At 58.3% G+C, this 230,686-nt stretch carries 200 protein-coding genes, 9 tRNA genes, 1 pseudogene and 1 other annotated feature (1 of these 211 cut by a window edge); of the genes and pseudogenes, 136 read left to right on the forward strand and 74 right to left on the reverse strand.

Annotated elements, in window-relative coordinates:
• Nucleotides 1-1,148: recombinase family protein (locus tag B5E67_RS00005; RefSeq protein ID WP_143405356.1), on the forward strand; the 1,148-nt coding region annotated here is incomplete at its 5' end.
• A gap of 58 nt (nucleotides 1,149-1,206) precedes the next feature.
• Here B5E67_RS00005 and B5E67_RS00010 read toward each other — a convergent pair.
• The 4 genes from B5E67_RS00010 to B5E67_RS00025 all read right to left on the reverse strand — a co-directional run bounded on the left by B5E67_RS00010 (nucleotide 1,207) and on the right by B5E67_RS00025 (nucleotide 3,545).
• Nucleotides 1,207-1,283, reverse strand: a tRNA-Ala gene (locus B5E67_RS00010).
• Nucleotides 1,284-1,559: 276 nt separating this feature from the next.
• The gene (locus B5E67_RS00015; protein ID WP_158098829.1) at nucleotides 1,560-2,444 is read right to left on the reverse strand and encodes a HAMP domain-containing sensor histidine kinase; all 885 of its coding nucleotides are present in this window, start codon (nucleotides 2,442-2,444) and stop codon (nucleotides 1,560-1,562) included.
• The gene (locus tag B5E67_RS00020; protein ID WP_158098830.1) at nucleotides 2,419-3,252 is read right to left on the reverse strand and encodes a sporulation initiation factor Spo0A C-terminal domain-containing protein; all 834 of its coding nucleotides are present in this window, start codon (nucleotides 3,250-3,252) and stop codon (nucleotides 2,419-2,421) included. The genes B5E67_RS00015 and B5E67_RS00020 overlap by 26 nt, the downstream gene beginning before the upstream one ends.
• The gene (locus B5E67_RS00025; RefSeq protein WP_242956684.1) at nucleotides 3,249-3,545 is read right to left on the reverse strand and encodes a hypothetical protein; all 297 of its coding nucleotides are present in this window, start codon (nucleotides 3,543-3,545) and stop codon (nucleotides 3,249-3,251) included. Before B5E67_RS00025 ends, B5E67_RS00020 begins: the two co-directional genes overlap by 4 nt.
• Before the next feature lie 463 nt (nucleotides 3,546-4,008).
• On the opposite strand from B5E67_RS00025, the gene B5E67_RS00030 reads away from it, so the two are divergent.
• Together B5E67_RS00030 and B5E67_RS16055 are read left to right on the forward strand one after the other, a co-directional pair.
• Complete coding sequence (locus B5E67_RS00030; protein ID WP_087381519.1) at nucleotides 4,009-6,978, forward strand: acyl-CoA dehydratase activase; 2,970 nt, start codon at nucleotides 4,009-4,011, stop codon at nucleotides 6,976-6,978.
• A 15-nt stretch (nucleotides 6,979-6,993) separates the two neighbouring features.
• Nucleotides 6,994-8,319 (forward strand): 2-hydroxyacyl-CoA dehydratase, encoded by a 1,326-nt coding sequence (locus tag B5E67_RS16055; protein WP_087246610.1) that lies wholly within the window; start codon nucleotides 6,994-6,996, stop codon nucleotides 8,317-8,319.
• An 85-nt stretch (nucleotides 8,320-8,404) separates the two neighbouring features.
• Here B5E67_RS16055 and B5E67_RS00040 read toward each other — a convergent pair whose 3' ends face one another.
• Together B5E67_RS00040 and B5E67_RS00045 are read right to left on the reverse strand one after the other, a co-directional pair.
• A complete protein-coding gene (locus tag B5E67_RS00040; RefSeq protein WP_087381524.1) occupies nucleotides 8,405-9,628 on the reverse strand; it encodes a 6-phosphofructokinase in 1,224 nt (407 codons plus the stop codon).
• A gap of 119 nt (nucleotides 9,629-9,747) precedes the next feature.
• Nucleotides 9,748-10,971, reverse strand: coding sequence for a 6-phosphofructokinase (locus tag B5E67_RS00045; RefSeq protein ID WP_087381526.1), 1,224 nt, complete (start codon nucleotides 10,969-10,971; stop codon nucleotides 9,748-9,750).
• A gap of 399 nt (nucleotides 10,972-11,370) precedes the next feature.
• Here B5E67_RS00045 and B5E67_RS00050 point away from each other — a divergent pair, with 399 nt between their 5' ends.
• Nucleotides 11,371-12,348, forward strand: coding sequence for a GDSL-type esterase/lipase family protein (locus B5E67_RS00050; RefSeq protein WP_087381529.1), 978 nt, complete (start codon nucleotides 11,371-11,373; stop codon nucleotides 12,346-12,348).
• Nucleotides 12,349-12,483: 135 nt separating this feature from the next.
• Here the strand turns inward: B5E67_RS00050 and typA are convergent, their stop codons facing one another.
• Nucleotides 12,484-14,307: a translational GTPase TypA gene (typA, locus tag B5E67_RS00055; protein ID WP_087246614.1), complete on the reverse strand. Its 1,824-nt coding sequence runs from the start codon at nucleotides 14,305-14,307 to the stop codon at nucleotides 12,484-12,486.
• Nucleotides 14,308-14,640: 333 nt separating this feature from the next.
• Here typA and B5E67_RS00060 point away from each other — a divergent pair, with 333 nt between their 5' ends.
• Nucleotides 14,641-16,251: an MBL fold metallo-hydrolase gene (locus tag B5E67_RS00060; RefSeq protein ID WP_087381532.1), complete on the forward strand. Its 1,611-nt coding sequence runs from the start codon at nucleotides 14,641-14,643 to the stop codon at nucleotides 16,249-16,251.
• A gap of 112 nt (nucleotides 16,252-16,363) precedes the next feature.
• On the opposite strand, the gene yfbR is transcribed toward B5E67_RS00060, so the two are convergent.
• Entirely contained in the window at nucleotides 16,364-16,954 is a 591-nt protein-coding gene (gene yfbR / locus B5E67_RS00065) for a 5'-deoxynucleotidase (RefSeq protein WP_087246616.1), read from the reverse strand.
• 194 nt (nucleotides 16,955-17,148) lie between these two features.
• On the opposite strand from yfbR, the gene B5E67_RS00070 reads away from it, so the two are divergent.
• Entirely contained in the window at nucleotides 17,149-19,545 is a 2,397-nt protein-coding gene (locus tag B5E67_RS00070; RefSeq protein ID WP_087381535.1) for a YfhO family protein, read from the forward strand.
• A gap of 78 nt (nucleotides 19,546-19,623) precedes the next feature.
• On the opposite strand, the gene B5E67_RS00075 is transcribed toward B5E67_RS00070, so the two are convergent.
• Nucleotides 19,624-20,946: an MATE family efflux transporter gene (locus B5E67_RS00075; RefSeq protein WP_087381538.1), complete on the reverse strand. Its 1,323-nt coding sequence runs from the start codon at nucleotides 20,944-20,946 to the stop codon at nucleotides 19,624-19,626.
• A 91-nt stretch (nucleotides 20,947-21,037) separates the two neighbouring features.
• Here B5E67_RS00075 and B5E67_RS00080 point away from each other — a divergent pair, with 91 nt between their 5' ends.
• The 4 genes from B5E67_RS00080 to B5E67_RS00095 all read left to right on the forward strand — a co-directional run bounded on the left by B5E67_RS00080 (nucleotide 21,038) and on the right by B5E67_RS00095 (nucleotide 25,115).
• Entirely contained in the window at nucleotides 21,038-21,808 is a 771-nt protein-coding gene (locus tag B5E67_RS00080) for a MerR family transcriptional regulator (RefSeq protein WP_087381541.1), read from the forward strand.
• Nucleotides 21,809-22,214: 406 nt separating this feature from the next.
• The gene (locus B5E67_RS00085) at nucleotides 22,215-23,297 is read left to right on the forward strand and encodes an ABC transporter substrate-binding protein (RefSeq protein WP_087381544.1); all 1,083 of its coding nucleotides are present in this window, start codon (nucleotides 22,215-22,217) and stop codon (nucleotides 23,295-23,297) included.
• A gap of 46 nt (nucleotides 23,298-23,343) precedes the next feature.
• Nucleotides 23,344-24,294 carry an ABC transporter permease gene (locus B5E67_RS00090; RefSeq protein WP_087364938.1) on the forward strand — a complete coding sequence of 317 codons (951 nt, stop codon included), beginning with the start codon at nucleotides 23,344-23,346 and terminating at the stop codon, nucleotides 24,292-24,294.
• Nucleotides 24,295-24,299: 5 nt separating this feature from the next.
• On the forward strand, nucleotides 24,300-25,115 hold the full coding sequence (locus B5E67_RS00095) for an ATP-binding cassette domain-containing protein (protein WP_164488774.1): 816 nt from the start codon (nucleotides 24,300-24,302) through the stop codon (nucleotides 25,113-25,115).
• Nucleotides 25,116-25,196: 81 nt separating this feature from the next.
• On the opposite strand, the gene B5E67_RS00100 is transcribed toward B5E67_RS00095, so the two are convergent.
• The 10 genes from B5E67_RS00100 to B5E67_RS00140 form a co-directional block, all read right to left on the reverse strand.
• Complete coding sequence (locus B5E67_RS00100) at nucleotides 25,197-25,430, reverse strand: methylenetetrahydrofolate dehydrogenase (protein ID WP_087246623.1); 234 nt, start codon at nucleotides 25,428-25,430, stop codon at nucleotides 25,197-25,199.
• A 71-nt stretch (nucleotides 25,431-25,501) separates the two neighbouring features.
• The gene (locus B5E67_RS00105) at nucleotides 25,502-26,335 is read right to left on the reverse strand and encodes a TatD family hydrolase (RefSeq protein ID WP_087381548.1); all 834 of its coding nucleotides are present in this window, start codon (nucleotides 26,333-26,335) and stop codon (nucleotides 25,502-25,504) included.
• Nucleotides 26,332-27,282, reverse strand: a complete 951-nt coding sequence (locus tag B5E67_RS00110; RefSeq protein ID WP_087382308.1) for a DMT family transporter — start codon at nucleotides 27,280-27,282, stop codon at nucleotides 26,332-26,334. Before B5E67_RS00110 ends, B5E67_RS00105 begins: the two co-directional genes overlap by 4 nt.
• Before the next feature lie 17 nt (nucleotides 27,283-27,299).
• Nucleotides 27,300-29,294 (reverse strand): methionine--tRNA ligase, encoded by a 1,995-nt coding sequence (gene metG / locus B5E67_RS00115; RefSeq protein ID WP_087381551.1) that lies wholly within the window; start codon nucleotides 29,292-29,294, stop codon nucleotides 27,300-27,302.
• 109 nt (nucleotides 29,295-29,403) lie between these two features.
• Nucleotides 29,404-29,665, reverse strand: a binding site (T-box leader).
• A 184-nt stretch (nucleotides 29,666-29,849) separates the two neighbouring features.
• A complete protein-coding gene (locus tag B5E67_RS00120; protein ID WP_087381554.1) occupies nucleotides 29,850-30,299 on the reverse strand; it encodes a hypothetical protein in 450 nt (149 codons plus the stop codon).
• A gap of 540 nt (nucleotides 30,300-30,839) precedes the next feature.
• The gene (locus tag B5E67_RS15345; protein WP_143405358.1) at nucleotides 30,840-31,058 is read right to left on the reverse strand and encodes a hypothetical protein; all 219 of its coding nucleotides are present in this window, start codon (nucleotides 31,056-31,058) and stop codon (nucleotides 30,840-30,842) included.
• A gap of 655 nt (nucleotides 31,059-31,713) precedes the next feature.
• Entirely contained in the window at nucleotides 31,714-33,528 is a 1,815-nt protein-coding gene (gene argS / locus B5E67_RS00125) for an arginine--tRNA ligase (RefSeq protein WP_087381557.1), read from the reverse strand.
• Between the two features lie 72 nt (nucleotides 33,529-33,600).
• Complete coding sequence (locus tag B5E67_RS00130; RefSeq protein WP_242956685.1) at nucleotides 33,601-34,044, reverse strand: DUF1934 domain-containing protein; 444 nt, start codon at nucleotides 34,042-34,044, stop codon at nucleotides 33,601-33,603.
• 13 nt (nucleotides 34,045-34,057) lie between these two features.
• The gene (gene murI / locus B5E67_RS00135; RefSeq protein WP_087381560.1) at nucleotides 34,058-34,882 is read right to left on the reverse strand and encodes a glutamate racemase; all 825 of its coding nucleotides are present in this window, start codon (nucleotides 34,880-34,882) and stop codon (nucleotides 34,058-34,060) included.
• Nucleotides 34,875-35,984: a D-alanine--D-alanine ligase family protein gene (locus tag B5E67_RS00140; RefSeq protein ID WP_087381564.1), complete on the reverse strand. Its 1,110-nt coding sequence runs from the start codon at nucleotides 35,982-35,984 to the stop codon at nucleotides 34,875-34,877. Before B5E67_RS00140 ends, murI begins: the two co-directional genes overlap by 8 nt.
• 364 nt (nucleotides 35,985-36,348) lie before the next feature.
• Between B5E67_RS00140 and rpmG the strand changes: the two genes are divergently transcribed.
• The 9 genes from rpmG to B5E67_RS00185 all read left to right on the forward strand — a co-directional run bounded on the left by rpmG (nucleotide 36,349) and on the right by B5E67_RS00185 (nucleotide 41,244).
• Entirely contained in the window at nucleotides 36,349-36,498 is a 150-nt protein-coding gene (gene rpmG / locus B5E67_RS00145; protein WP_005920501.1) for a 50S ribosomal protein L33, read from the forward strand.
• Between the two features lie 15 nt (nucleotides 36,499-36,513).
• Nucleotides 36,514-36,765 (forward strand): preprotein translocase subunit SecE, encoded by a 252-nt coding sequence (gene secE, locus B5E67_RS00150; protein WP_087246630.1) that lies wholly within the window; start codon nucleotides 36,514-36,516, stop codon nucleotides 36,763-36,765.
• Between the two features lie 34 nt (nucleotides 36,766-36,799).
• The gene (gene nusG / locus B5E67_RS00155; RefSeq protein WP_087246631.1) at nucleotides 36,800-37,330 is read left to right on the forward strand and encodes a transcription termination/antitermination protein NusG; all 531 of its coding nucleotides are present in this window, start codon (nucleotides 36,800-36,802) and stop codon (nucleotides 37,328-37,330) included.
• Between the two features lie 137 nt (nucleotides 37,331-37,467).
• Nucleotides 37,468-37,893 (forward strand): 50S ribosomal protein L11, encoded by a 426-nt coding sequence (gene rplK, locus B5E67_RS00160; RefSeq protein ID WP_087246632.1) that lies wholly within the window; start codon nucleotides 37,468-37,470, stop codon nucleotides 37,891-37,893.
• Between the two features lie 54 nt (nucleotides 37,894-37,947).
• Nucleotides 37,948-38,640, forward strand: coding sequence for a 50S ribosomal protein L1 (gene rplA, locus B5E67_RS00165; protein WP_087364953.1), 693 nt, complete (start codon nucleotides 37,948-37,950; stop codon nucleotides 38,638-38,640).
• A 228-nt stretch (nucleotides 38,641-38,868) separates the two neighbouring features.
• Complete coding sequence (gene rplJ, locus B5E67_RS00170; protein ID WP_087246634.1) at nucleotides 38,869-39,384, forward strand: 50S ribosomal protein L10; 516 nt, start codon at nucleotides 38,869-38,871, stop codon at nucleotides 39,382-39,384.
• An 88-nt stretch (nucleotides 39,385-39,472) separates the two neighbouring features.
• The gene (rplL, locus tag B5E67_RS00175; RefSeq protein ID WP_087246635.1) at nucleotides 39,473-39,847 is read left to right on the forward strand and encodes a 50S ribosomal protein L7/L12; all 375 of its coding nucleotides are present in this window, start codon (nucleotides 39,473-39,475) and stop codon (nucleotides 39,845-39,847) included.
• 174 nt (nucleotides 39,848-40,021) lie between these two features.
• Nucleotides 40,022-41,044 carry an SPFH domain-containing protein gene (locus B5E67_RS00180; RefSeq protein WP_087381567.1) on the forward strand — a complete coding sequence of 341 codons (1,023 nt, stop codon included), beginning with the start codon at nucleotides 40,022-40,024 and terminating at the stop codon, nucleotides 41,042-41,044.
• On the forward strand, nucleotides 41,044-41,244 hold the full coding sequence (locus B5E67_RS00185) for a PTS ascorbate transporter subunit IIC (protein ID WP_087246637.1): 201 nt from the start codon (nucleotides 41,044-41,046) through the stop codon (nucleotides 41,242-41,244). Before B5E67_RS00180 ends, B5E67_RS00185 begins: the two co-directional genes overlap by 1 nt.
• 68 nt (nucleotides 41,245-41,312) lie before the next feature.
• Here the strand turns inward: B5E67_RS00185 and B5E67_RS00190 are convergent, their stop codons facing one another.
• Nucleotides 41,313-42,662, reverse strand: a complete 1,350-nt coding sequence (locus tag B5E67_RS00190; RefSeq protein ID WP_087381570.1) for a D-alanyl-D-alanine carboxypeptidase — start codon at nucleotides 42,660-42,662, stop codon at nucleotides 41,313-41,315.
• Between the two features lie 286 nt (nucleotides 42,663-42,948).
• On the opposite strand from B5E67_RS00190, the gene B5E67_RS00195 reads away from it, so the two are divergent.
• Nucleotides 42,949-43,641, forward strand: coding sequence for a metallophosphoesterase (locus B5E67_RS00195; RefSeq protein WP_087381573.1), 693 nt, complete (start codon nucleotides 42,949-42,951; stop codon nucleotides 43,639-43,641).
• A gap of 90 nt (nucleotides 43,642-43,731) precedes the next feature.
• Here the strand turns inward: B5E67_RS00195 and B5E67_RS00200 are convergent, their stop codons facing one another.
• Entirely contained in the window at nucleotides 43,732-44,595 is an 864-nt protein-coding gene (locus B5E67_RS00200) for a MurR/RpiR family transcriptional regulator (RefSeq protein WP_087381577.1), read from the reverse strand.
• 219 nt (nucleotides 44,596-44,814) lie between these two features.
• Here B5E67_RS00200 and murQ point away from each other — a divergent pair, with 219 nt between their 5' ends.
• The 5 genes from murQ (at nucleotide 44,815) to B5E67_RS00225 (ending at nucleotide 50,563) form a co-directional block, all read left to right on the forward strand.
• Nucleotides 44,815-45,714 carry an N-acetylmuramic acid 6-phosphate etherase gene (gene murQ, locus B5E67_RS00205; RefSeq protein ID WP_143405359.1) on the forward strand — a complete coding sequence of 300 codons (900 nt, stop codon included), beginning with the start codon at nucleotides 44,815-44,817 and terminating at the stop codon, nucleotides 45,712-45,714.
• 65 nt (nucleotides 45,715-45,779) lie between these two features.
• Nucleotides 45,780-47,222 (forward strand): PTS transporter subunit EIIC, encoded by a 1,443-nt coding sequence (locus tag B5E67_RS00210; RefSeq protein ID WP_087381581.1) that lies wholly within the window; start codon nucleotides 45,780-45,782, stop codon nucleotides 47,220-47,222.
• A complete protein-coding gene (locus B5E67_RS00215; RefSeq protein WP_087381584.1) occupies nucleotides 47,215-48,276 on the forward strand; it encodes a MupG family TIM beta-alpha barrel fold protein in 1,062 nt (353 codons plus the stop codon). Before B5E67_RS00210 ends, B5E67_RS00215 begins: the two co-directional genes overlap by 8 nt.
• 2 nt (nucleotides 48,277-48,278) lie before the next feature.
• Nucleotides 48,279-49,106 (forward strand): HAD family hydrolase, encoded by an 828-nt coding sequence (locus B5E67_RS00220; RefSeq protein WP_087381587.1) that lies wholly within the window; start codon nucleotides 48,279-48,281, stop codon nucleotides 49,104-49,106.
• A 176-nt stretch (nucleotides 49,107-49,282) separates the two neighbouring features.
• Entirely contained in the window at nucleotides 49,283-50,563 is a 1,281-nt protein-coding gene (locus B5E67_RS00225; protein WP_087381591.1) for a putative ABC transporter permease, read from the forward strand.
• A gap of 70 nt (nucleotides 50,564-50,633) precedes the next feature.
• On the opposite strand, the gene B5E67_RS00230 is transcribed toward B5E67_RS00225, so the two are convergent.
• Together B5E67_RS00230 and B5E67_RS00235 are read right to left on the reverse strand one after the other, a co-directional pair.
• Nucleotides 50,634-51,884 carry an AI-2E family transporter gene (locus B5E67_RS00230; RefSeq protein WP_242956686.1) on the reverse strand — a complete coding sequence of 417 codons (1,251 nt, stop codon included), beginning with the start codon at nucleotides 51,882-51,884 and terminating at the stop codon, nucleotides 50,634-50,636.
• Between the two features lie 48 nt (nucleotides 51,885-51,932).
• Nucleotides 51,933-53,279, reverse strand: a complete 1,347-nt coding sequence (locus tag B5E67_RS00235) for a butyryl-CoA:acetate CoA-transferase (protein ID WP_087246645.1) — start codon at nucleotides 53,277-53,279, stop codon at nucleotides 51,933-51,935.
• A gap of 695 nt (nucleotides 53,280-53,974) precedes the next feature.
• On the opposite strand from B5E67_RS00235, the gene coaD reads away from it, so the two are divergent.
• The 19 genes from coaD to guaA all read left to right on the forward strand — a co-directional run bounded on the left by coaD (nucleotide 53,975) and on the right by guaA (nucleotide 80,828).
• Nucleotides 53,975-54,478, forward strand: a complete 504-nt coding sequence (coaD, locus tag B5E67_RS00240) for a pantetheine-phosphate adenylyltransferase (protein ID WP_087246646.1) — start codon at nucleotides 53,975-53,977, stop codon at nucleotides 54,476-54,478.
• 111 nt (nucleotides 54,479-54,589) lie between these two features.
• The gene (locus tag B5E67_RS00245; RefSeq protein ID WP_087364965.1) at nucleotides 54,590-55,777 is read left to right on the forward strand and encodes an acetyl-CoA C-acetyltransferase; all 1,188 of its coding nucleotides are present in this window, start codon (nucleotides 54,590-54,592) and stop codon (nucleotides 55,775-55,777) included.
• 100 nt (nucleotides 55,778-55,877) lie between these two features.
• Nucleotides 55,878-56,663 (forward strand): enoyl-CoA hydratase-related protein, encoded by a 786-nt coding sequence (locus B5E67_RS00250; protein WP_087381594.1) that lies wholly within the window; start codon nucleotides 55,878-55,880, stop codon nucleotides 56,661-56,663.
• A 52-nt stretch (nucleotides 56,664-56,715) separates the two neighbouring features.
• A complete protein-coding gene (locus B5E67_RS00255) occupies nucleotides 56,716-57,588 on the forward strand; it encodes a 3-hydroxyacyl-CoA dehydrogenase NAD-binding domain-containing protein (RefSeq protein ID WP_087246649.1) in 873 nt (290 codons plus the stop codon).
• A 116-nt stretch (nucleotides 57,589-57,704) separates the two neighbouring features.
• Nucleotides 57,705-58,874 carry an acyl-CoA dehydrogenase family protein gene (locus tag B5E67_RS00260; protein WP_087246650.1) on the forward strand — a complete coding sequence of 390 codons (1,170 nt, stop codon included), beginning with the start codon at nucleotides 57,705-57,707 and terminating at the stop codon, nucleotides 58,872-58,874.
• A gap of 16 nt (nucleotides 58,875-58,890) precedes the next feature.
• Nucleotides 58,891-59,685: an acryloyl-CoA reductase electron transfer subunit gamma gene (gene acrB / locus B5E67_RS00265; RefSeq protein ID WP_087246651.1), complete on the forward strand. Its 795-nt coding sequence runs from the start codon at nucleotides 58,891-58,893 to the stop codon at nucleotides 59,683-59,685.
• Between the two features lie 19 nt (nucleotides 59,686-59,704).
• Nucleotides 59,705-60,799, forward strand: coding sequence for an acryloyl-CoA reductase electron transfer subunit beta (gene acrA, locus B5E67_RS00270; protein WP_087246652.1), 1,095 nt, complete (start codon nucleotides 59,705-59,707; stop codon nucleotides 60,797-60,799).
• 292 nt (nucleotides 60,800-61,091) lie between these two features.
• Nucleotides 61,092-61,712 (forward strand): YigZ family protein, encoded by a 621-nt coding sequence (locus B5E67_RS00275; protein WP_087381597.1) that lies wholly within the window; start codon nucleotides 61,092-61,094, stop codon nucleotides 61,710-61,712.
• A gap of 110 nt (nucleotides 61,713-61,822) precedes the next feature.
• Nucleotides 61,823-62,824: a deoxyguanosinetriphosphate triphosphohydrolase gene (locus tag B5E67_RS00280; protein WP_087381600.1), complete on the forward strand. Its 1,002-nt coding sequence runs from the start codon at nucleotides 61,823-61,825 to the stop codon at nucleotides 62,822-62,824.
• A gap of 57 nt (nucleotides 62,825-62,881) precedes the next feature.
• Nucleotides 62,882-64,657 carry a DNA primase gene (gene dnaG, locus B5E67_RS00285; RefSeq protein ID WP_087364971.1) on the forward strand — a complete coding sequence of 592 codons (1,776 nt, stop codon included), beginning with the start codon at nucleotides 62,882-62,884 and terminating at the stop codon, nucleotides 64,655-64,657.
• Between the two features lie 47 nt (nucleotides 64,658-64,704).
• Entirely contained in the window at nucleotides 64,705-65,781 is a 1,077-nt protein-coding gene (rpoD, locus tag B5E67_RS00290) for an RNA polymerase sigma factor RpoD (protein WP_087364972.1), read from the forward strand.
• A 455-nt stretch (nucleotides 65,782-66,236) separates the two neighbouring features.
• A complete protein-coding gene (locus tag B5E67_RS00295) occupies nucleotides 66,237-70,064 on the forward strand; it encodes a DNA-directed RNA polymerase subunit beta (protein ID WP_087381603.1) in 3,828 nt (1,275 codons plus the stop codon).
• A gap of 55 nt (nucleotides 70,065-70,119) precedes the next feature.
• The gene (rpoC, locus tag B5E67_RS00300; protein ID WP_087381606.1) at nucleotides 70,120-73,692 is read left to right on the forward strand and encodes a DNA-directed RNA polymerase subunit beta'; all 3,573 of its coding nucleotides are present in this window, start codon (nucleotides 70,120-70,122) and stop codon (nucleotides 73,690-73,692) included.
• Between the two features lie 244 nt (nucleotides 73,693-73,936).
• On the forward strand, nucleotides 73,937-74,365 hold the full coding sequence (rpsL, locus tag B5E67_RS00305; protein WP_087230386.1) for a 30S ribosomal protein S12: 429 nt from the start codon (nucleotides 73,937-73,939) through the stop codon (nucleotides 74,363-74,365).
• Nucleotides 74,366-74,529: 164 nt separating this feature from the next.
• Nucleotides 74,530-75,000 carry a 30S ribosomal protein S7 gene (rpsG, locus tag B5E67_RS00310; protein ID WP_087246659.1) on the forward strand — a complete coding sequence of 157 codons (471 nt, stop codon included), beginning with the start codon at nucleotides 74,530-74,532 and terminating at the stop codon, nucleotides 74,998-75,000.
• Between the two features lie 18 nt (nucleotides 75,001-75,018).
• Nucleotides 75,019-77,145: an elongation factor G gene (fusA, locus tag B5E67_RS00315; protein WP_087381609.1), complete on the forward strand. Its 2,127-nt coding sequence runs from the start codon at nucleotides 75,019-75,021 to the stop codon at nucleotides 77,143-77,145.
• Nucleotides 77,146-77,304: 159 nt separating this feature from the next.
• Nucleotides 77,305-78,510: an elongation factor Tu gene (tuf, locus tag B5E67_RS00320; RefSeq protein WP_087381612.1), complete on the forward strand. Its 1,206-nt coding sequence runs from the start codon at nucleotides 77,305-77,307 to the stop codon at nucleotides 78,508-78,510.
• Nucleotides 78,511-78,613: 103 nt separating this feature from the next.
• A complete protein-coding gene (locus B5E67_RS00325) occupies nucleotides 78,614-79,120 on the forward strand; it encodes an AAA family ATPase (protein WP_087381616.1) in 507 nt (168 codons plus the stop codon).
• A gap of 160 nt (nucleotides 79,121-79,280) precedes the next feature.
• Nucleotides 79,281-80,828: a glutamine-hydrolyzing GMP synthase gene (gene guaA / locus B5E67_RS00330; protein ID WP_087381618.1), complete on the forward strand. Its 1,548-nt coding sequence runs from the start codon at nucleotides 79,281-79,283 to the stop codon at nucleotides 80,826-80,828.
• A 157-nt stretch (nucleotides 80,829-80,985) separates the two neighbouring features.
• Here the strand turns inward: guaA and B5E67_RS00335 are convergent, their stop codons facing one another.
• Nucleotides 80,986-81,480, reverse strand: a complete 495-nt coding sequence (locus tag B5E67_RS00335; RefSeq protein WP_087381621.1) for a helix-turn-helix transcriptional regulator — start codon at nucleotides 81,478-81,480, stop codon at nucleotides 80,986-80,988.
• 326 nt (nucleotides 81,481-81,806) lie between these two features.
• On the opposite strand from B5E67_RS00335, the gene B5E67_RS00340 reads away from it, so the two are divergent.
• From B5E67_RS00340 to B5E67_RS00365, 6 genes are all read left to right on the forward strand, one after another.
• Nucleotides 81,807-81,995, forward strand: coding sequence for a helix-turn-helix domain-containing protein (locus B5E67_RS00340; protein ID WP_087381624.1), 189 nt, complete (start codon nucleotides 81,807-81,809; stop codon nucleotides 81,993-81,995).
• Nucleotides 81,996-81,999: 4 nt separating this feature from the next.
• Nucleotides 82,000-83,094, forward strand: a complete 1,095-nt coding sequence (locus B5E67_RS00345) for a site-specific integrase (protein WP_087381626.1) — start codon at nucleotides 82,000-82,002, stop codon at nucleotides 83,092-83,094.
• On the forward strand, nucleotides 83,075-83,410 hold the full coding sequence (locus B5E67_RS00350; protein ID WP_087381629.1) for a hypothetical protein: 336 nt from the start codon (nucleotides 83,075-83,077) through the stop codon (nucleotides 83,408-83,410). The genes B5E67_RS00345 and B5E67_RS00350 overlap by 20 nt, the downstream gene beginning before the upstream one ends.
• The gene (locus B5E67_RS00355) at nucleotides 83,400-84,602 is read left to right on the forward strand and encodes a helicase RepA family protein (RefSeq protein WP_087381632.1); all 1,203 of its coding nucleotides are present in this window, start codon (nucleotides 83,400-83,402) and stop codon (nucleotides 84,600-84,602) included. Before B5E67_RS00350 ends, B5E67_RS00355 begins: the two co-directional genes overlap by 11 nt.
• An 81-nt stretch (nucleotides 84,603-84,683) precedes the next feature.
• Nucleotides 84,684-85,250 (forward strand): hypothetical protein, encoded by a 567-nt coding sequence (locus tag B5E67_RS00360; protein ID WP_143405360.1) that lies wholly within the window; start codon nucleotides 84,684-84,686, stop codon nucleotides 85,248-85,250.
• Nucleotides 85,251-85,543: 293 nt separating this feature from the next.
• Nucleotides 85,544-86,803, forward strand: a complete 1,260-nt coding sequence (locus tag B5E67_RS00365; protein WP_087381637.1) for a plasmid recombination protein — start codon at nucleotides 85,544-85,546, stop codon at nucleotides 86,801-86,803.
• A gap of 143 nt (nucleotides 86,804-86,946) precedes the next feature.
• Here the strand turns inward: B5E67_RS00365 and B5E67_RS00370 are convergent, their stop codons facing one another.
• Together B5E67_RS00370 and B5E67_RS00375 are read right to left on the reverse strand one after the other, a co-directional pair.
• Entirely contained in the window at nucleotides 86,947-89,436 is a 2,490-nt protein-coding gene (locus B5E67_RS00370) for a P-loop NTPase fold protein (protein ID WP_087381639.1), read from the reverse strand.
• Nucleotides 89,437-89,728: 292 nt separating this feature from the next.
• Complete coding sequence (locus B5E67_RS00375) at nucleotides 89,729-89,971, reverse strand: helix-turn-helix transcriptional regulator (RefSeq protein WP_087323883.1); 243 nt, start codon at nucleotides 89,969-89,971, stop codon at nucleotides 89,729-89,731.
• A 679-nt stretch (nucleotides 89,972-90,650) separates the two neighbouring features.
• On the opposite strand from B5E67_RS00375, the gene B5E67_RS00385 reads away from it, so the two are divergent.
• The 8 genes from B5E67_RS00385 to B5E67_RS00415 are packed head-to-tail and all read left to right on the forward strand — an operon-like array spanning nucleotide 90,651 to nucleotide 99,138.
• Nucleotides 90,651-91,235: a restriction endonuclease subunit S gene (locus tag B5E67_RS00385; RefSeq protein WP_087381642.1), complete on the forward strand. Its 585-nt coding sequence runs from the start codon at nucleotides 90,651-90,653 to the stop codon at nucleotides 91,233-91,235.
• Nucleotide 91,236: 1 nt separating this feature from the next.
• Nucleotides 91,237-92,766, forward strand: a complete 1,530-nt coding sequence (locus B5E67_RS00390; protein ID WP_087381645.1) for a type I restriction-modification system subunit M — start codon at nucleotides 91,237-91,239, stop codon at nucleotides 92,764-92,766.
• On the forward strand, nucleotides 92,766-93,128 hold the full coding sequence (locus tag B5E67_RS00395) for a hypothetical protein (protein WP_087381648.1): 363 nt from the start codon (nucleotides 92,766-92,768) through the stop codon (nucleotides 93,126-93,128). The genes B5E67_RS00390 and B5E67_RS00395 overlap by 1 nt, the downstream gene beginning before the upstream one ends.
• A gap of 15 nt (nucleotides 93,129-93,143) precedes the next feature.
• Nucleotides 93,144-93,818 (forward strand): DUF4145 domain-containing protein, encoded by a 675-nt coding sequence (locus B5E67_RS00400; RefSeq protein ID WP_242956687.1) that lies wholly within the window; start codon nucleotides 93,144-93,146, stop codon nucleotides 93,816-93,818.
• A complete protein-coding gene (locus tag B5E67_RS00405; protein ID WP_087381650.1) occupies nucleotides 93,815-95,065 on the forward strand; it encodes a restriction endonuclease subunit S in 1,251 nt (416 codons plus the stop codon). Before B5E67_RS00400 ends, B5E67_RS00405 begins: the two co-directional genes overlap by 4 nt.
• The gene (locus tag B5E67_RS15355; RefSeq protein ID WP_143405361.1) at nucleotides 95,062-95,274 is read left to right on the forward strand and encodes a hypothetical protein; all 213 of its coding nucleotides are present in this window, start codon (nucleotides 95,062-95,064) and stop codon (nucleotides 95,272-95,274) included. Before B5E67_RS00405 ends, B5E67_RS15355 begins: the two co-directional genes overlap by 4 nt.
• A gap of 43 nt (nucleotides 95,275-95,317) precedes the next feature.
• A complete protein-coding gene (locus B5E67_RS00410; RefSeq protein WP_242956688.1) occupies nucleotides 95,318-98,407 on the forward strand; it encodes a type I restriction endonuclease subunit R in 3,090 nt (1,029 codons plus the stop codon).
• Nucleotides 98,408-98,412: 5 nt separating this feature from the next.
• Nucleotides 98,413-99,138, forward strand: coding sequence for a SprT family zinc-dependent metalloprotease (locus B5E67_RS00415; protein ID WP_087381653.1), 726 nt, complete (start codon nucleotides 98,413-98,415; stop codon nucleotides 99,136-99,138).
• Nucleotides 99,139-99,591: 453 nt separating this feature from the next.
• Here B5E67_RS00415 and B5E67_RS00420 read toward each other — a convergent pair whose 3' ends face one another.
• From B5E67_RS00420 to B5E67_RS00430, 3 genes are all read right to left on the reverse strand, one after another.
• Entirely contained in the window at nucleotides 99,592-100,764 is a 1,173-nt protein-coding gene (locus B5E67_RS00420) for an iron-containing alcohol dehydrogenase (RefSeq protein WP_087381657.1), read from the reverse strand.
• Nucleotides 100,765-100,802: 38 nt separating this feature from the next.
• Nucleotides 100,803-101,654, reverse strand: a complete 852-nt coding sequence (locus B5E67_RS00425) for an aldo/keto reductase (protein ID WP_087381660.1) — start codon at nucleotides 101,652-101,654, stop codon at nucleotides 100,803-100,805.
• A 373-nt stretch (nucleotides 101,655-102,027) separates the two neighbouring features.
• A complete protein-coding gene (locus tag B5E67_RS00430; RefSeq protein ID WP_087381663.1) occupies nucleotides 102,028-102,924 on the reverse strand; it encodes a LysR family transcriptional regulator in 897 nt (298 codons plus the stop codon).
• Nucleotides 102,925-103,789: 865 nt separating this feature from the next.
• On the opposite strand from B5E67_RS00430, the gene B5E67_RS00435 reads away from it, so the two are divergent.
• The gene (locus B5E67_RS00435) at nucleotides 103,790-104,635 is read left to right on the forward strand and encodes an aldo/keto reductase (protein ID WP_087381666.1); all 846 of its coding nucleotides are present in this window, start codon (nucleotides 103,790-103,792) and stop codon (nucleotides 104,633-104,635) included.
• Between the two features lie 39 nt (nucleotides 104,636-104,674).
• Nucleotides 104,675-105,232 (forward strand): flavin reductase, encoded by a 558-nt coding sequence (locus B5E67_RS00440; protein WP_087381668.1) that lies wholly within the window; start codon nucleotides 104,675-104,677, stop codon nucleotides 105,230-105,232.
• A 65-nt stretch (nucleotides 105,233-105,297) separates the two neighbouring features.
• Here B5E67_RS00440 and B5E67_RS00445 read toward each other — a convergent pair whose 3' ends face one another.
• The 4 genes from B5E67_RS00445 to B5E67_RS00460 are packed head-to-tail and all read right to left on the reverse strand — an operon-like array spanning nucleotide 105,298 to nucleotide 107,967.
• On the reverse strand, nucleotides 105,298-105,792 hold the full coding sequence (locus tag B5E67_RS00445; RefSeq protein WP_087381671.1) for a GNAT family N-acetyltransferase: 495 nt from the start codon (nucleotides 105,790-105,792) through the stop codon (nucleotides 105,298-105,300).
• On the reverse strand, nucleotides 105,789-106,427 hold the full coding sequence (locus tag B5E67_RS00450; RefSeq protein ID WP_087381675.1) for a GyrI-like domain-containing protein: 639 nt from the start codon (nucleotides 106,425-106,427) through the stop codon (nucleotides 105,789-105,791). Before B5E67_RS00450 ends, B5E67_RS00445 begins: the two co-directional genes overlap by 4 nt.
• Complete coding sequence (locus B5E67_RS16060) at nucleotides 106,417-107,061, reverse strand: MmcQ/YjbR family DNA-binding protein (RefSeq protein WP_087381678.1); 645 nt, start codon at nucleotides 107,059-107,061, stop codon at nucleotides 106,417-106,419. The genes B5E67_RS00450 and B5E67_RS16060 overlap by 11 nt, the downstream gene beginning before the upstream one ends.
• 3 nt (nucleotides 107,062-107,064) lie before the next feature.
• Nucleotides 107,065-107,967: a YafY family protein gene (locus B5E67_RS00460; protein ID WP_087381683.1), complete on the reverse strand. Its 903-nt coding sequence runs from the start codon at nucleotides 107,965-107,967 to the stop codon at nucleotides 107,065-107,067.
• Between the two features lie 551 nt (nucleotides 107,968-108,518).
• On the opposite strand from B5E67_RS00460, the gene B5E67_RS00465 reads away from it, so the two are divergent.
• The 15 genes from B5E67_RS00465 (at nucleotide 108,519) to B5E67_RS00535 (ending at nucleotide 124,798) form a co-directional block, all read left to right on the forward strand.
• Complete coding sequence (locus B5E67_RS00465) at nucleotides 108,519-110,138, forward strand: hypothetical protein (protein WP_087381686.1); 1,620 nt, start codon at nucleotides 108,519-108,521, stop codon at nucleotides 110,136-110,138.
• A gap of 14 nt (nucleotides 110,139-110,152) precedes the next feature.
• Nucleotides 110,153-110,629, forward strand: a complete 477-nt coding sequence (locus B5E67_RS00470; protein ID WP_087381690.1) for a sel1 repeat family protein — start codon at nucleotides 110,153-110,155, stop codon at nucleotides 110,627-110,629.
• A complete protein-coding gene (locus B5E67_RS00475) occupies nucleotides 110,630-111,394 on the forward strand; it encodes a tetratricopeptide repeat protein (protein ID WP_087381693.1) in 765 nt (254 codons plus the stop codon). It begins immediately after the preceding gene.
• 143 nt (nucleotides 111,395-111,537) lie between these two features.
• Nucleotides 111,538-112,482, forward strand: coding sequence for a MoxR family ATPase (locus tag B5E67_RS00480; RefSeq protein WP_242956689.1), 945 nt, complete (start codon nucleotides 111,538-111,540; stop codon nucleotides 112,480-112,482).
• Entirely contained in the window at nucleotides 112,479-113,585 is a 1,107-nt protein-coding gene (locus B5E67_RS00485; protein ID WP_087381698.1) for a DUF58 domain-containing protein, read from the forward strand. The genes B5E67_RS00480 and B5E67_RS00485 overlap by 4 nt, the downstream gene beginning before the upstream one ends.
• The gene (locus B5E67_RS00490) at nucleotides 113,582-114,823 is read left to right on the forward strand and encodes a DUF4129 domain-containing protein (protein ID WP_087381701.1); all 1,242 of its coding nucleotides are present in this window, start codon (nucleotides 113,582-113,584) and stop codon (nucleotides 114,821-114,823) included. The genes B5E67_RS00485 and B5E67_RS00490 overlap by 4 nt, the downstream gene beginning before the upstream one ends.
• A gap of 42 nt (nucleotides 114,824-114,865) precedes the next feature.
• Nucleotides 114,866-115,291 carry a nuclear transport factor 2 family protein gene (locus tag B5E67_RS00495; RefSeq protein ID WP_087381704.1) on the forward strand — a complete coding sequence of 142 codons (426 nt, stop codon included), beginning with the start codon at nucleotides 114,866-114,868 and terminating at the stop codon, nucleotides 115,289-115,291.
• 295 nt (nucleotides 115,292-115,586) lie between these two features.
• Nucleotides 115,587-115,880, forward strand: coding sequence for an autorepressor SdpR family transcription factor (locus tag B5E67_RS00500; RefSeq protein ID WP_087248690.1), 294 nt, complete (start codon nucleotides 115,587-115,589; stop codon nucleotides 115,878-115,880).
• Nucleotides 115,855-116,874 (forward strand): SdpI family protein, encoded by a 1,020-nt coding sequence (locus B5E67_RS00505; RefSeq protein WP_087381707.1) that lies wholly within the window; start codon nucleotides 115,855-115,857, stop codon nucleotides 116,872-116,874. Before B5E67_RS00500 ends, B5E67_RS00505 begins: the two co-directional genes overlap by 26 nt.
• An 87-nt stretch (nucleotides 116,875-116,961) precedes the next feature.
• Nucleotides 116,962-117,132: a hypothetical protein gene (locus tag B5E67_RS00510; protein WP_204228847.1), complete on the forward strand. Its 171-nt coding sequence runs from the start codon at nucleotides 116,962-116,964 to the stop codon at nucleotides 117,130-117,132.
• Nucleotides 117,133-117,297: 165 nt separating this feature from the next.
• Nucleotides 117,298-118,773 carry a glycosyl hydrolase family 28 protein gene (locus B5E67_RS00515; protein WP_087381710.1) on the forward strand — a complete coding sequence of 492 codons (1,476 nt, stop codon included), beginning with the start codon at nucleotides 117,298-117,300 and terminating at the stop codon, nucleotides 118,771-118,773.
• Between the two features lie 263 nt (nucleotides 118,774-119,036).
• Nucleotides 119,037-120,725, forward strand: coding sequence for an efflux RND transporter periplasmic adaptor subunit (locus B5E67_RS00520; protein ID WP_087381713.1), 1,689 nt, complete (start codon nucleotides 119,037-119,039; stop codon nucleotides 120,723-120,725).
• Nucleotides 120,722-121,480, forward strand: a complete 759-nt coding sequence (locus tag B5E67_RS00525) for an ABC transporter ATP-binding protein (RefSeq protein ID WP_087381716.1) — start codon at nucleotides 120,722-120,724, stop codon at nucleotides 121,478-121,480. The genes B5E67_RS00520 and B5E67_RS00525 overlap by 4 nt, the downstream gene beginning before the upstream one ends.
• Nucleotides 121,477-122,670, forward strand: coding sequence for an ABC transporter permease (locus tag B5E67_RS00530; RefSeq protein WP_087381719.1), 1,194 nt, complete (start codon nucleotides 121,477-121,479; stop codon nucleotides 122,668-122,670). Before B5E67_RS00525 ends, B5E67_RS00530 begins: the two co-directional genes overlap by 4 nt.
• A 19-nt stretch (nucleotides 122,671-122,689) precedes the next feature.
• Nucleotides 122,690-124,798, forward strand: a complete 2,109-nt coding sequence (locus B5E67_RS00535) for an S-layer homology domain-containing protein (protein WP_087381722.1) — start codon at nucleotides 122,690-122,692, stop codon at nucleotides 124,796-124,798.
• An 83-nt stretch (nucleotides 124,799-124,881) separates the two neighbouring features.
• Here B5E67_RS00535 and B5E67_RS00540 read toward each other — a convergent pair whose 3' ends face one another.
• Nucleotides 124,882-125,724, reverse strand: a complete 843-nt coding sequence (locus B5E67_RS00540) for a hypothetical protein (RefSeq protein ID WP_087381725.1) — start codon at nucleotides 125,722-125,724, stop codon at nucleotides 124,882-124,884.
• 211 nt (nucleotides 125,725-125,935) lie between these two features.
• Between B5E67_RS00540 and B5E67_RS00545 the strand changes: the two genes are divergently transcribed.
• Nucleotides 125,936-126,739 carry a hypothetical protein gene (locus B5E67_RS00545; RefSeq protein ID WP_143405362.1) on the forward strand — a complete coding sequence of 268 codons (804 nt, stop codon included), beginning with the start codon at nucleotides 125,936-125,938 and terminating at the stop codon, nucleotides 126,737-126,739.
• Between the two features lie 85 nt (nucleotides 126,740-126,824).
• Here B5E67_RS00545 and B5E67_RS00550 read toward each other — a convergent pair whose 3' ends face one another.
• Nucleotides 126,825-127,745, reverse strand: a complete 921-nt coding sequence (locus B5E67_RS00550) for a LysR family transcriptional regulator (protein WP_087381731.1) — start codon at nucleotides 127,743-127,745, stop codon at nucleotides 126,825-126,827.
• Between the two features lie 214 nt (nucleotides 127,746-127,959).
• Here B5E67_RS00550 and B5E67_RS00555 point away from each other — a divergent pair, with 214 nt between their 5' ends.
• The 5 genes from B5E67_RS00555 to B5E67_RS00575 all read left to right on the forward strand — a co-directional run bounded on the left by B5E67_RS00555 (nucleotide 127,960) and on the right by B5E67_RS00575 (nucleotide 133,592).
• A complete protein-coding gene (locus tag B5E67_RS00555) occupies nucleotides 127,960-129,357 on the forward strand; it encodes an alanine/glycine:cation symporter family protein (RefSeq protein ID WP_087381733.1) in 1,398 nt (465 codons plus the stop codon).
• 341 nt (nucleotides 129,358-129,698) lie between these two features.
• A complete protein-coding gene (gene sfsA / locus B5E67_RS00560; protein WP_087381736.1) occupies nucleotides 129,699-130,364 on the forward strand; it encodes a DNA/RNA nuclease SfsA in 666 nt (221 codons plus the stop codon).
• A gap of 471 nt (nucleotides 130,365-130,835) precedes the next feature.
• Nucleotides 130,836-131,579, forward strand: a complete 744-nt coding sequence (locus B5E67_RS00565) for a LemA family protein (protein ID WP_087381739.1) — start codon at nucleotides 130,836-130,838, stop codon at nucleotides 131,577-131,579.
• A gap of 156 nt (nucleotides 131,580-131,735) precedes the next feature.
• On the forward strand, nucleotides 131,736-132,725 hold the full coding sequence (locus B5E67_RS00570; RefSeq protein ID WP_087381742.1) for a DUF3137 domain-containing protein: 990 nt from the start codon (nucleotides 131,736-131,738) through the stop codon (nucleotides 132,723-132,725).
• A 30-nt stretch (nucleotides 132,726-132,755) separates the two neighbouring features.
• Nucleotides 132,756-133,592 carry a DUF1266 domain-containing protein gene (locus B5E67_RS00575; protein ID WP_087381746.1) on the forward strand — a complete coding sequence of 279 codons (837 nt, stop codon included), beginning with the start codon at nucleotides 132,756-132,758 and terminating at the stop codon, nucleotides 133,590-133,592.
• Nucleotides 133,593-133,859: 267 nt separating this feature from the next.
• Here B5E67_RS00575 and B5E67_RS00580 read toward each other — a convergent pair whose 3' ends face one another.
• Both B5E67_RS00580 and B5E67_RS00585 read right to left on the reverse strand, forming a co-directional pair.
• Entirely contained in the window at nucleotides 133,860-134,507 is a 648-nt protein-coding gene (locus B5E67_RS00580) for a hypothetical protein (protein WP_087381749.1), read from the reverse strand.
• Nucleotides 134,508-135,095: 588 nt separating this feature from the next.
• Complete coding sequence (locus tag B5E67_RS00585; RefSeq protein WP_087381752.1) at nucleotides 135,096-135,536, reverse strand: DNA starvation/stationary phase protection protein; 441 nt, start codon at nucleotides 135,534-135,536, stop codon at nucleotides 135,096-135,098.
• Nucleotides 135,537-135,931: 395 nt separating this feature from the next.
• On the opposite strand from B5E67_RS00585, the gene B5E67_RS00590 reads away from it, so the two are divergent.
• Nucleotides 135,932-136,570 (forward strand): CatA-like O-acetyltransferase, encoded by a 639-nt coding sequence (locus B5E67_RS00590; protein ID WP_087381756.1) that lies wholly within the window; start codon nucleotides 135,932-135,934, stop codon nucleotides 136,568-136,570.
• A 99-nt stretch (nucleotides 136,571-136,669) separates the two neighbouring features.
• On the opposite strand, the gene B5E67_RS00595 is transcribed toward B5E67_RS00590, so the two are convergent.
• From B5E67_RS00595 to B5E67_RS00615, 5 genes are all read right to left on the reverse strand, one after another.
• Nucleotides 136,670-137,947 (reverse strand): sensor histidine kinase, encoded by a 1,278-nt coding sequence (locus B5E67_RS00595; RefSeq protein WP_087381759.1) that lies wholly within the window; start codon nucleotides 137,945-137,947, stop codon nucleotides 136,670-136,672.
• A gap of 84 nt (nucleotides 137,948-138,031) precedes the next feature.
• Nucleotides 138,032-139,291, reverse strand: a complete 1,260-nt coding sequence (locus B5E67_RS00600) for an ATP-binding protein (protein WP_087381763.1) — start codon at nucleotides 139,289-139,291, stop codon at nucleotides 138,032-138,034.
• Complete coding sequence (locus tag B5E67_RS00605; RefSeq protein WP_158098831.1) at nucleotides 139,285-140,034, reverse strand: LytTR family DNA-binding domain-containing protein; 750 nt, start codon at nucleotides 140,032-140,034, stop codon at nucleotides 139,285-139,287. The genes B5E67_RS00600 and B5E67_RS00605 overlap by 7 nt, the downstream gene beginning before the upstream one ends.
• Before the next feature lie 225 nt (nucleotides 140,035-140,259).
• Nucleotides 140,260-141,531: a GHKL domain-containing protein gene (locus tag B5E67_RS00610; protein WP_087381769.1), complete on the reverse strand. Its 1,272-nt coding sequence runs from the start codon at nucleotides 141,529-141,531 to the stop codon at nucleotides 140,260-140,262.
• A 4-nt stretch (nucleotides 141,532-141,535) separates the two neighbouring features.
• A complete protein-coding gene (locus tag B5E67_RS00615; RefSeq protein WP_087381770.1) occupies nucleotides 141,536-142,249 on the reverse strand; it encodes a LytTR family DNA-binding domain-containing protein in 714 nt (237 codons plus the stop codon).
• Between the two features lie 234 nt (nucleotides 142,250-142,483).
• Between B5E67_RS00615 and B5E67_RS00620 the strand changes: the two genes are divergently transcribed.
• Together B5E67_RS00620 and B5E67_RS00625 are read left to right on the forward strand one after the other, a co-directional pair.
• A complete protein-coding gene (locus tag B5E67_RS00620) occupies nucleotides 142,484-143,227 on the forward strand; it encodes an ABC transporter ATP-binding protein (RefSeq protein WP_087249099.1) in 744 nt (247 codons plus the stop codon).
• A 4-nt stretch (nucleotides 143,228-143,231) separates the two neighbouring features.
• Nucleotides 143,232-145,358 carry an FtsX-like permease family protein gene (locus B5E67_RS00625; RefSeq protein ID WP_087381773.1) on the forward strand — a complete coding sequence of 709 codons (2,127 nt, stop codon included), beginning with the start codon at nucleotides 143,232-143,234 and terminating at the stop codon, nucleotides 145,356-145,358.
• A 314-nt stretch (nucleotides 145,359-145,672) separates the two neighbouring features.
• Here the strand turns inward: B5E67_RS00625 and B5E67_RS00630 are convergent, their stop codons facing one another.
• The 3 genes from B5E67_RS00630 to B5E67_RS16070 form a co-directional block, all read right to left on the reverse strand.
• Nucleotides 145,673-146,773, reverse strand: a complete 1,101-nt coding sequence (locus B5E67_RS00630; RefSeq protein ID WP_087381776.1) for an ankyrin repeat domain-containing protein — start codon at nucleotides 146,771-146,773, stop codon at nucleotides 145,673-145,675.
• Between the two features lie 527 nt (nucleotides 146,774-147,300).
• Nucleotides 147,301-148,086, reverse strand: coding sequence for a beta-galactosidase trimerization domain-containing protein (locus B5E67_RS16065; protein WP_343286503.1), 786 nt, complete (start codon nucleotides 148,084-148,086; stop codon nucleotides 147,301-147,303).
• Nucleotides 147,996-148,967: a beta-galactosidase gene (locus B5E67_RS16070; RefSeq protein ID WP_343286504.1), complete on the reverse strand. Its 972-nt coding sequence runs from the start codon at nucleotides 148,965-148,967 to the stop codon at nucleotides 147,996-147,998. The genes B5E67_RS16065 and B5E67_RS16070 overlap by 91 nt, the downstream gene beginning before the upstream one ends.
• Nucleotides 148,968-149,153: 186 nt before the next feature.
• On the opposite strand from B5E67_RS16070, the pseudogene B5E67_RS00640 reads away from it, so the two are divergent.
• The 4 genes and pseudogenes from B5E67_RS00640 to B5E67_RS00655 all read left to right on the forward strand — a co-directional run bounded on the left by B5E67_RS00640 (nucleotide 149,154) and on the right by B5E67_RS00655 (nucleotide 153,114).
• Nucleotides 149,154-150,287, forward strand: a pseudogene (locus B5E67_RS00640) (glycoside hydrolase family 32 protein).
• Between the two features lie 154 nt (nucleotides 150,288-150,441).
• Nucleotides 150,442-151,566, forward strand: coding sequence for a PTS transporter subunit EIIC (locus B5E67_RS00645; RefSeq protein ID WP_242956691.1), 1,125 nt, complete (start codon nucleotides 150,442-150,444; stop codon nucleotides 151,564-151,566).
• A gap of 90 nt (nucleotides 151,567-151,656) precedes the next feature.
• Nucleotides 151,657-152,673 carry a helix-turn-helix domain-containing protein gene (locus tag B5E67_RS00650; RefSeq protein ID WP_087381779.1) on the forward strand — a complete coding sequence of 339 codons (1,017 nt, stop codon included), beginning with the start codon at nucleotides 151,657-151,659 and terminating at the stop codon, nucleotides 152,671-152,673.
• Nucleotides 152,674-152,685: 12 nt separating this feature from the next.
• A complete protein-coding gene (locus B5E67_RS00655) occupies nucleotides 152,686-153,114 on the forward strand; it encodes a PRD domain-containing protein (protein ID WP_087381784.1) in 429 nt (142 codons plus the stop codon).
• 327 nt (nucleotides 153,115-153,441) lie between these two features.
• On the opposite strand, the gene B5E67_RS00660 is transcribed toward B5E67_RS00655, so the two are convergent.
• From B5E67_RS00660 to B5E67_RS00680, 5 genes are all read right to left on the reverse strand, one after another.
• Complete coding sequence (locus B5E67_RS00660) at nucleotides 153,442-155,130, reverse strand: recombinase family protein (RefSeq protein ID WP_087381787.1); 1,689 nt, start codon at nucleotides 155,128-155,130, stop codon at nucleotides 153,442-153,444.
• Nucleotides 155,131-155,214: 84 nt separating this feature from the next.
• Entirely contained in the window at nucleotides 155,215-155,499 is a 285-nt protein-coding gene (locus B5E67_RS00665; protein WP_087381790.1) for a hypothetical protein, read from the reverse strand.
• A gap of 36 nt (nucleotides 155,500-155,535) precedes the next feature.
• Nucleotides 155,536-156,903 (reverse strand): relaxase/mobilization nuclease domain-containing protein, encoded by a 1,368-nt coding sequence (locus tag B5E67_RS00670; protein WP_087381792.1) that lies wholly within the window; start codon nucleotides 156,901-156,903, stop codon nucleotides 155,536-155,538.
• 1 nt (nucleotide 156,904) lies between these two features.
• Nucleotides 156,905-157,222: a plasmid mobilization relaxosome protein MobC gene (locus B5E67_RS00675; protein ID WP_087381795.1), complete on the reverse strand. Its 318-nt coding sequence runs from the start codon at nucleotides 157,220-157,222 to the stop codon at nucleotides 156,905-156,907.
• A gap of 186 nt (nucleotides 157,223-157,408) precedes the next feature.
• Nucleotides 157,409-158,389, reverse strand: a complete 981-nt coding sequence (locus tag B5E67_RS00680; RefSeq protein ID WP_087381797.1) for an AAA family ATPase — start codon at nucleotides 158,387-158,389, stop codon at nucleotides 157,409-157,411.
• A 145-nt stretch (nucleotides 158,390-158,534) separates the two neighbouring features.
• Here B5E67_RS00680 and B5E67_RS00685 point away from each other — a divergent pair, with 145 nt between their 5' ends.
• Nucleotides 158,535-159,941 carry a DUF6076 domain-containing protein gene (locus tag B5E67_RS00685; RefSeq protein ID WP_087381800.1) on the forward strand — a complete coding sequence of 469 codons (1,407 nt, stop codon included), beginning with the start codon at nucleotides 158,535-158,537 and terminating at the stop codon, nucleotides 159,939-159,941.
• A gap of 252 nt (nucleotides 159,942-160,193) precedes the next feature.
• Here the strand turns inward: B5E67_RS00685 and B5E67_RS00690 are convergent, their stop codons facing one another.
• The 5 genes from B5E67_RS00690 to B5E67_RS00710 all read right to left on the reverse strand — a co-directional run bounded on the left by B5E67_RS00690 (nucleotide 160,194) and on the right by B5E67_RS00710 (nucleotide 164,855).
• Nucleotides 160,194-161,354 (reverse strand): ADP-ribosylglycohydrolase family protein, encoded by a 1,161-nt coding sequence (locus B5E67_RS00690; protein WP_087381802.1) that lies wholly within the window; start codon nucleotides 161,352-161,354, stop codon nucleotides 160,194-160,196.
• Nucleotides 161,351-162,526, reverse strand: a complete 1,176-nt coding sequence (locus B5E67_RS00695; RefSeq protein WP_087381805.1) for an MBL fold metallo-hydrolase — start codon at nucleotides 162,524-162,526, stop codon at nucleotides 161,351-161,353. Before B5E67_RS00695 ends, B5E67_RS00690 begins: the two co-directional genes overlap by 4 nt.
• Nucleotides 162,523-163,560, reverse strand: coding sequence for a hypothetical protein (locus B5E67_RS00700; RefSeq protein WP_087381808.1), 1,038 nt, complete (start codon nucleotides 163,558-163,560; stop codon nucleotides 162,523-162,525). The genes B5E67_RS00695 and B5E67_RS00700 overlap by 4 nt, the downstream gene beginning before the upstream one ends.
• Before the next feature lie 218 nt (nucleotides 163,561-163,778).
• On the reverse strand, nucleotides 163,779-164,204 hold the full coding sequence (locus B5E67_RS00705; RefSeq protein WP_087381811.1) for a hypothetical protein: 426 nt from the start codon (nucleotides 164,202-164,204) through the stop codon (nucleotides 163,779-163,781).
• A gap of 560 nt (nucleotides 164,205-164,764) precedes the next feature.
• Nucleotides 164,765-164,855 (reverse strand) — tRNA-Ser (locus tag B5E67_RS00710).
• 208 nt (nucleotides 164,856-165,063) lie between these two features.
• Between B5E67_RS00710 and B5E67_RS00715 the strand changes: the two genes are divergently transcribed.
• Both B5E67_RS00715 and B5E67_RS00720 read left to right on the forward strand, forming a co-directional pair.
• Nucleotides 165,064-166,089 carry an alpha-hydroxy-acid oxidizing protein gene (locus B5E67_RS00715; RefSeq protein ID WP_087381813.1) on the forward strand — a complete coding sequence of 342 codons (1,026 nt, stop codon included), beginning with the start codon at nucleotides 165,064-165,066 and terminating at the stop codon, nucleotides 166,087-166,089.
• Nucleotides 166,090-166,330: 241 nt separating this feature from the next.
• Nucleotides 166,331-166,846, forward strand: a complete 516-nt coding sequence (locus tag B5E67_RS00720) for an adenylate kinase (RefSeq protein ID WP_087381816.1) — start codon at nucleotides 166,331-166,333, stop codon at nucleotides 166,844-166,846.
• Nucleotides 166,847-166,939: 93 nt separating this feature from the next.
• On the opposite strand, the gene B5E67_RS00725 is transcribed toward B5E67_RS00720, so the two are convergent.
• The 5 genes from B5E67_RS00725 to B5E67_RS00745 form a co-directional block, all read right to left on the reverse strand.
• The gene (locus B5E67_RS00725; RefSeq protein ID WP_087249536.1) at nucleotides 166,940-167,404 is read right to left on the reverse strand and encodes a zinc ribbon domain-containing protein; all 465 of its coding nucleotides are present in this window, start codon (nucleotides 167,402-167,404) and stop codon (nucleotides 166,940-166,942) included.
• Nucleotides 167,405-167,473: 69 nt separating this feature from the next.
• Nucleotides 167,474-168,424 carry an RluA family pseudouridine synthase gene (locus tag B5E67_RS00730; RefSeq protein ID WP_087381819.1) on the reverse strand — a complete coding sequence of 317 codons (951 nt, stop codon included), beginning with the start codon at nucleotides 168,422-168,424 and terminating at the stop codon, nucleotides 167,474-167,476.
• Between the two features lie 70 nt (nucleotides 168,425-168,494).
• Nucleotides 168,495-171,032, reverse strand: coding sequence for an ATP-dependent DNA helicase (locus tag B5E67_RS00735; RefSeq protein ID WP_087381822.1), 2,538 nt, complete (start codon nucleotides 171,030-171,032; stop codon nucleotides 168,495-168,497).
• A gap of 73 nt (nucleotides 171,033-171,105) precedes the next feature.
• Nucleotides 171,106-172,107: a hypothetical protein gene (locus tag B5E67_RS00740; protein ID WP_242956693.1), complete on the reverse strand. Its 1,002-nt coding sequence runs from the start codon at nucleotides 172,105-172,107 to the stop codon at nucleotides 171,106-171,108.
• A 170-nt stretch (nucleotides 172,108-172,277) separates the two neighbouring features.
• Complete coding sequence (locus tag B5E67_RS00745; protein WP_087249543.1) at nucleotides 172,278-172,847, reverse strand: uracil-DNA glycosylase; 570 nt, start codon at nucleotides 172,845-172,847, stop codon at nucleotides 172,278-172,280.
• 163 nt (nucleotides 172,848-173,010) lie between these two features.
• On the opposite strand from B5E67_RS00745, the gene B5E67_RS00750 reads away from it, so the two are divergent.
• Complete coding sequence (locus B5E67_RS00750; protein ID WP_087382317.1) at nucleotides 173,011-173,790, forward strand: alpha/beta hydrolase; 780 nt, start codon at nucleotides 173,011-173,013, stop codon at nucleotides 173,788-173,790.
• Nucleotides 173,791-173,974: 184 nt separating this feature from the next.
• Nucleotides 173,975-175,192, forward strand: a complete 1,218-nt coding sequence (locus B5E67_RS00755) for an AI-2E family transporter (protein WP_087381827.1) — start codon at nucleotides 173,975-173,977, stop codon at nucleotides 175,190-175,192.
• Between the two features lie 69 nt (nucleotides 175,193-175,261).
• On the opposite strand, the gene B5E67_RS00760 is transcribed toward B5E67_RS00755, so the two are convergent.
• Together B5E67_RS00760 and B5E67_RS00765 are read right to left on the reverse strand one after the other, a co-directional pair.
• On the reverse strand, nucleotides 175,262-175,588 hold the full coding sequence (locus B5E67_RS00760; protein WP_087381829.1) for a branched-chain amino acid transporter permease: 327 nt from the start codon (nucleotides 175,586-175,588) through the stop codon (nucleotides 175,262-175,264).
• Entirely contained in the window at nucleotides 175,585-176,277 is a 693-nt protein-coding gene (locus B5E67_RS00765; RefSeq protein ID WP_087381832.1) for an AzlC family ABC transporter permease, read from the reverse strand. Before B5E67_RS00765 ends, B5E67_RS00760 begins: the two co-directional genes overlap by 4 nt.
• A gap of 259 nt (nucleotides 176,278-176,536) precedes the next feature.
• Here B5E67_RS00765 and pta point away from each other — a divergent pair, with 259 nt between their 5' ends.
• On the forward strand, nucleotides 176,537-177,562 hold the full coding sequence (pta, locus tag B5E67_RS00770; protein ID WP_087249553.1) for a phosphate acetyltransferase: 1,026 nt from the start codon (nucleotides 176,537-176,539) through the stop codon (nucleotides 177,560-177,562).
• A 76-nt stretch (nucleotides 177,563-177,638) separates the two neighbouring features.
• Here the strand turns inward: pta and B5E67_RS00775 are convergent, their stop codons facing one another.
• From B5E67_RS00775 to B5E67_RS00790, 4 genes are all read right to left on the reverse strand, one after another.
• A complete protein-coding gene (locus tag B5E67_RS00775) occupies nucleotides 177,639-177,839 on the reverse strand; it encodes a helix-turn-helix transcriptional regulator (RefSeq protein WP_087381835.1) in 201 nt (66 codons plus the stop codon).
• 2 nt (nucleotides 177,840-177,841) lie between these two features.
• Complete coding sequence (locus B5E67_RS00780; protein WP_204246506.1) at nucleotides 177,842-178,510, reverse strand: DUF3796 domain-containing protein; 669 nt, start codon at nucleotides 178,508-178,510, stop codon at nucleotides 177,842-177,844.
• A 211-nt stretch (nucleotides 178,511-178,721) separates the two neighbouring features.
• Nucleotides 178,722-180,125 carry an NADPH-dependent glutamate synthase gene (gltA, locus tag B5E67_RS00785; RefSeq protein WP_087381838.1) on the reverse strand — a complete coding sequence of 468 codons (1,404 nt, stop codon included), beginning with the start codon at nucleotides 180,123-180,125 and terminating at the stop codon, nucleotides 178,722-178,724.
• A 2-nt stretch (nucleotides 180,126-180,127) separates the two neighbouring features.
• Nucleotides 180,128-180,970, reverse strand: a complete 843-nt coding sequence (locus B5E67_RS00790) for a sulfide/dihydroorotate dehydrogenase-like FAD/NAD-binding protein (protein WP_087249698.1) — start codon at nucleotides 180,968-180,970, stop codon at nucleotides 180,128-180,130.
• 215 nt (nucleotides 180,971-181,185) lie between these two features.
• Here B5E67_RS00790 and B5E67_RS00795 point away from each other — a divergent pair.
• The 7 genes from B5E67_RS00795 to B5E67_RS00825 all read left to right on the forward strand — a co-directional run bounded on the left by B5E67_RS00795 (nucleotide 181,186) and on the right by B5E67_RS00825 (nucleotide 185,461).
• Nucleotides 181,186-181,261 (forward strand) — tRNA-Gly (locus B5E67_RS00795).
• 6 nt (nucleotides 181,262-181,267) lie between these two features.
• Nucleotides 181,268-181,343 (forward strand) — tRNA-Val (locus B5E67_RS00800).
• A gap of 3 nt (nucleotides 181,344-181,346) precedes the next feature.
• A tRNA-Asp gene (locus B5E67_RS00805) sits at nucleotides 181,347-181,423 on the forward strand.
• 4 nt (nucleotides 181,424-181,427) lie between these two features.
• Nucleotides 181,428-181,503: transfer RNA gene (locus B5E67_RS00810), tRNA-Phe, on the forward strand.
• Between the two features lie 4 nt (nucleotides 181,504-181,507).
• A tRNA-Gly gene (locus B5E67_RS00815) sits at nucleotides 181,508-181,583 on the forward strand.
• Between the two features lie 217 nt (nucleotides 181,584-181,800).
• Complete coding sequence (locus tag B5E67_RS00820) at nucleotides 181,801-183,585, forward strand: ABC transporter ATP-binding protein (protein ID WP_158098832.1); 1,785 nt, start codon at nucleotides 181,801-181,803, stop codon at nucleotides 183,583-183,585.
• Complete coding sequence (locus B5E67_RS00825; protein WP_087381844.1) at nucleotides 183,578-185,461, forward strand: ABC transporter ATP-binding protein; 1,884 nt, start codon at nucleotides 183,578-183,580, stop codon at nucleotides 185,459-185,461. The genes B5E67_RS00820 and B5E67_RS00825 overlap by 8 nt, the downstream gene beginning before the upstream one ends.
• A gap of 88 nt (nucleotides 185,462-185,549) precedes the next feature.
• On the opposite strand, the gene B5E67_RS00830 is transcribed toward B5E67_RS00825, so the two are convergent.
• A complete protein-coding gene (locus B5E67_RS00830) occupies nucleotides 185,550-186,191 on the reverse strand; it encodes a CatA-like O-acetyltransferase (RefSeq protein WP_242956694.1) in 642 nt (213 codons plus the stop codon).
• Nucleotides 186,192-186,523: 332 nt separating this feature from the next.
• On the opposite strand from B5E67_RS00830, the gene B5E67_RS00835 reads away from it, so the two are divergent.
• Both B5E67_RS00835 and B5E67_RS00840 read left to right on the forward strand, forming a co-directional pair.
• A complete protein-coding gene (locus B5E67_RS00835; RefSeq protein WP_087381847.1) occupies nucleotides 186,524-187,489 on the forward strand; it encodes a hypothetical protein in 966 nt (321 codons plus the stop codon).
• 109 nt (nucleotides 187,490-187,598) lie between these two features.
• Nucleotides 187,599-187,681: transfer RNA gene (locus tag B5E67_RS00840), tRNA-Leu, on the forward strand.
• A 60-nt stretch (nucleotides 187,682-187,741) separates the two neighbouring features.
• On the opposite strand, the gene B5E67_RS00845 is transcribed toward B5E67_RS00840, so the two are convergent.
• The 3 genes from B5E67_RS00845 to B5E67_RS00855 form a co-directional block, all read right to left on the reverse strand.
• A complete protein-coding gene (locus tag B5E67_RS00845; protein ID WP_087381850.1) occupies nucleotides 187,742-188,458 on the reverse strand; it encodes a zf-HC2 domain-containing protein in 717 nt (238 codons plus the stop codon).
• Complete coding sequence (locus B5E67_RS00850; protein WP_242956711.1) at nucleotides 188,445-188,930, reverse strand: sigma-70 family RNA polymerase sigma factor; 486 nt, start codon at nucleotides 188,928-188,930, stop codon at nucleotides 188,445-188,447. Before B5E67_RS00850 ends, B5E67_RS00845 begins: the two co-directional genes overlap by 14 nt.
• Nucleotides 188,931-189,161: 231 nt before the next feature.
• Nucleotides 189,162-190,382, reverse strand: coding sequence for an aminotransferase class I/II-fold pyridoxal phosphate-dependent enzyme (locus tag B5E67_RS00855; protein ID WP_087381856.1), 1,221 nt, complete (start codon nucleotides 190,380-190,382; stop codon nucleotides 189,162-189,164).
• 231 nt (nucleotides 190,383-190,613) lie between these two features.
• Here B5E67_RS00855 and B5E67_RS15560 point away from each other — a divergent pair, with 231 nt between their 5' ends.
• Complete coding sequence (locus tag B5E67_RS15560; RefSeq protein ID WP_087381859.1) at nucleotides 190,614-191,594, forward strand: hypothetical protein; 981 nt, start codon at nucleotides 190,614-190,616, stop codon at nucleotides 191,592-191,594.
• Here B5E67_RS15560 and B5E67_RS00865 read toward each other — a convergent pair.
• Genes B5E67_RS00865 through B5E67_RS00875 form a run of 3 tightly spaced genes read right to left on the reverse strand, consistent with a single transcriptional unit; the run spans nucleotide 191,588 to nucleotide 195,455 of the window.
• Nucleotides 191,588-192,943, reverse strand: a complete 1,356-nt coding sequence (locus B5E67_RS00865) for an ATP-binding protein (protein ID WP_087381862.1) — start codon at nucleotides 192,941-192,943, stop codon at nucleotides 191,588-191,590. The two genes, B5E67_RS15560 and B5E67_RS00865, sit on opposite strands and share 7 nt — an antisense overlap.
• Entirely contained in the window at nucleotides 192,940-193,629 is a 690-nt protein-coding gene (locus B5E67_RS00870) for a response regulator transcription factor (protein ID WP_087381865.1), read from the reverse strand. The genes B5E67_RS00865 and B5E67_RS00870 overlap by 4 nt, the downstream gene beginning before the upstream one ends.
• Nucleotides 193,626-195,455 carry a Na/Pi cotransporter family protein gene (locus B5E67_RS00875; protein ID WP_087381869.1) on the reverse strand — a complete coding sequence of 610 codons (1,830 nt, stop codon included), beginning with the start codon at nucleotides 195,453-195,455 and terminating at the stop codon, nucleotides 193,626-193,628. The genes B5E67_RS00870 and B5E67_RS00875 overlap by 4 nt, the downstream gene beginning before the upstream one ends.
• Nucleotides 195,456-195,848: 393 nt before the next feature.
• Here B5E67_RS00875 and hprK point away from each other — a divergent pair, with 393 nt between their 5' ends.
• The 24 genes from hprK (at nucleotide 195,849) to B5E67_RS00995 (ending at nucleotide 223,631) form a co-directional block, all read left to right on the forward strand.
• On the forward strand, nucleotides 195,849-196,784 hold the full coding sequence (hprK, locus tag B5E67_RS00880; RefSeq protein ID WP_087245593.1) for an HPr(Ser) kinase/phosphatase: 936 nt from the start codon (nucleotides 195,849-195,851) through the stop codon (nucleotides 196,782-196,784).
• 27 nt (nucleotides 196,785-196,811) lie between these two features.
• Nucleotides 196,812-197,711, forward strand: a complete 900-nt coding sequence (murB, locus tag B5E67_RS00885; RefSeq protein WP_087382326.1) for a UDP-N-acetylmuramate dehydrogenase — start codon at nucleotides 196,812-196,814, stop codon at nucleotides 197,709-197,711.
• Between the two features lie 19 nt (nucleotides 197,712-197,730).
• Complete coding sequence (gene rapZ / locus B5E67_RS00890; protein ID WP_087381873.1) at nucleotides 197,731-198,594, forward strand: RNase adapter RapZ; 864 nt, start codon at nucleotides 197,731-197,733, stop codon at nucleotides 198,592-198,594.
• A 28-nt stretch (nucleotides 198,595-198,622) separates the two neighbouring features.
• A complete protein-coding gene (gene whiA, locus B5E67_RS00895; protein WP_087245597.1) occupies nucleotides 198,623-199,555 on the forward strand; it encodes a DNA-binding protein WhiA in 933 nt (310 codons plus the stop codon).
• Nucleotides 199,548-203,051: a DNA polymerase III subunit alpha gene (locus B5E67_RS00900; protein ID WP_087381876.1), complete on the forward strand. Its 3,504-nt coding sequence runs from the start codon at nucleotides 199,548-199,550 to the stop codon at nucleotides 203,049-203,051. Before whiA ends, B5E67_RS00900 begins: the two co-directional genes overlap by 8 nt.
• A 235-nt stretch (nucleotides 203,052-203,286) precedes the next feature.
• Nucleotides 203,287-204,261, forward strand: coding sequence for a 6-phosphofructokinase (gene pfkA / locus B5E67_RS00905; RefSeq protein ID WP_087245600.1), 975 nt, complete (start codon nucleotides 203,287-203,289; stop codon nucleotides 204,259-204,261).
• Nucleotides 204,262-204,659: 398 nt separating this feature from the next.
• Nucleotides 204,660-206,648 carry an NAD-dependent DNA ligase LigA gene (gene ligA / locus B5E67_RS00910; protein ID WP_087381879.1) on the forward strand — a complete coding sequence of 663 codons (1,989 nt, stop codon included), beginning with the start codon at nucleotides 204,660-204,662 and terminating at the stop codon, nucleotides 206,646-206,648.
• A gap of 306 nt (nucleotides 206,649-206,954) precedes the next feature.
• Nucleotides 206,955-207,713, forward strand: a complete 759-nt coding sequence (gene spo0A, locus B5E67_RS00915) for a sporulation transcription factor Spo0A (protein ID WP_087245604.1) — start codon at nucleotides 206,955-206,957, stop codon at nucleotides 207,711-207,713.
• Nucleotides 207,714-207,988: 275 nt separating this feature from the next.
• Nucleotides 207,989-208,189 (forward strand): 50S ribosomal protein L31, encoded by a 201-nt coding sequence (rpmE, locus tag B5E67_RS00920; RefSeq protein WP_087245606.1) that lies wholly within the window; start codon nucleotides 207,989-207,991, stop codon nucleotides 208,187-208,189.
• A gap of 153 nt (nucleotides 208,190-208,342) precedes the next feature.
• Nucleotides 208,343-209,314, forward strand: coding sequence for an ABC transporter ATP-binding protein (locus B5E67_RS00925; RefSeq protein WP_087381883.1), 972 nt, complete (start codon nucleotides 208,343-208,345; stop codon nucleotides 209,312-209,314).
• Nucleotide 209,315: 1 nt separating this feature from the next.
• Nucleotides 209,316-210,188, forward strand: a complete 873-nt coding sequence (locus B5E67_RS00930) for an ABC transporter permease (protein WP_087364510.1) — start codon at nucleotides 209,316-209,318, stop codon at nucleotides 210,186-210,188.
• 14 nt (nucleotides 210,189-210,202) lie between these two features.
• The gene (locus tag B5E67_RS00935) at nucleotides 210,203-211,651 is read left to right on the forward strand and encodes a Gldg family protein (protein ID WP_087381886.1); all 1,449 of its coding nucleotides are present in this window, start codon (nucleotides 210,203-210,205) and stop codon (nucleotides 211,649-211,651) included.
• A gap of 13 nt (nucleotides 211,652-211,664) precedes the next feature.
• Nucleotides 211,665-212,672, forward strand: a complete 1,008-nt coding sequence (locus B5E67_RS00940; protein WP_087381889.1) for a DUF4340 domain-containing protein — start codon at nucleotides 211,665-211,667, stop codon at nucleotides 212,670-212,672.
• Nucleotides 212,673-212,904: 232 nt separating this feature from the next.
• Nucleotides 212,905-213,951, forward strand: coding sequence for an ABC transporter ATP-binding protein (locus B5E67_RS00945; protein ID WP_087381892.1), 1,047 nt, complete (start codon nucleotides 212,905-212,907; stop codon nucleotides 213,949-213,951).
• 5 nt (nucleotides 213,952-213,956) lie between these two features.
• Entirely contained in the window at nucleotides 213,957-214,772 is an 816-nt protein-coding gene (locus tag B5E67_RS00950) for an ABC transporter permease (RefSeq protein WP_087245618.1), read from the forward strand.
• Complete coding sequence (locus B5E67_RS00955; RefSeq protein ID WP_087381895.1) at nucleotides 214,772-215,611, forward strand: ABC transporter permease; 840 nt, start codon at nucleotides 214,772-214,774, stop codon at nucleotides 215,609-215,611. Before B5E67_RS00950 ends, B5E67_RS00955 begins: the two co-directional genes overlap by 1 nt.
• A gap of 14 nt (nucleotides 215,612-215,625) precedes the next feature.
• The gene (locus B5E67_RS00960; protein ID WP_087381898.1) at nucleotides 215,626-216,858 is read left to right on the forward strand and encodes a spermidine/putrescine ABC transporter substrate-binding protein; all 1,233 of its coding nucleotides are present in this window, start codon (nucleotides 215,626-215,628) and stop codon (nucleotides 216,856-216,858) included.
• Between the two features lie 31 nt (nucleotides 216,859-216,889).
• Nucleotides 216,890-217,627 carry an acyl-ACP thioesterase domain-containing protein gene (locus B5E67_RS00965; RefSeq protein WP_087381901.1) on the forward strand — a complete coding sequence of 246 codons (738 nt, stop codon included), beginning with the start codon at nucleotides 216,890-216,892 and terminating at the stop codon, nucleotides 217,625-217,627.
• 488 nt (nucleotides 217,628-218,115) lie between these two features.
• The gene (locus B5E67_RS00970; protein WP_087245626.1) at nucleotides 218,116-219,630 is read left to right on the forward strand and encodes an IMP dehydrogenase; all 1,515 of its coding nucleotides are present in this window, start codon (nucleotides 218,116-218,118) and stop codon (nucleotides 219,628-219,630) included.
• Nucleotides 219,631-220,197: 567 nt separating this feature from the next.
• Complete coding sequence (locus B5E67_RS00975) at nucleotides 220,198-221,718, forward strand: nicotinate phosphoribosyltransferase (RefSeq protein WP_087245628.1); 1,521 nt, start codon at nucleotides 220,198-220,200, stop codon at nucleotides 221,716-221,718.
• A gap of 87 nt (nucleotides 221,719-221,805) precedes the next feature.
• A tRNA-Leu gene (locus B5E67_RS00980) sits at nucleotides 221,806-221,889 on the forward strand.
• 149 nt (nucleotides 221,890-222,038) lie between these two features.
• Complete coding sequence (locus B5E67_RS00985; protein ID WP_087381904.1) at nucleotides 222,039-222,794, forward strand: heparan-alpha-glucosaminide N-acetyltransferase domain-containing protein; 756 nt, start codon at nucleotides 222,039-222,041, stop codon at nucleotides 222,792-222,794.
• Between the two features lie 175 nt (nucleotides 222,795-222,969).
• On the forward strand, nucleotides 222,970-223,392 hold the full coding sequence (locus B5E67_RS00990; RefSeq protein WP_087381907.1) for a flavodoxin: 423 nt from the start codon (nucleotides 222,970-222,972) through the stop codon (nucleotides 223,390-223,392).
• A 74-nt stretch (nucleotides 223,393-223,466) separates the two neighbouring features.
• Nucleotides 223,467-223,631 (forward strand): DUF1540 domain-containing protein, encoded by a 165-nt coding sequence (locus tag B5E67_RS00995; RefSeq protein ID WP_087364494.1) that lies wholly within the window; start codon nucleotides 223,467-223,469, stop codon nucleotides 223,629-223,631.
• 70 nt (nucleotides 223,632-223,701) lie between these two features.
• Here B5E67_RS00995 and B5E67_RS01000 read toward each other — a convergent pair whose 3' ends face one another.
• Nucleotides 223,702-224,316 (reverse strand): HAD family phosphatase, encoded by a 615-nt coding sequence (locus B5E67_RS01000; protein WP_087381910.1) that lies wholly within the window; start codon nucleotides 224,314-224,316, stop codon nucleotides 223,702-223,704.
• Between the two features lie 172 nt (nucleotides 224,317-224,488).
• Here B5E67_RS01000 and B5E67_RS01005 point away from each other — a divergent pair, with 172 nt between their 5' ends.
• The 8 genes from B5E67_RS01005 to B5E67_RS01040 all read left to right on the forward strand — a co-directional run.
• The gene (locus tag B5E67_RS01005; RefSeq protein ID WP_087245638.1) at nucleotides 224,489-224,782 is read left to right on the forward strand and encodes a YlmC/YmxH family sporulation protein; all 294 of its coding nucleotides are present in this window, start codon (nucleotides 224,489-224,491) and stop codon (nucleotides 224,780-224,782) included.
• A gap of 128 nt (nucleotides 224,783-224,910) precedes the next feature.
• Nucleotides 224,911-226,854 carry an LTA synthase family protein gene (locus B5E67_RS01010; protein WP_087381913.1) on the forward strand — a complete coding sequence of 648 codons (1,944 nt, stop codon included), beginning with the start codon at nucleotides 224,911-224,913 and terminating at the stop codon, nucleotides 226,852-226,854.
• A 227-nt stretch (nucleotides 226,855-227,081) separates the two neighbouring features.
• On the forward strand, nucleotides 227,082-227,804 hold the full coding sequence (gene rpsB, locus B5E67_RS01015) for a 30S ribosomal protein S2 (protein ID WP_087245642.1): 723 nt from the start codon (nucleotides 227,082-227,084) through the stop codon (nucleotides 227,802-227,804).
• A gap of 45 nt (nucleotides 227,805-227,849) precedes the next feature.
• Nucleotides 227,850-228,770 carry a translation elongation factor Ts gene (gene tsf, locus B5E67_RS01020; RefSeq protein WP_087245644.1) on the forward strand — a complete coding sequence of 307 codons (921 nt, stop codon included), beginning with the start codon at nucleotides 227,850-227,852 and terminating at the stop codon, nucleotides 228,768-228,770.
• A 178-nt stretch (nucleotides 228,771-228,948) separates the two neighbouring features.
• The gene (locus B5E67_RS01025; RefSeq protein WP_087381916.1) at nucleotides 228,949-229,260 is read left to right on the forward strand and encodes a YerC/YecD family TrpR-related protein; all 312 of its coding nucleotides are present in this window, start codon (nucleotides 228,949-228,951) and stop codon (nucleotides 229,258-229,260) included.
• 72 nt (nucleotides 229,261-229,332) lie between these two features.
• Nucleotides 229,333-229,656 (forward strand): hypothetical protein, encoded by a 324-nt coding sequence (locus B5E67_RS01030; protein ID WP_087245648.1) that lies wholly within the window; start codon nucleotides 229,333-229,335, stop codon nucleotides 229,654-229,656.
• Nucleotides 229,657-229,876: 220 nt separating this feature from the next.
• Nucleotides 229,877-230,530: an HAD hydrolase-like protein gene (locus tag B5E67_RS01035; RefSeq protein ID WP_087245650.1), complete on the forward strand. Its 654-nt coding sequence runs from the start codon at nucleotides 229,877-229,879 to the stop codon at nucleotides 230,528-230,530.
• A 22-nt stretch (nucleotides 230,531-230,552) separates the two neighbouring features.
• A protein-coding gene (locus tag B5E67_RS01040) for an SGNH/GDSL hydrolase family protein (protein WP_242956695.1) crosses the window boundary here: on the forward strand, nucleotides 230,553-230,686 show its start. The gene runs 1,780 nt beyond the window's last position; the window shows 134 of its 1,914 coding nt (coding positions 1-134); the start codon lies at nucleotides 230,553-230,555; its stop codon lies beyond the right edge, outside the window.

Consider the following 230,686-nt stretch of genomic DNA (forward strand, 5'->3'; position numbering starts at 1 on the left):
TGATTTTCCAGAAGTATGTATATGAAGGATATGGTGCAAAGCGAATTTGCAACTATCTGTACGAACATAACATCATGGGACGCAATGGCAAGAACATTCCGAATGTGAGTATTGTTCGGATGATTCAAAACAAAAGCTATACCGGATACCTTATCAATGGCAATGTGGAAACTGCCTGCCCGGAACTGCGGATCATTGAACCGGATCTGTTCGAGCGGGCGCAGGAGGTGCGTCATGCCCGGAAGCGGGAAAAAGGTGCAAATCCCCTCAGCTACAGTTCTCAGGCACTTCTGTGCGGTATTGTTTTCTGTGCTCACTGCGGAAACCGGATGAGCCTTACCAGCAGTACCCGGAAGCGCATCCGCGCCGATGGTACTGTGATAAGAGAAAAGCGTATCCGGTACAGCTGCAACTATAACGTCCGCCATCCTGGTCAGTGTGATGGCCAGTCTGGCTACGGCGTGATTACGCTGGACAACATTGTTGAGGGTGTTGTTCGGATGAAGTTCGCGGAAATCCGGGAATGCTCCAAAAGAAAACTCCTGGAAGAAATGCGAGGCAAAGAGCAAGAAAGAGTCAAACAGGAAATAAAGCGTCTTGAGAAAGAACTGGAAACCAAACGCCAGGAACAGGATATGCTAAAAGCAGAGACCATCCGGGTCATCCAGGGCAAGAGTGCTTTGGACCGCGATACCCTAGCTGAGATGATGGCAGAAACCAAAGCTGCCGTCATCAAGGCAGGGGAGGACCTCCAAAAAGCACAGGCCGAAGAGAAAGCATTACAGGAAGCAACCGAAAAAATGCGGAGAGACTGTGACGATTTGTTCACTTGGGCCAATGTCTACGATGGTGCAAATTTTAATCAGCGTCAGGCAATCCTGCATCAGTTTATCAAGCAAGTTCGGGTCGGTCGAAACTATGAGGTTGAGATCGTTCTGAATGTGTCGCTGGAGGAATTTGAGGAATTTAAGGCTCATTCCATGGCCAGCAGCACCGGAAAACGGGCGCAAAAGAACCTTAAACAAGCCCCTCAAAGGACTCCCACAGACTCGAAAAAGAGTATTGTCACATTAGACGAAGACAACGGGCTATCTTTGGACCTTTTGCCCAATATTGTGGCTCACGCTTCGATATCCTATGGCGGCTAATTTGTCTAGCAAAAAACGCAAAAAATAAGCCGCAGCGCCAAAAAACGCTGCGGCAATTTGGTGGACCTAATCGGGATCGAACCGACGACCTTACGGATGCGAACCGTACGCTCTCCCAGACTGAGCTATAGGCCCATAATTAAGCCCCCATCAACAGATGGGCAAGGATTTGAGACACAGGCCATAAGTGCAGGGGGCTGATTCAGGAATCGAATGCACTCCCAGACTGAGCTATAGGCCCATAAATAAGCCCCCATCAACAGATGGGCAAGGATTTGAGACACAGGCCATAAGTGCAGGGGGCTGATTCAGGAATCGAATGCACTCCCAGCTGAGCTATAGGCCCATAACAGAAGCCCGATCAATCGGAACTCTGCGGCTTCACTACTATACCGCTTTTTGGGAGAGTTGTCAAGTGAATTCTGCCGGGAGGTCGAACTTGACGGTCTCCATGCCGGGGATGCAGTTGAGCTCAAAAACAAGGGCAAACCAGAGGCGGCGCTGGGCGTGCAGAGCATCCTCCTCGCTGACGGAACGGAGGATGGGGGAGGAGTCGGTGCCGGATTTCGGCGGGATGGTCAGCAGGGCTTCGGTGCCGCTGCCCGAGGCGCGGGGACGCAGCTCCAGCGTCCAGCCGGTGAGTTTGCAGTATTCCTGACACAGCAAAAGGCCGCTCTTGGTGGTGCCAAGGAAGCGGCTGCGATTGTTTTGCTGGCTGCGGAAACTGCCGTCGGGCAGACCGCAGCCGGTGTCGGCGATGGACAGCACCGCGCCGCCCGAACCGTCGTCACGAAGGGTCAGGGTGATGGTGCCGCCGTCGGGGGTACAGGCCCGCAGGGCATTGGAGAGAAGCTGCAGGCAGATGCAGGTCAGGTATCGGACGTCTGCATGGACGTAGAGCTCGGTCAGGCCGCCGCAGTCCAGCACCAGACGGGTGCCCAGGGCCTGCTGGATCTGAGCCTGCTCCGAGCAAATGGCCGCAACAAAAGAACACAGTTCCACCGGCTCCCAATAGGGCTTTTCGGCGTGCTGCATGCAGTGGAGCAGGGCCAGCATGTTGCTCAGGTTCCGGTCCAGACGGCCGGTGGCAACAGCAAGATCCGACAAGGTCTGGCGCATCTCATGGGAGTCGGGGTCCTCTTTCTCCGAGACAAAATGCGTCATGTACCGCTGGCACAGTTCAATCATTTCCAGCGAGCGCTGGCACTCGCTCTCAAAGGCATGGACAGGCAAGCGCTCCAAAAGCTCTTCTTGGGCGCCGGGTGTTAGCTCATACGGGCTGGAACTCTCGTTCATGGGTCTGCAGATCTCCTTCCGACAGGGGCTGTTCCGCCGGGTCCTGCGGCGGCATAAGCAGCTCATCCCTGACTGCATAGATGAATTTACCGGTGGTGAGGTGCTGGTGCGGGGAACAGTGCCGCCGCTTGAACGACTGCCAGGCGGGTTTGTTCAGCGCATTCAGGGAGCGAATCAGACGGCGGATGCCGCTGTCCACCGCCGTGACCGAGACCTTGTGCCGCTCGCCGACCACCATCAGGACATCCTTCCGTATCGCAAAATGAGGGTCACACCGCAATGCCTGAGCAATGCATTCCCGCAGATACTGGGAGCCCAGCGCTCCCGGCGCTTCGCCCCAGCAGAGCAGCAGACGCACCAGGGCGGCGTCGCTGTCGGTGGGAGCGGCCTGCGACTGAAGCATGGACTGCAGATCAAACAGCAGGCTGTTCAGGCTGGACAGCTTCATTTTGTGGACGGTATCGGATTCCGGCTGCTGGCCGCCCTCCTCGCGGATGAACCTGCACAGTTCGTCCACGTCGCAGGCGGGAACCAGCAACAGCCACGGCCGGCAGTTGGGCGACATCTGCTGCAGCTGGCTGCAGAAGGCAGGCGCATCCATGTCGGACAGAGCGTTGTCCAGCAGGACCGCGCGGTAGGGAAAACCGCGCTCCAGTGCGGCCAACAGCTCTTTTCCCGACTGATAGATGTCGCAGCGAAATGCGTCCCGGTCCAGGCAGGAAATATAGTTCTGGCAGATGCGGAAAAACCGTGCGTCATAGCTGGCAATGGCAATCCGCAAACAGCCTCTGGAAGATTCATCGTTCACCAAAGTCCCCCGCCCTTTCTGCAAAACTGTACAGCCGCGGGATAGCACTCCGCCACCACATCCCGCCAGATTTCGGGCTGGACACAATTTTCGTACAGGTACTGCAAGATGGAATAGCAGCATTGGGGCGGCGCATCCAGGACCAGACTGTCACTGCAGGCTGTTTCTCCGGTGCGGGACACCGTCAGCCGGCAGGCGCCGTCCGACTCATCCAGCGCATAGGTCAGCAAATAAGGCTGCTGCAGCATCTCGATGGCAGAAAATTTCCTGGTCAATGGTGTATATGGTTTCATGGCTCATATTCTCCTCCTGCAAATACCCATTTTGGATTTACCGCACGATCAGGCGTGGCGAAGCTTTAATCCTATTTTAATGAGACACCCGCCCTGATGCAATGCTAAAAATGCGGCAAAATGTGTCGTCAGGGGACGGATTGCGACGGAGAAGAAAAGATCTTCACAACATCTTAAGAATACCGCGGAAACCATCCGCGCGCAAGAGGATTTTGCAAAAATAGGGAAAACAAGTCTGGATTTGTCCGAATGAAGGGGCCAAAACGGGCGGCGTTCACAGAATATTTCCTTTTTCGCTATAGATAAACTGTTTTTTTCGTTTAAAATCAAGGTGGCTGATTGCATCTAAGAGGAAAATACGGTATAATATTAGTGTATGTGAACAAACAATACTGTTAGCTGTCAAACAAAAAAGAATGAAAGGCCCGTTTTCCCGGGCATTCCATTGCAGGAGGATCAAAACTTGAGAATTGGTCTTGATATAGGCAGCACGACCATCAAGTGTGCCGTGCTGGATGAACAGGAAAACTTGCTGTATTCGACGTATGAGCGTCATTACAGCCACATTCTGGAGAAAGCACAGGAGCTTCTGCGCCGGATTGATGCAGAGCAGCTTCATGGCGCCAAGGCGCTGCTGAGCATTTCGGGCTCGGCGGGCATGGGCCTGGCCGACAGCTGCGGCGTGCCCTTTGTGCAGGAGGTATTTTCCACCCGGGTGGCGGTCAAGCGCTTTGTCCCTGAGACCGACTGCGTGATCGAGCTGGGCGGCGAGGACGCCAAGATTCTGTTCCTCACCGGCGGCACCGAAGTGCGTATGAACGGCAGCTGTGCCGGCGGCACCGGCGCCTTCATCGACCAGATGGCGACGCTGCTGAAGATGAGCGCCGACGAGATGAACCAGGCCGCCGAAAAGGCCCAGCGCACCTACACCATCGCCTCCCGGTGCGGCGTCTTTGCCAAGAGCGACGTCCAGCCCCTCATCAACCAGGGCGCCCGGGCGGAGGACATTGCCGCCAGCATTTATAAGGCCGTGGTCAGCCAGACCATTGCGGGCCTGGCCCAGGGCCGGCCCATCCAGGGAAATATCCTGTACCTGGGCGGCCCTCTGACCTTCAGCTCGGTGCTGCGCAGCAGCTTTGACGAGGCTCTGGGCGTCACCGGCACCTGCCCCCAAAACAGCCTGCTGTATGTGGCGCTGGGTGCGGCCCTGTACGCCGACAAGGAGTTCAACCTGTCGGAGGTGGCCAGCGAGCTGGACCGCTATGCGGCCACCGCCACCTATGCCAGCGAGCCGCCCCTCTTTGCCAACAAAGAGGAATATGAGGCCTTCCACGCCCGGCATATGTCCCACAGCGTGCCCTGCGTGCCCTTCGGGGTCCAGTGCGGTCGGGTACATATCGGCATCGACTCGGGCTCCACCACCGTCAAGCTGGTGGTGGTGGACGAGCAGAGCCGGATTCTGTACACCAACTACCAGCCCAACCTGGGCAACCCGCTGCCCCTGATCCAGGAGCAGCTGCTCAAGATTTATCACGCCCACCCCGGCCTGCAGGTGGGCAGCGTCACCACCACCGGCTACGGCGAGGACCTGGTCAAGAACGCCTTCCGCTGCGACTACGGCCTGGTGGAGACGGTGGCTCACTTCACCGCCGCCAAGTACTTTATGCCCGACGTGGATTTCATCATCGACATCGGCGGCCAGGATATGAAGTGCTTCAAGATCGAGGACGGCGCCATCAGCAATATCTTCCTGAACGAGGCCTGTTCTTCGGGCTGCGGCAGCTTCCTGCAGACCTTCGCCCAGGCGCTGGGCTATGATGTCAAGCAGTTTGCCGCACTGGGCCTCTTTGCAGACCGCCCGGTGGACCTGGGCAGCCGCTGCACCGTGTTCATGAACAGCTCGGTCAAGCAGGCCCAGAAGGACGGCGCCAGCATCGAGAACATCAGCGCCGGCCTGTCCATCAGCGTGGTCAAAAACGCCCTGTACAAGGTCATCCGCGCTTCCAGCCCCGAGGAGCTGGGCCGCAAGATCGTGGTTCAGGGCGGCACCTTCTACAATGAGGCGGTTCTGCGGGCCTTTGAGAAGGAGATGGGGGTGGAGGTCATCCGTCCCGACATCGCCGGCCTGATGGGCGCCTATGGCGCGGCCCTCTACGGCCTGCGCCGCACCGCCAAGTCGGGCCGGGCCCAGTCCTCGGTGATGAGCCAGGAAGAACTGGAAAACTTCACCCAGAAGGTGGCCAACGTCAAGTGCGGCGGCTGCGGCAACAACTGCCAGCTGACCATCAACACCTTCGCCGACGGCCGCAAGTACATTTCGGGCAACCGCTGCGACAAGCCCGTCACCGGCAAAGGGGAGGACAACACCCTCAACCTCTACGCCTACAAGCAGGAGCTGCTGGCCGGCTATAAGCCGGTGCCCGGCAAGCGGGGTTCCATCGGCATTCCTCTGTGCCTGAACTTCTATGAGCTGCTGCCTTTCTGGCACACCTTCTGGACCAAGCTGGGCTTTACCGTCCATATCAGCCCGGTGTCCAGCCGGGGCCTGTATCTGGCCGGACAGGCCACCATCCCCAGCGACACCGCCTGCTTCCCGGCCAAGCTCAGCCACGGCCATATCAAGGCCCTGTCGGCCATGCAGCTGGACGCCATCTTCTATCCCTGCCTGACCTACAACATCGACGAGGGCCTGGGCGACAACCACTACAACTGCCCGGTGGTGGCCTATTACCCCGAAGTTCTGCTGGGCAACTGCCCCGAGCTGGAGGGCAAGAAGTTCATCTGCGACTATGTGGGCATTCATCGTCCCAAGGACTTTGTGCATAAGATGGCCAAGGAGATCCTGCCCAAGTACTTCGGCGGCATCTCCCAGCGGGAGGTCCAGCAGGCCGCCGATGCGGCCTACGCCGAGTACGCCTCCCACATGGCCAAGATTCGTGCCAAGGGCGGCCAGATCATCGACGAGGCCCGCCGCCAGGGCAAGCGGATTATCGTGCTGGCAGGCCGTCCCTACCATGTGGACCCCGAGGTCAACCATGGCATCGACCGTCTGATCGTCCGCCACAATGCGGCGGTGGTCACCGAGGACAGCATTTCGGACCGGGTGGAGAAGTTCCCCACCAGCGTCCTGAACCAGTGGACCTACCACAGCCGCCTGTACGCCGCCGCCAAGTACTGCACCACCCAGCCCGATATGGACCTGGTGCAGCTGGTGTCCTTCGGCTGCGGCGTGGACGCCATCACCACCGACGAAACCCGTGAGATCCTGCAGGAGGGCGGCAAGCTGTACACCCAGCTCAAGATCGACGAGATCACCAACCTGGGCGCAGTGAATATCCGGCTGCGGAGCCTGTTTGCCGCTCTGGACGAGCGGGATGAACTGGCCCGGGAAAAGGCCGAGGCCAAGGCGGAACAGCCCGCTGCGGACCGCTGAACATAGGAGGCAACCGTGGAATACAATTATCCCAAATTCACCAAGGAGATGAAGGCCACCCACACCATCCTCATCCCCAATATGGCGGTGACCCAGTTCCGGCTGCTGAAATACGCGCTGGAGCACGAGGGCTATAAGTGTGAGATTCTGGGCAACTGCGGCAGCGCCGTGGCGCAGCTGGGCCTGAAGTACGTGCACAACGACACCTGTTATCCGGCGCTGCTGGTCATCGGCCAGTTCATCGACGCCCTGAACAGCGGCAAGTATGACCTGGACCACACCGCCCTGCTGATTACCCAGACCGGCGGCGGCTGCCGCGCCTCCAACTACATCCACCTGCTGCGCAAGGCCCTGGTCAAGGCGGGCTATCCCCAGATCCCGGTGGCCAGCCTGAACTTTTCCGGCCTGGAGAAGGACAGCGGCTTCCAGATGGACCTGCCCCTGCTGCGTCAGGCGGTGGCCTGCGTGTTCTATGGCGATATGCTGAGCGCCCTGCGCAACCAGGTGGCGCCCTATGAGAATGTGCCGGGCCAGGCCGACCGTCTGGTGGATACCTGGATCGGCCGTCTGGGCCGGGCTCTGCTGGCCGGCAAGAGCTATACCGCCCGGGAGATGAAGCACACCTTCCCCCTGATCGCCAAGGAGTTTGCCGCCATTCCGGTGACCCGGGTGCCCCGGGTCAAGGTGGGCGTCGTGGGCGAGATCTACGTCAAATACAGCCCCCTGGGCAACAACGACCTGCAGAAGTTCCTGGAATCGGAGGGCTGTGAGGTCAACTTCCCGGGCCTGATGGGCTTCTGCCAGTACTGCATCTTCAACATGGGCGAGGACCACGTCCTCTATGGCGGCAAGCTGGCCACCAAGTTCACCACCGACCGTCTGCTGGACTGGCTGGACGGCATCGAGCGGGCCATGCTGAAGGCCATGTCTTCCGCCGGCTTCTACGCCCCCGGCCCCTTCAAGGAGCTGATCGAGAAGCCCGAGGGCGTCATTTCTCTGGGCGCCAAGATGGGCGAGGGCTGGCTGCTGACCGCCGAGATGATCGAGCTGGTTCAGGGCGGCTATCCCAACATCGTCTGCGCCCAGCCCTTCGGCTGCCTGCCCAACCACATTGTGGGCAAGGGCATGGTGAACAAGATCCGGGCCCTGTACCCGGTGGCCAACATCACCCCCATCGACTATGACCCCAGCGCCACCAAGGTCAACCAGGAAAACCGCATCAAGCTGATGCTGGCGGTGGCCAAGGAGCGCCTGGAAAATCCTGCCCCCGCCCAGCCCCTCACCGCAGAGGAGATCGCCGGCGGCGCCCCCACCGTGGGCCGCCACCCCATGACCGTCTGATAAGGCAGGGAACACCCCTATAAACAACCAAAGCCCCGCACAGCTTTTCAGGCTGCGCGGGGCTTTTTGGTTTATGGGTAAAGGGTTACTTCATGTAGATGTGGTGGGGCAGGCCGGCAATGTACAGCGGGGTCAGCTCGGCCTGGATCAGGGGACGTGCGTACTCCAGGAATTCATGGGTCATCTGGGTGTGGTTTTCGTTCATCCAGCTGAGGGGGACTTTCTTCTCCAGGTTGGCCACTTCGCTGATGGGGTGCAGCTCGGTGGTGCACTGGTAGGGATTGTTGGAAATCCGCTTCAGAGCCACCATCTGGCCGGTGACGCCCTCAAAGGCGGCCTTGGCAGCAGCGCCGCCCACCTGGTAGGCCTCGGTGATGTCGGTGCGGCTGGTCAGATGGCCGGCGCAGCGCTGCAGGGTGGACAGCTCGATGCAGCGGGTCTTGGTGTCCAGGGAGCGGGCCACCGTGTTGGCCAGGAACCGGGCGGTGCCGGTCAGGGCCTTGTGACCGAAGGCGTCCACCGCATGGACGTCGTCGGCCAGCTCACAGACGTAGCGGCCGTCCTCCAGCTTGACGCCTTCCGAGACGGCGATGACGATGCTGGGCTTCTTCTCCTGCATGGCCCGGACCTTCTCAATGAATCGGTCCACGTGGAAGGGCACTTCGGGCAGGCAGATCATGTCCACGCCCTCGCAGTCGTCGCCCTTGGCCAGGGCGGCGGCAGCGGTCAGCCAGCCGGCGTTGCGGCCCATGATTTCCACGATGGTCACGTACTTGGTGCCGTAGACGGTGGCGTCCCGGATGATTTCCTTCATCACCACGCCGATGTACTTGGCGGCGGAGCCATAGCCGGGGGTGTGGTCGGTGACCATCAGGTCGTTGTCGATGGTCTTGGGCACGCCCATAAACCGGATGTCGCTGCCGGTCCGTGCGCCGTAGTCAGCCAGCTTGCCGATGGTGTCCATCGAGTCGTTGCCGCCGATGTAGAAGAAATAGCCGATGTCCAGCTTTTCCAGGATGTCGAACAGCTTTTTGTAGACGGCCTCGTCGGCGTGCCAGTCGGGCAGCTTGTAGCGGCAGCTGCCCAGGAAGCTGGACGGAGTCCGCTTGAGCAGCTCGATGTCCAGGTCATCCTTCAGGATGGTGTTCAGGTCCACCACCCGCTCCTCCAGCAGGCCGGCCACACCGTTGCACATTCCATAGACGATTTCCGCGCCGCGGTTTTTGCAGCTCTCAAAGACACCGGCCAAACTCGCGTTGATGACGGACGTGGGACCGCCGGACTGGCCGACGATTGCGTTTTTACCCATGATCTTTTTCTCCTTTACAGTACGTCTTGTGTTGGCTCTATCTTGACTGCACAGGGGAAACCCTGGCAGGGAAGAACGTGGGGGCCGGCCATCCGGGGCGGCGGAAAACAGCGGAAAATTTACAGGTGGACGTGGCGGGGAGTGCCGTTCACATAGATGGGGGTCAGCTCGTCCAGAATCAGGGGACGGGCGTACTCCTCAAAGCTCTCGGTCACATGCATGCCGTCGGGGGCGATCCAGTCCAGGGGAACCTTCTTTTCCTGGTTGGCCACCTGCTGCACGTCCACCGACTCGGTGACGCACTGGTAGGGATAACCGCTCATCCGCTTGAGGGCGATCATCCGGCCGCTCTCGCCCGCAAAGGCAGCGGCGGCAGCGGCGCCGCCCACGGCATAGGCCTCGGTGACGTCGGTGCGGCTGGCCAGATGGCTGGCGCAGCGCTGCAGGGTCGAGAACTCAATGGCCCGGCTCTTGCAGCCCAGATGGGTGTGGATCAGCTCGGACAGGTAACGGCTGGTGCCGCTCAGAATGGCCTTGTGGCCGAAGGCGTCCAGCTGGCCGGCGGTGGAGACCAGGTCGCACAGATAGGTGCCGTCGGCGGTGCGGACGCCCTCGCTGGCGGCGATGATGACGTTGGATTTCCGGCTCTGCAGCTCGTCCACCCGGGCCAGGAACTTCTCCTGGTCAAAGGGAACCTCGGGCAGCAGGATCAGGTCGGGACCTTCGCAGTCCTCGCCGGCGGCCAGGCAGGCCGCACCGGCCAGCCAGCCGGCATGGCGGCCCATGATCTCGGCCACCGTGACGCTGCGGATATCGTACACCGAGGAGTCCCGGATGACTTCCTTCAGGATGGTGGCGATGTACTTGGCGGCGGAGCCGTAGCCGGGGGTGTGATCGGTCAGGCACAGGTCGTTGTCAATGGTCTTGGGCACGCCGATGAACCGCACAGGGCTGCCCACCCGCTGGCCGTAGCGGCTGAGCTTGGCGATGGTGTCCATCGAATCGTTGCCGCCGATGTAAAAAACGGCGCAGATGTCAAATTTCTCAAAGAAGGTGAACAGCTGCACAAAGGGCACACTGTCTACATCGGGGTCGGGCAGCTTGTAGCGGCAACTGCCCAGGAAGCTGGACGGGGTCCGCTTGAGCAGCTCAATGCTCATCCGGTCCCCCAGAACAATGTCCAGGTCCACGATTTCCTCTTTCAGCAGGCCCTCGATGCCGTACTTCATGCCGTAGACTTTGTCGGCGCCCAGGCTGCGGGCCGTCTTATAGACACCGGCAAGGCTGGAATTGATGACGGCGGTGGGGCCGCCGGACTGGCCGACGATCACGTTTTTGCTCATAATTCGCTCCTTCTTATCATGGGTGGATGGTTTGACCGGGGCGGGCCCTGCACTGCGCCGCCCTGGGCGGGGACGTTGAAACCGATGAAATCCACACAAAAAACAATTTCACTGTGAAATCGCTTGATGCAGGTTGCCGGAATTTCGTCCCAACCCTATTGTAACCGTTTTGCGTGTTGTATGCAAGACCTAAGTTGGTTGCAGAGAGAAAAATTTTATGATAGAATCAGTACATTCCTACTTTGACGCAGGAATTTTCTTTCCGGGCCGTCCTGCCGGGAGGGCAGGGGCGGTCCGAGAACGTTTTTCCGGGGACGGCGCAGAGCCGCCGGGCCGGAATTTTTGCCGGAAAGGGGGCACAGGAGACAGCCGGTGCAGACGGCGCTCCTGAGAAAACAAATGGGCATTTCGCATGAGTACAACCACGCATACCGCCGGGCGCGGCAGCGGGGCAAATATACCAAGCTGAAGGTGGCGGCCAGCGTGGCGGCCATCCTGGTGCTGTCCCTGGGCATCACCGCCATCCTCGAGACCGCCGAACAGGAGAACAGCGCTGCCTCGGAAATCCTGCCCAGCGGCACGGTGGAGGGCATCCTGGCGCCGCTGCCCATGCAGCCCGGCGAAGCCGGGGGCCAGGCAGGGGGACAGATCCTGAACTTTGGCCCGGTGCGCCAGACCGCCGGCGCCTATACCGTCAAGGCCTATGACAGCAGCGTCATCCGCCAGCCGGCGGTGGGCCAGGTGGACCTGAGCTACTTTGCCGATGCGGCTTTCCTGGGTGACAGCCTGACGGTGGGCTTCACCGACTACGACATCAACCTGTCGGGGGCGCTCATCTGCGGCTATATCGGCGCGGGCCCCGATACCATCGTCAACCGCATGACGGTGAATCACATGACTCGCGGGGATGAGGTGGCGCTGGACGTGCTGGCGGCCGCCCAGCCCAAAAAGCTGTATATCCTGCTGGGCACCAACACCCTGACCTCGGTGGGCGCTGAGGAGAAATTCCTGACCTACTACGGGGCCATGCTGGACACCCTGCGGGAGACGCTGGGGGAGGATTGCATTATCTATGTGCAATCCATCCCGCCGGTGCGGCCCGAGGCGGTGACCGACCGGCCCGGCCTGGCCAGCGACAACCTGCGGGCGGTCAATGAACAGCTGGCGCTGCTGGCCGACAGCAAGGGCTGCGTCTATCTGGACCTGTGGGAGGCTCTGGCCGACGGCGAGGGCAACCTGAAAGAGGTCTGCGCCGCGCCGGACGGTGTGCACCTGTCGGCGGGCAATGGATACGGCGCCTGGGTCAACTACCTGCGCAGCCACACCCTCTATGCCGCGGACAATCCCTGGACCGCCGGCAGCACCTACGCACAGTAACCGGTTTTCTCCGGCTTCACCCACCCGTCCGTTTTGGACCGGGTGGGTTTTGTTGTTTGGGCGGCCGGGCATAAAAACACCGGGTTCCCTCGGTGGGGAACCCGGCGTTGGATAGCGGGGTGAAAAAGCCGGAGCTTACTTGTTCTTGCTGCGGGCCTTCATGCGCTGCTCGTGGTTCAGGATCTGCTTGCGGATGCGCAGGCTCTTGGGGGTGACCTCCAGCAGCTCATCGGGAGCCAGGAACTCCAGGCAGCCCTCCAGGCTCAGGCGGCTGATGGGCACCAGACGCAGGGCGTCGTCTGAGCCGGAAGCACGGGTGTTGGTCAGGTGCTTGGTCTTGCAGACGTTGACGTCCACATCCTCGCCGGTGGGGGTGTAGCCGATGACCATGCCCTCGTAGACCTTCTCGCCGGGTCCGATCAGCAGGGTGCCGCGCTGCTGTGCGTTGAACAGGCCGTAGGTGACCGAGTCGCCAGTCTCAAAGCTGACCAGAGAACCGGTGGAGCGGTTGGGGATCATGCCGGCCCACAGATCATAGCCGTCAAAGATCTGGTTGATGACGCCCTCGCCGTGGGTATCGGTGAGGAACTGGTTGCGGTAGCCGAACAGGCCGCGGCTGGGCATACGGAACACCAGACGGACGCGGGTGTCGCCCAGGGGATCCATCTGCTGCAGGATGGCCTTGCGCTGGCCCAGACCGGTCATGACAGCGCCCTGGTACTGGGTGGGCACGTCGATGACCACCTGCTCCATGGGCTCGTAGGTTTTGCCGTCGATGACCTTGGTCAGAACGTGCGGGGGAGAGACCTGCAGCTCATAGCCTTCGCGGCGCATGGTCTCGATCAGGATGGACAGATGCATCTCGCCGCGGCCCATGACCCGGAAGGAGTCGGTGGTGGCGGAGTCCTCCACCTTCAGAGCCACGTCCTTCAGCAGCTCGCGCTGCAGACGGTCGCGGATCTGGCGGCTGGTGACGTACTTGCCCTCACGGCCGGCCAGGGGGCTGTCGTTGACCGAGAAGGTCATCTCGACGGTGGGGTCGTTGATCTTGACGAAGGGCAGGGGCTCCACCTTGGAGGGAGCGCACAGGGTGTTGCCGATGGTGACATCGGGCAGGCCCGAGAAGGCCACGATGTCGCCGGCGGTGATGTTGTCGCAGGGGACGCGGCCGTTGGCCTGGAAGTCATACAGCTTGGTCAGACGGCCCTTCATGCTGACGGAGGGGTCATGCCAGTCGCAGACCACCACTTCCTCACCCACGCGGCAGGTGCCGTTCTGGATGCGGCCGATGCCGATGCGGCCCACGAAGTCGTTGTAGTCAATGGAGGACACCAGCATCTGGAAGGGAGCCTCGGGGTCGCCTTCGGGGGGCTGGATGGTGCTCAGCAGGGTATCGAACAGGGGGATCAGATCGGTGCCAGGGACGTTGGGGTCCAGGCTGGCGGTGCCGGCGCGGCCGCAGCAGTACAGAATGGGGCACTCCAGCTGCTCGTCGGAAGCGCCCAGGTCCATCAGCAGGTACAGAACCTCGTCCACAACCTCCTGGATGCGGGCGTCGGGGCGGTCGATCTTGTTGATGGCCACCACCAGGCTCAGGTTCTGCTGCAGAGCCTTCTGAAGAACAAAGCGGGTCTGGGGCATGCAGCCCTCGGCGGCGTCCACCAGCAGCAGAACGCCGTTGACCATCTTCAGAACGCGCTCCACCTCGCCGCCGAAGTCGGCGTGGCCCGGGGTGTCGACGATGTTGATCTTGACGCCCTTGTAGTTGCAGGAGCAGTTCTTGGCCAGAATGGTGATGCCGCGCTCACGCTCGATGTCGCCGCTGTCCATGACGCGCTCGGCCACGACCTGGTTGTCGCGGAATGCGCCGCTCTGGCGAAGCATGGCGTCCACCAGGGTGGTCTTGCCATGGTCAACGTGAGCGATGATGGCTACGTTGCGCAAATCGTTACGAATCATAAAATCAAACCTCTCTATTTTGCATCGCGATATGCCGTCAGAATGGATCTGATAAGCCGGCAGCCCGGCGGCCTGTAAATCAGGGAAAACCCTGCTGCGGACTTGTCAGATCCATCCTCTAAAAGGTGATGAAAGGACTTCAACCATACAAGTTTAAAACATAGCGGGGACTTTGTCAAGATTATCTAAAATAAACTTCGTGGTTTCGGCGTTTTGACGGAATACGGGTCGTATTTTGGGCGGAAAAGAAAGACAACCTTGTGGTACAATAATACTAAAATACCACAAAGAAAGCTGTCCCGGTCCTCCGGGGCGGTATGGAGGTACATAACGATGAAGCTCACGTTTTTAGGTGCGAACCATGAGGTAACGGGCAGCTGCACCCTGCTGGAGACGGGTGGGCTGCATTTCCTGATTGACTGCGGCATGGAGCAGGGCAAAGATGTCTATGAGAACCAGCCCCTGCCGCTGGGACCGGGGGAGATCGACGGGGTATTGCTGACCCATGCCCACATTGACCACAGCGGCCACCTGCCGCTGCTGGCCAAACAGGGCTACCGAGGCAAGATTTATGCCACCCGGCCCACCTGCCAGCTCTGTGATATTATGCTGCGCGATTCGGCCCATATCCAGGAGTCGGAAGCGGAGTGGAAGAACCGCAAAAACGCCCGTGCCGGCATCCCGCCGGTGGAGCCGGACTACACCGTCCGGGATGCAGAGGAAGCCATCCGCCTGTTTGAAGGCGTGGACTACAACAAGCGGGTGGAGATTGCGCCGGGGGTGGAGGTGCGGTTCACCGATGTGGGCCACCTGCTGGGCTCGGCCAGTATCGAGATCTGGGTCACCGAAGGGGAACAGACCACCAAACTGGTCTTTTCGGGCGACATCGGCAACCTGCACCAGCCGATTCTGCGGGACCCCACCTATCTGACCGAGGCGGACTATGTCATCATGGAGTCCACCTACGGCAACCGGAACCATCCGCCCCGCCCCGACTACATCGGCCAGCTGGCCGCCATCCTGCAGCGGACTTTTGACCGGGGCGGCAACGTGGTGATTCCCAGCTTTGCGGTGGGCCGCACCCAGGAGCTGCTGTACTTCCTGCGGGAGATCAAGGAGAAAAAGCTGGTGACCGGCCACGGGAATTTCCCGGTGTACGTGGACAGCCCCCTGGCCATCGAGGCCACCCGGATTTTCCGGGACACCGACGCCAGCTGCTTTGACGACGAGACCCGGGCCCTTCTGGCATCGGGCATCGACCCCATCACCTTTGCGGGACTGCGGGTCAGCGTCACCAGCGACGAGTCCCGGGAGATCAACGCCGACCTGACCCCCAAAGTCATCCTGTCGGCCAGCGGCATGTGCGACGCAGGCCGCATCCGCCATCACCTGAAACACAACCTCTGGCGCAAAGAGTGCACCATCCTGTTTGTGGGCTATCAGGCGGTGGGCACCCTGGGCCGGGCCCTTCTGGAGGGCATCGAAGGGGTCAAGCTGTTCGGCGAGGAGATCGAAGTCCAGGCCGAGATTGCCCAGATCGGAGGCATGTCCGGCCACGCCGACCGGGAAGGCCTGCTGAAATGGGTGAACTCCTTTGAACCCAAGCCCCGGCGGGTCTTTGTCAACCACGGCGACGACGCGGTGGAGGACGAGTTTGTCAACACCCTGCAGAGCCTGGGCTATACCGCCTGCGCCCCCTACAATGGGGCCCAGTGGGCTCTGGGTGCCGACGGGGCCGTCTGCCTCAGCGAGGGCAGCCGGGAACGCACCGTCGCCCGGGCCTCGACGCCCACCCTCAGCCGGGCGGCCGCGGTCTATCAGCGGCTGGTCAGCGCCGGCCGCCGCCTGATGCGGGTCATCGAACACAACGAGGGCGGCGCCAACAAGGACCTGGCCAAGTTTGCCGACCAGATCAACGCCCTGTGCGACAAGTGGGACCGCTGACCGTACAGAGAGCCCGGCGGGCCTGACCGCCTGCCATGGCAGCAGATAAACCAAAACCGTGCGCTTCCGGAGAACCGGGGGCGCACGGTTTTCTGTTGATGGGGAAGCCAGCTCAGCGGATGTGGGTCAGCTCGTCCAGGTTCTGGGTATAGCAGGGGAGACAGTGCTCCATGAACCAGTCGGCCTCGGGGCAGTGCATCTCTTTCAGGGACTTTTTCTGCTGGGCCAGGGCGGCGTCAAACTCGTGGTTGCCGCTGCGGGTCTCCTCCAGACACTTGATGAGGGCCGACAGCCGGTCGGCCGCCTTGAGCAGCTTCCGCTCGGGGGCGGTGAGCAGGTCCCCGGTGATGTAGGGGGTGATTTCCTCCTCCAGCTCGGGGGGCAGCATGGAGGCCATGGCGGCAGCGCTCTCCCGCTCAATGGCCTTGTAGGCGTCCCGCAGCACGTCGCTGCGGTACTTGACCGGGGTGGGCATGTCTCCGGTGATGATCTCGGAGGCGTCATGGTAGAGGGCCGCCACCGTCACCGTCTTGGGCCGGCAGGGGGTGCCGGTGTACCGCCGGGCAATCAGACAGAGGGTGTGGGCGATGAGGGCGGTGTCGCAGGTGTGCTCGCTGAGGGACTCAGCCCGGACCGAGTGCATCAGGCTCCAGCGGGTAATGTACTTCATGCGGGCCAGCAGCGCATTGAAGGGGTAGATCATAGACAGAAAACCTCCCGGCCGGCGGCGCGGCGCAGTGCCGCCGGTTTTTTGATACCAAAATACCTTTGCCGGGCCCTCTTGTCAAGACAAGGGCCAAACTTCGCCCTTTTCTTGACCGGGCAAACATGCTATACTATCGTTTGATAACCGCTCCTCCGGGGCGGGAACCTTCCGGCAGAGAAAAGAGGAAAGCTATGGACTTTGCAAATCTGTCCCGGCGCCCGGTTCTGGGGCGACAGCGGGACCGCTTCTGGCTGACGGTGGGGCTGTGCGCTCTGACGGCCGCGCTGATTTTCCTTCCGTTCCAGATCGTGGACGGCGGCTTTTTCCATTATGCAGGCGACTTCAACGGCCAGCAGATTGGCTTTTACCGCTATATGAACGGCTTTGTCAAGGGCAACGGCTACCCCGACGGCCTGACCTCCGTCAACGGCCAGCAGCTGCCCACCAACACCTTCTCCTGGGCCACCGACCTGGGCAGCGGCGTGATGAATGCCTATTCGTTCTACCTGTACGGTTCGCCCTTCTTCTGGCTGTCCACCCTGTTCCCCCAGAGCTGGCTGCCCTACCTGATGTGCCCGCTGCTGGTGCTCAAGTTTGCGGTGGCGGGCGGCGGCGCCTATCTCTACCTTCGCCGCTACGTGAAAAACCTGGACTATGCGGTGCTGGGCGCCTGCCTGTACACCTTCTCCGGGTTCGGCATCTACAACATCTTTTTCAACCACTTTATTGATGTGCTGGCCCTGTTCCCCTGGATGCTCTGGGCCCTGGATGAGTGCATCTACAACCGCAGACATGGGCTGTTCGCCTTCTTTGTGGCCATCAACCTGCTGAACAACTACTTTTTCTTTGTGGGGCAGGTGGTGTTCCTCATCATCTACTTTGTCTGCAAGGTGACCACCGGGGAAATCAAGCTGACCCCCCGGCTGTTCGCCACCCTGGCCTTTGAGAGCCTGCTGGGTGTGGCCATGGGATGCCTGCTGGTGTGGCCGGCCTTCCTGTCTCTGATGCAGAACCCCCGCACCACCGACGTGTCCTCGGGCTGGGGCTTTTTGACCTATTCCAAGGTGCAGCAGTATTTCGCCATCCTGTTCAGCTGGCTGCTGCCCCCCGACTCGCCCTATATCGTCTCCATCTGGTCGGAGGGAACCATCAAGTGGACCAGCATGACCGCTTACCTGCCCCTGTGCAGCCTGGCGGGTGTGCTGGCCTACTGGCGGGCGCGGCAGGGAGACAGCCGGAAGCGGATTGTGGCGGTCTGCGCCATTTTCGCCCTGGTGCCGGTGCTGAACAGCGCTTTCTATGCCTTCAATGCCAGCTACTACGCCCGGTGGTACTATATGCCGGTGCTGATTCTGGCGGCCATGACCATCAACGCCTGGGAGGACCCCGACACCGACCTGGAACGCCCCATCGGGGTCATTGCCTGGCTGATGATGGCAACCCTGGCCTTCGCCCTGGTGCCGGTGAACAATGGGGAAGACGGCTGGAGCATCGGCGTACTGGAGAACCCCGACCAGTACCTGGCAGTCCTGGGCTTTGGCCTGGTGGGCCTGGTGATTTACCGCTGGGTGGTGCAGGACCGGGCCCACGAGGGCCGGTTCCGCCAGCGGATGCTGGCCGCCGTGCTGGCCTTCAGCTGCGTGTTCGGGTGCGTCCATATCGGCATCGGCAAGTTTGGCCAGTGGACCTACGACAGCGACCTGGTGGACCAGTATCAGGCCTCTCTGGACCTGCAGGAGGCCTTCCCTGAGGGGGACTGGCGGGTGGACACCTACAACGCCCACGACAATCTGGGCCTCTGGATGGACAAGAGCTGCCTGCAGTTCTTTGACAGTACGGTGGCTCCCAGCATCCTCAGCTTTTACTCCTCCCTGGGCTTCACCCGGGACGTTCGCAGCAACCCCGACGTCTATTATTATGCCCTGCGGGGGCTGCTGAGCGTCCGGTTTACGGTGATGCCGGAGGACCAGCGGGCCAACTTTGAGGAGGCCGTGGGCCAGGGCTGGACCTACTGGGACACCGTCTCGGGCATGGCGGTCTATGAAAACGACAACTATCTGCCCATGGGCTTCACCTACGACTACTACGTCAACCAGGATATTCTGGACGAGATGACCACCCAGGACGCCTGCGGCCTGCTGCTGCGGGCCATCGCCCTGTCGGAGGAGGACATCGAAAAATACGGCCAGTACCTGACCCCGGCCACCGATCACGTCCTGACCGACTTCTCCTATGAGCGGTACGTCCAGGACGTGGCCGAACGGCGGGAGACGGCCTGCAGCGATTTCGTGATGACCAATTCCGGCTTCAGCGCCGAGATCCAGCTGGACCGGGAGAATCTGGTGTTCTTCTCGGTGCCCTACGACGACGGCTTTACCGCCTACGTCAACGGCCAGGAGGCCGAAATCCTCCGGGTGGACAACGGAATGATGGCGGTTCTCTGTCCCGCCGGGTGGAGCAATATCGACTTTGTCTATTCGCCGGCCGGGCTGTCCCTGAGCCGGACGGTGACTCTGATTGCCATTCCCATCTGGCTGATTTATACCGGCTGGTTCTTCTGGGAGCGGAGAAAGAGCCGCAAGCACTGATTTTTCTTCACAAAACAAACGGGCGGCCCCCTGCGGCAAAATGCAGGAGGCCGCCTGTTTTTATAGGGAGGCAGCGGGTCACCCGGCGGCGCGCCTGGAGCCAACCCGAAGGAGGACGGTGGCCAGCAGGAAGCCGAAGGGCGCGCTGAAGAAAGATGCCATGTAGAAGCCGCTGTACCCCAGCGCCGGCACCAGCAGGACGCAGGCCACCAGATCGGAGGCAGTGCCGCCGATGTTGGAGGCCAGATACAGACCCATCTGCTGGCGGCCCCGGAGGCTGGCCTCCTGCAGGTGTTTCATGGCGGTGAAGGTGTAGACGATGGACTGGCGGCTGAGGAGCAGGGCGCCGTAGCCGATGGCGTCCAGATCGTTGGTGAAGAGCCGCAGCAGCGGCCGGGCCAGCAGGATGCAGCTGACCGAGACCGCCAGGGCATAGACCAGCATCATGCCCCGGGCCTGACGCACGCCGTCCTGAACCCGGTCGTCCTGGTGGGCGGCGGTGTTCTGGGCGATGAAAAAGACCAGGGCCTGGGTGAAACCAAAGACCGGCATCAGCAGCAGGGTGGACATCTTGCTGGCGCAGGAGAAGCCGGCGATGGCGGTCACGCCGATGCCGCCCAGCAGGCTCTGCTTGACCATGCTGCTGACCGGCCCGCTGGCCTGCTGGATGGCGTTGGGGGCGGACAGGCGGAAGACATCCCAGCAGTACTGGCGCTCCAGCATGGAAAAGCGGAAAGGCCCCGTCAGCAGGGTGCGGCGGAGATACCACAGGATGAACACGCAGCCCACCACCTGGGAAAAGGCGGTGGCCCCGGCGGCGCCCACCACCCCGAAGGGGCCCACCAGAGCCAGGTCCAGCAGGACGTTCAGCACCGAGGTGCCCAGCACCGCAAACAGCGGTGTTTTGGAGTTGCCGCAGCCCATGATGAGCTGCTTGGACAGGTCGTAGATCATCAGGAAGGGCATGCCCGCCATATAAAAGCGGATGTAGGCCGCCGCCTGAGGCAGGATCTCGGCGGGGGTGTGGATCAGCCGCAGCAGCCATTCGGCGCTGCCCAGGCCGGCAGCGGTAAGGATCAGGCCGATGACCCCGTCAATGAACAGCAGATTGTAGATGATGGCCGACAGCTGGTCGGGGGAGGAGGTGGGCCGCCGGGCGGCCAGCAGCAGGCCGCCGCCCAGTTCCATTCCGCCGGAAATAAACATAAAGACCATCAGGGCGGTGGAGGCGTTGGAGACGGCGGCCAGGGCGTTGGCGTCCAGACACAGGCCGATGATCATGGTGTCGGCCACCGTGTAGAGCTGGGTGGCCACCATGGTCAGGATCACCGGCCCGGCAAAGCGAAGCAGAGCGGGACGTACCGGCCCGGCCAGAAGATCGCGGTTGGATGCAGCAGACATAATGGATTCCCTCCGGTTGCAAAATGTGGGGATTTCTGATATCCTGAGCCTATCATAAACTATCCAGCAGCTGGACAGTCAAGGGGGAAATATGAAAGAGAGCTATCTGCAGGCGGCGGCTTTTGCCGCCCTGGCCGGGGTCAACAAAAAGACTCTGCACTACTACGATGAAATCGGGCTGTTCCGCCCGGCCTATGTGAACGAAAAAGGCTATCGGTTTTATACGCCCTTCCAGCTGGACCGCCTGGCCCTCATCATCACCCTGCGGGACCTGGGGGTGCCGCTGCAGGTGATCCGGGAGTATCTGGGGGAGGGGGATTTGGAGCGGCTGGACCAGATTTTCACCGCCCAGCGGGAGGAGCTGGACCGGCGAATCGCCCAGCTGGAATCCCGCCGGGCGCTGCTGGAATCCCTCCAGGCCACCAACCGGGATTTTCTCGCGTGGTGCGACAAGGGCCCCCAGCGCCTTTACCGGCCGGAGGAGCGGATGGCCGTCCTGATGACCCACGAGGAGATGGAGCGGGGAAGCAATATCATCGTCAATTACCTGACCGACGGCCCCGGCACCGGGATGTGTGCCGAGGGAGAGAGGCGCTTTCTCTATCAGAAACAGAAAGACGGCCCCATCCGGGTGGAGGCGGGCGACTATCTGTGCCTGTATGAGACCACCAGCGGGCCGGTGTGCTGGGAGTGGCTGGACAGCCGCCGGAAGCTGCTGCGGGAAGAAGCGGCGGCCCATGGCTGGCAGCTGGAGGACCGCGCCCTGGTGGAATTCGACGATTTGGCCGCCGCCCAGGAGGCGCCCCGGTCCATTCGGATGCGTATATGTGAAGAGAACTCAACTGAAATTAATCACAGGTAAAAATTTGTATCTTGACTTTACGCCGTTAAAGTGTATAATGCAATCAAACCGATGAGGCGAAAGAGACTCTGGTTGGTGCTCCTTCAGAGAGCCCGGAATGATGGGAACGGGTGGTGCACGACAGAAGTTATGGGTCGCCGAGGGCCGGGCGAACGGGCGATAAACCCCAGTAGCTTAGGACGGGTGTCTCCCGTTACAGGGCAGGGGAGTGTTGGCTCCCCGTGAGAGGCTCTGCATGGAAGCAGAGCAAGCAAGGTGGCACCGCAGAATCGTTTTAACCGATCCTGTCCTTGTGGTCGAACACAGGGACGGGTCGTTTTGTTTTAAGAGGCCCGTTCCGCAGACAAGGCGGAGCGGGCCTTTTGTATACCGCTCCCAGCCTTCACCCACGAAAGGAGCTTATACCATGAAACACAGCAAGATGATTTCCCGCCGCAGCTTCCTCCAGGCCGCCGTCTATTCCACCGCTGCCCTGTCCGCCCTGGCCCTGACCGGCTGCGGCGCATCCTCCAGCGGGTCCTCTGCAGCCGCAGGGACTTCTTCGGCCGCCGCTTCGGGCGACGTGTACAAGGTGGGCATTGTCAACTATGTGGATGACGCCTCCCTGAATCAGATTGTGGCCTCTCTGGAGGCCCGGCTGGATGCAGTGGGCGCGGAGCGCGGCGTGACCTTCAACTATGCGGACTACTACTCCAACGCCCAGGCGGACCAGTCCAACCTGAACCAGATCGGCGCCGACCTGGTGGCAGACGACGTGGACGTGATCGTGGCGGTGGCCACTCCCTCGGCCACCACCATGCTGGCCGCCGTGGAGGACACCGATATTCCCGTCATCTACTCGGCCGTCACCGACCCGGTGGGCGCCGGCTTTGACGGGCTGGACAACATCACCGGTACCTCCGACGCCCTGGACACCAACGCCATCATGAACCTGATCCTGGCAGTCAACCCCGATATCACCCAGATCGGCCTGCTGTATGACCTGGGCCAGGATTCCTCCACCCAGGCCATCGCCGACGCCAAGGCGTTCTGCGATGCCAACGACATCTCCTACATCGAAAAGAACGGCACCAACACCGCCGAGGTCCAGATGGCTGTGGAAGCCCTGGCCGCCAGCGGGGTGAAAGTGGTGTTCACCCCCACCGACAATACCATCATGACCGCCGAGCTGGCCATCTATGAGACCATGATCGAGGCGGGCATCCAGCACTACACCGGTGCAGACAGCTTCGCGCTGAACGGCGCATTCATGGGCTACGGCGTGGATTACGTCCAGCTGGGCGAGGCCACCGCCGACATGGTGGTGGAGCTGCTGTGCGACGGCAAGAGCATCGCGGAGATGCCTTACCGCACCTTTGACAACGGCACCGCCACCCTCAACACCGAGACCTGCGAGGCCCTGGGCCTGGATGTGGAGGCCGTCAAGGCGGCCTTTGAGCCCTACTGCACCAGCGTGGAGGAGATTACCACCGCTGAGGAGTTTGCCTGATCCGGCCTCTGTGCCGGGAATCTGAGTGAGGGAGTTTTGAACAAACATGCTGGCTAGTATTTTTTCCGTCAACGTCCTGCAGTCAGCGCTGGAACTGGGCTGTATTTACGCCCTGGTGGCCCTGGCGCTGTTTCTGAGCTATTCCATCCTGAACATCGCGGACCTGTCCACCGACGGCTGCTTTACACTGGGCTGCGCCGTCTGCTGCCAGGTGGCCGTCACCGGACACCCCTTCCTGGCCCTCTTTGCCGCCATGGCGGCCGGGGTGCTGTCCGGCTTCATCACAGCCTTTCTCCAAACCAAGCTGGGGGTGGAGAGCATCATGGCCGGCATCATCGTCAACACCGGCCTGTACACCATCAACCTGGCAGTGATGGGCTTCTCGTCCAACATGAGCCTGGTGAAGGTGGACACGGTCTTTTCCCTCGCCAAAGGGGCGCTGGCCTTTGCAGGCGGCTGGTATCAGCTGCTGCTGGCGGCGATTGTCATTGCCGTCGCCTGCGCCCTGATGATCTGGTTCTTGGGCACCCGGCTGGGCCTGTCCATTCGGGCCACCGGCGACAATTCCGCCATGGTCCGGGCTTCCAGCATCGACCCGTCCTACACCATCATGGTGGGCCTGTGCATTTCGGGCAGCCTGACCGCCCTGTCGGGCGCTCTGCTGGCCCAGTACCAGAAGAGCTGTGACATCAATGTGGGCACCGGCATGGTGACCATCGCCCTGGCTTCGCTGATCATCGGCGAGACCCTGCTGGGCAAGCGGACCATGGTCTGCCGGGTGCTGGGCGTGGTCTTTGGCAGCTGCCTGTACCGCTTTATCGTGGCGGTGGCCCTGCGATTTAATGTCCCCGCCGCAGCCATGAAACTGGTGTCCGCCCTGATCGTGGCGGTGGCCATCTCGATGCCCGCCATCCGCCAGAAGATCGCCTTTGAAAAGCGCAAACAGGAGGCCCGGGTCCGTCACGCCCAGACCCACGGCAAAAAGGAGGCAGTCTGATGCGGATGCTGGAAATGAAGGGTGTCCGGAAAACCTTTAATCCGGGCACCGTCAACGAAAAAGTCGCTCTGGCCGGCGTAGATCTGGCCCTGGAAAAAGGCGATTTCGCCACCATCGTGGGTTCCAACGGCGCCGGCAAATCCACCCTGTTCAACGCCATCACCGGCGGGTTCATCGCCGACGAGGGCTGCATCCTCCTGGGCGGGGAGGACATCACCTTCACCCCCGAGTTCCGGCGCAGCAAGGTGATCGGCCACCTGTTCCAGGACCCCCTCAAGGGCACCGCCCCCAACATGACCATCGAGGAAAACCTGGCCCTGGCCTATCTGCGGGCGGGCACCGCCCAGCGGGCCTATTTCTCCCGCATCTCCCGCAAGGATAAAGAGTTCTTCCGGGAGCGGCTGTCCCTGCTGGGGATGGGCCTGGAAGACCGGATGAAACAGCCGGTGGGCCTTTTGTCGGGCGGCCAGCGCCAGGCCCTGACCCTGCTGATGGCTACCCTGGTGACCCCCAAGCTGCTGCTGCTGGACGAACACACGGCGGCCCTGGACCCGGCCACCGCCGACAAGGTCCTGGAAATGACCCGCAGCATTGTGGCCGAAAAGCAGATCACCTGCCTGATGGTGACCCACAATATGCACCAGGCCCTGGAGCTGGGCAACCGCACCCTGATGATGAACGGCGGACGGATCGTCTTTGACGTTCAGGGCGAGGAGCGCAGCAAGATGACGGTGGATGACCTGCTGGAACGCTTCCGCCAGAGCGCCGGCGAGGAGCTGGACAACGACCGCATCCTGCTGAGCAAGGTGGAAAAGCAGTAAATACAGAAACAAAATTCCCCGGCGAGTGCCCCCGCAGAAAAGCGGGCGGATCATTCGCCGGGGAATTTTTGTTTGGACAGCTTACTTCACGTACTCGATGGTGTACTCGAAGCCGTACTCCTCCTGGAGCTTCTTGACCTCGGGCTCACAGTCCTCGATGAAGGTGGGAGCGTAGACCGAAGCGCCGTTGTGGGCCTTCTTGTAGTCCTCGACGATCTGGGTCAGCTTGGCCCAGCCTTCGCTGGCCTTGGCCTGATCGACGCTGTCGGGGAAGTTGATGATGAATTCGCGATGCTGCGGAATACGAGCTTTCATAAGACAATCTCCTTTGTTTCTGACAATGAAATACATCAGCAGCCGGCGGGCCGGCCGCGGGTCAGTGGGTTTCAGTCCAGGCCAAAGACCTGGCGGGCGTTGGCGGCGGTCCGGGCAAAGACCTCCTCGGGGGCAACCCCCTTGCGCTGGGCGATATAGTCGCCCACATAGGCGATGAGGGAGCTGTCGCACCGGGTGCCCCGGACCGGCTCGGGAGCCATATAGGGGCAGTCGGTTTCCAGCAGGAGGGCGTCCAGCGGCAGGGCGTCGATGACCTTGGCGGCCCGCTTGGCCCCCCGGAAGGTAGCCGCTCCGCCCAGACCGATCCGGATGCCCTGCTTCACCAGCCAGAGGGCGTCCTCGGCGCTGCCGGAATAGCAGTGGAGGATCCCCTTGGGCTGGTACTTTTTCAGCAGGGCGTAGACGTCGGCGTGGGCCTCCCGGTCGTGGACCACGATGGGCTTGTCCAGCTCCAGAGCCAGACGGATTTCCGCCTCAAAGAGGGCCAGCTGGGCGTCTTTGGGCACCGGCCAGTGGTAGTCCAGGCCGCATTCGCCCACGGCTACCACCTTGGGGTCGTCGTAGTAGGGGGCCAGGGCCCGCATTTCCGCAGCCCAGTCCCCGCCGTAAACCGAAATGGTGGGGGCAGGGGGCTGATCGCCGCAGCGGTCGGCGGGCAGAAGGCTTTCGGGGTGAATGCCGATGGCAGCGTAAACCCAGGGATAGCGGTGGGCCAGTTCCAGGCACCGGGGGGCGTCCCCCGAGTGGGTGGCCTGTTCACAGATCCCCACCACGCCTTTGGCGGGCAGGCTGTCCATCAGGTCGTAACGGTCGGCGTTGAAGGCGCCGGAGGAATAGTGTGCGTGGGTGTCAAAGATGGGCCCGGCAGAGGGATAAACGCTCATGCCCTGGCCTCCTTTCCCTTGCGGTTGACCAGCCAGATGCCCACACAGACCAGCACCAGAGCGGCCAGATACTGCCACTCAAACAGGGGCTCGCCGTTCAGCAGGGCGGACAACAGGACGTTCACCACCGGGTTCACCAGACCAAAGACGCTGATCCGGCTGACGGGGTTGTTCTTCATCAGGAGGGCCCACAGCACGTACCCGGCCCCCGACACGAAGGCCAGATACAGCAGCACCGGGACGCCCATGGGGCTCTGGGGATGGAGGGAACCGCCCATGGCCAGGCCCAGCACCAGCAGGGCCAGACCGCCCACACCCAGGTTGAGGAAGCAGACCATAAAGCTGTCGGCCTTCTTGGTGACCGACTTGTTCCAGGGGCCCGAGACGGTGAAAATCACGGTGGCGGCCATCATGCAGAAGATGCCCCAGCCGCTGCCGCTGCCGTGGTTGCCGATGGTGGCTACCAGCACGCCGGCAAAGCCCACGGCACAGCCCGCCGCCTTGGCGGGGGTCATCCGGTCGGACTGGTAGAGGAAATGGGCCAGAATCACGCCCAGAAAGCTCTGGGTGCTGTTGAGGATGCCGCCGAAGGCGCCGGTCAGCAGGGCCACGGCTGCATAGTAGAAAGCGTACTGGGTGGTGGTTTGCCACAGGCCCAGCGCGCAGCACTCAACCAGAACCTTGCCCTTGGGCAGGGAGGGCAGACGCCCTTCCAACAGGGCGCCGGCCAGCAGAACCAGCAGGCTGCCCAGCATGAACCGCACCCCTGCAAAGCAGAGGATGGAGGCGGTGTCGGCGGAGTCGATGGCGAAGAGCCGGTATCCCATCTTGATGAAGGGGAAGGCTGAGCCCCAGAAACAGTTGCAGAGGAAGGCAAAGATCACAGCAAAGACCGGTGTGGCGAACAGTGCGTCCAGCTTGGCAGTGCGTGAGGTTTTGTCAGTCAGCAAGATGGGCCCTCCTCTTAGTGGATGCGGCTGCCGGCGGGAGCTTCATCGGGATAGAAGGCGATGGTGCAGCCGCCGTCGGCGGTGTCGGCTGCCACGATCATGCCCTCGCTGACATACTTGCCCTTCATCATGGGACGGGGGGCCAGGTTGGCCACAATGCCCACCTTCTTGCCGATCAGGTCCTCGGGGCTGTACCACTTGGCGATACCCGAGAGGATGCAGCGCTCCCGCTCGCCGTCAAAGACGGTCAGGTGCAGCAGCTTCTTGCTCTCCTTGATGGTTTCGCAGGCCCGGATCTCAGCCACACGCATTTCTACCTTGCAGAAGTCGTCGAAGTCGATCTCAGCCTCGTGCTCGATGACGGCGGCAGGCTGGTCGGCCTTGGCGGCGGCTGCCTCCTTGGCTTCCTTGGCCTTCTGGGCGGCCTCGGCCTCAGCCTTGCGCTTTTCGTCCTCTGCCTTCAGGTGAGCGATTTCCTTGGCCACGTCGATGCGGGGGAACAGGGGATCGCCCTTGTGGACGGTGTAGCTCTCCTGGAGACCGTAGGCGGCCTGGTCCAGCTGGAGCTGGTCAGCCGACAGGCCCAGCTGCTCCATCATTTTGGGCGCAGTGGAGGGCAGATAAGCATTCAGCAGGATGGCGCAGACCCGCAGGGCCTCGCACAGGTGATACAGGACGCAGCTCAGACGGCCCTCGTTGGCGGGGTCCTTGGCCAGGGCCCAGGGGGCGGTCTCGTCGATATACTTGTTGGCGCGCTGGACCACAGCGAAGATCTCGGTCAGAGCCTGGGGAATGGTCAGGTTGTCCATGTCCTCGGCCACCTTGGCGGGCAGAGCGTTGATCATCTGCTCCAGCTCGGCGTCCAGAGGATCGGAGGAGATCGACTTGGCCACCGTGCCGCCGAAGTACTTCTCGCACATGGCCACGGTGCGGCTGAGCAGGTTGCCCAGGTCGTTGGCCAGATCGCTGTTGATGCGGTTGATCAGGGCCTCGTTGGTGAACATGCCGTCGTTGCCGAAGGGGATCTCACGCAGCAGGAAGTAGCGGATGGCGTCCACGCCGTAACGGTCGCAGAGGATGACGGGGTCCACCACGTTGCCCACCGACTTGGACATCTTGCCGCCGTTCATCAGCAGCCAGCCGTGGCCAAAGACGCGCTTGGGCAGGGGCAGATCCAGAGCCATCAGCATGGCCGGCCACAGGATGGTGTGGAAACGCAGGATTTCCTTGCCCACCATGTGGAGGTCTGCGGGCCAGAATTTGTCGTAGTCGTGGTAGGTGTCGTTGCCGTAGCCCAGAGCTGAAATATAGTTGCTCAGAGCGTCCACCCAGACATACATGGTGTGCTTGGGGTCAAAGGGAACGGGGATGCCCCACTTGACCGAAGTACGGGAGACGCAGGTGTCCTGCAGGCCCTGCTTGATGAAGGCGATCATCTCATTTTTGCGGCTCTCGGGCTGGATGAACTGGGGGTTCTCCTCGTACAGCTTGAGCAGACGGTCGGCATACTTGCCGGTGCGGAAGAAGTAGGCTTCCTCGTGGGCGTCGTAGACCTCACGGCCGCAGTCGGGGCACTTGCCGTCCACCAGCTGGCTGTCGGTCCAGAAGCTCTCGCAGGGCTTGCAGTAGTGGCCCACATACTCGCCCTTGTAGATGTCACCCTGCTCGTACAGCTTGGTGAAAATCTTCTGGCAGGACTCCATGTGGTAGTCGTCGGTGGTGCGGATAAAGCGGTCGTAGCTGACGTCCAGCAGCTTCCACAGATCCTTGACGGTGGCCACAATCTGGTCCACGTACTCCTTGGGCTGCATGCCGGCCGAAGCGGCCTTGTCCTCGATCTTCTGGCCGTGCTCATCGGTGCCGGTCAGGAACATCACATCGTACCCCTGCATCCGCTTGAAGCGGGCCAGTGCGTCACAGGCCACGGTGGTGTAGCTGTGGCCGATGTGCAGCTTGTCGCTGGGGTAGTAGATGGGGGTGGTGATGTAGAACTTTTTCTGTTCAGACATGGTTTTGATTCTCCCTTTCCCGTTGGAACCTGCCCGCCGGCGGCGTGCAGGCCCGTTGCGTGTACATTAAAGGAAGTAAAAACTCCCGTCCTCGCGAGGGCCTTTGCCCAGCAAGGACGGGAGCAGAATACTTCCGTGGTACCACCTTGGTTCGCCGGCTCCTCGCGGGGCGCGGCCTCGATGCTGCATCCCGGCCCAAAGGGCGGGTACAGCCGGACGCTGTAACGGGCGCACCCGGCACAGGCTCAGGGAATCCGTTTGCCTGTGCGGCTCCGAGACCATCTTCGGCGCCCCGATGCCTGCCCGGTTCCACCGCCGCGGGCTCTCTGAAAGGATCACTGGACGCGTACTCTTCTCTTCACAGCCGATTGTGTATCATGGCTATTATAGGAGAAGCGGGGCCGTTTGTCAACAGGGGATTTCCCCGGCGGGGTCATCTGCCTTTCCGGCAGGGCGGGGAGAGCCCCTGCCCCGGACCACCGGAAACCATTTCTATACCGGCGGCGCCGGTCAGAGGTTGGCTTCAACGAATTGCAGCAGGTTTTCGGCGAGGGCTTAGATTTGGTCCAGCAGGGCACCTCCGTCCGAGAGATTGGCCGGCTCCTTCAGCGGGGCGCGCAGGATGTAGTCGGTTTGGGCGGGGCTGCTGGTCAGCTCGAAGGGGAGGGGCTGATCCTTCCACACATCGTAATAGTGGGCCTGATACCGCCGATTGAACCCGGAAACCCACACCTGAAACTGAAAATCCCGGTGGACGAACACCACCGCCACTTTCAGTCCTTTTTCCTTGAGCTCTGGGCTGGTGAACTGGAAATAGGAGAAGTCCATGCTGTTTTCGGTGATGCTGCCCTGAAACTTGTATTCCGGCATCCTCTTTTCGAGCTCCACGCGAACCCAGCGGAACAGGCGGATGAATTCCCGGTAGCAGGCGATCAGCCGGGTGGTTTGGAGCAGTTCCTGGTATTCGAGCAGCAAGCCTGCGTCAAAGTGCATGGTCTCGTCCATGGTTGTTCTCAGTCCTTTTCTCTCTTGTGGGACCGGCCGGGGGCCGGCGTCAGCTTCGGATACGGCCTCTCTGCCAAAGGCAGAGGGCAGGGAAGCCCGGACAAAACAAAAAAACCTGGCGGATGAGAGCGGTTGCAAGCCTCTCATCCGCCAGGATACTTACTTCTTCGGAGTCATAGCCTCTTTGCCTCACATTTACCTATTTTTCGGAGTTGACCTTGCCTTTCATAAGATTGTTGGCCTTTCCTTATGCTTAGGAAATGATAGGGTAGGGGATCGCCGATTTAACTAGTACATTGGTTTCAAGCCTCATCCGAATCGTTGGATTGCGTCTTACGAAGCATCTTCATAGAAACACATTCTTTCGATTGAATCACTCCAGGGGACAAGTTACCTAAATCATTGGAGTACTCCCTCCGTGTTACTCAAATATCTGCATCCATACAGGGACTTTCATGGGGGATCATCCTCTCGGGGGTGCTGATTTATTTGAATGACCGTTGTTCGGATAGGGGAATTATTCAGCTTTGAAAGATTACCTCAAGGGCTTCTGTTGGTTTTCAGATCTTCTAGGGAAGGGTGTTTTGCAATCGTTACGGCATCCAGTGCATTTTGCTTCGATCCGGGGAGGCTTTGTTGGGGCACATCGCCGCCAATCAAGCCAATGGATCTTTTTCCTGTCTGCAATTTCCAGATGGATTCAGACTCTGAACAGCGGCTCTTACTGGAACCACCTTTTTCAGTTTCCGTCTCCTCCAAATTGACACCTTACAGGGAAGAGGTCTGCCTTCCGACTATGCTTCCGGCACTTTTGATCGATCGAATGCAGGTCCAGCCTTGATTTGCTGTGCATCCTTGCCAATCTGAGGGTTTGCGCCTGCCTTGAGGCCACGACTACTTAAATCATTGGAGTAGCTCCTTCCGTGCTATTCAAATACAGGTATCCGTAAAAAGGCTTTCATCATATGAATCACTTCCTGCGGATCTATTTGAATCGCCAAGGGACTTTCTCGACAGACTGTTCGTAAATCGCTTAATATATGCTAAAGACTTCGCTTTAAATCTCTTAGATTTTTACTAAATGCGGGGGAAACATCCCGTACTGGTAAGCGGCTTTTCGCTTTTCAGCAATTCCCGACAGTCTGTCCGAACTGTGCGGGTGTCGTATCAACCATCGGTCTTCGCTCCTTTCTCCTTTTAAGTCAGCGGGATTGGATCACCTTTGATCCTCTGCTGTACTTTCTTGGTTTCTGGCTATATTATATCCGAAAGGGTGGCCGCTGTCCATTCGCAGAATCCACAAGGAATATCTTGTGATTTTGTATAGTTTTGATTTTGCTTGTGGATAAACCGTTGTATAAAGTGTGAACAGACCAAAACAAAAATTCCCGCACACGAAGTGCGGGGAAAGAGCTTACATCTTGTCGGGAACGTTGATCTTGAACATGGTCAGCACGTTGCGGATCACGTTGCGCACGCCGATGCACAGGGCGATGCGGGCCTGCTGCAGGGCAGGATCAGCGCCCTGGATGCGGCAGCTGCCGTAGAACCGGTGGAAGGCGCTGGCCAGGTCGATGACAAAGCGGTTGATCCGGCTGGGATCGTACTTTTCTGCGGCCATGACGATTTCCTGGGGGAAGGCGGCCAGCATCCGGATCAGATCCAGCTCGGCGGGATCGGTCAGCAGGGTGGCGTCGGTGTTCTCTGCGCCCAGGAACTCCACGCCCTCGCTCTCCAGCTTGCGCAAAATAGAGCAAATGCGGGCGTGAGCGTACTGGACGTAGTAGACCGGGTTGTCGTTGTCGGTCTTGACGGCCTGGTCCAGATCGAAGTCGATGCTGCTGCCGGCCTCGTGCATATTAAAGAGGAAGCGGGCGCTGTCGATGGGCACCTCCTCCAGCAGGTCGGTCAGGGTGATGGCGTTGCCGGTGCGCTTGGACATGCGGACGGGCTGGCCGTTCTGCATCAGGTTGACCATCTGCATCAGAACCACGTCCAGACGGCTGCCGTCCAGGCCGATGGCATCCATGGCACCCTTCATGCGGGCCACATGGCCGTGGTGGTCGGCGCCCCAGACGTCGATGGCCTTGTCAAAGTTGCGGTCGGCCAGCTTGTTGTAGTGGTAGGCGATGTCGGCGGCAAAGTAGGTGGGGATGCCGTTGGCGCGGACCAGGACTTCGTCCTTGTCCTCCTCGGCGCCGTCGTCGGTCTTTTTCTTGTTGGCAGCGCCGTACTTGGCGGCATACTGGGCGCTGCGGTACATGATGGCGCCGTCCTCGGCCTTGTAGCAGGCGCCCTTCTCCAGCAGCTGGTTCACCACGTTCATGACAGCGCCCGAGTTGTGCAGGGTACTCTCAGGGAACCAGACGTCGTACTGGATGCGGTACTTGCCCAGGTCGGTCTTGAGGGCGGCGATGTTCTTGGGCAGGGCGTAGCCCACCAGAGCGTCCTTCAGGGCGGCAAAAGCCTCGCTCTCATAGAGAGCCTCGTCCTTCAGGCCGCGGCAGGGAACGGCGTACTTGTCGCCCTCTTTGGCTGCGAACTCCAGAGCCAGCAGGGTGATGTCGCCGCCCTGGTAGCACTCCTTGGGCAGGGGATACTCGTTCTCCTCGTAGTAGTGCTGCAGGTAGCGGATGGCCAGGCTCTTGCCGAACTTCTGGATCTGGTTGCCGGCGTCGTTGATATAGAACTCACGGGTGACGTCGTAGCCGGCCCACTCCAGAACAGCGGACAGGCAGTCGCCCAGAGCACCGCCGCGGGCGTTGCCCATGTGCATGGGGCCGGTGGGGTTGGCGGAAACGAATTCCACGTTGTAGCGCTTGCCCTGGCCGTAATCGGTCCGGCCATAGCGGGGGTTGGAGCAGGCAGCCAGGGCCACGCCAGCCCAGAAGGCGGGAGCCAGGAACAGGTTGATGAAGCCGGGGCCGGCGGTCTCGGCCTTGGTGAAGCAGCTGTCCGACAGAGAGGGCAGGTGGCTCAGAATGGCCTCGGCGATCATCTTGGGGGCCTTGTGCCAGGTGCGGGCGCCGGCCATGGCGATGTTGGAGGCAATGTCGCCGTTCTTGGTGTCGGCGGGAACCTCCACGATGAAGGCGGGCAGCTCGGCGGCGGGCAGGTCGCCGGCCTCCATGGCGGCCTGCGCAGCCTGAGTCAGCAGGTCGCGGGCCTGGGCCAGAGCGGCCTGGCGGGGGTTGTAATTCTCAAAAGCGGGGTAAGTTGCATTGCTCATAGGGTAATGATTCCTTTCTCTTGGTCCAATCAAAACAGGCGGCGGGGTGCGGCAGAAACCGCGCCGGGCTCCTCAGTTGACATGGGTGACGGTGACTTCCAGGGAGTTTTTGCTGATGAGGGTGGAGACGTCCCCGTCCAGCAGATAGCTGAACCGGGCTACGCCGCCCTTGGCGTTCAGGCCGCACTCGATGCTGTCGGCCGTCACCCCCAGGGTGACCGAGCCGTAGCCGGTCTCGTAGTGGCAGAGGTTGCGCCGGCCCTTTTCGATGATGAGCTGGCTGCTCTGGGGCCCGAAGCGCAGCATGGCCACCCGGCTGGAATCGGCCGCCAGCTTGAGGGTGGTGACACAGCCCTCATAGCCGGTGGTCTCGGTCTCCCGGTAGGTGATATAGTAGCTGCCCTCCCGCATGGTGAAGCTGCCGCGGGTCATCAGCTCCACCTGCTCGGTTTCGCCGTCCTGCTCGATTTGACTTTTAATCCGAATAATATAGTTTTCCTTTAAGGCTTTGCTCACGGTGTTGATGTCCTCAGTATTTGTCGATGCAGATTTGTTCCGCGGTGCCGCCCCGGTATTCGCCCAGGAACAGGTCGGCGGTCTGGACGAAGCTGTCGGGCACATCGCTCACAAAGAAATGGGTGGTGCCCTGGGTGCGGTTGGCCCGCAGACCCTTGCTGCTGAGCAGCTGGCTCAGATCGTCGGCGGCGGCGCTGCCCGGGTCGATGAGGGTGACCGAGGGCCCCATGTACTCGCCGATCATCCCGGCCAGCAGGGGGTAATGGGTGCAGCCCAGCACCAGGGTGTCCACCCCGGCGGCCCGGATCTCTTCCAGATACTGGGCGATGACCAGGCGGGTTACCTGCTGGCGGTCGGGGGCGGAGCCGTCCACATAGCCGCTCTCCACCAGGGGAACAAAGAGGGGACAGGGCCGTGCGGTGATCTCCGCGCCCGGCACCAGACGCCGCAGCAGCTGTTCGTAGCTGTGGGAGCGGATGGTGGCCGCAGTGCCGATGACGCCGATCTTCCGGCTGCGGGTGGCGCGGGCCGCCCGGCGGGCCGCCGCCGTCACCACCCCCAGATAGGGGACGGGGAGCTGGGCGGCTTCCTCGGCGGGATAGGTGCTGGAAACAGTGCCGCAGGCCGCCATGATGCACTTGACGTTCTGGGACAGCAGAAACGCGATGTCCTGGCGTGCATACTGCAGGATGGTTTCATGGCTGCGGCTGCCGTAGGGCACCCGGCCGGTGTCGCCGAAATAGACGATGTCCTCGCCGGGGAGCTGCTTGCGCAGTTCCCGCACGCCGGTCAGACCGCCCAGACCGCTGTCAAAGACGCCGATGGGGCGGTTATCCATGGTGGGCCACCGCCCTTTCCATGGCAAGGGCAACAAGGCGGTCGATGAGCTGGGGCAGGGGAGTGCCCTCATGCTCCATCAGTTTCGGATACATACTAATAGAGGTAAAGCCGGGGAAGGTGTTGATCTCGTTGATCAGCACCCGGCCGGTGCCGCGCTCTACAAAGAAGTCGCAGCGGGCCAGGCCCTCGCAGCCCACGGCGGTGTAAGCCCGGGCGGCGTAGTCCTTGACTTCGTCCAGCTTCTCCTCCGACAGGCGGGCCGGGATCAGGGTCTCGCTGACGCCGTTCTTGTACTTGTCGTCGTAGGTGTAGAACTCGGCGCCGGCCAGAATCTCGCCGGGACGGGTGGAGAAGGCGGGCTCGGAACCGATGACAGCGCACTCCACTTCCTGGCCGTCCACAAAGGACTCGAACACCACCTTGCGGTCGTTTTCCAGGGCCAGCTTGATGGCGTCGGCCAGCTCAGCCGCATTGGATGCCTTGCTGATGCCCACGCTGGAGCCGGCGTTGGCCGGCTTGACAAAGATGGGCCAGCCCAGCTTTTCCTCCAGGGCGGCGCGGATGCCGTCGGGGTCGGCCTCCAGCTGGGCCCTGGTGTAGGCGGCCCAGGCACAGTGGGGGATGCCGTTGGCGGCAAAGAGGGCGTTGGCCACAGCCTTATCCATGCAGACGGCGCTGGCCAGAACGCCGCAGCCCACATAGGGGATGCCAGCCAGCTCCAGCAGGCCCTGGACGGTGCCGTCCTCACCCCACAGGCCGTGGAGCGCCGGGATCACCACGTCTATGTGGAGCTTCTCCACATGGCCGGCGGGGGTGAACAGGATGGCGCCGTGGTCGGCGCGGTCGGGGCTGATGGCACAGGGCATGTTGCCGGGCAGTTCCTCCCAGCTTCCGTCGGCCATCTGGGCCGAGGAAGCCTCGGTGTACAGCCATCGGCCGTCCTTGGTGATGCCGATCTTGATCAGCTCATACTTTTCAGGGTCCATATTGTCTGCGAACGTGCCGGCCGATACACGGCTGACCTCGTGCTCGCTGGACAGGCCGCCGAACAGCAGTGCTACGCACAGCGGATGGGCGGCGGAATTCTCCTCGGAATACATGATTCGCATTCCCTCCTCTATCTTAATAGAAGCCCCCGGGCGGGGGCGTTCAATCATAATTACACCCATCATACCATAAAAATGCGCCGGTTTCCATACACAACGGCAAAATGCCGCACCAAAAAGATGAAAAACCCCACTTGATAAAACAGGCCGGACCGGCGTAACGGGGCAAAAAAGCGGTCATTTTGCCGCCGGCGTGAAAAAAATCCGAAAGATGGGCAAAATACCGCTTGACGCGGCGGGAAAAGAGTGCTAAAATGATATCACCTCTTTTGCGGGATTATTTAGTGCGCCCCTTTTTGGGACGCCGCCCGGCGAACGAGGGAGGTTCAATAACCGTTATATATGGAGGTGTCAACAAATGACAGTGAAAATCACTCTGGCCTGCACCGAGTGCAAGCAGCGCAACTACAACACCACGAAGAACAAGAAGAACAATCCTGACCGCCTGGAGATGAAGAAGTACTGCCGCTTCTGCAAGAAGCACACGGTTCATCGCGAGACCAAGTAAGAAAGGCGGAGCACAATGGCAGACAAAACCGATAAGAAGCCGGGCTTTGTGGCCAGAGCTAAGAACGCCGTGAAGAACTTTTTCACCGGAGTGGCCAAGTTCTTCCGCGATACCAAAAGCGAGCTGAAGAAGGTCGTATGGCCCAGCAGGGAAGAGACCAAGAAGAACACGATCGTGGTGCTGGTGGTGGTTATCATCGCCGCCGTGGTCCTGTTTGCATTGGACGCCGTGTTCGGCGGCATCCTGGGCCTTGTCATCGGAGGCTGACCAAATCTTGTATGGAAACGGAGGCTGACCCATAATGGAAGACCAGTCGAATGAAGCTTTGTGGTATGTCGTGCATACCTATTCCGGCTACGAAAACAAAGTCGCGACCGATCTTGCAAAGATGGTGGAAAACCGCCGCCTGCAGGATCTGATCTGCGAGATCCGGGTTCCCACCGAGATGGTGCCCGAGATCAAAGACGGCAAGGAGCGGATGGTCGAGCACAAGCTGTTCCCCGGCTATGTGCTGGTCAAGATGGTTATGAACGACGATACTTGGTATGTGGTCCGCAACACCCGCGGCTGCACCGGTTTCGTCGGTCCTGCTTCCAAGCCGGTCCCCCTGACCGCTGAGGAAGTGGAAAAGATGGGCGTAGAGGCCAAGGCCCCGCTGACGGTGGATTTCGCCGCAGGGGACAGTGTCCAGATTACGTCCGGTCCTCTGGAAGGCTTTATGGGCGTTGTAGAGGAAATCAACACCGAGACCTTCAAGGTGAAGCTCAAGGTGAACATGTTCGGCCGGGAGACCCCCGCAGAGGTGGACATCGCCCAGGTCGAGCGGCTGTAACAAGCCGCGAACGCGTACAAATCATCAAGGTAAGACCGCGTGCGGTTCTTATAGAGCGTGCCTGCTGAGGCATGCTCGTGGGAGGTTCGCAGACAGCGGGCCGCAACTCACCACAGATTTTTGGAGGTGCATTTATCATGGCACAGAAAGTAACTGGCTACATTAAGCTGCAGATCGAGGCCGGCAAGGCAACCCCGGCTCCTCCTGTTGGTCCCGCCCTGGGCCAGAAGGGCGTCAACATCATGGCCTTCACCAAGGAGTTCAACGAGCGTACCAAGAACCAGATGGGTTATGTCATCCCCGTCGTCATCACCGTGTATGCTGACCGCTCCTTCAGCTTCATCACCAAGACTCCCCCGGCTGCCGTTCTGATCAAGAAGGCCGCCGGCCTGTCCACCGCTTCCGGCAAGCCCAACAAGGAAAAGGTCGCTTCCCTGACCGCCGCTCAGGTGGAAGAGATTGCAAAGACCAAGATGCCCGACCTGAATGCTGCTTCTCTGGAAGCTGCATGCAGCATGATCCGCGGCACCTGCCGCAGCATGGGCGTCACAGTCGAAGGCTGAGACATAAACAGTGGGAGGGCGCTGCGCCCGCAAGACCACATAGGAGGATAAACAATGAAACACGGCAAGCACTATGTCGACGCTGCCAAGCAGGTCGATTCTACCAAACTGTACGATGTGAACGAGGCGCTGGAGCTGGCCTGCAAGATCGCTTCCGCCAAGTTTGATGAGACCGTTGAGCTGCACGTCCGCCTGGGCGTTGATGGCCGTCACGCTGACCAGCAGGTCCGCGGCGCCGTCGTTCTGCCCAACGGCACCGGCAAGACCGTCCGCGTCTGCGCTATCGCCAAGGGCCCCGCAGCTTCTGCTGCTGAGGCTGCCGGCGCTGATATCGTCGGTGATGACGATCTGATCGCAAAGATCCAGGGCGGCTTCATGGATTTCGACGTCGTGGTCACCACCCCCGACATGATGGGCAAGGTTGGCCGCCTCGGTAAGATCCTCGGACCTCGCGGCCTGATGCCCAACCCCAAGGCTGGCACCGTGACCCCCGACCTGGGCAAGGCTGTTAAGGAAGCCAAGGCCGGTAAGATCGAGTACCGCCTGGACAAGCAGAACATCATCCATGTCCCCGTGGGCAAGGCATCTTTCGGCGCCGAGAAGCTGTACACCAACCTCGACACCGTTATGGACGCTATTGCCAAGGCTAAGCCCGCCGCCGCCAAGGGCACTTACTTCAAGAGCGCTACCATCGCCACCACCATGGGCCCTGGCATCCGTCTCAACACCCTGAAGTACGGTGTCTGATTTTTCTGAAAAAATTCAGAAAAACACTTGACAAAACCACGTTCGCGTGGTAAGATATTCATGCTGTTTTTAAGACAGCAGGCGCTGGAGTCCAGTGTAAAGTGTATCCGCCTGCCGAGAAACGCGTAACGTTGTTTTATGCCTCTCTCTCGGCCTGTGTGCGCGGGAGAGAGGCTTTTTTCTATGACTCCGGCTTCCGATGTAGTTTTGAAACGAGGTGAAACCGAAATGCCCAGTGCAAAGATTCTTTCTGAAAAGCAGGCTTATGTCGCTGATCTGAAGGCAAAGTTTGAGAATGCGGTTTCCGGCTGTGTGGTTGCTTACGGCGGTATCAACGTCGAGAATGACACCAAGCTGCGTAAGGAGCTGCGTGAGGCTGGCGTTGAGTATATGGTTGTCAAGAACACCATGCTCCGTCTGGCTGTCAAGGGTACCTCCATCGAGGGCCTGTCCGAGAACTTTACCGGTGACACTGCCGTCGCATTTGCCAACGCTGAGGACCCCATGGCTGCTGCCCGCATCCTGTGCAAGTACCAGGACGGCGACCGTTCCAAGAAGTTCGTCGTCAAGGGCGGCTTCATGGAGGGCAAGGTGCTGAGCGCTGCTGAGACCAACGCCATCGCCAAGCTGCCCGGCCGCGAAGGCATGCTGTCCATGTTCGCCGGCGCACTCACCAGCACCCTGTCCGGTCTGGCTGTTGCTATGCAGGCTTACGTCGACAAGCAGGAGGAGCCCGCTGCCTAAGATGGCGCCGGCTGCTGCCTGACCCAAACTGTTTTTCGATACCACAACTACCGAAACAAAAATTAACTGAAATTGGAGGGTTATTACCATGGCTTCTGAGAAGATTACTGCCATTATCGAGTCCGTTAAGGGCCTGTCCGTCCTGGAGCTGAAGGAGCTCATCGACGCTTACTGCGAGGAGTTCGGTGTTTCTGCTGTTGCTGCTGCTGCTCCCGCTGCTGCCGCTGCTGCTGCTCCCGCTGAGGAGGAGAAGACCGAGTTCGACGTCATCCTGGCTGAGGCTGGCGCTACCAAGATGCAGGTCATCAAGATCGTCAAGGAGATCACCGGTCTGGGCCTGAAGGAGGCCAAGGCTATCGTTGACGGCGCTCCCAAGGCTGTCAAGGAGAAGGCTTCCAAGGCTGACGCTGAGGACATCAAGAAGAAGCTGGAAGAGGCTGGCGCTAAGGTCGAGATTAAGTAATTTCACCTCAAACCAAACACTTCGGACAGGGGGTTCCCGCACAGGGAGCCCCCTGTTTTTTGTGCGCTTTTCCAGGCCGCCCCAAAATCCTCTTGACAAAGCAGAGATAAAATGATATGATTTTGATATCAACAAGATACAAATCACTCGGGATACGTCAGGAGGTTGATGGATATGAGTGAGAAGATTCTGCAAACCAAAAAGAACGGCATGCTGGTTCTGCTGCTGATCCTGTTGGGGTATGTGGTGGCCATTGCGGCGGTCGTGGCCGATGCCCTGGCCGGTGTGCCGGGCATTCTGGGCGGCGTAGTGATGGCTCTGGCCATTCTGTACATGGTCGTGGGCCTGTTCCTGCTGCCGGGCCTGAAGGTTCTGAAGCCCCAGGAAGCCCTGGTGCTGACCCTGTTCGGCAACTACATCGGCACCCTGAAAGGGGAGGGCTTCTACTGGGTCAATCCCTTCTGCACCGCCGTCAACCCCGCTGCCGGCACCCATCTGAGCCAGAGCGGCGACGTGCAGCGCAGCCTGGTGAAGACAGAGGGCGGCAATCAGCAGGTCCAGATCAATGTGGGCGAGCTGAACTCCAAGAAGATTTCCCTCAAGCGGATGACCCTGAACAACGCCCGCCAGAAGATCAATGACTGCCTGGGCAACCCGGTGGAAATCGGCATTGCCGTCATCTGGCAGGTGAAGGACACCGCCAAGGCTGTCTTTAACGTGGACAACTACAAGGAATACCTCTCCCTGCAGTGCGACAGCGCCCTGCGGAACGTGGTGCGGATTTATCCCTACGACGTGGCCCCCAACGTGGATACCACCGGCGACGGCAAGCCCGATGACGGCAGCCTGCGGGGTTCCAGCGAGGTGGTGGCCCGCCGCATCAAGGAAGAAATCCAGGAAAAGGTGGAGGACGCCGGCCTGGAGATCGTGGACGCCCGGATCACCTACCTGGCCTACGCCCCCGAGATTGCAGCCGTGATGCTGCAGCGCCAGCAGGCCTCGGCCATCATCGACGCCCGCAAGATGATTGTGGACGGCGCCGTGGGCATGGTGGAAATGGCTCTGGAACGCCTGAACGAGAACAAAGTGGTGGAACTGGACGATGAGCGCAAGGCGGCTATGGTCTCGAATCTGCTGGTTGTCCTGTGCGGCAACCACGATGCACAGCCCATCGTCAACTCGGGCAGCCTGTACTGATGGCTGAGCCGAAAAAACAGATTCCGCTGCGTCTGTCCGCGAAGTTGTACGACGCCATCGCCGCCTGGGCAGAGGACGACTTCCGGTCGGTCAACGGGCAGATTGAATACCTCTTGACCGAGTGTGTCCGCCAGCGGAAAAAGAACGGCAAATATGTGTCGGAGGAGCTGGACGTTCCCCCCGAACTGGATATCAAATAAGCGCAGCAAAAAGGCCCGTCGTGCGGATGCACGGCGGGCTTTTGGGTTTGGCTGGAAAGAGAGGCGGCTCAGTGGCGGCGGATGTGGCTTCCGCCCCAGCTGCGCTGTTCCCGGATGGTGTTCTGCACCCACCAGATGCCGTAGATGGCCAGCGCAATGGCGCTCAGGGCCAGGACGACTTTCAGGTACAGACTGCCCAGGAAGGCCTGGAACTGGGCGATGGCGAACAGAATCGGGTTGCGGTTCACATCCTGTCCGGCAATAAGATCCACCACGCCGATGGTCTCACCGGCCAGCTTGATCTCCACCGTGCCGATCAGGTCGCCCTGCTTCACCGGCGCGGCCACCGACTCGGGCAGATGGAAGAACTTCTGGGTCACCGAACTGTCCGAGGAGGAGGGGAGAATGGTCATCATCTGGTCGGCCGGATAGAGCAGCAGGGTGTCGGTCTCGGAGGAATACTTCACCGGGATCTCGGCCAGGGCCTGGTCGGGGTCCAGCGCCGCCTGGACCGAGAAGCTGCTGTATACCCAGTCGATGAGCTGGGTGGTCTCGTAGAGGGCGGGACGCCGGTTGGAATAACCGTAGGTGTCCACCGTGTCGGGACTGCCCATCACGCAGAAAATATAGGTTTCTCCCTCGCTGGAAGCCCAGGAGACGTAGCTCTGGGTGCCGGAGTCGTTCTTGTAGGCCATGACGTCGCACATGCCGCCCTTCATGGCCGAGCGGTAGAATTTGCCGCCGCTGGATTTGTTCAGGGCCACGTTCTGGTTGGTCAGGATGAAGGATTTGGAGTGTTTTTCCTTGGCGGGCATCTCAAAGGTGGCCGACCCGGCGATCTCCACAAAGGCGTCAAAACCCATCAGATACCGTAGAATCAGGTACATGTCCACCGCGGTGGTCACGTTGCCCGAATCCAGCCCGCAGGCGTCGGTCCAGGTGCTGTTGGTGGCGCCGATCTGCTGAGACAGGCTGTTCATCTGGCTCACCCAGCCGGACAGGTCGTTCCCCGACAGCTGATAGGCCATGCCCATGGCGGCGTCGTTGGCGTTGCGCAGCAGCATGGCGTAGAGCGCCTCCCGCAGGGTAAAGGTCTCGCCCGAGCGCATGTCGGCGTTGTCGGTGCCGTAGACGTAGTCCGAGATGGCGAAAGGCATCTGGAACGTGCGGGTGTCCAGCTCGTCGCCGTAGTTGGTCAGTACCAGAGCCGCACACATCAGCTTGGTGAGGCCCCCGGCCTGGACCTGGGCGGTGCTGTCTTTTTCGTAGACGATGATGTTGGTGTCGGTGTTGACGATGTAAGCGCTTTGGGCCTGCACTTCGTATACCGGACTGGGATCAAAGAGTGCGCTGGCCGGCATCACAAAGCAGCTGACCGTCAGAATCAGGGCAGAAAAAAGTGTAAAAAGTCGTTTCATGTGGACAATTCCCTCAGAACGCGATACAATAAAAGGGTTGATAAAAGATGTGGGGCGGTGCATCGTGGGTCCGGGCCGCGTGTGCCGGAGGGATGCAGGGCGCATGGTGCGCAGAAACCGGCAGATTTTGTCGGAAAAAGCCCCTGAAGGGAACCCGCGCCGTCCGCCCGGGGCGGAGGACGGGATTTCCCGCTTTGTGTGCACAAGCACGCTTCTATAATAACAGGTTTGCGGGTGGGTGACAAGGGCTAGCTGCCCCACTTTCACAAACCAGAGGGAGACATGGATGATCTATATTACAGGCGATACCCATGGCGAGCTGGACCGCTTCAAGGGCAAGGAGCTGCGCCATCTGGGGAAAAACGATTTCCTCTTTATTCTGGGGGACTTTGGCTTTTTGTGGGACGACAGCAAGGAGGAGCGCGCCCGGCTGGACTGGCTGCGCAAGCGGCCCTATACCATCCTGTTCCTGGACGGCACCCACGAGAATTATGACCTGCTGGACGCCTACCCGGTGGAGGAGAAGTTCGGCGGCCGGGTTCAGCCCATCGGCGGGAACGTCTACCATGTCTGCCGCGGCAGCATTCTGGAGCTGGAGGGCCTGAGTTACCTGTGCTTTGGCGGCGGCGAAAGCCCCGACAAGGAGGAGCGGGAAGCCGGCGTCAACTGGTGGGCCCGGGAGATGCCCTCAGAGGAGGAATATGCCCGGTGTGAGGCCAACGTGGCGGCCCACAATCATCATGTACAGTATGTGCTGACCCATGATGCCCCAAGCAGATTTTTGGATTTCACCATCCTGGCCCCGGGGGAGAACAACCAGCTTCACGGCTTTTTTGACAAGCTGGTCCGGGAGATGACCTATGATAACTGGCTGTTTGGCTGCTATCACCGGGATACCCAGCTTTCCCCCAAGGTCCGGTGCGTCTTTCACGATGTCATTTCCATCGGAGAAAAGCGCAGCTGGTGGAAGCGGAAGTGACCCCTTTCCCGGCCCAAAATCCACACAACCCAAAACAAGACCGCTGCACCGAGCCCCCGGGGGCTTGTGCAGCGGTCTTTTTGCGTGACGTCAGGGGGCGGAGTCCTCCGGTTCGCCGGGCTTGTAGATGTGGGTGCGGGTGAGGGCGCGGAGGGTGTCCTCGTAGTGGAGGCGGGCGTAGGCGGTATAAAGGATGTCGATGACGTTCAGCTGGGCAATGCGGGAGGACATGGCGCCGTTGCGGAACAGGGACTCGTTGGCGGCAATGTACAGATTGTAGTCGGCCAGCTCCGCCACCCGGGAGGGGGAATAGCGGGTGATGGCAATGATGGGGGTACCGTTTTTCTTGAGGGCTTCCATGCAGGTGATCACCTCGACGGTCTGGCCGGAGTAGGAAAAGGCGATGGCCACGTCCTGCGGGGTGGCGTTTTGGGCTGAGATAAGCTGGGCGTGCCAGTCGTCAACGATGAGACAGGGTTTGTTCAGCCGGAGGAACTTCAAATAGGTATCGTGGGCCACGCAGAGGGAGGACCCCAGACCGAACAAAAGGACGCTGCGGCACTGGTCCAGCAGATGGGCGCACTGCTCCACCGTCTCGGGGGAGAGAAGCTTCTGGGAATCGGTGAGGGACTGGATGTTCTTCTGGGTCACCTTATAGACAATGTCCCGGATGTCGTCCTCGGCGGTGATTTCCTGCTCCGAGTGGCGGCCCTTGTCGCCCAGGGCCGCCAGTTCCCCCACCAGGGCGTGGCGCAGTTCCTTGTAGCCGTCAAAGCCCACCGACCGGCAGACCCGCACCACGCTGGAAGGGGAGGTGAAGGTGCGCTGGGCCAGTTCACGGACGGTGAGGAGGGTGGCTTCCTCGGGATTCTCGGTGATGTAGCGGGCGATCTGCTGTTCGGCTGCGCTGAGGGAGGGGCTGGCCTCCCGCAGGCGGAGCAATGCGTTTTTCATAACAGGCCTCCGGATGGGTGCGGTTTTCCGCATTCTTGGTGTGTTTGTATAAAAGTTTTCATGGGTTCCGCATGGATTTTCAAAAACATTCCTTTTCTGAAACATTATACCACAACTTCGCAAAAATGTGGACATTTTGTTTTAAAAAATCTATAATGCACTTGTAAGTGCTTTTCACGCCAGTGAAGCCAAACACAGAGAAAGGCCGGGTAGTGAGTTATGGAATTGAATCTGAACGAAATGACGACCGAGCGGCGCAATCCCCGCACCATGCAGCTGGATATGATGTCCGAGCTGGAGATCGTCACAGCAATGAACGATGAAGACGCCCGGGTGCCCCTGGCGATTGCCAAGAAGCTGCCCGAGATCGCGCAGGCCGCCCGGTGGGCGGTGGAGGCCTTTGAGCAGGGCGGCCGGCTGTTCTATATGGGCGCCGGCACCAGCGGCCGGCTGGGCGTTCTGGATGCAGCCGAGTGCCCTCCCACCTTTGGCGTGGACCCGGGCATGGTGGTGGGCCTGATCGCCGGCGGCGAAGAGGCCTTCATCAAGGCGGTGGAAGGCGCAGAGGACAGCGTCCAGCTGGCCGAGGATGACCTGCGCAGCCACAACCTGACCAGCAAGGACTTTGTGGTGGGCATTGCGGCATCGGGCCGCACCCCCTATGTGCTGGGCGGCCTGGCATATGCCAGGAGCGTGGGCTGCCGGACGGCGGCCATCGCCTGCAACCCCGGCAGCGCCGTGGGCAAGGCGGCGGACCTGGCCATCGAGGTGGAGGTCGGCCCCGAAGTGCTGACCGGCTCCACCCGTCTGAAGTCGGGCACCGCCCAGAAACTGATTCTGAATATGATCTCCACCACCTCTATGGTGCGGACGGGCAAGGCCTACCAGAACCTGATGGTGGACGTGATGCAGACCAATGAGAAGCTGCACACCCGCGCAGAAAATATTGTGATGGACGCCACCGGCGTGGAACGGGCCGAGGCGCGGGCCGCCATTGATGCGGCGGGCGGAAGCGTCAAGTGCGCCATCACCATGCTGCTGGCAAACTGCACCGCAGCCGAGGCCCAGAGCCGCCTGGATGCGGCAAACGGCCACGTGCGCACGGCCATCGGCCTGTAAGGTTGGACCTGGCGGCGCAAGCCGCAAAGTCATATACGCAAGATTTGGACAAGGAGGAACAAGCAATGACCAATGAGGAACTGGTACGCCAATCGCTGGAAAAGCTGGGCGGCAGAAGCAACGTCATTTCGGCAACCAACTGCATGACGCGGCTTCGCATCGAGGTCAAGGACGACAGCAAGATCAATGAGGACGCCATCAAGAAGATCGAGGGTGTTCTGGGTCTGGTCCATGACCGTCCCGGCTACGTCGAGATCGTGGTTGGCCCCGGTAAGTGCCGCAAGTGCGCCGACATCTGCCGCCAGATGGGGATTCCCGCGGCTGGCAGCACCGATACCCAGAATGACTGGCAGGCCAACAAGGCCGCCGTCAAGGCAGGGCAGAAGCAGAGCAAGGTCAAGTCCATGCTCAAGACCTTCGGCGACATCTTTGTGCCCCTGCTGCCCGGCGTCATCGCCGCCGGCCTGTGCTCGGGTCTGGCCACCCTGCTGACCCAGGTGATGCCCAACTATGCCGAGAGCTCGTTCTGGAGCGTCGTCTACAACATGTTGGCCCTCATCAATGCGTCTTTCCTGAGCTACCTGACCGCCTGGGCAGGCTACCGCGCCGCCGAGAAGTTCGGCGCCACCCCCATCCTGGGCGGCATGCTGGGCATGATTACCGGCCTGGGCAACATCGACGCCATCTCCAAGATCCTCGGCCTGTACGATGAGGTTCAGCCTCTGGACTCCATCCTCCGCGCCGGCCGCGGCGGCGTTCTGGCCGCAGTCATCGGTGTGTGGTGCCTGAGCTATGTGGAGCGCTTCATCCGCAAGCATATGCCCGAGTCTCTGGACATCATGTTCACCCCGCTGCTCACCCTGATTATCTGCCTGATCCCCTACATCTTCGTCATCATGCCCATCACCGGCTACATTTCCACCGCTCTGTGCTGGATTGTGCAGCAGGTCTGCATGAGCAGCAATCTGTTCGTCCGCATCATCGCCGGCTACATCTCCACCGCTCTGTTCCTGCCCATGGTGGCCATGGGTATGCACCACGGTCTGGTGGCTCTGTACTCGGTCCAGCTTGAGACCCTCGGTTACGTCACCCTGTATCCGGCTCTGGCCATGGCCGGCGCCGGTCAGGTGGGTGCAGCCGTTGCCATCTACCTCAAGGCCAAGAAGGTGGGCAACACCCGCATGAAGGAAGTCATCACCGGCGCTCTGCCCGCAGGCGTCCTGGGCGTTGGCGAGCCCCTGATCTACGGTGTCACCCTTCCCATGGGCCGTCCCTTCATCACGGCAGGCCTGGGCGCCGGCTTCGGCGGTGCCTTCGTCATGGCCATGCAGGTTGCTGCAACCACTTGGGGTCCCTCCGGTCTGCTGGCCATCTTCGTGATGACCGCCGGCCCCGCAGGCGCCACCACCAGCGTCCTGTGCTATGTTGTTGGCCTGCTCATCAGCTACGTCATGGGCTTCCTGGTCACCAATGCTCTGGTGAAGCCTGAGGAGGTTGCCGATGCCTGATTTTCTCGGACGGTCGGTTTACCTGACAGAGTTTGAGAAACAGAAAGCACCGCTTGCCGCTGGTTCGGCAGGCGGTGCGCCTGTTTTCATCTCTTTGCACATCGGCGAGGAATTCGCACCCGATTACCCCGACCGGGTCCGGGCGATGTGCAGCTGGCTGCGGGAACATGGCTGGCGGATTCTGGCCGACGTGTCGGAACAGACCGCCATCCAGTTTGGCTGCAGCGATATCCTCCAGCTGGCCCGGGATCTGGGCCTGTGGGGCCTGCGTCTGGACGACGGCTTTACCCTGGAAGAAGCCTGCAGCCTGGCGGCCCGGATGCCCATTGCGGTGAATGCCTCCACCGTCACCCCGGAGGAGGCCGCCGCCCTGGCTGCCGCCGGCCCCGAGGTGATCGCTATTCACAACTTTTACCCCCGCCCCGAGACCGGTCTGGACCCGGAGTTCCTGCAGGAGAGCACCCGGATGCTTCAGGCTGCCGGGCTGAAGGTCTATGCGTTCATCCCCGGGGATGAACAGCTGCGGGGGCCCCTCCATGAGGGCCTGCCCACCCTGGAAGCCCACCGGGGCGCGGCTCCGCTGGCGGCCTTTGCCGACCTGGCGGTCCACTACGGCCTGGAAGGCATTTTCGCCGGGGACCCGGGTGTCAGCAGCTATGAGCTGGAACAGATTGCCAGCTTCTGCGCCGATGGAGTCCTGCCGGTGCCGGTTCACCTGAAAGCGGGGCAGGAGGGCCTGTACGGCCAGATCTTTACCTGCCGCCCCGATTCCCCCAGCTGGCTGGTGCGGTATCAGGAGTCCCGCAAATACGCCCGCCAGGGCGGTCTGGTGGAGCCGGCGGACTGCGCCGCCCGGCCCCGCGGCACCATCACCATGGACAATCTCCGGTATGGCCGCTATTCGGGGGAGATCCAGCTCATGCGTCAGGATCTGCCCGCCGACGAGCGGGTCAATGTGATCGGCCGGGTGGACCCGCGGTATCTCCTGCTGGTGGACTGCATCCGGCGGGGCAGCCGCTTTAAGATGGTCCGTCCGCCCCGTGAGGAGGAATAACCATGGTACATTACAAATTGCTGGCCTTTGACCTGGACGGCACCGCTCTGGGCAGCGACCCCAACGTGTTCTCGGAGGGTTTGCCCGAAGCCGCCGCCCAGGCCGCAGCGGCGGGATGCATTGTGGCGGCGGCTACCGGCCGTCCCGCCGGATGCCTGCCGGCAGACGTGGAGAAAAAGCCCGACTGGCTCAGCTGGCTGGTGCTCTACGATGGGGCCCAGATTCGGAACGCCCGGACCGGCGAGTGCATTTGGAGCAAGCCTTTTTCCACCGAGGCGCTGGCGCAGGTGCAGCAGGCCGCTGCCCGGCTGGGGCTGCCGGTGGAGTACATCGACCGGGACAGCCGCTACCACATGACCGCCAGGGACTGGCAGGCCCTGAATGAATCCAGCGTCTCCCAGTTCCACAAGGGGGTTCTGGCCCGGCTGGGCTGCCCGCTGGAAGGTTCTGCCGCGGATCTGGCCGAGCTGGAAATTTTGAAGATCAATATGCCCGTCGCCCCGCCGGATCTCCGGGAAGCTTTCCGGACGGCCGTGGGGGAGGGGGTCTTGGTGCTGGACTGCGGCCCCGGCGGTCTGGAACTGACCGCCCCCGGCGCAGGCAAACAGACCGCAGTGGCCTTTCTGGCCGGGAAGCTGGGTCTGGGGATGGAGGACGTGATGGCGCTGGGGGACAGCGGCAATGATGCGGCCCTCCTGTCCAGCGCAGGGCTGGGCGTGGCCATGGACAACGCCCCCGACGATGTCAAGGCTGCGGCCAAGGTCGTAACCGGCCGCAACACCGAGGGCGGCGCCGCAGAGGCGATTCGCCGCTGGCTTCTGGCGGAATAACACAATCAAACAAAAAGGCCTGCCGCTTTGGATTGCGGCAGGCCTTTTTTGGTCTTTTTGCATGATTTATGGAACAAATAGCGGAAATGCTTGTAATTTATGTGAAAATCTGATAGGATGGGGCCATGCGCTACAGAAGGCGCATACAATGGAAAGCATGAAAAAAGGAGGCTTTCATGGAGTTTTTATGGTATGATCTGGCGCTTTTGTACATGGTTTATTCCTTTCTGGGCTGGATCGGCGAGACGCTGGTCTCGATCGCCCGGGGCAGAGGCTTTGTAAAGCGCGGCTTTGCCGCAGGACCTTTTTGCTATGTCTACGGCTTTGCTGCCGTCATCATGACCATCGGCTTTGCCGATCTGCGGTCCTCGCTACTGTTCCTGTTTGTGGGCTGTGCGCTGACCTCCACCATGGTGGAGTGGACCGCCGCCAAAATCCTGGAGCGGCTCCATCACCGCACCTGGTGGGATTACTCCCATCACCGCTTCAACATTGACGGCTACGTCTGCCTGCCTTACTCGCTGCTGTGGGGCGTGCTGGGCTGCATCGCCCTGCTGTGGGGCAATCAGCTGCTGCTGTCTCTGTTCCATCTGCTGCCGGTCTGGCTGATGAAAACCCTGGCCTGGGTGCTGGGCGTGCTGGCTGTGCTGGATCAGCTGGGCAGTGTGGCCATTCTGGCCCACCATCCCACCCGTCTGGAAGGGCTGAACCGTGAGCTGGAAAGCCGGTCCCGGAACCTGTACGACCGGATCAGCCAGTGGATGGAGCACCGCATCGAGGGCGCTTACCCCCATGTGGCCGAGAAGGCCGCCCGCGCCGAGACGGGCATGAGCCTGTCGGATGTGGTTTGGCTGTTCACGGTGGGCTCTCTGGTGGGCGACATCGTGGAGACCATCTTCTGCCGCCTGAGCGCCGGCATCTGGATGAGCCGTTCCAGCCTGGTCTGGGGCCCCTTCAGCGTGGTGTGGGGCGCCGCCCTGGTGATGGCTTCCGCCCTGCTGCCCCGGAAAAAGGACGGCACCGGGCGGACCTCCAGCGAGCTGTTCGTTCTGGGCACCGTCATGGGCGGCGCATATGAGTACATCTGCAGCGCCCTGGGTGAGCTGGTGTTCGGCGTGGTGTTCTGGGATTACAGCAAGATCCCCTTTAACCTGGGAGGCCGCATCAACCTGCTGTACTGCTTCTTCTGGGGCTTTGCGGCGGTGGCCTGGGTCAAGCTGTGCTACCCCTATGTGTCCCGCGGAATCGACTGGATTCGCCGCCACGCTGGCCGCTGGCTGACGGTGGTTGTGGGCGTCTTTATGGTGGTGAATATGTGCATTTCGGCGCTGGCCCTGATCCGCAGCGATGCCCGCGGCAACGGCGTTCCGCCGGCCAACAGCCTGGATCTGTTCCTGGATGAACACTTCCACGACGAGCGAATGGCGCAGGTCTATCCCAACATGATCGACCGATAAACAATACAACAAAAAAGCAACCCGGACCTTCTGGTTTTCCAGTTGGGTCCGGGTTGTTTTGTTGGATGGGTTATGTTGCGGGGTGGTCAGAGGAATCGGGGGCAGGACTCTCAGGGGCGGCCGGGTCATCCGGGTTGCCGAAGGCGTCGTGATAGACTTTCAGCTTGTCGTTCTGACCGTTCCGGTTGAGGCCCCAGAGGGCGAATTTCCGCACCAGATCGTACAGCACCGCAAAGAGGGGAACACCCACGATCATGCCCACAAAGCCCCACAGGCCGCCGAACAGCAGGATGGAGAACAGCACCCAGAAACTGGACAGGCCGGTGGTGTTGCCCAGAATCTTGGGGCCGATGACGTTGCCGTCCAGCTGCTGCAGGATGAAGATGAATCCCACAAACCAGAGGGCCTTGATGGGGTCGGTGATGAGGATCAGCAGGGTGGTGGGCACCGCGCCGATGAAGGGACCGAAGAAGGGGATGACGTTGGTGACGCCGATGATGACCGACACCAGCAGGGCGCTGGGGAAGCCCACAATGACGCAGACGATATAGCACAGCACGCCGATGATGGCCGAGTCCACAATCTTGCCGATGATGAATCCGCCGAAGGTGCGGTCAATATAGGCGATCTCCTCCAGAATCAGGTCGGCCCAGTGGGGGCGGAAGATGCTGTAGAGCAGCAGTTTGCCCTGGGCCGCAAACCGTTTGCGGGTGGAGAGGAAGTACACCGCCGCGATGACGCCGATCAGGACGTTTTTCAGAACCACCAGGACGTTCAGCACGCTGACGCCCACGCCGCTGACAATCTGGCGGATAGAGGGCATCACCGAGGTGCGCAGCCAGGAGGTGAAGGTGTCCCGCAGGGTGTCGTAGGAGTCGTTCAGGAAGCGGTACACCGCCTCGTTGTCCGCAAAGAACCGGGTCAGCCAGGCCATGAACAGGTCCAGCTGGGACTGGAAGTTGGTGGACAGGGTGATGATGCTGTTGATGAGCTGCGGAATGATCAGCATGAACAGGGCATACACCACCAGCAGACCGAACAGGACGCTGGCCGCCACGGCGATGCCGTCCACCGTCTTGCGGTAGCGGGCCGGCAGGTACCGGTTGAGGAGGTCCTCAATCCGGTTGCAGAAAGGCCGCAGCAGATAGGCGATCACGCCGCCGTAGATGAAGGGCATCAGAATGCCGGTCAGCAGCGAAATGCCTTTTTGCAGGCCGTTGAAGCGGTAGAACAGGAAGAAAAGTGCGATGCTCAGGCCAATGGCGCCAAAGCCGGCCAGCATGCCATAGATATAGGGTTTCAGATGGGGTTTTTTATCCACGAATCAATCTCTTTCCCCCTGCCGCGGCAGGGATGTTGGGGTGCATCATCAGCGCTTGTTGCTGCGGCGCCAGATGTGCATGTTGGCGGCGTCGGCGATCAGCTGCTCCCGGAAATCGGGGTGAGCCAGGCTGATGATGGCCTCTGCCTTCTGCCAGGTGGTCAGACCCTTGAGGTTGACGCAGCCGTACTCGGTGCACAGATAGTGGATGTTGGCACGGGTATCGGTGACAATGCTGCCGTTGGCCAGGGTGGGGCAGATGCGGCTCTCCATCTGGCCGGTCTTGCGGTTCTTGAAGGTGGAGGACAGGCAGATGAAGCTCTTGCCGCCGTTGGACAGGTAAGCGCCCAGGACAAAGTCCAGCTGGCCGCCTGCGCCCGAAATGTTGCGGATGCCGGCGCTCTCGGCGTTGACCTGACCGAACAGGTCCACATCCACGGCGTTGTTGATGGAGATGAAGTTATCCAGCGCGGCGATGGTCCGCACGTCGTTGGTGTAATCCACCGGGGCAGACATGCACTCGGGGTTGTCGTTGAGGTAGTCGTACATCTTCTGGGTGCCGGCGCCGAAGGCATACACCTGGCGGCCCTTGTCGATCTGCTTGCGGCTGCCGTTGATCTTGCCGGCCTTGGCGATGTCCACAAAGCCGTCCACGTACATCTCAGTGTGGACGCCCAGGTCCTTCAGGTCGCTCTGAGCGATCAGGCTGCCGATGGCGTTGGGCATGCCGCCGATGCCCAGCTGCAGGCAGGCGCCGTTGGGAATCTGGGGAACGATCAGGTTGGCCACGGCCAGATCCACCTCAGAGGCGGGGCCTGCGGCGGCCATCTGACCCAGGGGCGGGTTGTCGCCCTCCACAATGCCGGTCACCTGGTCGATGTGGATGCCGTTCTGGAAGCCGCCCAGGCAGCGGGGCATATTCTTGTTGACCTCAACGATGATCACCTCGGCCTTTTCGCAGACGGCGGCCAGATGGCTGGCCGAGGGGCCGAAGTTGAAGTAGCCGTGTTCATCCATGGGCGCAACCTGGAAGACGGCCACGTTGACGGGGTCCTTGCTCTCGCGGTAGTAGCGGGGCAGCTCGGAATAGCGGATGGGGGAGTAGAAGGAGAAGCCCTGGGCCACCGCCTTCCGCTCGATGCCGCCCATGTGCCAGCTGTTCCAGGTCATGTGGGCAGCGGGGTCCTCAATCTGGAAGATGGCAGGAACCCACATCAGGATGCCGCCGCGGAAATTGACGTCCTCCAGCTGGGGCAGACGCTTGGCCAGGGCGGCGTCCACGGCCACCGTGGTGTTCACGGCCCAGCCATAGTCCACCCAGTCGCCGCTCTTGACCATGGCGGCTGCGGCGTCGGCGGTAATGAGCTTGCGCTGATATTCAGTCCTGTAGTCCATTCTTAGATCATCCTTTCCTGGGGGTCTGAGAAGCCCCGGCCGCGGCCGGAATCGCCAGGCTTATTATAAATAGGAAAGCAGGCGCTTCCGGTTTGGCGGCCGCTCCCTGCCTGAAAGGATTGGCAGGCTGGGGCTCCCAAATCCATCCCATTTCAACGTATGCGGTGTCGGTTCCAAACTCAAAGAAAGTTAAAAGGAAGTACATACTCTGCACACCCGTTCATCACATCCGGGTGATACAGTAACCTTGTGACAGGTCAGAAGGGAAGGCCGGCAAGGTTGTGCAGCCCAGCATTCCCTACACTGATAGTTATAACATTAACGATGTCGAGAATCAATAGAAAATCACAAAAAAACTCCCTCTTAGCAAAATGTACAAAAACTTGAGAGAATGTTTTCAATTGTTTGGGTCAAGAGAGCCGAAAAAATGCTCCAAACTACTTGATAAACTTTTGACAATGTGGTTTACTAAGTGTGTCAGGAGGCGCGGGACGCCGCCTTGGACCCAAAGTCGTTACGAAATTAACGACCGGGTGCGCCTGAAACATCAAAACGCCTGCCCCGGGGCCGTGCGCCGAGCCAAAAGCCCGGCGGGCCAGGGGAGAGCAGCCGACGGCTGCAAAGGGCGTGCTTGAGATCGTGCGCCGGGCCGCCGCAGGCAGCCGGGCGCGGAAAACAGGGAGGCAGTAGTTTCCATGGCAATCGCCATTTATCCCGGTTCTTTTGACCCGGTTACCCGTGGACATCTGGATATCATCAAGCGGGCAGCCAAGATCAACGACAAATTGATCGTCGCGGTGCTCATCAACAGCGCCAAGCGCCCCCTCTTCACCATTGAGGAGCGGGTGGAGCTCTTGACCGAGTGCTGCAAGGGCATTCCCAATGTCACCGTTCAGAGCTTCGACGGCCTGACGGTGGATTTCGCCCGGAAGTGCCACGCCACCGTCATGGTGCGGGGGCTGCGGGCGGTCACCGACTTTGAGAATGAGATCCAGCTGGCCCAGACCAATCACGCTTTGATGCCCGGCATCGAGACAGTGTTCCTCTCCACCAGCATCAAGTGGAGTTACCTGTCCTCGACCATCGTCAAGGAAGCGGCACGGTACGGCAGCGACATCAGCAAATTCGTCACCCCCAACGTCGAAAAGGCGGTGCGGGAAAAGATGGAGGCGCTGCGGACCGCCGGCCAGCAGCCGTAACAAGCAAAAGTCCCCGCGGGCGTATCCCAAAGGGTTTTTGATAGAAGGTTTTATCTGCTGCAAAAAACAAACAAAACCACACATTTCATGCGAAACAGGAGGCAATTCAACATGAAAAAGATCGTTATCGCATCTGCATGCCGCACCGCCATTGGTAAGTTTGGCGGCACCCTGTCCAACGTCCCCGCTGCCGAGCTGGGCGCTGTGGTCATCAAGGAAGCTCTCCAGCGCGCCAACGTCAAGCCCGAGCAGGTTGACCAGGTCTACATGGGCTGTGTCATCCAGGCTGGCCAGGGCCAGAACGTTGCCCGTCAGGCTTCTCTGAAGGCTGGCCTGCCCGTTGAGGTCCCCGCTGTGACCGTCAACGTGGTCTGCGGCTCCGGTCTGGAGTGCGTGAACATGGCAGCCCGCATGATCGAGGCCGGCGATGCTGACATCGTGGTTGCAGGCGGCACCGAGAACATGGATATGGCTCCCTTCGCAATGATGAAGGCCCGCTACGGCTACCGCATGGGTTCTCCCATGGGCAAGAGCGAGCTGGTGGACACCATGGTCAACGACGCTCTGTGGGATGTGTTCAACAACTACCACATGGGCATCACCGCTGAGAACGTTGCAGATCAGTGGAACCTGAGCCGTGAGGACCTGGACAACTTCGCTTACAACAGCCAGCTGAAGGCTGACGCTGCCATCAAGAGCGGCGCATTCAAGGACGAGATCGTCCCCGTCGTCATCAAGAACAAGAAGGGCGACATCATCTTCGATACCGATGAAGGCCCCCGTCTGAGCGCTCCCGAAGTTCTGGCCAAGCTGAAGCCCGCCTTCAAGAAGGACGGCAAGGTCACCGCCGGCAACGCTTCCGCCATCAACGACGGCGCAGCTGCTGTCGTGGTCATGAGCGAGGAGAAGGCCAAGGAGCTGGGCATCACCCCGATGGCTACCTGGGTTGCAGGCGCTCTGGGCGGCGTGGATCCCTCCATCATGGGTGTGGGCCCCGTTGCAGCTACCAAGAAGGTTATGGCCAAGGCTGGCCTGACCGTCGCCGATATGGACCTGATCGAGGCCAACGAGGCTTTCGCTTCCCAGTCTCTGGCTGTGGCTCACGACCTGGGCTTTGACATGGAGAAGGTCAACGTCAACGGCGGCGCCATCGCTCTGGGCCACCCCGTCGGCGCTTCCGGCTGCCGCATCCTGGTCACCCTGCTGTACGCCATGAAGCATCGCGGCGCCAAGAAGGGCCTGGCCACCCTGTGCATCGGCGGCGGCATGGGCTGCGCCACCATCGTCGAGATGGACTAATCCATCCGGCCTGCTGAATTGATTTGATCCGGGCGCGCCGGCGCGGGAACCTCCCCGCGCCGGCAGCGCGCCCGCCTTTGATAGGCTGAAAGGAAACACTATGGCTTTTGTAAAGACTGAAGTGCAGGGCGCTGTCGAGATCATTACCATCGACCGTCCCAAGGCACTGAACGCACTGAACCCCGAGGTTCTGGCTGATCTGAAGGCCGCTTTTGAGGCTGTGGATCAGAACACCATCCGCTGCATCGTCCTGACCGGCGAAGGGGATAAGAGCTTCGTGGCCGGCGCCGACATCGGCTCCATGAGCACCATGACCAAGGCAGAAGGCGAGGCCTTCGGCAAGCTGGGCAACGACATCTTCCTGATGATCGAGAACTTCCCCATCCCCGTCATCGCAGCCGTCAATGGCTTCGCTCTGGGCGGCGGCAATGAGCTGGCCATGAGCTGCGACATTCGCCTGTGCTCCGACAACGCCGTCTTCGGCCAGCCCGAAGTGGGCCTGGGCATCACCCCGGGCTTCGGCGGCACCCAGCGCCTGGCCCGTCTGGTGGGCCTGGGCATGGCCAAGCAGCTGGTCTACTCGGCTCTGAACATCAAGGCCGACGAGGCTCTGCGGATCGGTCTGGTGAACGCTGTGTATCCCCAGGCTGAGCTGATGGAGAACGCCCTGAAGCTGGCCGGCAAGATCGCCAAGAACGCCCCCATCGCAGTCCGCAACTGCAAGAAGGCCATGAACGAGGGCATTTCGCTGCCCATCGAGAAGGCCGTCGAGGTGGAGGAGAAGCTGTTCGGCGACTGCTTCGAGACCCACGATCAGGTGGAGGGCATGGCTTGCTTCCTCTCCCGCGAGAAACCCAAGCCCAAGGCTGTCTTTACCAACAACTAAGTATTTGCAATCCATTCAATTATAATTCAGATTATAAAAAGGAGAAATTGCTATGAAAATCGGCGTTATCGGCGCTGGCACCATGGGCCAGGGCATCGCAAAGGCATTTGCTCAGGTTGAGGGCAACACCGTTGCTCTGTGCGATATCAAGCAGGAGTGGGCTGAGAATGGCAAGGCCAAGATCGCCAAGGGCTATGACCGTCTGGTCGCCAAGGGCAAGATGACCAAGGCCAAGGCTGACGAGATCTGCGCAGCCATCACCCCGGGCGTCAAGGAAGATCTGTGCGCTGACTGCGATCTGATCGTTGAGGCCGCTTTCGAGGATATGAAGGTCAAGCAGGACACCTTCGCAGCTCTGGACAAGATCTGCAAGCCCGAGTGCATCTTCGCTTCCAACACCTCGTCCCTGTCCATCACCGAGATCGGCAAGGGCCTGAGCCGTCCTCTGGTGGGTATGCACTTCTTCAACCCCGCCGACCGCATGAAGCTGATCGAGGTCATCGCTGGCTGCAACACCCCCAACGAGACCGTTGAGAAGATCAAGGAGATCTCTGTTGCCATCGGCAAGCAGCCGGTTCAGGTCAACGAGGCTGCCGGCTTCGTGGTCAACCGCATCCTGATCCCCATGATCAACGAGGCTGCCTTCATCAAGATGGAGGGCGTTTCGGACATCGAGGGCATCGACGCCGCTATGAAGCTGGGCGCCAACCACCCCATGGGACCCCTGGAGCTGGGCGACTTCATTGGCCTGGATATCTGCCTGGCCATCATGGACGTCCTGTACAAGGAGACCGGCGACTCCAAGTATCGTGCATGCCCCCTGCTGCGCAAGATGGTTCGCGGCGGCAACCTGGGCTGCAAGGCCGGCAAGGGCTTCTATGTCTACAACGCTGACCGCACCAAGACCCCGGTCGACAAGCTGTAAGATGCCGCAAGGGGTAATCCGGGCGTAACGGGTCGCTCCCCGCAGGTGAATAGCTCCTGCGGGGAGCGGTTTTGCCCGGCCCCATAATACTATGATTTCCAAGGGAGGAAGCAGTGATGGATTTTACTCTGTCCAAGCAGCAGCTCATGGCGCAGAAGATGTACCGCGAGTTCGCTGAGAACGAAGTCAAACCCCTGGCAAAACAGGTGGATGCAGAAGAATACTTCCCCAAAGAGACCGTCGAGAAGATGGGTAAGCTCGGTATGATGGGCATCTACTTCCCGACCGCTGTGGGCGGAGCCGGCGGCGACGTGCTGAGCTACGTCATGGCCGTTGAGGAAATGAGCAAGGTCTGCGGCACGACGGGCGTTATCCTGTCGGCCCACACCTCTCTGTGCGCCGCTCCCATCTACGAGAACGGTACCCCCGAGCAGAAGGCAAAGTACCTGCCCAAGCTGTGCAGCGGCGAGTGGCTGGGTGCTTTCGGCCTGACCGAGCCGGGCGCCGGCACCGACGCCCAGGGTCAGCAGACCTTCGCTGTGGAGCGTGAGGACGGCTGGCTGCTGAACGGCTCCAAGATCTTCATCACCAACGCAGGCTACGCCGATGTGTTCATCATCATCGCTGTCACCGGCACCGTGGTGGACAAGCGCGGCCGCAAGAGCAAAGAGATTTCCGCTTTCATCGTGGAGCGCACCGATCCCGGCTTCAAGGTCGGCAAGCCCGAGGACAAGATGGGCATCCGTGGTTCCTCCACCTGCGAGCTGATCATGGAAGACTGCCTGATCCCCAAGGATCGTCTGCTGGGCGTCAAGGGCAAGGGCTTCCAGCTGGCCATGGCTACCCTGGACGGCGGCCGTATCGGCATCGCCGCACAGGCTCTGGGCATCGCTGAGGGCGCCATCGACGAGACTGTCGCTTACGTCAAGGAGCGCAAGCAGTTTGGCCGCAGCATCGCTCAGTTCCAGAACACCCAGTTCGAGCTGGCCGAGATGAAGGCCCGCGTAGACGCTGCCAAGTACCTGGTGTACGCTGCTGCACTCAAGAAGCAGGACGCCATGAACGGCCAGAAGGTCCGCTACAGCGTGGAGGCTGCCGAGGCCAAGCTGATCGCTTCCCGCACGGCCAGCGACGTGACCCGCCGCTGCCTGCAGCTCTTCGGCGGTTACGGCTATACCCGCGACTATCCGATCGAGCGGATGATGCGCGACGCCAAGATCACCGAGATCTACGAGGGCACCAGCGAAGTGCAGATGATGGTCATCTCGGGCGCGCTGCTGAAGTAAGGAGGGCAATGTTACAATGAAAGCGATTGTTTGTGTCAAGCAGGTTCCCGATACCTCCGGCAAGGTTGCAGTCAAGCCGGACGGAACCCTCGACCGTGCCTCTATGGCAACCATCACCAACCCCGATGACCTGAACGCCCTGGAGGCCGCCCTCAAGCTGAAGGACGCCACCGGCTGCGAAGTCGTCGTCGTGACCATGGGCCCCCCGCCGGCCGAAGGCATGCTGCGCGAGCTGCTGGCCCGCGGCGCTGACCGTGCCGTTCTGGTTTCGGGCCGTGAGTTCGGCGGTTCCGATACCTTCGCCACCAGCCAGATCCTGGCTGCTGCCGTCAACAAGATTGGCGTCGGCCCCGAGGATATCGTCTTCTGCGGCCGTCAGGCCATCGACGGCGATACCGCCCAGGTCGGTCCCCAGATCGCTGAGAAGCTGCACCTGCCTCAGGTCACCTACGCTGCCGACATCCAGAAGGATGGCGACACCCTGGTGGTCAAGCGCATGCTGGAAGACGGCTACATGATGATCCGGGTCAAGACTCCCTGCCTGATCACCTGCATCAAGGAGCTGAACCAGCCCCGTTACATGAACATCAACGGCATCTTCACCTGCTACGACAAGCCGATGGAAGTCTTTGACTACGAGGCTCTGAAAGATGATCCCCTGATCGAGGTGGACACCATCGGTCTGAAGGGCTCGCCCACCAACGTCTTTAAGTCCTTCACTCCTCCCCAGAAGGGTGCAGGCACCATGCTCACCGGTGACGACGTGGCTGCTCAGCTGGCGTCTGTCCTGGCCGGCAAGCATCTGATCTGACGAAAGGAGCAGGATTACAATGGCTGATTTTAACGAATACAAGGGCGTGTGGGTCTTCTGCGAGCAGCGGCAGGGCACACTGATGTCCACCGACTTCGAGCTGGTGAGCGAGGCCCGCAAGCTGGCCGACGAGCTGGGCTGCGAAGTCACTGGCTTGCTGCTGGGCGATCAGGTTGAGTCCATCGCCAAGGAGCTGGGCGGCTACGGCGCTGACAAGGTCATCGTCTGCGAGAGCCCGCTGCTCAAGGATTACACCACCGACGCATACGCCAAGGTCGTCTGCGACATGGTCAACGAGTTCAAGCCTGAGGTTCTGCTGATCGGCGCAACCAACATCGGCCGTGACCTCGGCCCCCGCTGCGCAGCCCGTCTGCACACCGGTCTGACCGCCGACGCCACCCACCTGGACATCGACACCAAGAAGTACGTGGAATTCCTGGCTGAGAGCTCCACCATCGACCTGTCCAAGCAGACCTTTGACTACGAGGACCGCAACCTGAAGATGACCCGTCCTGCATTCGGCGGTCACCTGATGGCTACCATTATCTGCCCCCGGTTCCGTCCCCAGATGTCCACCGTCCGTCCCGGCGTCATGAAGAAGGCCCCCTTCGATCAGGCCAAGGCTGATGCCTGCCAGATCGTCAAGCCCGCTTTCAGCCTGACCACCGACGACATCAAGACCGAGGTCCTGAGCGTGGAGAAGGCCGCCACCAAGCTGGTTGACCTGATCGGCGCAGACGTCATTGTCTCTGTGGGCCGCGGCATCTCCAAGGACGTGGAGAAGGGCATTGCTCTGGCCGAGCAGCTGGCTGCTGCTCTGGGCGGCGGCGTTGTGGGTGCTTCCCGTGCCGTCACCGACGCAGGCTGGATGAGCGCTGACCACCAGGTTGGCCAGACCGGCAAGACCGTCCATCCCAAGATCTACGTCGCTCTGGGTATCTCCGGCGCCATCCAGCACGTGGCTGGCATGCAGGATTCCGAGCTGATCATTGCCGTGAACAAGAACGAGACCGCCCCCATCTTCGGCGTCGCTGATTACGGCATCGTGGGCGACCTGTTCAAGGTCGTGCCCGATCTGATCAAGGAGATCGAGGCTGCCAAGGCTGCAAAGTAAGTCTACTTTACACCTAAAACGCTCGTAAAATCGTAACAAAGCGCTCTGCCTTCGGGCGGGGCGCTTTTTGCGTGCCGGGACATCCGATGAGGCGGGAAAGATCCTGTGGCATCAGAAGAGTAGGTAAATGCACTTTTTGGAGGCCAGCGGTTTGCCGGCCAAGGCCGCTTGAAAACCGTATTTTGGACGCTCCGCCTTTGGACCGAGCATTTTTTGCGCCTGGATGTGCGCCCTTGCGCAAATGTCGATTTATGCTATACTCTAATAAAGACATAAAGGGGAGGACCGAATTTTGGAAGAATACCGCACCATCCGGGGCACCGCATCCGGGGAATATGAGGAGAAGAAGAGCCGCTTTCTGGCGGCTGCTGCCCACGTCGAGAGCGAAGAGGAGGCCGTGGCCTTTCTGGAACAGATCCGGGCGGCCAACCGGACCGCACGCCACAACGTCTACGCCTATAAACTCCGGGCCGGCAACCGGGAGCGCTATTCCGATGACGGCGAGCCTGCCAAGACTGCCGGCACCCCGGTGCTGGAAGTCATCGGCCACAGCGGCCTGACCGATTTGATCGTGGTGGTAACCCGGTATTTCGGCGGGATTCTGCTGGGGACCGGCGGCCTGGTTCGGGCCTACACCAGCGCGGCGTCCAGCGCATTGGAAGCCGCCGAAAAGGTGACGGTTCAGCCGGTGGTCCGTCTCTCCACCACGGTGGACTATTCCCTGTATGAGCGGGTGACCCTTCTGGTGGCCGCCGCCGGGGGCCGCCTGGCTGATCCGGAGTTTACCGACCGGGTGTCCCTGCAGTGGCAGATGCGGGCCGGCACCCAGGGAGAACTGCTGGAACAGCTGCGGGAGCTGACCCGCGGACAGGGGAAAGTGGAGGTGTCCGAGCCCTTCTACGGGCCGGTCTGAATTGGAAAATTTTTCCATATTCCAGAATTCTTCCCCTTGTGACATGTCCTCTGTGCTAGAATAACCAAGGCGGACCTTGGGCCCGTGATGTTGAAAGTGAGGTATAGCCTATGGATGTACGTCTGCGAACCGAAGAAATTGAGCGCCTGACCTTTGCGTCCTGGGCCAGTTTTTCCGATCAGAGCCGCGGCCGGGCCCGGCCCGAGCCCCAGGACCCCATCCGTCCCGTCTATCAGCGGGACCGGGACCGCATCATCCACTGCAAGGCGTTCCGCCGCCTCAAGCAGAAAACCCAGGTCTTTCTCTCGCCGGAGGGGGACCTGTACCGCACCCGCCTGACCCATACCCTGGAAGTTTCCCAGATTGCCCGTACCATTGCCCGGGCCCTCCGCCTCAACGAGGACCTCACCGAGGCCATCGCACTGGCCCACGATCTGGGGCATACCCCCTTTGGCCATGCAGGGGAGCGGGCGCTGAACCGGCTTCATCCCGGGGGCTTCAAGCACTATGAGCAGAGCCTGCGGGTGGTGGACCGCCTGGAAAAGGACGGCAGCGGCCTGAACCTGACCTGGGAGGTCCGCAACGGCATCGTCACCCACACCAAGGGAACATGGGCGGCTACGCCGGAAGGACGGATTGTCCGGATGGCCGATCAGATCGCCTATGTCAACCACGACATCGAGGATGCGGTGCGGGCCGGGGTCCTGGACCCCGCCGTCCTGCCCAGAGAAGCCACCGACGTGCTGGGTCAGACCAAGTCGGCGCGGATTACCGCCATGATCAACAGCATCCTGCTTCATACCGAGCCGGGGACCATCCAGGCCGGTCCGGTGGAGGATGAGGCATTCCGGGTGCTGAAGGCCTTCATGTACAGCACCGTCTACGTGGACAAGGTGGCCAAGCACGAGGAACAGAAGGTGGAAAAGGTCATCGAGTCGCTGTATGGGCACTATATGGCCCACACCGAACAGATGTCCACCCTCTATCAGCAGATTGCAGAGGAGGAAGGGGACGACCGGGCGGTGGCTGACTATATCAGCGGGATGAGCGATGATTTTGCCATCCGCGCCTTTGAGGAGCTCTATGTGCCCAAGCGCTGGCATGTGCTGTAAGGGCCGACGGCAGAATGACCGGGAAAACAAAAATCAGATGTTAGGGAAGTTCATTGCATGATATCGCACGAATACGTTGAAGAGCTGATCCGCCGCAACGACGTTGTGGATGTGGTGGGCAGTTATGTTCAGCTCAAGCACAAAGGCCGGCTGTACAGCGGGCTGTGTCCCTTCCACAACGAAAAGACGCCGTCCTTTTACGTCTACCCCGAAACCCAGAGCTTCTACTGCTTTGGCTGCGGGGCGGGCGGCGACGTCATTACCTTTGTAAAAAAGATCAGCTCCCTCAGTTATCCCGAGGCGGTCAAGCTGCTGGCCGAGCGGTCCGGCATGCCCGAGCCGGAGGAGGACGACGGCACCGGCCGGATGCGCAGCCGGATTCTTTCCATGAACAAGGAGGCGGCCCGGTTCTTCCATGCCTGCCTGAATTCCAGTGTGGACGAGGCCGCTCAGGCCCGGGCCTACTGGCGGCGGCGTGGTCTGGATGACCGGACCATTGCCCGGTTCGGCCTGGGCTATGCCCCCAACGATGGACAGGCTTTGTACCACCATCTGCGGGACAAGGGCTATACCCAGGCGGAAATGGATGCCAGCGGCCTGTTCAAGCGGAGCCAGTCGGGGCGGATCTACTGCCTGTTCTGGCGGCGGGTCATCACCCCCATCTTTGATCTGCGTGGGAACGTGATCGCCTTTGGCGGCCGCGTTCTGGATGACTCCAAACCCAAGTACGTCAACAGCCCCGAGACGCTGGTGTATCACAAGTCGGAGACGGTGTTCGCCCTCCAGATCGCCAAAAAGAGCGCCTCCCGGCGGTATGTCCTCTGCGAGGGCTACATGGATGTCATCAGCATGCAGCAGGCGGGGGTGGACACGGCGGTCTGCGCCTGCGGCACCGCCCTGACCCAGGCCCAGGTCCGTCTGCTCAGCGAATACGCCGACGAGGTGATTCTGAGCTACGACTCGGACGAGGCGGGCCAGAAGGCCACCCTGCGCTCCCTGGAATTGTTCCGCAACAGTCCGGTTCAGGTGGGGGTGCTGAACATCCCCAACGCCAAGGACCCCGACGAGTACATCAAGAAGTTTGGCGCTGAGCGGTTCCGCCAGCTGCTGGACGGCGCCGGCAACGCGCTGGATTTCCGGCTGGCCCGCGCCCGGGCCAAGTATGACCTGTCCCAGGACAACCAGCGTCTGGGCTACATCCAGGAGGCGGTGGAGATCCTGGCCAATGGTTCCACCCCCACCGAAAAAGAACTGTACGCCGGTCGTCTGGCCGAAGAAACCAACATTGCCAAAAACGCCATCCTGACCCAGGTGGAGGACGTCGCCCGCAAGCTGGGGGCCAAGCGCCGCTCAGCCCGGCGGAAAGAAATCCTGCACTCGGGGGAGATGGACACCATCAAAGTCCCCTATGATAAGAGCGGTCCCGGCGCTATCGGGGTGGCGTCCTCCCAGCGGCGGCTGGTGGCGGCCGCCCTGCGTCAGCCCGACTACCTGAAGAAGATCGCCCCGGCCCTGCGGCCCGAGAGCATCCTGAATCCCGAGCTGCGGGAGGGGTACGAGGCCATCCTCCGGTGCTATCAGGAGGGGCACGAGGTGAGTTTGGGCGCGGTGGCAACGGTGATCAGCGAAAAGGCCATGAATGAACTGAGCGGCGCCGCGGCAGAATACAGTGATGTGAGCTGCACGCCGCAGGATATTGAAATGTATCTGGAACGGATCGCGCGGGGGGAGCCTCTCTCCGCCCGGGCAGCCGATAAGAGCGCCCAGGAGCTGAAAGACTACCTGGCGCAGATAAGCCGGCGCAAAGGGGGCGGCCAGCCGGAGGAAGAATAATCCTGCCGCCCTGGACTTTGGTTCACCGAAAGGAGAGACGCCCGTTTATGTCCCCAGAAATGCTTGCAGATTCTCTGGCCCGCAAGGCCCGCCGCCGCCCGCTGACGCCCGAGCAGCTGAGCCGCGCCATGGAGGCGGAGGACTTTGACCTGTCGGGTCTGGATGCGCTGTATGAGGCCCTCAAGGCCAAAGGGGTGGATCTGGCGCCCGAGGACGAGGAAGAACCCGACCTGCCCGCGCTGGACGAGGAGCAGATCGGCAGTTTGGAGAAAGAGCTGTCTCCCTCGGGGGTGACCCTGGACGACCCGGTCAAAGCCTATTTAAAGGAGATCGGCGCCGTTCCGCTGCTGGGGGCAGAGGAGGAGGCCGCCCTGGCCGCTGCCGCCCGGGCGGGGGATGCCCAGGCCCGCCGCCGCCTCTGCGAGGCCAACCTGCGTCTGGTGGTGTCGGTGGCCAAGCGGTACGCCGGCCGGGGCCTGCCCTTTCTGGACCTGATCCAGGAGGGAAACCTGGGCCTGATGAAGGCGGCCGAGAAGTTTGAGCCGGAACGTGGCTTCAAGTTCTCCACCTATGCCACCTGGTGGATTCGCCAGGCCATCACCCGGGCCATTGCCGACCAGGGCCGCACCATCCGGATTCCGGTCCATCTGGTGGAGAGCATCAACCGGGTGAAAAAGACTTCCTCCGAGCTGCTCCATCAGAATGGCCGGGAACCCACCCCCGCCGAGATCGCGGTCCGCCTCTCTCTGGAGCCGGACCGGGTCAGCCAGCTGCTGCAGCTGTCTCAGGAACCGGTGAGCCTGGAGGCGCCGGTGGGGGAGGAGGAAGACGCCCACATCGAGGACTTTGTCCAGGACGACACTGCGGGCATCCCCGCCGATGAGGCGGGCCGCCAGATGCTTCACCGGGAACTGGTGTCGGTGCTGGCCAGCCTGACCCCCCGGGAACAGCGGGTGCTCTCGCTCCGGTTTGGCCTGGAGGACGGCCAGCCCCACACTCTGGAAGAGCTGGGCCAGGAATTCAACGTCACCCGGGAGCGGGTGCGGCAGATCGAGGCCAAAGCCCTCCGTAAACTGCGCCACCCCAGCCGCGCCAAGCGCCTGCGGGATTATCTGGAAGAATAAAACACCCCCTGCTTTTCCTTTTGGGAAGAGCAGGGGATTTTTGTTTGGCCCCCTAGCACGCGGGGCGCAAATTGCAAGAGACAAGATAGACAAAATCACCAAAGCCTTTTTTGGATGGAACGTGAAAAACCGAAAATGCAAGCCCTAAAATCAACATTCGAAACACGCCTCCGTGTGTGCGAAGCAATTTGCGCGCAGAAAAAATTTTTGACTGAAAGCTGTAAAATGGCTTGACAACAGGGCTTTTTTGCGCTATACTGCAGTAGTATCACAAAATGGAATACTGCGCGAAAAATGGGGTTTCGCAGCTCGCTTGAAACGAAAAGTTTGTGAAAAACGACGAACCCGTTCGGCCTGCGCAGGGGCTGTTTCTGTGAGTCTGCCAGAAATCGGGCGGTTTCGCACCGCCTTGTTATCACGTCCGTGGAGTATAAAAGTAAGGAGTGGTCGATTTTATGATGAAAGTCAAGCCCGTAAAACTCGGCAAAACCGAGCGGATGAGCTTCTCCCACATCGACGAAGTCATTGAGATGCCCAACCTGATCGAGGTCCAGAAGAATTCCTATCAGTGGTTCCTGGACGAAGGTCTGCGGGAGGTATTTCATGATATCAGCGTCATTGAGGATTACACCGGCAACCTCGCGCTGAGCTTCGTGGATTACCGCCTCGACAAAGAGCCCAAGTACAGCATCAAGGAGTGCAAGAGCCGCGACGTCACCTACGCAGCACCCCTGCGCGTCACGGCCCGCCTGCTGAACAAGGAGACCGGCGAGGTCAAGGATCAGGAGATCTTCATGGGAGACTTCCCCCTGATGACCGATGCGGGCACCTTCGTCATCAACGGCGCCGAGCGCGTCATCGTCAGCCAGCTGGTTCGTTCCCCGGGCGTGTTCTATGGCGCCGCCAAGGACAAGGTGGGCAACGACTTGTTCAGCGCCACCATGAACCCCAACCGCGGCGCATGGCTGGAGTATGAGACCGACGCCTCCGACGTCTTCTACGTCCGCATTGATAAGAACCGCAAGCTGCCCGTCACCGTCCTGTGCCGTGCGCTGGGCCTGTCCAGCAATGAGGACATCCTGAACTACTTCGGCGAGGATGAGCGCATCCTGGCCACCCTGGAGAAGGATACCACCAAGAACACCGAGGAAGGCCTGCTGGAAGTTTACCGCAAGCTGCGCCCCGGCGAGCCTCCCACGGTGGAGTCCGCCACCAGCCAGATCAACATGCTCTTCTTTGACCCCCGCCGGTACGATCTGTCCCGGTTCGGCCGTTATAAGATGAACAAGAAGCTGGCTCTGGCCCGCCGCATCATCGGCCAGGTCGCCGCTGAGAACGTGGTGGACCCCCTGACCGGTGAGCTGCTGATCGAGGCAGGGGAGAAGATCACCCGCGCCAAGGCCGAGCAGGCGGACGCCGCCGGCGTCAACCTGGTCACCCTGATGATCGACGACAAGCCGGTGAAGGTCATCACCAACGGCTGCGTGGACGCACAGGGCTTCTTCTCCTTCGACGTGAAGGAGTGCGGCATCAACGAGCGCTGCTCCTTTGAGGAACTGCGCAAGATCCTGGACACCACCAGCGATGCCGAGGAGCAGAAGGAACTGCTCCGCCGCAACCATGACCTGCTGATCGGCCGCACCCTGACCGTCACCGATATCCTGGCCTCCATCAACTACCTGAATGGCCTGGCCCACGGCATCGGCACCACCGACGATATCGACCACCTGGGCAACCGCCGTATCCGCAGCGTGGGCGAGCTGCTCCAGAACCAGTTCCGGATCGGCTTCTCCCGCATGGAGCGCGTCATCCGTGAGCGCATGACCCTGCAGAGCCAGGATCAGAGCACCCTGACCCCCCAGGCCCTCATCAACATCCGTCCTGTGGTGGCCGCCATCAAGGAGTTCTTCGGTTCTTCGCCTCTGTCCCAGTTCATGGATCAGAACAACCCCCTGGCTGAGCTGACCCACAAGCGCCGTCTGTCGGCCCTGGGCCCCGGCGGTCTGAGCCGTGACCGCGCAGGCTTCGAAGTTCGCGACGTTCACTACAGCCACTACGGCCGCATGTGCCCCATTGAGACCCCCGAAGGTCCCAACATCGGTCTGATTTCCTACCTGGCATCCTATGCCAAGATCAATGAGTACGGCTTCATCGAGGCTCCCTACCGCCGCGTCGAAAAGACCTACGACGAGAAGGGCCGCGTCATCGACCAGGTGGTCACCGACGATGTGGTCTATATGACCGCCGACGTCGAGGATGAGTACGTGGTTGCTCAGGCCAACGAGCCTCTGGACGAGGGCCGTCACTTCAAGCGTCAGCGCGTTTCGGCCCGCCGCCGGGATGAGATTCTGGAAATCGACGCCGAAAAGGTGGACTTCGTGGACGTTTCTCCCCGGATGATGGTTTCTGTGGCTACCGCCATGATTCCCTTCCTGGAGAACGACGACTGTAACCGTGCTCTGATGGGCTCCAACATGCAGCGTCAGGCCGTGCCTCTGATGGTCACCCAGCAGCCGCTGGTGGCCACCGGTATGGAGTACAAGGCCGCCACCGACTCGGGCGTCGCAGTTCTGGCCAACAGAGACGGCGTGGTCGAGCGTGTGGATGCAGACCACGTGGTGGTCCGCAACGACCAGGGCGGTGTGGATGATTACAGCCTCATCAAGTTCGCCCGCTCCAACGCAGGCACCTGCATCAACCAGCGTCCCATCGTGACCGTGGGCGAGACCGTCAAGAAGGGCCAGGTCCTGGCCGACGGCCCCGCTATGCGCAACGGCGAAATCTCTCTGGGCAAGAACGCTCTGATCGGCTTCATGACCTGGGAGGGCTACAACTACGAGGACGCCGTTCTGCTGAACGAGAAGATCGTCCGTGAGGACGTGTACACCTCGATCCACATCGAGGAATATGAGACCGAGTCCCGCGACACCAAGCTGGGACCCGAGGAAATCACCCGCGACATCCCCAACGTCTCGGAGGACGCCCTGAAGGATCTGGACGAGCGCGGCATCATCCGCATCGGCGCCGAGGTCAAGAGCGGCGACATCCTGGTCGGTAAGGTCACCCCCAAGGGCGAGACCGAGCTGACCGCCGAGGAGCGCCTGCTGCGCGCCATCTTCGGTGAGAAGGCCCGCGAAGTCCGCGACACCTCTCTGCGCGTGCCCCACGGCGAGTACGGCATCATTGTGGATGTCAAGGTCTTTACCCCCGAGAACAGCGACGAGCTGCAGCCCGGCGTCCGTGAAGTGGTCCGCTGCTATATCGCCCAGAAGCGCAAGATCAGCGTCGGCGACAAGATGGCAGGCCGTCACGGCAACAAGGGTGTTGTCTCCCGCATTCTGCCTCAGGAAGATATGCCCTACCTGCCCGACGGCACCCCGCTGGACATCGTGCTGAACCCCCTGGGCGTTCCTTCCCGTATGAACATCGGTCAGGTCCTGGAAGTCAACCTGGGCTATGCGGCCAAGGCCTGCGGCATCAAGGTCATGACCCCCGTCTTCGACTCCGCCCGTGAGAACGACATCGGCGACACCTTCGACACCGCCCGCGAGAAGTGGCACGGCGAGAACGCCCCCGCGTATCCCACCAAGCTGCCCAAGATCATGGGTGAGCAGGGCCACATCATCGACTTCTCCAAGATCGAGCTGGACCGCGACGGCAAGACCACCGTGTACGACGGCCGCACCGGCGAGAAGTTCGATAACCGCGTCACCGTGGGTTATATGTACTACCTCAAGCTGCATCACCTGGTCGACGATAAGATCCACGCCCGTTCCACCGGTCCCTACTCTCTGGTTACCCAGCAGCCCCTGGGCGGCAAGGCCCAGTTCGGCGGCCAGCGCTTCGGCGAGATGGAAGTCTGGGCCCTGGAGGCTTACGGCGCAGCCTACACCCTGCAGGAGATCCTGACCGTCAAGTCGGACGACGTGGAGGGCCGTGTCAAGACCTACGAGGCCATCGTCAAGGGCGAGCCGGTGCCTCAGCCCGGCATCCCCGAATCCTTCCGCGTCATGCTCAAGGAACTGCAGTCTCTGGGTCTGGACGTCATCGTCCAGGACAAGGACGGCAACGAGATCGATATGCGCCAGAACTTCGACGAGGAGGAGACTGGCTTCGATATGCGTGAGGTCGCCGGCGTGGAGAACGTGGTGCAGGAGAGCGAGCTGCTCAACGACTACACCATCAAGGATGCCGACGCAGGCTTTGACGATGCCGCTTCCCTGGAGGACAGCCCTGCAGCCGACGCAGGCCAGCCGGCGGACGAAGTTGACTTCGACGAATAAAAACAGCCGGTTTCGCATCGGAACTTGTTATAGAGATTAAGGAAGGGTTCGATTCATGGAAAACACCGTTTTCGATTCGATCAAGATCGGTCTTGCCTCTCCCGACCAGATCCGTAAATGGAGCTACGGCGAGGTGAAGAAGCCCGAGACCATCAACTACCGCACCCTGAAGCCCGAGCGGGACGGCCTGTTCTGCGAGCGCATCTTTGGACCCACCAAGGACTGGGAGTGCCACTGCGGCAAATATAAGCGTATCCGTTATAAGGGCAAGATCTGCGAGCGCTGCGGCGTCGAGGTCACCAAGGCCAAGGTCCGCCGTGAGCGGATGGGCCACATCGAGCTGGCCGCCCCTGTCAGCCACATCTGGTACTTCAAGGGCATCCCCAGCCGCATCGGCCTGATGCTGGACATCAGCCCCCGCCTGCTGGAGAAGGTTCTGTACTTTGCCAGCTATATCGTTGTGGATCCCGGCCTGACTCCGCTGGAGAAGAAGCAGCTCCTGACCGAGAAGGAATACCGGGAGATGCAGGAGCGCTACGGCGACGAGTTCAACGCCCAGATGGGCGCTGAGGCCATCCAGGCCCTGCTGGCCGAGATCGATCTGGACCAGCTGTCCGCCGAGCTGACCGCCGAGGTGGAGAAGGCCAGCGGCCAGAAGCGGATTCGCATCCTGAAGCGTCTGGAAGTGGTGGAGGCATTCCGCATTTCGGGCAACCGTCCCGAGTGGATGATCCTCACCGTTCTGCCGGTTCTGCCGCCTGACCTGCGCCCCATGGTTCAGCTGGACGGCGGCCGCTTCGCCACCACCGACCTGAACGATCTGTACCGCCGCGTCATCAACCGCAACAACCGTCTGCGCCGCCTGCTGGAGCTGGGCGCTCCCGACATCATCGTCCGCAACGAAAAGCGGATGCTGCAGGAGGCTGTGGACAGCCTGATCGACAACGGCCGCCGCGGCCGTCCCGTCACCGGCCCCAACAACCGCGCCCTCAAGAGCCTGTCCGACATGCTGAAGGGCAAGCAGGGCCGCTTCCGTCAGAACCTGCTGGGCAAGCGTGTTGACTACTCCGGCCGTTCGGTTATCGTCGTCGGCCCCGAGCTGCGGATGGACCAGTGCGGTCTGCCCAAGGAAATGGCTCTGGAGCTGTTCAAGCCCTTTGTCATGAAGGACCTGGTGGAGAAGGGCGTAGCCAACAACATCAAGTCCGCCCGCAAGATGGTGGAGCGGGCCCGTCCCGAGGTTTGGGACAGCCTGGAGACCGTCATCAAGGGCCACCCGGTTCTGCTGAACCGCGCACCTACCCTGCACCGTCTGGGCATCCAGGCCTTCAACCCGGTGCTGGTGGAGGGCCGTGCCATCAAGCTGCACCCCCTGTCCTGTACCGCATTCAACGCCGACTTCGACGGCGACCAGATGGCTGTCCATCTGCCCCTGGGCGAGGACGCCTGCCGTGAGGCCAAGATGCTGATGCTGGCTTCCGGCAACCTGCTGAAGCCCTCGGACGGCGCACCTGTTACCGTGCCCACCCAGGATATGATTCTGGGCAGCTACTACCTGACCACCGTCCGTGAGGACGAGGAAGGGGCAGGGAAGGTGTTCTGCGATGAGAACGAGGCCCTGATGGCCTACGCCGAGCACATCGTCACCCTGCACGCTCCCATCAAGGTCCGCCGCACCATGGTGCTGGACGGCGTGGAGCGCAGCGGCCTGGTGGATACCACCGTCGGCAGCATCATCTTCAACACTCCCGTTCCCCAGAACCTGGGCTACGTGGATCGTACCGATCCCGCCCACTGGCTGGACTACGAGATCAGCTTCCGGGTCACCAAGAAGACCCTGCCCGACATCATTTCCCGCTGCCTGACCCGCAACGGCAGCCGCGCTTGTGCCAAGATGCTGGACGCCATCAAGGCCCAGGGCTACAAGTACTCGACTCTGTCGGCCATCTCGGTCGCCGTCTGCGACGCCGTGATTCCGCCCCAGAAAGCCGAGCTGCTGGAGGAGGCCGACGTCAAGGTCTCCCAGGTCAGCAAGCTGTTCAACCGCGGTCTGATCTCCGAGGAAGAGCGCTACAAGAAGACCATCGATATCTGGCAGGCCACCACCGACAAGGTCTCCAAGGCCCTGGCCGACAACCTGCCCAAGGACAACGAGATCTATATGATGGCTGACTCGGGCGCCCGTGGTTCTATGAACCAGATCAAGCAGCTGGCCGGCATGCGCGGCCTGCTGGCCAACACCGCCGGTCAGACCATCGAGATGCCCATTCGCGCCAACTACCGCGAAGGTCTGAACATTCTGGAATACTTCGTTTCCGCTCGTGGCGCCCGTAAGGGTCTGGCCGATACCGCTCTGCGTACCGCTGACTCGGGTTACCTGACCCGCCGCATGGTCGACGTCTCGCAGGATGTCATCATCCGTGAGCTGGACTGCGGCACCTCCGACGGTCTGGAAGTCTCCGAGATCCACGAGGGCAAGGAGAAGATCGAGTCCTTCCGCGAGCGCCTGATCGGCCGTTACGCCGTGGGCGACGTGGTCAACCCCACCACCGGCGACGTCATCGTGCCCGAGGGCAAGATGATGGACCTGTACGATGCCGAGAAGATCGAGGCTGCCGGCATCACCCACCTGAAGATCCGCAGCCTGCTGACCTGCCGCGCCAAGACTGGCGTCTGCGCCCGCTGCTACGGCTCCAACATGGCTACCGGCGAGCCGGTCCAGCTGGGCGAGTCAGTCGGTATCATCGCAGCACAGTCCATCGGTGAGCCGGGCACCCAGCTGACCATGCGTACCTTCCACACCGGCGGTATCGCCTCTGCGGAAGATATTACCCAGGGTCTGCCCCGCGTCGAGGAGCTGTTCGAGAGCCGCCGTCCCAAGAGCATGGCCATCATGAGCGAAATCTCGGGCGTTGTCTCGCAGGATGACTCCAAGAAGAACGTGGTCATCAAGGTCACCGGCAAGGACGAGACCGGCGCCGAGGTGGTCAAGAGCTATTCGATTCCCTTCACCCAGCACGCACGGGTTATGCCGGGCGACCGCGTGGAGAAGGGCGACATCATCACCCGCGAGGGCGTTCTGTATCCCCAGGACATCCTGGCTGTCAAGGGCCTGTCCGACGTCCAGAACTACCTCATCAGCGAGGTCCAGAAGGTTTACCGTCTGCAGGGCGTTGAAATCAACGACAAGCACATCGAGGTCATCATCCGTCAGATGTGCCGCAAGGTCCGCGTGACCGACGCCGGTTCTTCCGACCTGATCGGCGGCGCTCTGGCCAACCGCCTGGATGTGGAGAACATCAATGAGGAGCTGTCCGCCCGCATCGCAGCAGGGGAGACCAACCTCAAGCTGGTGGAGTACCAGCAGGTGCTGCTGGGCATCACCAAGGCTGCCCTGGCCACCGAGTCCTTCCTGTCGGCTGCTTCCTTCCAGGAGACCACCCGCGTGCTGACCGAGGCTGCCATCAAGGGCAAGGAGGATAAGCTCTCCGGCCTGAAGGAGAACGTCATCATCGGTAAGCTGATCCCCGCAGGCACCGGTCTGCCGGAGGTCCGTGAGGATCTGGTCCGCCGCGAGCAGGAGCTGGATCAGGAGCTTTCCGCTGAGGCAGAGGCTGCCAACCAGTAACCTTTTTCTGTAATCAAAGCCCCATCTGCGGCCCGCCTGCAGGTGGGGCTTTTTGGTTGCCGACAGCTCATGTCAGAAAAAAATTTTATTTGTGGTATAAAACAAAAATTTTCTGGAAAAACTGTTGACATCGCAGAGGATTCTGTGTACAATAAACATGTTGCGCTCCACCTTAAGGGTGAAGTGCGGCATATTGTGCCGGACAAACCTCCGGCGAAGAAAACTATAGGAAAGGAGAAACACAATGCCTACTTTTAACCAGCTTGTACGCAAAGGCCGTGATGTCCTGGCTACCAAGAGCACTGCTCCCGCTCTGCTGAAGAGCTACAATTCTCAGAAGAAACAGTATTCTGATCTGAACAGCCCCCAGAAGCGCGGTGTCTGCACTGCCGTCCGTACCATGACCCCCAAGAAGCCCAACTCTGCACTGCGTAAGGTTGCTCGTGTCCGCCTGACGAATGGTATCGAGGTCACCTCTTACATTCCCGGCATCGGCCACAACCTGCAGGAGCACTCGGTCGTTCTGATTCGCGGCGGCCGTGTCAAGGACCTGCCCGGTGTGCGTTACCACATCATCCGCGGCACTCTGGATGCCCAGGGTGTTGCAGGCCGCAACCAGGCCCGCTCCAAGTACGGCGCAAAGCGTCCCAAGGCCGGTGCTGCTAAGAAGTAATAAAACCTTAAACCGCCATAAAAGGCTTTCCATATATAAATAACAAGTCTGCGCGATAACACGGTAGATGGCAACGGTTTATGTAAGGTCAGCTCTTTGTGACACAACGGGAGTTTTATACTTTCGAGTACCGATGATATCATTCTGTGAAGGAGGGAAGAAAGATGCCTAGAAGAGGTAACATTGCTAAGCGCGATGTCTTAGCTGATCCTATTTACAATTCCAAGATGGTTACTCGCCTTGTCAACAGCGTCATGCTGGACGGCAAGAAGGGCGTTGCTCAGAAGATCGTTTATGATGCTTTCACCATGATCCAGGAAAAAACAGGCAACGATCCCCTGGAGGTCTTTGAGAAGGCCATGGAGAACATCATGCCCAGCCTCGAGTGCAAGACCCGCCGCGTTGGTGGCGCCAACTACCAGGTTCCTCTGGAAGTCAGCCCCGCCCGCCGCGAGACCCTGGGTCTGCGCTGGCTGACCGCCTACAGCCGCAGCCGTGGTGAGAAGACCATGAGCCAGCGTCTGGCTGCTGAGATCATGGACGCCGCCAACAACACCGGCGCCGCCGTGAAGAAGCGTGAGGATACCCATAAGATGGCTGAGGCCAACAAGGCTTTTGCTCATTTCCGTTATTAATCTGCAGGAGGTACATTCATGGCTACACCCAGAGAAGTTTCTCTTCAGATGACTCGTAACATCGGCATCATGGCTCACATCGATGCCGGTAAGACCACCACCACCGAGCGCATCCTGTACTACACCGGTATTACTCACAAGATCGGTGAGGTGCACGAGGGTGCTGCTACGATGGACTGGATGGTCCAGGAGCAGGAGCGCGGCATCACCATCACTTCTGCTGCAACCACCTGCTACTGGAGCCACAGCGACCTGCAGAAGGACCCCGTTGCAGCTAAGAAGAATCGTCACCGCATCAACATCATCGATACCCCGGGCCACGTGGACTTCACCGTTGAGGTGCAGCGTTCTCTGCGCGTTCTGGACGGTTCGGTGACCGTTCTGGCCGCCAAGGGCGGTGTTGAGCCCCAGTCTGAGACCGTTTGGCGTCAGGCTGACGAGTACAAGGTCCCCCGCATGGTTTACGTCAACAAGATGGACACCATGGGCGCCGACTTCTTCAACTGCATCAAGATGCTGCACGATCGCCTGCACGCCAATGGCGTGGCGATCCAGCTGCCCATTGGCTCCGAGGACACCTTCAAGGGCATCATCGACCTGGTCGATATGACCGCTGAGGTTTACTACGACGATATGGGCAACGACATGCGCGTCGAGGAGATCCCCGACGACATGAAGGATCAGGCCGAGGAGTACCGCAACATCCTGGTTGAGGCTGTTGCCGAGAACGACGAGGCTCTGATGGAGAAGTACCTCGAGGGCGAGGAGATCACCCGCGAGGAACTGAAGGCCGCTATCCGCAAGGAGACCATCGCCAACACCCTGGTCCCCGTTGTCTGCGGTTCTTCCTACAAGAACAAGGGCGTCCAGAAGCTGCTGGATGCTATCGTGGACTATATGCCCGCCCCCACCGATATCGAGGACATCAAGGGCGTGAACCCCGAGACTGAGGAGCCCGAGACTCGTCCCTCTTCCGACGACGCTCCCTTCGCAGCTCTGGCCTTCAAGATCGCTACCGACCCCTTCGTCGGCAAGCTGGCATACTTCCGCGTTTACTCGGGTAAGGTCGAGGCTGGCACCACCGTCTACAACTCGGTGAAGGACAGCCGTGAGCGCATGGGCCGTATTCTGCAGATGCACTCCAACCACCGCAAGGATATCGACTGCTGCTACGCCGGTGATATCGCGGCCGTTGTTGGTCTGAAGAACACCACCACCGGTGACACCCTGTGCGACGAGAACCACCCCATCATCCTCGAGTCGATGAAGTTCCCCGAGCCGGTCATCCGCGTGGCTATCGAGCCCAAGACCAAGGCCGGCAACGAGAAGATGGGCATCGCCCTGGCCAAGCTGGCTGAGGAAGACCCCACCTTCAAGACCTACACCGACGAGGAGACCGGTCAGACCATCATCGCCGGCATGGGCGAGCTGCACCTTGAGATTATCGTCGACCGTCTGCTGCGCGAGTTCAAGGTTGAGGCCAACGTTGGCGCTCCCCAGGTTGCTTACCGTGAGACCATCCGGAAGGCTGCCAACCAGGAGACCAAGTACGCCCGTCAGTCTGGTGGTAAGGGCCAGTACGGTCACGTCAAGATCAAGATCGAGCCCAACGAGCCCGGCAAGGGTTACGAATTTGTCAACGCCATCGTGGGCGGCGCTATCCCGAAGGAATACATCCCGGCTGTCGACAACGGTATCCAGGGTGCTATGAAGGCGGGTGTTCTGGCCGGCTACCCGGTTGTTGACGTCAAGGTCACCCTGTGGGATGGTTCTTATCACGAGGTTGACTCCTCTGAAATGGCCTTCTCCATCGCCGGTTCCATGGCTTTCAAGGAAGCTATGCGCAAGGCTGATCCCATCATCACTGAGCCCATCATGAAGGTTGCAGTCATCGTTCCCGACGAGTATCTGGGCGATGTCATCGGCGACCTGAATGCACGCCGTGGTCAGATCCAGGGCATGGAGGCTATGGCCGGCACCCAGCGTGTCAACGCTATGGTTCCTCTGGCTCAGATGTTCGGCTACGCCACCGACCTGCGTTCCAAGACCCAGGGCCGTGGCCAGTACGTCATGGAGCCGTCTCACTACGAGCCGGTGCCCAAGAACATTGCCGACACCATTATTGCAGGCCGTACCAAGGCGTAAGGGCTGCATAAACTGCTGAAGTTTTGGCTTCTGCGGTAAAAAATCTGGAAAATCTCTTGATTTTGTAGGGATAATCTAGTAGAATAGCTTTGCAATGCAATTATGCAGGCGCGAGGCTGTTATAACCAAACGAAACCGATTTAAAGGGAGGATATTCCAATGGCTGAAAAGGCAAAATTTGACCGTTCTAAGCCGCATGTTAACATCGGCACCATCGGCCACGTTGACCATGGCAAGACCACTCTGACTGCCGCCATCACCAAGGTTCTGGCCCTGAAGGGTGGCGCAGACTTCATGGACTACGCCAACATCGATAAGGCTCCCGAGGAGCGCGCTCGTGGTATCACGATCAACTCCGCTCACGTTGAGTACCAGACCGACAACCGTCACTACGCTCACGTTGACTGCCCGGGCCATGCTGACTACGTTAAGAACATGATCACTGGTGCTGCTCAGATGGACGGCGCTATCCTGGTCGTTGCTGCTACCGATGGTCCCATGCCCCAGACCCGTGAGCACATCCTGCTGGCTCGTCAGGTCGGCGTGCCCTATATCGTCGTGTTCATGAACAAGTGCGATATGGTCGACGACGAGGAGCTGCTGGATCTGGTCGAGATGGAGATCCGCGAGCTGCTGAACGAGTACGACTTCCCCGGTGATGACACCCCCATCATCCGTGGCTCTGCTCTGAAGGCTCTGGAGTGCACCTCCACCGATCCCAACGCTCCCGAGTACGCTTGCATCAACGAGCTGATGGCTGCTGTCGACGAGTACATTCCTACTCCCGACCGTCTGGCTGACAAGGACTTCCTGATGCCCGTCGAGGACGTCATGACCATTTCTGGCCGTGGCACCGTCGCTACCGGCCGTGTCGAGCGTGGCACTGCTAAGGTTGGCGATCAGATGGAGATCGTTGGCATCCGTCCCGAGCGTCTGACCACCACCATCACCGGTCTGGAGATGTTCCGTAAGTCTCTGGACTTCGCTCAGGCTGGCGATAACATCGGCGCTCTGCTGCGTGGTGTTGATCGTACTCAGATCGAGCGTGGCCAGGTTCTGGCTAAGCCCGGCTCTGTCCATCCTCACACCAAGTTCGAGGCTCAGGTCTACGTCCTGACCAAGGAAGAAGGCGGCCGTCACACTCCCTTCTTCTCCAACTATCGTCCTCAGTTCTACTTCCGTACCACTGACGTGACCGGCATCATCAACCTGCCCGAGGGCACCGAGATGTGCATGCCTGGCGATAATGTCACCATGAGCGTTGAGCTGCTGACTGCTGTCGCTATGGAAGAGGGCCTGCGTTTCGCTATCCGTGAGGGTGGCCGTACCGTTGGTTCCGGCGTTGTTGGCAAGATCATTGAGTAATTTTGCCCAACCCTTCTGAGGAAGTAAAGCCTTAGAATCCAGCCCCTTTTCGCTTTCAAAGCGGGAAGGGGCTTTTTTGTATTGGAAAACAGGAGGGGAGTCCATGAAGAAACTGTATCTGATCGGCGGCCCCATGGGCGTCGGCAAAACCACTGTCTGTCAGATCCTGAAAAAGAAGCTGGACCGATGTGTCTTTCTGGACGGGGACTGGTGCTGGGATATGAACCCCTTTGTGGTGAATGAAGAGACAAAGGCTCTGGTCCTGGATAATATCTGCGGCATGCTGGGGCGGTTTCTGGGCTGTACTGCATTTGAGAATGTGGTGTTCTGCTGGGTGATGCATCAGCAGGAGATTATGGATACCATCCTCTCCCGGCTGGACACCAGGGGATGGCAGGTGATTTGTGTGTCTCTCACTGCCTCGCCCCAGGTGCTGACCCAGCGGCTGGAAAAAGACATTGCGGCGGGCAGGAGACAGACGGATGTGATTCCGAGGAGCCTGGCGCGGCTGCCGCTTTATGAAGGACTGGCGACCGCCAAACTGGATACTTCCCGGTGGACCGAGGAGGAAACGGCAGAACAAATCGCAAAGCTGGGATCGGCTGTCTGAAATCAAAGAAAACAGTCGCTTTTCTTCTGAAACTATGGTATAATAGCCAGAGAATATTGTTTTCTAATGGGCGCACAGCGCCTGTTCTATGCCACAAAAGCACTGCGACTGTGGTGGTGGCAAGACAACATGTTTGGAATATAATGCAGGAGGATACAGCATGCAGCATGAAACGATGATCGTACTGGACTTTGGTGGCCAGTATAATCAGCTGATCGCACGCCGGGTGCGTGAGAACAATGTTTACTGTGAGATCTATTCCTATAAGACCGACCTGTCGGTGATCCGCGCCAAGAATCCCAAGGGCATCATCTTCACCGGTGGTCCCAACAGCGTCTATCTGGAGGATTCGCCCAGCTGCGATCCCGAGATCTTTACCTGGGGCGTGCCCATTCTGGGCATCTGCTACGGCAGCCAGCTGATGACCCATCTGCTGGGCGGCAAGGTATCCCGCGCTCCCGAGCGGGAGTACGGCAAGACCGAGGTCTTTGTGGACACCACCAGCAAGCTGTTTGAGGGTGTGCAGCCCTCGACCATCTGCTGGATGAGCCATAACGACTACATCGAGAAGGCCGCCACCGACTTCAAGATCACGGCTCACACGGCCAACTGCCCTGTGGCAGCCATGGAAAACGCCGAGAAGGGCCTGTACGCAGTCCAGTTCCATCCCGAGGTGCTCCACACCGCCGAAGGCAAGAAGATGCTGCACAACTTTGTTTACAATGTCTGTGGCTGCTCCGGCGACTGGAAGATGGACTCCTTTGTGGAGAGCAATGTCCAGGCTCTGCGCGAAAAGATTGGCAGCGGCCGGGTCCTGTGCGCTCTGTCGGGCGGCGTGGATTCGTCGGTGCTGGCCGCTATGCTGGCCAAGGCCGTCGGCAAGCAGCTGACCTGCGTCTTTGTAGACCACGGCCTGCTGCGCAAGAACGAGAAGGAAGAGGTGTGCTCGGTGTTTGGTCCGGGCAACCCCAACTTTGACATCAACTTTGTCTGCGTGGACGCCCGCGCCCGCTACTTCAGCAAGCTGGCCGGCGTCACCGAGCCCGAGCGCAAGCGCAAGATCATCGGTGAGGAGTTTATCCGCGTCTTTGAGGAAGAGGCCAAGAAGATTGGCCAGGTGGATTTCCTGGCACAGGGCACCATTTACCCCGACGTGGTGGAGAGCGGTCTGGGCGGCGAGTCCACCGTCATCAAGAGCCATCACAACGTGGGCGGCCTGCCGGATCACGTTGACTTCAAGGACCTGGTGGAGCCCCTGCGCAACCTGTTCAAGGACGAAGTCCGCCAGGTTGGCCGCGAGCTGGGTCTGCCGGAGTATCTGGTCAACCGCCAGCCCTTCCCGGGCCCCGGTCTGGCCATCCGCATCATTGGTGAGGTGACCCCCGAGAAGGTTGCCATCGTGCAGGATGCCGACGCAATTTGGCGCGAGGAAATCGCCAAGGCCGGCCTCGACAAGGAGATCAGCCAGTACTACGCTGCCCTGACCAACATGCACAGCGTGGGCGTCATGGGCGATGAGCGCACCTACGACTACGCCGTGGCGCTGCGCGCTGTGACCACCACAGACTTCATGACCGCTGAGAGCTACAATGTGCCCTGGGATGTGCTGGGCACCGTCACCAGCCGCATTGTCAATGAGGTCAAGCATGTGAACCGCGTCCTCTACGACTGCACCGGAAAACCCCCCGCCACCATTGAGATGGAGTAATCAAACTTCTTTGAAAAACCTAGTATCTACGCGATATTTTGAAGGCGATGAGCCTCCTTGATACTGAATTGATACTAACGGGGATTACTCCAAACATAGGGACATGAGAATGCCCTCTGAAAAACGGTAAGTTTTTCAGAGGGCATTTTTGTGTCCCTTATTCTTTTTTCCACTTTTTCTTGGGCTGGAACTTCCCGCAGCCGTCAGAGGTCTGGGGCCAATTGAGTTTCCATTCTTGATACTCCTCTTTGGTGATCTGGCCGGCTTGAAGCTCTTTTTTACGCAGCTGCCACTCCCGCATGAACTCATCCAAAAGCCGATAGTTAAAGCTGACTGCCATGTGGGAACTGGAGGAATCAGGATCGCTTACTTCATACAGCTTGGTACTGGGGTAGTGCTCATCCAATTCGAACAGAGTATACATGATGTCTTCTGCAGCATACAAGGTGGGCTCATATAGGGAGCGGTAGTTGACATCCAAAGCCTCGGCCATTTTGCGGAGCAAATCTTCCTTGGGAGTACGTGTGTTGCTTTCATACTGTGCAATGCGGATGTCTGCACTTTTTTCATCAAAGCCTACGGCGATGCCCAATTCTTTCTGGGTCAAACCTCGAAAGTTGCGGGCACGTTTGATTCGATCTCCGACTGACATGGCGAAGCCTCCATACTAAACATTTTTGTTGAATCTAGTATAACATATCAAAATAAGGATGGCAAGAGAAACTTAAACAAAAAAGTTCAATTAAATTTTGGCCAGGCTATTGACTTAACAGAATTTGTTTAGTATAATGTGTACTAAACAATAAAGCTTAGTAAATTGAATGACCGCCCACCCAGTCCAAACCGCCAAGACCCTCTGAAAAGAGGCGAGCGCCCCGCAAGGGGACGACACAGCACCGAAAAGGGGATTTGCCTGTCGGAGACTGGGTGGGGAGAACGGCACCGAAAAATCAAACCCATCAGAGAAAGGAAGAAGCGATGGAAAACAGAATCTTTATGAGCGCAGCCGAAGTGGCAAATGAGCTGGGCATCTCCAAAGCCCTGGCATATAAGATGATCCGTCAGTGGAATGGGGAACTGCAGGCCCGGGGATTCACTACCATCGGGGGCCGTGTCAGCCGCCGGTATTTTCTGGAAAAGATCTATGGGGCAGAGGAGAGGGGGTGAGAGGATGCCAGCCTATAAAGATCCGATGAAGGAAACATGGTATACAGCCTTCTATTATGAGGACTGGAAGGGCGTCAAGAAAAAGAAATTGAAGCGAGGTTTTCCCACCAAGAAAGCTGCTCTGGCATGGGAACGGGAGTTCTTGGTGCAGAAGGCAGCAGATGTAAGCATGGAATTTGAGAAGTTTGTAGAACTTTATATCTCAGACAAAAGAGATCGGCTTCGGGAGAATACTTGGTCCACAAAAGAAAACATCATTGAAACAAAGATTCTGCCGTATTTTAAAAACAAAAGGCTGGAGGACATCCAGCCTAGAGATGTGATTGCCTGGCAGAATGAGATGATCCAATACCGGGACCCGAGTGGAAAAGCCTACTCGCCAGCCTATTTGAAAACACTCCACAATCAGCTGAGTGCCATTTTCAATCATGCGATCCGGTTTTATGGTTTGAAGTCGAACCCTGCAGCGATAGCTGGAAACATGGGAAAGGACAAACACAAAGAGATGCTGTTCTGGACGAAGGAAGAGTATCTCAAGTTTGCAGATGCCATTATGGATAAGCCACAATCTTATTATGCCTTTGAGGTGTTGTATTGGTGTGGCATCCGGGAAGGAGAGCTGCTGGCATTGACGGCAGCGGATTTTGATTTGGAAAAGGGACTCTTGTCCATCACGAAATCCTATCAACGGCTCAAGGGCCGGGATGTCATTACCGATCCAAAGACGCCCAAAAGCGTTCGAGTTATTCAGATGCCTCGGTTTCTGACAGAAGAAATCCAGGACTATTTCAAATCCATTTATAAGCTTCAACCAAATGACCGGATTTTTCCGTTGACAAAAAGTTATCTGCACCATGAAATGGACCGAGGTTCAAAGAGCGCAGGTGTGAAACAGATTCGGATTCATGACTTACGGCACTCCCATGTTTCTCTTTTGATTGAAATGGGTTTTTCTGCTCTGGCAATCGCGGACAGGGTAGGGCATGAGAGCATTGATATCACGTATCGGTATGCCCATCTCTTCCCGACCCGGCAGAAGGAAATGGCAAATAAGTTGGACATGGAAAGGGGATTAGAAAATGTCACACAAAAATCGTGATGAACACAACCGCTGGAGGAATAAAACTGTAGCATTCCGGATGTCACCGGAGGAGGACAAGCAGTTGGAAACCTATGTGAAATTGTCTGGACTGACCAAGCAGGACTATATCATCCGCCGGCTGCTGGAAAGGGAGGTGATCGTCCAAGGAAATCCTCGGGTATTTAAGGCTTTGCGGGAGCAGCTGGTGGCTATTTTAGAAGAACTCCGGCGGATTGAAGCCGGAGCAGAAATGGACCAGGAAATGCTGGAAGTGATCCAGATGATTGCTGTTATCTTGGATGGAATGAAGGAGGAAACTGCCTATGGAAATTGACGCAAAAGAAAAGACTGCCCTGGACTCATCTGTTGGCGCAGATGAAGGGCAGCCGATTCCAAAAGACAATAATAGTATATCCAATTCCGCTTCCAAAATCAATAATTCAAACCTAAAAACAAAAGAAGGTCTGCATGATAGACGCCGGAAAATGCAAGGTATGTTTGATCCGAACTACCTTTATACAGTTTCGATGACAGAGCTATACCAAAACACGTATAAAAGCAGGTCGGCGATCATCGAAGGGGTTCTCTATCCCGGGACGTATCTTTTGGCAGGAGCCCCTAAAATTGGAAAGTCGTTCCTTGTAGCCCAGCTGGCTTACCATGTCAGCACTGGAAAAGAATTGTGGGGCTATCAAGTGAAACAGGGAACTGTTCTCTATCTGGCGCTGGAAGATGACCATCGCAGATTACAGGAACGAATGTATCGGATGTTTGGGACGGACAGCAGTGAAAAGTTGTTCTTTGCTACCTGTGCAAAACAGATTGGGAGTGGACTTGAGGAGCAACTGAAAAAGTTCATGCAGGAACATTCGGATACGAAACTGGTGATTCTGGATACCCTTCAAAAAATCCGGGAAGTAGGGAATGAGAAGAACAGCTATGCAAAGGACTATGAAATCATCGGTAAATTAAAGCAGATTACCGATGAAAGCGGGTGCTGTTTTCTGCTGGTTCATCATACCAGAAAACAGCAGGCGGATGATAAATTCGATATGATTTCAGGAACAAATGGTTTACTTGGTTCAGCCGATGGAGCTTTTATGCTTGTCAAAGAAAGACGAACAGATCAGACTGCAACTCTGGATGTGTCGGGGCGTGACCAGAAGGACCAGAGAATCTATCTTACCAGAGATAACGAGCGTTTAATTTGGGAACTGGATCATGTCGAAGCGGAGCCTTGGGTGGAGCCGCCCGATGCGGTTCTGGAGGCAATTGCAGCGCTTGTAAACGAAACCTCTCCGGTATGGAATGGGACAGCTACAGAGCTTGTAACGGCTCTTGGCTTGGATCTTAAACCGAATGCCTTGGCGATGCGTTTGAATATTCGAGCTGGAAAACTAGAAGATCAGTATCATATATGCTATACTAGTAATCGCAACCATGCTGGAAGAAATATCCAGTTGGTTTTTACCCCTCCGCAATCCCCACCCGAACGTGACGGCCGTGACAGCCGTGACGACCTTTAAGGGGCGATGGCATCATGCAAAACTATCGTCACGGTCGTCACGGTTGTCACCAACAGGAGAAATGCGAAAGGAGCAATGACCATGGATTTTGAAATGATGCAGGCGAGCATTCAGCAGGAAAAGGCAAAAAAGTTTGAACTTTTAATGCCTAAACTAATTGAGGCTGTAAAAAATCAGGATTGGGAAGAAGTGGAATCGCTTCTCACTCTCAGTCCGGACATTATGGCAGAGGGTCTGGAATATGCCTATCCGTATCTGCCGGATGAGTATAAATTTAGCATCCCGACCGATTGCTATACCCAAAATGGAGACCATATGCCTATCGTCCGGAAATACGTCCGGCAAGCGAGAAAATATGCTCCCATAGAGAAACGAATTCCGGCAGAGATGATCTCTATGAAAGAGATTACAATCTACCGGGCAGGTACTGAGCCTATGGACAAGGCAAGGTACCGTATCTCCTGGACAACTTCCATCGAAAAGGCACAGTGGTTTTATGACAGGGCACTGCACTTCGGGAGCCCGGTATGCCATCTGTATCGTGGCGTCATTCGACCGGAGCAGATCATCTGGTATACCGATGATCGGAACGAAAAAGAAGTAATGCAGTATGGTTCGGTCAGGAACATTGAAGAAATAGCAAGGTAAACCGCAACCACATGAAGAATACGGGTGCTGGCCATAACAGTTTTTGTTATGGCTGGCACCCGTAATTTTTTGGGCAAATGGGCCGTAACAGTCCTATTTGAAATGCGGTGGCGGACCCTGACCGAAAACGGCTCCCGCAGGAGCCGTAGTCCCCCTCGGAGAGCCCCTCGGGAGAGCCCACGGCACTTTGCAGCCTCCGGCTGAAAGTGTCATAGTGGGTTATTACACTTCCGCAGAAGTGCATCTCCCGGACCTCCCCGTATCTGCCGCCCAGTGGGCGAGAAAGGAGCGTTATGGCAAGAGGCGACGGTATCGACCGTACCAGCGCGAGAAATATGAGATTGACCACACAGAAATTGAAAAATGCCCAGCAGCATAACGAGCGCGAAAAGGACTCCTACGTCAACCCAGATATTGTCCCGGAACGCTCCCACCTGAACGTCCATTTCAAGAAGCCGGATGGCAGCTATCTGGAGCAGTTTGAGCGAATGGAGGCAGACGGCATCATCTCCACCCGCGGCCTCAAGGAGGACGCTTTCCGGTATGGAGAGCTGGTCTTTGATGTGAACTCCGCTTATTTCTTCAACCGAGGCGGGTATGAGTTTGCCAAAGAATTCTATGAAGCCGCCTATCAGGCTGCGGTTCAGATTGTAGGCGGTGAACAGTATATCCTGTCCGCAGTGATGCACGCCGATGAACGCAACCGGGCCATGTCAGATATCCTGGGTCAGGATGTCTACCACTACCACCTCCATGTGGTCTACGTCCCAGTGGTAGAAAAGCAAATCCTTTGGACCAAACGATGCAAAGATAAGTCCCTGGTGGGAAAGGTGAAGGAGACCATTATGCAGGTTAGTATGAGCAAGAAATGGGCCTCCAAACCCATCCTGGATGAAACCACCGGTGATCCGCTGCGGACCGAGAAGGGAAAACCAATCCTCAAGAAATCTTACAGCGTCCTCCAGGATGACTTCTTCCGGTATATGCAGGAAGCGGGGTATACCGATATTGAACGAGGAGAACGTGGCAGCTCGGAGGAGCATCTGACCGTAACTCAGTTTAAGGTTCAGAAGGAGCAGGAGAGACTGGCAACGCTGACCGAGCAGACCCAGCAGAAAGAGCAGCAGGCTGCCTCTCTGGAAAAGAAGCTGGAGAGAGTCCAGCGGCAGCAGGTGGAGGTACAGAAAGTGGAGCAGATTGAAGCCCGGCCTGTGCCGCTTTCCTCTAAGGTGCTTCTGGAGCGCTCAGAATATGAAGCACTTTCAGCCGCTGCCAAGAAGTACTGTACCCAGGAGCATAAGGTGGTCAGTTTAAAGAAAGCTTTGGACGCCGCCAATGAGCTGATCGGAGAACTGAAGACCAAAGTGGCCGCTTTGAATGCAGAATTACAGGGATATAAATCGGTCCGGCGTCAGCTGAACACAGCAGGCCTGGAACAGGAAAATGCAGTCCTGAAAAAGAAGCTCCAGAGCTATGAGGCAGAAATTGAAAGGAACAAACTCTGGCATCTTTTTGACCAGTTCAACGGTAGGAAACAGAAAGAAAAGGTCTAAGAAGCCAGCATAGAATAATCGCCTGTATTTATACAAATAAAAGTACGAAGCGCAGGCGATTTTTAGTTTGAATTATAAAATGCAGAGAGAATAAATAAGCAATATAATATAAATATCGAAAATTGATATCGTGTAGTTTGCTATTATTTGTTATCGTTATTTGGCAGAATCTTTTTTAAATCATTTAGATTTATTTTTCCGGCTGAATAACTTTCACGCACCTGCTGTTCAAACTGATCTGGGCCTTTGTCTTTTAATTGAGTTAAGCGATCGATTTCTGCCTGATTGATGGAGATACTTGGCCCAAATTTTGTTTCAACTTTCAAATGTTCCTTTTCCATTGCATGGTCCTGCTTAAGCATAGTCTGATTTTTCTTTACAAACGCAATCAGAACATCATAATCATTCTGCACGTAGGGTAAGGAATAAGGAGAAACTGTACTCTTCCGAAGCTGTGTAAGCTCTTGATACAAATGATCTAGGGAAGCGAGTGCCTGTTTGGCAATGCTTTCTGCATCCTTTTGGGAAAACCAGCCTGCATGAGTAAATGGGTCGAAGGTGGTTTCCGGCAGGGGAAGCTCAAACATCCAATATTCGTTGCGTTCACAATAGCCCAAAGCGCAGATAGCTCCCAAGTACCGTGCAAAAAATATTCTATAGGCTGGTGAAGAACTAGGATTACCTGTGACAGTGAGAGAATTAAAAAACTCAAAAATATGGATCAGATCATGCTTCTGGTATGGATCACAGCATACAAGACAGTCGAATAATCTAAATGTAATCGGGCGTCTCGGATATTTCTCAACATAAAGCTTAAAAAACAATGGAAGCCATCGACTCTGAATTCGCTTTGCATGGTTGGTAAGTTGCATGGCACGGAAGGTGCCAATAAAGGGGCCGTCTCCAATCATTTCTACTGTACGGTTATCCTTACGAAAGTTGCCCTCATATCGGTCTTGACGAAATTGCAACCATGCATCTACTTGTTGATCCTGCGGCAAGTTCAGAACATGCGCTTCAAGTAATTGAATTTCATTTTCTGCATCGGTCCATTCAGAGCAGGCATTGGCTATTACATTCCAAATAATATGATCAATTTTACTGTTTTGCTCCTCCATTTTTTGCCCAGGAGAGAGCGGGTTACTAGGTCGAGCAGGGTAAAAAGAAAAATCGTATCCAAGCAGTGTGAGGAATATAAAAGAAGCGTTATTGTCAGGATTTGAAAAAATGCGATTTAACGCCGCATGTCGTATCTGCTGATTTTCTTTCGTTTCCTGTCGTGGCTTATGATACTTTTTGAGAAGGCTGGGCAGTGTTTGCGGCAGATCGTCATCGGTAAACAAAAATGTTTCCAGAGGACTCTTTCTTGGCTTTAATTTTTGAAATTCATCGGGAAAAAAGTGCTTAATAAAAAGTACCCGCGCTAACGTTTTCGCGTTATTTACCGATTTGAACTCAGGGTTGGAAGAGGACAGTAGTTTGAATTCAAGTAAATAATCCTTTACTTTTCGAATTGAAATCTGTTCGTGCAGTGAAAACGAAATGGAAATGTTGACGTCGCAAATCTGAGAGATAGGATTGGAAGAAATTTCGTTTGAATCAATAAAAGGGATTGCTTTAAAATCGAATGGCAAATCGTTCAAACCCAACAATACCCACAATGAGCGCACAAGGGATGAAAAAGAAATTTCGCTCAAATTTACGGTAAAGGGAATATACTTCTCGAGATAATCCGAGTTGATTCCTTCCTTTGCACAGAGAGTATCAAGATGGTATTGAAACAGGAAATGTACTCGATCAGAAGAAAGCTTTTCGGCAATGGCAAAAATTTTTTTGATTTGTTCAGGATCTGAGATGCGGTCAATATCCTCGAAGCAAAGAAGCACCCGTTTGGGAAGCCTTTCCAAATCTTTTTGCAGAGCATCGAAAGAGGCTGACAGCCCTTCCCGCTGCCCGGTCAGCAGCACAGATGCCCAGTGTAGCCAACCGTCCTGACCCAGTGCTGCTTTAAGTCGGTAGGAACTCTGCGGGTGAATGTGGTAGCGTTGGAGAAGCTGTTCGAGTTCATCAACCAGGATGCGCTCAATCGCGTCCAGATTGACGGTAAGCAGATCTATTTGTAAAACTTCAAAATCTGCCTGAATGGTTGGGCTTTCTCGAAGGTGGGCCCAAAGAAAAGATTTTCCGTTGCCCCACTTTGCGTTTATTCCCAGCAGCGGAAAGTAACGTATATATTGCTGTAGTCGTTCAAGGTCGTGTTTCTGTTCCTTGAATGGTTCGTTTCCTATGGATTCTGGGGTATTTGCATGTAGAAAAGCAAAATGGGTAACTAAGCATGTGAGAAACAATGCCAGTGCTCCGAGAGGCCACTCTGCCCCTATCGGAAAACGTATTTGATATCCCTGTAAAAGCCGGATAGTTACATAAGCAGCTACGCTGCTGCCAAGTATGGCAAGAACAGAGCAGAAAAGACTGCGCTGAGATTTGCCGTAAAATAGCAGAATCACCAGTATTACATCAAGGAAAAGTAAAATGAAAACAGGCTGGACTGAAAATAGATAAAAAAAGATAGCGAAGCCTAAATATCCGTATGAAAACTGTTTAAAGTAAAAATTCTGGAAAGGATTTTTCATAAGCACCTCTGAACCTGTTGGTTATTGGATGATGGGTTCTTATAGGAAAATAATTATAAATTGTCTTTTCTGATTGTAACACAGTGTGAGTCAGAATAAAAGTGAAGCCGTTTTAGAATCAATACTTAATATAAAATCATCTGCCTATATGAATGAGAGAAAATAGATGAATTCAGTATTTCTAGACTACAGAAGCGTACATTTACATTTCAATTAAATGATCTTTCTATACAAACGCAAACCCGCCTGTATCCGTACAGCTTATGTGCGGGTGCAGGCGGGCTTTTTTATTTTACTGGAGTTCCTGATCCAGATCCCGGAACAGGTCGGAATCAAAGAACTGCTCGATGGTAATTCCCAGGCCATCACAGAGCTTTTTAATGGTGGAAATGGTGGCACTTCGATTGCGGCCACTGACAATATTGTTCACGGTGGATTGGGTGACACCGCTCATAGTGCTCAGCTTGTTGATGGAAATATTTTTCTCCCGGCACAACTCCAGAATCCGCTCTTTAACAGCTTCACCGATACACAAGGGGCACCACCTCACTTCTAAGAAGATGATACCCGGTTTAGCTTGCAAGGATTAACCCTTTTGAGTTAAAATAACTCAAAAGGGGTGATTATATGAGTGCAACCAGTATGACCTGCTTTTTCATTGGTCACAGAGATGCCCCGGATACTATTTAGCCAGCACTGTCGGCTGAAGTGGAGCGACATATAACAGAACTCGGGGTAGGGGAGTTCATCGTAGGGCACTGTGGCAGGTTTGACAGCCTTGCTGCTAGGGCAGTGAAAGAGTCGAAGACCCTGCACCCAGAAGTGGAACTGACACTGCTGCTTCCTTATCATCCAGCAAAGAAGCCTGTCCAGAAGCCGGAAGGCTTTGACAGCTTGTTCTATCCTCCTGGGATGGAGAAAGTACCTTATAGGGCAGCTATTGTGGCAGCAAACAGATACGTCGTAGACCACGTAGATTACCTGATTGCCTACGCTTGGCAGCCAGGGAGCAATTCTAGATCACTAATGGAGTATGCGCGTAAAAGAGGTAAAGTTCATTTAACTGAGTTAGTGGGAGAAATTGTGCGATTTGAAATGTCACGTGTAGAAAATAACTTGACTATATAGGCAAATTGGTATATACTAGAGCACAGAAAGGGTATGACGGAAAGAAAATGAGTTATTTTAAGCTCGTGACAGATTGAGGTGAAGGGATGAAGCTACAGGATCTTGCAAGTGTGCGCAGTGGGCTTGTGCTGTCGAGAAAGCAGGCAAAGGAACCGATAGGGTATCCATATCGTTCGATTAACCTGCGGGCCATTCAGCCGGATGCATCGATTAATCTGAGTGAAGTCGACGTGTACCAGGCAAAGGAGCCGCTGAAACCTGAGTATCTCTCCCAAATAGGAGACATTATCGTGCGCCTGACTGCCCCCTATACAGCAGTACTAGTTGATGAAACAACGAAGGGAATGGTAATATCCTCCAATTTCGTTGTAATTCGAATAAAGAGTGAAAAGCTTTTTCCAGAATATCTTTTTTGGCTGTTGAACACCCAAAGTGTGAAGCGTGATATTTACGAAAATGCAACCAGCAATATGCTGGGGGCTGTCAATGCGAAATTTCTGGCCGAAATAGAGATGGCACTGCTTCCAATCGAGGAACAGCATAAACTGGCGCAGCTCTATTTGACATCCAGACGTGAAATACGGCTCCTCAGAGAATTGGCCGAAGAAAAAGAAAGATATTATGCAAAATTCCTAGATCAGACCTACAAGAAAGTAAAGAGAGGAAAATGATATGACCACCAGAAAAGACATTGAACAGGTACTTTGGAAAGCTTGCGATAGTTTCCGTGGCAAGATTGACAGCTCCCGGTATAAAGACTATATCCTTTCGATGCTGTTTGTAAAATACCTTAGTGACGTCTGCAAGGAAAAGCAGGAAGAGTATATTAAGCAGTACGAAGGTGACATGCGCCGTGTAGAGCGGGCCATGAGCCGTGAGCGCTTTGCGATGGATGAGCAGTCTACCTTTGACTACCTCTACGCAAACCGAAACGATGCAGAAATTGGACAAAAGATCAATGTAGCACTCAACCACATTGAGGAGCATAACAGCGGTAAGCTGCGGAATGTCTTCCGGGCGATCGACTTCAATTCGCAGGTGGACTTTGGTGAACCCAAGGAGAAAAACGCAACCTTACGCAATCTGCTGGAAGACTTTGGCGGTCTGGACCTTCGTCCGAGTCAGTTGGGGTCCGCTGATATTATCGGCGATGCCTATGAATATATGATCGCCATGTTTGCCTCGGATGCAGGCAAAAAAGGCGGCGAGTTCTTTACCCCCAGTCAGGTTTCGGAACTGGTTGCCTCTCTGGTGCAGCCTAAGGAAAACGACCGGATCTATGACCCTACCTGCGGCAGCGGCGGCCTGCTGCTGAAAGCGTATAAGAAGGTGCCCAGCGGCAAGGTGGCTATCTATGGTCAGGAGCTGAACGCCCAGACCTGGGCGCTTTGCACCATGAATATGTTCCTGCATGGGGTGGATGACGCCCGGATCTGGCAGGGAGATACCCTCTCCAACCCCCAGAACCTTGAGCAGGATCAGCTGATGAAATTCCAGGTAGTGGTCGCAAATCCGCCGTTTAGTCTGGATAAATGGGATAGCGGTTTCCTCTCTGAAGCCGAAGCAGACAGCAAGGGCAAAAAGAAGATGTCTGCCGAGCTGGACCCCTACCACCGGTTTGACTGGGGCGTTCCTCCCACCTCCAAGGGCGACTACGCCTTTGTTCTTCACATGCTCTCCAGTCTGGATGCAGAAAATGGCCGGATGGCTGTGGTGCTGCCCCATGGCGTGCTGTTCCGTGGGGCCAGTGAGGGTAAAATCCGCCGCCAACTGGTTGAGATGAACTTGCTGGATGCGGTCATTGGGCTGCCGGCCAATCTGTTCTATGGTACGGGTATCCCGGCCTGTATCCTGGTATTCAAAAAGAACCGCACCCGGCGGGATGTGTTATTTATTGATGCCTCGGGAGATGGCAACTTTGAAAAGGGCAAAAACCAGAACATTCTCCGGGACAGCGATATCGCACGTATTGTCGCGGCTTACCAGGCCCGGCAGAATGAGGACAAATACAGCTATGTGGCGTCCTTCGATGAAATTAAGGAAAACGATTTCAACCTGAATATCCCTCGGTATGTGGATACCTTTGAGGAGGAGCAGCTGGTGGATATCGACGAGGTGCAACAGAACATTGCCAACATCGAGGCCGAGCTGGCACAGGTGCAGGCTCAGATGAAAAAGTATATGGAGGAGCTGGGTTTGTAATGTGGCAGACTGAATCAATGGCGGCAAATTCAGCAAGAGCCGTCTTTGAAAATGCGAAGAATGAGGCGCAAAGAGAAAATGAAGAATCCAGGTACAAAAGTAAACTGGAAAAAGGTGCAGATGCCAGTATTGCGCAGAAGGAACTTGTAAAGAATCAGGTTGATTTGTTATACAAACAAAATCGATTACTTTCTGACAACTATGACAAGTTAAAAGAAATATACGATGCGCAGTGTCAATCCACTATAGAGGCAAAAGAAGATTTGCGCAGAAGTAGGCGATATAATGCGTGGATGATGGTTGTTTCTATCATTTCGATGCTGGCTGCGATAGCAAGTATCGTAATATCGATGGTTGTCTGACTAGGAGGTTGCTTTATGATTAACGTGGATTTAGAAAAAGGAACTTATATATGCCCATATTGCGGACATGCACAGGCATTTACGATGCCAAGACACGATTTTGAAAGCTGTGGATTTGCTTTCAAATATTCAATGAGTGAAAAGTATAAGGAGTGTTCTTTTATTATTCACAGTTTACAATGTGCAAATAAAGGTTGCGAAAGAATTTGTGTCATAGCTTTAAATATTAAGACAAACAAACAGATTGATCTTTTACCTCAGGTAACCATCAAACAGTATCCGGACTATATTCCGGAACAAATTCGCAAGGATTATGAAGAAGCAAATTTAATCCTAGATCGCAGTCCAAAAGCAGCAGCTACTTTACTGCGGCGTTGTTTGCAAGGAATGATACATGATTTTTGGGGCATCAAAGAGAAAAATCTAAATGCGGAGATCACACGATTAAAAGATAAAGTAACACCAATGCAGTGGAAAGCAATTGATGGATTACGTCAAATTGGAAACATTGGCGCTCATATGGAAAAAGATGTCAATTTAATGATTGACATTGAACCAGATGAAGCTCAGAAGCTATTGAAGCTAATTGAAATGCTTCTGGAAAAATGGTATATAGCACGTCATGATGAAGAAGCTTTGTTAACTGAAATTATAGGGATTGCCGAAAGCAAAGAGGAACAGCGGAAATGACACCAGAAATCAAACAGCGCATTGCGCAGATACAGCGAGGCGAGGTGCCGAAAGGGTATACAAAAAAGAAGCAGATTTTAATTCCAAGCAGATGGGACTATATTCAGATTCAAGATGTTGCAAAGGTCTCATCTGGGAGTACGCCCAATCGAAAAAATCCAGCATACTGGAATGGGAGTATGGCATGGGTTACTACGGGAGAACTCAGTAACGGACATGTCCATCATACGTTGGAGTCTATTACAGAAAATGCTATTGCCGAAACAAATCTTCGGGTATATCCTAAGGGAACTCTTCTGATGGCAATGTATGGACAAGGAAAAACAAGAGGTACTGTTGCTATACTTGAAATTGATGCGACGATAAATCAGGCATGCGCAGCGATTTTAACAGAGACAAAAAATATCATGTTTTTGTTTTATCAGTTGCAAAGTTCGTACAATGATATTAGGAAGCTAAGCAATACAGGAAATCAAGAAAATTTAAATGCAGATATAATTAAAACTTACCGAATTCTGTGGGCACCTAACGACGAGCAACAAAAAATCGCCGCCATCCTCACCACCCAGGATAAGGTGATTGAACTGAAAGAAAAGCTCCTGGCTGAAAAGCAGCAGCAGAAAAAGTATCTCATGCAGCAGCTTTTGACAGGCAAAAAGCGGTTGCCTGGGTTTAGCAATGAGTGGAGTTTCCCAAGAGCTAAAGAAATCTTCGCAAATATTTCAGACAAACAACATAACGGCGATTTAAGAGTCCTTTCATCAACACAGGATAGGGGAATTGTGCCAAGAGATGAAGTGGATATTGATATAAAATATGACCCTGCTTCTTTGGCGAATTATAAAAAAGTGCAGCAAGGTAACTTTGTCATTAGCCTACGCTCATTCCAAGGCGGTATTGAGTACTCCGCTTATACGGGACTCGTCAGTCCGGCCTATACGGTCTTGACTCCGAAGAAAGATATTTCGGATGAGTATTATAAGCACTTTTTCAAGAGTACGGATTATATTAACCGCCTAAATGTTGCAGTTTACGGAATTCGGGATGGAAAACAGATCAGTTATGAGGACTTTGGACGGATACGAATTCCTTATCCACCTGTTGATGAACAAAATGCAATAGCAACTATTTTTGCTACGTCTGACCGTGAAATTGATCTATTACGGCAGGCTGTCGAACAGGAAAAACAAAAGAAAAAAGCGCTGATGCAGCTGCTGCTGACAGGAATTGTGAGGGTAAAAGCATGAAAGAAAATATGAAAGATAAGATTTATAATTATATTGAAAAAATTCCCGAATGTACATCACATGAAATTGCGGAGAATCTCGCAATTAATGAAATAAAAGTTGTAGAAATACTGGAGGAGCTGAGTGAGGAGTATAGAATTACTCAGCACGTTTGCCCTTTAGGAAATGTCAAAGATCCGGATTGCAGCTGTTTTTATTGTGTAATTTAAGCGCACGGGAATGCATGGCAAATCGTTTTAAAGGAGGCAAGCCGTGGACAAATCCCTGTATTTAGAGAAAAACATCAGCCAGCAGCCGGTCATTGATTTGTTGCGGTCCATGGGATATACGTACATTTCTCCGGCAGATTGCGAGGCTCAGCGGGGCAGTCGGTATCATGTGTTGCTGAAAGATATCCTCCGCGGCCAGCTGCGGCGGCTCAATCGGTATAGCTTTGCCGGGGCAGAAAATGAGTTCTCCGCCGCCAATATTGAACGGGCTATGGATGATCTGGACGTGCCTCTCACCGATGGCCTGGTGCGCACCAGCGAAAAAATCTATGATGCGTTGATGCTGGGCAAGAGCTACCCGGAAACCGTGGGGGAGGGGAAAACCCTCAGTTTCAATCTGAAATATATTGACTGGGAGCACCCGGAGAATAACCTGTTTCACGTGACCGATGAATTTGCGGTGGACAGCCGGGACAAGCTCCATAATGCCCGCCCGGATATTGTGCTGTTCATCAATGGTATCCCTTTTGCGGTTATCGAGTGTAAGGCTCCACAGATCAGTGTTGACCAGGCAGTGGAACAGAACATCCGTAACCAGCAAAGCGAGTATATCCCGCAGCTCTATAAATTTGCTCAGATTGTCATGGCCACTAATAAGAATGCAGTGAAGTATGCCACCACCGCCACCCCTAAAAAATTCTGGAATGTGTGGAAAGAGCAGGACACAGCTTTTCTGGAAGATGCACTGGCGCGTTATGTGTCGGACCGTGTGCCCACCGAGCAGGACCGGAATTTAATTTCGTTGTTCAGCAAAGAACGGGTCATGGAATTGATTCGGTACTTTGTGCTTTTTGATGCCAACGTGAAAAAAATCTGCCGGTATCAGCAGTACTTTGCTATCAAGGAGATCATCAAGACCATCCAGCAGCCCGACGAAAAGGGCAACCGGCAGAGCGGCGTGATCTGGCATACCCAGGGCAGCGGCAAGAGCCTGACCATGGTGATGCTGGCAAAGTATATCCTGATGGAGTTGTCGGACTGCAACCCCCGTGTGGTGGTTGTCACAGACCGCAAAGAGTTGGACCGGCAGATTGCCGCCACCTTTGCCCATACCCGGCTGAACCCTGCCCGGGCTACCAGCGGGCAGAATTTGGTGGACCTTCTCAAAAACGGTAAGGCCGATGTGATAACCACCATCATCAATAAGTTCAATACGGCCGAAAAAAGAGAGCATAAGAATCTGTCCCGGGATGTCTTTCTCCTGGTGGACGAAAGCCACCGCTCCAATTACGGCTTGCTTGCCACCAAGATGAGGTCGGTGTTTCCCAATGCCTGCTATATCGGCTTTACCGGCACTCCTCTGATGAAAAAAGAGAAGAATACCATGACCAAGTTCGGCAAGCTCATCCACAAATACACCATCAAGGATGGTGTGGAGGATGGGGCGATTGTGCCGTTGATTTACGAAGGCCGTTTTGTAGAGCAGAACGTGGACGAGGAAAATATTGACCTCTGGTTTAAGCAGACCACCAAGCGCCTTACTGAGGCGCAGCGGGATGACCTTTCCCGAAAATGGAGCAGTATCCGCCGCCTGACTTCGACCGATGCCCGCATCAAACGGATTGCGCTGGATATCAACGAGCACTTTGTCGAAGGCTTTAAGGATACCGGCTTCAAGGCTATGCTGGCCACAAACTACAAGCGGGATGCCATCCGATATCTGGAATGCTTTGAACAGTTTGGGGATCTGACGTGTGCAGTGGTGATATCGCCCCCAGACCTCCGCGAAAGCGTGGACGACGTAGATGAAGGCGCTGACGATAAGGTAATCTCTTATTGGAATAAGATGATGAACCGTTACGGCGACGCAGATACCTACGAGGAGGCTATGAAGAACCAGTTCTGTGCAGGGGATATTGATATTCTGATTGTGTGCAGCAAGTTGCTCACAGGTTTTGATGCTCCCATTTGCCAGATCCTTTACATTGATAAGGAGCTGAAAGAACATGGGCTTTTGCAGGCGATTGCCCGCACCAACCGTCTTTATGAGGGCAAAGACTATGGCCTGATTGTGGACTATCGCGGCCTGATTGAAAAACTGGATACTGCCATGGATATGTACAGCGGTGCCGGCCTGGAAAATTTCGACAGCGAAGATCTCAAAGGCGTTGTAGTCGATGTAATGGCATCGGTGGGAGAACTGCGGGAAGCCTATACCCATTTGACAGAATTGTTCTCGGGATTGAAAAAACCCCGCGATACAGAGGAAGTGGAAACTTTTCTTGCGGATGATAAGAAGCGAGAGAACTTCTATAACTTCCTCTGTGCGTTGGGAAAAGCTCTGCACGTGGTTCTGAATGCAGAACAGGCTTATTCAGCTATTCCCCGAGAAGAATTGAAACGCTATCAGGATACCTTTGTCTTTTTCTCCAAAGTACGCCGAAGCGTAAAGGTGCGTTACTGTGATGCCATTGACAACCAGGAATATGAACCGTTAATGCAGAATCTGCTGGACACCCATTTGTCTGTGGCAGGGCTAAAACAGATCACAAGTCCTATTGATATTCTGAACAAAGATGATTTTGAACGGGAGCTGGAACAGCTGGGATCAGCAAGGGCAAAAGCGGATGCGATTTCCAGCAAATTGACTCGGAGCATCAGCGAAAAATACCAGGAGAACCCGGCCTACTATGACAGCTTTTCCAAGCGGATCAAGAAAGCTCTGGAGCAATACAAAGAAAAAGTTATCTCTGAAGCAGAGTACTTGGCCAAGATGCGTACCATTATGGAAGACTACCATACAGGAAAGAGTACGGTGACTTATCCAGAGTCCATCAAAAACAACGTCCATGCACAGGCGTTCTATGGTGTACTATCGGCTGTTTTTGACTCAGAACAGGAAGTGGAAATTTCTTCTGACTTTGTGGCAGAAATCGCAGAAGAGATCACAAAGATTGTAGCAGATCACAGCCAGGTAGACTGGACCAATAATAAAACAATCCATGACCGAATCTCGCAGGATATTGACGATTTGTTCTACCGCTATGAAAAGGAGCGAGGATTGAAACTTTCCTTTGAAACCATCGACAAGATAATTGAAAATGTTAAGACAGTAGCACTTCGGAGGTTTTAATCGATATGCCGCAGCAGAGAACGGTATTTTATGAAGGAAGCGAAATCAGTTACCAGCTGGAACAAAAGCCGGTAAAGAACTTGAATCTCCGAATTCATAAAGATTGCAAGGTGTATGTATCGGCCAACCCGGAAGTTCCTGTAAATAAAGTGGATGAGTTCGTGGTAAGCAAAGGGCAGTATATTTGCTCCGCACAGAAAAAATTTGGCGAAATGGCGTTGTACTCTCCCAAACCAAAACAATATGTGAGTGGAGAAACTTTCTATATACTAGGCAAAGGCGTCCGCCTGAAGGTCGAGCAGGCCTCTCATAATACGATATCTTCGGATGGAGTATATCTGAATCTCTGCATAAAAGATCCGCAAGACTTTGAGAAAAAGAAAAGGATAGTATCGCACTTCTTGGATTGCCAATGCGATACCACCTTTGGAGAGGTTATGTCAGAAATATATCCGGTATTTCAGAAGTATGGAGTTGCAGTGCCAGTATTACGCCTCCGAAACATGGAAACACGATGGGGCTCTTGCTTGCCTCGCAAGGGCATTATAACCCTGAATAAACGGCTGCTGGAAGCTCCACGTCACTGTATTGAATATGTGGTCATGCATGAGTTTTGCCATTTCATTCACCCAGATCATTCTAAGCATTTCTATGCCTTTTTGACGATGCTGATGCCTGACTGGAAAGAACGAAAGAAGGTTTTGGACCAGAATGCAGTATTTTGGTTGTGATTTTTAAAGTATTATATACTTGTTCGAGCGACCAAAACTAGGGATATTAAAAGTCTGGAGTATCGAAGAAACATCATTCTATGGATTATATTACAAATATAATTTCTCTGGAAAAACGACCAAATCTATGATATAATCCTTATAAGGTTATGAGCTGGCCTATTTTACTGATACTGCTTTGATACTAGAAATTCTGTGAAAGCTATAAAGGGTATCAAAATGGCAGAAAAACCAGCCGACAATAACCGAAACTTAAACAAATGAGTTTAGTGACTGAAACCGCTTGCCGAGATGGAGTAATTACACAAATTCGTTTTCAAACGCAAAATCGTCTGAATTTGTGAGAGAATCTCTATTGTGGAGCTGTTTTGGTGCTACAATTTTGATACGAATTTGATTCTAAAAAGAGCTACCTGATCTGTAGATCGGGTAGCTCTTCTAATTTGTTGTGTTTTATAGGCACTCGGTCAAAATCTCGTATACTTCATCATGGGTAAGGATGCGGGGGCCGCCTGTCAGAAGGTTGACGCTGTCTGCCACCTGGCGCAGCAGAGCCGAGGTGATGGGCGTCTTGCTGCGCAGTTGGGAGAGCTTGGTGGGCAGGCCGCACTCCGCAATGAACGCAGCGAGGGCATCCACGGCTTCTGCGGCAAGGTCGGCTTCACTGCGGTCTGCGGGGTCAATGTTCCAGACGGCCTGGGCCATTCGGGCCAGTTTTGGGGCGGCGTCCTTGCAGATATGGCGGTAATACGCCGGATGAATGACTGCAAGGCCCTGGCCATGGTTGCAGTCGGTGTAGGCTCCCAGCTGGTGTTCGATCTGGTGACATTCGAAGTCGGTGGTGCGGCCCACCTTGAGGATGCCGTTTTCAGCCATGGCCGAGGTCCACATCAAGTTGCTGCGGGCGGTCAGATCGTTTATGTCGCGCAGCAGTGCACGCATATTCACTACTGTGCTGCGCATAACGGCCAAAGCCACCTCGTCCGAGACGTTGTCCCGGTCGGAATGGCCAAAGTAGGTCTCCATGGCGTGGCTGAGGGTATCAAAGGCGCCGGACAGCACCTGCATCCGCGGCAGAGATAGAGTATAGGCCGGGTCCAGAACGGCAAACTGGGGCGCGGAGGCAAACATTCCGCCCTTGATTTTGCTCTCCTCGTTGGTGATGACAGCGCCGCCGTTCATCTTGGCCCCGGTGCCTGAGGCAGTGACCACTGCTCCCAGCGGGATGGGTTTGACAGCAGGTGCTTTGTGCTGGACCATTTCCAGATCCCACAAATCAACATCGGTGACGGCCTGGGCTGCGATGATTTTGCAGCAGTCGATGACACTTCCGCCGCCCACCGCTAAAATCAGATCTGCATGGCAGGTGCGGGCAAGCTGTGCACCCTCTTTCACCTTGGCCCAGGTGGGATTCGGCATGATCCCGGTGAACTCGGTGACAGTCTTGCCTGCCGCTTGCAACAGACCCGTGATCTCATCATAGATGCCATTCTTTTGGATGGAGCCGCCCCCGTAGGCCAGCAGGACATGGGGACCATATTCTGTCAGGATGCCGGGCAGATGAACTGCCGCCGCTCCCTGGCCAAAGTAAACTTTGGTTGGATAGGAATAGACAAAACTTTCCATGGAAAAGCCTCCGTTTCACAGTTTCGCAGAAGCGCAGATCAGACTTTGCGCACCAAACCTGCCAGCATCTCAACAACGGCAGGATCGCGGTGGTCAAAGAAGGAGCTGACCCCGGTGTCCATGGCGGCGATGGCAGCCATGTCCTCTTTGGAGAGGGTAAAGTCAAAAACATCGAAGTTTTGCTGCATCCGCTCCTTCTTGACACTCTTGGGAATGCAGACAATCCCTCTCTGGAGCTGCCAGCGAAGCACCACCTGGGCCACGCTCTTGCCGTACCTGGCGCCGATGGCGGCCAGAGTCTCGTTGTGGAACAGGTCATTGTGTCCCTCGGCAAAGGGAGCCCAGCTCTGCATCTGTACCCCCTTGGACTTTATGTAATCCTGCGCCGCCTGCTGCTGGAAAAAAACGTTGCACTCCACCTGATTGACAGCCGGGGGCATTTCGTTGAAAGCAATCAGATCGGCCAGGCGGTCGGGGTAAAAACTGCATACACCGATGGCCCGGATACATCCGGCCCGGCACAGCTCCGTCATGGCCCGCCATGCGCCATAATAATCGCCCAGGGGCTGGTGGATCAGATACAGGTCCAGGTAGTCCAGCCCCAGGCGCTGCATCGAGGCCTCAAAGCCGCGCATTGCCCCTTCGTAGCTGGCGTCCGAAATCCATAACTTTGTGGTGATGAACAGCCGGTCCCGCGGCACGCCGCAGGATTGGATCGCCCGGCCCACGGCCTCCTCGTTGCCATAGGATGCAGCTGTGTCAATCATGCGGTAACCCACGTCGATGGCGTCCCGCACCGCTTGCTCGCAGACTGCCGGGTCTTTGATCTGGTAGGTGCCGAAGCCCAGAACGGGCATTCCGACGCCGTTGTTGAGGGTCACATATTCCATAAAATAACACATCCTTTCTGATTCTGGTATAGGTCAAACCTGAAAATGCTTTCCCGTCTCCGGGGGCTGTTTTCGCGTTCGGCCGTACAGATGTTAGGGGCATAGCCGACAGCCGGACTAACCGCGTCAGCGGGATGATCCCGGCGGCTCGGTCTGTATACAGTATAAAAGAAAGCGGGTTCCAGCAGAAGTCTCCATTGGTTATGCAGCGTATACCTTTGGGTTATCAGTTCCCGGCAGATTTTTCGGGGTGTTTTCAACAGACGAGCCCCCGGCCCGCCCCAAAGGGACAGGACAGGGGTTTTTCCTACATATAAAAAAATCGAGACTTCAGGAGAAGTCTCGATTGGTTATGTTGTTGTTACTGAAAGGTTTAAGCTCTGGGCGCGGCTTTCTGGACCGTTTCCAGAAAGGCGGCCACCAGGGGAGCGGGTTCGGGGGCGTGGAGCAGGCCGAAAGGTATGGTGTAGCCCCAGTCCACCGGCAGGATTTTGAGCAGCGGATGGACATAGTGCCAGCTCTCTACTGCCATCAGAACACAGCCCCGGTTCTCGCAGTCGTTGAAGACGCCGGTGTCGTAAAAGTCGAAGTCCACGATCTGGATTTGGGGATGGTTTTTCCAGATGTCATCCCGCAGAAGGTCCACATAATGGCTCCACCCGCGCCGGATCAGCATCAGCTTTTCGCCGTAGAGATCCTGTACCGTCAGGCTGTCTTTTTGGGCCAGCGGGTGGTAGGTCGATACAGCACAGCAGATGGGTTCCCGGGAAAGTTCCAGTCCGGCGCAGTGGCGGAGCTCCAGCATGGTATCGTCAAAGATGCCGGCCACCACATCGATGTTCTGGCCAAGGTTGGATAAAATCTCCCGGGCGTTTTGGGGCGTGTTGTCGAAGGGAACCAGTTGGAACTTGAGGTCGGGGCGGTACTGCTGCACCCGGGGCCAAAGATCCACCAGGAACTGGGCCGGCGTCATGGGGGAGGTGCCGATGCGGATTACTTTCTCGCTCTCCTGCATGGCGTTGCGGGCCCGCGTGATGGAGTCGTTGCAGTACTGAATGATGTAGCGCGCATCCTGGTAGAGACTCTGGCCCGCCGGGGTAAGCTGCAGGCCCCGATGGGTGCGCACGAAGAGCTGCAGGCCCAGACTCTCTTCCAGCAGGTTGATCTGTTTGATGACCGCAGGCGGCGAGATGTACAGCCGTTCGGCGGCTTTGTTGAAGCTGCCGGCGTCCGCCACACACAAAAATGTATCGAGCTGCGGGTTATACACACAGATCACCGTCCTTTTGAATCACTGGTTTTATTGTATCGACAGGAAAAAGGCTTTGTCAAGGCTCAGCGCTCAAAAAGCAAAACAGGGGTGTGCCCATCCGGGCACACCCTTGTGCGTGGAAAATCAGAAATTCAGCGTTTGCCGGCTTCATCGGTATAAGTGAGGAAGGGGCACTGCTTTGTTTTGGCGGATCTGCAAAAAAGTCATCTGCATCGTTGTCTTTAGGATATCTTCAAAGGTGCTAAAAGACAACGACCGGTCAGGAAAGTCTCTTTCATAAAATGAAAAGGTGCGCACGCCCCCTCGGTGTGAACCCCAACGTTACAACTGCATAACCAATGGAGACTTCCGCTAAAATCGAATTCCTTTTATACTGTATACAGACCCGGCAGCAGGATCTTGTATCCGCCGCCGGGGTAAAGCAGAAATGAAAGGAGTTTTCCCTATGAAGCGATTAACTGCCATTTTCTTCAGCCTGACCCTGTCCCTGGGCCTGGCAGCCAAGCTTTCGCCCACGATGCCGATGTAATGAGCTGGCTGTTCAGCCACCGGAACGATTGACAAGCGGAAAGAGAAGATATCGATGCAGATAGGAACACCCGGCCGCAGCTTGCAGGTGTCGTTGGTGGGGCTGTATGTTTTTTCCCCCGCCGATGCACAGGACGCAGGCACACTGCTGCGGCAGGCTTATGATCTAGGTTACACCTTTTTGACACGGCTGAGGTGTACGGTACCCCGGCGGACCCGCATAGCAGCGAGCGGCTGGCAGGGGAAACCCTGACTCCTGAACGGCATGGAGATGTCGGAGGTGTTCGGTGGAACGAAACTGACCGTACAATGAATATTTAAGGAGGTTTTCTTTATGGAATACGCAACTTTAAATAACGGCGTCAAGATGCCCATGGCGGGCATTGGCACCTTCCTGCTGACCCCCGACGAGGCCGAAACTTCGGTCCTCAGCGCTCTGGAAGATGGCTGCCGTCTCATCGACACGGCCAACGCCTATCTGAACGAGAAAGCTGTGGACCGCGCCATCCGCGAGAGCGGCCTGCCCCGGGAGGAGATTTTCCTGGAGACCAAGCTCTGGCCTTCCTTCTACGAACAGCCCGATGCAGTGGACAAGACCCTCGAACGGCTGGGCACCGACTGCATCGACCTGCTGCTCATCCATCAGCCTGCCGGCAACTATCTGGCCGGCTACCGCCAGATGGAGAAGGCCTGCCAGGAGGGAAAAGTCCGGGCCATCGGCCTGTCCAACTTCAATCGGACCCAGATCGAGGAGATTCTCTCCCGGTGCAAGGTCCGGCCTGCGGTCCTTCAGACCGAGGTTCATCCCTACAACCAGGAGAAGGAGCTGAAGGCTTTTCTGGATGAGGGAGCTATGGTCATTCAGGCATGGTATCCCCTGGGCCATGGGGACAAGACCCTGATCCAGGAGAAGGTCTTTGCTGAGTTGGCGCAGAAATACGGCAAGAGCAATGCGCAGATCATCCTGCGCTGGCAGATTCAGAGCGGCAACATTGTCATTCCTGGTTCCAGGAACCTCGCCCATATCAGGGACAATTTCGATTTGTTCGACTTCACCCTCACCGACGAGGAGATGAGCCGCATCGCTGCCATGGACCAGCGCAAGCGCTACTATACCAGCACCCCCGAACTGCTGCGCCGCTACGCCGAGATCGTGCCCGACGTGGACGGTCAGAAGTGAGCCCAGTTTGTCACATTTCAGAAGGGAGAGAAGCATGCTATGCGCACAGATTTTGGCGTAAAATCCTGGTTTTATCCTCTGCCGGTTCTCATCATTGGGACATGGAATCCTGACGGCACAACCGACGCCATGAACGCCGCCTGGGGCGGCCTGTACGATGCCGACAAAGTGGTCCTCTGCCTCAGTGAGGGTCACCGCACCACTCGGAACATTCGGACCAATGGAGCTTTCACCGTCAGCTTTGCCGATGCGGAACACGTCACAGCCGCCGACTACGTCGGACTGGTGTCGGGCAACAGCGAACCCCACAAGATGGAAAAAGCCCATTTCCACCCGATCAAGAGCGCGCATGTCAACGCCCCTCTGATTCAGGAACTGCCGGTGGCGCTGGAATGCAGGTTTTTGAAGGTAAATGAGGACGGCAATATCATCGGCCAGATCGTCAATGTCAGTGTAGACGAGAGGGTACTGGACAGCGATGGGAAACTGGACATGGAGAAATTCCGACCCATTGCCTTTGAGCCTGCAAACAACGGCTATCATGTGCTGGGCGGACGTGTGGGCAATGCATTCCGCGATGGCAGCAAATGTAAGTAAGGGGGCAGCTGGATGTGTGGGCTGTGGTGGAGCTGACCGCCCATATCCATGTTGGTGTCCTCCTGCTATGTTGGCTGGGTAAAGTCCCGCACCATCAGATACTCATTCCCTCGCGTCTCTACCATTTTGAATCCCGCTCTTTGGTACAAACGAAGGGCGGGATTTTCTGCCTGGACCGAAAGGGAAACTCGTTGATATCCCTGTTTTTGCAATAAGACCAGCAGACCGTCCAGCAGCTGGGTCCCGATGCCCTGCCCGCGGCAGTCCGGGAGCAGGGAAAGGGCCAGGGAAGGGGTATGGTTGTCGATATGGCCGTAGTCCTCCATAATATGGCTCCAGGCTACCCCTGCCGCTTTGCCGTCCACCTCAGCCACAAGGCAGAAATCGCCGGGCCGTATGCCGAAGTCCTCGATATAGACCCGCAGTTCCGGTAAATCCACCACCGTTCGGGGCGGCGGCTCTGTACCCGCTGGCAGATAAATAGCTTGATAGAGAAATTCCCGGAGCAGCCCTGTTTCATCCGGGCGCATCCTGCGGATGTGGACGGAACCATGTTTCATAGCCCAAGCCTCCTGATCGGCTGCCGTATCACTGTTTTCAGCCGCTCCGGGCTGCACCGGCGGGCATCACTGAGATAGATCTCGTGGTGAAAGCGGCCTTCCCCGAAGTCCGCCTCATAGCCCTGGGCCCTGGTATATTCGTTCATGACCGCCACGGTGGCGGGCTCGGCGTCGTAGGGGCCGATATGCATGCACTGGACACAGAGACCTTCCTCCCAGGAGAAAAACTCCACCTTGGAGAAATCCTGCTGCTTCTTTTCGGTGGCCTCCCGGATGGCCCAGTCAAAGGCCTCACGGGTCACAAACTCGGGCAGCCGGATCATGGAAATCCACTGAAAATCCTGCTTGCGGGTGTAATCTACGCCCCGGGTGTTTTCCTGCCACCAGAGCCCCTCCAGAGGAGGCACTACATAGTCGAAATAGCCCTCCAGCTGATGCTGGCCCTTCCTGCTCATTTTGATGGTGAAGGCCACGGCGTACAGCATCCCCAAAGCCTGTTTGTAGGCGCCGTCTTCCTGGTTGGGGTCGCCCTGGCCCCGCACTGCCAGGAAATTCATGGCGGGCACCGTGACAATACCGGGCGTTTTGGGCGGCAGATAAAATTCCTTGTACTCTTTCTTGTAATCAAAGGGCATTGGATGGCACTCCTTTCCAATTTTCCAGCCGGGCGGATACCGAGGCCCGGAACGCTTCATCCGACAAAGCCGGGTCCCGCACCTGTTCCCACAGAGCGCAGGGAAGATGCGGGCAGCCTCCGCAGCCGGTGCGGTGGTTTTTGTGGACGGCACATGCATAGAGGGGACAGGCTTTCCCGGCGGGAGCGTGAAAAACACGTCCATTGCACTGGTTGCAGCCAGGGCATTCCTTGGAATGGAGGGGACAGGCGGCACATTCCAGCCCGCAGGCGGTCAGACCCAGCGCCGCCCGGCGGGCCTTTTTGCTTTGTCCCGCCAGCACCAGGCCATAGGACTGGTCCAGCATGTTGCGCAGCAGAGAGTCTGGCACTGCGCCGTCGGGTCGCACCGAAACCCAGCATCGCTTGTCGGAATAATAGCCGGGGAGGATGTCCGGATACTGCCCCCGGAGGAATTCCGACTCCATAGGGTCCAGCTTGAGGTTGATGTAATAGGGCTTGCCGGCGTCGTCCAGACAGAGGGCCGCAAACATTTTGCCGCCGATGTGGTAGCGAATCCAGTTCCATACCGGCTGAAAATCCTTGGTGACGCCCCGCTTGTTCATAAGGTATTCGTCCAGCCACAGATAACGCATCGGTCAAACCTCCTTTTGGTATCGCTGAGCCAGCCGCCGGGTCAACTGGCCTAGCCGGTCCCTCAGCTGGGCCGGTTCGGTCAGCTCGGCGCCCTCCCCAAAGGTCAAAACCCAGCTGAGAACGCTGTCCGCATCGGGGAAACTGTGATGGAACCGGAGCCGGCCGTCCGGCTCCACCGTGAAGCTGTCAGCTCCATATTCCTCCACCAGCCTCCAGCGGCAGGCCGGATCAAACAGGACCGTAACCTGATAGTTGGCGGGGAAAACCCGGTCCGGCGTCAGGTCCGGCAGAGGGGCCGCCCGGGGCACAAAAGCCTGGCCAGCGGTCAGCCCGGTCATACGGTTGAGCTTGAACAGACGGAAGTCCTCCCGAGTCTGGCACCATCCCCAGACGTACCAGGCAGACCACTGAAACACCAGATCATAGGGCTCGATGACCCGCACCGATTCCCCCTTGGGCGAAAAATAAGTAAAGCGCAGGGTGTGGTGCTGCTGGATGGCGGACTGAATGGATTCGATTTTGGGGGCCAGGCTGGTCTTGTACCAGGAGGAAAGGTCAATCAGGATATGAGAACCCCGCCCGCCGGCGCCGGCCGAAAGTTTTTCCATCAGCTGGGCATAGCGGCGGGTACCGCTGACGCTGTCCAGACTTTGCAGCCCCGCCAGAATGGCCTGCATCTCGGGGGTGGTGAGGACAGTTCGGTCCACCCGGTACCCCTCCAGAATCGAAATCCCGCCGCCGGTGCCCTGAGCGGTGGCGATGGGAATCCCGGCCTGGCACAGGGATTCAATGTCCCGCTGGATGGTCCGGCGGGACACCTCGAACTGTTCCGCCAGCTCGGGCGCGGTGACCTTTTCCCGCTGGAGCAGGATGGACAGGATGCCGATGAGACGCTCTGTTTTCATGGGCTGCGCCGCCTTTCCGATTTTTCTGTGTTATACCGTGTCCGCCAAAGCGGACAAAAACCAATCCGCGCAACGCGCGCACCTCCAGGTCAAATAGCTGCTTTTGCAGCTATTATACCGTGTCCGCCAAAGCGGACAAAAACCAATCCGCGCAACGCGCGTACCTCCAGGTCAAATAGCTGCTTTTGCAGCTATTATACCACAGGGGTGCGACAGCTGTCTGTCATGTTTCGCTTTTTATGGAAGACCTGAACCCCAAAATCCGGACCGGCTGCCCGGTAGAAAAAGCAGCCAGCCCGACATGCCAACTTTATTTTGTGCAGGAAAAGCGTCTGTTTGCCGCAATGCCCTTGAAAAATACATGATTTTAGGGTATTCTTAACAAAAAAGAATGGCGTTTTGGCGAATAAGTTTAAACAATTGTCACAGATGGCCGGAACGTGGAACGGACAGGGGAGGATAAAAGAGAGAAATGGGTGTGGATGGACAGGCCGGGTGAAACCGGCCTGTACGCTGTAGGCTTCCATGGCAAATGAAAAGGAGCTGTCATCATGGAATCGAAGGAATCGAAAAGGCAATTTTACCTCAAATGGCCCTGGGACTGGGTGGTCTACGTCCTTTTGGTGATCCTTTTGAGGATTTTTGCCATTCCGTTCATCTACCTGATTATGCGGTGGAACAAAAAGCACCGGCCCGATGTGCCGGAGGAAGGCTTTTGTGTTCAGCAGACCCGAAGGCAAATTTCCAAACTGTGGATGTCGCTGGTATTTCTCCTGGTGGCTCTGTGCGGCGGAGCTGTGTTTGTCGCGGGCCTGCTGACTGATGAGCGCACCTGGGAAGAATATGCGATGATGGCCGGTGGAGCGGTGGTGGGGCTTGGCTCGCTGGCTCTGGCCATTTATGTGGGCTATACATCCCTGCGGGATGTCTTTTGCCCCGAGAAGAGCACGCTGGCCCAGTCCATCCGGTCCCAGATGCCTTACCCTGAGGAGGCGCCCAGCGCCCGGGAAATGTTCGCCATGGTGGACAAGGATATCCAGGAAAACGGCGAATGGTTCGACAAAGTGGCTGTGGGCAAGGAATGGGTCTTGGGAGAGCAGGCTTCTTATATACCCCGCATCCGGGCGGTATTTCCGCGGGATGAGATTGTGCACCGCCATGCAGGCGGCCGCGTCCAGACCAGCCGAATTGTAGAGCTGTGGATTATGGATGACCGGCATCAGGTCCAGTCCACTACATTGAAGGATTACCGGGAACTGCAGCCCCTGGTGGACTGCATCCAGCTGCGGGCGCCCGACGCTCTGATCCTGCCCTACAATGAGTTCGACAGGTACAACTTCATGGAGGATGAGGAGTGGGAAAAGGTGCTGCAGGACTTCCGTCTGCGGGATGGCCGGCGGAAAGCCAGCCAGCCCCGCACGGAATCGCAGCCGCCCCAGAATATGGTCCTCACCCGGGCGGACGGTACGGTCACATCCCGGCTGTCGATGGATATTCTTTCCCAGACGCTGGAGGAGTGCCTGCAGTCCCCGGAAGAAACCTTTTTCCTAACGCCGTCCCGCCCCATCCAGGGAGAGAAGGGCGCGTACATGGAGCTTTTGTGCTCGGCGGGTACGGCGCTGGAAGGCAAAGTCCGGATGCTGTTGGTGGAAGCCCCGGCGCAGCAGGGCAGCCAGCCGGAAAATGGCCTGCATGGCATGGTGAGCCCGGAGGAAGCAGAAAAAGTTCTTGCGGCCTGGCTGGGCGGAAAGATGCCGAATACAACAGGCTGGACCCAGGTTCAGCTGAGGATGGAGCAGCAGGAAAACCCGCAGGAACTCCGGCCGCCCAAACTGTCCCTGGTCTCCCGCCGCGGCGTCAGCCAGAACCACGAAAACTTCACTCTGGAGGACGTCCAGGTGGCGGCAGACGGCATGGTGGACGGCAGCTACCAGCAGGTGGATTTGACCCTGCCCGGCGGGTGGCTCTGGATGCGACTGGTGGCGGGGAATGCCGATGACGGGCGCTGCACCGTTCTGGTGACCCGCGCAGACCCGGACACGCTGCGCATGTTCAAAATCAAGACCACCCCGCGGAAGGCGGCCGCCTGGCTGATGGACTTTGCCCGTGGGCAGTTCCGGCCGGATTGGAGCCAGTGGGAAGATATCACCAAAGAAGTAGAAAATCAGTAACGGAGGAATCAAAAATGGGCAAGTTTTTCAGTGACGCAGTGGAGACGGCGCTCCAGTACATCTACTATCAGGAGCGGCAGGGAAAAGGCTGGGAGGGCCTGGAGCTTCTGCAGCAGGCTTCCGCCGCCGGAGATGGCGACGCCAGCTGCATTCTGGCCCGGTGCCTGTGCGGTCCCCAGTATGTGTGGCAGGGCCATGGTTTCCCGGAGGATGACGAAAAGGCCACTCTGCTGTACCACAAAGGCGTGGAAGAGGGCAGCGCCCTGGCGGCGCTGATCTGCCTGCGCACCGGAGATATGACCCCCTCGATGGAAAAGAAGATGCCCTTTGCCAGCCTGCAGGAGGCTTTCAATGTGGTTCTGGAAAAGGCCAAAGGGGGCGAGCCCTTCTGCCAGTTTGTGATCGGCAACGTGTATTTCTGGGGCGATTACATCCGGATCGAAAACAAGGGTCCCGACGCCTTCCCTGACATGGGTGCCTTCCGCGATTAAGTGGTCGAGAACATCCCCAAGTGCGAGGATTGGTTCATCAAGGCCTATAAGAACGGCGTCTATGCCGCGGGCGACAACCTGCATCATTTCTATGAGGCAGGCGAGGAGGGTCTGATCCCGCCGCAGCCCGAGAAGGCCAAGGGCCTCTATCGCATCGGCGCGGAAATGGGCCACCCCATCCACCAGTTCTATTGGGGCAACGAGCTGAACGATGCCGGCCAGAAGCAGGAGGCCCTCCACTGGTATCAGGAGGCGGTCGCCGGAGGCGAAATGCGGGCACTGTACCAGATTGGCTGCCTCTATGAAGAGGGCGAGGCCGTACCCCAGGATTACGCCAAGGCAGCCCAGTGCTATGAGACCACACTGAACCTGGATGGGTATTCCATCGGCAGCCACAACCGCCTGGGCGCAATGTACTTCAACGGCAAAGGCGTCCCCCAGGACTATGCCAAGGCCTTCCAGCTGCTGAGTTGGGCCTACAATCAGGATAGCCGCTGGGGCGTGTTCTATCTGGGCAAGTGCTGCTTCTATGGCCTGGGCGCCCCGCAGGACTATGCCCGCGCCCGCACCTATCTGGAAGAAATGACCTGGGAAAACAAAGAGGCCAATTATATGCTGGGCTATATCTACGCCCGGGGCCTGGGTGTTCCGGCGGACATCAAAAAGGGCGTGGCCCTGCTGCAGAAGGCCGGCGACCGCGCCGACGCGAAAGAGGAGCTGCTGCGCTACCGCAAGACCCTCTTTGGCAAGTGGGTGGTGCGCTGAGATAAGCGGTACAAAGAAACAGTAAAAAGGCCCGGCCCGCCGCATCATAACAGACACAAAGGGCTGCCGGGTGAATCATCGGGCAGCCCTTTGCGTTTTGGGTTATCTTGAGAGTCTGTTATGGAGGGAAAAGGAGGATGTCTGTGGAGACGTCGATGTGTAGGGAATACGCTCAAAAGGTTTTGTCCAACTGCTCCAAAGTAATTTTGGGCAAGGAAGATGTGATTGAGAAAATTCTGGTCTGTTTCCTGTGCTCCGGCCATGTGCTGCTGGAGGATAAGCCCGGCACCGGTAAGACCATGCTGCTGCGGGCTTTTGCCCGGACGGTGGGCGGGGACTGCAGACGGGTACAGTTCACGCCCGATCTGCTCCCTTCGGACCTGACCGGCATCAACTTTTATAACCAGAAAACCGGGGAGTTTGAGTTCCGGCCGGGGCCGCTGTTCAGCCATTTTGTCTTGGCGGATGAGCTGAACCGCGCCACGCCGCGAACCCAGTCGGCCCTGTTGGAGGCCATGGAGGAACGCCAGATCACGGTGGATGGCGTTACCACCAAACTGGAGGAGCCCTTTATGGTGCTTGCCACCCAGAACCCCCAGGAATCCTTTGGCACCTTTCCGCTGCCGGATGCCCAGATGGACCGGTTTTTCATGCGGCTGTCCCTGGGTTATATGCAGCGGGAACAGGAACTGGAAGTCATTGCCCGGCCTTCGACCCAGGCCATTCTGGAAAGCCTGGAAACTCTGGTGACGCCGGAACAGACCGCCCGGGTGCGGTCGGCCTGCGGCGAGGTGAAGGTGAGCGACGATGTGAAAAACTACCTGATGGATATTGTGGAAGCCACCCGCACCCGCAGCAGCTTTGCCGGCGGCGTTTCCACCCGGGGCGCCATGGCTTTGTATAAGGCGTCCCAGGCGCTGGCGGCAGTGCGGGGCAGGGAGTATGTCATTCCGGAGGACGTCAAAGAACTGGCGCCGGCGGTGCTGTGCCACCGCCTGACCCTGGGCGGCGGAATGAACACGGAGGCGGCGGCCCACCGGATGCAGCAGCTGCTGCAGAGTATCCCGGTGCCGCTGGAAAAACTGTGACGTTCCTGGTGTTCGTGCTGCTCCTGGTGGTGCTGGCGCTGGCTCTCCAAACCTATGCCAGAAACCATGCTCTGGACGACCTGAAAGCCTCCATGATGCCGGAGGATCTGCTGGCCGAACCGGGGCAGCCCGCCCGCTTGTGCCTGACTCTGCGCAACCAAAAGGGCTGGCCGCGGCCTTTGGCTGCGGTAAAGCTCCATCTGGGCCCCGAATTTGAAGGCGTCAACGGCGATTTCATCCAAAAAGACCTTTTGAGCAGCGGACATACCGTCCGGTATGTCACCTGGCTCAAACCGCATCAGGAAGTTTCCTTCCAGGTAGAGGTACAGCTCTCCCGGCGGGGCCGCTACCTGCTGGAGCCTCTGTACCTGAGCAGCGGGGACTTTCTGGGCATGACCGAAATCAGCCGCCGGGTGACCGGCTTACAGGAACTGATTGTTCCGCCCCGGGAAGGGGATTCCCAGGCGCTGGATGAGACGCTGGGCGGCTTTTTGGGAGAGCTGTCAGTCAACCGGTTTTTGTATCAGGACCCCATCCTGACGGCAGGATACCGCCCCTATGTCAGCCAGGACCCTATGCGTGCCATTTCCTGGAAGCAGAGCGCCCGCGGCATGGGACTCATCAGCAAACAATACGACTCCACCACCGAGCCGCGGGTGACGGTGCTGGTGCACGCCGACGCCCCGTCGGAAGATCAAATGCCCATGGTGGAGGAATGCTATTCCATGGCGCGGACGGTCTGCCGGACCCTGGAGGAAAAGGCGATCATCTACCGGATGGCGGTCAATTCCACCTTTGATGTCCTTGTCAGCGGGGCTCTTGTGGCAGGCAGCCAGTGGAACAAGCCTCTGGAAACCGGCTGCGGCTACGGGCCGGAACATTTCCGCCGGGCCCTGGAAATTCTGGGCCGGGCCATGGGCCAGCCTGCGGAATCCTGTGAGCGGTTCTGCGCGGAATATTTCGGCTCCGGCAGCCAGGACAGCTGTATCGTGATCACCACCGAGCCGGAAGAAACAGTGCGGCCCTGCCTGCGCCTGGCGCCAGGCCGCAGCCTTTTGATCCTCAGGCCGGAACAGACAGCTGGAAAGGAGGATGCAGAATGATCACGGTATTTCTCTATGGATTGCGGATGATGGCCGACCTGCTGACCTATGGCTCCTTTGCCTCCTTCTTTGCGGCCTGCCTCGGCGGTCAGCCTGCGCCGCTGCTTCTGCTCTTGCCGGCTGTCTGCTATGGAATATCCGCCTGCTTCTTGAGCCGTCCCATCCTGCGGACAGGCTGTATGGTGGTTGCCCTGCTGGGAGTGCTGCTGGTGCCGGATTGGGTGGACCGGGCAGCCTATCTGCCTGCGGTTTTCTATCCCTTATATCTTGTCTGGCGGGGTGAATACCTCCTTTCGGCGGACCGGCAGGCGGATGTTTTTCTCATGTTCTGCAAGGCTTACCCTGTCTTTGCCCTCCTCCTTGGTCTGGCCTGGAATGGCAGGGTGATGCTGGAGGTTTCGCTGCCTCTGGCTATCTGGGCCGTTTCCCTGCAGATCTTTCTGATGCGGGTGCTGCGGCAAGCGCCTGCCGTGTATCGAAGCCCGGACTATCTGCTGGGAAATGCTGGCCTGCTGCTGGGTGTGGGCGCGTTGAGCTTTCTGCTCAGCCGTTCTGCAGTCATGAGCGCCATACAAACCGCTGTGGGTGCAGTGTATTTTGGACTGGTGGTTCCGGTTCTGACGGTCCCGCTTTCCATCGCGGCGTGGGCGGCAGAACATCTGCTTCTGCCGGCCATCACAGCACTTTTGTACTGGATTGCAGCCAGAAGCGGAAATCAGGACCCGGCTGCGCTGGGAAGCGCCGCGGACAGCGCCCTTCACAGCAGTGATTTAAACCTGTCGGGGGAGTCGCTGCTGGACGGCACATGGCTGCTGACGGTTGCGGGCCTGGTCCTGCTGGGAATCGGCTGTATCCTGCTGTTCCGCCGTTTGGTCCAAAAGAGCAAAGCCCCTCTGGTCGGGGCGGGCGAGGTCGAAACCCAGCAGGTTTCCCGCAGAACACGCCGGAGATGGCCCTCCTTTTTTCTCAGTCCCAATGCCCGGGTCCGCCGCGCCTACAGCCGGTATTTGGAGCAGCAGGCCCGCCATGGCGTTGCCCGGCGCCCGTCGGAAACCAGTTTGGAACGCTTGGGCCGAACGCCGTTCCTGCGCCCGGATGCCGAACAGCAGCTGCGCCAACTCTATCTCAAAGCCCGCTATGGAGAATGTGCCACGCTCCAGGATGCCTCGGCGGCAGAACGCCTCGAAAAGATGCTGGAAAAGCCGGATGAATCCGACGGCGAAGACAGCTCCGTTTGAAAGAGAACTGTTTCAATCGATCACAAAACAGGAGACCCCAATATGGACACAGCAAAGCGTGAAGAAAAGATCCGCCTTTGGTTTGCGATGTGGCTGCGGCAGCAGGACCTGGGCATCCGGGAACTGTTTGCCCCGGACGCAGTCTACACCGAGAGCTGGGGGCCGCAGTATCATGGCTGCGAAGCGATTCTGCATTGGTTTCAGGAATGGAACACCCGGGGCACGGTGCTGGAATGGGAGATCCGACAGTTCTTCCACAAAGACGGCCAGACGGTGGTGGAGTGGTATTTCCGGAACCAGATGCAGGACGGGCGGGTGGAAGCCTTTGACGGCGTCACTCTGGTGGTGTGGAACGCCGCCGGTCAGATTCAGTCTTTGAAGGAGTTCGGGTGCAACTGCGATACCTATGATCCCTACCAGAACGGGCCCGCGCCGCACTTCCGGGATGAAACAGCCCGGTGGTTTTGACGTGCTTGTATGAGGCCGCAGCCGATTTCTGAAAGCAATCCCGCAAAACAATCCGCTGATTCTTTGCCCTTGGGCGGAGAACGGCGGATTTCTTTTTGGAAAGGGGCCAGATATACGTCCGGTGGAGGCTGCTCCCGGCATGGATGCCCTTATAAATGGAACCTTTCCGGCGGCAGGAAGCGGCCCGGTGCAGTGCACTCCATCGTCCTTGACAGGGGATGGGCTTTGTGCTATCCTATAATTAACGATTAAGTTAATTGTTAATCGTAATGAGACGGAAAGGGAGGAATGAGCTTTGAGCTTGCAGCATACATTGAAGGCGCTGGCGGACCCGATCCGGCGGGAGATCCTGAACCTGCTGAAAGGCGGACGGCTTTCGGCCGGAGAGATAGCCGATCATTTCCCGGTGACGGCGGCGTCCATTTCGCGGCACCTGTCGGTGCTCAAGGACGCGGACCTGATCCGCGACCAGCGGGAAGGAAAGTATATCTATTATGAGCTGAACGCCTCGGTGCTGGAGGAGGTCATGCTCTGGATTACGGATTTGAAAGGGGAGTCCGGCCATGAAAAAGATGATCGCGGAGAATAAAGGAAAACTGGTTGTTTCGTCTCTGGTTATTCTTCTGCCCGGCCTGCTGGGCTGGCGGATGGCATGGGAGGCAGTGATTTTTCTGGCAGCCCATTGGCTGTGCCTGCTGCTGGTGTTTGCCGACCGGCGCAACCGGGAGGGCCAGAGCAAAAAAGCAATAGGGCTGGTTTTCTGGCTGCTGCCGGTGATTTCGCTGTTGTCGGGGGCGGTGGTGGCAGGCCTCCAGCGCGGGTATAATGGCGCAGATTTCATGATTATTGTGATGAACCTGGGGTTTGGCCTGCTGTTTTTGCTGATCGGCAACTATATGCCCAAGTTCCGCCAGAATGCCACCATCGGAATCCGGGTCAAGTGGACCCTGGAAAATGAAGAAAACTGGAACGTCACCCATCGCTTTGGCGGCAAGGTGTGGGTGGCGGCAGGCCTGGCCTGCATGATAGCGGCTCTGCTGCCCTCTGCGGCGATGGCGGTGGTGTTTACGGCCGCCATTGTGGCGGCAGCCATAGTGCCCTGCATCTATTCCTATCTCTATTACCGGAAACAGCTCCAGGCAGGTACTGCCGTTCGGATCCAGTCCAGCCCCCGGCAAAAAGTCATCGGGCTGGTGATTCTGGTGGCAGTGGTGGCCTTTGTCGGCTGGGTTCTGTTTGCGGGCAGCCTGGAAGTGAACTTTGGGGACACCTCCTTTACCGTGGAGACCGGGTACTGGTCCGACCTCACCGTGAATTATGACTCCATCGAGTCGGTGACCTATCAGCCGGGAGACACCGCCCCCAGCGCAGGGGTGCGCACCTACGGCTTTGGAAACTTCCGGATGCTGATGGGCTCTTTCTCCAACGACGCCTATGGCAATTACACCCGCTACACCTACGCCTCCTGTAAGGACAGCGTGGTGCTCAGCGTCCATGGGGAGACCATCGTTTTGAATGGCCCCGACACCGCCTCCACCCAGGCCCTTTGTGAGGAACTGACGGCCCAGCTGGCGGCCCGGTGACCGCGGCCTCATCCCTTGCGCGGCGCGGGAAAATCTGCTATCATAAAGCCAAAAGAAACGCCGAACAGGGGAATGGAGGACGTCCATATGGGATTCATCGCAACGTTGACACTGGTTTTTATTGTGCTGAAATGTCTGGACCTGATTGCCTGGTCCTGGGTGTGGGTGTTCTGCCCGGTGTGGCTGACGGTTCTGCTGGTGGCGGTGCTGTTCCTCCTGATTTTGGTGGGCGGCCGCATCAAGAACGGCAAGTGGTAACCATAAAAACTCCAGCAGGGGGCGAAAGCCCCCTGCTTTTTTGATGCCCCGGCGGGCCGGTCCTATGGCGAAGCCTGCCAAACTATGCTATACTGAATCTGTTGTATACAGCCCTCTGCAGTTGCTTCGGAGGGCGGACTGTAAAGTAAGGAAAGGAGCGCTTTTATGGCGAATCTTTATGCCCTGACCGGGCCCGACCGCATGACCTTGTACTGGGACCTTCCGGCCCAGCCGTCCGAGCGGTATGAAATCTTGTTGGACGGCGTGCCCTGCGGCAGCACCGATAAAACTCATTTCACCTTCCAGGGCCTGACGCCCCGCACCCGCTATGCCGTCGAGGTGCGCCCGGTGGGGAGCATCCAGGTTGTGACAGAGGGAGAAAAGCAGCCTTTGGATGTGACGGCAGAGCCCTGGGGCGCAGTAGGGGACGGCAAAACCGACAACACCGCCGTCCTGCAGCGGGTTCTGGACGCCTGCGGCCCGGAGGAATATGTCTATTTCCCGGCGGGCGTCTATCGCACCGGCGCCCTGTTTGGCCACAGCCATCTGGAAATCTGGCTGGACAAGGACGCCGTCCTGCAGGGTTCTTCCCGGCCGGAGGATTATGAACCCCGCATCCTGAGCCGCTTTGAGGGCACTGAGATGATGTGCTATGCCAGCCTGCTGAACTTTGGCATGCTGGATCACACCGCCGGGCCCAACTGCGAGGATGTCCGCATCTGGGGCGAGGGCACCATCTGCGGCGGCGGATACGATCTGGCCTGGGGGACCATTGCCTCGGAGCGGGAACGGATGAAAGAGGAGCTGGCCGCCATGCAGGACCTTGTCAAGACCTGCGAAAATGAGAACACCATCCCCGGCCGGGTCCGGGGCCGGCTCATCAACCTGAGCAACTGCGCCCATGTGCGGATTTCGGGCCTGACCCTTGCCGACGGCCCCAGCTGGAATGTCCACATGGTCTACAGCCGGGACATTGTCACCGATCACTGCACCTTCCGCTCCAAGGGCATCTGGAACGGCGACGGCTGGGACCCGGATTCCAGCGAGGACTGCACCCTCTTTGGCTGCACCTTCTACACCCAGGACGATTCGGTGGCCATCAAGTCGGGCAAGAACCCCGAGGGAAACTGCATCAACCGTCCCACCCGGGGAATTCGGGTGTTTGACTGCCGCAGCAGCTTTGGCCATGGCATCTGCATTGGCAGCGAGATCAGCGGCGGGATTAAGGATGTCCGGATCTGGGACTGCGACCTGGAGGACTCCCAGTTCGGCGTCATGGTCAAGGGCACCAAAAAGCGGGGCGGCGGCGTGCAGGGCTTGTCGGTGCGGCGCTGCCGTCTGCCCCGGGTGCTGGTCTGCCAGGTGGGGTACAACGACGACGGCGTCCCCGGTCCTCATCCGCCGGTGTTCCGGGATTACCTCTTTGAGGACCTGACCCTTACCGGCCTCTATCGGGATGTGGACGGCGACGGCAGCATGAAACCCTGCGCTCCGGTGGAGCTGGCAGGCTTTGACGTGCCGGGCTATGAGCTGGAACAGGTGACCCTCCGCAACCTTTGCCTTACGGGCTCGGAAACCCGCCAGCTGCTTTTGAAGGACTGCAGGGGCGTGTGCATGGAGAACCTGAATTGCGTTCCTTGAGGGGTGGTCCGCCGGTTTACTTTTCCCGGGAAATCCTTGTATAAACACGGCTTGGCTTATGAATCGTAAAAAAATCCGTCCAAAAGCCGAAAAAACGGTAGCATTCTCACAATTTCAACTTTTTTGTGGTGTATAATCAGAGGACTGGCAGCATCTGCCAAGGCAGGAAATCATGAAATCTCAAGGTAAATTCAAGGTTGAATCAAGATTGCCTCAAGATGAACATGCTATGCTGTTGGTAAATGAAAAGGAGGAATAATACCGTGTTTAAAAAGAAAAAACAACAGGAGGACAAGGACGGCCAGAGCGTTTCGCTCAGCCCGGGGACCGCAGGCGCAGCGCCGGCGGCAAAGGGCGCCAAGCCTTTTCTAAAGCGCAACTGGAAAAAGATCGCCGCAGGCGTCTGTGTGGTGGCTGTGGCGGGAGCCCTTTTCCTGCCCAGGAACAGCGCCAGCAAGACTGCAGCCAACATTTCTTACATCGAGGTGGCGCCGGAACAGCGCAGCATCACCAATGTGTTCAGCGATTCCGGCACCATTACGGCGGCCAATACCTATGAGGTCAAGGCCCTGGTGCGGGGCAAAGTGCTGACCTCCGACTTTGAGGAAGGGGACGTGGTCCAGGCAGGGGATGTCCTGTACACCATCGACAGCTCCGATGCGGCCAACAGCGTGGAGCGGGCCCAGCTGTCCCTGAATCAGGCCCAGCGCAACTATGAGGACGCCGTCAACGCCCAGTATGTCCGCACCGATATCGGCGGCACCGTGGTGTCGGTGAAGGCTGCCCCCGGCGACGCCGTCTCGGCCGGGCAGGAAGTGGCGGTGATCCGCGACGACTCCACCGTCCTGCTGACCCTGAATTTCCCGGCTGCGGACGCCGCCGGGTTCAGCGTGGGCCAGACCGCCCAGGTCACCCTGGACGGCACTTATGAGACGGTCACCGGCTCCATCCGCTCGGTGTCCGGATCGGATACCCTGAGCACCGGCAGCCTGCTGGTCCGCACTGTGGTGATTGCAGTGCCCAACAACGGCAGTTTGACTTCTGCCCAGGCCGCCACCGCCTCGGTGAACGGCGTGGGCGCTCTGGGCTCCGCCCGGTTTGCCTACCAGAAGGAGCAGACCCTGACCGCTTCGGCTTCCGGCACCGTCGCAGCCCTCTGCGTCCAGGAGAATGCCCGGGTGAACAGCGGCGATGCCATTCTGCAGCTCACCAGCGACAGCCTGACCCGCCAGGTGGAGACCGCCTCCGACAACCTCCGCAGTGCGGAGCTGTCGCTGGATGACGCCCAGAACACCATGGACAACTACACCATCACCGCCCCCATCAGCGGCACCATCATCCAGAAGAACATCCAGGCCGGCGAGACGGTGGGCAGCGACAGCTCCACCACCACCAGCCCCATGTGCATCATCCATGACCTGAGCTATCTGGAGCTGACCTTGAACGTGGACGAACTGCAGATCCTCTCCATCAAGGAAGGGCAGTCGGTGTCCATCACCGCCGACGCCGTCCAGAACAAGACCTTTGAAGGCGTAGTGACCAACGTTTCCTCGGCTGGCACCACCACCGCCGGCACCACGACTTATCCCGTCACCATCCGCATTGAGAACTTCGGCGAGCTGCTGCCCGGCATGAACGCCACCGCTGAAATTGTGGTGGCCAGCGTCCAGAACGCTCTGTCCATCCCCAATGCCGCCGTGGTGCGGGGCAATTACGTCCTGGTGACGGCAGACTCGCCCAGCGCGTCCAACGCCGTCAGCGAGATGACCGCCCCCGAGGGTTACGTCTACGTCAAGGTGGAAACCGGCGTCAGCGACAATGACTACATTGCAGTGACCAGCGGCCTGCAGGCCGGCGACACCGTCGCCTATGACGCCTCGGCTGTAGCAGCGGGCGGCATGGGTGACGACATGGCGGTCATGGTTGCCGGCCCGGGAGGTGGTCCGGTATGAGTGCGCTGATTGAGTTTGACTCGGTCTGCAAGTACTACCAGATGGGCGATACGGTGGTTAAGGCCGCCGACCACATCTCGATGAAAATTGAAAAGGGCGAATTTGTGGCCATCGTGGGCCAGTCCGGTTCGGGCAAGTCCACCTGTATGAACATTATCGGCTGCCTGGACGTCCCCACTTCCGGCACCTACAAGCTGAACGGCCGGGACGTGGGCAGCATGGACAAAAACGAGCTGGCCGAAATCCGCAACGAGCTGCTGGGCTTTATCTTCCAGCAGTACAACCTTCTTCCCAAGCTGAGCCTGCTGGAAAACGTGGAGCTCCCGCTGGTGTACGCGGGGCTTTCCCGCAGCGAACAGCACCAGCGGGCCAAAGAAGCGCTGGAACAGGTGGGTCTGGGCAACAAGCTGGACAATAAGCCCAGCCAGCTGTCCGGCGGCCAGCAGCAGCGTGCCTCCATTGCCCGGGCCCTGGTGGGCCGGCCGGCGGTGATTCTGGCCGACGAGCCCACCGGCGCTCTGGACAGCCACACCGGCCGGGAAGTGCTGGGCATCCTCCAGAAACTGCACAAGCAGGGGAACACCGTAGTCCTCATTACCCACGACAACTCCATTGCGGTGCAGGCCGAACGAATCATCCGCCTGGAGGACGGCCGGATCGTCTATGACGGCGATTCCCATGCACCGGAGGCAGTGGTCCAGCCCAACTATATCCCCCAGGAAGAGGAAGAAACGGAACAGGAGGGCAGCGTATGATCTATGAAACCTTCCGTCAGGCCCTGAAAAACATATGGAGCAATAAGTTTCGCACCTTCCTGACCATGCTGGGCATCATCATCGGCATTATGGCCGTCATGGTGATTGTGGGGCTGGGCAACGGCCTGACCCTGAGCATGCGGGAGAGCGTGTCCTCCATGGGCATGAACCTGCTGCAGGTCAGCGTCATGGGCCGCGGCGCCCGCACTGTGGATGTGGACGATGTCTACGCCATCGTGGAGAGCCGCCCCGACCTCTACTCGGGCATTTCGCCCATTGTCAGCATGACCGGCACCGTCAAGGTGGGCACCAAAACCTATAGCCGGACCAGTGTCTCGGGCATCAGCGAAGTGTACTTTGGAATGACCGGCACCGCTATTGAAAAAGGGCGGCTGCTCCAGTATGTGGACTGCGCCGACTACAAGAAAATCTGCGTGGTGGGCTCCTATGTGGATCGCGTGGCCTATGGCGGCAACGCCATCGGCCAGACCATCAAGGTGGGGGACGACCAGTTCACCATTGTGGGCGTCCTGAAATCCCAGGTGGAGGACCCCAACCTGCAGGAGGGCAGCAACGACGACACCATTTATGTGCCCTACACCACAGCCCTGCGCCTCAACCGCAACAGCGTGGTGTCGGCGTACGGCGTCACCACCGTCAACGAGAGCCAGGTGTCGGAGGGCAAAGCCGTCCTGGAAGCCGGCCTGAAAAAGCTGCTCAACTCGGACAGCGGCTTTTACGTCACCAGTCTGAGCGAGATGCTGGCCACCCTGGGCTCCATGATCAATATGGTGGTCATGGTTCTGACGGCCATTGCCGCCATCTCTCTGCTGGTGGGCGGCATCGGCATCATGAACATCATGATGGTGTCGGTGGCGGAGCGCACCCGTGAAATCGGCATCCGCAAGGCTCTGGGCGCCAAAGAGCGCTCGATTCTGGGCCTGTTTGTCACCGAAGCCGCCACCACCTCGGCGCTGGGCGGCGTGGTGGGCATCCTGCTGGGATATCTCATCTCGGCGGGCGTCAACCAGGTGCTGACCATGACCAATGCAGGCATGACCATCCAGCCCTCCATGGGTTCGGTGATGGTGGCCTTTGGGATTTCTGTGGGCATCGGCGTTCTGTTCGGTTATCTGCCGGCCAAGCGCGCGGCGCGGCTCAACCCCATTGAGGCTCTGCGCTATGATTAAAGAGGGAGGAATACACGAGATGAAAAAACGGTTTCTTGCACTTTTGCTGGCCGTCTGCATCGCCTGCGCCATGCTGGTTATGCCTGCTTCGGCCACCAGTGCCAATACGGCGGTCCAGACGGCGGTGATGCTGGGAGGCCTGACCTCCGAGCAGACCGCCGGCCTGAATGCAGCCCTGACCCGCGGCCAGCTGGCCCGGCTGCTGGTGGCTTTCTCGCCCTATCGGGAGAGCGCCGCCTCCCAGGGGACGGCCGGAACCCTGTTCACCGATGTGAGCGGGGATGCACCCCTGGCCCCTTACATCCGCATCGCCGTCCAGCAGGGCTGGATGAGCGGCTATACCGACGGCAGCTTCCGGCCCGACAACCAGATCACTCTGGAGGAGGCCTGTGCCGCTGCCCTCAACCTGCTGGGCTATGATGTCACCACCCTCAGCGGCACATTCCCCACCGCCCAGCTGAACAAGGCCAATGAGCTGGGCCTGCGTACCGATTTGAACTGCGCTCCCGGCCAGGTGATGAATCTGGAGGACGGCTCCGTCCTTCTGTACAACGCCCTGACGGCCAAGAACGGCAGCGGTGAGGTCTACGGCTCCACCCTGGGCTTCTCGGTCACCGATGGCCAGGTATCGGTCTCCTCGGTGCTGCTGGGCAGCCTGGAAGGCCCCTTTGTAGCGGGGCAGGGCACCCAGCTGCCTTTCACCCCGTCGGCGGTCTACCGCAATGACACCGCCACTGCCTCGGCTGAGCTGAATCCGTACGACGTCTACTACTACAGCGCCAACGCCAAGACGGTCTGGATCTACTCCAAAAAGGCCGCGGGCCGCATCACGGCCGTGGCCCCCTCGGCCAGTGCACCCACCTCGGTGACGGTGGCCGGCACCGAATACACCATCGGCTCCTCCTCGGCCGCCTCGGTTCTCTCCTCCCTGAATGGCGGCGGCGTGGGCCAGGTGGTCACCCTGCTGCTGGGCATGGATAACCAGGTGGTGCAGGTTCTGACCGGCACCCAGGCCGACGAGGTCTTTTATGGCGTGGTGCAGAACTCCGCCCGCAGCCTGGTGGAAGGCAACGGTGCCGACGTGCTGCAGAGCGTGGCGGTGGCCTGCACCGACGGCGTGGTGCGGACGGTGAATGTGGACAAGAGCCTGAATTTCCCGGCTGGCATGCTGGTGGAAATCACGGTGGACGAAAACGGTGAGAATGTCCGCTCCATCGATACCAAGTCCATCAGCGGCACCTTCAATGAGACGGGCACGGCCTTTTCCGGCACGGCCCTGGCAAACGGCGTTGAGATTCTGGACACAACGGCGGAGGGTGTGGCTGGGGCGATAAGCCCCAGCCGACTATCGGGGGTAACCCTGAACGGCAGCGATGTCCGCTACTACACCACCAACGCCCAGGGCGAGATTGACCGCATGATCCTGAACAACGCCACCGGCGATCTGTGGACCTACGGCGTCCTGGACGACGTCCGCAACCTGACCAGCGCGGTGGGCAGCACGGTGGACAGCTCCCTGGGCCGGCCCAGCACCACGGTGCCCGGCACCACCGGGAGCACCAGTACCGGCAATGTGGCGGCGGATGTGGCCGACCTGGTTCTGCCCAGCACCAGCGATATCCTGTACGGCATCATTGACGGCAGCATCGCCAGCACGCTGTGGGACAGCCTCACCAGCAGCACCGGCAAGGTGGCCGCCTATGCGCTGCAGCTGGCCTCCAAAAACACCAGCGGCGCCCTGAGCAATATTCTGGGGTATCTGGGCACCGGCGCCAACTATGTCTGCTATATCAACGGGGAAAACACCACCCTGCAGACCTCGGTGAAATACCCGGTGGTGGCCGGCGGCATTGCGGTCAGCAAGAGCCCCACCGGCACTGTCAAATCCATGATTCAGCTGATGCCCACCATGATTGATCAGATCGGCGCGGCGTCGGTCATGAGCGGGAACACCCGCTACGAGACCGCCGACAATATGCAGGTCTATCTGTGGTACAAGGGCCAGTATTTCACCACCAGCCTCTCCCAGGTCAACCCCCAGGACTATCACCTGATCGGTTGGTATGACAGCCTGGGCTGCGCGGCAGGCAATAAAATCCGTGTGCTGGTCGCCGTGAAGAAAGATTGATTCATTATCCCCCTGTTTATAACAATGCGCCCCGCAGTGGTTCTCAAGCCGCTGCGGGGCGCGTTGTTGTTTGATGAAAAGAATCAGCCGGCCATTTCAGCCACCAGGGCGGCCAGAGAGCGGACGGCCTGGATGAGTTCGGCCAGGGCGTTGATGTCCTCGTCCTTCATGACCGAGGCGGGCAGCTGGATATCGTATTCACCGGGCAGAGCCTTGCCGGTCAGTTCCAGATGCAGGCCCTGGCTGGGAATGTCCACCAGCACATGGCAGCGGAAAAATTCAGCCCAGATGCTCTGGATCGGGAAACCGATGGTGATGACCGCGCCCCCCTGGGACTCCTTGGGGGTGAAATAGAGGTATCCCTCCATGGCGTTGTCGGGATGAACCCGCTGCATGGAAAACAGGGAGAAAGCGCTGACCGAGTAGTCTTCCATTTCTGAGACGGTGGGCTCGGTGCCCAGCAGCAGGGCCAGCTGGTCCTGGGAGATGTAGTCACCCAGAGTCCAGTCGGGGATCAGGGAACCAATCAGCGGATACTTTGCGGCCAGACCGGACAGGAACGTCCGGTAAATCTGGCGGATGTTCAGAAGGACCTTGCCGTTCTGTACATAGAGATCGGTGAAGGCTTCTTCTTTGCCGGCGGCGTACCAGGCTAGATAGAGGTCGCTGCCGTGGCTCTGGCCCGAGAGGGTGCCGGTGAGGCCGCCCAGAGATTCCAGGGTGGAGTAGGTGAGGGAGGGCTCGGCCGCCGTCAAAGTCACCTGATAGTCAAAGGAAAAGGCAGCCCCCTTGGCCAGTGCGGCGGACCGGCTGCGGATCAGAAGGCCAAAGGCCAGCAGAACCGCCGCTGCAATGACGAACAGAACCAGGAGTACCCGGAAGGCCAAACGCCCCGGGCGCCGGGAGTTGGATTTGGATGCGCTCATAGAAACAACCTCCTTTTTGAGATGGATGGAAGGATGGGTGCAAAGGGTCTCTGAGCCGGTGTCGGCCGGAAGGGAAAAGACGTAAGAACGTGCCGATTCTGTGCAGGATGCCGCTGTTCTCTTGTTTGTCGGGGAAAGATATGGTAAAATATACCCGTCCGCTGCAAAAAGAAGCTTTTTGCCACTCACACGAACAGAAGGAGCGCTCCCCATGAAACAACGAATGGTATCTCTGGCCCTGTGCGGGCTTGTGCTGCTGACCGGCTGTCAGCGTTCGACGGTGCAGGAAGAGATCTGGGAGCTGGAGCAGGAGGACGTGGTCTCTTTTTCGGATGGAGAGGCCGTCGACCGCTGGCGCGGCTACCAGAACGGGCTGCGGGAGTCGTGGGTGCTGTACGAATTGTCGGATGGAACCACCATCCTGACCGAGGATGACGCGGCGGGTCCCGAAGGGGACGCCGGCTACAGCATCCTCAGCCAGGAAGTGCAGTCCGCCGTGTCGGCCTGGTATCAGGGGGCGGGCCGGCGGTATGACCTGAACACCCTGCTGCAGGCCGCCTATACCCGCTATCAGGAACAGGGAAAGGACAACTTCCAGGCAGGGCGGGTGAGCCAGAGGGTGGCCTCTACCGCTTTCAGTGAGCAGGTGATTTATTTTACCACCACCGTGGACCAGGCTGTGGACCCGGCGCAGGGACAGACCCTGCGGTATACTGCCGCCTTTGACCGCGCCAGCGGTCAAAGGCTGGAACTGTGGTCCCTGTTCACCCAGCCGGAAGCCAATGTGCGCCTGGCGCTGGCCGCCGCAGCCGGGGATGACCCTGCGGTGCAGGAACGTCTGGCCGCCGCCATCGACCCGGAACGGGTGATCTTCTATGCGGACCACCTGGAAGTGGATTTCCCGGCCGGAGCCTTTGAGGGGCTGGACACCGCCTATACCCTGGCGGTGGATTACGAACAGCTGTCCGGCCTGTTGTCCAGCCGCGCGCTGCCCAGCAGCGATGGCACCGCCTGAACCTGAGAAGACAATACAAGCCGCAGAGTGTGCGAACCGGAACGGGAGCGTACACCTGCGGCTTTTTGCGTTGGGTGCAAGTTGATTATAGCATGTTTTGCGGGCCAGGACAATCGGACGCCGGCCCAATTCTCTGGAGCATCAGGTCGATCCACTGCTGCATCTGCGGAGTAATCCACTTGTTGCGGTGATAGACCAGCTGGCTCCACATCTGAATCTGAGGGTTGTCCACTGAGAGAATGGTGAGCCGTCCGGCGTCCAGATGCTTCTGGACGGCATACTGGGGCAGGAAGGAGATGCCCACATTTTCCAGCAGCATATGGACGATGATGTCGGTGTTTCCGGTCTCCAGAAAGGGATGCATTTCCAGGTTTCGGGCGGCCACAATCTGTTCCAGATCGTAGCGGTAGCTGACCCCTTTTTCGGTGAGGGCCAGGGGCTGGGTCAGGATCTTTTCCAGCGGGATGTTTTGCTCGCCCGCCAGGGGATGACCGCAGGAGGCCACAAACACGATGGGCTCGGGCCGTTCCAGCACCTTGACCCACTCCGGGAAGTCGGTTTTCTTGTCCAGAAAGAACAGGACATCCACGTCGTTCTGGCGCACCATGTCGAACAGCTCCGAGATCAGGCCGGTGTGGATGCTGGTTTCCACCGCCGGGCACAGGGCGTGAAATTCCAGCAGAATCTGGGGCAGAACGCTGATGGACAGAGACTCGGCCGTGCCGATCCGCAGCTGCCCCGAGGGCTTGCTGTCGTCGCTGATAAACGTCTGGGCTTTCTGGGCAACCTTTAAGAGCTCCATGGCGTGGGGGATGAACCGCGCCCCGTTTTCGGTCAGCTTGATCCGCTTTCCGATCCGCTCAAAGAGCTGGGTGCCCAGCTCCTGCTCCAGCTGCTTGATCTGTACCGTCACCGCCGCCTGGGAATAACCCAGCTGCTGGGCCGCCCGGGAAAAGCTCTGAAGTTCGGCCACCCGCAGGAAGGTTCGTACCGTTCGCAGTTCCATCTGCTGCACCTCTCTTATAAATTTGAGTAAATAATTTTATAAAAACTATTCGTTTCACAAAACCATACATTCATGTTACACTAAATGAACGCAAAAATCAATCCGGTTTTAAGCGGTCGGAGAGGGGAAAGGGCCTGCCTGGAGCAGACCGGCATCTGCCCCGGAGCAAACCCATGGCCTGTGGGCCAGCGGAGACAATGAGGTTGAATTTCTTATGGCGCTGATACAGACAATGTACAATCTGCTGTGGGGAGATATCGTTCAGATTCCCCTGCCGGGAGGGAGCACTCTCGGCCTTTCCCTGTTGGTGATGATTCTGATCCCGGCGGGAATCTATTTCACCGTTCGGACCCGGTTCCTCCCGTTCCGGCTCTTTCCCGAGATGGTAAAGGTCACCCTGGAGAGCCACCGCAAAGAAGAACAGGCGGGCATCTCGGGCCTGCAGGCCCTGATCGTCTCCACGGCCTGCCGGGTGGGTATGGGAAATCTGGTGGGCGTGGTGGCGGCCATCTCGGCCGGCGGCGCCGGCGCCGTGTTCTGGATGTGGCTGATCGCCCTTCTGGGGTCCTCCACGGCCTTCATCGAGGCCACCCTGGCCCAGATTTACAAGGAAAAAGACCCCCTCTATGGCGGCTATCGGGGCGGCCCGGCGTATTACCTCCACAAGCTGTTCATCCGGGAGGGCAGCAAGCGGAAGCGCTCGATTGTGGCATCCCTGTTCGCCCTGTCGGGCCTGATCTGCTGGTGCGGAATCAGCCAGGTGACCAGCAACTCCATTTCCTCGGCGTTTGAGAATGCGTTCCATATTGATCCGCTGTACACCACCATTCTGCTGGTGATTCTGGCCGCCATTGTGGTGCTGCGGAAGAACGCCACCGTCAAGGTGCTGGACCTGATTGTCCCGGTGATGGCTGCGTGCTATTTCTTCATCACCATTTTCATCATCGTGAAAAACGCCCAGCTTCTGCCGGCGGTGTTCCAGCGGATTTTTGCCGAGGCCTTTGGTCTGCGCCAGGCCGTCAGCGGCGGCATCGGCGCAGTCATCATGAACGGCGCCAAGAGAGGCCTGTTCTCCAATGAGGCAGGTTCCGGCTCGGCGCCCTGCGCCGCCGCAGCCGCCGATATCAGCCATCCGGCCAAAGAGGGCCTGCTGCAGTCTCTGGGCGTGTTCATTGATACCCTGGTGATCTGCAGCTGCTCGGCCATGGTGATGCTGCTGACCCCCGAGAGCCTGACCACCGGCCTGGAAGGCATGGACCTGCTCCAGACCGCCATGCGGTACCATCTGGGCGAGTTCGGCGTGATCTTCATTGCGATGATTCTGTGGCTGTTCAGTTTCTCCACCTTCCTGGGAATTCTGTTCTATGCCCGGTCCAATGTGGCGTACCTGTTCGGGGACAACTGGATCTCCCAGACCCTGTACAAGATTCTGGCCCTGGTGATGCTGTTTGTGGGCGGCCTGGCAGCCTATCAGTTCGTGTGGGACCTGGGCGACGTGGGCGTGGGTCTCATGACGGTGTTCAATATGATCGCCCTGGTTCCGCTGGCCCCCAAGGCGCTGGCCTCCCTGCGGGACTATGAGGAACACGAAATGAAGCGCAGAAAGAGCTGAGTCTATTTCTCTTTCGGGACAAAAAATCGGTCCGTTGCTGCGTTTTGGCGGCAAACCGGGCGGGTTTGTGATACAGCAACAAAAAGTACCCCTGACATCGTGAAGCGTTCATGCGGTGTCAGGGGTTTTGTGTGAGAATGGGCGGTGGATGTGCCGGCCTTGTCTGCGGGCAGGATCCATAGAGCTGAAAAGAACCATGCAAGAGCCTGGCCGGGCTGGAACATCCCCGGCCGGCCTTTTGTGTGAACCGGGTGAAATCCATGGATTTTGATGCGGCGCCGTGGTACAATCGGTTTGCAGGATCAAACAAAGAAATAAACCGTGCAGAAAGGGAAACCGCTGTGAAATATGGGAGAATCATCGAGGGCCGTTTTCTCTCCCGGCCCAACCGCTTTGTGGCCCGGGTTGAGATCCAGGGCCGAGAAGAAACGGTGCACGTCAAAAACACCGGCCGGTGCAGAGAATTGCTGGTGCCGGGTGCGCCGGTGCGTCTGGAAGTGTCCGACAACCCCAGCCGCAAAACAAAATACGACCTGGTGGCGGTCCGCAAAGAGGGCCTTGGCTGGGTCAACATCGACAGCCAGGCCCCCAATCGGGTGGTAAAGGAATGGCTGGAAACCCAGGACTTTGACGTCATCCGCCCTGAGTTTTCCTATGGCCGGTCCCGCATTGATTTTGCCATGGAAAAGGCCGGCCAGACCTATCTGCTGGAGGTCAAAGGCTGTACTTTGGAGGTGGACGGGGTCGGTTATTTCCCGGACGCCCCCACCGAGCGGGGCGTCAAACATCTGCAGGAGCTGACCCAGGCCCAGCGGGCAGGGTATCGCTGCGGGATTGCCTTTGTGATCCAGATGGAGGGAATCACCGAGGTGCGGCCCAACACGGCCACCCATCCGGAATTTGGACAGGCCCTGGCGGAAGCCCGGGCCGCTGGGGTCAAGGTGTTGTTTCTGCTCTGCCGCGTGGGAGAAGATTCTCTGGAAATTGTGGAGCAGAGGGAAGGATGAGGACATTTCTGAAAGCAAGGCAGGGGTTTGCCGTGGGGCAGCCTCTGCCTTGTTTATTTTGAGAAAGAAAATTTGCTGTAAATCGTTCTTTTGAACAACAAAGCTTGTTCAAACGCCCTTTTGACTTTCGGATGTATGGAAATGGGTGCAAAGATCTTTCAAAAAGGACTTCCTGTTTGTTCCTTGGAATGATACAATAGATACGTCATCCTGAACCGCTCCGCCGGCCCGGCGTCCTCCGGGCGGCGGGTGGATGGAAAACCCGGCGAAAACGCGCTGGACTCCCCCGGCTGAAACCGGCAGTCTGCGGCATTTGGGGCGGCAGCTGCCAGAGGAAGGAGAGGATTTCAAAGCCTGAACGGGCGCAGAGCGCTGAACGAATCGGCGTGTGCTGCCTGTGCGGGCGGAGCGATATGCAAGAGCATTCAGGTTCACCTGCGGTATGAGACATCATCGAAAAGGAGAATGAGTATGCAAATCCTGATTATTGTGGCGGCTGTGGTTGTGGCGCTGGCTGCCTGGTACATTTCGCTGTATAACCGGCTGCGGCGGCTCTCGGTCAAGGTCCAGGAGGGAAGCTCCGGCATCGATGTGGCGCTGGAAAAGCGGTACGATATGCTGTCGGAAGAACTGGAAGCGGTCAAGAAATTCCTGCAGCATGAGTATGACGTGTACACCGGGATCACCGCGGTCCGCACCGGGAAAGAGCTGGAAGAAGCAGCCTTTGAAGAAAAGAAGGGCCTCTCGAAAGAGGCCGCCCAGACCATCCAGAAAACCATCAGCGAACAGCAGCTGCAGATGCAGGAGATCAAAAAGCAGATGGAGCAGCGCCGGGTTCAGAATGGCCCTGACGAGGACGGCGGCGCCGGTTCCGGCGACAGCCTGTCGGCGCAGCAGATGAGCCTGAACCAGAAGCTGGGCCTGCTCACCTCGGTACAGCAGGGGCTGAGCGGCGTCAGCTCCTCCATCAATGCCCTGGCCGAGCAGTATCCGGTCCTGTTCTCTATAAGGTCGATGGAGCACTTCCAGCGGGATATCTTTGACGCAGAGGAACATCTGCAGGCCGCCCGTCGGCTCTATAACGCCAACGTGTCTCTCTATAACCAGAGAATCGAGATGTTCCCTTACCTCATCGTGGCCAAACTTCACGGTATGAAAAAAGCCGATTTCTATGAGGTAGAGGAGAAGAAAAAGACGTTTGAAGTGAAGTTCTGATGCAGGCAGACCGGACGGCGGCCAATGGCATAATCCTCTGCCTGCGCTTCCAGAGCGCCGGGGCGAGGGAACGGAAGGCGGACCGCGATAACCCGCCGCCTGCTCTGCAATGGATGAATACCGCAGGCTCCCTGCATCAAAGGAGGAATTTTTACCATGGAATGGGTGGAACAGAACATCAGCGGCGTCAAGCTGGAAAAGCTGCGCAAGAATGCCCAAAAGAAAACCAAAATCATGCGGCGGATTCTCCCGTGTTCGTTTGGGGTGTTTGTGGCGATGGCTCTGCTCAACAAGGTCTGGGTGCTCGGTTATCTGGATGAGCTCCAGTGGGGAGACTCGACCACAACGGGGCTGTTCTTTGTGCTGTTGGGAGAGCTGATGATGGCGGCGATTCTCTCCTGTGTCATTTACCTTTTCTATTCCATTCTGGTGTGGAGAAAGGCCTATGACCGGTTCAACTACAGCTTCAAAAACAAGTATGTGCTGGATACCATCCGCCGGATTCCCGGCTTTTCCCGCCTGAAATACAACTCCCAGGGCGGCATCACCTATGAGGAGATGGATTGGATGAACCTGATCCCCAAGGGCGACAAGGTGTATTTTACCTCCTCGGATGAACTGACCGGGGAACTGGAAGGGGTGCGGTTCCGCACCAGCAACGTCTCCACCGGCCAGCGCCCCACGGGCAGACGTTCCCTGCCGGATATCCTGTTTGAGGGGCAGGTGCTGATTTTCTCCAGATTCGATGACCGCAAGAGCAGCCAGGGTTTTGTGCAGGTGTTCTCCAAAAAGGCCCTGCCGGAAATCAAGCGGACCACCGCCCCGCTGAATATCCACACCGAAAACAGCGTTTTCAATGAGAATTTTGTGGTGTTTGCGGAGAATGAAACCAACGCGTTTTACATCCTGACCCCGCAGGTACTGGAACAGATCACCGCGTTTCAGGAGGCCATGGAGGGGAAAGTCTACCTGGCCTTCAATGAAGAAGAACTGTATGTCACCTGCAGCCAGCTGCGCAATCCCTTTGACGCCCGGCTGGACCTGACGGTGGAGGAACAGTGCCAGCAGATCATCCAGGACACCAATATTCTGCGCAGCGCCCGGGACATTCTGGTCCGCGCCGGTGAGCACAGCAGCCCGTATTAATCCGAAAACAGGAAAGGAGAAACATACTTTATGGCTGGATTCATTGCCTGTTTTGTCACCGTAGGGGTGGGCCTCATCATAATAGTGGTCGGCAACTACTTTTTCAAACCCAGAGAACAGCGGGTTGAAGTGGACAATCCTCTGTCGCCCACCCTGCGGTGGATGAATACCGCAGGGTCCATTCTCCTGGCCGCCAACGAGGGCAGTTTCCGCAGGATGGCGGGAATGATTTACCCCGGTGGCGAGAACATCCCGGAGCGGGTGGAACGAATCCGGAACATGCTGCGGGATTACTGGGAGATTGAGACCCATGACCAGGCCATGGAGGAAATGCAGTCCCTGCTGGATACCGGAATGCGGGCCGCCTATGGCGCGGAAATGCAGCGGCTGGAGATCCGTTACGCCGGTTTCTCGGAGGAGCAGCTGATCCAGGTGGCCCGGGAGCGGAACCCCAAAGCCAATGAGGACAGCTTTCTTCCCAAGATGCTGATGGCCTATCGGAAGTACGGCGAGGACGCCCTGTTGGGCTGGGACATGGGCCGGGCGGCCTTTATCATCCAGTGCTGCTATTTTGTGGGATACGTCAGCATGGAGGAAGTTCTGGAAATCGGCGTGGAAGCAGGCAAAAAGGCCCAGACGGTTTTCCAGAACTGGGAGGAAATGATGGAAAGCTATCTGCTGGGCGGACAGTACTGGCAGCGCGACGACAAGAACAATCCCAAATCCATGACCGCCGAGCGCTGGAAACTCTACATCAAACTGTGGAAAGGCGAGACCGCTTCCCGCGAGACGCCCTATCTGTCGATTCCCTTTGACCTGCCTCTGTCCAAAGAAATTGTGACCGATAAGTACGGCTACATGGTCTGACGGCGATAAGACAAGCGGGCCGCTATGCCTTAAAAGAGACCGGAACATCCATACAAACCAGGAAAACCGCCGCCAGGGCAGACAGCCCGACGGCGGTTTTTGCTGCAAATGGTACCATGATAGAAAAAGCCGCCGGTTTGCTCTCGCAGGCCGACGGCTTTGGTTGCTTTATTTAACGGATTTGAAAGCCGCCCCCGGCCTCGGCCGAAGAGCAGAAAGCGCTTGAGGATTCTTTATAGAGCGCGGAAAGGTTATGCTTGGGCTAATTTATGCAGGGACAGAGACCTCTGTCACCTCTACATTCAGACTGGACAGGAACTGCTGAATTTCTGCCGCCGAGCCGGTAGGGAAGCCATCGTACAGGATAAACAGGCCCGTGGCGGACACAGCTCCGTCCTCGCCCACCAGGAAGGAAATCATGGCCGGCGCTGCGTTTTCGTAGGTGTAGAGATAGAGGAGATTTTCGTGCAGGTCGTCACAGAAAAAGATGCGGGAAGCCGTGCAGGCGCTGGCGGCGGCTAGGGCGTCAGCGCCGCCCTTGGCGTTGATCTGGGCCGCAATGGAGCTCTGGACGGTGGCCCGGAGATATGCCTGCAGGGTGTCCGAAAAAGCCTCTAAATCTGCGTTCCGGGTGAGATGGGATACCGTCTCGTCGGACAGCCGAATCTGATAGACGGTTTTGGGGTGGGAGTAGTCGCCGTCGCCCACAGCAGAGAGGATGGAGGCCATGTTCTGATTGCTGGAAAAGAGGGTGACCCAGTCCTCGTTTTCCGCCATCTCTTCCATCACCGATACGGTGGAAAGCCCCTCCTGATAGAGGGCGGAGGAGAGGCTGTTGGTGCCGCTGTAAGCCCCCAGCAGAAGAAATGCGCCCAGGGTGGGTAAAATCAGTTTAACGGCTTGTTTGAGTTTCATGGTGCGTGCCTCCAGTGTGAAGTTTCATCCAGCGAACGATCCCGCTTGCTGCGCCCGCGGCAGGGGATAGGATTCTGGCGTTTTGGGGTGGTCTGCTTTTCGGCGTATGCCGGTCAGGTCTGCGCGGTCTCGGGTGAAATCCGGGTGAACCGCCCGCTTGATGGCCCCAACAAAAACGCTCTGGCCAGTTGTCCAGAGCACAGAGCATGCAAGTGCAAAACCCCACTGCATCCCCAGGACAGACCTGAACGGTCTTGAAAAAGACCGAGGTTCATCACAGAGCCTCGATCCATCACAAACGGCATTGGCCGCAGTGAGGAGGCGGCCAAACGCTGTCAAAAGCAGAACCGGTATGTTACAAAGCATTATAACATAAATGCCCGGAAAAAGGGAGAGAAAACGCACAATCCGGATTTGTTTTGAAAGAAATTCGCGGAGACAGGAAGAAAAAGTTTTGGCCCTGTTAAGCGTTCCATACATAAAAATGTTCGGGAACAGGAGACTTTCTCCAAAACAGAAAAAGGTTATGTTATGATGTCCGCACAAAAAAGCGGGGGCGGTAGCCACCGTCCCCGTAGAGGGAGTAATTTATTTCTGCATGGCCTCAACGAACCACAGAGTCTTGTTGTACTGGGCCAGATGTTCCTCCATCATGGAGACCACGGCGTAGACGTCATCGGCGGCCGCGTCTGCCCGGATCTGCTGTGCCTGATCCCGAAGGAGGGTCAGGTCGGCCTGAACGATGCGGAGTACCTCACGGGAGCGCAGCTCGGCAGAGGGCAGTTCCTGAATAGAAGCTGCTGCCAGGTAATCCTTGAGAGAAGCCAGCGGCTGTTCGCCCTGCATTTTCAGCAGCTCGGCCACTTCATCCAGCACACCGGCCATCGCGTCGTAAAGCGTTTCCAGATACTCGTGGACCTGCTTGAAATCCGAGCCCACCACGTTCCAGTGGAGGTTGTGCAGCTTGATATACATGACGCCCATATTGGCGAGATAGGTGTTGAGAGCGGTTGCAAGTTCTTTCTTCATAAGGATGCTCCTTTCGATGTGAAAATTCGCTTGGTTAGATATATCTAACCTGTGGCTATAGGATAACAGAAAGAGTCCGACTTGTCAAGGTGAGCAGATCACACAATGAAATGTGATTTGATATGGACGATCACGAGCAGAAATTTCGCTTTATAGAGATGACCGGCATTCGCTTTTGTGAAAGCGTGTGAGGGTGTACATCCGGTTGCTTCCGCGGCGAGCGCGCACCCTGGCCGGGATAAGCAGCCGGACCGTTTCCCGCAGATGGACCCTGACGCTTCCAAAACAGGGGACAGCCGTCTTCCGATAGCAAAATCGGAGGGATTTCTATTTCCAAATGCGGCGGACCATAGTACAATAGGATCAATAACCCACCAAAACAGGGAGGCAGCCATATGGAACGACTGGACCAGGCCAAATGGGCCCGCAGAGAAATTTATGAGATGTTTTCGAAGATGGACTATCCCTTTTACTCGGTCACCATTCCGGTGGATGTGACCGAGATCAAGCGCCTTTCAAAAGCCCGGGGCGTGTCTTTTTATATGCTGATGGTCTGGGTGTGTACCAAGGCACTGAATTCCGTCCCGGACTTCCGTATCCGCATCCGCGGGGACGAACTGGTGGTGCTGGATCAGGCAAACCCCAGCTTCACCTATATGCCCAAAGGTTCGGAGGTTTTCAAAATTGTGACTCTTCCGTGGGAACCGGAGTGGGAGTCCTTCTGCCGCAACGCCCAGGAGCAGAGCGAACAGCAGACCTGTTTTATCCGTTCCGGCGAAGAGACCGACAGCCTGATTTATTTCTCGTGTACGCCCTGGTTTGACTTCACAGCCCTGACCAACGAACACAATTTTGATAAGGACGATACTGTGCCCCGGCTGGCCTGGGGAAAATATTACCAGGAAAACGGGCGCCTGTGGGTTCATTTGTCGGTCGAAGTGAACCACCGCACCATTGACGGCTTCCACATTGGAGCCCTGAAAGCCATCCTTGACCGGGAAATTCAGCACCTCGGGGAACAAAATCCGGATTGACAAGATGAGAAACATCCCCGGCATTTCCTCAGCTTGAAATCGAGACAAAACAGGCCAGGCAAGCCCTAAAGGCTGCCTGGCCTGTTTCTTGTGGAAGGATTACAATACCAGCCGCATCCGGAACCATCCGCCGGTCTGATCGAACTGGCAGACGGCGCCGTTTTTGCGGCAAAAGGCGGAGATGGACTGCACCCCCAGGCCGTGGCCTTCCTGCCGGGCTGTCGGCAGGCCGTCGATGTCAAAGACAACGTCCCCGGCGCACGGATTGGCAATTTCCAGCATGACGCCGGGATTGGCCACCATCTTGCATCGGATGCAGCGCTGTTCCTGAGGCAGCGCCAGATTGGCATGGATGGCGTTTTCCAGGGCGTTGGCCAGAACAATGGCCAGCTCGCCCTCGTCCACAGGAAGGTCGTCGGGCAGGGCGATTTTGGCCTCCACCGGAATGCCCTGGCTTTGAGCCTGCCCGAAGTAGGAGGAAAGGACCGCGTCCAGGATCGGCGGGCGGCACCAGCAGACGGTTTTCTGTTCATCCAGCCGCTGTTGGGCGGCGTCCAGAAAATCCAGTGCCGCGTCGGTGTCGCCTCGGGCTACCAGTTCGGCCACCGTCTGAAGCCGGTGGCGCAGGTCATGGCGCTGAATGCGGATGCTGTCCTCCACTTCTTTCACTTTTTGCAGCTTTTCTTTCAGGGAAGAAATCTGCATGGTCAACAGCGCGGCGCTCTGGCGTTCCATCTGGATGCGGTATTGGCCAAAAAGGCTTTTGAATACGGCGACATAGACAGCGATCAGCGGGATGACGGCTGCGTAGACATAGATGCACTGCAGTTTGTTTTCGAGGTAACTGCCGGGCCAGGAAGCCACAAAAATCAGGTAGACGCAAAACACGCAGGGGATCAAGGTAAGGACGCCCCAGTTGGCTGGGATGACTTTGATCAGCATGCGGAAGGGCCGCCGCAGAAAATGCCATTCCAGATAAATGACCGACCCGTAAAATGCGATCATCAATAGAATGTTGGCGAGCGCAGAGAGGTGAAACGATTCTGTTATCAGGCGGATAGAGGAGACCGCCAGAATCGACAGAAGAATCTGGGACATGTAATTGAAAACCGCCTGTGCAGGGGTATCGTTGGCTGCCCAGTATGTGAGAAAGGTGGCCGGCACAGAGATGGTGAGGAAAAACAGGCGCAGCAAAAGCAATTCTCCGCCGATCCACAGCAAGGCCAGACTGGAACCGACGACCCAGGCACTGTAGAGCGCCATGATGCACAGCAGCTTTCTGCGCCCAAAGCGGAATTCCGTGAGGCTGGCCATCATGCCCACCGTCATGCAGGTGATTAAAAAAGCGCGAAAGACAAGAAAAAATACATTGGTCATGGCGTTTTCTCCTGCGGCCCGCAGCCGCGTCCGGTTTCCTTGAAATCTGCGTCTGCGGCCCGGGCCGGCGGCGTTTTGGCCTCGTCACAATACCATCTGCAACCGGAACCATCCGTCGGTCTGATCGAAGTGGCAGACGGCGCCGTTTTTGCGGCAGAAGGCGGAGATGGACTGCACCCCCAGGCCGTGGCCCTCCTGCCGGGCTGACGGCAGACCGTTGCTGTCAAAAACCACATCCTCCGCGCACGGGTTGGATAGTTCCAGCATGATGCCGGGATTTCCCACCATCTTGCATCGGATGCAGCGCTGCTCCTGAGGCAGCGCCAGATTGGCGTGGATGGCGTTTTCCAGGGCGTTGGCCAGGACGATGGCCAGCTCTCCCTCGTCCACAGGGAGGATGTCGGGCAGGGCGATTTTGGCCTCCACCGAAATACCCTGGTTCTGGGCCTGGCCGAAGTAGGAGGAAAAGACCGCATCCAGGACCGGCGGCCGGCACCAGCGGATGGCCTTCTGTTCGTCCAGCCGCCGCTGGGCGGCGTCCAGAAAATCCAAAGCCGCATCGGTGTCGCCCCGTGATACCAGCTCGGCCACCGTCTGAAGCCGGTGGCGCAGGTCGTGGCGCTCGGTGCGGATGGCGTCTTCTGCCGCCTTCACAGCTTCCCTCCGGCTTTGCAGGGCGGACAGCTGCAAGGCCGAGAGCTGCGCGTCGTGGCGGGCCTCCGACTCTTTTCGGATGCTGGTAAAGTAAAACATCAGGATGGAATAAACCCCCAGCATCAGCAGTCCGATCGCAGGTTTGAGGAAGGTGCCGCCTGGATCAAAGCCGGCATATCCGGGGACCAGGTAGACGGCAATGATGTAGTAGGTTGCCATGACCAGGCAAATCAGCCACCAGCCCCGGTGCAGCTGCAGCAGGATCTGAAAAAACAGAGGGCGCAGGAAGCGGATCAGAAACCAGATGACCCCTGCGCTGAGGACGGCGTAGGACAACACCATCACCCAGAAGCGGCTGCCGGACAGGTAGTAGAACAACGCTGCTCCGTGGTGGATCAGCGTACAGAACAGAACGACCGAGAGCTGCTGAAAGATCAGCCTCCATCCCCGGAACCGGCTGAGCGAGAAAAAGAGCAGGATCAGCGGGATGTGGATGGTCATTGCATAAGTCCAAAAGGCGGTGTCCAGATCCACCGACCGGTACAGGACGGCCACCGCCGCCATCAGCAGGAGGGTGACGCAGGAAACAATGAAAATGGTCCGCCGCCGGGAATATCGGCTGTCCATGAACAGAAACGCCATCATCATATATAGAACCGTCAAATACTCCATAATAAACAGCTCTACCATGCGTTTCGATCCTCCAGCCAGTAGCCGCCCCAGGCTTTTTTGAAATCCACGGCCGAGGTCCGGGGCAGCGCCACCGTCTGGCCGTTGTCCAGCAGGGCGATTTGGCCGCTTACGCCGGCCACATGCTGGAAGTTCAGCACAAAGCTGGCCCCGCACAGGTAAAAGCGCCGGTCAGCCAGCAGGGGAGAAGCCGCCTCGCGGAAAGAAACCCGGATGCTCTGGGAATCCACCACGCCGGTGGTGCAGTAGTAACGCATGCAGCGCCCCACCCGCTCCACATACCGAATCTGCTCCAGCAAAACCCGCCGTGGCCCGTTCGGCGTGCTGACCATAATGGCGCTGCTCCGCCGCCGGTTCAGCTTTTCCACTGCCCCGTCCAGCACCTGAAAGAGTTTGGCTTTTTCGACGGGCTTGAGCAGATAAAAGAAGGCCTGGACGTCGTAGCTGTCGGCGGCAAAATCGTTGGAGTGGGTGAGATAAATGATTTCGCCGCCCTCGCCCAGAGCCCGCAGAAGCCGGCCGGTGTCGATCCCGCTGGGCTTGGGCATCAGGATGTCCAAGAGATAGAGGTCAAAGCCTCCCGCATTCTCCGCCCTTGCCAGCAGCGCCCCGCCGCTCTGGAATGCTTCCACTTGCCCTTTCAGCCCGGGCCGGGATTGAAAATAATCATCCAGCAACGCTTCTGTCTGATGGATCTGCTTTTCTTCGTCATCGCATATGGCGATCCGCAGCATTATTGCCATTCTCCCTTCCGCAGCAGAGTGCAAATTTTGCGCACAAGGCCTCAAATTCTGCGCATCTGCTCCCCGTTTTTTGACGATTGTTAGTATGAAAATAGCATGGAAGCTCCCAAACGTCAAGGGGCAGACCCAAAGAAAGGCGGCCATCGAAATGGCCGCCAAACAGATTCGGTTTAACAAAAATCCGGTCGTGTCAGGACCATGGCCCCGGGCGGGACCGGCGCATGGTTACGGGTTCTCCGGCGGCAGGAGCGGGAAACAAATCACCAGTTCAAACCGGCCGTCCCGGACGCCGGCCTCCAGGGTGCCGTGGTATCGCTCTGCGATCTCCCGCATCCCGGGCAGACCGAAACCGTGGGCGGTTTTGTCTGGTTTGGTGGTGGAAAGATCCGCCGGAACAGGTCCGCCCACCGGGTTCAGGACCTGCAGCATAAACAACCCCTTGTCCGCCTTGCAGCGGACGGTGACCCGGGGCTTTGCCGCACCGCTGGTCCCTTCGATGGCGTTGTCCAGCGCGTTGCCCAGAAGGGCACAGAGGTCGGTGTCCGCCATGGGCAGTTTTGCAGGCAGAGAAACCGCGAGATCGGCGGGGATGCCCCGCCGGTCCAGTTCCTCCAGCTTGGAGGATAGAACCACCTGGGCCGTCTCATTCTCGCAGATGCGGCCTCTGGGCTGGAGAGCAGGGGAGTCGGACATCTGGTGCAGGTAGTCCAGCGCCTGCGCGGATTCTCCAGCCTCCAGCAGACCCTGCAGGACGGTGAGGTGGTTCCGCAGATCGTGGCGCAGGCGGCGCACTTGGGTTTCCTGCTGCTGCAACCCCTGATAGTAAGTTTCCCGCAGACTGGCCAGCTGGCTGCTGCGCTCCAGGCGCTCGTGGTCGGCCAATACCGAGATGGCCAGCAGAAGCATCAGGGCGGTGAACAGGGCCAAAGGCAGCACCACCAGTCCCTGATTCAGTGCCACAGCGTTGACCTCCGGGGATTGGTATTTGCGGGAGGTCAGCAGGACAACGGCAATCAGAGCGCACAGGGGCATGGCAGCCAGCCCCAGCACCAGATTCCATAACCGCCCCGACAGGTTGGGAGGCTGCCTGGGCAGCCGGCGGCGAAACAAAAGATACAGTCCGCCATACATCAGTGAGCGGAGAAGCTGGTTTAAACCGATGTAGGACATCCATTCCAGATAGGTGTCCAGGATGGCGCTGATGGACATGATGAGGGTGAAAAAGATGATGGAGACCGCCAGCCGTCCCGGCCGCGGTCCCTGGGTAGACAACAGGCCCAGCAGCAGAAACACCGGCAGGGCATAGAGGAGGTTGGGGTCTCCGATCCAGATGACGGCCACGCTGGTGATGGCCAGGTTCAAAAACAAAACTGCCTTCCAGAACCAGCCCCGGCGGACCTGTGCAAAACCCACCCAGGCGGAAAAGAGCACGAAACCGTTCAGGGCCGCCGACAGAATCCAGAGGCTGCTCTGCCACAGTTGGCGAATCATCAGCATGGCGTTATCCCTCCAGTTCCGCCCGGGTGAGAGCCAGCAGGGCGGACTGCTGGCAGGAGCGGCTGACCGGCAGACGGGTTCCGTCCTGCAAGGTGATTTCGCCGCTTTCCAGCCGGGCGACCGCCCCGGCCCGGACCAGATAGCGCTGGTGAATCCGGACAAAGCGGCTCCCCACGTCGGCGGCCACGGCGTCCAGTTTTCCGTAAAAGGTATAGGTCCGGTCTGAGGTGACGCATTCCACCTGCCGCCGGTCGGAGGCAAAGTACAAAATCTTCCCCATCGGAATGCGGTAGTAGGTCTCTCCGCTGCGGCAGATATAAGCCTGGTCCAGCTGCCGCACCAGGGCGGCCTGGGCGCGGTCCAGAACCGATTCCAGCTGTTCTTTCCGGGGCGGCTTCATCAGATACCCCAGAGCGCCCACCGAATAGCCGTCGAATACATGGTCTGCATAGCCGGTGACAAACACCAGCTGCAGCCCCTCGTCCGCCGCCCGGAGACGGCGGGCGGTCTCCATGCCGTCCATTTCCCGCAGTTCCATGTCCAGAAAGAGCAGGTCCAGCTCCCCGGCATGGCGGCCGTACCACTGCAGCAGTGTTTCGCCCGAAGAAAACTCGAAATATTGCGCCGGCACATTTCTGGTATCCAGGATGTGTTCCAGCGCCGAGCGAAGAACCAGGCGCGCATCCGCCAGATCGTCGCAGATCCCAATTCGCAGCACAGCGATTCCCCCTGTTGGTGAAAGAAATGATGGCTTTATTGTACCACAGGGGAGAGATTCCTCAAAATCAAACTTGACATAAAACCCGCCAAAAATGACATCCTCCGCGGCTTGCAAGCGAAACTTGACCGCCCCGGTGCCAAATGTGACAGCCCCGTTTGCAGCAGGCCTCTGCCGCCGGTATCATGGACTTGTCAGAAGAAACCATGCAGCCGGGAAAGGACGGGCGATATCATGCTGAAGGTACAAGATCTGCACAAATCCTATCAGGTGGGAAAAACTTCCTATGAAGTTCTCAAGGGTGTGTCCCTGGAAGTGAAAAAGGGGGAGTTTGTGGCGGTGATGGGGCCGTCCGGCTCGGGCAAGACCACCCTGCTGAACTGCATCTCCTGCTATATTCCCATCGATCAAGGCAGCATCACCCTGGACGGGGCCGAGCTGGCCCGGCTGGGGGAGGAGGAACTGGCCCAGGTCCGCAACCAGCAGCTGGGATTTGTGTTTCAGGATTTTCTGCTGCTGGACGGCTTGACCGTCCGGGAAAACATTTTGCTGCCGGCCATCATCGGCGGCGCCGTCACGGCCCGAACCGAGGAGCGGGCCAACCAGCTGTGTACGGTGTTCGGGATCGGTGCCATCCGGGACAAATACCCGGCGGAAATTTCCGGCGGCGAAAAGCAGCGCACCGCCGTGGCCCGGGCCCTGATCAATCATCCGCTGCTGATTCTGGCGGATGAACCCACTGGAAACCTGGATTCCAAGTCCAGCCGGGCGGTGATCCGCTCCTTTGAACAGGCGCGGGATGTGCTGGAGGCCACCATTTTCATGGTGACGCACGATTCGTTTGCGGCGTCTTTTTGCGACAGGGTGGTGATCCTCAGGGACGGGGTGGTCTGGAAGACGCTGGCCAAAGGGCCGGATGACCGGGCCGCGTTTCAGGATAAACTGCTGGACACCATCCGGGAAATGGACAAGGAGTGATACGATGCGGCATTTTTCTGAAGTTTGCGGTGTGCTGCGGCGCAAAAACAAGAGCCGGTATGCTCTTTTGGCTGGATGCAGCTTCTTTTCGGTCCTGCTGATTACGGCCTACAGCTGCATGATGCGTTCGCCCACCATCCTGTCGGTGCTGCCGGAGGGCGGCGACTCCCGCAAACAGGTGATGATGGTGTTTGTTCTGGCGGTGGTGGGATGCGCCGTCTTTACGGCCTATGCTGCCGGGCTGTTCTTCCGGCAGAAATCCCGGGAGACGGGCGTGTTCCTGGCGCTGGGCGCCGCCCGGCGTCAGCTCCAGGCCGAGATGGGGAAAGAGCTGGCGGTGCTCTCTCTGCTCTCCTGTGCGGCAGGGGCCCTTCTGGGCGGTCCGCTGGCCTGGGGCGTGTGGCAGATATTCCGGCTGTTTCTGGTGGATTCCCAGGAAATGGCCCTGACCTTTGACCCGAAGGCCTATCTGCTGGCCCTGCTCTTTGCCGGGTATGTGGTGGCGGTCCTGTTTTGGATGGGGAACCGTGCCGTCAGGCACACCAACATTATGGATGTGGTTCAGGAGTCCCACCGCTCGGAACCCATCCGGGAGGTCAAACCCTGGTATGGCCGGGTGGGGATCCTTTTGGTGGTGACAGGCGCGCTGGCCGGCTACCTGATGCCGGGCTTCTTTGTGAATGTCCTTTGCTGGTATCCGCCTTCTGCGGTGAGCGCGGTTTTTTATCTGCCTGCCTTTGTGGGCATCTATATGATTCTCCTTCACACGGTGGTGAACGACTGGCGAAGGGGAAAGAGATACCAAAACATCATCACCACATCCATGATGAAATTCCAGGGCCGGCAGACGGTGCGGAATATGCTGGTGATGACGCTGCTGATTGCCGGGGCCTATTTTGCCGCCTTTTATTCCCCCATGCTGAGCAGCAGCTCGGCCTACAGCTTTTCCAGCCGGCCGGTGGATTTTGAATACCACATGCGCAGCGATCAGGAGCAGATCAGTCGGCAGGAGGTGGAAACTCTGGCGCAGGAATACGGCGTCGAGATCACTTCCTGGGCGCAGGTGGAGGCGGCGTCTTTGGGCGGTGACGGCACGGTGTCCATCGAGAGGAACAACGGCGTCTTGGGGGTTACCTATACCACCGAATACCGGGAAATTGCATCCGGCGGGACCTTCTTCTCCGAGTCGGCCTGGAATGCCCTCACCGGCCAAACGGTTGACCTGGCGCCCGGCACCTGCGCCAATGTGCTGGATGACGAGGGCGGCGGAGACTATCTGTCGGGCGGCGATGTGACCATCGTCACCAACATGGTCACCGGGGAAAGCCTGAACGTCGTCCCGGCCCAGCCGCTGCGGTTCACCATGCTGCTGGGGTGCTATGTGCTGGATGATGGCGATTACGCCGCCATCACGCGGGGCCTTACGGATGACTGGAAACAGACCTATGTCTGTTTCAATGTGGCGGACGTGCAGGCCAGCTATCCCTTTGCAGATGCCCTGTTTCATGAGATCGTCAATCGCTCCGGCCCGGAGGTGGAGGTGTTCGACGCCTGGGACCCGGTGAGCCGGCAGCTGCAAATAGCCGAAAAGGGAAGCTACAACTACGACGACCCGGAATACCTGAAAGCCAACGACCTGACCGTCATCGATTACGACCAGTGCGACACCTCGGATTTCCGGAACTATTGGCTTTATATGCCCCAGTTCCGCGTCCTGGATCAAAACGATTTTGTGACCACCATGGCGGTTTTTCTGATGCTGTTTATCTTCATTGCGCTGATCTGCTTTGCGGCGGTGGTGGTCATCGCGTTCACTCGCTGTATGACCCTGGCCCTCACCAATGCCCGCGTGTACGATGACCTGCGGCATCTGGGAGCGTCCAACGCCTATCTGTTCCAGACGGTCCGGGGGCAGGTTTCCAGGGTGTTTCTGGTTCCCGCCGTTGTGGGAACAGCCGTCATCAGCGCCTTTTATGGCATGATTCTCTACTTCAACGACAACCGTTTCACGCCCGGCGAATTTGCAGGGATGGGCACCTGTGCTGTGGTGATTTTGGTTTTGTCGGCGGTGCTCTATGGCGTTTACCGCTTTACGCGCCGCAGAGTCTGCCGGATACTGGGGATTGCCTGAATTTGTTCCAGATGGCGCGTTAAAGATGGGCCCGCAGGCCTGCACAAGGATGCGGCGGCATGAAATAGATAGAGAGGACGCCCGGCGGTCTGTCTTGCGACATTCTGCCGGGCGTTTTGCGCGTTTGTCAGATTTGAAACCCAGGGGGACAGGCCGTACCGCCGTACCATGGAAAAGATTGCCGGGCTTGGATTCCTGAACAGGAAACGGGATAGAATTTCCGCTTTGGAGATCATGGGGGATATTCGGCGCCTGGGGACGGGGCAACCTGGTGCAGGTTTTGGCTGAGAGAGACACGGTGCCCTCCGAGGAGTTCAGGTTTTGGAACCGGCATCGGATTCCTCAAACTCACCCTCAATCATCCCGTTGAGGTACCGGCCAGGATCTGCGATGAAATCATCCCATTTGGCCAGAGGATGAAACTCCTCGTGCTCGGTGTCCAGATACCAGAGTTTCCGGTCTCTGGGGCTCCACAAAAGCAGATAGTCGCTGTAGTTGTCCATCCGCGCCATGAGAGAGAGCAGCTTCCTCCGCTTCCACTTCATTTCCTTCAGATCCATGTAGGGGCAGAGCTCCACCCACTTCACCCATTTCTGCTCCGGGAATTCCAGCCGCAGGGGACTGGTTTTCAGGTAATTCACCAGTTTGACGGGCAGCTTGTAGGGAGCCAGCTGGCGGGCTTTTTCCTGTTTGCTGTACAGATCTTCCGGCTCCAGGGTTCTCAGATAGTCGGCCATTTCCTGGTTTTTGTTGCGGACCGCCACCGTGTAGGGGCGATCTCCGTATTTGTCCGGGAGGGTGATATCCGCTCCGTGCTCAAAGAGCCAGCGCACCATGGGGAGATTGTTGGAGCGGGCCGCCTCGGTGACCGGCGTGGAGGCATAAGGATAGACCACGTCCGGCAGATGATAGTTGATGTCTGCGCCTTTTTCCAGAAGCAGCTTAGCCAGGGTGAAGTCTCCCTCCGACGCGGCAGCCCGGAGGGCCTCGCCGCCGTATTGGGCCACGGTAATGCCGGCCTTTTCCAGGACGGGAATATTCTCGGGGCGGTTGCCCCAGCGGATTTCCTGGAAAAGCCGCCGCTTGTGGGCTTCGTCCAGCTGCTTGGCCTGTTCGATAAAGAGTTTCACCACTTCGGGGCCGCAGCAGCGGACCACAGCGAGGGGGATCGGCTTTTCCTCTCCCTTTTCCGGGTCGGCGCCCCGCTCCAGCAAATAACGAATCATGGCAGGGTCGTTTCGAAAGACGGCGATTTCCAGCGGCATGAGCTTGGTGTACCCGCTGATCCGGATCGGTGTGTTGAGGTCCAGTCCGCCCTGGAGCATGGCCTCCAGTTTGGGAAGATCGCGGTCATAAATGGCCACAGCCGCTTCCGGCAGGGTCTCCCAACGACCGATGTGTCCAATTTTGTACATTTCAGGCACCTGCTTTCTTTCTCTTTGATCGGGCACATGATTCCGCCATAACCCCGGGTTTTGCTGCATCCAGGGAAGTTTGAAGCCGCTGTTTCTGCCGCGCCCGTAGGCATTGCTTGCCGAAAACGCCGTCCGCAGCGCGGGAAGCACCTCCGGCTGGAACCATCGGGACCGGCAGCAAAACCCATGCCGCCTGAGAGGACCGGACGAACGTTCCTGACAGTTCCCCTACGGTGGAGCAGAGCAGCCTGTGCAAGGCTGCGAAAAAGGTGGTATTGTCAGTCATTATAGCACAAATTCAGGGAAAAAGGGAGAGAAAAAACGATCCATTCTGTCCACTGGGGCAAAGGGCCCGGTGGGCTTCAAAACAGAATCGCTCGAAAACCAAAAGCCCCGCGGAATTCCGCAGGGCTTTTTTGTCAGGCCGGGATGCAGTCAAAGAGAAAGATGGGCGGCGTCACACGCCGTTCTTCTCCATAGGAAAGACCGCGCGGATCAGATGAAGGAACGGTTTTTGCAGGGGAATGTTAGGACTGTTTCCGCCGGAACACCACCGTGGAGCAGCCCTGCACTTTACCCTCGGAAAAGTCGCCGAAGAGAAGTGCTGCGTCTGCCGGGGCCGGAAGCGCAATGGCCTCGTCGGTGAAATTCTGAACGAAAATATACTCGTTTTCCGAATCCTGCCGGCTGGACACTTCGAGTCCTTCGGGCAGATGGGGCAGGATGGGCGAGAGGCCTGTCCGGGACACCATTTCCCGGTAGAAATCATTGTAGAATGCCTCCTCGGCATCGGTGCAGAGGTAGTAGGCCGTGCCTTTGCCATAGGAGTGGACGGTGAGGGCGGGATATCCCTTGTAGAAGTCGTCGGTATAGGTCATGAGGGGCTGGGCGCCCTGGAGCCGCACCAGGTCACACAGGTTTCTGCAGGTGTACAGAGGGGCCCCGGGGCCAGCCGTAAAGTGATGAACCTCACCGGTGCACAGGGCGTCGATTTCCTCGCTGCGTAGGCCCAGCAGATCAGTCAGGCCGTGAGGCGTCCCGCCCAGATGGCACAGGTCGCTTTCGTTGACAATGCCGCTCCAATAGGTCATGACGAGGGTGCCGCCGTTTTGGACGAACTGGCGCAGCCGCTCTTCAATCCCGGCCCGGAACATATAGAGCATGGGGACCACCACCAGACGGTAGCCGTCCAGCGGCTGTTCCACCTGGACCAGGTCCACATTCAACCCGCACTTCCGCAGGGCCTGATAGGACTTAAAGACCGCCTCGTGGTAGAACAGACCCTCGTTCCGCGGGCCGCGGGCCCGCTCCATGGCCCAGCGACTTTCGGTGTCCCAGAGCACCGCCGCCTGGGCGGATACCTGACTGCCGGCGACGCAGGCCAGTGCCTGCAGGGCCTGCCCGGTCTGGGTGGCCTCCCGGAAAACCCGGGTATCCTCTCCGCCGTATTGGTGGTCACCGGCTGGGTTGCGCCCGCCTGGCGGAGAGCACGAATCTCCTCACACATGAAATCGGTGGTCTGGGCGGTTACAAACCGCATCCAGTCCAGAGACAAGCCGTGCAGTCCGCTGTCGCCCAGGGTGGAGGGACTCTCCACCTGCTCAAACGAGGTATAGGTATGGCTCCAGAAGGTGGTCCACCAGGCGTGATTCAAGGCGTCGATGGTCTGATAGCGCTGTTTCAGCCAGCGGCGGAAGGCGGCCTGGCAGAGGGGGCAGTGGCATTCGCCGCTGTATTCATTGGAGATGTGCCAGAGGATGACCGCCGGATGATCCTTAAAGGTCTGGGCCAGTTTCTGGTTGATGATCCGTACTTTCTGACGGTAGACGGGAGAGGTGTAGCAGTGGTTGTGCCGCTCTCCGTATAGGCTGCGGACCCGGTTCTCCCGGACTCGGAGAACCTCCGGGTATTTTTCAGCCAGCCAGCGGGGACGTGCGCCGGACGGCGTGGCGAGAATCACCCGGATTCCGTGGGCGTAGAGGTTGTCCACCATCTCTTTCAGCCATTCCAGCCGGAACACCCCTTCCTCCGGTTCCAGAGTGGACCAGGAGAACACCCCCAGTGTGACGGTGTTGATCCGGGCTTTCTGCATCATTTCCAGGTCCCGGGCCAGAATATCCGGGCGGTCCAGCCATTGCTCGGGGTTGTAGTCTCCGCCATAAATGAATTGATTGGATATACTCTGTCTTTCCATAAGGTGGGTCCTTTCTTTCCTGTGTAAGTGGGTACTTTGAGTATACGGTGTCCGGCGCCATTCGGCAACCCTTTGGACCGCAGAAAGCATCCCTCTTTCTGCACAGGGGCAAGGCAAAAAATGAATTTTGTTTCGTTGGGTTTTGTTGTAAAATGGGGGCGTCCTAAGAGAAAGGAGCGAAGGTGCATGAAGCCGGTGTATCATATTTCGCCAGACCACGGATTTCTCAACGATCCCAATGGTCTGGCCCAGTTCCGGGGCGAGTTCCACGTGTTTTATCAGTGGCTGCCCGAAGTGACCCCGCAGGGCAAAAAGCAGTGGCGGCACTGCGTTTCCAAAGACCTGTTGCACTGGACCGACTAGGGCAGCACCCTGGAGCCGGTCCAGTGGTATGAAAAAGATGGCTGCTATTCCGGTTCCGGCCTTGCGGCCGGCGGACAGTACTACCTCTTTTATACCGGAAATGTCCGGGATGCCGAGGGCGGCCGGGAGTCCTATCAGTGTGCCGCCGTCTCCCGGGACGGCCGGCGGTTTGTGAAACTGGGACCGGTGGTTTTGAAGCCTGCGGCCTACACCCCGCATTTCCGTGACCCCAAAGTATGGCGAAAAGGGGACCACTGGTGGATGCTGGTAGGGGCTCAGACTCAGGAGCTCAAGGGGAACGCCGCGCTTTTCCGGTCGGATGATTTGCTGCACTGGGACTGGATGGGCAGTGTGCTGGGTCCCGGGCTGAAAATGGGTTACATGTGCGAGTGCCCGGATCTGGTGGAAGTGGACGGACAGGAGTTTCTGCTGGTCAGCAGACAGTCCGAACAGGGAACCGTCCCGCTGGTGCTGCCGGGGCGGATGGACTATTCCCGGGGACGGTTTGAAACAAAAGGTCCCGCCGCCCTGCTGGACGAGGGGCTGGATTTCTATGCCCCGCAGACCTTTGTGGATGAGAGCGGCCGCTGCCTGCTGTTTGGATGGCTCGGGTCGGGGGAGAAAGACTATCAGCTCAGCCAGCCACCTGTCCGGGAGGGCTGGCTCCACAGCCTGACCATCCCGCGGGAACTGTTTGTCTGCGGCGGCGCGCTTTGCCAGTGGCCCGCAGAGGAATTGAAGCAGCTTCGTCGGCAGGAACGGCGGACCGAATGTGCCGGCGCCGCTGTGATCGACCGCGGAACGGCCAGTCTGGAACTGTCCGCCGAGGGCCTGGGCAGCCAGGCCGTCACCTTTGATTTTGGTTCGGTGCTGAAACTTTGCTATCGGCCGGAAAGCCGGACGATGCAGGTTATGCGAAAAAATGGAACGGGGAGGGATACGATGAAAAACACCTGAGTCTGGCCCGGCTGGATGCGCTTCGGATCTATCTGGATCAGTCCACCGCGGAGCTCTTTGTCAACCACGGTGAAACGACCTTCACCTGCAAGGCGTATTTCGGGGCAGACACAAGGATTCATATTGTTTCGCAGGAAAACATCAGGGTGTCAACTTGGCCGCCGCTGCGGCACAGAATGGAAACGCAGCCCAGCGCCTGGTGCGGGTGTTTGCCGATGTGTTCGTGCCCATCATCCCGGTTATGGTGGCCACCGGCCTGTTCATAGGCCTGCGGGGTTTCCTGACCCAGCCGGATCTCCTGGCGATGCTGGGCCTCACCACCGATTCCATCCCCCAGAATTTCCTCTCCTTCACCCAGATTCTGACCGATACGGCGTTCAGTTTCTTGCCGGTTCTGGTCTGCTGGTCCGCCTTCAAAAAGTTCGGCGGCTCTCCGGTCATCGGCATTGTGGTGGGCCTGATGCTGGTCCACAACATTCTGCCCACGTCCTGGGACGTGGCAGAAGGCAACGCCGAGCCGCTGCTGTTCTTTGGCTTTATCAAGGTGAACGGGTACCAGAGCTCGGTGCTGCCGGCGTTCATTGTGGGCTTTTTGGGGTCCAAAATCGAGCAGTGGCTGCATGACCATGTGCCCAACGCGCTGGACCTGATTGTCACCCCCTTTGTGACGGTTCTGCTTTCGCTGTGCCTGGGACTGTTTGCAGTGGGTCCGGTGTTCCACTCGGTGGAGATGGCGCTGGTGGACGTCGTGTCCTTCCTGTTCCAGCTGCCCTTTGGGGTGGGCGGCCTGATCTGGGGCGCCCTGTGCCAGGTGATTGTCATCACCGGTGTCCATCATGCCCTCAACCTGGTGGAAATTGAGATGCTGTCCAAGACCGGCTGGAACCCCGTCAACCCGGTGGGTTCCTGCGGCATCGTGGCCCAGGCCGGCGCCGCCATGGCGGTGGCGGTCAAGACCAAATCGGTCAAGATGAAGTCTCTGGCCTATCCGTCCGCTGTGTCGGGCCTGCTGGGCATCACCGAGCCCGCTATCTTTGGCGTCAACCTCCGTCTGGTCAGCCCCTTTGTCTGGGGCTGTGTGGGCGGCGGTGTCGGCGGCTGGCTTTCGGCGCTGTTTGGCCTGCAGGGTACCGGCATGTCGGTGACCGGCATCCCCGGCATGCTGCTCTACCTGAATAAACAGCTGCCCCTCTACATTTTGATCAATGGTATTGCATTTGCCGTGGCGTTTGCGCTAACATATATCTTTGGAATGAAGAATCAGGACGCAGCCGCATAACGGAACAAGACCCCGGCCCCTGCGCCGGCCCCAGACCAAGGGGCTGCGCGGGGGCTGGGGTCGTGGGCTGCCGCGGAAACGGGGGAGAACATGTACAGCCGAAAAATCCGGTTGCTACGGGCAATCGTCGAGAACGAAAATCTTTCTTCGCAGGAACTGATGGAGAAACTCTCCATCGGTCAGCGGACCCTGCGCAGCGAGATCAGCGAGCTCAATGAAATGCTGCGGAAAGAAAAGGTCTCGATACACTCGGGCAGCGGGGGCGGCTACTGTGTCAAAAGCAGCGATAAGGCCGCCATCCAGAACTATCTGGACGGCATGATCCGCCAGAGCAAGCGGATGGTCCTGCCCGAGACGTCCAGAGAGCGGTTTCTCTTTGGGTTTGCCTGGCTGTTTTTCCGGCGGGAGCCGGTTTCCATCCAGCGGGCGGCGGAGAAACTCTGTGCCTCCAACACAGCGGTTCTCCACACCAAAAAGCAGATCCAGGATACATTGACCTGGTATCCCGGCCTCCGGCTGGAAACCGGAACCCGCGGCATGTGGATCAGCGGCAGTGAGGCGGAAAAGCGGCACGCCCTGGCTCAGTTCATCAATTACTCCACCTTTGGCTCCATTATGATGGAACGGCTGATGACGTTTCTCTTTGGGGCCGGTCCCTATGAGGATTATATGACCTTGTACCGGGGCCTGCCCGATATTTTGGCGGCACAGGGGTGCCGGCTGATTGACAAGTCGGTGGAAGGGTTTGCGCTGGACCTCTTTGTCACTCTGATGCGGTCTCAGAAGGGGTTTGTGCTGGATGAGCAGGAAACACCCGATTCCTGCCCCTGCGTCGATGCGCTGGCTGAATGGGTGGAAAAGGCCGGCTACACCCTCTCTGCCCGGGATAAGGCCTATCTGACAGAATGCCTGCGGGCCAGACGGATTTTGTATACCCTCGGCAAAGACGATGCCGCTCCCGGGGAATATATAGAGGTAACCAGGGAGTTCCTGGCGGCGGTGGACCAGGAATTCGGCACCGAATACCGCCGCAACGAGGAGCTCTGCGGCAAGCTGTCGGTCCATATCCAGAAAATGATCCTGCGGATACAGGGGGGCTATTTCTAGACCAACACCATTTTGCAGGACGTGTCCAACCGGTACGGCCGGGAGATGGACATGGCCCGCAAAATCAACGGCGTCCTTGAAAAGCGGTACGGGGCGGCGGCCAACGTCCACGAGATTTCCTACCTGGCCATTTACCTCCGGGCCTACTCCAGCCGCAAACTCAGTGCACTGGTTCTCTGCGATCTGGGGGAGGGGATCGCCGACAATATGGTCCGGCAGATCACCCAGTACTGCGGGGATGGAATCCGCATTCTGGGGATCAGCTCTTTGAACGAATACCGCAGGGACCCTCTGCCCGTGGATATCCTGATTTCCCCCTCCCGGATCTACAATGTCCGCCTGCCCGAAAAGACCAAGATTTTCTATGTGGACTACCTTTTGAAAGAGACCCAGCTGAAGAAAATCCAGGATTACCTGCTGAAGAACACGCACACGGAATAAGACATCCGCAGCCAGGGAAGCCCCGGTGCGGTGCAGAACATCCAGAGAAACCGGTCCCGTCCATGGTGTATTCAGGGCGGAACCGGTCTTTTGCTTTTTGGCCTGTTTGAGATTCGGGCAAAAAATTTTTTTCAGGGCAGGGAAGGCCATATACCCCCGCCCGGATAACACAGCTCAAAAAGCAGAGCTGACGGGACAAGCCCGGCGGTTTCAAAACGGATAAAACAAAAACCTCGCAGAACCTTTCTGATAGCGTTCATAGGGACACAATATGACCTCACCTTGTTTGTGCTGGGGAGGGCGGGTTTCCGCCCTCTCCGGTGCCGTTTATGCCAGCATCCTGATGAGTTCTTCTTTACTTGTGATCGGCGGCGCCATGCGCGGCGCGGTTTCTCCCGCTTGCATCGGACTGTCCAGCGTACCGATGTCCCGATACACGATCCGGATGCTCTGGCCGGCGGAGCGGGAATACTTCTTTGTTCGCTCCCCCACTTCGATGCGCTGGATGAACAGCCTCAGCAGTTCCGGTGTCAGATGGTCAATGGCGGTGTACTGCTTGGCCTTCTCGATGAAGGCGTCCACATTGGCGACCGCGGCTTTCAGCCTCTCCAACTGCTCCTCCTTCGCGGGGATGGCCGACTCCAGCTCCTTCTGCTCGGCGTTGTAGTCGGCGGAGAGCATCCGGAACTGCTCGTTGGTCACCCGCCCCAGTACATTGTCCTCGTAGAGCCGCTTGAACAGAGCGCTCAGTTCTCCGTTCCTGCGGCGCATGGTGTTCAGCTCCTTCTGTACCCAGTCGATCTCCCGCCGCAGCTCCAGCGTGTTCTTCTGGTTGATGTACTCCGCGAACTGCCGCTCCTTCATCCTGGCGAAGTGGGTCACCCTGCGCAGATCATCCAGTACGATTTGGATCAGCTCTTCTTCCCGGATGTGGTGGGGAGAACACTCCGCTTTTCCCCGCTTGCCATAGGTGTAGCACTTGAAGTTGTAGCTGGACTTGGACATGGAACTGGCCCTGTGCAGTACCATAGGCTTTCCACAGTCGACGCAGAACACGAGACCGGCGAACAGATTTGGCTCGTCCATGTGCTTGGGAATGCGCTTTTTGTGCTTGCGGACATCCTGCACGATGTCCCACTGTTCCTGGGATATCAGCGGTTCGTGGGTATGCTCCACCAGCACCTGCTCGCTCTCCGGCCTTCGGACGATCTTTTTATTCTTGTAGGACAGAGAAGAGGCGCGCAGGCCGGGCATATGCCCCAGGTAGACCTTGCTGTCCAGGATACCCGTGACCGTGCTGCTGCACCATGCGTATGGACGGGTGGTATCCAGCCCCTTGTGGGATTTTCCGGTTTTCCTGTAGTAATAATTTGTCGGCGTCAGAACCTGATCCGCCGCAAGGATGCGGGCAATCTGGTTGGGGCCTTTGCCGGAGGCACATAAGTCGAAGATGCGCCGGACTACAGCTGCCGCTTCTTCATCCGGAATGAGTTCTTTGCTGTCAGGGCTTTTCTTCCTATACCCGTAGGGAGGCCGGCCGCCCAGCCGCTCCCCGCGCTCCGCCTGCATCTTCTTGATGGCCCGCACCTTTTTGCTGGTGTCCTTGGCATGGAGCTCGTTGGCCCAGTTGCGGATGGGGTTGAAGTCGTTGCTGCTCTCCACCAGGGAGTCCACGCTGTCATTGACCGCGATGAACCGGACGCCCTTCTCTGGGAAGTAGAGTTCCGTCAGCTGGCCCACCTGCAGGTACTCCCGTCCCAGGCGGCTGAGATCCTTGACGATCAGTGTCTCCACCTCGCCGTTCTCGATCATCTCCACGATCTTCTTCCATGCGGGCCGCTCGAAGTTGGTCCCGGAGTATCCGTCATCGGACAGGAACAGGGTATTCTCGAATCCATTGTCCGCCGCGTACTTTTCCAGAAACAGCTTTTGGTTGTGGATGGAATTGGACTCCCCCTGCCGCTCGTCCTCCTGACTGAGCCGGCCATAGAGGATGTTGTATTTTTGGCTTGCCATATTCTGTAACCTCCTTCTTTTGGGGCAAGCCGGTATGGGGTAGGGACAGTATACCCCACCGGCTCCCCCAAGTCTACTGAAACATCAGGCGCTGTGGCCCTGATCCGCAAACTCCGCGTCGATGAGGGAGAGCAGCTTGTCCGTGGGCGTCGCTACGGCTTGGTTGGGAAATATGGAGGTCACATGGAACACTTTCCCACGGATGAGCATCTCCCGCTGGCTCTCCAGGTGATCCTCCCGCTGCTGGTAATTGGTGTCCCGAAATGTAGTCATAACTTCTCCGCCGCGCTGCTCCTGCAGTATTGCCATCTCCGGGTGATAGCCGCCCAGAACACCGGTATCCCGATATACTTCATAATCTTTTTTCATATTCGCCTTTCTTCCCATATCAGGGAACGGTTGGCCTCAGCTCATGGTCTGTTGCCAAGTTGGTTCTTCCTCATGATCGTCCTCCTTATGGCCAAGGGCGATCTTCTTTTCCCTCTCTTTGCGGAGGGCTTTTCTGTCGCCATGCTGGTGTGCGGTGGTGGTGTCTCTCACGGGAGCAGCGTGTGCATCATGTTCCAGAGTTTTTCCCAACTGAACCAGACCGCCCACAACACGCCCCCAGTCAGCACCAGGGCCGTCAACCCCAGCAGCAGGCTGCTCCAGGGGATGTAGGGCAGGTGCGGCTTGGGCATAGAAAAGTGCCGCTCTCTCTTTTTCCCAGCCTGTTTCAGCTCTGCCCTCATTTGGGCCACATCCCCCGCCAGCGCCTCCAGCTGGGACTGGGTGGGGAGCTGCCCCACCTGCCGGCTCAACGCCCGAAACAGGGCCTCCTGTGGGCCGACGCTGGCCTCCAGGCGCTCCAGCCGGTCGCTGTTGGTGCTCTCCAGCCGGTACAGGGCTGTGAGCGCCGCCAGCAGATCGTCCCAGTCCTGCCTCGTTGGGGTGTCTGGCGGCGCGACTGGTACGGATGGGGCCGATGCCCGATTCCGCTGTTTCAACTCCTCCAGAGATAATTTCTGCCCGGAATCGGAATTCACGCTCCATGACCTCCTTGGTGTATTTTGTTTCGTGGAGCCGGTCATCCCGGCACTTCATGCCCTCCGGCGTGGTGTAGGTGATGTTCTTCCGGTTGTCCGTCCACCGCACCTGATACCCCTCGCTCTCCATCAGGGAGAGGAACTCCTCGCGGGTTTCGGCGTACCGCATACACTGGTCGATGGTGTTCATCAGCCGGAACTTCCAGCTCTCGCCCTTGGCGGCGGAGCGGTATTCCCGGGTGCCCATCCGTTTCTGCTTGACCTGTTTCTGGGGCGGCGGCAATATCTCCAGGCCGTGGGCGGCGCAGATCTCGTCGCTGGCCAGCCGGTGGGCCTGCAAGTCGGCGGCGCTCTGGTGGAGTTTCTTGCCGTCTTGGAAAGAGACGCTGTTGACGATCAGGTGGCTGTGCAGATGGTCGGTGTCGATGTGGGTGGCCACCAGCACCTCGAAATCTGGGAACTCCCGCCGGGCCAGCTCCAGAGCAATGGCGTGGGCCTCCTGGGGTGTCAGGTCGTCCGTTTCCGCAAAGGACTGGACGAAGTGGTAGTACTGCCGCCCGTCCGTTTTCCGATGCCGCTCCTTGGTGAGCAGCATCTCAGAGAGGGCGGACTGGGCAGTGCAGTTCCATCCACTCACCAGCCGCCGCCCGTCCCACAGCGTCTTTTCGTCCTGCTGGGTATAGCGCAGCACGCCGCCCAGAGCGCCCCGGCCTCCGCCCCGGTTCTTGACAGCGGTGAAGGTGGCCATCTCAGGTCACCTCCCGCACCAGCTGGCGGAGCTGCTCATTGATCTGGGCGTAGCTCTCCGCCAGCTTGTCCCCGTACACCACGGTGATCTTGCCCATGTTGGCCAGGGTGGTGAGCTGGTTGAGATTCCGACCTTGGGCTTTTAGTTCGGACAGCACTTTGTCCAAACCATCTACCCGGACAATCTTCTTCCCCAGACCGCACAGGCACAGGTAGTCGGTGACGGTCAGACTTAGTTCTTGGGCCTTGGCCCGGATGCGGTCTTTGGTCTGCGGTGTTACTCGAAGGGTGATAATCTCCGTTTTCTTTTCTCTCTGCATTAAGACTCCTTCCTCATAGCTCCCCGCGAAAACCGGGGTTCGGGGCAACGCCCCGGAACTGTGGCCGGCGTATAGCCGGACGCGATGCTTGCCCTCCCAAAAGGGAGGAATCCGTTCCCCGGCGGGGCCACCGTTTTCCTGTGGCAGTGATCCGCAGAGAAGAAAGAATGCAAGGGTGCAAAGCCCTTAGGTTGTTACATCCTTACAGCCTTGCTCCGGCAGACGCCAGTACCACTGGCCGCCCCGCTTCTCCGAAATGACACCCAGGTTTTTCTTGGCGATCATCAGGGTGCGCTCCGACACTCCCAGCTCTCTGGCCCGGCTCAGCACGGCCTCGGCGGGCATGGCCTCCGTGAGCATCCGCTCCAGCTCCTCCTCCATCTGGGTGGTCTTGGTCTGGAACCTCCCGCCGCCGCTGAGCACATCGTCCACCGACAGGTCGCAGGCTCCCTTCCACTGGAAGCCGTGCTTCCCGTCCAGCAGGAAGGCGATGGACTTTCCCTCGGGAGCAAGGCTGTTCTTGTCCTGAGCAACCACACGCACCGTCGGGTCCTCTTTCAACCGCCCCACCACCAGCACGCTCCGGGCGGCGGCCCGGAAGTCGATGGATCCCAGGCCCCGGTAACCGGCCTTCAGCCCCTGGGCCTTGTTCATGTGCCCGATGAGGATCACGGCACATCCGGTACGCTCCGCCATGGCCGCCACTCGTTTCAGAACGGGACGCACCTCGTTGGCCCGGTGCATGTCCACACCGTCCCCCAGGTATGCCTGGATGGGGTCCAGCACCACCAGTCCCGCCCCGGTTCTGCTGATCGCCAGCTCCAGCCGGTAGTCACAGAGGGTCAGCTCCCGCTGGCTCTCGTCGATGACCAGCACCCGGGAACAGTCTGCGCCGGCGGCGTCCAGCCGTGGCTTGATGGTATCCGCCAGCCCGTCCTCCGCCGTCTGGTAGATCACGTTCAGCGGCTCCAGCGCCTGCTCGCTCTCCGGCAGGGCCTCACCCCGGGTCAGGGCGGCAATCACCGCCAGCACGAAGGTGGTTTTGCCCTCGCCGGGATCGCCCTGGACGATGGTCAGTTTCCCTCGCGGGAGATACGGATACCAGAGCCATTTCACCTCCTCTGCTCTGATCTCGCCCATGGAAATGAGCTTCAAATCAGGTTTCATTTCCTCACATCCTTTCCTGTGTGTTCGCGAAAGCGACCATTCCCTTCCCGCCGTTTTCATGATAAAATCAGAAAAGGAAAACTTACATGGGAAAGGAACTTTCCGATTTTTTGAAAAAGTCGATGCGACGGAAGGGAGGCGGCTCATGGACAGAAAAAGAAAACCCGGCATCTATCTTCTGACAGATGCCGGGGATGCCGTTGAATTGATCTTGGTTTGGCTGGACGGCCGGGAGACGCGCCTGCGGGGACAGTCACCCGCCGAGGAGCTGGTCTCCTTCGTGAACTTTGATTTCTCCGCCTATCGGGCCTCCGTGGAGCGTCTGTGGGAAGAGCACGACGTGTTTGAAGAGCGCCTTGAAGTGCCCTACGAGGACTATGTGGACTTCGCGCGGCAGGCGCTCCCCCTGGCGAAACAACTCTCGGAGATCGCGCCCGTGGCGTATTGGGACGTTCTGCGCCACCTGGGCCCCGCCACAAAGATGCTGTATGACGGCAAGCCCATCTTCCCATCCCGGAAGGCTTTGGCTGTCCTCAACGCGCTGCGCCATCCATATTTTATCCAGAACCGGCTGAGAAACCTGTTTGAGATCGGCTTTGCAGACTTCGAGCGCGGGACTCAACAAGACCGTTTCCGCGTGCTGGAGGATACCTGGCCGGGCCTGATCGACCGGGCGTTCCCCATCCGCTTTTTGCCGGAGCCGTCCGGCGCTCCCGTGGGCACAGTCAGGGAATATGCCCTGGACGATCTGTATGAGCTCTGCCTGGCGGAGCTGTCTCTCTACTTTCAGCAGGATCGGCGGCGGGTCGCCCGCTGTGAGAACTGCTGGCGGTATTTTGTGCCCAGGACCGAGGCGGAGTCCCGGTATTGTTACGGGGAGATGGACGGGAAGCCCTGCAAGCAGGATGGGGCCAGGCGTATGCGCCGGTTCCGGGCGGATACGGACGAGGCGCTGGCGGCCTATGAGCGTCTGCGACGGCGACTGGAGGAACGGGCCAACCGGCTGGAGCTGGCGGATCCGGGAGGGGAAAACCACCTGATCCCCTTCGGCAGAACACAGTATGAGGCGTGGCTGGACGGAGCGCGGGAGGCAAAGAAAGCATATCAGGCGGGCGGTATCTCCGCCGAGGAATTCCTGCGGCGGATCGACGTGGACGGGGAACTGGACGGCTATCAAGCCGCGCGGGACACATTCCCCGCGCCCGGCCAGACGCCCTGGCGGGACTACATCAAAAGAGATATGGACTTCGTTCCCGGCAAGCGGTTCACGGACATGCTGTACCTGGATTTGTCAGCGGATGCTCCCTCCTGGACCATGATCACCGCCGAGGAGCAGATCCGAAAGGCGCGGGGCGGACACGCCAGCCTCCACGACCGCTACGGCGTGGAGGACCCAGTGGACCCCAAGGTCCACGCCAAGGAGCTGGAAGCGATGTTTTCCCCTTGCGAGCCTGATCCACAGGTGGAGCTCATGAAACGTTTGATCGCTGAGACGGCCAAGATCTCCATGGAGACTGTGTGGCCGGAAGAAAACTCAAGTACGAACAACTGACACTTGCTACCATTTTAGTGCGTTGTCAACGAATTGAACGAAGCTATTAGAATAATCGCCTGGGACGGAATCTTTCTCCAGTCCCAGGCGATCATTCACATAGTGTTCCTGTTTACAGAGCAAACTTTGTAGAGGAACAGTTGGAGGTACATAGCAACAATACAACGGGAATTTGGTTTTCCAATAGTGTTTGGCTCACTTTTTCAGCAAGCCAAACGCTCCGTGGTATTTCCCGTCAGAAAATGCGTCAGTCTACATTTTCGGTATGTAAGTCGCAGTATTATACTTAGCGTCCCAAAGGGCCAACTCCGGTGTTTCCGGTTCTGGCTCTGGTACCGGCATTCCCGCTACGTGGATCAAAGGCGGAAACTGCTTCCCATAGGAGGGAGGCACACCCTGGCACAGGTCATCCGCCAACTCCAGGACCACAGATTTTAATTCCAGATGCTCAAGGTATTTGGGCGGGATGCCCGCAAGGCCCAGCCGTGCTCCCAGCAGGTTCCCTGTCACCGCTCCGGTGGAATCGCTGTCCCCGTCGTGATTCACCGCCGCGGCCATAGCCCGGTCGAAGTCATTTTCATGCTTCACAGCACAATAAACGGCAATGGCCAGCGTCTCCTCCGCCACCCAGCCCTCACCCAATTCCCGGATCGCATCGGTGCCCTCCACGTCCTTCTCGGACAGGCGAACGGCTTCATTTACCAGATCGATCAGTTCCGGGAGATGCGGGGTACCGGCAAACTGCCGGGCCGCCCAATCCATACCGTTTTGCACTGCCTCCAGAACAGAATCCGTCTCCCCGTGAACCAGGGCACTGATGCTGTAGCCCAGAACTCCGGCGGGGATGTATCCCAGTTCGTGTCCGTGGGTGAGCGCGGCCAACTGGGCGGCCAACCGTCCGGCGCCGTCCGGCTTCGCCAGCCAGAGCCCAGCCGGCGCCACCCGCATGATGCCGCCGCAGCCTTTGCTCCGATTGATGGGCCGTTCCATCGTCCCCTTGGCTCCCTGGGCAATCGCATCCAGGCAGGTATTGCCCGGAGCCCGGCGCTGATACAGCTCCGGGACGTTCATGATCCAAGCGGTGTGATCGTGCGCTCCCGGGCAAAAGGGCTCCCGCTGGGTTTTCAGCCAGTCCCGATAACAGGCGGCCACCGTGCCTGCAACAGAGCCGCCGCCCGGTGCGCCGATCCGCCGACGGGTCTCTGAGAATAACAGACCGTTGGCGGTGAAAAGGGTCATCTGGGTATCATCAGAGATCTGGGCCACGCCGTTTTGCAGGGTATAGCTTGTGATACCGGCGGGCCCATACCGCTCCCGAATATCTGTCAAAGAGAGGAACTCTACCGGATAGCCCAGGGCGTCCCCCGCCGCGCCACCCAGCAGACAGCCGCGGTATCGATCCAAGTGTTTCATGTGGTATCCTCCTTCTCAAACCAGTCCGGACAAAGGGTGTGAACGGCAATGATTTCCTTTGGATGAACCTGATCCAGCAGCTGCCAGATCTCTTCCGGCGCAGCGTGACCGCTGCTGTGGAGCGTCACCTCTTTGATCCCCATTTCCCCACACCAGGACAGGAACTCGGACATCTCCGGCCTCTCCCGATAGCCGCTCCACAGGGAATAAAACAGTACACTGCCCGCAAGGGGGAGGCGCTGCCCCAGCTTTTCCATCCATTTCCACATGGAGGGCCGGATACAGATCACGCTGTCTGCCGGGATGTGGGTACGGCTGATCCTGGCGCTTCCATAGCTGCAAAACCGCTGATAGCGTGTGCTCTCCGCCGATACGCTGGATGGCAGAAATACCCGCACATCAGAAAAACGGCCCGGCTGGGGGATGCTGGGCCCGGCGGCGGCAGCCACTTCCGCCTGATACAGATCCTCCAGAAAGATGCGGCTACTCCGCTTGGCCGCCCGATAAAAGGTCACCAGACGATCCAGATTCGTGGCGGCCTGCAAGACAAAGGCCGGCCCTCGGCATTGCTTCATCAGAGCCGCAGCTCGATCCTCCAGCTCCTTTTCGCTCCAGACCTCCTGACCTTGGCGGGAGAGATTGGTTCCCTCACATACCAGAAAATCCACCCGCTTCGGCAGCTGCCGCAAAAGAGAGGGAAAGGACTTGCGCCCGTGGCCCCGGAAGTCCCCGGTGTACAGCAGGGACTTCCCGCCGCCCTCCACGTGGAGCATGTAGCTGTCAAAGGCGGAGTGGTCGCACAGGTAAGGCGTAACGGTCAGCGCACCCACCCGGATGGGCTTCCCGTGTTCCAGAAATCCGGCCGGATTCAGCGTTTTTCGGCCCAAGTAGTCATTGGCCGCCCGCAGTACCTCCCAGGCCCGGCGGCCCAGGTAGAGGGGGATGTCTGGGTGGGCCTGCTCCGCCAGGCCCATGTGATCCCGGTGGGTGTGGGTAAGAAAGACCGCGTCGCAGCCGCCGCTTTCCGTCAGCCAGGCGGCCTGGGGCGGGATGGCCGCATCCCCCTCCAGCGTCTCCCCGGCGTCCAGCAGGATCTTCGTGCCGCCGCAGGTCACCTGGATCAGATTTCCGCCGATCTGGTTCAAGCCGCGCAGGACTTCCAGGGTCATCATATGTGCCCCGAAATACAGGGGCAGTTGTCCTGCCTGAGTACATAGCGAAGATCATAATACCGGATCGAGGAATGCCCTGTATTCATCAACTCTATCACGTCCGGTGTGATGAGAGGGTGAAGCTCGTCTGTCAGCATAGCGGCATGGATGGTTGTAAACCGGCCATTGCAATAACCGTCGTATAGGCTGTTATAACCCCGCAAGATGCCGGTATCCGTGATTTTTCGTCCCTTTTGATCTTCCGCAGGCATAGGCTGTATCGTATTCCGGGGCACATACAAATCGTACATATAATTGGCGTAGAACATCAGCTCTGTCAGAATTCCCACCATACGGTTACGGGCTTTCAACTCATAAATTGCAATACCATCCGCTGTAAGACCCCACAGGTCAATGGCGGATTTTCCATAGGTGAATACACTGTTCTCTTGGCGCTTCTCTCCCTCGAAAAGTCCTACAGGGAGCTGATGGTAAATCGAGTCTTTTTCAAGCAAAATACCGCTCTGCGCAGAAAGGCTGGTCAGCTTCTCCTTTCCATATTTACACTCCGCAAATGCCGTTTCTACTTGGTATTCCAGGGAGGTGCCGGCCTTGGGTTTTTTAGTGGGGTAGTTGTTGCAGAATTTTCTTCCGCATAGCCACACCCGGAACGCATTTACGCAGGCTTTCAAGGGATCTGACAGAGAAAACCAGCCGCTGTACTGCTCTGAGAATTTCATGGCCCGATACAGGAAACGGCCATAATGGCCGTGGTAAGGCGGCGCAAGAGGAAAAGCGTCCTCTGCCGCACCCAGTTGAACACAAAAACCGCAGTGGGTATGGATTAACAGTGCCCACGCCTCAAAAGCCGCAGATCCCTCCTGCATATTGAGATGATCTTTAGGCGCTTTCCCAATGGCGCTGGCATTCAGGACAAGTTTTACAGCGTCCTCCGCATCTCCGGGCAGGAAGGAGATCCCCGTGGTAAGCCTTGCGCCATGAGAGACTTCGTTGAAGCTGGCAGTGATCCTTTTTCTGATTTGTCCTTCTGTCATATCGGCATTCCTCTCTCTATTTTCCCGTCCAATGCGTATACTGCGGACAGTGCCCAGTAAAATTTCCCGGCATGGCCTGTCCGTTTTTCAAAGCCTTTGGACTCCGGCAGACACCGCTTCCCACATAGGCCACGCTCTGCCCCTGGGCCCTCCGGGAGCCTCCCCAAAAGGCGCAGGTAGCACACTGGCGGCTTTGGGTTGAGGTAAGAATCGCCATACTATCCCTCCAATTTTACCGACTGAACCGGATTTTGGAAACAGGTAGCTGTCCGCACAAAAAACCGTTGATTCAGAGAAATGGACACGCTCTCCTGATCCCGGTAGCCCAGGACGAACTTGAACACCATCCCCCAGAAGGCGCCGATGGCCTTTTTCACAAATGGCTCCAGGGCTGCGTCCTCTCGGCCGGTCATGCGGATGAAGTCTTGCGCGTAGTATAGCAGAAAAGTTTTGACCGGCGGGATGCGCAGCAGGTCATTGCAGAAGATGATGTGGGAAAGCAGTTCCCGATTCCGCACTGCCTCCATACACTTGTCCCAGTAGGGGCGGTAGTCTGGGGACTCCTGGAATTCTTTGAAATGGCGGTAACAGTCGGAGAACCGGGCCTCCACCTGCTCCGCAATCATGCAAACAGAAAAAGCCATATATACACCCATCAAATTAACTGATGTATAAATTATAATTGAAAAGCAAGATCCAGTCAAGAGTAATTTGCGGGCGTTCTACCATGAGCCTGTACACTTCACTTGGCAAATACGCTAATGGCCACAAGGCGAAAGAAGGCCCCAAGTCTGACCGGCAATACCGGCCCGACCTGGGGTTTTTGTCAGGGCTCCGTGTGGTTGATTTTGGTGTATGTGTTATTATAAATTGGCGGGGAATGCACCGAAAAGTTCTGAATGTCAGACGATGGAAGGAAGTTCTTGTGAGAACAATTTGATATTATCAAGCACATCAATCTGAAGCAAGAAAGAATTATGAAATAAAATGGAAGATGGTGTTGCAATGCAATTGTGTGATTACTTGTATAAGCATTTTAGATTACTTTTATTTGTACAAGAAGATGATGCCCTTTGATGTATTAAGAGTGATTTTGTGGAATCTGTTCCACAAAATCACTCTTCCCCCCATACACGGCATTAAGCCCCATAGGTTCACATTGTGTACCTATGGGGCTTACCCCTTCGGTTTTGCGAGGTTTTTCTGGCGGAAAGATGGGGATTCGAACCCCAGAACGCTTTTACACGTTACACGATTTCCAGTCGTGCGCCTTAGACCAACTCAGCCATCTTTCCACATATTCTTTTGTGTTTGCCGCTCTGTGTTTCCGTGTCTCCCGAGCGCTCCACTATAATACCTGAATTGACGGGATTTGTCAAGGGTTTTTTGAAAAAAATTTGGGCCCTTTTTTATCTTGACGTTGCAGGCCGTCGGGCGTATCATGGAGCCAGAGACAAGAGGGGCGTTTTTGCCGCCCCGAATGGCAATAAAGGAGGATGTTCCATGACGTATACGGATGTTCTGAACCAGGCCCGGCAGTGCCTGGGCGAAACCTGCAAAGCCTGCCCCATCTGCAATGGCGTGGCCTGCAGAAACCGCATTCCCGGCCCGGGAGCCAAAGGGGTAGGGGATACGGCCATTCGCAATTATGAAAAGTGGGCGGATATCCGGCTGAATATGGATACGCTCTGCCCGGGCGGCGGGCAGGATACCACCTGTGAGTTGTTTGGCCGGACGTTCCGCTATCCCTTCTTTGCGGGGCCGGTGGGTGCAGTGAACCTCCACTACTCTAAGGCCTACAACGATATGACCTATAATGATGTGCTGGTCCGTGCCTGCGCCGCCAACGGGATTGCGGCCTTTACCGGCGACGGCACCGACCCCAACGTGATGGAGATGGCCACCCGCGCCATCGGCGCGGCGGACGGCTGTGGCGTGCCTACCATCAAGCCCTGGGACATCGACACCATCCGTACCAAGATGGATCTGGCCCGCGCCAGCAATTGCTTTGCGGTGGCGATGGATGTGGACGCCGCCGGCCTGCCCTTCCTGAAGAACCGCAATCCGCCGGCCGGCAGCAAGAGCGTGGCCGAGCTGCGGGAGATTGTGGGAATCCTCAACCGTCCCTTTATCGTCAAGGGCGTTATGACCGTCAAGGGCGCCCTCAAGGCCCAGGAGGCCGGCGCAGCAGCCATCGTGGTGTCCAACCACGGCGGCCGTGTGCTGGATCAATGCCCCGCTACGGCAGAGGTCCTGCCCGAAATCGTGGCCGCGCTCCATGGCAGCAATACGGCCGTTCTGGTAGATGGCGGCATCCGCACCGGCACCGATGTCTTTAAGGCTCTGGCTCTGGGCGCCAAGGGCGTCCTGATCGCCCGTCCCTTTGTGACCGCAGTCTATGGCGGCGGCGAGGAGGGCGTCCGCCTCTACATCGAGAAGATCGCCGGCGAGCTGGCCGACGCCATGCAGATGTGCGGTGCCCACACGCCGGCCGAAATCACCCCCGACATGGTCCGTATCTGCAAATAAGTTTTCAGATCGACTGTCTTTCAAGGCCGCTGCATGGTCCCGGACCCTGCGGCGGTCTTTTTGTATCCTTTGTTCTGAGCGAGAAGTTTAAAAGGGCTTGTTGCAGAGGACAGGCTCTCTCTTTATAATGGAATCGGAACATGTCGGAGGCAGCCGGCGGAAAGCCAATGTGGACCAAACAAAGCGACAGCCCCCGCCCTGGACGGCACACAGGGAACAGAGGCAGAGGGAGACGAAACAGATGATTGTATTGATAACAGGTCCGTCCCATACAGGGAAAACCCTGCTGGCCCAGAAGCTCCTGGAAAAATATAAATTCCCTTATTTGTCTATGGATCATCTGAAAATGGGCCTTATTCGCAGCGGCTACACCCGCCTGACCCCGGAGGATGACGACGCCCTTACGGGTTATTTGTGGCCGGTTGTGCGTGAGATCGTGAAAACGGCCATAGAAAATCAGCAAAACCTCATTGTGGAAGGCTGTTACATTCCGTTCGACTGGGCGAAAGATTTTGAAAAGGCATATCTCGACCAAATCCGGTATTATTGCCTGGTCATGAGTGAGACCTATATCAAAACCCATTTTGCCAGCATCCAAGAATATGCGAACGTCATGGAAAAACGCTTGGACGACCAAGGATGCACACTGGAAAGCGTTTTGAAGGATCACGCATATTTTCGGGAGAGCGCCCAAAAGCATCATCTGAATGTTGTGCTGATCGACGACAAGTACGACATAAACATCGACTTGGAATGATCTTCGACGAAAAACGGCTGTACTCTGGGTAGGGTAAATAAAAACGCCCCTTTGCAGGCCTGTTTGGCCGCACAAAGGGGCGTTTGGGCTGTTTTAAGGCTCGGAGTGGCCGGTCTGCCGGTCTTGCCAGTAGGGCAGTTTTGCCAACTGAACTTCAAAAAAGGCTCTGGCCTGCTCCGGAGGCCAGGATTCGTTGGACATGTGCTCTACCAGATAATTTGTCAGTTCCGCGAGACTTGTGTAAGCGAATTTTCCGTCGGTGTAGCACCACTTGCAATAGGCTTCATTGAAAGAACCATCTGGTTCCCGGCTGATGCAGCTGTCGTCCAGCGGCATACCGCAGCACTGGCAAATCAGCTTTTGCGGTGAGCCTAAAAGGGTGTTGATCGAAACATCAAACAACATGGACAACCGCTTGAGTGTTTCTGTGTTGGGGAGGGTTTCTCCGGTCTCCCACCGGGAAACAGCCTGGCGGGTTACATACAATTTTTCTGCAAGATCTTCCTGCGTCAAACCGTGCCTGGTCCGCAGCTCCAGGATAATCTCTTTGGTCTCCATAGCGATCACCTCATGGAGAGTGTATCATACTTCCCAAACCGCGCCAAGCAACAGACTGTTGCCCTGAAATTATTTCAGGGTTCCGTCCAGAATCTGGCCATAGTACCAGGGCCGGGGTGCGTGGAACACCTTGCCGCTGAGGTCAGCCAGAATGGGCTGGGTGAAGGAGGGGAGAACCAGCTCCCAGGCGCACAGAGCCTGGTATTTGAGCCGCAGTTCCCGGTTGGCGGCGTTGTTGCCGTACTTGCTGTCGCCCAGGATGGGGCAGCCAATGCTGGCCATGTGGGCCCGGATCTGATGGGTCCGGCCGGTGATCAGCCGAACCTTCAGCAGGGCCAGCCGTCCCGAGACGGCCACCGTCTCATATTCGGTGCAGACTTCCTTGGCGCCGGGGCGCTTCTCGGACAGAATCTGGACTTTGCCCATGTCCGCATCTTTCAGCAGCCAGCCGCCCAGCGTCCCCTCGGGGGGAATGGGCCGGCCAAAGGTGACGCACAGATAGGTCTTCTGGACCTTCCGCTCCCGGATGGCCTCCAGCAGAATCTGCTCGGCCTCCGGGGTCTTGGCGATCAGGACCAGGCCGCTGGTGCCGGTGTCCAGCCGGTGACAGAGGGAGGGCTGGTAGAGGCTCTCCTCGCTGTACTCGTTCTGACTGTTCAGATAGAGCAGCGCGCGGTTGAGAAGGGTGTCGTTCTCAGGGCCGTCCACCGCCAGACCGGCGGGCTTGTTGACCACCAGGAGCTGGGGGCCGTTGTAGACCACCTCAGCGGGGCAGCGGGCCTTTTTCCAGGCGGGACCGGCGGTGTCGCAGCTGTCGTCCAGCTGGTCGTCCAGAATAAACAGCTTGATTTCGTCCCCGGCCATCACGCGGGTGGAAAGGGGCTGCTTTTTGCCGTTGAGCTTGATTTTGTTTTCCCGCAGGGCCTTGTTCAGGCGGCCGGGGTTGAGGGCAGGATATTGCTGCATCAGGTAATGGTCCAGCCGGGTGGGGGCCAGACATTTCACTTTGAGTATCTTCAAGAAAATTCCTCCATAGCCATGGTACATTCAACAATTACGGCATCATTGTAGCCGATGGGACGGCGTTCTGTCAAGGCTCTGGGCCCCAGAAATCATCCAGCGCCCGCCGGAGGCTGTCGGTGCCGGAGAGATATTGGATGTGGGCCCAGTGTCGCGGGAAAAGTCTGCGGTATCCCTCCTGTGTGAAGCGGTCGTCCAGAAGCAGCACCACGCCGCGGTCGGTCTCGGTGCGGATGACCCGGCCCGCCGCCTGCAGGACCTTGTTCATCCCCGGGAAGCGGTAGGCATAATCAAAACCGCTGCCGTCTTTCTCCTCAAAATAGCGGCGGAGCATTTCCTGCCGCGGGCTGACCTGGGGCAGCCCCACGCCTACAATGGCGCAGCCGATCAGACGGCTGCCGGCCAGATCCACGCCTTCGCCAAAGACGCCGCCCAGCACCCCGAATCCCAGCAGGGTCTCGGTCGGGTCAGGAGAGAAGTGTTCCAGAAAGGCGGCCCGCCCGGCGTCGTCCAGACCGCTCTCCTGGGCGATGGTGCGGATCTGGGGGTAGCGGGCGGAAAAATCGGCGTAGACCTGCCGCAGATAGGCATAGCTGGGGAAGAAGGCCAGGTAGTTGCCCACCTTGCCTGCGGCCAGCGCGGCCAGCGCGTCCGAAATGGCCGGGACGCTGGCCTCCCGCTGACGGTAGCGGGTGGAAATGCCGGGCAGACAGTAGAGGCCCAGGTTTTCGGCGGGGAAGGGGCTTTCCAGCGCCACCGCCCGGGCGCCGCCGCAGCCCAGCACATTCTTATAGTAGCCGGGAGGAATCAAGGTGGCGCTGAACAGGACCGATGCCCGGCCGCAGGCCAGGCTGTCGTCCACAAAGGCGGAGGGGTCCAGACAGAGCAGCCGGATGGTCAAGTCGCTCCCGTGGGCGGTGAGCTGGGTGACGTAGTGGTCGTCGTAGCGCTCCGCTGTGCGGAGCAGATCGTGGAGCCCAAAGTAGAGGTCCAGCAGCGTCTCGTGGGCCGGGTCCTCGGAGTTCTTCTCCAGCCAGTCCTGAAGAGCTGGCAGAAGCCCCAGCAGAGGACGTACCAGGGCCGGCGGCAGCTCTTTGAAGAAGACGGTCCCGTCCTGCGCATAAATCGGTTCAGGCAGCAGGGAAGGGGCCTCTGGTGATTCAGAGCCGGTGGCAGCCTCGCCGGCAGGTTCATCGAAAAGTCCCATCTGCTGAACTTGCGGCGGCGCGGTCTCGGACCCGGGGACGGCAGCGGCGCCCCGCCGCGGGGCGAGCGCTTCACAGGCCCGGCGCAGGGCCAGCAGTTCTTTGTCTGCCCGGATCAGATGCCGTTTGAGGGAGTTCTTTCCCTTGAGCAGGGCCCGCTTGGCCTCGGTGATGTCGCTCTTGGCGAAAGAGGCCGAGTACATCTCCCGGGCCCGGTCAGGGAGGTTGTGAGCCTCGTCGATGAGGAACACCCAGTCCCCGTTCAGCTCAAAAAAGCGCCGCAGATGAACCGTCGGGTCAAACAGATAGTTGTAGTCCCCGATGATGAGGTCACACCAGTCGCTGAGGTCCAGACCCAGCTCAAAGGGGCAGACGGTATGCCGGCGGGCGGCGGCCTCGATGGCGGGGCGGTCCAGCTGGCCGCCGCCGTCCAGCAGATCGGCCAGCGCGGTCTTGACCCGATTGTAGTAACCCTTGGCGAAAGGGCAGACCTCGGGCAGACAGACCGGGCGGCCCGCCTCGTTCTTGCACAGGCACACCTTCTCCTTGGCGGTGAGGGTCACCGATCGGAAGGACAGGCCGGGATTGGCCTGGCGCAGCAGGGATACAGCGCTTTCGGCGGCGGTCCGTGCGGTATTTCTGGCTGTAAAGTAAAATAGCTTTTCACCTTTTTCTTCCCCCATAGCCTTCATGGCAGGGAACAGGGCGCTCATTGTTTTGCCGGTTCCGGTAGGAGCCTGACAGAACAGCCGGAACCCGCCCTTTCCGGCCTCCCGACCAGTGCGGCAGGCCCGGTAAACCTCCCCGGCAAGGGCCCGCTGCCCGGGCCGATACTGGTTATAAGGAAACTGCAAATCCAGCAGACTGGCCCGCCGCTTCTCAGTCCAGTCCAGCTGGCGCCGGGCCCAGGGAGCATACTCTTTCAGCAGGCCCAGGAGAAAATCTTCCAGTGCATCGCGCACAAAATGACGTGTAAAGTATATAACCTTGTCATCATCAATCTGATAATAGGTCAGCCGCACATCGATGTGGGACAGGTCGTTTTGATCGGCGTAGATGGCGGCATACACCATCCCCTGGGCCCAGTGGCAGAAGTTGAGGTCCTCGGTGATCTCCTGCAGCGGGACGCCGGTGGTCTTGATCTCGTCGATGACGGTCCGCTCCTCGCCATCCACAAAAATCCCGTCGGCCCGGCCCTCGACGGTGTAGCGAATGCCCTCCACATCCCGCGTGCCGGACAGGAACACCTCGGGCCGGTAGCCGTCGCCCGCCTGCTTTTGAAGTTTGCGGTGGATACGGGCCCCTTCGTTGGCCCGGTCAAATCCGGCAAAGCGGCTGTCGATGTCTCCGGTCTGGAGCAGAAACTCCACCAGCTGGCGGACCGCCAGACGTACCTCCTGCATGGTTTCACCTCACATGGATTGATTTGCGATTCCCCGGCCGGTGCGGGCCGGGAGCTTTTTTTATTCTTGCGGGTCAGACTTTGGGAACAAGCTGGGTCTGGTCCAGGCCCAACACCCGGGCGCAGTCCCGGGTGATCTGCTCCACCGTCTCAAAGTTGACCGCCGCCCGGTAGTAACTCTCCAGTTCGTCGTGGCAGCTTTTGGCGCTGGCCATCAGGGCGGTGGACTGCTGGATCAGTTCCTGCGCAGCCCGGGAGTTGAACCGCAGCCGTGCCCGGAACCCGGACAGGTTGCTCCGGTCCAAAAACCGGGTGCATCGGACCGACTGCTGGCCGGGCAGGGCCACTGGATGCCAGCTGTTGTCGGTGAGGAACGCCAGCCGCAGGGAGGGGATCAGGATGTGGTCGACCTTCTCTTCCGGGTGGAGCGCACAGGGACAGGTGATGATCTCATATCCCCGGGCCAGGGCTTCGTCGTGAATTTGCTCCATCAGGAAACGGGAGGCCGCGCCGTACTCATCCCGGAACACCACAGCCCGGTCAGACAGCGCCCGGATGGTATCGGTATAGAAAATCGGTCCCTGGGGAGTGATGGCTGAGAGAAGGCGGATCTGTTCGGTTCCGGGGCCGTTCTGGCGGGGAAGCAGACGGGCGCACAGACGCTTGACGTACCGGCGGGCCTTCTCAAAATCGGTGCTGCAGGCCTCGGCACGGCGACTGTCCAGCAGCAGACTGCCCGCCGACGCGATATACCGGGCGGCCCGGCTGCGCAGGGACGCATTCCGGGCAAAGAGGGCCCGGATTTCCTCCCGGTGAGGGTGCAGATCCTCCACCGACATGGTGTGATACAGGCTGACTACCACTTCGTCGGCGCCGGGAGCCAGCGGCTCCATGGTGTGGGGAGCGGTGGCGTCCAGGATGGCGGCCTTTTTGTCACAGAATACCACGCCGTCCAGGCTGTCCGGATCGCTGGAACAGTGGATGCGCTGAACAGGCCCGGACGAAAGCTGGGCCAGCTGCTTCATCATGGTGGATTTGCCGCAGCCGGGGCCGCTCTTGATCAGATAGAGCTGCATCCCCGGTTCCTGCCCGAGCTCCTGGAAATATCCGTGGAACCCCGCCGGTGTGGTGGTGCCGAGAAAGAAATCGACAGATTGCGGACATTTTGCTTCCATAGTACAACACCTCGCTTTTGGCACAAGGTATGCAAAAGCGAGGCGGAATGCCACTCAGAAGCACAAAGCGCTCAGAGATAGGTGTGATCGCACACTTCCTGGATCTTGTCCCGCAGGGCGGTAAAATCCTCAAAAGCGGCGGGTTTGTTCTGGGGCTGACGGAGCAGGGCGGCCGGGTGGAAGGTGCCCATGAAGGCGACGCCGCCCTTTTCGGTGAAAATGCCGTGCTCCTTGGTCACCGAAAAGCCGGGCCGGATCATCCGCTGGGCCGCAATCCGGCCCAGGCATACCACGATTTTGGGCCGCAGAATCCGGAACTGTTCCCGCAGCCAGGGCATGCAGGCTTCGCTCTCGTCGGGCAGCGGGTCGCGGTTCTGGGGCGGCCGGCACTTGACGATGTTGGCGATATAGCAGTTTTTGGTGCGGTCCAGATCGATGGCAAACAGGTATTTGTCCAGCAGCTGGCCGCTGCGTCCCACAAAGGGCAGACCCTGTTCGTCCTCGCTCTGGCCGGGGCCCTCGCCTACAAACAGGACCTCGGCGTTTTCCACGCCCTGTCCAAAGACAACGTGCTTCCGGGTTTGGCACAGGGGGCAGCGGGTGCAGGTCAGGCACTGGGCCTGCAGGGTAGAAAGATCCATGAAGCGCACTTCCTTTCCGGTGAATCTTGGACTTGTAGTTATACTATAGCACAAAACCGGTGCTTTGTCCTCAAAAGTTTTGCGCCGGATGCCTCTGTACAGCCTTCCGCCGACTGTGGTACAATACAGCCAGCCCAAAACCATAAAAAGGGGGATGAACCGGGTGAAATTTCATACCTTCGGGGACAAGCGTCTGCCCCACATACTGATGATTCACGGCGGCGGAAATGCGTGGTGGAATTACCTGCGGCAGGCCCGGGCCCTGTCGCCCCGCTACCATGTGATTCTCCCCACCCTGGACGGCCACGGGGAGGAATTTGCCACCCCATACGTCTCCACCGAGAAAACCGCCGACCAGATCCTGGAATATATAGACAGCCATTGCGGCGGGCACTTGTTTGCCCTGTGCGGTGTGTCGCTGGGCGGCCAGATTGTGATAGAGCTTCTGTCCCGCAGGGCTGATCTGGCCCAAAAGGCCATCATCGACGGCAGTCTCTGCATCCCGCAGCCGGCCCTGGGCCGGTTCTGCATCGCATCGGTGCGCCTGTTTGGACGGTGGATGTTCAGCGAGCGGGCCTGCCGCTGGCAGCTTGCCCTGATGCCCAAAACGCTGCCGGAGAAAATGTGTTATCCCGAGGAAATCCAGGCCCATTACATGGAGGATATGCCCCGTCTGCCGATGGAAACCCTCTATACCATGTACCGCACCTATATGATGCACTACCGGCTCAAGGACAGCATCCGGAATACCCGGGCCCAGGTCATGTACTGGTACGGCGAGAAAGAAATGAAGTGCGTCAAACGGTCGGCGCAGCTGTTCCGGTCCATGGTGCCGTCCTGCACCATCCGGGAGGCCAAGGGCTATGGTCATGGGTATTTGTCGGTGTACCTGCCGGAGGAGTGGCTCCAGGCGGCGCTGCCGTTTCTGGAAGGGAAGGCGTGAAGGCCTGTCAAAGCCCTTGGAATTGGTCCAAAAAGCCGGAGAAAACCGCCATAGTTTAGACAAAAGTTGGATTTAATCTATTGACCTGTACCCAAAATCCGTGCATAATGGAAAAGAAACCGCAGTGCGCCGGGCCCCGCGCCGGCGCCGGAACCCCTTTGCAAGAAACATCAGGAGTATTGGGATGGAAAAACAAAAACAACGTTTCGCAGCGCTCCTTGTCTTTGGAGGCATTGCTTTTTATTTTGGATTGACGCATTTCAACACGGTGATCCGCTGGGTGTATGGGCTTCTGGGGCTGTGCACCCCGGCTCTGGTGGGCGGCATCCTGGCCTTTCTGCTCAATGTGCCCATGTGCGGCATCGAAAATCTGCTGAAAAAGATCTTTTACCGCCGTCACCCCGAGAAGTCGGGCAAGGCACTGCGGATTCTCAGCCTGCTGCTGACCTTTGTGTGCATGGTGATGGTTGTGGCTATCGTGGTTCTGATGCTGATCCCCGAGCTGCAGAAGTCCATTTCCAGCGTCATTCTCCAGATTCAGGCCAGCCTGCCCGGCTGGATTGATTATCTCTACAGCCTGGGCATCGACACCACCATGCTGGAACAGCAGCTGGCCTCCATCGACCTGAAGGAGCTGGCCGGTCAGATGATCAACGGCGCTACCAGCATGCTGGGCACCCTGGTGGGGGCTGTGACCGCTACCGTCTCGGTGCTGGGCACCGCGCTGTTCTCTCTGGTCATTGCCCTGTATATCCTCATCGACAAAGAGAACCTCTCCCGCCAGACCAAAAAGCTGCTCTACGCCTTTGTCAAGCAGCCGGTGGCGGACCAGATCTACCATGTGGGCATCCTGATTCGGGAAGTCTTTGGCAAGTTCCTGTCGGGCCAGTCCATGGAGGCTGTGGTGCTGGGCGTGCTGATGTTCATTGCGCTGTCCCTGTTCCGCATCCCGTATGCCAGCCTCATTGCGGTGCTGACCGCTGTCTGTGCCTTTGTGCCGTATGTGGGCGCTTTCATCTCCTGCGGCATCGGCGTGGCCCTGATCCTTCTGGTCAACCCCCTGCAGGCCATTCTCTGCCTGGTGGTGTATCAGGTGGTTCAGTTCATTGAGAACCAGTTCATCTACCCCCGCGTGGTGGGCAGCTCGGTGGGCCTGGAACCCCTGTGGACCGTGATTGCCGTTCTGGTGGGCGGCGAGGCCTTCGGCATTCTGGGCATGATCTTCTTCATCCCGGTGATGGCGGTGGTCTATATCCTCCTGAAAGAAACCGTCAACGCCCGCATCGACCGGATGCGCAAGAAAGCCGCCCAGGAGGCCGAACAGAGCGACAACCTGAACGACATCCTGGAAGAAACCCTTGAAACCACCCTGGAGGAAAACGCGGAAAACAACCAGCCGTAACCCATAACAAAAAAGCGTACCGTGTGCCCAAACCGGGCCGGCGGTACGCTTTTTCTTTGGCTTGACGGCTTATCGGAAGAAGCTCTGGACCAGAACCATGTACAGGATGGTTCCTGCTGCAATGCTCAGCAGGGTGTTTTTCCGCCACTTGTGCAGTACTACGATAAAGGCGATGGCGATCAGCTCCGGCAGGCCGTGCCAGGAAGTGAACACGGCATCTTTGAGGCAGTAGACCACCAGCAGGCCGATGACGGCGTAGGGGAGGACGGTGCCCAGATAGGTGATGGCGGCAGGCGGCTTTCTCCCCTCGGGGAAAACCAGAAAGGGGAGAAACCGGGTCAGCATGGTGGCCAGCACCACCGCCGCAATGGTGAGGATGCTCTGTGTAGTGGTCATTGGTCCACCTCCCGTTCCAGACTGCGGCGGCCCAGCAGGAAGCTCAGGACAATCAGCGCCATGGCCGGCACAATGAAGGAACTGCTGCCGAAAATCAGCAGGCAGACCAGCGAACAGCCCAGCCCCGCCAGGGCGGGCCGGTGGTCTTTGGACTCCTCCCACTGGTTGATGAACATGACCACAAACAGGGCCGTCATAACGAATTCGATGCCGGTGGTGTCAAAGTGGATCACATATCCCAGCAGCGCCCCCAGGGTGGCGCCGGTCACCCAGTAAATGTGGTTCAGCAGGGTGACAAAGAACATGAACCATCCCCGGTCCACGTCCGGCGGCGGGGTGACGGTGCAGTTGATGGAGAAAGACTCGTCGCACATCCCAAAAATCAGATAGAACTTTTTCCAGCCGGTGCGGCGGTATTTCTGCAGCATGGACAGCCCATAAAACAGATGGCGGGCGTTGACCATCAGCGCCAGCAAAAAGGCGTGCAGGGGGTTGAAGGCCGACAGCAGCAGTTCCACCGTGACGAACTCCATGGACCCCGCAAAGATAAACAGGCTCATGCACAGCGGATAGACAAACGAAAACCCCTTGCTCCGCATCAGAAAGCCGTAAGAAATCCCCAAAAACAAAAAGCCGACACAGATGGGCAGCGTGTAGGGGAGAGCGGCTTTCAGCGCCTTGCGTTTCATCCTGATTCCCTCTTTCCTCTGAGCTCCCGGACATGAGATGCCCGGGGCGGTATTTCCTATTTTGCAACGGTTCCGGGGATCTGTCAAGGGAGCGCCGGGCCGGAGGATGGGGAATCCGGAGGAAGAAAGGCGTAAAATTTCATAGAAAATCCGAATTGCGTATTGAAGTTTCAGCGCCTTGTGTTAAAATAAGAGAGAAAGAGCTTCTTGTGTCCAACATAGGAAGTGAAATTTGGTAACGTTATCGGAGGTAATCAAAATGGCAGATATGTTTGCGCCGCTGGTAGAGCAGCTGAAGGCGAACCCCAAGACCATCGTTTTCACTGAGGGCAGCGACCCCCGCATTCTGGAGGCCGCCAGCAAGCTGCTGGCCGAGAAGGTCCTGAACGTCGTCATGGTCGGCAACAAGGCTGAGTGTGAGGCAGCGGCTGCAGCAGGCAACTTTGATATTTCGGGCGCTGAGATTATCGACCCCGATACCTATGAGGGCTTTGACGAGATGGTCAGCACCATGGTCGAGCTGCGCAAGGGCAAGATGACCGCAGAGGAGTGCGCCAGCCTGCTGAAGAAGTCCAACTACTTCGGCACCATGCTGGTCAAGATGGGCAAGGCTGACTGCCTGCTGGGCGGCGCCACCTACTCCACCGCCGACACCGTCCGTCCCGCTCTGCAGCTGATCAAGACCAAGAAGGGCGCTCACCTGGTGAGCTCCTGCTTCATTCTGGACCGCGACTGGGGCGATGAGGGCCTGAAGCGGATCGCCATGGGCGACTGCGCCATCAACATCGACTACCAGGATACCGTGGACAAGGCTACCGGCGAGGTCAAGCTGTCCGCTGCGGACAAGCTGGCTGAGGTGGTTGTCGAGACCGCCAAGACTGCTGCCATTTTCGGCATCGACCCGAAGGTCGCCGTCCTGAGCTTCTCCACCAAGGGCTCCGGCAAGGGCGGCACCGTGGCTCTGAGCCACGACGCCACCATCAAGGCTCAGGCTCTGGCTCCCGACCTGGCCATCGACGGCGAGCTGCAGTTCGACGCAGCCGTCTCGCCCGAGGTCGCTCAGACCAAGTGCAAGGGCAGCAAGGTGGCTGGCCAGGCCAACACCTTCATCTTCCCCTGCATCGAGGCCGGCAACATCGGCTATAAGATCGCCCAGCGTCTGGGCGGCTATGCCGCTTACGGCCCCATCCTGCAGGGCCTGAACGCCCCCATCAATGACCTGTCCCGCGGCTGCAACGCCGACGAGGTCTACAAGATGAGCCTGATCACTGCCTGCCAGTCCTAACAGGTTTTCGTCCGCGCTCAAAACAATATGAAAGCCGCCCGGTTCTCCTCAGAGGGAGCCGGGCGGCTTTTTTGGGTCAATCGAACTGGAAAATGTCCTCGATGGGGGCTTCCACCGCCCGGGCGATATCCACCGCCAGCTTGAGGGAGGGGTTGTACTGGGCTTTTTCCAGCCGCATAATGGTTTCGCGGCGCACCCCGACCTGGGCGGCCAGCTGTTCCTGGGTGAGGCCTTTGGCCAGACGGTACTGTTTGAGATGGCAGACAAAATCCGACATGGTCAGCCCTCGCTTTCATCGGGCTGCTCGTCGTGGTCATAGCGGTAGAGCAGATACTCCCCGAGGAAGATTCCCAGCGCCAGCGCCAGGGTCACAGCGATGATGTAGAACATGAAGGTGCGGGACAAGTTGTCCCCAAGGGCGCCCTGTCCCAGGAGAATGGTGGCCACAAAGATGATTTTCAGTGCGGCCTGATTGGCATTAAAATGCGCCCGCATCCAGTTTTCCTTGTAGCGCTCATCCATCAGGGTATGGGACATTTTGCCCTCATAGAAGAACCCGAAAAACCCAAAGAAGATGAAAAAGACAAAGGGGAACACGCTTCCGCTGCGCTGATAGGTCCAAAACCCGCTGAATCCCAAAAAGCCCAGCAGACCTAGAAAACCCAGCTTGGGCGATACCGTCCGGGTAAACTGCGAAGCGGCCGGACTGCGCCGCTGTCTCATGAAAGCCCGCACCCACAGCACCACCAGATAGGCGGCATACAGAAGAACCAGACCCAGAGACACCAGCATGGGCAGGTCTTTGGAAGAAAAGACGTAGGTGGAAAAATCCATGGGCTTGACCAGTCGTCTGTCGTTGTAACGGATGGCGTACCAGCTGGAAGCTGCCATGACGCTGGCGCACACCAGCCCGGGCAGGACGATCCGAAGAATGGTTTTCTTTTTCATATGAACGCCTCCAAAAGAGATGTATTTGTATCCTTGTGAGATAAATATATCTCTTTTTGGGTTGGGTGTCAATGGGAATGAGACAAATTTTTCTCTTTTGGGGAATGCGATCTGCCTCTCTCGGCCCGAGACCGGCAACTCTGGGAGACACAAAAAATCCCCCGCACCGGCTGGGGTGCAGGGGACTTGCAAAGCAAAATGATGTTAGGGTTTAGGCGTTGGCCTTGGACTTGATGTACTCGTCGATGGCCTTGGCGGCAGCCTTGCCGGCGCCCATGGCCTTGATGACGGTAGCAGCGCCGGTGACGGCGTCGCCGCCGGCATAGACGCCCTCACGGCTGGTGTCGCCGGCCTCGCCGCCGGTAACGATGCAGCCGTGCTTGTTGGTCTCCAGGCCGGGGGTGGTGGAGCGGAGCAGGGGGTTGGGGCTGGTGCCCAGGCTCATGATGACGGTGTCCATCTCCAGGGTGAACTCGCTGCCCGGGATCTCCACAGGACGGCGGCGGCCGGAGGCGTCAGGCTCGCCCAGCTCCATCTGGATGCAGGTGATGGCCCGGACAAAGCCGTTGTCGTCGGCCAGAATCTCCACGGGGTTGGTGAGGGTCTTGAAGATGATGCCCTCTTCCTCGGCGTGCTCGATCTCCTCCTTGCGGGCGGGGAGCTCCTCCATGCCGCGGCGGTAGACGATGTAGACCTTCTCGGCGCCCAGACGCAGAGCGCTGCGGGCGGCATCCATGGCCACGTTGCCGCCGCCCACGACAGCCACCGACTTGCCCACATAAATGGGGGTCTTGCTGTCGGGCCGATAAGCCTTCATCAGGTTGGAGCGGGTCAGGAACTCGTTGGCGGAGTAGACGCCCTTGAGGCTCTCGCCGGGGATGCCCATGAACCGGGGCAGACCGGCGCCGGAACCGATAAAGACGGCCTCGTAGCCGTACTGGCCCATCAGCTCGTCAACGGTCAGCACCTTGCCGATGACCATGTTGCACTCAAAGTCCACGCCGATGGCCTTCAGGCCGTCGATTTCCTGCTGGACAATGGCCTTGGGCAGACGGAACTCGGGGATGCCGTACATCAGGACGCCGCCTGCCACGTGCAGAGCCTCGTAGACGGTGACCTTGTAGCCCATCTTGGCCAGGTCGCCGGCGGCGGTCAGGCCGGCAGGGCCTGCGCCAATCACAGCCACCTTGTGGCCGTTGGGAGCGGGAACCACCGGGTCGGTGTGGACGTTCTCGCGGTGCCAGTCGGCCACAAAGCGCTCCAGACGGCCGATGCCCACGGCCTCGTTCTTGATGCCGCGGGTGCAGCGGCCCTCGCACTGGCTCTCCTGGGGGCAGACACGGCCGCAGACGGCGGGCAGGGAAGAGTCCTCGCTGATGATCTGATAGGCGGCTTCAAAGTTACCCTCAGCCACCTGGGCGATGAAATCGGGGATCTTGATGCCCACGGGGCAGCCCTCCACACAGGGCTTGTTCTTGCAGTGGATGCAGCGCTTGGCCTCATTGACGGCCATCTCGGCGGTGTAACCCAGGGCCACCTCGTTGAAGTTCTTGTTGCGGACGTTGGGGTCCTGGGTGGGCATGGGGCACTTTTTGGGGTCCATATTGAAAGCCATGATTACTTTACCTCCATCTGCAGCAGATTGCAGGCCTTTTCGCGGGCATGGGTCTCAAAGGGCCGGTACATGGAACCGCGGGCCATCGCCTCGTCAAAATCCACCAGGTCGCCGTCAAAGTCGGGGCCGTCCACGCAGGCGAACTTGGTCTTGCCGCCCACGGTCAGGCGGCAGCCGCCGCACATGCCGGTGCCGTCAATCATGATGGGGTTCATGGAAACAACGCTCTTGATGCCGTACTTCTGGCAGGTCTTGACCACGAATTTCATCATGATCAGGGGACCGATGGTGATGACTTCGTCGTACTGGTTGCCGGCGGCAATCAGCTCCTCCAGAGCGGCGGTGACGACACCCTTGGTGCCGTAGCTGCCGTCGTCGGTCATCACCTTCAGGATGTCGCTGCATGCAGTGAACTCATCCTCCAGGATCAGCAGATCCTTGGAGCGGAAGCCCACCACGCTGTGGACCACACAGCCCTGCTCGTGCAGCTTGCGGGCCACCGGCAGCGCGATGGCGCAGCCGACGCCGCCGCCCACCACGCAGACCTTCTTCAGGCCTTCGGTCTCGGTGGCGCGGCCCAGGGGGCCCACGAAATCGTGGACACTGTCGCCTTCGTTCAGGGTGTTCAGCTCCATGGTGGTGCCGCCCACAATCTGGAAGATGATGTCTACCGTACCTGCCTGTCGGTCATAGCCGGCGATGGTCAGGGGAATGCGCTCGCTGTCCTCAAAGGGACGGATGATGATAAACTGACCCGGCTGCGCCTTCTGCGCGATCAGGGGCGCTTCGATGACCATTTTGGTCACCGTGGGGTTCAGCACGACCTTTTGGATGATCCGGTACATGGCGATAACTCCTTTATATACTTATTGTTCCTTTCCCGCAGCAGAGGGCTGACCCCTCTGCCGCCATAACAGTATTCATTATACAATTTTTAGGGAAATAATGCAATGCAAACTGTATTTTGCAAAAAATGCAAAATTAGTGGTTGACAAGTGCGGTGGTTTTGAGTATAATAGCTTTCGTCGCCGGTCCTACGGCGGCACACCACATGAAATAAGCGGCCGTAGCTCATCTGGTAGAGCGCCACCTTGCCAAGGTGGAGGTAGCGAGTTCGAGCCTCGTCGGCCGCTCCATTCTGTGGAAGTTTAGCTCAGCTGGGAGAGCATCTGCCTTACAAGCAGAGGGTCAGCGGTTCGAGCCCGTTAACTTCCACCATGTGGCCCGGTAGCTCAGTTGGTTAGAGCACCAGCCTGTCACGCTGGGGGTCGTCGGTTCGAGCCCGATCCGGGTCGCCATTATGCCTCTGTAGCTCAGTTGGTAGAGCAGGGGACTGAAAATCCCCGTGTCATTGGTTCGATTCCGATCGGAGGCACCATTATGCGGCCGTAGCTCATCTGGTAGAGCGCCACCTTGCCAAGGTGGAGGTAGCGAGTTCGAGCCTCGTCGGCCGCTCCATCACGAAAACCTGTTCCTGATATCAAGTCGGGAACAGGTTTTTTGTTGTGTCTGCGGCAGAAAGAGCGGCGCTTCCCGGGGCGGTTTTGGGCTTGGTTGAGCAAAGTGCAAACCCCGGTTGACAAAGCCTGTTCTGTCGGGATATACTGATGGGACATGCGGCAAAATGGAAAGAAAAAACAGGCTTTTTGCCTGGCAGGACAAGGAGGAATCAAGCTTGATCTTTGGCAAGTATATCAACCGCTATTATTGGAAGTATGCGCCCACTTTGCTGCTGGGTGTGGCGGCGCTGATCCTGGTGGATTACATGCAGCTGATTATCCCGGAGCTGTACCGGATGCTCATCAACGGCATCAACAGCGGCTCGGTGCTGGTGGAGGGGGTGCCGACGCCTTTCACCAAAGAGGTTCTGATGCAGAATATCTGCCTGCCCATGATCGGAATCATTGTCTCGCTGATCATCGGCCGCTTTTTGTGGCGCATCTGCTTTTTCGGGGCGGCCATCCGGGTGGAGACCGACCTGCGCAACCGGATGTTTGACCACAGCAAGGATTTGTCCCAGGCCTATTACCAGGTGAACAAGGTGGGCAACCTCATGAGCCTCTACACCAACGACCTGGACACCATTCAGGAGTGTTTCGGCGACGGCGTGCTGATGTTCTGCGATGCGCTGTTCCTGGGCCTGCTGGCCTTTATTAAGATGTGGCAGATGGACCGGTCCCTGACCATGATGGCCATGATCCCGGCCTTTCTGATGTTCCTGGTGGGCAGCATTGTGGGGCGGGTGATGACCCGCCGGTGGGAGGAGCGCCAGCAGGCCTTCTCGGACCTGTCCGACTTCGCCCAGGAGAATTTCTCGGGCATTGCGGTGGTCAAGGCCTTTGTCAAGGAGACCAAGGAACTGATGGCCTTCCGCAAGCTCAACCGGGAAAACGAGAAAATCAACGTCATCTATACCCGGATTTCCACCATGCTGAACATCCTGGTCACCCTGTTTGTGGAGTCGGTGACCTGCGTCATTCTGGGCTACGGCGGCTATCTGGTCTATGTGGGACGGTTCAATGCGGGCCAGCTGGTGGAATACATCGGCTACTTTTCGGCCATTGTCTGGCCCATCATGGCCGTTTCCATGCTGATTGAAAAGACCTCCCGCGGCAAGGCCTCTCTGAACCGGATCACCGAGCTGCTGGACGCACCGGTGGATGTGGCCGACCGTCCGGGCGTCCACGAGCTGACCGACCCCAAAGGCGAAATCGCCTTCCGGCACCTGACCTTCCGCTACCCCGATGGGGAATACGATGTGCTGAAAGATATCTCTTTCACCATCCACAGCGGGGAGCGGGTGGGCATTGTGGGCAAGACCGGCGCCGGCAAAACCGCCCTGGTGGATCTGATTCTGCGGATTTACAATGTGCCGGACGGCGCCCTGTTCATGGACGGCCAGGACGTCAACACCCTGTCCATCCGCTCGGTGCGCTCGGCCTGCGCCTATGTGCCCCAGGACAATTTCCTGTTCTCGGACACCATCTCCCATAACATCGCCTTCGGTCTGGATGCCGCCGACCCGGCCCAGATCGAGCGTGCGGCCCGGATGGCTGACGTCCACGACAACGTGGCCGCCTTCAAAGAGGGCTACAATACCGTTCTGGGCGAGCGCGGCGTGACGGTGTCGGGCGGCCAGAAACAGCGCATTTCCATTGCCCGGGCCCTGCTGCTGGATGCACCCGTCCTGATTCTGGACGACTCGGTCTCGGCGGTGGACACCCGCACCGAGAAGGTGATTCTGGACAACCTGAACGCCGAGCGGGCAGGGAAGACCACCATCCTGATTGCCCACCGCATCTCCACCGTGGAGCGGATGGATAAGATTGTCTTTATTGACGACGGCTGCGTGGTGGATGTGGGCAGCCATGAGGCCCTGTACGAACGCTGTGAGGAATACCGCAAGATGGTGGACCTGCAGCGGCTGGAAGATGAGCTGGGAGGTGGAAACCATGACTGAGCTGAACCCGCTTGTTTTGGCCGGGGGAATCATCGGCACCGTGTCGGTTCTTCTGATTGTGGCCTATGCCACCGTCAAGGACAAAAAGACCTCCATGGGCTTTGAGCGGAACATCTCGGACGGCGAAATCGTCCGCCGCCTGGCCCATTACGCCCGGCCCTATCTGGGCAGTTTCATCGCGGCCGGCCTGCTGATGCTGTTCTCCATCGTCTACGACATTGTTTCCCCGCTGATTGTGGGCGCCGTGGAGGAGATGCTGGTGGGGGACTTCACCCTGGACGCCCTCTTTTGGATGGTGGCGGCCTATGCGGGCATCCTGGTCTTTTCCATGGTGAGCTCCTATTTCCAGGCAGTGATCCTCCAGAAAGCCGGCCAGCGGATTATTTCGGACCTGCGGGAAGACCTGTTCACCCACATTGAGTCCCTGGCCCATGAACAGCTGAACGAGATCCCGGTGGGCAAGCTGGTGACCCGCGTGACCAACGATACCAACGCCATCTCGATGATGTTCACCAACCTTCTGGTCAACCTGGCGAAGAACTGTTTTGTGATTCTGGGCATCCTGGGGGCCATGCTGATGGTCAACTATGAGCTGACCCTGATGATCCTCTGTTTTGTGCCCTTCATCGTGCTGTTCACCGTCATTTTCCGCAAATTCTCCCGCCGGGCCTACCGGCGGGTCAAGGACTGCACCACCGACATCAACACCTATCTGTCCGAGAACCTGTCGGGCATCAAAATCACCCAGATTTTCGGCCGGGAGGACGCCCGGATGGAGGATTTCCGCCGCCGCAGCGAGGCGCTGGGCAAGGCCAAGCGGGACGAAATCTTTGTGTTCGGCGTGTTCCGCCCGCTGGTGTATATGCTGTACGTCAGCTCGGTGCTGTGCCTGTTCTATCTGGGCGGCATGGGGTATCTGGACGGGGTGTCCTTCCTGGGACAGACCATTTCCGGCGGCACCATCGTCACCTTTTATATGTATATCTCCAAGTTCTATAACCCCATCCAGAACCTGGCCGAACAGTTCAACTGGCTGCAGTCGGCCATGGCTTCCTCCGAGAAGGTGTTCTCGATTCTGGACCTGCAGCCGGTGATGACCGACGCCCCCGACGCCATCGACCTGCCCGAGATCAAGGGAGAAATCGAGTTCCGGGATGTGTGGTTCAGCTATATCCCCGGAGAGTGGGTGCTGAAGGGCGTTTCCTTCCATGTGGAACCCCGGCAGACGGTGGCCTTTGTGGGCTCTACCGGCTCGGGCAAAACCACCATCCTCTCCCTGATCTGCCGCAATTATGAGTTCCAGCGGGGACAAATCCTGATCGACGGGGTGGATATCCGCAAGATCAAGATTTCCTGCATCCGCCGCCACTTCGGCCAGATGCTGCAGGATGTGTTCCTGTTCTCGGGCACCATCCGGAGCAATATTGTGCTGCGGATGGAGGACGTTCCCGATGAGCGGATTATGGAGGTCTGCCGCTATGTGAACGCGGACCGCTTCATCCAGAAGCTGGACGACGGCCTGGATGAGCCGGTGCGGGAGCGGGGCAATAACTTCTCGGCGGGCCAGCGCCAGCTGATCTCCTTTGCCCGGACCATTCTCCATGAGCCCTCGGTCATGATTCTGGACGAGGCCACCGCCAACATCGACACCGAGACCGAACAGCTGATCCAGGACTCCCTGGAAAAGATGCGGTCGGTGGGAACCATGCTCATCGTGGCGCACCGCCTGTCCACCATCCAGCATGCCGACAACATTGTGGTGCTGTCCCATGGCCGGATCATCGAGCAGGGAAATCACCAGGAACTGCTGGAGAAGCGGGGCCGCTATTACCAGCTCTACACCCTCCAGTACCACCGCGAACAGATGAAAAAGTAACCATAAACAAAGCAGCTCCGTCCCGGGCCATGAAACCCGGCGGCGGAGCTGCTTTTTCTATTCGCAGACCGCGGCGTCAGGCGCCGGGTCAGTCTTTAGAAAAGGTGTTGATCTGTTCCTGGACCTCTGTGAAAAACCGGGACAGATGGAAACCATCCGCCACCGCATGATGGATGTTCATGGTCAAGGGCATGATCATACGGCCCTGCTGGAGCTCGTATTTGCCCCAGGTGACGACGGGGGCAAGAAAGGTTCCCTCGTCAAACACATGCACATCAAAATGGCGGTAATGGACCCACGGAAGACAGGACACATCAAAAAAGTTGGGCGGCTGATGGTCCACAATACCGCGGACATCCCGGTAGGTTTCCTGATCCCGCAGAAAGCGGGCGTGAAACTCCCAAAGATCCTCGCAAAAGGGTGTGACCAGCTTGGTGCATTGCTCGTCGTTTTGGTCGAAAACGGCGTAGCTGGGGGAGATGGAATCCCACCGGATGAGATGCCCCTCCGGGTCCCAGCTGTATTTAAAGTGGTCGTGGGCATTGACAACTTTTGAAACCACCCAGATCATGCAGGGGTAAAACCGCAGCCCGTTTTGTCGGGCGTATTTCACCAGAGGCGTCACGTCCAGATCCACCGTCAGGCTCATCACCACCCGCATCCGCTGGATGTAAAACTGGAACAGTTTGCCCCGCTCCCATGCGTTCAGATCAACTCTTTGAAAATTCATATGGATTCTCCTTTGCACCTGTATCGGTAAGTCAAACAGACGTGCAAAGCTGTGGGGATAGAAATGGCTTCCCCATACAAGTCTATCCCGTCAAGCCTTGCATGGAGATGCTGCAATGCAGAGTTTCATTTCATCGCCTCCTTTTCAAGGGATAGATTCATTATAAATGCCGCCGCACAGAATGTAAAGCCTCCGCTATTTGTGTAATTTGCTCAAAATGGGTTTACTTGCCGCGGCGGTGCTGGTAAAATGGAACCAGAAAAAGAACCCCGGACAGGCATCAGAAAGCAGGGAGGCACGCCGGCCCGGGCCTCAGAAGGAGTTGATCTTGCATGATTGAAACCATCCAGCGGGTTGCCATCGCCATCGCGGTGGCGGTCGCGGTGACAGGAGCGGTTCAGGACTGGTCCAAGGATGTTCCGTCGGTGACCACCAATTACTACGAACAGACCCAGACCGGCGGCGCCATCGAGGAGAAGTACACCGCTATGGGAGAATACGATGTCTCCTATACCGATTATCCGGCCCGGGATTTTTTGATTGAGCGGTACGAAGTCTGGTATCCCTCGGCTCTGAAAGAGGAGAACGGCAAGCAGTGGCCGGTGGTGGTCATGGCCAATGGCACCGGAGTGGCCGCTTCGCGGTATTCGCCGATCTTTCAGCATCTGGCATCCTGGGGATTTGTGGTGATCGGCAACGAACAACAGAATTCCTGGAACGGCAGCAGCTCCGACGGCGCTCTGGACCTTCTGGTGGAGCTGAACGAGGATGAAGAAAGCGTCTTCTACCACAAGCTGGACCTGGAATGCGTCGGCGCCGCAGGACATTCCCAGGGCGCCATCGGCGCCATCAACGGCGTGACCAATCAGAAAAACGGCTGGCGTTATAAGGCCCTCTACACAGCCAGCACCCCTTCCAGCCTGTATGCCTCCACGCTGAACTGGGAGTACGACGTCTCCAAAATTGAGATTCCCTACTTTATGGCCGCAGGCACCGGCCTTTTGGATGCCGGCGAAGCAGGTGTGCCGGAAGTGGTGGAGGACACCCAGGAGGTTTCCATCTCGCCCCTGTGGTCCCAGGAAGAAAACTACAGCGGCGTCCCGGCATCCACGCCCAAACTGCGGGCCCGCCGCACCGGCGCCGACCACGCCGAGATGCTGCCCTGGGGTGACGGCTACATGACCGCCTGGTTTATGTACTGGCTGCAGGGAGACACCGAGGCCGGCAAAGCCTTCTTTGGGGAGGACGCCGAAATCCGGTCCAATCCCTGCTGGCAGGACATCGAAAAAAATCTTTGACACCGGCAAACCGCGCCTGGCCGTTCTTTTGGATGGCCAGGCTTTTTTGCGGTCAAAATTTTGGATTGACAATTCCCTTGCAGATTGGTAGACTAAATACGCATTCCATGCGGGAGTGGCGGAATGGCAGACGCGCTGGTTTTAGGCACCAGTTCCGAAAGAGTGAGAGTTCGACCCTCTTCTCCCGCACCATACAAAGACCCCCGGACCCTTTCCAGCAGGAGAGGAGCCGGGGGTTTTGCTCTGTATCATTTAGTTGGGCTGGGATGAAGTGCCGCAAATGGAAAACGGACTAAGAACACTCTGGGCCTTTTCTTCGATTTCTTCGGGTGCAGCCGGGAGCTCGGTTTTTCCGTCCCAGATCAAAAGCCGGCTGTTTCCCTGTGTGTAATAGATGGGCAGGCTGTCCGTCCCGTCCGAAGCCGGTTCAGGGGTGCGGACAAAGCAATAGCTTCGCTCGCCGAGAGAAGTTCCTCCGCTCTGCCACAAGCTCAAAAACGAGTAACCCATCTGAATTTCATAACAGGAAAGATCCTCAGAAATTCCGTCGCGATAGGAAATGCCGTTGATCCATTGCTCGTCCTTTGAGGGGAGGAGTTCAAAATAAATGGAGCCGTCCGACAGCTGGTAGAGATGGTTGACTTCAAAGTCAAATGCATGCTGGCGGAAAGCGATCAGGTAAAGTGCCGCTGAAAAGAGGAACATGCAGCATACCGCAAAGCAAATCATTTTATATACACTGGCCCGATGTACTTTTTTCAGAAAACTCACTCCGCCGGCATCCTCAAAGGGGACGGATTCGCTCTGCAGTTTCAGAGGGGATGCAAGAGCCTGGTATTTAAGAGTGCAGTTTTTGCATTGGGACAAGTGTGATTGGATGGCATCTGCGGTTTCTGCGCCGACCAGGTGGTCAACATACAGAGGCAAAAGGTCTTCCACAAGATAACACGGCAGCTCAATCTTTTTCATAACTGGCTTTCAACCTCTCTTTCGCTCGATAATAGGTGACTCTTGCCCAGTTGGCACTTTGATTCAATACCTGACCGATTTCTTCAAAGGTAAGGTTGCTGGCAAGGCGGAGATAAACAACGGTTTTGTAGGGCTCGTCCAGGGAAGTGATCTTTTTGTAAAACGTGATTCGCTCCTCTGACTCGTCCACAATCTGGTCCATCGGGTCATAAGAACACTCGACAGAAGCCTCCTGGCCGATAAGATGGAAGTCCCTTTTTTCTTTGGCGCACTGTTTCAGCCATAGATTTTTGCCGATCTGAAACAACCAGGTTTTCAGCTGGCAGCTGCCGTCGTAGCGCTTGATGCACCGGATGGCTTGATAGAATGTTTCTGCGGTCAGTTCCTCTGCCGTTTCAGGCGAATGGGAGAGACCTAGAAGAAACCAGTACAGAGGTTTTGCATAGTTTTGGTACATGTTTTCCACGTCCACATCGCTCAATCCGATCACCTCTTTTCCGTGAAACAAGAAATCAACCGGTCCGATTGTTTGTGCCAATCTATTACTATATCCCGAAAGGTGCAAATGGTTACACAGGGCTGGAGGAATCTCTATTTTGCTTGAAATATGCTCCGCTTTTTGTGCAAAATCGCCGGACGTTCAAAATAAAACAGGCCACCCCGCGGGATGGCCTGTCTTGCGTTTTGGAGACAAATCGGAGAATTATTGTGCGTTGAAGACGTACCGGTCAAGACGGTCAAAAGCCTCCTGAATGCGGGAGAAGGGGAGAGCCAGATTCATACGCACCGAGCAGGGACTATGGAACATCCGCCCGTCCTGAATGGCGACGCCCACCGCCCAGGCCGCTTTTTCCACGTCGTCAATGGTTTTGCCGTGGGCGCTGCACCAGTCGGTGCAGTCCACAAAGAGCATGTAGGTGCCCTCGGGTTTGCTGACGGTGACGCCCTGGAAGTGATCCCGGATATAGTCACAGGCGTAGTTGATGTTGTTGGACAGGACCTGGCAAAGCTCATCCACCCAGACATAGCCCTCCGGCTTGTAGGCGCCGATCAGGGCGTGCATGGAGAGAACGTTCATGTCGTTGTAATGGCACTTGGAACTTTTGGCCACGCAGCGGTCCCGAAGATAGCTGTTGTAGATGATGTGGTAGCTGCCGACCAGACCGGCCAGGTTGAAGGTCTTGCTGGGGGCATAGAGGGCAATGGTGCGGTTGCGGGCGTCCTCGCTGATGCTCTGGGTGGGGATATGCTTGTGCCCGTTCAGGAGGATGTCAGACCAGATCTCATCCGAAATGACCACACAGTCGTTGGCCTTGTAGACCTCCATGGCCTTTTCCAGCTCCCAGCGCTCCCAGACGCGGCCGCAGGGGTTGTGGGGGCTGCAGAGGATGGCGGTGTGGATGTGGTACTTTTTCAATTTGCGGTCCATGTCCTCGTAGTCCATCCGCCAAACGCCCTGTTCGTCCTTGACCAGGGGGGTATGAACAATCTTGTAGCCGTTGTTGGTGAGGGACTTGGTGAATCCGATGTAGGTGGGGCTGTGGACCAGAACCGGGTCGCCGGGGGCGGTGCAGCAGGTCAGAGCGCTGACCACGCCGCCCAGAACGCCGTTTTCGTAGCCGATGCACTCCCGGGTCAGCAGGGCAGGGTCACAGCCGTTGCGGGTGACCTGCCACCGGATGATGGAGTCATAGTATTCATCGCTGGGCGAAAAGTAGCCGAATGCGGGGTGCTGGGCCCGCTGGATGATGGCCTCGGTGACGGTGGGCACCGTGGGAAAGTTCATGTCGGCAACCCACATGGGAATGGCGTCAAATCCTTCGCCGGGAGCCTCGGGAGCAAAACCGGGGTTGCGGCCCAGGCTGTCCACCGCGATGGCATCCTTGCCGTGCCGCTCCAGAATCGAAGTGAAATCGTACTGCATGTCAAATCGTCTCCTTTGGTGATGCTTTTGGGCGTTTGGTATCAGTGTAGCACACTGTGCCCGGCGGGTCAATGCCGCCCCTTGAGCGGGCGGGGCATGATATTCCGCGGCCCGGCGGCGCATACTATAGCGTATCGCATTTCAGGTCGCTTTTTGTTCCGGCATGGATGAAAAAACGGCTTTCCGCGTACAATCAAGATGTTTCAATTTCTTCTGCAAGGAGGCGGAAATATGGCAAGCCGTGGCCGCACCCTCAAGTATCTGGCCGCCGCGCTGCTGGCGGCGTTTTGTTTGGCTTTTGCCCGCACCGACACCACCGAAAAAAGCATGGTCCGCGCCATCCTGCTGGAGCAGGGGGAGACAGACTGGACCGTCGGCCTTCTCTACCAAGCCCCCGAGGCCTCGGCGGATTCCTCTGAGGTGTCGGACGGCATCGGTTTTGCGGCGGCCCAGGGCCCCAACCTGGAACGCGCCCTGAATAATGCCGCCTCCCTTTTGCCGCTGGACGCCAATTTCCGCCTGTGTGACTATCTGCTGTTGCTGCCGGGCAGCAGCTGGCAGACCATCAGCGAGTACGAATCCCTGGTGCTGACCCGCCAGTGCGGCCGGACCAGCGCTCTGATGGCTGCCTGTGATTTCACCTGTGAGGATCTGTCGGAGGCCACCGAGGAGAGCGGCGAACTGCTGACCACCCTGCTGCAGACCCTTAAACAGGCCCAGCGCTCCTCACCGCGTCTGTATGAAACCCGGACCGACGGGGGCCTGCTGCTGCCTCTCCTGGCGGTGGAGGAAGATGTGCTTTCCGTCCAGCCGGAGGGGTGGTTTCTCTCCCAGATCGAGCAGACCCAATGGGACGCCCAGAAAACGGCTGTTTACCGCCTTTTGATGGGCCGGGGTGAGGAATTCACCTTTTGGATGGGGGAGCACCCCTTGACGCTGCGCCGGCCGCTGCTGAGTGTGGCGGTGAAAGGTGACGGCAGCTTTGCCGTTCGGCTGGACTGCCAGACAGCGGCGGCCAGCGCCGATCCCACCCCGGAGGAGCTGGCCCAGCTGGGAACCCTGTGCACCCAGCTTTTGCAGGAGCGATGGCAGGCTGGGCAGGACCTGATTGGTCTGGGGGCCTGTGCCGCTCTGCGGGACGGCAGCGCGGCCCGTCTGGACCCAACAAAAAACGCCTGCCCGCAGCTGCGGACAGACGTTGCCGTTTATTGAGGTTTGGATTCAAAGGTGATCGTGACGGTGGTACCCTGGCCCAGCTCGCTATCCAGCGTGATGCGGGCCCCGTGGATGCGGGCGATCTGCTTGACGATGGCCAGACCCAGGCCGGTGCCGCCGGTGGCTTTGCTGCGGCTCTTGTCTACCCGATAGAACCGCTCAAAGACGCTGGCCTGCGCTTCCTTGGGAATGCCGATGCCGTTGTCCTGAACCATGAGGTAGGGGCAGCCTTCCTCGTTGTGGCCGGTCTTTAAGAGGACCCGGCCGCCCGGCTGGTTGTACCGGATGGCGTTGTCGCACAGGTTCTGGCACAGTTCCTCCAGCAGGCTGGGGGAGCCGACAACCTGAACCCCTTCGCCCTGTACGTTCAGAGTGACATAGGCGCGGCGGGCGTTCATCTTGAGCCGGTCGGTGCATTCCTTGGCGAGGACCGACAGGTCCACCGGCTCCATGGCAGGGGAGTCATGGGTACCGCCGGAGGAATCCAGGTGGGACAGCTGAATGATGTCGTTCACCAGACGGATCATCCGGCTGGCCTCGCTGTGGATTTTCTGCCCGAAAGAGGCGATGTCCTCGGGACGGGCCAGCCCGGTTTCGATCATTTCCGCATAGCCCGAAATACTGGTCAAAGGCGTCTTGAGTTCGTGGCTGACGTTGGCGGTGAACTCCTGGCGCATTTTTTCGTTGCTCTCCCGCACGGCGCGATCGGAACAGATAGCGTCCGCAAAGGGAACCAGCTCAGTATAGGGAACGTTTTCCTGGATGCGGTCCAGATCGTGGGCCATATTCAGCATGGGGCGGACCAGGCGGCGGGTGAGAACCCTTGCCAGCAAAACCCCGATGCCCAGAATCACCAGACAGCTGAACAGAATGGCCGGCAGCGCTTCATTGTACAGAGTCCAGATGGTCTGGGCGTCCTGGCCGATGCGCAGGACGTTGCCGTCCTGCAGGAGAACGGCATAGTAGTAGGTCTCATAGCCGGTGGTGGCCGAGTCGCGGATGTCCTTTCCCTTGCCGGACGAAAAGGCCTGCTGGACCTCGGGGCGGGAGAGATGGTTTTCCATCTCCTCCTGCTCGTCGGCGTCGGTGGACTCATAGAGGACGGTGCCGTCGGGGGAAATCAGGGTGATGCGGACACGGTCATAGGCGAAGTTGCTCAGGCTCTGGGTGTCGTGTTCGTACTGGGACACCAGAATAGCGGATTCGTTTTCCAGAGCCCTCCAGGCCTGCATGGTGAAAGCGCGGTGAAAGACAAAGATGCAGACCGCCGCCGCCAGCACCACGCCCATCAGCCCCATGGTATAGAGCCGGCGGCTGATGGTTTCCTCCATGCTGCGGGTTTTCATTCCTCGCTGCCCTCCTCGCTGTCGGCCAGCTTATAGCCGACCTTGCGGACGGTGAGAATGTAGCTGCCCGCGCTGCCCAGCTTTTTGCGCAGGGTGCGGATGTGCATGTCCACCGTCCGGCTTTCCACCGAAATGTCGGTGCCCCACACCACCTGCAGGATGGTCTCGCGGGTCACCACCAGATTGGTGTTTTCCAGCAGCAGACGCAGCAGGCTGTACTCCTTGTAGGTCAGATCCACCGGGGTGTCGCCCACCGTGACGCTGTGACGGGCATTGTCCAGCAGCAGCTCGTGGAAGGAGTAGACGTTGGGTTTGGCCGGCGGAGCCGAGCGGCGGAGCGCCGCCCGCACCCGGCTGAGAAATTCCATGATGCCGAAGGGCTTGGTGATATAGTCGTCTGCACCGCAGTCCAGACCGCGGACGGTGTCCAGCTCGCTGGACTTGGCCGTCACCATGATGATGGGCAGCTGGCGCAGGGTGGGGGAGTTGCGCAGCTTCTTCAGGATGGAGAAGCCGTCCTCCCCCGGCAGCATGATGTCCAGAATGACCAGCTCCGGCTCCGAGGTTTTCATGGCGTGCCAAAAGGCCTCCGGTTCCTCAAAGGAACGTACATCGTATCCGCTGGACTGGAGTGCATACTGTTCCAGTTCCCGGATGGATGCGTCATCCTCTACAATATAGATCATGCGTTGCCTTCCTCCTTTTGGGCCTTGTCAGCCTCTGCAGATTTCTTTTCGGCAGCAGCTTCGTTGGACCCGGGGAAGGAATAACGTGCACGGTAGCGGTCGACTCTGCGCTGGAACGCTTCGCTCTCCTCGGCGGCGCGGTTGTGCCGCAGATCCGACAGATAAGCGTGGGTGTCAAAGCTGTCCTGCGCGACCTCGATCTGGGCCACGGCGATGTTGCTGCAGTGTGCGCTGATGCGGGAATAGCTGGTCAGCAGGTCGTCCAGCACAAAACCATAGGTGATGGAGCAGCTGCCGGCCTGCAGGCGGGCGATGTGGCGGGCCTTGATGGCGCGGACCAGCTCGTTGACCACCGACTCCATCGGTTCCACCTTGCTGGCCAGATGCAGGTCGCCCTGACGGAAGGCCTCGGTGGTGCGGTTCAGCAGATCCTGCACCACATCCTCCAGGACGCTCAGTTCCTCCTGGGCATCCACCGAGAAGGTGATGGACTTGTCGTGGATTTCCTGGGCGGAGTTCAGCAGGTTGATGGAGTAGTCGCTGATCCGCTCAAAGTCGCTGATGGTGTGCAGCAGGGTATTGACCTGCTGGCTGTCGTCGTGGTTGAGCTCGTAGCTGGACAGTTTGACCAGATAGGTGCCCAGAGCGTCCTCGTAGTTGTCCACTTGCTTTTCTTCTTCTTTGACCTTCTGGGCCAGGGTGGCGTCCCACTTGCGGGTCAGGCTCATGGCCTGCAGCACGCCGATGCGGGCGGTCTCGGCCATCTTGGAGGTGACGGAACGGGCCTGGTCAGCTGCCACAGAGGGGGTGTTCAGCAGACGCTCGTCCAGCAGGGTGAAGCGCTCTTTCTTCTCGTCGTCGGGAATGGTCAGATAAGCCAGACGCTCCAGCAGACTGGTGAAGGGGAGCAGCAGGGCGGTGGCGCCCAGGTTGAAGGCGGAGTGAACCACGGCGATGCCCCATGGCTCGATCACGTCACCGATGAAGGAGAACTGGAACACGGCATTCAGGCCATAGAAAGCCACCAGGAAGACCACCACGCCGATGATGTTGAAGTACAGGTGGACAATGGCGGCACGGCGGGCGTTCTTGTTGGTGCCCACCGAAGAGATCAGGGCCGTGGCACAGGTGCCGATGTTCTGGCCCATGATGATGGGGATGGCGCTGCCAAAGGTGATGACGCCGGTGGAGCTGAGAGCCTGCAGAATACCGACGCTGGCGCTGGAACTCTGGATGACGGCGGTGACCAGTGTGCCCACCAGAACACCCAGGATGGGGTTGGAGAAGCGGACAAACAGCTCGGTGAACCAGGGCTCATTCTCCAGCGGAGCGACCGAGTCGGACATGGCGGTCATGCCGGTCATCAGGATGGCGAAGCCCACCAGGATGCCGCCGATGCCCTTCTTGCGCTCGCCGCCGAACATGAACATCAGGATGCCGATGAACGCCAGCAGGGGGCTGAAGGTGGAGGGTTTCAGCATCTGAACCAGCAGGCTGTCGCCCTCCAGGCCGGTCAAGCTGAGAATCCAGCTGGTAACAGTGGTGCCCACGTTGCTGCCCATGATAATGCCGATGGCCTGGTGCAGCTCCATGATGCCGCTGTTGACGAAGCCGACCACCATGACGGTGGTGGCGCTGGAACTCTGGATGACGGCGGTGACCGCCAGGCCCAACAGGAAGCCCTTGACAGGGTTGTCCGTCAGGCGGCTGAGAATTTTCTGCAGCTGGCTGCCAGCCTGCCGCTCAAGGGATTTGCCCATCAAATCCATTCCGTAGAGGAACAGAGCCAGGCCGCCAAGGAGAGAAAATAGATTTGTGATTGTCATACATATCCTCGTTTCTGCGGTGTGTCCGGTTCTCAAGGAAAAGCAGCGCACGTATCATCCAACTGGCCTGCGCGGTGCTCAGCATTGAGATGTTTCTTACAAGAATTTTACTTGTACTTGATTTAAGTATAGTGTGGCAATGTAAAATGTGAAATCGGCAATATGTAAAATCTACGTAAAGGCCAGTTTACATAAAGCGATGGTTCACGTCCGCCTTCAACAGTATACAAGAGAATGGGCTCAGACGCAATAAGACAAAAATGACCTTGTGGGAATTGTAATCCCAACCGGTTTTGATTATAATATAAAAAATGGGAAATTTGCGCACAGCCTGCAAGTCCCGACCGAAACGGACGGCTGCCGGACGCAGCCGGTCACAGGGAGGAAATAAGGATGGAAAATTTTACCGTATCACTCGCCAAACTGTCCGAGCGGGTCAATATGGAGGTGGTCTACAGCCCCCGGGATCTGAGCGAAATCAACGTTGAGATCGCCGAGGTCAACCGCCCGGGCCTGTTCCTGGCGGGGTACTATGAGTACTTTGACAATCTGCGTTTGCAGATCATGGGTCTGGCCGAGATGAACTTTCTGTCGGTCCAGACGCCCGACCGCCGCTATGAGGCCCTGGACCATCTGTTCGGCCAGATGCCGCCGGCGGTGATTGTCTCCCGCAGCGATGAGCTGACCCCGTTCCCCGAGATGCTGGAGCTGGCTCAGAAGTATAAGGTTGCGCTGCTGCGCTCCAACGAGGCCACCTGTGTTCTGATGGGCAGCCTCATCAGCTATCTGAACATGGAGCTGGCCCCCCGCATCACCCGGCACGGCGTTCTGGTGGAAGTGTACGGCGAGGGCATCCTGATCCTGGGCGACAGCGGCATCGGCAAGAGCGAGCTGGCCATTGAGCTGGTCAAGCGGGGCCACCGTCTGGTGGCCGACGACGCCGTCGAGCTGCGCAAGGTTTCCAACCGTCAGATCATGGGCACCGCCCCCGAGAATATCCGCCACTTCATCGAGCTGCGGGGCATCGGCATCGTCAACGTCGCCCGCGTATACGGCGTGGGCGCCGTCAAGGTCACCGAGACGGTGGACCTGGTGGTTCAGCTGGAAGCCTGGGACCCCACCAAAAACTATCAGCGCACCGGTCTGGAGACCGAGTACTACGAGATTCTGGGGGTCAAGATCCCCAGCACGGCCATTCCGGTTTCTCCCGGACGCAACCTGGCCGTGGTGCTGGAGACAGCCGCCATCAACAACCGCCAGAAGAAGATGGGTTACAACGCAGCCAAGGAGCTGCTGATCCGTCTGGGTCTGGACGACACGGTAGACTGAGAGGGCAGAGCCTTGGAACAGAACATCATCGACGCATTGAGAGCAGGGCTGGACGCAGCCGGCGTTCCCTATCAGGAACAGGAGCCGCTGTCCGCCCATACCACCTTTAAAATCGGCGGCCCGGCAGCTTTTTTCATCCGGCCCACCCGGGAAGAAGAGCTGTGCAAAGCCGTCACCCTGTGCAAATCCCTGTCGGTGCCCTGCTATATTCTGGGCAACGGCAGCAACATCCTCTTTGGGGATAAGGGCTGGAACGGCGCCGTCATCTGCCTGGCCGGCATGAAGGGCGAAATCCAGCAGGAAGGAGATACCCTGCGGGCTCCGGCCGGCATGCCCCTGAGCATGCTCTGCATGGCGGCCCTGCAGGCCGGGCTCACCGGTCTGGAATTTGCCTATGGCATTCCCGGCACCGTGGGCGGCGCCGTGTATATGAACGCCGGCGCCTACGGCGGAGAGATGAAGGACGTTCTGGTCTCGGTGCGGCACCTGACCGCCGAGGGCGAGATCGTGGAGACTCCCGCCGCCGGGCTGGATTTGAGCTATCGCCACAGCATCTTTGAGGACAACGGGGACTGCATCCTCTCGGCCCAGGTGCGGCTGACGCCGGGCGATCCTCAGAAAATCAGCGACCAGATGAACGAACTGATGGGCCGCCGCCGCGACAAGCAGCCCCTGGATAAACCCAGCGCAGGCAGCACCTTCAAGCGTCCGGTGGGCGCTTTTGCAGGCGCGCTGATCGAACAGTGCGGGCTGCGGGGCCACCGCCATGGCGGGGCCGCCATCAGCGAGAAGCACTGCGGCTTTGTGGTGAATCTGGGCGGGGCCACCTGCGCCGATGTGCTGGCCCTCTGCCAGGAAGTCCAGACCATTGTGAGGGAACAAACCGGCTTTACTCTGGAAAAGGAGATCCGGGTTGTAGAATGTTGAAGGAAGTAGGGGAGCGGTTATGGAGCTGTTGATTGTAAGCGGACTTTCGGGGGCGGGCAAATCCGTCTCGATGAATGCGCTGGAGGATATCGGGTATTTCTGTATGGACAATATCCCGGCCTGGCTGCTGCCGAAAATCGTGGCCTTTTCCCGGGCCGGCGACAGCCAGCTGGACCGGGTGGCCATCTCGATGGACGTGCGGGGCTGCCGCACCCGGGAGGAAATCCGGGAGGCGCTGGCCCAGCTGGACCTGCAGCAGACGCCCTATAAAATCCTCTTTCTGGATGCCTCGGACGAGGTCCTCTGCCGCCGCTACAAAGAGACACGCCGCCGCCACCCCATCAGCCAGGCGGAGGATATCCCCACCACCGAGGCCCTGGCCCGGGAACGGGAAATCCTGCAGCCCCTGCTGGACCGCGCCGACTACGTCATCGACTCCACTTTGCTGTCCACCGCCCAGAACAAGGAGCGGATCTGCGATCTGTTCCTGCCGGGCGGCGGGGCCAAGGCCGCCATGCGTCTGAACGTCATGTCCTTTGGGTTCAAGTTCGGTCTGCCGGGAGAGGCAGACCTGGTGCTGGACGTGCGCTGCCTGCCAAACCCCTTCTATGTGCCGGGCCTCAAGCATAAAACCGGCATGGACCAGGAAGTGGTGGACTATGTGATGCAGTTTGCCGAGTCCAGGGAGCTTTTGAAGCGGATTGAATATCTGCTGGATTACGCCATCCCCCTGTATGTCAAGGAAGGCAAGAGCGAGCTGACCATCGCAGTGGGATGCACCGGCGGCAAACACCGCTCCATCACCTTTGCCCGCAAGATCGCCGAATACTGCGAACGGCTGGGCTATGCCGTCAGCATTCAGCACCGGGACGCCGCCCGGTAAACCTATTATAAAAAGGAAGGAACAGAGCATGAGCTTTGCCTCCGAGGCCAGATGCGAGATCGCCGGGCGGGAGCTCACCGGAGAAAATACCGTTCGGGCGGCCTGCTATGGGCTGGCCTGCTTTGCAAAACATTTTGATGCCAGGGGCCTGGTGATCCAGACCGAACAGGCCGAGACCGCCGACTATGCCCGGCAGTGCTTTGCGCGCTGTGGCATCCGCGGCGAGGTCCGCAGCCGGGATCACGCCAGCGGCCCCATGTATGAGTTCAGCATCAGCCAGCCGGAACAGGTGGGCCAGATGCACGCCCTTTTCGGGACCAATGGCAATGAGACAAGCCTCCAGATTGACCCGGCCCTGATCCGCAGCCCCAAGAGCGTCAGCGCCTATGTAGGGGCTGCATTTCTCTGCTGCGGCACCGTCACCGATCCCCAGAAAGGCTATCATCTCGAATTTACCACCCCGCGCACCAATCTGGCGCGGGATTTTGAAGCTCTGCTGGCAGAGCATGAGTTTGCCCCCCGGCGCAGCCGCCGCAAAGGGGTCAACGTTGTTTATCTCAAGGCCTGTGCCAACATTCAGTCCCTGCTGGTTTTCATGGGGGCAGAAAAGGCCGCCGGCCTGATGAACACTGAGCGGGCCGTCAAGTCGGTCCGCAATCAGGTCAACCGCTACACCAACTGCGAGACCGCCAACCTGGGCAAGATGGTGCGGGCCAACGCCTCGGCCATCAAGGCGCTGCGGTATCTTCAGGAGCAGGATGCTCTGGAGACTCTGCCTGAGCCGCTGCGGGAAACCGCCGTCAAGCGGCTTCAGTATCCGGAGCTGTCTCTGGCGGCTCTGTGCGAAACATTTGAGCCGCGGCCCAGCAAATCGGGCCTGGCCCATCGGCTGAAACGCCTGGAGGCGATGTCGGCCGACCTGCGGGCCCGGAAAGAAGGGGGAAATCCACACCGTGAGTGAATCCACCGCCGCACAGCGCGGCTTTGTGCACCTGCATCTTCACACCGAATACAGCCTGCTGGACGGTGCCTGCCGGATTGACCAGCTGATGGACCGGGTCAAGGAATGCGGCCAGACCGCCGTCGCCTGCACCGACCACGGCGTCATGTACGGCTGCGTGCAGTTTTACAAGGCCGCCAAAAAGGCCGGCATTCAGCCCATCATCGGGTGCGAGGTCTATGTGGCCACCCGCACCCGGTTTGACAAGGTCAACAAGATCGACGGCAATAATCATCTGATCCTGCTGTGCAAGAATGAAACCGGCTACAAAAATCTCATCAAGATGGTGTCGGCCGCCTTCACCGAGGGCTTTTATTCCAAGCCCCGGGTGGACAAGCAGCTGCTGGAACAGTACCATGAGGGCCTGATCTGCCTGTCGGCCTGCCTGGCGGGCGAAATCCCCCAGGCCCTGCTGGCAGGGGACTATGAGCGTGCCAAATCCGCCGCCCTCTGGTACAACGACCTGTTTGGACAGGGGAACTACTACATCGAGCTGCAGGACCACGGCCTGGCCCAGGACGAAACCGTCCTGCCCCAGCTGATCCAGCTGGCCCGGGATACCGGCATCCCCATGGCGGCCACCAACGACGCCCACTACCTCCGCAAGGAGGACGCCCGGGTTCAGGAAATCCTGCTGTGCATCCAGACCGGCAAGACCATCCAGGACGCCGACAAGATGGAGTTCCAGACCGACGAGTTCTACGTCAAAACCACCGATGAGATGTACGATCTCTTTTCGATGGTGCCGGAGGCCTGCGCCAATACCGTCAAAATTGCCGAGCAGTGCCAGTTTGATTTTGACTTTGGCCACACCAAGATTCCATACTATAAGGCTCCCGACGGGATGGATAACCAGGCTTACTTTGAAAAGCTCTGCTGGGAAGGCCTGGAGCGCCGGTATGGCCCCGATGTTCCCGAGGCCAACAAGGAGCGTCTGGCCTATGAAATCGGCGTCATCCGCTCCATGGGCTACACCAACTACTACCTGATTGTCTTTGACTATATCAATTTCGCCAAGAGCCAGAATATCCCGGTGGGACCGGGACGCGGTTCGGGCGCTGGCAGTATCGCAGCCTACTGCGTGGGAATCACCGACATCGACCCCATCCGGTATAATCTGATTTTCGAGCGGTTTCTCAATCCCGAGCGAGTCAGCATGCCGGACTTCGACGTGGATTTCTGCTACGAGCGCCGCCAGGAGGTCATTGATTACGTCAACCGGAAATACGGCTCGGACCATGTGGCGCAGATCGTCACCTTCGGTACCATGGCCGCCCGCAACGCAATTCGGGACGTGGGACGGGTGATGGGCCTGCCGTACCAGAACGTGGATACGGTGGCCAAGCAGGTCCCCATGGAACTCAAGATGACCCTGAAACGGGCTCTGGAGGTTTCCAGCGAGCTGAAAAAGATGTACGACGCTGACCCTCAGGTCAAGGAATTGATCGACACCGCCGCCAAGGTGGAAGGCATGCCGCGGCACGCCTCCACCCACGCCGCCGGCGTGGTCATTACCCCGGAGCCGGTGGACTACTATCTGCCTCTGGCCACCAACGACGGTCTGCCGGTCACCCAGTTCAACATGACCGAGATCGAGGAGCTTGGCCTGCTCAAGATGGACTTTCTGGGGCTGCGCACCCTGACGGTCATCCGGGACGCGGAAACTGCTGTCCAGAAAAAGGAGCCCGGCTTCACCATGGCTCATCTGGACTACGACGATAAGGAAACCTATCAGATGCTGGGCCGCGGTGAGACCGAAGGCGTGTTCCAGCTGGAATCTTCGGGCATGCGTCAGGTCCTAATGGGCCTGCAGCCGGAGAACCTGGAAGACGTCATCGCTCTCATCAGCCTGTACCGGCCCGGCCCCATGGATTCCATCCCCACGTATCTGCGCAACCGCCACGAGCCGGACAAGATCAGCTACAAAACGCCCCAGCTGGCCCACATCCTGGACGTCACCAACGGGTGCATCGTCTATCAGGAACAGGTCATGCAGATTTTCCGGGAGCTGGCGGGCTTCTCCTTTGGCCAGGCCGACAACGTCCGCCGGGCCATGAGCAAAAAGAAGCACGACGTCATGGAGGCTGAGCGGGAACATTTTGTCCATGGATGCACCGAGCCGGGGCACGAGTGTCCAGGCTGCGTGGCCAACGGCATTTCGGAGCAGGTGGCCAATGAGATCTACGACGAAATGTCCAGCTTCGCGTCCTACGCCTTCAACAAGAGCCATGCGGCCTGCTATGCCTATGTGGCGTACCAGACCGCCTACCTCAAGTGTCATTATCCGGCCGAGTTCATGGCGGCCCTGCTGACCAGCGTTCTGGATAACACCGACAAGGTCATCGAGTACACCGCCGAGTGTTCCCGGCTGGGCATCCGGGTTCTGCCGCCGGATATCAATATTTCGGGCGGCGGCTTCACCGCCGACGGCACCGGCCAGATTCGCTTTGGCCTCAACGCCGTCAAGAACGTGGGCCGCAACCTGATCGAGAATGTGGTCCGGGAGAGGGAAGGGAAACCATTCTCCAGCCTCTACGATTTCTGCAAGCGGATGCACGGCAACGAATTGAACCGCCGGGCCGTGGAGTGCCTCATCAAGGCAGGCGCCTTTGACTGCATGGGCACCACCCGCCGCAGCCAGGTGGAAGCGGTGGAGGGCATCCTGAAAAGCGTCGAGAACGACGCCCGCCGGAATCTGGAAGGCCAGCTGGACCTGTTCGCCGTCATGGCCGGCGGGGAAGAACCGGTCTCGGATGGCTATGAGCTGCAGAACCTGCCTGAATATCCCCACGGCGACCTGCTTAAAATGGAGAAGGAGGTCAGCGGACTGTACCTTTCGGGTCATCCGCTGGACGCCTACCGGGAGCAGTCGGCCAGGTACGCCTCCCACAGCATCAAGATGCTGACAGGGGAGGACGCCCATCAGCTGGACAATACCAAGGTGCGGATCGTCTGTACCGTGGTCAAAAACCGGATGATGACCACCAAGAACAACTCCATGATGGCCTTTACCAGCGTGGAGGACCTGACCGGCACGCTGGAAGTTATTGTGTTCCCGCGGGTGCTGGACACCTTCCGGGATTCTCTGCAGGAAAACGCCGTCGTGGTCATCGACGGCCGGCTGTCGGTGCGGGAGGACGAACCCGCCAAGCTGATGGCCGAGTCCATCATCCCCATCGACCGGTACAACCCGGCCGCGCCGGAGGACTATCACCCCGATCCCGTCAAGGAAGCACCCCGGCGGCTGTATATCCGTTTGCCGTCCCGCAGCAGCCGGGAATACGACAAGGTCATCAACCTGCTCGAAATCTTTGACGGAAATATTCCGGTTATTTTGTATTTATGCGACACCCAAAAAAAGCTCGCTGTACCGCGCCGGCTGTACACGTCGGGGCATCCGCTGCTTTACCGGGAGCTGGAACGGCTGCTGGGTAAGGGAAATGTTGCAACAAAATAACATGTATGTGAGTGAATCGAGACGGGTGCACTGTTTTCAAACTGGACAAAATGTGCTATAATGTCTGTAATACGGCACAGGCCCATGGGTCTTTGCTGCACATCGGCCGGGACGGCAGGGTCCCGGCTGAGGCAGACTTCCCCCTCAAAAGGGCAGGGAAGGAGCCACTGGGAATGAGAAGGATTGAAACATTTATAAAAGGGAAAAGGCATATGTGAATGGGAGGATTTCCACTATGGAGAGACAGATCAAATCCATTGGCGTACTGACCAGCGGCGGCGACGCACCTGGCATGAATGCAGCGGTGCGTGCAGTCGTTCGTACTGGCATCCACAAAGGTTACCGTATGATCGGCATTCAGCGCGGCTACAACGGCCTGCTGAACGGCGAGTGCTACGAGATGAACCTGCGCAGTGTCTCGAATATCATTCAGGACGGCGGTACGATCCTGTATACGGCCCGCTGCCTGGAGTTCAAGACCAAGGAAGGTCAGGACAAGGGCGCAGCCAAGTGCCGTGAGCTGGGCATCGATGCCCTGGTTGTCATTGGCGGCGACGGCTCCTACCGCGGCGCCCGTGCGCTGGCTCACCGCGGCATCCCGATGATCGGCCTGCCCGGCACCATCGACAACGATATCGCCTGCACCGACTACACCGTCGGCTACGACACCGCCATGAACACCGCCATGGAGATGATCGACAAGCTGCGCGACACCACCCAGAGCCATGACCGCTGCAGCGTTGTCGAGGTTATGGGCCGCAACGCCGGCTACATTGCTCTGAACGTGGCCATTGCTTCGGGCGCCATGGCTGTGCTGCTGCCGGAGTACGAGTTCGATATGCAGCGGGACATCCTGGACCGCATCGAGATGACCAAGAAGACCGGCAAGAATCACTTCATCATCATTGTTGCCGAGGGCGTGGGCCATGCACAGGAGATCGCCAACGAGATCCAGGCCCGCACCGGCATCGATTCCCGCGCCACCATTCTGGGCCACGTGCAGCGCGGCGGTTCGCCCACCCTGCGTGACCGCGTGAATGCTTCGGCCATGGGCTATCGCGCCGTCTGCCTGATCGAAGAGGGCAAGTTCAACCGCATCGTCGGTATGCGCGGCGAGACTCTGGTGGACTACCCTGTGGACGAAGCTCTGGAGATGACCAAGTCTCTCGACCCCGTCCTGATTGACGTCTGCAACACCATTTCGATCTGATTTCTGAATCGGACCCAGCGTTACATTGACTGCAGCGCACCGCGGCAGGTTCATCCTGCCCGGTGCGCTGTATTTTTTTGCCCTCCGGCAGAATCGAATTCAAAAACATGCGTACCAACGCGCTATAAAATAACGATAATACGTTTTGTATATTGCCGAGAGATTTACAGTCAACTATAAGGGAGAGCTATCCATCCTTTTTCTTGAAATGATAATATTGTGCTATGAACGTGAATTTCAACGGAGTGCGGACATTTTTTGCGATTTGAGACTGAACAAGCGACACTTTTTGTCGTTTGTTTTTGCCTGTCGGTCGTTTTCATGAAACGCAATTTGTGGTATGATGTGGATGTGCCCCGGCGTTTCCCGGGGACCCCACCAAAGGTAGGAGAGAAACTATGTTGGAACTGGAACAAGCAAAAAAGCGCGCCGAGGAGCTGCGCGCCATCATCGAGTACAATAACCGGTTATATTACGACCAGGACGCCCCCGAGCTGGAGGACTTCCAGTATGACGCCCTGACCCGTGAACTGCGCCAGCTGGAGGCGGATTTCCCCCAGCTGGTCACCCCGGATTCCCCCACCCAGCACGTGGGCGGCACCCCCAGCGGGCGGTTCGCCAAGGTCACCCACGCCGTCAAAATGGAAAGCCTTCTGGACGCATTCAGTTTTGATGAACTGCGGGACTTTGACCGCCGCGTCCGGGACGCCGGCGTGGAACCGGAGTATGTGGTGGAAATCAAGATCGACGGCTTGTCCTGCAGCCTGGAATACGAGAACGGACAGCTGGTGCGGGCTTCCACCCGGGGCGACGGCGTGGTGGGCGAGGACGTCACCGAGAACGTCAAGGCCATCCGCAGTATTCCCAAGACCCTGAAAGGCGCGCCGGAGTATCTGGAAGTCCGCGGCGAAGTCTATATGCCCCACGCCGCTTTCCAGAAGCTGTGCGAGGAGCAGGAGCTGCAGGGAGGCTCTCCGTTCAAAAATCCCCGCAACGCGGCCGCCGGTTCGCTGCGCCAGAAGGACCCCAAAATCACCGGCAGCCGGGATCTGTCCATCTTTATATTTAATGTACAGCAGATCCGGGGCGCCGAGCTGACCACCCATGCCGGAAGCCTGGACTACCTCAAGAGCCTGGGGCTGCCGGTCTCGCCCCGCTACCATCTGGTCCACACTATCGAGGAGGCCATTGCCGAGATCGAGCAGATCGGCCAGGGCCGTGCCGGGCTGGATTTCGATATGGACGGCGCTGTGATTAAGGTGAACGACTTTGCCCAGCGGACCCAGCTGGGTTCCACCGCCAAATTCCCACGGTGGGCCATCGCCTTCAAGTATCCCCCTGAGGTGAAGGAGACCCGCCTGCTGGATATCGAGGTAGCGGTGGGCCGCACCGGCGTGCTGACCCCCACCGCATCCTTTGAGCCGGTGTTCCTGGCCGGCACCACCGTGGCCCGGGCCACCCTCCACAATGAGGAATTCATTCGTCAGTTTGGCCTGTGCATCGGCGACACCATCCAGGTGCGCAAGGCGGGGGACATCATCCCTGAGGTGATCGGAGTCACCGCTCACGCCGAGGGCGCTCAGCCCTATCAGATGCCCACCGTCTGCCCCTCCTGCGGCGCACCGGTGGTTCACCTGGCCGATGAAGCGGCGCTGCGGTGTGTCAACCCCGAATGCCCGGCCCAGTCCCTGCGGAACCTGATCCACTTTGCGTCCCGGGACGCCATGGACATCGACGGACTGGGCGTGGCGGTCTGCACCCAGCTGGTGGACCGTGGCCTGGTCCGGTCGGCGGCAGACCTCTACACCCTCACCAAAGAGCAGCTGCTGACCCTGGACAAGTTCAAGGACAAGAGCGCCGACAACCTCCTGCGGGCCATTGCCCACTCCAAGGAGAACAATCTGGACAAACTGCTCTTTGGTCTGGGCATCCGCAATATTGGCTATAAGGCCGCGGCCCTGCTGGCTGAACGGTTCGGCAGCATGGACGCCATCCGGCAGGCCGACCTGGAAGCTCTGTGCACCATCGACGGCTTTGGCGAGATCATGGCCCAAAGCGTGGTGGAGTTTTTTGCCAAGGACGGCACCGAGGACCTGATCCGCCGCCTGGCAGAACAGGGAGTCAACATGACCTGGAAAGGGGAGACCCGCACCGACCGTCTGGCGGGCAAAACCTTTGTGGTGACCGGCACCCTGTCCAGCCTTTCCCGCAAGGAGGCCGAAGCCCTGATCGTGAAGAACGGCGGCAAAGCCAGCGGCAGCGTGTCCAAAAAGACAGCCTATGTGGTGGCCGGCGAGGCGGCCGGCAGCAAGCTGGACAAGGCCAACGCCCTGGGCATCCCGGTGCTGAACGAGGAGGAATTCCTCGCCATGATGGAACAGGAGTGAGCGCAACCCGAGCTGATGGAACAGAAAGATAAACCGGCGGGCTAAAATTCCCAAAATATGGCAATTTTTGCTGTTGAATAGACTGGTAAAATATGGTAAAATCTATGGTGCAAGGACGGGGTGCATCTGATTCGCCGAAACGGCCAGGGAATGCTCGAAAAAGCGCTTGCTGCAATGCTTTTGTGGAAAAGACGCCGGTGCAAGGCCTCTCATGCGCCCCTTGGAGTGATACCGCGAACTTCCGGCCGCTGTGTCGGCAGCGGCGGGCTTGACTGGGTTCATTATACGCATGGGAGGAGAACAATCATGGACAAGATTAAGTTTTTGATGTCAGACACCGGAGCAGAGGTCACCCCTCTGTGCCGCGAGGCGCTGGAGCAGAAAGGCGTGGACGTGACCGTGGTGGAAAAGGATGGCAGCAAGGTTCTGCAGAAGATGCTCTCCATCCGGCCCAACGTGGTGCTTCTGGACGCTTTTATGCCCGGACTGGATGCTCTGACCATCAAGCAGCGGTATAACGCCGCAGGGGAGTGGCATACGTCCTTCTTTGTCACCGGCGCCTTCCAGAGCGAAGAAATGGTCCAAGAACTGCTGGACGAAGGGTTCTCCTATTATTTTGTGAAGCCCTTTGACGAGAGCGTCCTGGTCAGCCGCGTGCTGAAAGCCGCGGCCAAGCCGGAGCAGCGCTCTCCCTTTACCACCGCCGACAGCGACGAGGTGACAGTTACCGAGATCCTCCATCAGATCGGCGTCCCCGCCCACATTAAGGGCTACCAGTATCTGCGGGAAGCCATCCTGATGGCGGTGGACACGCCGGATTACATCAACGCCGTCACCAAGCGGCTGTACCCCGATATCGCCCAGAAGAACGCCACCACCGCCAGCCGGGTGGAGCGCGCCATCCGCCACGCCATCGAAGTGGCCTGGGACCGCGGCGACGTGGATACCCTCAACCGCTATTTCGGCTATACCATCCACAATATGCGGGGCAAGCCCACCAACAGTGAATTCATCGCCATGATTGCCGACAAAATCCGTCTGGACAAAAAACAGCGGATTGGCTGAACCTATCCTCACTCTGCATCCCCAGCGCAGCAAAAGCGGACTGTCCGAACCAAAGGCAGCCCGCTTTTGCCGCGTTCGGGGCAGAAAGTGGGGAAAAGGCGAAATTTTATGAAGAACAAGGGCATTTTCCTCTTGCATTTTCTGAATTCCGTGCTATAATACTATAGCAATCGTTCCGAAGGCCGCTCGACGGGGTAGCCGAAATTGAAGGTTGTGATGGGCACATACATGGAATATGGCCCCTATTTGTCAGAACCAGAAATGAGGTGAATCGTATGAAACAGGGTATCCATCCCAACTACGTTGACTGCACCATCACCTGTGCGTGCGGCAATGTGATCCAGACCCGCTCTACCAAGCCCGAGATCCACGTTGAAGTTTGCTCCAAGTGCCATCCTTTCTACACTGGTAAGCAGAAGCTGGTTGATACCGGCGGACGTGTGGACCGCTTCAATCGTCGTTTTGGCCGCAAGTAATTTATATTTTGCAGCTGTTGCACCGCTCTCCCAACCGGAGAGCGGTGTTTTTTATTGTCACATAAGGGAATTTACACCACTCTGCCTTATTTTGAACACATTTGCATCCTATAGTATGTATGATTCCAAACAAACTGAAAGGAGCATTTGCCAGTGATCGAAGTGTCGCATCTGACCAGGGAGTACAGCGGCCGTCCGGCGGTGAGTGATTTGTCCTTCACCGTGGAGGACGGACAAGTCTACGGCCTGCTGGGTCCCAATGGAGCGGGAAAATCGACCATTATGAACATCATCACCGGGTACCTTGCCGCCACCAGCGGGACGGTAACGGTGGACGGACACCCATTGCCTGAGGAGGCCGACGCAGCCAAAGCCTGCATCGGCTATCTGCCCGAAACGCCGCCCCTCTACCCCGAAATGACGGTGCGGGAATATCTGACCTTTGCCGCCGAGCTGAAAGGGGTCAAGCGGGCCGAGCGCACCGCCCAGGTGGAAAAGGCCGCCCGCCGCACCGGTCTGACCGACGTGATGCCCCGGCTGATCCGCAACCTGTCCAAAGGCTATCGCCAGCGAGTGGGCATTGCCCAGGCACTGCTGGGCCACCCCAAGGTGATTATTCTGGACGAGCCGACGGTGGGCCTGGACCCGGCGCAGGTCATTGAGATCCGCCGTCTGATCCGGGAACTGGGGCAGGGGCACACGGTGATCCTGTCCAGCCATATCCTCAGCGAGGTGCAGGCCGTCTGCTCTCAGGTGCTGATTCTCTCCCATGGCCGCCTGGTGGCGGAGGGCACGCCCCAGGAGCTGAGCGCCCAGCTGAGCCCCCACGGCGTCCTGCACGCCACGGCGCTGGGCAGCCGGGAGGCGGTGGCCGCCGCAGTGCGGGCCGTGAAGGGGATTCAGTCGGTGGACATTGAGGAGGAAAGCGGCGGGGAGGTCACCTTCACCGCCCGCAGCGGCTCGGGCGAAGATCTGCGGGCCGCGGTCAGCCAGGCGCTGGCCGCCGCGGGCTGCGCCGTCCTGAATCTGACCGCCGAAACCCGCAGCCTGGAGGACGTGTTCCTCGAACTGACCGAATCCGAACAGGCGGACAACGCCGGCCAGACCGAAGGGGAGGAGGAGTAAGATGACGGCTATATTCAAACGGGAATTCCGCAGCAGCTTCTCCGGCATGATGGGCTGGCTGCTGACCGCCTTTCTCACCGGCACCTCGGCGCTCTATTTCTTTGCCAATAACCTGGGGTTCGGTCTGACCGACTTCGGCTACTATACCCTGTACCAGACGGTTTTTGTGCTGCTGGTGTATGTGCCGGTGCTGGCCATGCGCAGCTTTGCCGAGGAAAAACACAGCCGCACCGATCAGCTTCTTTTGACCAGTCCGGTGTCGGTCTGGGGGATTGTTCTGGGCAAATATCTGGCCATGTGCGCCGTCTTCGCGCTGCCCTGCCTGATGGATGCCCTGCTGATCGGGGTTCTGCGGGCGCTTGGCTCCACCAACACCGCTCTTCTGTCCAATTTCTCCAGCCTGCTCTGCTATTATCTGCTGGGCTGTGCGGCCATTGCCATCTGTGAATTCCTCTCCAGCCTGACCGAAAACCAGATCATCGCCGCGGTGATGGGATTTGGCGCTCTGCTGCTGGCCTACCTGATGCCGGGCCTGCGCAGCCTGTTCAATGCGGGCAGCGTCATGGCTCTGGTGGTCTTTACGGTGCTGGCTGCCGCGGTTTCGCTCTGGGCCGGCCTGCGCAGCCGCAGCCTCACGCTGGGATGCTTCCTGTTCGCCGCATTGGCGGCCTGCATCTCGGTGCTGTTCACCGTCCGCAGCGCCTGGCTCACCGAGGCTTTCAGCTCGGTGCTGGGGGCTCTGGCCCTGTTCTCTCCCTTTGAGGACTTTGTCAATGGCAGCTTCTCGCTGCCGTCTCTGGTGTATTACATCAGCGTGGCAGGGCTGTTCCTCTTCTTTACGGCGCAGGGCATTGAAAAGCGCCGCTGGAACTGAAAGGAGGCCCGACGATGAACAAAGAATCCAAACTGCGCCGCCTTTTTGCCGCACCGGCGGACGGCGGACGCATCTTCCGCAATGGCCTGTACTCCACCGCCATCCTGGCGGCGGCCGTGGTGCTGGTGATCCTCATCAATCTGATTGTCCAGGCCATCCCCACCACATACACCGAGTTTGACCTGTCCGAGGGCGGCCTGTACACCCTGAGTGATACCTCCGTCCAGGTGGCGGAGGGCCTGACCCAGGATGTGACCATCTACTATCTGTGCGAAACCGGCAGCGAAGATGCCATCATCACCCGGCTGCTGGACCAGTACGCAGCTTCCAGCAGCCACATTCACTGGGAACAGAAGGACCCCGCCCTGTATCCCACCTTTGCCTCACAGTACGGGGCCGAGCAGGTCTCGGGCGGCAGCCTGATCCTGGACGCCGGCACCGGCAGCGATGTGCTGGACGCGGTGGACTTTTACGTCTACGACTACTCCGACTATTACAATTATAGTGTCCGCTTTGACGGCGAACAGCAGATCACCTCGTCGCTGTACCGCCTGACCAGCGGGGAAGCCAGCCAGGCCTACTACACCACCAACCACGGGGAACGGCCCCTGTCGGATACCCTGGTGGATGCCCTGGAGGCCCAGAATATCCAGCCTCAGGAACTGAACCTGTTGAGCAGCACCATTCCCGAGGACTGCGACCTTCTCATCATCAACTGTCCCGCCAGCGATTTCACCGGTCCGGAGGGCGCGGTGGATGAAATCGGCATGCTGGAGGAATATCTGGCCGCCGGCGGCAAGGTTCTGCTCACCACCGACGCATACTACAGCACCCCCAACCTGGATGCGGTTATGGCTGCGTTTGGACTGTTCCGGGTGGACGGTCTGATTGTGGAAGGGGATGCCAACCACAGCCTGTACGGCTACAGCTATTATCTGCTGCCCGATTACGCCATCACCACTGAGAGCACCGCCCTGGATGGCCTGGATACCAGCGCCTACCTGCTGCTGCAGATGGCCCAGGGCATCCAGATCACCCAGAACGACAGTGTCACCGCCGAGCCTCTGCTGACCACTTCCTCGGCCGCCTACAGCAAGACGGCGGGCTATGAGATGACCACCACCGACAAGGAGGAGGGCGACATCGACGGACCCTTCAACCTGGCGGTGTGGGCCCAGAACGACACCACCGGCGCCCAGGTGATTTGGGCGGGCTGCTCCAACATGGATGACGACACCCTGTATATGAGTGTTCCGGGCAACTGTGATTTCCTGGTGGGCTGCGCCGCCTCTCTGACCGGCCAGTCCAGCGACATCCTGATTGACGCCAAGGCACTGGAGGCCGACCAGCTGACCATCCCGGCCGGTACGGCCACCGTGGTGGGTCTGGTGTTCCTGCTGGCGGTTCCGGCAGGTCTGCTGATCGCCGGCGCAGTGGTTACCATCCGCCGCAGAAGAAGATAAGGGAGGGGACTGCATGAAAGCCAAACAGCGCACCTTGCTGATCTTGCTGGTTCTGGTGGTGCTGGCGGGCGCCGCCCTGGCCCTGCTGACCCGTTCCAACCAGAGAGCGGAACAGGCTGCCAGCGAGGCCGAGGCCGGAACCATCCCGCTGTCCTCCTTTGCGGTGGACAGCCTGACCGAAATCCAGTACACCTACCAGGGCGAGACCGTCTCGCTGCTCTACGACGGAGAGACCTGGACCCTGGCCGACGACCCGGACTACCATCTGGATCAGACCAAGTGCAACACCATGGCCGCCGCTCTGGCTGACCTGAAGGCCAAACGCCAGCTGGACGCCCAGACCGGGGAGGATTACGGCATGGAGGTTCCTCTGGTCACCGTCACAGTGACGGCGGGCGGAGAGACCAACACCTTCACTTTTGGGGATACCAACACCATCACCGGGGACATTTACGTCCAGAAGGAAGGGGACAGCGCCGTCTATACGGCGGCCTCTTCCAAGGTGAGCTGCTTTGAATACGGCAAGGAGGAACTGTTCGGAGCCTTCAACCCGGCGGGCATCACTTCCAGCAGCCTGGAAACCATCGACTACACCTATTCCGGCGGCGGGGAGAGTTTCTCGGTCCAGCTCAAGGCCGTGTCGGTGGCCGCTGACGCGGACAGCTCTGCCAGCGAAGCCGCAGACAGCGCGGCCGACAGTGAGACCTACACCACCGCCTGGCGTCTGGCCGATGAGACCGAAACCGCCCTCAGTGAGGAGGCGGTCAACGGGATTCTGTCGGCCCTGAGCGGCTATGTGTCGGGGCAGATCACCGGCGCCGACCCGGCGGATTATGGCTTTGATGCCCCGCTGGTCACCGTCACCGCCTCCGACGGAGAAACCACCTACCAGGTCACCTATGCCTCCGGAACCGACGGCTGTTATATGATGACGGAAGGGGACAGCTCCATCTATAAAGTGGACCTCACCGTCCCCGAGGCCTTCCACTATACGGCGGAACAGCTGAAGGCCGCCTCGTAAAAAGCAAGTAAAATTTCATTTTTTCAGCCAGCCCGAGCGCCTCCAGCGCCCGGGCTTTTTCAATGCCTGCGTTCATTTCAGGGATTCGTCAAAGTTCGGCCGGTTTGGAAACCTTGTTTTGCGAATTGACATTTTCTGCACGATTGTTTAAGATAGACACAGTATGCCGTCTGTGTTCTGCGGCCGGCGTGCGACGCATTGATTCCATGCAAGGGGAGGACTCATCTGGAAAATGGATAATTCTGTAATCGTATCCCTGCGTGACATCGTAGTGGATTTTGACGGCCAGCGCATCCTGAATGGATTGAACCTGGACATTCACGACAAGGAATTTGTGACGCTGCTGGGCTCGTCGGGCTGCGGCAAGACCACCACGCTGCGGCTGATTGCCGGCTTTTTGGAGCCCAATGCAGGCCAAATCATCCTGCACGGAAAAAACATCACCGGCGTGCCGCCCTACCGGCGGCCGGTGAATACGGTGTTCCAAAAGTACGCCCTGTTCCCGCATCTGAATGTGTTTGAAAACGTGGCCTTCGGCCTGCGGCTCAAGCACATGGACGAGGACGCCATCCGCACCAAGGTGCGGGACATGCTGGAAGTGGTGGGCCTGAAAGGTTTTGAACGGCGCAGCATCTCCCAGATGTCGGGCGGCCAGCAGCAGCGCGTGGCCATTGCCCGCAGCCTGGTCAACGAGCCCGAAATCCTTCTGCTGGACGAGCCTCTGGGCGCGCTGGACCTCAAGCTGCGCAAAGAGATGCAGCTGGAGCTGAAACGTCTGCAGCGGGAAATGAACATCACCTTTATTTATGTCACCCACGACCAGGAAGAAGCCCTGACCATGTCGGACACCGTGGTGGTCATGAACGGCGGCGTCATCCAGCAGGTGGGCACTCCCGAGGAAATCTATAACGAGCCCAAGAACGCCTTTGTGGCCGACTTCATCGGCGACTCCAACATCATTGACGGCGTCATGCACCGGGACTTCCTGGTCTCCTTTGCCGGAGTGCAGTTCCCCTGCGTGGACCGCGGCTTCAAGCCCGAACAGAGCGTCCAGGTGGTGGTCCGTCCCGAGGACATCGAGGTGGTCTCCCCGATGGAAGGCCAGCTGACCGGCGTGGTGGACGACGTAATTTTCAAGGGCGTTCACTTCGAGATGCATGTGGACTGCGATGGCCGGGAATGGCTGATCCATTCCACCCGCGCCTGCACCCCCGGCGAGCGGATCGGCATGTGCATCGGCCCCAATGAGATCCATATTATGGCACGGTCGGAGGGGTGAAGGGAATGAAAGGATATGATAAACGGCTTGCCGCCCCGTACCTGGTGTGGATGGCGCTGTTCACGGTCATTCCGCTGCTGATTGTCTGCTACTACGCCCTCACCGACGCCGAAGGCCGCTTCACCCTGGCCAATCTGGTTTCGGTCAGCGGATACGGTTCGGTATTTGCCCGCAGCCTGCTGCTGGCCATGATTGCCACCGTCATCTGCCTGGTGATTGCCTTCCCGGTGGGATACTTTCTGTCCCGCCTGCGGGTGAACAAACAGCGGATCATGCAGATGCTGGTGATGCTGCCCATGTGGATGAACTTCCTGCTGCGGACGTACGCCTGGATGGGCCTGTTGAGCATCAACGGCCCCATCAACACCCTGCTGGGCCTGTTTGGTCTGGGCCCCTTCAATATGCTCAACACCGCAGGGGCCGTCGTCCTGGGCATGGTCTACAACTATGTGCCCTATATGATCCTGCCCCTGTACACCAGCATGACCAAGATCGACCAGAGCATCGTGGAGGCCGCCCAGGACCTGGGTGCCAACACCACCCAGACCCTGTTCCGGGTCCTGATCCCCATGAGCGTGCCTGGCATCTGCACCGGCATCACCATGGTGTTTGTCCCGGCGGTGTCCACCTTCGTCATCAGCCGAATGCTGGGCGGCGGCGCCAACCTGCTGATCGGCGACCTGATCGAGATGCAGTTCCTGGGCAACAGCTACAACCTGAATGTGGGTTCGGCCATGAGCCTGGTGCTGATGATTATTGTCCTGCTCTGCATGAGCTTTACTTCCAGCTTTGACGAAGACGAAATGGAGGGGGTGTCCTGATGAAAACCAAACATCTCCGCCTGATGCAGCGGACCTATGTCATCCTGTTTTTCGGGTTCATGTACCTGCCCATTGCCTACATGATCCTGTTCAGCTTCAACGAGAGCAAGGGCTACGCCCTCTTTACCGGCTTTACCACCAAATGGTATGCCAGCCTGCTGACCAACTCCTCCATCCTGCGGGCCCTAGTGGTGTCGCTGGAGGTGGCGCTGGTCTCGGCCGTGGTGGCCACGGTGCTGGGCACCGCGGCGTCCCTGGGCATTGCCGGCATGAACCGCACCTCCCGGCTGGTGATCACCAACATCACCTATATCCCGGTGGTCAACCCCGAAATCATCACCGGTATCTCTCTGATGCTGCTGTTTGTAGCGTATCAGCGGTTTGCAGCAGGGGTGTCCTGGCTGCCGGATACCATCATGGGCATGCCCACCCTGTTGATTGCCCATGTGGCCTTCAACGTGCCTTACGTCATCTTCAACGTCAGCCCCAAGCTGCGCCAGCTGGACATCCACCTCTATGAGGCGGCTCTGGATCTGGGCTGTGCCCCCAAGCAGGCCTTTTTCAAGGTGATTCTGCCCGAGATCAGCCCCGCCATCCTGTCCTCCTTCCTGATCTGCCTGACCTACTCCATCGACGACTTCATGATCTCCTATTTCAACTGCGGCACCGTCGAGACCCTGCCCATCGCCATCTACTCCATGACCCGCCGCAAGGTCAGCCCTGAGATCTACGCCCTGTCCACCATCATGTTCGGGGCCATCCTGGCCGTGATTCTGCTGTCCAATGTGCTGGAAGGCCGCCGCTACAAGCGGGACCTGAACGCACAGCAGCAGATGTGAGGGGAGGGGACAAGATGAAACGTCTGTTTGCATTTGTGTCCGCCCTGGCGCTGGCCGCAGCCTGCACCGGAACCGCACTGGCTGCGGAACCCATCCAGGTCAACGAGGACATCAGCGTCTCCGGGGACTACGACTGGACCCGATTTGCCGGCCAGAACGTCACCCTGAACGTCTACAACTGGGGCGAGTATATCTCCAACGGGTCAGACGACAGCGTGGATGTGGTGGCCGCCTTTGAGGAGCTGACCGGCATCCATGTGAACTACACTACCTTCGACTCCAACGAGTCGATGTACGCCAAGCTCAAGTCGGGCGCGGCCAGCTATGACGTGGTGATTCCCTCCGACTACATGGTGGCCAAAATGATTGAGGAGGACATGCTGCTGCCTCTGGACTACAGCAACATCCCCAACTTCGAGCTGATCGACGAGCAGTACCGCAACCCCGACTACGACCCCGAAAACGCCTATACCGTTCCCTATATGCTCTGCACCACCGGCATCATCTACAACACCACCATGGTGAATGAAGCACCCACTGGCTGGGCCGACCTGTGGGATGAACAGTACGCCGGCAACATCCTGATGTTCAACAACAGCCGGGATGCCTACGCCATCGCAGCTTTCAAAGAGGGCAAGAGCATCAATCCCGCCACCACCCAGGAGGTGGACGAGGTGATGGAGCAGCTCAAAGCCCAGAAACCCCTGGTCCAGGCCTACGTGATGGACGAAATCTTTGACAAAATGATTGGCGGCGAGGCCGCCATCGGCGTATACTATTCGGGTGACGCCATCACTATGATCGATGACAACCCCGACCTGGCCTGGGTTTTCCCGGAGGAGGGCAGCGTGCTGTCGGTGGACTGCATGTGCATTCCCTCCACCAGCCAGAACCAGGAAGCCGCCGAAATGTTCATCAACTTCATGTGTGAGGTGGACGTAGGCGCCGCCAACGCCGAATACATCGGCTACACCACCCCCAGCACCGCCGTATGGGAGCAGCTGGACGAAGAGCTGAAGTACAGCGAGATCGCCTATCCCTCGGAGGAAGTCGCCGCCAAAGAGCAGGTCTTTACCGCCCTGAGCGAGGAAGTGAACAGCGAGCTGGACGTGAAGTGGAGCGAGATGAAGAGCTACGACGAGGGCGGCAGCGGCTATCTGTTCCTGCTGTTGCTGCTGGCCATGGTTTTGCTGGCCTGCTTCAATATCTGGCGCAAGATGCGCCGCAAAGCGCGGAACATGTACTGAATCCATTTTCCGGACCGGAAAGGAGCACACGATGGGATACCCGATTTATTACACCGAACAGATCACCCTGGACGAAGGGGACGTGGACTACCGCGGTCTGATGAAACCGTCGGCGCTGCTGCGCTGTGCCGAGCATATGGCCACCGCCCACGCCTGGAGCCTGGGCATGGACAAGGCCTTTTACAGTGCGCGGCACATGGTCTATCTGGTGGGCCGCCAGGCCTTTCAGTTCTATAAGGTGCCTGCCATGCGGGACACCCTGACCCTGACCACCTATCCCGAACAGAACCGCCGCGCCGTCAACAAGCGGGTTATGGTGGTCTGCAACGAGAAGGGGGAAGAGGTGGCCCGGGTGGACACCCGCTGGACGCTGGTGGACACCGATTCCAGCAAAATCCTGCGCCATATCCCCGAGGATATGGAGAGCCGCTGGAACCCCCAGGTGGATTGGGAACTGCCCCAGCAGGTCCCCAAAGCGGCGGAGCTCATCCCGGCAGGGGTGCGCCGGGCCGGCTACTCCCTGTGCGACACCAACCGTCACATCAACAACGCCGCCTATCTGGACGTGGTGTGTGACACCCTGCCCCAGGAAGTCATCGAACAGGGTCCCATGCAGTATGCTGTCATCAAGTACCATCGCCAGGTGCCCTTTGGGGAGGAGATGGAGCTGTTCTACGGCCAGGCCCGCGGAGAAGGGGAGGTCCCCGGCTGGTACGTCACCGGCCGTCGGGAAGGAAAAGCAGCCTTTGAACTGTTCTGTCACTTTTAAAAAGAAAAGCCGAAACAAAATTTCGAGCAAATTACAAAAAAGTTACAAAAAGGTATTGCAAATTGGAGACAAAAGAGTTACAATACAGTTACAGCAGAGAGCCGATACGGCGACTGTGAAATCTTTTTCTTCTTGCTTTTGAGGTGTCGGGCGCAGTCAACCCCTCCTCCGGCTGTTCTCCTTCTCAGCTGTCTGGCTGCGCCACACAGGCGATACCTCACTTCGTGTGCAAAAAAGTCCGTCTCGTAAGAGACGGGCTTTTTTGTTTCCTATGCTGTGCAGACAAGGGGCTAAGTTGCAGCTTCTTCATGCGTTGACTATGCAAAGTGACTGTTTTTTGCAATTGCATTCTGCAAAACTTTGTCGCACGGATATTTTGTATTCCAGCCTCAAATGTGGTATAGTATAGCCAAGTATCATTCCCGGCGTTGCGCAAAACACGTGTGGCCGCAGCGTCTCACAGGTGGCATAGAAAAGGAGATTGGATCATGGCATATTTTTATGAAGAACCCTCCCGTACTTTCGGCGAATATCTGCTGGTACCCGGCTATTCATCGGCTGAGAATGTGCCTACCGCAGTGAGTCTCAAGACCCCGCTGGTGAAATACCGCAAAGGGGAAGAGGAGTGCCCGCTCGAAATGAACATCCCGATGGTCAGCGCCATCATGCAGTCTGTCTCGGGCGAAAAGCTGGCCATTGCTCTGGCCCGTCAGGGCGGTGTGTCCTTCATCTACGGCTCGCAGAGCATCGAGGATGAGGCCGCTATGGTCCACCGCGTCAAGATGTACAAGGCCGGCTACGTTGTGTCGGACTCCAACCTGTCCCCCGAGGCTACCCTCCACGACGTGCTGGAGCTGAAGGCCCGCACCGGCCATTCCACCATCGCCATCACCGATGATGGCACCGCCAACGGCAAGCTGCTGGGCATCGTGGCATCCCGCGACTACCGCATCAACCACACCCCCGACGATGCACCGGTTACCACCTTCATGACCCCCATGAGCAAGCTGGTCACCGCTCCCGAGAATACCTCTCTGCATGACTGCAACAACATCATCTGGGACAACAAGATCAACACCCTGCCCCTGGTGGATGCAGAGGGCCATCTGAAGTACTTTGTGTTCCGCAAGGACTACAACTCCCACAAGGAGAACGCCAACGAGCTGCTGGACGCCCGCAAGAGCTATGTGGTGGGCGCAGGCATCAACACCCGCGACTACGCCCAGCGTGTGCCCGCTCTGGTGGAAGCCGGCGTGGACGTGCTGTGCATTGACTCTTCCGAGGGCTTCTCGGAGTGGCAGAGCCGCACCCTGCGCTGGATTCGCGAGAACTACGGCGACAAGGTAAAGGTGGGCGCAGGCAACGTGGTGGACCGCGACGGTTTCCGCTTCCTGGCTGAGGCCGGCGCAGACTTCGTCAAGATCGGCATCGGCGGCGGCTCCATCTGCATCACCCGCGAGACCAAGGGCATTGGCCGCGGCCAGGCCACCGCAGTCATCGAGGTCGCCAAGGCCCGCGATGAGTACTACAAGGAGACCGGCATCTATATTCCCATCTGCTCCGACGGCGGCATCGTCCACGACTACCACATCACCCTGGCTCTGGCCATGGGCGCTGACTTCGTGATGCTGGGCCGCTACTTCGCCCGCTTTGACGAGAGCCCCTCCAACCGCGTCCGCATCAACGGCCAGTACATGAAGGAGTACTGGGGCGAAGGTTCCAACCGTGCCCGCAACTGGCAGCGGTACGACCTGGGCGGCGCCACCAAGCTGTCCTTTGAGGAAGGCGTGGACAGCTATGTGCCTTACGCTGGTCCTCTGGCCGACGGCGTCCAGACCACCCTGTACAAGGTTAAGAGCACCATGTGCAACTGCGGCGCTCTCTCCATCCCCGAGCTGCAGGAGAAGGCCAAGCTGACCGTCGTTTCCTCCACCTCCATCGTGGAGGGCGGCAGCCACGACGTTCTGCTCAAGAACTCCACCCCCAACATCATGAACGGCTGATTGCAACTCTGAGCCCCCGGTGAAAGCCGGGGGCTTTTTTGCGTTCCCAATGTATAAAATCAGCGGATATTTCTTGACCATGCTGCACATTGCAAACCAAAACAGCTGTGTTATAATTTAAATAAAGGACAAGAGTGGAAAAGGCCATAAACAAGCTTGAGCAGCCCTTTTGGACGGCAGCCAATCGGAATCAACCAACCCTGTTTCATAGAAGAAAAGAGGAATGCTCCATGATGACCGCTATGATTGAATTGCTTGTGATAGGCGCTATAGCTGTTTTGATTGTCGTGCATCTGGTGCAGTTTATTGTGAATGCAGTTCGTGCATCTCGCTCCAAATGACCCGATCCTGGCCGGCGGCGTGTGGCTGCCGGCCTTTTGTCTGTCCTGCGGGATAAGCAAATGTGACATCAGTCAAGACAGATTGCGCGGATTTGACCTGAATTTTGCAAAAAGAACTTGCACCCCGGGGCAAATGATGCTATCATATCGTTAATACCCAGACCCAGCCCCGCACGCAAAAAGGGGCAAACGGATGTTTTTTGCTACAAGAAGAGGGGAACACTCTATGGAAAATAAAGTCGAAGTCATCCCGTATATTCCCGATGAAGATTACGATAACCCTGCCATGGTGGTGGACTTTTATGAGTTCACCATGGCCAACTGCCTGTTCCTGAACGGCTACAAGGACACCAGGCTGGTTTTTGATATGTTCTTCCGCAAGAACCCGGACCAGCAGGGATATTCCATCAGCGCCGGCCAGCGGAAGCTGACCCGTTTCCTGCTTAACTACCACTTCAACGCCCAGGACATCTGGTGGCTGCGGACCAAGGGAATGAGCGAGGAGTTCTGTGACTACCTGCGGACCTACCGCTGGCAGGGCGATATGTACGCTCTGCCCGAGGGCACTGTCTGTTACCCCAACGTTCAGATGGTCCGGATTGAGTGCGACATGGTGGGCGCCATTCTGATCGAGACCTACCTGCTGCAGACCATCAACTTCCACAGCCTGATTGCCACCAAGGCCACCCGCGTGGTGGGCCTGAACACCCATACTCCCCGCAGCGTCATGGAGTTCGGCACCCGCCGCGCCCAGGGCGAGAGCGCCGGCAACGACGGCGCCTATGCGGCGGTTCTGGGCGGCTGCGTGGGCACTGCCAACTGCCTGGCCGAGATGAAGTACGGCGCAGAGGTCAAGGCCGTGGGTACGGTGGCACATAGCTTCATTGAGTTTTTCCCCACCGAGTTCGACGCCTTCAAGGCCTTTGCCGACACCTATCCTGACTCGGTCAGCCTGCTGCTGGACACCTATAATATTATGGAGAGCGGCCTGCCCAACCTCATCAAGCTGGACGACTACCTGATCGAGAAGTATCCCGACGATCCCAACAAGCGTGTGAAGTCGGCCCGGATTGACTCGGGCGACCTGGCCCGCGGTTCCAAGCGTCTGCGCAAGGCGCTGGACGCCGCCGGCAAGCCCTATATCAAGCTGGTGGCATCCAATGCCCTGGACGAAAAGAAGATCGCCAACATGGAGCTGTACGAGCACGCCCACTTTGACTCCTACGGTGTCGGCGAGAACCTCATCACCTCGGCGTCCGACCCTGTGTTCGGCGGCGTGTACAAACTGGTGGCGGTCAAGCAGCCGGACGGCAGCTATCAGCCCAAGATGAAGTGCTCCGACAGTGTCAGCAAGGCCATCATCCCGGGCAAAAAGATGCCCTGGCGTCTGTATGACGCCAACGGCCAGGCCCAGTGCGACCTGATCGCCATGGACGGGGAAGTGATCGAGGCCGGCAAGCCCATCACCATGGTCAACCTGGACCCCGATGCGGTGGAGCGGACCATCACCTTTACGCCGACGGCCGTCAAGCCGCTGCTGGTGCCCCACATTCTCAACGGCCAGCTGGCCATTGAGCTGCCCTCCATCAGCGAGCGCCGGGAATATGTGGCCCGTCAGCTCACCAATGAGGTCTGGGAGAGCGAACTGCGCCTGGAGTGCCCCCACAAGCACTATGTCAACATGACCCCTGCCGTGGCAGAGTGCCGCGACAAGATGTACGCCGAACTGCATGGCGGCCGCGTTTAATGGATTTTAGTTGACAAAAAGCCGGTCCTATTGTATTATATAGTTCGTCTGGAGCTGCCGCATGGATTCTGTGCGGCAGCTTGTTGGGCCGCTGTGGTGAAATTGGCAGACACGAGGGACTTAAAATCCCTTTCTGGAGACAGAGTACGGGTTCGACCCCCGTCGGCGGCACTGCGAAAGAGCGTTCGGACTGTTCCGGGCGCTCTTTCTTTTTGAAAAGAGCACTTGATTTTTGATGCAGATTCATGTATCTTTTCTCTGGCCTTCCGGGCCTATTTCCGTCCGGTCCTTTGCCGGACTGCACAGGAGGTACAACTATCATGAATCGTTCCATCCCCACCGGCGGCCGCTATGCGCTGCTGGATGAGCTGCGTGGCCTCTGTCTGATCAGCATGATGGTCTATCACGCCATGTGGGATCTGATTTTTCTGTTTGGCCTGTCTGCGGATTGGTTTCTGGGCCTCCCGGGATATCTCTGGCAGCAGATCACCAGTTGGATTTTCATTTTGTTGTCCGGGTTCTGCGTGCCCCTGGGCCACAGAACCCTCCGCCGCGGCGCAGAGGTGTTTGGGGCCGGGCTGCTGGTCACCCTGGTGACCTGGGCTTTGATGCCCTCCGATCTGGTGGTTTTTGGCGTCTTGACCTTTCTGGGTTCCGCCATGCTTCTCACTGGTTTGCTCCGCCCGGTGCTGGATAAAGTGCCGGCTCCGGCTGGCCTGGCCGTCTGCGGGGTTCTGTTTTTCCTGACCCGGGACATCAACCAGGGCTTTTTCGGATTTGAGGGAATCACCCTGGCGGCGGTGCCTTCCGGCTGGTACGCCAATTTCGGCACCGCTTTTTTGGGGTTCCCGCACCTGGAATTTTACTCCACCGACTATTTCTCTCTGTTCCCGTGGCTGTTTCTGTACTGGATCGGCTTTTTCCTCCACAAAGCAGTGGGGCGGGACAGGATGGACCCTCTGCGCCGCTCGGTCTGCCCGCCGCTGGGCTGGGCGGGCCGTCACTCGCTGCTGCTCTATCTGCTGCATCAGCCGGTGATCTATGGCCTGATGATGGCAGGGACCTTCCTTTTGTGAGAAAAAGTCCCTTGACAACCAATCCGGAACATGGTATTCTTTTTGCGCAGGTTATTATCAACTAACCTCATCCCTTCGGCGCTGGACAGCCAGCGCTTTTTGCAGGGGAGAGAATTAGTTATAACTAACTATTTTGTACCGTAATCTACTCTCAAGGAAAGAAGGTCTGAACACAATGAACAAGGTTGCAATCATTTACTGGAGCGCTACAGGAAACACCGAGATCATGGCCAACTGCATCGCGGAAGGTGCGGGCGCAGGCGGCACCATTCTCTCCTGTGCCGATGTCACCCCGGCCGCGCTGGAAGGGTATCATGTTCTGGCATTCGGCTGCCCGGCCATGGGGGCCGAACAGCTGGAGGAGAGCGAGTTCGAGCCCATGTTCTCCTCGGTGGAGGGGTGCCTGAACGGCCGGAAAGTGGCCCTGTTCGGTTCCTATGGCTGGGGTGACGGCCAGTGGATGCGGGACTGGTGCGACCGTGTTAAAGGGGACGGCGCAGTCCTGTTCCAGGAGGAAGGCCTGATCTGCAACGAGACTCCCGACAGCGACGTTCAGGATGCCTGCCGCAAGCTGGGAGCCGACCTGGCCGCCTGGTAAAAATCCCCAGACCCCACGTTTTGTATAAGCTTCTCTCTTTGCGGGCATACTGCTTGCGAAGAGAGGTGATAAACATGGAGAACAAAGGTGTTATCTGCGATGTCGGCGAGTGCATGTACAACGTGGACTGCTGCAAGTGCAATCTGCCCCAGATTAAGGTGACCGAGCACTGCGCCTCGGGCAGCTGCAACCAGCAGACCGAGACCCCGCACTTCTGCCAGAACTACCAGAAGAAGTAACTCCATCTGAAAAAGCTCCCCCGCCGCGCATCCTCTCAGGGCGTGCGGCAGGGGAGCTTTGTTTTGGTTTTTAGCGCAACGTTACGTTGCAGGTGGCAAGACTGCGGACCAGGGTGTCCACGCTGTCTTTCATCTGAATGCTGTTCATGCCCAGCTGGAAGGCGGTCTGGACATTGGCCCGGCTGTCATCAATGAAGATGCACTCGCTGGCCACCAGCTGATACTTTTTCAGCAGTTCCTTGTAGATCCGGGGGTCCGGCTTGTTGATGTGGACTTCGCAGGAGGCCACGCCGCCGTCAAAAAGACCTTCCAGACCGCGGCTCATCAGCAGAGCCAGGGTGTCCTCGGGGATGTTGCTCAGGTAGTAGACGCAGTAGCCGTGGTTTTTCAGGCGTCGAACCAGCTCCACCATCCGGCGGCGCAGGCGGAGGATGGAAGTCCAGTTTTCCAGCACTTCCTGCACCTCAAAGCCGCAGTGTTCGGCCTGGGCGGCGGCCAGCATGGCCTGATTGCCCTCGTAGCGGGAGCACAGGCCGGCGTCCAGTTTTTTCCAGGTCTCGCTGCCGAAGGTCAGCCGGTAGACCTTGTCCTCGGTAGAGCTGTTGCAAAAGCGCTCCAGCAGAAAGTCCTTGGGGCTGAAGTCCACCATGACGCCGCCCAGATCAAAAATAACATTTTTATACATAATCTTAGCTCCTGATCCGGCCCGGAAGCCGGATTCGATACACATTTTTCTTTGTACTGCATAGTATAACACATCGGGGCCAGTGATTTCCACTGGTTTTTCCTGCGAAGCACAGCGACAGCCCGCGCCCTGTGCTGTCCGGTACAGGACGGGCCGAAAGGGGGAGCGTACCGTGACATTCCGTGAACTGAGCAAAAAAGAAGTGGTCCAGCTCAAAGAAGGGGCCTGCCTGGGCAAGATTGACGATATGGTCATCGACCCCGAACACGCCAGAATTGAAAAGCTCCTGATGCTGGGCCGGCCCAAGCTGTTTGGGCTTTTGGGCCGCGGCGAAACTTTGGTGATCGAGTGGGACGAGATCGAGAAGATCGGCGCCGACGCCCTTCTGGTCAGCACCGAACTGCCGGAGGACAACGGGCAGGAGGATAAAAAACAGGGCCTTCTGGAACGGCTTCTGGGCAAATAATCGCCGGTCAAGATGGAAAATTTCACAAGAATATGAGTAGACTTTAGGTCGAATTGCGCTATAATAGGATTCGGATTCGCTGCGGGCCGGGTGCCCGCACCGAAAGAAAAACAGGAAGTGGAGTTCGTATGAAATACAAACAACAGACGACAGCTTCCCTGGGCGTATTGATCGCCCGGGGGATTTTTCCGTTTGCGGCATCCCTGATCTTTTTGGTTTTGACCGAGTGGGTGGCGCGGGGCGAGCTGACAGGGGAGACCTGGGCAGAATATATCCAGCCTCATCTGGAGTCCTATCTGCTGTCCTGGCTGTTCCTGTTTCTGATCTGGATGGTGGTGGACACCGTCACCCGTCTGGCCCCGCTGGCCACTTTTTTGTCCGGGTGCACTGGTCTGGTGCCGGCAACGGTCAACTTTTATACCCTGCAGCTGCGGGGTGAACCCTTTCTCCCGTGGGACCTGACCCAGGTGGAGGAGGCCGCCGGCGTGGCGGCCGCTGCCGGCCTGAAGGTTCAGACCAGCATGATCTGTTCCAGCGTTCTGCTGGCGGCGCTGACGGTGCTGGCGTTTTTTCTCTACCGCAGGCGTGACAAAATGGTTTTGCCGGTGCGGCTGGTCAGCGTGGCCGCTTCGCTGGCGGCCCTGCTGACCCTGATCTTCGGGATTTACCTGCAGCCGGCGGTCACCCAGTGGTTCGGCATTTATTCCGACGCCTGGATGCAGGACCGCTACTACCGCTGGTACGGGGTCATCACTGGGTTTATGACCAACCTCACCAACCTGGAAATCAATGCTCCCGAGGACTACACCGAGGAGGCTGTCAACGCGCTGCTGGACGACGTGGAGGCCGCCCAGCACTTTGAAACCGGTCCCAATTATCCCACCAGCTACGGCGCCACCACCGACCCCGCCCAGGTGGAAAAGACCCCCACCATTATTTATGTGATGGACGAGTCCTATTGGGATGTGAGCGAGCTGGAGCAATACGGCGTCACCTTTGATACCGACGTCTCGCCCAACCTCCATGCTCTGCAGCAGACCAGTGCCTACGGCAAGGTGTACAGCCCCAGTTTTGGCGGCGGCACCTGTGACGTGGAGTTTGAGGCCCTGACCGGCTATTCGGTGGGCTTTCTGCCCTCGGGCTGCAAGCCCTATCAGCAGCACGTCACCAAGCCCATGTTTGCCCTGCCTTCCTATCTCAAGAGCCAGGGCTATCAGACCGCAGCGGTTCACTGCTACTATGCCAAGTACTGGAGCCGCAACACTGCTTATCCCAATCTGGGATTCGATGATTTCATCAGCCTGGAGGATATGCGCGGGGTGGACAAGGTGCGGAGCTACTACTGGCCGGGCGGCCTGGTCACCGACGCCTCCATGGGGGAACAGATCATCCAGGAGTACGAGCGTCTGAAAGAATCCTCGGACGCGCCGGTTTTCCTCCATGCCGTCACCATGCAGAACCATACCAACTACAACGCGGCCAACTATCCGGATGAGGAACGGGTCCACGTCACCAGCGCGCCGGCCGGCCTCAAACAGAGCACCATCGGCGCTTTGGAGGACTTCGCCACCGGCGTCCGGGATGCGGACGCTTTGCTGGGCCAGCTGGTGAGCTATTTCTCCCAGGTGGACGAGCCGGTGATTTTGGTTTTCTGGGGAGACCACTACAACCCCATTGATTCGGGCTACGATGTGTACACCCAGACCGGCTATGCCAGCGCCGACAGCTCCGACCCGGCCCTCTATCAGACCACGCTGCTGATGTGGTCCAACTACAGCAATGCCCAGGTGGACCTGGGCACCATCGCCGCCTATGAGGTGTCGCCGGTGATGATGGATATTTTCGGACTGGAACAGCCCCTCTATTTCCAGTACCTGAACCGGCAGCTCCGCTATGGATACCGCAGCTGCACCGGCGGCAAAACCATCCTCTGGAACGGCACGGTGTCCGACAGCCTGACCCCGCAGCAGGAGCGCTGGCGGAACAATCACTGGCTGCTGCAATACGACCTGATGTTCGGGGAAGGCTATGCTTTGGACCGAATGGGAATCTCTCTGGAAGAAAACGGGTAAAAACCGCCCCGGAATGCGAAAATTGGTCTTGCATCCGGGCCCGAGCTGTGCTATTATATTTAAGGTGTGTCCGGTCAAACGGGCCGGTGCGCCGATCAACCATCACACACGCATCACTATGCCCTTTTGTGCTTCTTCGGAAGTGGAGGGCAGTCTGCCGCCCTGTACCATGTGGGGAGGGCAGATCACGGTGTGCGGAGGTCAAAACAATTTGGAGGTAATTTATCATGGCAGTCATTTCTATGAAGCAGCTTCTCGAAGCAGGCGTGCACTTCGGTCACCAGACCCGCCGCTGGAACCCCAAGATGGCGAAGTATATCTTCACCGAGCGCAACGGCATCTATATCATCGACCTGCAGAAGACCGTCAAGAAGCTGGACGAGGCTTACAACTACGTGAAGGAAGTCGCAGCTGAGGGCGGCGAGATCCTGTTCGTCGGCACCAAGAAGCAGGCTCAGGAGTCCATCCGTGACGAGGCCAACCGCTGCGGCATGCACTACGTCAATGCTCGCTGGCTGGGCGGCATGCTGACCAACTTCCGCACCATCCGCAAGCGCATCGACCGCATGGAGCAGCTGAAGAAGATGCAGGAGAACGGCACCTTCGAGCTGCTGCCCAAGAAGGAAGTCGCTAAGCTGGAGCTGGAGATGGAGAAGCTGGACAAGTACCTGGGCGGCGTGAAGAACATGAAGACCCTGCCCAAGGCTCTGTTCATCGTTGACCCCCACAAGGAGCGCATCGCTGTCTCCGAGGCTCGCAAGCTGCACATCCCCATCATTGCCATCGTTGATACCAACTGCAACCCCGACGAGATCGACTGGGTCATCCCCGGCAACGACGACGCTATCCGCGCTGTCAAGCTGATTGCCGGCGCTATGGCTGACGCCGTTCTGGAGGGCAAGCAGGGCAACCAGGAGGCCGTTCCCGCTGAGGAAGCTGCCAACGCCTGATTTCTCCGGCACCAACAGGCAACGATAGAATAGGAGAGGATTACAATGGCTATTTCTGCAAAGGACGTTATGGAACTGCGCAAGCAGACCGACTGCGGCATGATGGAGTGCAAGAAGGCTCTGACCGATGCCAACGGCGATTTCGCCAAGGCTGTCGAGCTGCTGCGTGAGCGCGGCCTGGCCACTGCTGCCAAGAAGGCCGGCCGTGTGGCCGCCGAGGGCATGGTCTACGCTGATTACTGTTCTGAGTGCAAGGTCGGCGTGGTCATCGAGGTCAACGCTGAGACCGACTTCGTCGCCAAGAACGAGAAGTTTGTCGAGTTCGTCAAGGAAGCAGCCAAGGTCATCATGCAGCAGAACCCCGCTGACATCGATGCTCTGATGAACTGCAAGATGGGCGACACCACCGTGGACGACGCTCTGAAGCAGCTGATCCTGGTCATCAAGGAGAACATCAAGGTTCGCCGTTTCGTCCGTTACGAGGGCCCCTGCGCAGCTTATGTGCACGGCGGCGGCACCCACGCTGTTCTGGTCAACTTCGAGACTTCCGATGAGATCGCTGCAAAGCCCGAGTTCACCGCTTACGGCAAGGACATCGCTATGCAGATCGCTGCTGCCAACCCCAGCTACCTGGACGAGGCCAGCGTTCCCGCTGAGGTCATCGACAAGGAGAAGGAGATCATGCTGGTCCAGATGTCCAGCGATCCCAAGAACGCCAACAAGCCCGAGGCTGTCAAGATCAAGATGATCGAGGGCAAGCTGAAGAAGTACTACAAGGAGAACTGCCTGGTTGACCAGGAGTTCGTCAAGGACGGCGACCTGTCTGTTGCTCAGTACACCGCTAAGGTGGCCAAGGAGCTGGGCGGCGACATCAAGATCGTCAAGTTCGCCCGCTTCCAGAAGGGCGAGGGCCTGGAGAAGCGTTCCGACGACTTCGCAGCTGAAGTCGCCAGCATGGTGAAGTAAGCGTTTTTGCGCCATTCACCCACAACCAAACCCCGTCGGGGGCGCTGCCTGTCACAGGGCAGCGCCCTCTTTTTGCGTTCTCCTGGCAGAAAAGATCCTTCGACCTCTTGACTTTTACGCTTTCCCATGCTAAAGTGAAAGGACAATGACGCCGCAGGAAAATACAGGAGGCCGTCCCATGACAGACAAAAATCCCAGACGTAACGCCCTGACCGACTCGCTCTTTGATGCGATTCTGAGCCTTCGGGACAGGGAAGAGTGTTATCGCTTTTTTGATGACCTGTGCACCGTGAAGGAAATTTCCGACATGTCCCAGCGGTTGGAGGCTGCCAAGCTCCTGCTGGAGGGCAAGACCTACGAGCAGATCGTCAAGTCGGCGGAGATCAGCACCGCCACCATCAGCCGGATCAACCGCTGCATTCAGTACGGAGCCGGCGGCTATCAGACCATCATTGAGCGGATGCAGAAGTCGAAACAGGAAGAAACCTGACCTTCTGCACACATGGCAGGTCGGCGGCATAGACTGGCGTATCCAAAACAGATGAAAGGGAGGATATCCGCTATGACCACCATCAATACCACTTGCCCCAAGATCGAGGCCCATTCGCTGCATCAGGTTGTTCTGGACCTGTTCGAGAGCATCGCCATGCAGGAGAGCGCCCTGAGCTACATCCTCTGCGCCGAGAGCCAGAAGATGAAGACCGCCCTCAATATGGATGGCATCGACCTGTGCAAGCTGCTGGAGATCAACGACTCTGCCACCAACATGGTCCACGCCGTGGCCAACCTGGAGCTGGTGCTCAAGGATAAGCTGGAGTTCGTCACCAACAACCTGTCTTATGACGGTGAGGGCTGCTGCACCGACAACAACAACCCCATCTGCTGATGACGCTGCTCTGAAGCCAAACGTTCCCTTTGCAGCCCGTCCCATCGCCTGGGACGGGCGTTTTGCGTTGCTTTTCGCGGGGACAAGCTGTTTTTGCGGCCGGACTTGTTTAGGATATAAATGGAAAATTCGTTAAATCATCACCCTGGAATTGCCCATTGGGGCAAATTGTGCTATACTACCTACTGTATATCCATCATAATAGAAGGAGGAGCGCCGTTTGTTATCCTACGATGCTGTCCTGTTTGATGTGGACGGAACCCTGCTGGATTCCGCCCCGGGTATTCTTTTCACGCTGCGGGAGGTCTTCCACACCATGGGGACGGACATCACCGGCGTGGACCTGATGCGTTATGTAGGTCCGCCTCTGCGCAAGACCTTTGCCGAGTATTACACCGACGAAGCCGAGATTGAGCGGGCCACAGAGCTTTACCGGAGCAGCTATGCTGTCCGGGGATGTCATATGTGCAAGCCTTACCCTGGCGCAGCCGATATGCTGCGCCGCCTCAAGGCTGCGGGCCTGACCCTCTGCACAGCCACATCCAAACCCACCCAGGTTGTAACCCCGATCCTGGAAGAACAGGGGCTGGCACCTCTGCTGGACCTGATCGCCGGTGCATCCATGGACAAGAGCCGCGACACCAAAACGCAGGTGGTGCAGTATGTGCTGGACCAGCCTTTGCTCCAGGGCAAACGCGCCCTGATGGTGGGCGACCGGCACGACGATATGCGGGGTGCAGCCGCCTGTGGGCTGGACGCCGCCGCTGTGCTGTATGGTTACGGCAGCAGGGAAGAGCTGGCGCCGTTTGGCCCCAAGCTCTATGCTGAAAGCTGCCAACAACTGACCGACCTCCTGTTGGGAGAGTCGCTCTGACGGAGAAGATGGGGAAGTTATCATGAGTCGAAATTCACAGTCTATGACACCGATCCAGAAACAGGCAATTCTTGTATGTGCTGTGTGTGCGCTGGCCATTTTGATTACGGCCAGCGTCACCTATGTACTCCTTTCCACCCGGGGCGGAGATTCCGC

The sequence above is a fragment of the Faecalibacterium sp. An122 genome (genome assembly GCF_002160895.1).
In the GTDB taxonomy this organism is placed as follows: domain Bacteria; phylum Bacillota; class Clostridia; order Oscillospirales; family Ruminococcaceae; genus Faecalibacterium.

Bases quoted from the DNA above. Each gene is read 5' to 3' on its own strand.
- B5E67_RS00015 (WP_158098829.1), bottom strand. From the start codon at position 2,444: ATGAACGAGAGTTCCAGCCCGTATGAGCTAACACCCGGCGCCCAAGAA.
- B5E67_RS00025 (WP_242956684.1), bottom strand. From the start codon at position 3,545: ATGAAACCATATACACCATTGACCAGGAAATTTTCTGCCATCGAGATG.
- B5E67_RS00040 (WP_087381524.1), bottom strand. From the start codon at position 9,628: ATGGGTAAAAACGCAATCGTCGGCCAGTCCGGCGGTCCCACGTCCGTC.
- B5E67_RS00045 (WP_087381526.1), bottom strand. From the start codon at position 10,971: ATGAGCAAAAACGTGATCGTCGGCCAGTCCGGCGGCCCCACCGCCGTC.
- B5E67_RS00050 (WP_087381529.1), top strand. From the start codon at position 11,371: ATGGGCATTTCGCATGAGTACAACCACGCATACCGCCGGGCGCGGCAG.
- typA (WP_087246614.1), bottom strand. From the start codon at position 14,307: ATGATTCGTAACGATTTGCGCAACGTAGCCATCATCGCTCACGTTGAC.
- B5E67_RS00060 (WP_087381532.1), top strand. From the start codon at position 14,641: ATGAAGCTCACGTTTTTAGGTGCGAACCATGAGGTAACGGGCAGCTGC.
- yfbR (WP_087246616.1), bottom strand. From the start codon at position 16,954: ATGATCTACCCCTTCAATGCGCTGCTGGCCCGCATGAAGTACATTACC.
- B5E67_RS00070 (WP_087381535.1), top strand. From the start codon at position 17,149: ATGGACTTTGCAAATCTGTCCCGGCGCCCGGTTCTGGGGCGACAGCGG.
- B5E67_RS00075 (WP_087381538.1), bottom strand. From the start codon at position 20,946: ATGTCTGCTGCATCCAACCGCGATCTTCTGGCCGGGCCGGTACGTCCC.
- B5E67_RS00080 (WP_087381541.1), top strand. From the start codon at position 21,038: ATGAAAGAGAGCTATCTGCAGGCGGCGGCTTTTGCCGCCCTGGCCGGG.
- B5E67_RS00085 (WP_087381544.1), top strand. From the start codon at position 22,215: ATGAAACACAGCAAGATGATTTCCCGCCGCAGCTTCCTCCAGGCCGCC.
- B5E67_RS00090 (WP_087364938.1), top strand. From the start codon at position 23,344: ATGCTGGCTAGTATTTTTTCCGTCAACGTCCTGCAGTCAGCGCTGGAA.
- B5E67_RS00095 (WP_164488774.1), top strand. From the start codon at position 24,300: ATGCTGGAAATGAAGGGTGTCCGGAAAACCTTTAATCCGGGCACCGTC.
- B5E67_RS00100 (WP_087246623.1), bottom strand. From the start codon at position 25,430: ATGAAAGCTCGTATTCCGCAGCATCGCGAATTCATCATCAACTTCCCC.
- B5E67_RS00105 (WP_087381548.1), bottom strand. From the start codon at position 26,335: ATGAGCGTTTATCCCTCTGCCGGGCCCATCTTTGACACCCACGCACAC.
- metG (WP_087381551.1), bottom strand. From the start codon at position 29,294: ATGTCTGAACAGAAAAAGTTCTACATCACCACCCCCATCTACTACCCC.
- B5E67_RS00120 (WP_087381554.1), bottom strand. From the start codon at position 30,299: ATGGACGAGACCATGCACTTTGACGCAGGCTTGCTGCTCGAATACCAG.
- argS (WP_087381557.1), bottom strand. From the start codon at position 33,528: ATGAGCAATGCAACTTACCCCGCTTTTGAGAATTACAACCCCCGCCAG.
- murI (WP_087381560.1), bottom strand. From the start codon at position 34,882: ATGGATAACCGCCCCATCGGCGTCTTTGACAGCGGTCTGGGCGGTCTG.
- B5E67_RS00140 (WP_087381564.1), bottom strand. From the start codon at position 35,984: ATGTATTCCGAGGAGAATTCCGCCGCCCATCCGCTGTGCGTAGCACTG.
- rpmG (WP_005920501.1), top strand. From the start codon at position 36,349: ATGACAGTGAAAATCACTCTGGCCTGCACCGAGTGCAAGCAGCGCAAC.
- secE (WP_087246630.1), top strand. From the start codon at position 36,514: ATGGCAGACAAAACCGATAAGAAGCCGGGCTTTGTGGCCAGAGCTAAG.
- nusG (WP_087246631.1), top strand. From the start codon at position 36,800: ATGGAAGACCAGTCGAATGAAGCTTTGTGGTATGTCGTGCATACCTAT.
- rplK (WP_087246632.1), top strand. From the start codon at position 37,468: ATGGCACAGAAAGTAACTGGCTACATTAAGCTGCAGATCGAGGCCGGC.
- rplA (WP_087364953.1), top strand. From the start codon at position 37,948: ATGAAACACGGCAAGCACTATGTCGACGCTGCCAAGCAGGTCGATTCT.
- rplJ (WP_087246634.1), top strand. From the start codon at position 38,869: ATGCCCAGTGCAAAGATTCTTTCTGAAAAGCAGGCTTATGTCGCTGAT.
- rplL (WP_087246635.1), top strand. From the start codon at position 39,473: ATGGCTTCTGAGAAGATTACTGCCATTATCGAGTCCGTTAAGGGCCTG.
- B5E67_RS00180 (WP_087381567.1), top strand. From the start codon at position 40,022: ATGAGTGAGAAGATTCTGCAAACCAAAAAGAACGGCATGCTGGTTCTG.
- B5E67_RS00185 (WP_087246637.1), top strand. From the start codon at position 41,044: ATGGCTGAGCCGAAAAAACAGATTCCGCTGCGTCTGTCCGCGAAGTTG.
- B5E67_RS00190 (WP_087381570.1), bottom strand. From the start codon at position 42,662: ATGAAACGACTTTTTACACTTTTTTCTGCCCTGATTCTGACGGTCAGC.
- B5E67_RS00195 (WP_087381573.1), top strand. From the start codon at position 42,949: ATGATCTATATTACAGGCGATACCCATGGCGAGCTGGACCGCTTCAAG.
- B5E67_RS00200 (WP_087381577.1), bottom strand. From the start codon at position 44,595: ATGAAAAACGCATTGCTCCGCCTGCGGGAGGCCAGCCCCTCCCTCAGC.
- murQ (WP_143405359.1), top strand. From the start codon at position 44,815: ATGGAATTGAATCTGAACGAAATGACGACCGAGCGGCGCAATCCCCGC.
- B5E67_RS00210 (WP_087381581.1), top strand. From the start codon at position 45,780: ATGACCAATGAGGAACTGGTACGCCAATCGCTGGAAAAGCTGGGCGGC.
- B5E67_RS00215 (WP_087381584.1), top strand. From the start codon at position 47,215: ATGCCTGATTTTCTCGGACGGTCGGTTTACCTGACAGAGTTTGAGAAA.
- B5E67_RS00220 (WP_087381587.1), top strand. From the start codon at position 48,279: ATGGTACATTACAAATTGCTGGCCTTTGACCTGGACGGCACCGCTCTG.
- B5E67_RS00225 (WP_087381591.1), top strand. From the start codon at position 49,283: ATGGAGTTTTTATGGTATGATCTGGCGCTTTTGTACATGGTTTATTCC.
- B5E67_RS00235 (WP_087246645.1), bottom strand. From the start codon at position 53,279: ATGGACTACAGGACTGAATATCAGCGCAAGCTCATTACCGCCGACGCC.
- coaD (WP_087246646.1), top strand. From the start codon at position 53,975: ATGGCAATCGCCATTTATCCCGGTTCTTTTGACCCGGTTACCCGTGGA.
- B5E67_RS00245 (WP_087364965.1), top strand. From the start codon at position 54,590: ATGAAAAAGATCGTTATCGCATCTGCATGCCGCACCGCCATTGGTAAG.
- B5E67_RS00250 (WP_087381594.1), top strand. From the start codon at position 55,878: ATGGCTTTTGTAAAGACTGAAGTGCAGGGCGCTGTCGAGATCATTACC.
- B5E67_RS00255 (WP_087246649.1), top strand. From the start codon at position 56,716: ATGAAAATCGGCGTTATCGGCGCTGGCACCATGGGCCAGGGCATCGCA.
- B5E67_RS00260 (WP_087246650.1), top strand. From the start codon at position 57,705: ATGGATTTTACTCTGTCCAAGCAGCAGCTCATGGCGCAGAAGATGTAC.
- acrB (WP_087246651.1), top strand. From the start codon at position 58,891: ATGAAAGCGATTGTTTGTGTCAAGCAGGTTCCCGATACCTCCGGCAAG.
- acrA (WP_087246652.1), top strand. From the start codon at position 59,705: ATGGCTGATTTTAACGAATACAAGGGCGTGTGGGTCTTCTGCGAGCAG.
- B5E67_RS00280 (WP_087381600.1), top strand. From the start codon at position 61,823: ATGGATGTACGTCTGCGAACCGAAGAAATTGAGCGCCTGACCTTTGCG.
- dnaG (WP_087364971.1), top strand. From the start codon at position 62,882: ATGATATCGCACGAATACGTTGAAGAGCTGATCCGCCGCAACGACGTT.
- rpoD (WP_087364972.1), top strand. From the start codon at position 64,705: ATGTCCCCAGAAATGCTTGCAGATTCTCTGGCCCGCAAGGCCCGCCGC.
- B5E67_RS00295 (WP_087381603.1), top strand. From the start codon at position 66,237: ATGATGAAAGTCAAGCCCGTAAAACTCGGCAAAACCGAGCGGATGAGC.
- rpoC (WP_087381606.1), top strand. From the start codon at position 70,120: ATGGAAAACACCGTTTTCGATTCGATCAAGATCGGTCTTGCCTCTCCC.
- rpsL (WP_087230386.1), top strand. From the start codon at position 73,937: ATGCCTACTTTTAACCAGCTTGTACGCAAAGGCCGTGATGTCCTGGCT.
- rpsG (WP_087246659.1), top strand. From the start codon at position 74,530: ATGCCTAGAAGAGGTAACATTGCTAAGCGCGATGTCTTAGCTGATCCT.
- fusA (WP_087381609.1), top strand. From the start codon at position 75,019: ATGGCTACACCCAGAGAAGTTTCTCTTCAGATGACTCGTAACATCGGC.
- tuf (WP_087381612.1), top strand. From the start codon at position 77,305: ATGGCTGAAAAGGCAAAATTTGACCGTTCTAAGCCGCATGTTAACATC.
- B5E67_RS00325 (WP_087381616.1), top strand. From the start codon at position 78,614: ATGAAGAAACTGTATCTGATCGGCGGCCCCATGGGCGTCGGCAAAACC.
- guaA (WP_087381618.1), top strand. From the start codon at position 79,281: ATGCAGCATGAAACGATGATCGTACTGGACTTTGGTGGCCAGTATAAT.
- B5E67_RS00335 (WP_087381621.1), bottom strand. From the start codon at position 81,480: ATGTCAGTCGGAGATCGAATCAAACGTGCCCGCAACTTTCGAGGTTTG.
- B5E67_RS00340 (WP_087381624.1), top strand. From the start codon at position 81,807: ATGGAAAACAGAATCTTTATGAGCGCAGCCGAAGTGGCAAATGAGCTG.
- B5E67_RS00345 (WP_087381626.1), top strand. From the start codon at position 82,000: ATGCCAGCCTATAAAGATCCGATGAAGGAAACATGGTATACAGCCTTC.
- B5E67_RS00350 (WP_087381629.1), top strand. From the start codon at position 83,075: ATGTCACACAAAAATCGTGATGAACACAACCGCTGGAGGAATAAAACT.
- B5E67_RS00355 (WP_087381632.1), top strand. From the start codon at position 83,400: ATGGAAATTGACGCAAAAGAAAAGACTGCCCTGGACTCATCTGTTGGC.
- B5E67_RS00360 (WP_143405360.1), top strand. From the start codon at position 84,684: ATGGATTTTGAAATGATGCAGGCGAGCATTCAGCAGGAAAAGGCAAAA.
- B5E67_RS00365 (WP_087381637.1), top strand. From the start codon at position 85,544: ATGGCAAGAGGCGACGGTATCGACCGTACCAGCGCGAGAAATATGAGA.
- B5E67_RS00370 (WP_087381639.1), bottom strand. From the start codon at position 89,436: ATGAAAAATCCTTTCCAGAATTTTTACTTTAAACAGTTTTCATACGGA.
- B5E67_RS00385 (WP_087381642.1), top strand. From the start codon at position 90,651: ATGAAGCTACAGGATCTTGCAAGTGTGCGCAGTGGGCTTGTGCTGTCG.
- B5E67_RS00390 (WP_087381645.1), top strand. From the start codon at position 91,237: ATGACCACCAGAAAAGACATTGAACAGGTACTTTGGAAAGCTTGCGAT.
- B5E67_RS00395 (WP_087381648.1), top strand. From the start codon at position 92,766: ATGTGGCAGACTGAATCAATGGCGGCAAATTCAGCAAGAGCCGTCTTT.
- B5E67_RS00400 (WP_242956687.1), top strand. From the start codon at position 93,144: ATGATTAACGTGGATTTAGAAAAAGGAACTTATATATGCCCATATTGC.
- B5E67_RS00405 (WP_087381650.1), top strand. From the start codon at position 93,815: ATGACACCAGAAATCAAACAGCGCATTGCGCAGATACAGCGAGGCGAG.
- B5E67_RS15355 (WP_143405361.1), top strand. From the start codon at position 95,062: ATGAAAGAAAATATGAAAGATAAGATTTATAATTATATTGAAAAAATT.
- B5E67_RS00415 (WP_087381653.1), top strand. From the start codon at position 98,413: ATGCCGCAGCAGAGAACGGTATTTTATGAAGGAAGCGAAATCAGTTAC.
- B5E67_RS00420 (WP_087381657.1), bottom strand. From the start codon at position 100,764: ATGGAAAGTTTTGTCTATTCCTATCCAACCAAAGTTTACTTTGGCCAG.
- B5E67_RS00425 (WP_087381660.1), bottom strand. From the start codon at position 101,654: ATGGAATATGTGACCCTCAACAACGGCGTCGGAATGCCCGTTCTGGGC.
- B5E67_RS00435 (WP_087381666.1), top strand. From the start codon at position 103,790: ATGGAATACGCAACTTTAAATAACGGCGTCAAGATGCCCATGGCGGGC.
- B5E67_RS00440 (WP_087381668.1), top strand. From the start codon at position 104,675: ATGCGCACAGATTTTGGCGTAAAATCCTGGTTTTATCCTCTGCCGGTT.
- B5E67_RS00445 (WP_087381671.1), bottom strand. From the start codon at position 105,792: ATGAAACATGGTTCCGTCCACATCCGCAGGATGCGCCCGGATGAAACA.
- B5E67_RS00450 (WP_087381675.1), bottom strand. From the start codon at position 106,427: ATGCCCTTTGATTACAAGAAAGAGTACAAGGAATTTTATCTGCCGCCC.
- B5E67_RS16060 (WP_087381678.1), bottom strand. From the start codon at position 107,061: ATGCGTTATCTGTGGCTGGACGAATACCTTATGAACAAGCGGGGCGTC.
- B5E67_RS00460 (WP_087381683.1), bottom strand. From the start codon at position 107,967: ATGAAAACAGAGCGTCTCATCGGCATCCTGTCCATCCTGCTCCAGCGG.
- B5E67_RS00465 (WP_087381686.1), top strand. From the start codon at position 108,519: ATGGAATCGAAGGAATCGAAAAGGCAATTTTACCTCAAATGGCCCTGG.
- B5E67_RS00470 (WP_087381690.1), top strand. From the start codon at position 110,153: ATGGGCAAGTTTTTCAGTGACGCAGTGGAGACGGCGCTCCAGTACATC.
- B5E67_RS00490 (WP_087381701.1), top strand. From the start codon at position 113,582: ATGATCACGGTATTTCTCTATGGATTGCGGATGATGGCCGACCTGCTG.
- B5E67_RS00495 (WP_087381704.1), top strand. From the start codon at position 114,866: ATGGACACAGCAAAGCGTGAAGAAAAGATCCGCCTTTGGTTTGCGATG.
- B5E67_RS00505 (WP_087381707.1), top strand. From the start codon at position 115,855: ATGAAAAAGATGATCGCGGAGAATAAAGGAAAACTGGTTGTTTCGTCT.
- B5E67_RS00510 (WP_204228847.1), top strand. From the start codon at position 116,962: ATGGGATTCATCGCAACGTTGACACTGGTTTTTATTGTGCTGAAATGT.
- B5E67_RS00515 (WP_087381710.1), top strand. From the start codon at position 117,298: ATGGCGAATCTTTATGCCCTGACCGGGCCCGACCGCATGACCTTGTAC.
- B5E67_RS00525 (WP_087381716.1), top strand. From the start codon at position 120,722: ATGAGTGCGCTGATTGAGTTTGACTCGGTCTGCAAGTACTACCAGATG.
- B5E67_RS00530 (WP_087381719.1), top strand. From the start codon at position 121,477: ATGATCTATGAAACCTTCCGTCAGGCCCTGAAAAACATATGGAGCAAT.
- B5E67_RS00535 (WP_087381722.1), top strand. From the start codon at position 122,690: ATGAAAAAACGGTTTCTTGCACTTTTGCTGGCCGTCTGCATCGCCTGC.
- B5E67_RS00540 (WP_087381725.1), bottom strand. From the start codon at position 125,724: ATGAGCGCATCCAAATCCAACTCCCGGCGCCCGGGGCGTTTGGCCTTC.
- B5E67_RS00545 (WP_143405362.1), top strand. From the start codon at position 125,936: ATGAAACAACGAATGGTATCTCTGGCCCTGTGCGGGCTTGTGCTGCTG.
- B5E67_RS00550 (WP_087381731.1), bottom strand. From the start codon at position 127,745: ATGGAACTGCGAACGGTACGAACCTTCCTGCGGGTGGCCGAACTTCAG.
- B5E67_RS00555 (WP_087381733.1), top strand. From the start codon at position 127,960: ATGGCGCTGATACAGACAATGTACAATCTGCTGTGGGGAGATATCGTT.
- B5E67_RS00565 (WP_087381739.1), top strand. From the start codon at position 130,836: ATGCAAATCCTGATTATTGTGGCGGCTGTGGTTGTGGCGCTGGCTGCC.
- B5E67_RS00570 (WP_087381742.1), top strand. From the start codon at position 131,736: ATGGAATGGGTGGAACAGAACATCAGCGGCGTCAAGCTGGAAAAGCTG.
- B5E67_RS00575 (WP_087381746.1), top strand. From the start codon at position 132,756: ATGGCTGGATTCATTGCCTGTTTTGTCACCGTAGGGGTGGGCCTCATC.
- B5E67_RS00580 (WP_087381749.1), bottom strand. From the start codon at position 134,507: ATGAAACTCAAACAAGCCGTTAAACTGATTTTACCCACCCTGGGCGCA.
- B5E67_RS00585 (WP_087381752.1), bottom strand. From the start codon at position 135,536: ATGAAGAAAGAACTTGCAACCGCTCTCAACACCTATCTCGCCAATATG.
- B5E67_RS00590 (WP_087381756.1), top strand. From the start codon at position 135,932: ATGGAACGACTGGACCAGGCCAAATGGGCCCGCAGAGAAATTTATGAG.
- B5E67_RS00595 (WP_087381759.1), bottom strand. From the start codon at position 137,947: ATGACCAATGTATTTTTTCTTGTCTTTCGCGCTTTTTTAATCACCTGC.
- B5E67_RS00600 (WP_087381763.1), bottom strand. From the start codon at position 139,291: ATGGTAGAGCTGTTTATTATGGAGTATTTGACGGTTCTATATATGATG.
- B5E67_RS00605 (WP_158098831.1), bottom strand. From the start codon at position 140,034: ATGGCAATAATGCTGCGGATCGCCATATGCGATGACGAAGAAAAGCAG.
- B5E67_RS00610 (WP_087381769.1), bottom strand. From the start codon at position 141,531: ATGCTGATGATTCGCCAACTGTGGCAGAGCAGCCTCTGGATTCTGTCG.
- B5E67_RS00620 (WP_087249099.1), top strand. From the start codon at position 142,484: ATGCTGAAGGTACAAGATCTGCACAAATCCTATCAGGTGGGAAAAACT.
- B5E67_RS00625 (WP_087381773.1), top strand. From the start codon at position 143,232: ATGCGGCATTTTTCTGAAGTTTGCGGTGTGCTGCGGCGCAAAAACAAG.
- B5E67_RS00630 (WP_087381776.1), bottom strand. From the start codon at position 146,773: ATGTACAAAATTGGACACATCGGTCGTTGGGAGACCCTGCCGGAAGCG.
- B5E67_RS16065 (WP_343286503.1), bottom strand. From the start codon at position 148,086: ATGGAGCGGGCCCGCGGCCCGCGGAACGAGGGTCTGTTCTACCACGAG.
- B5E67_RS16070 (WP_343286504.1), bottom strand. From the start codon at position 148,967: ATGGAAAGACAGAGTATATCCAATCAATTCATTTATGGCGGAGACTAC.
- B5E67_RS00650 (WP_087381779.1), top strand. From the start codon at position 151,657: ATGTACAGCCGAAAAATCCGGTTGCTACGGGCAATCGTCGAGAACGAA.
- B5E67_RS00660 (WP_087381787.1), bottom strand. From the start codon at position 155,130: ATGGCAAGCCAAAAATACAACATCCTCTATGGCCGGCTCAGTCAGGAG.
- B5E67_RS00665 (WP_087381790.1), bottom strand. From the start codon at position 155,499: ATGAAAAAAGATTATGAAGTATATCGGGATACCGGTGTTCTGGGCGGC.
- B5E67_RS00670 (WP_087381792.1), bottom strand. From the start codon at position 156,903: ATGGCCACCTTCACCGCTGTCAAGAACCGGGGCGGAGGCCGGGGCGCT.
- B5E67_RS00675 (WP_087381795.1), bottom strand. From the start codon at position 157,222: ATGCAGAGAGAAAAGAAAACGGAGATTATCACCCTTCGAGTAACACCG.
- B5E67_RS00680 (WP_087381797.1), bottom strand. From the start codon at position 158,389: ATGAAACCTGATTTGAAGCTCATTTCCATGGGCGAGATCAGAGCAGAG.
- B5E67_RS00685 (WP_087381800.1), top strand. From the start codon at position 158,535: ATGGACAGAAAAAGAAAACCCGGCATCTATCTTCTGACAGATGCCGGG.
- B5E67_RS00690 (WP_087381802.1), bottom strand. From the start codon at position 161,354: ATGAAACACTTGGATCGATACCGCGGCTGTCTGCTGGGTGGCGCGGCG.
- B5E67_RS00695 (WP_087381805.1), bottom strand. From the start codon at position 162,526: ATGATGACCCTGGAAGTCCTGCGCGGCTTGAACCAGATCGGCGGAAAT.
- B5E67_RS00700 (WP_087381808.1), bottom strand. From the start codon at position 163,560: ATGACAGAAGGACAAATCAGAAAAAGGATCACTGCCAGCTTCAACGAA.
- B5E67_RS00705 (WP_087381811.1), bottom strand. From the start codon at position 164,204: ATGGCTTTTTCTGTTTGCATGATTGCGGAGCAGGTGGAGGCCCGGTTC.
- B5E67_RS00715 (WP_087381813.1), top strand. From the start codon at position 165,064: ATGACGTATACGGATGTTCTGAACCAGGCCCGGCAGTGCCTGGGCGAA.
- B5E67_RS00720 (WP_087381816.1), top strand. From the start codon at position 166,331: ATGATTGTATTGATAACAGGTCCGTCCCATACAGGGAAAACCCTGCTG.
- B5E67_RS00725 (WP_087249536.1), bottom strand. From the start codon at position 167,404: ATGGAGACCAAAGAGATTATCCTGGAGCTGCGGACCAGGCACGGTTTG.
- B5E67_RS00735 (WP_087381822.1), bottom strand. From the start codon at position 171,032: ATGCAGGAGGTACGTCTGGCGGTCCGCCAGCTGGTGGAGTTTCTGCTC.
- B5E67_RS00740 (WP_242956693.1), bottom strand. From the start codon at position 172,107: ATGCAGCTCTATCTGATCAAGAGCGGCCCCGGCTGCGGCAAATCCACC.
- B5E67_RS00745 (WP_087249543.1), bottom strand. From the start codon at position 172,847: ATGGATCTTTCTACCCTGCAGGCCCAGTGCCTGACCTGCACCCGCTGC.
- B5E67_RS00755 (WP_087381827.1), top strand. From the start codon at position 173,975: ATGGAAAAACAAAAACAACGTTTCGCAGCGCTCCTTGTCTTTGGAGGC.
- B5E67_RS00760 (WP_087381829.1), bottom strand. From the start codon at position 175,588: ATGACCACTACACAGAGCATCCTCACCATTGCGGCGGTGGTGCTGGCC.
- B5E67_RS00765 (WP_087381832.1), bottom strand. From the start codon at position 176,277: ATGAAACGCAAGGCGCTGAAAGCCGCTCTCCCCTACACGCTGCCCATC.
- pta (WP_087249553.1), top strand. From the start codon at position 176,537: ATGGCAGATATGTTTGCGCCGCTGGTAGAGCAGCTGAAGGCGAACCCC.
- B5E67_RS00775 (WP_087381835.1), bottom strand. From the start codon at position 177,839: ATGTCGGATTTTGTCTGCCATCTCAAACAGTACCGTCTGGCCAAAGGC.
- B5E67_RS00780 (WP_204246506.1), bottom strand. From the start codon at position 178,510: ATGAAAAAGAAAACCATTCTTCGGATCGTCCTGCCCGGGCTGGTGTGC.
- gltA (WP_087381838.1), bottom strand. From the start codon at position 180,125: ATGGCTTTCAATATGGACCCCAAAAAGTGCCCCATGCCCACCCAGGAC.
- B5E67_RS00790 (WP_087249698.1), bottom strand. From the start codon at position 180,970: ATGTACCGGATCATCCAAAAGGTCGTGCTGAACCCCACGGTGACCAAA.
- B5E67_RS00825 (WP_087381844.1), top strand. From the start codon at position 183,578: ATGACTGAGCTGAACCCGCTTGTTTTGGCCGGGGGAATCATCGGCACC.
- B5E67_RS00830 (WP_242956694.1), bottom strand. From the start codon at position 186,191: ATGAATTTTCAAAGAGTTGATCTGAACGCATGGGAGCGGGGCAAACTG.
- B5E67_RS00835 (WP_087381847.1), top strand. From the start codon at position 186,524: ATGATTGAAACCATCCAGCGGGTTGCCATCGCCATCGCGGTGGCGGTC.
- B5E67_RS00845 (WP_087381850.1), bottom strand. From the start codon at position 188,458: ATGAAAAAGATTGAGCTGCCGTGTTATCTTGTGGAAGACCTTTTGCCT.
- B5E67_RS00855 (WP_087381856.1), bottom strand. From the start codon at position 190,382: ATGCAGTACGATTTCACTTCGATTCTGGAGCGGCACGGCAAGGATGCC.
- B5E67_RS15560 (WP_087381859.1), top strand. From the start codon at position 190,614: ATGGCAAGCCGTGGCCGCACCCTCAAGTATCTGGCCGCCGCGCTGCTG.
- B5E67_RS00865 (WP_087381862.1), bottom strand. From the start codon at position 192,943: ATGAAAACCCGCAGCATGGAGGAAACCATCAGCCGCCGGCTCTATACC.
- B5E67_RS00870 (WP_087381865.1), bottom strand. From the start codon at position 193,629: ATGATCTATATTGTAGAGGATGACGCATCCATCCGGGAACTGGAACAG.
- B5E67_RS00875 (WP_087381869.1), bottom strand. From the start codon at position 195,455: ATGACAATCACAAATCTATTTTCTCTCCTTGGCGGCCTGGCTCTGTTC.
- hprK (WP_087245593.1), top strand. From the start codon at position 195,849: ATGGAAAATTTTACCGTATCACTCGCCAAACTGTCCGAGCGGGTCAAT.
- rapZ (WP_087381873.1), top strand. From the start codon at position 197,731: ATGGAGCTGTTGATTGTAAGCGGACTTTCGGGGGCGGGCAAATCCGTC.
- whiA (WP_087245597.1), top strand. From the start codon at position 198,623: ATGAGCTTTGCCTCCGAGGCCAGATGCGAGATCGCCGGGCGGGAGCTC.
- pfkA (WP_087245600.1), top strand. From the start codon at position 203,287: ATGGAGAGACAGATCAAATCCATTGGCGTACTGACCAGCGGCGGCGAC.
- ligA (WP_087381879.1), top strand. From the start codon at position 204,660: ATGTTGGAACTGGAACAAGCAAAAAAGCGCGCCGAGGAGCTGCGCGCC.
- spo0A (WP_087245604.1), top strand. From the start codon at position 206,955: ATGGACAAGATTAAGTTTTTGATGTCAGACACCGGAGCAGAGGTCACC.
- rpmE (WP_087245606.1), top strand. From the start codon at position 207,989: ATGAAACAGGGTATCCATCCCAACTACGTTGACTGCACCATCACCTGT.
- B5E67_RS00930 (WP_087364510.1), top strand. From the start codon at position 209,316: ATGACGGCTATATTCAAACGGGAATTCCGCAGCAGCTTCTCCGGCATG.
- B5E67_RS00935 (WP_087381886.1), top strand. From the start codon at position 210,203: ATGAACAAAGAATCCAAACTGCGCCGCCTTTTTGCCGCACCGGCGGAC.
- B5E67_RS00940 (WP_087381889.1), top strand. From the start codon at position 211,665: ATGAAAGCCAAACAGCGCACCTTGCTGATCTTGCTGGTTCTGGTGGTG.
- B5E67_RS00945 (WP_087381892.1), top strand. From the start codon at position 212,905: ATGGATAATTCTGTAATCGTATCCCTGCGTGACATCGTAGTGGATTTT.
- B5E67_RS00950 (WP_087245618.1), top strand. From the start codon at position 213,957: ATGAAAGGATATGATAAACGGCTTGCCGCCCCGTACCTGGTGTGGATG.
- B5E67_RS00955 (WP_087381895.1), top strand. From the start codon at position 214,772: ATGAAAACCAAACATCTCCGCCTGATGCAGCGGACCTATGTCATCCTG.
- B5E67_RS00960 (WP_087381898.1), top strand. From the start codon at position 215,626: ATGAAACGTCTGTTTGCATTTGTGTCCGCCCTGGCGCTGGCCGCAGCC.
- B5E67_RS00965 (WP_087381901.1), top strand. From the start codon at position 216,890: ATGGGATACCCGATTTATTACACCGAACAGATCACCCTGGACGAAGGG.
- B5E67_RS00970 (WP_087245626.1), top strand. From the start codon at position 218,116: ATGGCATATTTTTATGAAGAACCCTCCCGTACTTTCGGCGAATATCTG.
- B5E67_RS00975 (WP_087245628.1), top strand. From the start codon at position 220,198: ATGGAAAATAAAGTCGAAGTCATCCCGTATATTCCCGATGAAGATTAC.
- B5E67_RS00985 (WP_087381904.1), top strand. From the start codon at position 222,039: ATGAATCGTTCCATCCCCACCGGCGGCCGCTATGCGCTGCTGGATGAG.
- B5E67_RS00990 (WP_087381907.1), top strand. From the start codon at position 222,970: ATGAACAAGGTTGCAATCATTTACTGGAGCGCTACAGGAAACACCGAG.
- B5E67_RS00995 (WP_087364494.1), top strand. From the start codon at position 223,467: ATGGAGAACAAAGGTGTTATCTGCGATGTCGGCGAGTGCATGTACAAC.
- B5E67_RS01000 (WP_087381910.1), bottom strand. From the start codon at position 224,316: ATGTATAAAAATGTTATTTTTGATCTGGGCGGCGTCATGGTGGACTTC.
- B5E67_RS01010 (WP_087381913.1), top strand. From the start codon at position 224,911: ATGAAATACAAACAACAGACGACAGCTTCCCTGGGCGTATTGATCGCC.
- rpsB (WP_087245642.1), top strand. From the start codon at position 227,082: ATGGCAGTCATTTCTATGAAGCAGCTTCTCGAAGCAGGCGTGCACTTC.
- tsf (WP_087245644.1), top strand. From the start codon at position 227,850: ATGGCTATTTCTGCAAAGGACGTTATGGAACTGCGCAAGCAGACCGAC.
- B5E67_RS01025 (WP_087381916.1), top strand. From the start codon at position 228,949: ATGACAGACAAAAATCCCAGACGTAACGCCCTGACCGACTCGCTCTTT.
- B5E67_RS01030 (WP_087245648.1), top strand. From the start codon at position 229,333: ATGACCACCATCAATACCACTTGCCCCAAGATCGAGGCCCATTCGCTG.